The sequence below is a fragment of the Mesorhizobium sp. ISC25 genome, from assembly GCF_042295465.1.
Classification (GTDB): Bacteria; Pseudomonadota; Alphaproteobacteria; order Rhizobiales; family Rhizobiaceae; genus Mesorhizobium.
Window position 1 is genome coordinate 5,308,680 of the sequence record NZ_CP135441.1, and the last position, 219,254, is coordinate 5,527,933.

Annotated in this window: 239 protein-coding genes, 3 tRNA genes, 4 pseudogenes and 1 riboswitch (2 of these 247 cut by a window edge); of the genes and pseudogenes, 125 read left to right on the forward strand and 121 right to left on the reverse strand. The window is 63.0% G+C overall.

Features of this window, described 5'->3' with window-relative positions; all coding sequences use genetic code 11:
• The 4 genes from thiB to RQ479_RS26015 form a co-directional block, all read left to right on the forward strand.
• A protein-coding gene (gene thiB, locus RQ479_RS26000; protein WP_376702905.1) for a thiamine ABC transporter substrate binding subunit crosses the window boundary here: on the forward strand, positions 1-555 show its 3' portion. It extends 459 nt beyond the left edge of the window; only the last 555 of its 1,014 coding nucleotides appear in the window; the start codon falls outside the window, past its left edge; it ends in the stop codon at positions 553-555.
• Between the two features lie 248 nt (positions 556-803).
• On the forward strand, positions 804-2,420 hold the full coding sequence (gene thiP / locus RQ479_RS26005; RefSeq protein WP_376702906.1) for a thiamine/thiamine pyrophosphate ABC transporter permease: 1,617 nt from the start codon (positions 804-806) through the stop codon (positions 2,418-2,420).
• Positions 2,417-3,208 (forward strand): thiamine ABC transporter ATP-binding protein, encoded by a 792-nt coding sequence (gene thiQ, locus RQ479_RS26010; RefSeq protein ID WP_376702907.1) that lies wholly within the window; start codon positions 2,417-2,419, stop codon positions 3,206-3,208. The genes thiP and thiQ overlap by 4 nt, the downstream gene beginning before the upstream one ends.
• A 254-nt stretch (positions 3,209-3,462) precedes the next feature.
• Positions 3,463-4,932, forward strand: a complete 1,470-nt coding sequence (locus RQ479_RS26015; protein WP_376702908.1) for a M48 family metalloprotease — start codon at positions 3,463-3,465, stop codon at positions 4,930-4,932.
• 13 nt (positions 4,933-4,945) lie between these two features.
• Here RQ479_RS26015 and RQ479_RS26020 read toward each other — a convergent pair whose 3' ends face one another.
• The gene (locus tag RQ479_RS26020; protein WP_031194549.1) at positions 4,946-5,803 is read right to left on the reverse strand and encodes an RNA polymerase factor sigma-32; all 858 of its coding nucleotides are present in this window, start codon (positions 5,801-5,803) and stop codon (positions 4,946-4,948) included.
• Between the two features lie 325 nt (positions 5,804-6,128).
• On the opposite strand from RQ479_RS26020, the gene RQ479_RS26025 reads away from it, so the two are divergent.
• The 3 genes from RQ479_RS26025 (at position 6,129) to RQ479_RS26035 (ending at position 8,475) form a co-directional block, all read left to right on the forward strand.
• Entirely contained in the window at positions 6,129-6,902 is a 774-nt protein-coding gene (locus tag RQ479_RS26025) for an amino acid ABC transporter substrate-binding protein (protein ID WP_376702909.1), read from the forward strand.
• 122 nt (positions 6,903-7,024) lie between these two features.
• A complete protein-coding gene (locus RQ479_RS26030) occupies positions 7,025-7,705 on the forward strand; it encodes an ABC transporter permease subunit (RefSeq protein ID WP_352714396.1) in 681 nt (226 codons plus the stop codon).
• The gene (locus tag RQ479_RS26035; RefSeq protein ID WP_376702910.1) at positions 7,702-8,475 is read left to right on the forward strand and encodes an amino acid ABC transporter ATP-binding protein; all 774 of its coding nucleotides are present in this window, start codon (positions 7,702-7,704) and stop codon (positions 8,473-8,475) included. The genes RQ479_RS26030 and RQ479_RS26035 overlap by 4 nt, the downstream gene beginning before the upstream one ends.
• A 75-nt stretch (positions 8,476-8,550) precedes the next feature.
• Here the strand turns inward: RQ479_RS26035 and RQ479_RS26040 are convergent, their stop codons facing one another.
• The 5 genes from RQ479_RS26040 to RQ479_RS26060 all read right to left on the reverse strand — a co-directional run bounded on the left by RQ479_RS26040 (position 8,551) and on the right by RQ479_RS26060 (position 15,080).
• Positions 8,551-9,132, reverse strand: a complete 582-nt coding sequence (locus RQ479_RS26040; protein ID WP_006327799.1) for a CarD family transcriptional regulator — start codon at positions 9,130-9,132, stop codon at positions 8,551-8,553.
• A gap of 368 nt (positions 9,133-9,500) precedes the next feature.
• On the reverse strand, positions 9,501-9,839 hold the full coding sequence (fdxA, locus tag RQ479_RS26045) for a ferredoxin FdxA (protein WP_352465723.1): 339 nt from the start codon (positions 9,837-9,839) through the stop codon (positions 9,501-9,503).
• Between the two features lie 149 nt (positions 9,840-9,988).
• Complete coding sequence (locus RQ479_RS26050) at positions 9,989-10,375, reverse strand: RNA-binding S4 domain-containing protein (protein WP_023680553.1); 387 nt, start codon at positions 10,373-10,375, stop codon at positions 9,989-9,991.
• 12 nt (positions 10,376-10,387) lie between these two features.
• Positions 10,388-13,795 carry a helicase-related protein gene (locus tag RQ479_RS26055; protein WP_376702911.1) on the reverse strand — a complete coding sequence of 1,136 codons (3,408 nt, stop codon included), beginning with the start codon at positions 13,793-13,795 and terminating at the stop codon, positions 10,388-10,390.
• A 700-nt stretch (positions 13,796-14,495) separates the two neighbouring features.
• A complete protein-coding gene (locus tag RQ479_RS26060; protein ID WP_376702912.1) occupies positions 14,496-15,080 on the reverse strand; it encodes a TetR/AcrR family transcriptional regulator in 585 nt (194 codons plus the stop codon).
• Positions 15,081-15,162: 82 nt separating this feature from the next.
• On the opposite strand from RQ479_RS26060, the gene RQ479_RS26065 reads away from it, so the two are divergent.
• Together RQ479_RS26065 and RQ479_RS26070 are read left to right on the forward strand one after the other, a co-directional pair.
• Entirely contained in the window at positions 15,163-16,002 is an 840-nt protein-coding gene (locus tag RQ479_RS26065; protein ID WP_376702913.1) for an FAD-dependent monooxygenase, read from the forward strand.
• Positions 15,936-16,412, forward strand: coding sequence for an FAD-dependent oxidoreductase (locus RQ479_RS26070; protein WP_376702914.1), 477 nt, complete (start codon positions 15,936-15,938; stop codon positions 16,410-16,412). Before RQ479_RS26065 ends, RQ479_RS26070 begins: the two co-directional genes overlap by 67 nt.
• A 67-nt stretch (positions 16,413-16,479) precedes the next feature.
• On the opposite strand, the gene phbB is transcribed toward RQ479_RS26070, so the two are convergent.
• Positions 16,480-17,205: an acetoacetyl-CoA reductase gene (gene phbB, locus RQ479_RS26075; RefSeq protein WP_352476133.1), complete on the reverse strand. Its 726-nt coding sequence runs from the start codon at positions 17,203-17,205 to the stop codon at positions 16,480-16,482.
• Positions 17,206-17,307: 102 nt separating this feature from the next.
• Entirely contained in the window at positions 17,308-18,492 is a 1,185-nt protein-coding gene (locus RQ479_RS26080; protein ID WP_376702915.1) for an acetyl-CoA C-acetyltransferase, read from the reverse strand.
• 278 nt (positions 18,493-18,770) lie between these two features.
• Between RQ479_RS26080 and phaR the strand changes: the two genes are divergently transcribed.
• Entirely contained in the window at positions 18,771-19,379 is a 609-nt protein-coding gene (gene phaR, locus RQ479_RS26085; RefSeq protein ID WP_376702916.1) for a polyhydroxyalkanoate synthesis repressor PhaR, read from the forward strand.
• 109 nt (positions 19,380-19,488) lie between these two features.
• On the opposite strand, the gene RQ479_RS26090 is transcribed toward phaR, so the two are convergent.
• Complete coding sequence (locus tag RQ479_RS26090; RefSeq protein WP_376702917.1) at positions 19,489-19,935, reverse strand: hypothetical protein; 447 nt, start codon at positions 19,933-19,935, stop codon at positions 19,489-19,491.
• Between the two features lie 101 nt (positions 19,936-20,036).
• Here RQ479_RS26090 and RQ479_RS26095 point away from each other — a divergent pair, with 101 nt between their 5' ends.
• Positions 20,037-20,690, forward strand: coding sequence for a TetR/AcrR family transcriptional regulator (locus tag RQ479_RS26095; RefSeq protein ID WP_376702918.1), 654 nt, complete (start codon positions 20,037-20,039; stop codon positions 20,688-20,690).
• A gap of 40 nt (positions 20,691-20,730) precedes the next feature.
• Here RQ479_RS26095 and RQ479_RS26100 read toward each other — a convergent pair whose 3' ends face one another.
• A complete protein-coding gene (locus RQ479_RS26100) occupies positions 20,731-21,879 on the reverse strand; it encodes a citrate/2-methylcitrate synthase (RefSeq protein ID WP_376702919.1) in 1,149 nt (382 codons plus the stop codon).
• A gap of 92 nt (positions 21,880-21,971) precedes the next feature.
• Here RQ479_RS26100 and RQ479_RS26105 point away from each other — a divergent pair, with 92 nt between their 5' ends.
• The 6 genes from RQ479_RS26105 to RQ479_RS26130 all read left to right on the forward strand — a co-directional run bounded on the left by RQ479_RS26105 (position 21,972) and on the right by RQ479_RS26130 (position 30,204).
• Complete coding sequence (locus RQ479_RS26105; RefSeq protein WP_376702920.1) at positions 21,972-23,060, forward strand: citrate synthase/methylcitrate synthase; 1,089 nt, start codon at positions 21,972-21,974, stop codon at positions 23,058-23,060.
• Between the two features lie 182 nt (positions 23,061-23,242).
• Entirely contained in the window at positions 23,243-24,025 is a 783-nt protein-coding gene (locus RQ479_RS26110; RefSeq protein WP_376702921.1) for a 3-hydroxybutyrate dehydrogenase, read from the forward strand.
• 26 nt (positions 24,026-24,051) lie between these two features.
• Positions 24,052-25,182: a patatin-like phospholipase family protein gene (locus RQ479_RS26115; protein WP_376706016.1), complete on the forward strand. Its 1,131-nt coding sequence runs from the start codon at positions 24,052-24,054 to the stop codon at positions 25,180-25,182.
• 379 nt (positions 25,183-25,561) lie between these two features.
• Entirely contained in the window at positions 25,562-26,773 is a 1,212-nt protein-coding gene (locus RQ479_RS26120) for an efflux RND transporter periplasmic adaptor subunit (protein WP_376702922.1), read from the forward strand.
• Between the two features lie 2 nt (positions 26,774-26,775).
• A complete protein-coding gene (locus RQ479_RS26125) occupies positions 26,776-29,952 on the forward strand; it encodes an efflux RND transporter permease subunit (protein ID WP_376702923.1) in 3,177 nt (1,058 codons plus the stop codon).
• 93 nt (positions 29,953-30,045) lie between these two features.
• Positions 30,046-30,204, forward strand: coding sequence for a DUF3309 family protein (locus RQ479_RS26130; protein ID WP_023678456.1), 159 nt, complete (start codon positions 30,046-30,048; stop codon positions 30,202-30,204).
• A 66-nt stretch (positions 30,205-30,270) separates the two neighbouring features.
• On the opposite strand, the gene RQ479_RS26135 is transcribed toward RQ479_RS26130, so the two are convergent.
• A complete protein-coding gene (locus tag RQ479_RS26135) occupies positions 30,271-31,230 on the reverse strand; it encodes an SDR family oxidoreductase (protein WP_376702924.1) in 960 nt (319 codons plus the stop codon).
• Positions 31,231-31,324: 94 nt separating this feature from the next.
• Between RQ479_RS26135 and RQ479_RS26140 the strand changes: the two genes are divergently transcribed.
• Entirely contained in the window at positions 31,325-32,236 is a 912-nt protein-coding gene (locus tag RQ479_RS26140; RefSeq protein ID WP_376702925.1) for a LysR family transcriptional regulator, read from the forward strand.
• Here RQ479_RS26140 and RQ479_RS26145 read toward each other — a convergent pair.
• The 3 genes from RQ479_RS26145 to RQ479_RS26155 form a co-directional block, all read right to left on the reverse strand.
• Positions 32,194-33,375, reverse strand: coding sequence for an MFS transporter (locus RQ479_RS26145; protein WP_376702926.1), 1,182 nt, complete (start codon positions 33,373-33,375; stop codon positions 32,194-32,196). The genes RQ479_RS26140 and RQ479_RS26145 overlap by 43 nt on opposite strands.
• A 444-nt stretch (positions 33,376-33,819) precedes the next feature.
• Positions 33,820-34,128 carry a DUF1244 domain-containing protein gene (locus RQ479_RS26150; protein WP_376702927.1) on the reverse strand — a complete coding sequence of 103 codons (309 nt, stop codon included), beginning with the start codon at positions 34,126-34,128 and terminating at the stop codon, positions 33,820-33,822.
• Between the two features lie 27 nt (positions 34,129-34,155).
• Entirely contained in the window at positions 34,156-34,953 is a 798-nt protein-coding gene (locus RQ479_RS26155) for an N-formylglutamate amidohydrolase (RefSeq protein ID WP_376702928.1), read from the reverse strand.
• A 285-nt stretch (positions 34,954-35,238) separates the two neighbouring features.
• On the opposite strand from RQ479_RS26155, the gene RQ479_RS26160 reads away from it, so the two are divergent.
• The 3 genes from RQ479_RS26160 (at position 35,239) to RQ479_RS26170 (ending at position 38,395) form a co-directional block, all read left to right on the forward strand.
• Positions 35,239-35,685, forward strand: coding sequence for a DUF1036 domain-containing protein (locus RQ479_RS26160; protein WP_376706017.1), 447 nt, complete (start codon positions 35,239-35,241; stop codon positions 35,683-35,685).
• Positions 35,682-37,112: a pyruvate kinase gene (gene pyk / locus RQ479_RS26165; RefSeq protein WP_352454861.1), complete on the forward strand. Its 1,431-nt coding sequence runs from the start codon at positions 35,682-35,684 to the stop codon at positions 37,110-37,112. The genes RQ479_RS26160 and pyk overlap by 4 nt, the downstream gene beginning before the upstream one ends.
• A gap of 215 nt (positions 37,113-37,327) precedes the next feature.
• Positions 37,328-38,395, forward strand: coding sequence for an NAD(P)H-dependent flavin oxidoreductase (locus tag RQ479_RS26170; protein WP_376702929.1), 1,068 nt, complete (start codon positions 37,328-37,330; stop codon positions 38,393-38,395).
• A 234-nt stretch (positions 38,396-38,629) separates the two neighbouring features.
• Here RQ479_RS26170 and RQ479_RS26175 read toward each other — a convergent pair whose 3' ends face one another.
• Both RQ479_RS26175 and ykgO read right to left on the reverse strand, forming a co-directional pair.
• Positions 38,630-39,229: a hypothetical protein gene (locus tag RQ479_RS26175; RefSeq protein ID WP_352454860.1), complete on the reverse strand. Its 600-nt coding sequence runs from the start codon at positions 39,227-39,229 to the stop codon at positions 38,630-38,632.
• A gap of 95 nt (positions 39,230-39,324) precedes the next feature.
• Positions 39,325-39,450 carry a type B 50S ribosomal protein L36 gene (ykgO, locus tag RQ479_RS26180; protein WP_006327841.1) on the reverse strand — a complete coding sequence of 42 codons (126 nt, stop codon included), beginning with the start codon at positions 39,448-39,450 and terminating at the stop codon, positions 39,325-39,327.
• Between the two features lie 249 nt (positions 39,451-39,699).
• Between ykgO and RQ479_RS26185 the strand changes: the two genes are divergently transcribed.
• Positions 39,700-39,987: a lysozyme inhibitor LprI family protein gene (locus RQ479_RS26185; RefSeq protein ID WP_376702930.1), complete on the forward strand. Its 288-nt coding sequence runs from the start codon at positions 39,700-39,702 to the stop codon at positions 39,985-39,987.
• 4 nt (positions 39,988-39,991) lie between these two features.
• Positions 39,992-40,123: a hypothetical protein gene (locus RQ479_RS26190; RefSeq protein WP_376702931.1), complete on the forward strand. Its 132-nt coding sequence runs from the start codon at positions 39,992-39,994 to the stop codon at positions 40,121-40,123.
• Positions 40,124-40,215: 92 nt separating this feature from the next.
• Here the strand turns inward: RQ479_RS26190 and RQ479_RS26195 are convergent, their stop codons facing one another.
• The 12 genes from RQ479_RS26195 to RQ479_RS26250 form a co-directional block, all read right to left on the reverse strand.
• A complete protein-coding gene (locus tag RQ479_RS26195) occupies positions 40,216-41,292 on the reverse strand; it encodes a 5-(carboxyamino)imidazole ribonucleotide synthase (RefSeq protein WP_352714359.1) in 1,077 nt (358 codons plus the stop codon).
• Positions 41,289-41,786, reverse strand: coding sequence for a 5-(carboxyamino)imidazole ribonucleotide mutase (gene purE / locus RQ479_RS26200; protein WP_376702932.1), 498 nt, complete (start codon positions 41,784-41,786; stop codon positions 41,289-41,291). Before purE ends, RQ479_RS26195 begins: the two co-directional genes overlap by 4 nt.
• Before the next feature lie 122 nt (positions 41,787-41,908).
• The gene (locus tag RQ479_RS26205) at positions 41,909-42,742 is read right to left on the reverse strand and encodes an anti-sigma factor family protein (RefSeq protein WP_376702933.1); all 834 of its coding nucleotides are present in this window, start codon (positions 42,740-42,742) and stop codon (positions 41,909-41,911) included.
• Complete coding sequence (locus RQ479_RS26210; RefSeq protein WP_292655709.1) at positions 42,739-43,299, reverse strand: sigma-70 family RNA polymerase sigma factor; 561 nt, start codon at positions 43,297-43,299, stop codon at positions 42,739-42,741. The genes RQ479_RS26205 and RQ479_RS26210 overlap by 4 nt, the downstream gene beginning before the upstream one ends.
• A 25-nt stretch (positions 43,300-43,324) precedes the next feature.
• Positions 43,325-43,603, reverse strand: coding sequence for a cupredoxin family copper-binding protein (locus RQ479_RS26215; protein ID WP_376702934.1), 279 nt, complete (start codon positions 43,601-43,603; stop codon positions 43,325-43,327).
• Between the two features lie 80 nt (positions 43,604-43,683).
• Positions 43,684-44,631, reverse strand: a complete 948-nt coding sequence (locus tag RQ479_RS26220) for a metallophosphoesterase family protein (RefSeq protein ID WP_376702935.1) — start codon at positions 44,629-44,631, stop codon at positions 43,684-43,686.
• A 166-nt stretch (positions 44,632-44,797) separates the two neighbouring features.
• The gene (locus RQ479_RS26225) at positions 44,798-46,003 is read right to left on the reverse strand and encodes an aminotransferase class V-fold PLP-dependent enzyme (RefSeq protein ID WP_376702936.1); all 1,206 of its coding nucleotides are present in this window, start codon (positions 46,001-46,003) and stop codon (positions 44,798-44,800) included.
• Between the two features lie 26 nt (positions 46,004-46,029).
• Entirely contained in the window at positions 46,030-46,491 is a 462-nt protein-coding gene (locus RQ479_RS26230; protein WP_292655697.1) for a RidA family protein, read from the reverse strand.
• Positions 46,492-46,525: 34 nt separating this feature from the next.
• Positions 46,526-47,320, reverse strand: a complete 795-nt coding sequence (locus tag RQ479_RS26235) for an amino acid ABC transporter ATP-binding protein (RefSeq protein WP_352465755.1) — start codon at positions 47,318-47,320, stop codon at positions 46,526-46,528.
• 4 nt (positions 47,321-47,324) lie between these two features.
• Complete coding sequence (locus RQ479_RS26240; protein ID WP_376702937.1) at positions 47,325-47,975, reverse strand: amino acid ABC transporter permease; 651 nt, start codon at positions 47,973-47,975, stop codon at positions 47,325-47,327.
• Between the two features lies 1 nt (position 47,976).
• A complete protein-coding gene (locus RQ479_RS26245) occupies positions 47,977-48,642 on the reverse strand; it encodes an amino acid ABC transporter permease (protein ID WP_352714346.1) in 666 nt (221 codons plus the stop codon).
• Positions 48,643-48,708: 66 nt separating this feature from the next.
• Positions 48,709-49,590, reverse strand: coding sequence for a transporter substrate-binding domain-containing protein (locus tag RQ479_RS26250; protein ID WP_376702938.1), 882 nt, complete (start codon positions 49,588-49,590; stop codon positions 48,709-48,711).
• Positions 49,591-49,717: 127 nt separating this feature from the next.
• On the opposite strand from RQ479_RS26250, the gene RQ479_RS26255 reads away from it, so the two are divergent.
• Positions 49,718-50,521 carry an IclR family transcriptional regulator gene (locus RQ479_RS26255; protein WP_292655683.1) on the forward strand — a complete coding sequence of 268 codons (804 nt, stop codon included), beginning with the start codon at positions 49,718-49,720 and terminating at the stop codon, positions 50,519-50,521.
• 51 nt (positions 50,522-50,572) lie between these two features.
• Here the strand turns inward: RQ479_RS26255 and RQ479_RS26260 are convergent, their stop codons facing one another.
• Positions 50,573-50,776: a YdcH family protein gene (locus tag RQ479_RS26260; RefSeq protein WP_352465789.1), complete on the reverse strand. Its 204-nt coding sequence runs from the start codon at positions 50,774-50,776 to the stop codon at positions 50,573-50,575.
• 240 nt (positions 50,777-51,016) lie between these two features.
• Between RQ479_RS26260 and RQ479_RS26265 the strand changes: the two genes are divergently transcribed.
• The 7 genes from RQ479_RS26265 to RQ479_RS26295 all read left to right on the forward strand — a co-directional run bounded on the left by RQ479_RS26265 (position 51,017) and on the right by RQ479_RS26295 (position 57,741).
• On the forward strand, positions 51,017-51,196 hold the full coding sequence (locus RQ479_RS26265) for a YdcH family protein (protein WP_023678481.1): 180 nt from the start codon (positions 51,017-51,019) through the stop codon (positions 51,194-51,196).
• Positions 51,197-51,396: 200 nt separating this feature from the next.
• Entirely contained in the window at positions 51,397-52,650 is a 1,254-nt protein-coding gene (gene ispG, locus RQ479_RS26270; RefSeq protein ID WP_376702939.1) for a flavodoxin-dependent (E)-4-hydroxy-3-methylbut-2-enyl-diphosphate synthase, read from the forward strand.
• Between the two features lie 4 nt (positions 52,651-52,654).
• Complete coding sequence (locus tag RQ479_RS26275) at positions 52,655-53,509, forward strand: lytic transglycosylase domain-containing protein (RefSeq protein ID WP_376702940.1); 855 nt, start codon at positions 52,655-52,657, stop codon at positions 53,507-53,509.
• 161 nt (positions 53,510-53,670) lie between these two features.
• Positions 53,671-54,867 (forward strand): phosphoglycerate kinase, encoded by a 1,197-nt coding sequence (locus RQ479_RS26280; RefSeq protein ID WP_376702941.1) that lies wholly within the window; start codon positions 53,671-53,673, stop codon positions 54,865-54,867.
• A 140-nt stretch (positions 54,868-55,007) separates the two neighbouring features.
• Complete coding sequence (locus tag RQ479_RS26285) at positions 55,008-56,033, forward strand: class I fructose-bisphosphate aldolase (protein ID WP_376702942.1); 1,026 nt, start codon at positions 55,008-55,010, stop codon at positions 56,031-56,033.
• A gap of 152 nt (positions 56,034-56,185) precedes the next feature.
• The gene (locus RQ479_RS26290; RefSeq protein WP_376702943.1) at positions 56,186-56,923 is read left to right on the forward strand and encodes a DUF899 domain-containing protein; all 738 of its coding nucleotides are present in this window, start codon (positions 56,186-56,188) and stop codon (positions 56,921-56,923) included.
• Positions 56,924-57,009: 86 nt separating this feature from the next.
• Positions 57,010-57,741 (forward strand): SGNH/GDSL hydrolase family protein, encoded by a 732-nt coding sequence (locus tag RQ479_RS26295; RefSeq protein WP_376702944.1) that lies wholly within the window; start codon positions 57,010-57,012, stop codon positions 57,739-57,741.
• A 13-nt stretch (positions 57,742-57,754) separates the two neighbouring features.
• Here RQ479_RS26295 and RQ479_RS26300 read toward each other — a convergent pair whose 3' ends face one another.
• Positions 57,755-57,916, reverse strand: a complete 162-nt coding sequence (locus RQ479_RS26300; RefSeq protein WP_008873884.1) for a hypothetical protein — start codon at positions 57,914-57,916, stop codon at positions 57,755-57,757.
• Positions 57,917-58,119: 203 nt separating this feature from the next.
• Between RQ479_RS26300 and RQ479_RS26305 the strand changes: the two genes are divergently transcribed.
• The 3 genes from RQ479_RS26305 to RQ479_RS26315 all read left to right on the forward strand — a co-directional run bounded on the left by RQ479_RS26305 (position 58,120) and on the right by RQ479_RS26315 (position 59,574).
• Complete coding sequence (locus RQ479_RS26305) at positions 58,120-58,287, forward strand: hypothetical protein (protein WP_254816537.1); 168 nt, start codon at positions 58,120-58,122, stop codon at positions 58,285-58,287.
• Positions 58,288-58,428: 141 nt separating this feature from the next.
• On the forward strand, positions 58,429-58,836 hold the full coding sequence (locus RQ479_RS26310) for a hypothetical protein (protein ID WP_376702945.1): 408 nt from the start codon (positions 58,429-58,431) through the stop codon (positions 58,834-58,836).
• Between the two features lie 18 nt (positions 58,837-58,854).
• Positions 58,855-59,574 (forward strand): YafY family protein, encoded by a 720-nt coding sequence (locus tag RQ479_RS26315; RefSeq protein ID WP_023678491.1) that lies wholly within the window; start codon positions 58,855-58,857, stop codon positions 59,572-59,574.
• 58 nt (positions 59,575-59,632) lie between these two features.
• Here the strand turns inward: RQ479_RS26315 and RQ479_RS26320 are convergent, their stop codons facing one another.
• The 3 genes from RQ479_RS26320 to RQ479_RS26330 form a co-directional block, all read right to left on the reverse strand.
• Positions 59,633-60,325, reverse strand: coding sequence for a DUF1013 domain-containing protein (locus RQ479_RS26320; RefSeq protein WP_376702946.1), 693 nt, complete (start codon positions 60,323-60,325; stop codon positions 59,633-59,635).
• Positions 60,326-60,677: 352 nt separating this feature from the next.
• A complete protein-coding gene (locus tag RQ479_RS26325; protein ID WP_023720976.1) occupies positions 60,678-60,818 on the reverse strand; it encodes a DUF1127 domain-containing protein in 141 nt (46 codons plus the stop codon).
• A 162-nt stretch (positions 60,819-60,980) separates the two neighbouring features.
• Positions 60,981-61,991: an NAD(P)H-quinone oxidoreductase gene (locus RQ479_RS26330; protein ID WP_352465766.1), complete on the reverse strand. Its 1,011-nt coding sequence runs from the start codon at positions 61,989-61,991 to the stop codon at positions 60,981-60,983.
• Positions 61,992-62,115: 124 nt separating this feature from the next.
• Between RQ479_RS26330 and RQ479_RS26335 the strand changes: the two genes are divergently transcribed.
• The 3 genes from RQ479_RS26335 to RQ479_RS26345 all read left to right on the forward strand — a co-directional run bounded on the left by RQ479_RS26335 (position 62,116) and on the right by RQ479_RS26345 (position 63,971).
• A complete protein-coding gene (locus RQ479_RS26335; RefSeq protein WP_376702947.1) occupies positions 62,116-62,310 on the forward strand; it encodes a DUF1192 domain-containing protein in 195 nt (64 codons plus the stop codon).
• A 94-nt stretch (positions 62,311-62,404) separates the two neighbouring features.
• On the forward strand, positions 62,405-63,652 hold the full coding sequence (locus RQ479_RS26340) for an MFS transporter (protein WP_376702948.1): 1,248 nt from the start codon (positions 62,405-62,407) through the stop codon (positions 63,650-63,652).
• Positions 63,653-63,683: 31 nt separating this feature from the next.
• Positions 63,684-63,971, forward strand: a complete 288-nt coding sequence (locus RQ479_RS26345; RefSeq protein WP_023678497.1) for a helix-turn-helix transcriptional regulator — start codon at positions 63,684-63,686, stop codon at positions 63,969-63,971.
• 142 nt (positions 63,972-64,113) lie between these two features.
• On the opposite strand, the gene RQ479_RS26350 is transcribed toward RQ479_RS26345, so the two are convergent.
• Positions 64,114-64,770, reverse strand: coding sequence for a glutathione S-transferase family protein (locus tag RQ479_RS26350; protein ID WP_376702949.1), 657 nt, complete (start codon positions 64,768-64,770; stop codon positions 64,114-64,116).
• 61 nt (positions 64,771-64,831) lie between these two features.
• Entirely contained in the window at positions 64,832-65,683 is an 852-nt protein-coding gene (locus RQ479_RS26355; RefSeq protein ID WP_376702950.1) for an alpha/beta fold hydrolase, read from the reverse strand.
• Positions 65,684-65,780: 97 nt separating this feature from the next.
• On the opposite strand from RQ479_RS26355, the gene RQ479_RS26360 reads away from it, so the two are divergent.
• The 3 genes from RQ479_RS26360 to RQ479_RS26370 all read left to right on the forward strand — a co-directional run bounded on the left by RQ479_RS26360 (position 65,781) and on the right by RQ479_RS26370 (position 67,139).
• Entirely contained in the window at positions 65,781-66,305 is a 525-nt protein-coding gene (locus RQ479_RS26360) for a winged helix-turn-helix transcriptional regulator (RefSeq protein WP_376702951.1), read from the forward strand.
• 77 nt (positions 66,306-66,382) lie between these two features.
• Positions 66,383-66,613, forward strand: a complete 231-nt coding sequence (locus RQ479_RS26365; RefSeq protein ID WP_023678501.1) for a hypothetical protein — start codon at positions 66,383-66,385, stop codon at positions 66,611-66,613.
• A gap of 94 nt (positions 66,614-66,707) precedes the next feature.
• A complete protein-coding gene (locus RQ479_RS26370) occupies positions 66,708-67,139 on the forward strand; it encodes a heme-binding protein (RefSeq protein ID WP_292655621.1) in 432 nt (143 codons plus the stop codon).
• 10 nt (positions 67,140-67,149) lie between these two features.
• Here RQ479_RS26370 and RQ479_RS26375 read toward each other — a convergent pair whose 3' ends face one another.
• The 3 genes from RQ479_RS26375 to RQ479_RS26385 form a co-directional block, all read right to left on the reverse strand.
• A complete protein-coding gene (locus RQ479_RS26375; protein ID WP_292655618.1) occupies positions 67,150-67,551 on the reverse strand; it encodes a hypothetical protein in 402 nt (133 codons plus the stop codon).
• Positions 67,552-67,750: 199 nt separating this feature from the next.
• Complete coding sequence (gene rpmF / locus RQ479_RS26380; protein WP_006203806.1) at positions 67,751-67,933, reverse strand: 50S ribosomal protein L32; 183 nt, start codon at positions 67,931-67,933, stop codon at positions 67,751-67,753.
• Between the two features lie 139 nt (positions 67,934-68,072).
• Positions 68,073-68,831, reverse strand: coding sequence for a transglycosylase domain-containing protein (locus tag RQ479_RS26385; RefSeq protein ID WP_352465790.1), 759 nt, complete (start codon positions 68,829-68,831; stop codon positions 68,073-68,075).
• A gap of 97 nt (positions 68,832-68,928) precedes the next feature.
• Here RQ479_RS26385 and RQ479_RS26390 point away from each other — a divergent pair, with 97 nt between their 5' ends.
• On the forward strand, positions 68,929-69,828 hold the full coding sequence (locus RQ479_RS26390) for a polyprenyl synthetase family protein (RefSeq protein WP_376702952.1): 900 nt from the start codon (positions 68,929-68,931) through the stop codon (positions 69,826-69,828).
• A 172-nt stretch (positions 69,829-70,000) separates the two neighbouring features.
• Here the strand turns inward: RQ479_RS26390 and RQ479_RS26395 are convergent, their stop codons facing one another.
• The 3 genes from RQ479_RS26395 to tkt form a co-directional block, all read right to left on the reverse strand.
• Positions 70,001-71,890: a potassium/proton antiporter gene (locus RQ479_RS26395; RefSeq protein ID WP_376702953.1), complete on the reverse strand. Its 1,890-nt coding sequence runs from the start codon at positions 71,888-71,890 to the stop codon at positions 70,001-70,003.
• Positions 71,891-72,108: 218 nt separating this feature from the next.
• Positions 72,109-73,119 carry a type I glyceraldehyde-3-phosphate dehydrogenase gene (gap, locus tag RQ479_RS26400; protein WP_376702954.1) on the reverse strand — a complete coding sequence of 337 codons (1,011 nt, stop codon included), beginning with the start codon at positions 73,117-73,119 and terminating at the stop codon, positions 72,109-72,111.
• 158 nt (positions 73,120-73,277) lie between these two features.
• Positions 73,278-75,269 (reverse strand): transketolase, encoded by a 1,992-nt coding sequence (tkt, locus tag RQ479_RS26405; protein WP_376702955.1) that lies wholly within the window; start codon positions 75,267-75,269, stop codon positions 73,278-73,280.
• Positions 75,270-75,529: 260 nt separating this feature from the next.
• Between tkt and RQ479_RS26410 the strand changes: the two genes are divergently transcribed.
• From RQ479_RS26410 to RQ479_RS26425, 4 genes are all read left to right on the forward strand, one after another.
• Positions 75,530-75,802, forward strand: a complete 273-nt coding sequence (locus tag RQ479_RS26410) for a DUF4164 domain-containing protein (protein ID WP_006200774.1) — start codon at positions 75,530-75,532, stop codon at positions 75,800-75,802.
• Between the two features lie 4 nt (positions 75,803-75,806).
• Positions 75,807-76,172, forward strand: coding sequence for a cell division protein ZapA (locus tag RQ479_RS26415; RefSeq protein WP_292655609.1), 366 nt, complete (start codon positions 75,807-75,809; stop codon positions 76,170-76,172).
• A gap of 284 nt (positions 76,173-76,456) precedes the next feature.
• Complete coding sequence (locus RQ479_RS26420; protein WP_352465775.1) at positions 76,457-77,116, forward strand: peroxiredoxin; 660 nt, start codon at positions 76,457-76,459, stop codon at positions 77,114-77,116.
• A gap of 151 nt (positions 77,117-77,267) precedes the next feature.
• Positions 77,268-78,140: an MBL fold metallo-hydrolase gene (locus RQ479_RS26425; RefSeq protein ID WP_376702956.1), complete on the forward strand. Its 873-nt coding sequence runs from the start codon at positions 77,268-77,270 to the stop codon at positions 78,138-78,140.
• 182 nt (positions 78,141-78,322) lie between these two features.
• Here RQ479_RS26425 and RQ479_RS26430 read toward each other — a convergent pair whose 3' ends face one another.
• From RQ479_RS26430 to RQ479_RS26440, 3 genes are all read right to left on the reverse strand, one after another.
• The gene (locus RQ479_RS26430; RefSeq protein ID WP_376702957.1) at positions 78,323-78,838 is read right to left on the reverse strand and encodes a hypothetical protein; all 516 of its coding nucleotides are present in this window, start codon (positions 78,836-78,838) and stop codon (positions 78,323-78,325) included.
• A gap of 453 nt (positions 78,839-79,291) precedes the next feature.
• Positions 79,292-80,203, reverse strand: coding sequence for an RNA polymerase sigma factor RpoH (gene rpoH, locus RQ479_RS26435; RefSeq protein ID WP_023678514.1), 912 nt, complete (start codon positions 80,201-80,203; stop codon positions 79,292-79,294).
• A 187-nt stretch (positions 80,204-80,390) separates the two neighbouring features.
• Positions 80,391-81,431: an RluA family pseudouridine synthase gene (locus tag RQ479_RS26440; RefSeq protein ID WP_376702958.1), complete on the reverse strand. Its 1,041-nt coding sequence runs from the start codon at positions 81,429-81,431 to the stop codon at positions 80,391-80,393.
• Between the two features lie 26 nt (positions 81,432-81,457).
• Between RQ479_RS26440 and RQ479_RS26445 the strand changes: the two genes are divergently transcribed.
• The 3 genes from RQ479_RS26445 to RQ479_RS26455 all read left to right on the forward strand — a co-directional run bounded on the left by RQ479_RS26445 (position 81,458) and on the right by RQ479_RS26455 (position 82,410).
• Entirely contained in the window at positions 81,458-81,841 is a 384-nt protein-coding gene (locus RQ479_RS26445) for a fimbrial protein (RefSeq protein WP_376702959.1), read from the forward strand.
• On the forward strand, positions 81,838-82,245 hold the full coding sequence (locus tag RQ479_RS26450; protein WP_376702960.1) for a VOC family protein: 408 nt from the start codon (positions 81,838-81,840) through the stop codon (positions 82,243-82,245). The genes RQ479_RS26445 and RQ479_RS26450 overlap by 4 nt, the downstream gene beginning before the upstream one ends.
• A 90-nt stretch (positions 82,246-82,335) precedes the next feature.
• Positions 82,336-82,410, forward strand: a tRNA-Glu gene (locus tag RQ479_RS26455).
• A 109-nt stretch (positions 82,411-82,519) separates the two neighbouring features.
• On the opposite strand, the gene RQ479_RS26460 is transcribed toward RQ479_RS26455, so the two are convergent.
• Positions 82,520-83,587: an adenylate/guanylate cyclase domain-containing protein gene (locus RQ479_RS26460; RefSeq protein ID WP_376702961.1), complete on the reverse strand. Its 1,068-nt coding sequence runs from the start codon at positions 83,585-83,587 to the stop codon at positions 82,520-82,522.
• 116 nt (positions 83,588-83,703) lie between these two features.
• Between RQ479_RS26460 and RQ479_RS26465 the strand changes: the two genes are divergently transcribed.
• The 4 genes from RQ479_RS26465 to RQ479_RS26480 all read left to right on the forward strand — a co-directional run bounded on the left by RQ479_RS26465 (position 83,704) and on the right by RQ479_RS26480 (position 86,804).
• Entirely contained in the window at positions 83,704-84,144 is a 441-nt protein-coding gene (locus tag RQ479_RS26465; RefSeq protein WP_008873905.1) for an SRPBCC domain-containing protein, read from the forward strand.
• 418 nt (positions 84,145-84,562) lie between these two features.
• The gene (locus RQ479_RS26470) at positions 84,563-85,144 is read left to right on the forward strand and encodes a VOC family protein (RefSeq protein ID WP_292655582.1); all 582 of its coding nucleotides are present in this window, start codon (positions 84,563-84,565) and stop codon (positions 85,142-85,144) included.
• Between the two features lie 27 nt (positions 85,145-85,171).
• On the forward strand, positions 85,172-86,035 hold the full coding sequence (locus tag RQ479_RS26475; RefSeq protein WP_376702962.1) for a glutathione S-transferase family protein: 864 nt from the start codon (positions 85,172-85,174) through the stop codon (positions 86,033-86,035).
• 364 nt (positions 86,036-86,399) lie between these two features.
• Positions 86,400-86,804, forward strand: coding sequence for a hypothetical protein (locus RQ479_RS26480; RefSeq protein WP_292655578.1), 405 nt, complete (start codon positions 86,400-86,402; stop codon positions 86,802-86,804).
• Positions 86,805-86,941: 137 nt separating this feature from the next.
• Here the strand turns inward: RQ479_RS26480 and RQ479_RS26485 are convergent, their stop codons facing one another.
• Positions 86,942-87,157, reverse strand: coding sequence for a hypothetical protein (locus tag RQ479_RS26485; RefSeq protein ID WP_352468942.1), 216 nt, complete (start codon positions 87,155-87,157; stop codon positions 86,942-86,944).
• Positions 87,158-87,489: 332 nt separating this feature from the next.
• Between RQ479_RS26485 and RQ479_RS26490 the strand changes: the two genes are divergently transcribed.
• Positions 87,490-88,461 carry a DUF2865 domain-containing protein gene (locus tag RQ479_RS26490; RefSeq protein ID WP_376702963.1) on the forward strand — a complete coding sequence of 324 codons (972 nt, stop codon included), beginning with the start codon at positions 87,490-87,492 and terminating at the stop codon, positions 88,459-88,461.
• An 83-nt stretch (positions 88,462-88,544) separates the two neighbouring features.
• Here RQ479_RS26490 and RQ479_RS26495 read toward each other — a convergent pair whose 3' ends face one another.
• Complete coding sequence (locus tag RQ479_RS26495) at positions 88,545-88,898, reverse strand: hypothetical protein (RefSeq protein ID WP_376702964.1); 354 nt, start codon at positions 88,896-88,898, stop codon at positions 88,545-88,547.
• 653 nt (positions 88,899-89,551) lie between these two features.
• Here RQ479_RS26495 and pstS point away from each other — a divergent pair.
• From pstS to phoB, 6 genes are read left to right on the forward strand one after another with little or no spacing between them, the layout of a single operon-like run.
• Positions 89,552-90,613 (forward strand): phosphate ABC transporter substrate-binding protein PstS, encoded by a 1,062-nt coding sequence (gene pstS / locus RQ479_RS26500; RefSeq protein WP_352517601.1) that lies wholly within the window; start codon positions 89,552-89,554, stop codon positions 90,611-90,613.
• A 59-nt stretch (positions 90,614-90,672) separates the two neighbouring features.
• Entirely contained in the window at positions 90,673-91,662 is a 990-nt protein-coding gene (gene pstC / locus RQ479_RS26505; protein WP_376702965.1) for a phosphate ABC transporter permease subunit PstC, read from the forward strand.
• A gap of 3 nt (positions 91,663-91,665) precedes the next feature.
• Positions 91,666-92,517 carry a phosphate ABC transporter permease PstA gene (gene pstA, locus RQ479_RS26510; RefSeq protein WP_023678532.1) on the forward strand — a complete coding sequence of 284 codons (852 nt, stop codon included), beginning with the start codon at positions 91,666-91,668 and terminating at the stop codon, positions 92,515-92,517.
• The gene (gene pstB, locus RQ479_RS26515; protein WP_376702966.1) at positions 92,514-93,317 is read left to right on the forward strand and encodes a phosphate ABC transporter ATP-binding protein PstB; all 804 of its coding nucleotides are present in this window, start codon (positions 92,514-92,516) and stop codon (positions 93,315-93,317) included. The genes pstA and pstB overlap by 4 nt, the downstream gene beginning before the upstream one ends.
• 32 nt (positions 93,318-93,349) lie before the next feature.
• The gene (phoU, locus tag RQ479_RS26520; protein WP_376702967.1) at positions 93,350-94,057 is read left to right on the forward strand and encodes a phosphate signaling complex protein PhoU; all 708 of its coding nucleotides are present in this window, start codon (positions 93,350-93,352) and stop codon (positions 94,055-94,057) included.
• 16 nt (positions 94,058-94,073) lie between these two features.
• Positions 94,074-94,763, forward strand: a complete 690-nt coding sequence (gene phoB / locus RQ479_RS26525; protein WP_031212149.1) for a phosphate regulon transcriptional regulator PhoB — start codon at positions 94,074-94,076, stop codon at positions 94,761-94,763.
• Positions 94,764-94,772: 9 nt separating this feature from the next.
• On the opposite strand, the gene RQ479_RS26530 is transcribed toward phoB, so the two are convergent.
• Complete coding sequence (locus tag RQ479_RS26530; RefSeq protein ID WP_376702968.1) at positions 94,773-96,017, reverse strand: ROK family protein; 1,245 nt, start codon at positions 96,015-96,017, stop codon at positions 94,773-94,775.
• A 285-nt stretch (positions 96,018-96,302) separates the two neighbouring features.
• Here RQ479_RS26530 and xylF point away from each other — a divergent pair, with 285 nt between their 5' ends.
• The 4 genes from xylF (at position 96,303) to RQ479_RS26550 (ending at position 101,438) form a co-directional block, all read left to right on the forward strand.
• On the forward strand, positions 96,303-97,343 hold the full coding sequence (xylF, locus tag RQ479_RS26535) for a D-xylose ABC transporter substrate-binding protein (RefSeq protein WP_292655550.1): 1,041 nt from the start codon (positions 96,303-96,305) through the stop codon (positions 97,341-97,343).
• Positions 97,344-97,485: 142 nt separating this feature from the next.
• Entirely contained in the window at positions 97,486-98,814 is a 1,329-nt protein-coding gene (locus RQ479_RS26540; protein ID WP_376702969.1) for a sugar ABC transporter permease, read from the forward strand.
• A 77-nt stretch (positions 98,815-98,891) separates the two neighbouring features.
• Entirely contained in the window at positions 98,892-99,686 is a 795-nt protein-coding gene (locus RQ479_RS26545; protein WP_376702970.1) for an ATP-binding cassette domain-containing protein, read from the forward strand.
• Positions 99,687-99,815: 129 nt separating this feature from the next.
• Positions 99,816-101,438, forward strand: coding sequence for a CHASE domain-containing protein (locus RQ479_RS26550; RefSeq protein ID WP_376702971.1), 1,623 nt, complete (start codon positions 99,816-99,818; stop codon positions 101,436-101,438).
• Between the two features lie 101 nt (positions 101,439-101,539).
• On the opposite strand, the gene RQ479_RS26555 is transcribed toward RQ479_RS26550, so the two are convergent.
• The 6 genes from RQ479_RS26555 to RQ479_RS26580 form a co-directional block, all read right to left on the reverse strand.
• Positions 101,540-101,785 carry a YMGG-like glycine zipper-containing protein gene (locus RQ479_RS26555; RefSeq protein WP_006328050.1) on the reverse strand — a complete coding sequence of 82 codons (246 nt, stop codon included), beginning with the start codon at positions 101,783-101,785 and terminating at the stop codon, positions 101,540-101,542.
• 82 nt (positions 101,786-101,867) lie between these two features.
• Complete coding sequence (locus RQ479_RS26560) at positions 101,868-102,194, reverse strand: hypothetical protein (protein ID WP_352714281.1); 327 nt, start codon at positions 102,192-102,194, stop codon at positions 101,868-101,870.
• 113 nt (positions 102,195-102,307) lie between these two features.
• Positions 102,308-102,478, reverse strand: coding sequence for a hypothetical protein (locus RQ479_RS26565; RefSeq protein WP_352468954.1), 171 nt, complete (start codon positions 102,476-102,478; stop codon positions 102,308-102,310).
• Positions 102,479-102,617: 139 nt separating this feature from the next.
• On the reverse strand, positions 102,618-103,652 hold the full coding sequence (locus RQ479_RS26570) for a sensor histidine kinase (RefSeq protein WP_376702972.1): 1,035 nt from the start codon (positions 103,650-103,652) through the stop codon (positions 102,618-102,620).
• Positions 103,653-103,843: 191 nt separating this feature from the next.
• Positions 103,844-104,008 carry a DUF1328 domain-containing protein gene (locus RQ479_RS26575; protein WP_023678541.1) on the reverse strand — a complete coding sequence of 55 codons (165 nt, stop codon included), beginning with the start codon at positions 104,006-104,008 and terminating at the stop codon, positions 103,844-103,846.
• 227 nt (positions 104,009-104,235) lie between these two features.
• A complete protein-coding gene (locus RQ479_RS26580; protein ID WP_023678542.1) occupies positions 104,236-105,030 on the reverse strand; it encodes a response regulator in 795 nt (264 codons plus the stop codon).
• 215 nt (positions 105,031-105,245) lie between these two features.
• Here RQ479_RS26580 and RQ479_RS26585 point away from each other — a divergent pair, with 215 nt between their 5' ends.
• Positions 105,246-105,449 (forward strand): NepR family anti-sigma factor, encoded by a 204-nt coding sequence (locus tag RQ479_RS26585; RefSeq protein WP_376702973.1) that lies wholly within the window; start codon positions 105,246-105,248, stop codon positions 105,447-105,449.
• A 3-nt stretch (positions 105,450-105,452) separates the two neighbouring features.
• Positions 105,453-106,004 (forward strand): sigma-70 family RNA polymerase sigma factor, encoded by a 552-nt coding sequence (locus RQ479_RS26590; RefSeq protein WP_023678544.1) that lies wholly within the window; start codon positions 105,453-105,455, stop codon positions 106,002-106,004.
• A 30-nt stretch (positions 106,005-106,034) separates the two neighbouring features.
• Here the strand turns inward: RQ479_RS26590 and RQ479_RS26595 are convergent, their stop codons facing one another.
• Entirely contained in the window at positions 106,035-106,355 is a 321-nt protein-coding gene (locus tag RQ479_RS26595; RefSeq protein ID WP_376706018.1) for a response regulator, read from the reverse strand.
• 287 nt (positions 106,356-106,642) lie between these two features.
• Between RQ479_RS26595 and RQ479_RS26600 the strand changes: the two genes are divergently transcribed.
• Together RQ479_RS26600 and RQ479_RS26605 are read left to right on the forward strand one after the other, a co-directional pair.
• Complete coding sequence (locus tag RQ479_RS26600) at positions 106,643-106,969, forward strand: YqjD family protein (RefSeq protein WP_023678546.1); 327 nt, start codon at positions 106,643-106,645, stop codon at positions 106,967-106,969.
• Positions 106,970-106,979: 10 nt separating this feature from the next.
• Positions 106,980-107,459 (forward strand): hypothetical protein, encoded by a 480-nt coding sequence (locus RQ479_RS26605; RefSeq protein WP_292659201.1) that lies wholly within the window; start codon positions 106,980-106,982, stop codon positions 107,457-107,459.
• Positions 107,460-107,515: 56 nt separating this feature from the next.
• Here RQ479_RS26605 and RQ479_RS26610 read toward each other — a convergent pair whose 3' ends face one another.
• Positions 107,516-109,042, reverse strand: a complete 1,527-nt coding sequence (locus tag RQ479_RS26610) for a sensor histidine kinase (RefSeq protein ID WP_376702974.1) — start codon at positions 109,040-109,042, stop codon at positions 107,516-107,518.
• Between the two features lie 146 nt (positions 109,043-109,188).
• Between RQ479_RS26610 and RQ479_RS26615 the strand changes: the two genes are divergently transcribed.
• Positions 109,189-109,362 (forward strand): hypothetical protein, encoded by a 174-nt coding sequence (locus RQ479_RS26615; RefSeq protein ID WP_292659198.1) that lies wholly within the window; start codon positions 109,189-109,191, stop codon positions 109,360-109,362.
• 59 nt (positions 109,363-109,421) lie between these two features.
• On the opposite strand, the gene RQ479_RS26620 is transcribed toward RQ479_RS26615, so the two are convergent.
• Positions 109,422-110,342, reverse strand: a complete 921-nt coding sequence (locus tag RQ479_RS26620; protein WP_376702975.1) for a diacylglycerol/lipid kinase family protein — start codon at positions 110,340-110,342, stop codon at positions 109,422-109,424.
• Between the two features lie 252 nt (positions 110,343-110,594).
• On the opposite strand from RQ479_RS26620, the gene RQ479_RS26625 reads away from it, so the two are divergent.
• Positions 110,595-111,941, forward strand: coding sequence for a PRC-barrel domain-containing protein (locus tag RQ479_RS26625; protein ID WP_376702976.1), 1,347 nt, complete (start codon positions 110,595-110,597; stop codon positions 111,939-111,941).
• 52 nt (positions 111,942-111,993) lie between these two features.
• Here the strand turns inward: RQ479_RS26625 and RQ479_RS26630 are convergent, their stop codons facing one another.
• Positions 111,994-113,571 (reverse strand): alkaline phosphatase family protein, encoded by a 1,578-nt coding sequence (locus tag RQ479_RS26630; RefSeq protein WP_376702977.1) that lies wholly within the window; start codon positions 113,569-113,571, stop codon positions 111,994-111,996.
• A gap of 220 nt (positions 113,572-113,791) precedes the next feature.
• On the opposite strand from RQ479_RS26630, the gene RQ479_RS26635 reads away from it, so the two are divergent.
• The 4 genes from RQ479_RS26635 to RQ479_RS26650 all read left to right on the forward strand — a co-directional run bounded on the left by RQ479_RS26635 (position 113,792) and on the right by RQ479_RS26650 (position 116,907).
• The gene (locus tag RQ479_RS26635; protein ID WP_376702978.1) at positions 113,792-114,724 is read left to right on the forward strand and encodes a VOC family protein; all 933 of its coding nucleotides are present in this window, start codon (positions 113,792-113,794) and stop codon (positions 114,722-114,724) included.
• 10 nt (positions 114,725-114,734) lie between these two features.
• Complete coding sequence (locus tag RQ479_RS26640; protein WP_376702979.1) at positions 114,735-115,370, forward strand: alpha/beta hydrolase; 636 nt, start codon at positions 114,735-114,737, stop codon at positions 115,368-115,370.
• Positions 115,363-115,662, forward strand: coding sequence for a GNAT family N-acetyltransferase (locus RQ479_RS26645; RefSeq protein WP_254816591.1), 300 nt, complete (start codon positions 115,363-115,365; stop codon positions 115,660-115,662). The genes RQ479_RS26640 and RQ479_RS26645 overlap by 8 nt, the downstream gene beginning before the upstream one ends.
• 186 nt (positions 115,663-115,848) lie before the next feature.
• Complete coding sequence (locus tag RQ479_RS26650) at positions 115,849-116,907, forward strand: dipeptidase (RefSeq protein WP_376702980.1); 1,059 nt, start codon at positions 115,849-115,851, stop codon at positions 116,905-116,907.
• 151 nt (positions 116,908-117,058) lie between these two features.
• Here RQ479_RS26650 and RQ479_RS26655 read toward each other — a convergent pair whose 3' ends face one another.
• Together RQ479_RS26655 and RQ479_RS26660 are read right to left on the reverse strand one after the other, a co-directional pair.
• On the reverse strand, positions 117,059-117,316 hold the full coding sequence (locus RQ479_RS26655; RefSeq protein ID WP_352468666.1) for a hypothetical protein: 258 nt from the start codon (positions 117,314-117,316) through the stop codon (positions 117,059-117,061).
• Positions 117,313-117,447, reverse strand: a pseudogene (locus RQ479_RS26660) (aminomethyl transferase family protein); the annotation flags it as partial. The gene RQ479_RS26655 and the pseudogene RQ479_RS26660, both read right to left, overlap by 4 nt.
• A gap of 227 nt (positions 117,448-117,674) precedes the next feature.
• Here RQ479_RS26660 and betI point away from each other — a divergent pair.
• The 4 genes and pseudogenes from betI to RQ479_RS26680 form a co-directional block, all read left to right on the forward strand.
• Positions 117,675-118,370: a transcriptional regulator BetI gene (gene betI, locus RQ479_RS26665; protein ID WP_376706019.1), complete on the forward strand. Its 696-nt coding sequence runs from the start codon at positions 117,675-117,677 to the stop codon at positions 118,368-118,370.
• Positions 118,371-118,396: 26 nt separating this feature from the next.
• Positions 118,397-118,621, forward strand: a complete 225-nt coding sequence (locus RQ479_RS26670) for a hypothetical protein (protein ID WP_352468667.1) — start codon at positions 118,397-118,399, stop codon at positions 118,619-118,621.
• The gene (locus RQ479_RS26675; RefSeq protein ID WP_376702981.1) at positions 118,621-119,922 is read left to right on the forward strand and encodes a flavin monoamine oxidase family protein; all 1,302 of its coding nucleotides are present in this window, start codon (positions 118,621-118,623) and stop codon (positions 119,920-119,922) included. Before RQ479_RS26670 ends, RQ479_RS26675 begins: the two co-directional genes overlap by 1 nt.
• A 27-nt stretch (positions 119,923-119,949) precedes the next feature.
• Positions 119,950-120,111, forward strand: a pseudogene (locus RQ479_RS26680) (aspartate aminotransferase family protein); the annotation flags it as partial.
• Between the two features lie 448 nt (positions 120,112-120,559).
• Here RQ479_RS26680 and RQ479_RS26685 read toward each other — a convergent pair.
• The 3 genes and pseudogenes from RQ479_RS26685 to RQ479_RS26695 form a co-directional block, all read right to left on the reverse strand.
• A pseudogene (locus RQ479_RS26685) lies at positions 120,560-120,724 on the reverse strand (DNA-binding protein); the annotation flags it as partial.
• Between the two features lie 66 nt (positions 120,725-120,790).
• Positions 120,791-121,519: a dienelactone hydrolase family protein gene (locus RQ479_RS26690; protein ID WP_376702982.1), complete on the reverse strand. Its 729-nt coding sequence runs from the start codon at positions 121,517-121,519 to the stop codon at positions 120,791-120,793.
• 11 nt (positions 121,520-121,530) lie between these two features.
• On the reverse strand, positions 121,531-122,265 hold the full coding sequence (locus RQ479_RS26695; RefSeq protein WP_352468671.1) for a phosphoribosyltransferase: 735 nt from the start codon (positions 122,263-122,265) through the stop codon (positions 121,531-121,533).
• A 305-nt stretch (positions 122,266-122,570) separates the two neighbouring features.
• Here RQ479_RS26695 and RQ479_RS26700 point away from each other — a divergent pair, with 305 nt between their 5' ends.
• Positions 122,571-122,981, forward strand: coding sequence for a CBS domain-containing protein (locus RQ479_RS26700; protein WP_352458287.1), 411 nt, complete (start codon positions 122,571-122,573; stop codon positions 122,979-122,981).
• An 89-nt stretch (positions 122,982-123,070) separates the two neighbouring features.
• Here RQ479_RS26700 and RQ479_RS26705 read toward each other — a convergent pair whose 3' ends face one another.
• Positions 123,071-123,628 (reverse strand): Hsp20/alpha crystallin family protein, encoded by a 558-nt coding sequence (locus tag RQ479_RS26705; RefSeq protein ID WP_376702983.1) that lies wholly within the window; start codon positions 123,626-123,628, stop codon positions 123,071-123,073.
• A gap of 188 nt (positions 123,629-123,816) precedes the next feature.
• Here RQ479_RS26705 and RQ479_RS26710 point away from each other — a divergent pair, with 188 nt between their 5' ends.
• Positions 123,817-124,254 (forward strand): DUF2267 domain-containing protein, encoded by a 438-nt coding sequence (locus RQ479_RS26710; RefSeq protein WP_376702984.1) that lies wholly within the window; start codon positions 123,817-123,819, stop codon positions 124,252-124,254.
• 49 nt (positions 124,255-124,303) lie between these two features.
• Positions 124,304-124,774: a YbhB/YbcL family Raf kinase inhibitor-like protein gene (locus RQ479_RS26715; protein WP_376702985.1), complete on the forward strand. Its 471-nt coding sequence runs from the start codon at positions 124,304-124,306 to the stop codon at positions 124,772-124,774.
• 24 nt (positions 124,775-124,798) lie between these two features.
• On the opposite strand, the gene RQ479_RS26720 is transcribed toward RQ479_RS26715, so the two are convergent.
• The 4 genes from RQ479_RS26720 to RQ479_RS26735 form a co-directional block, all read right to left on the reverse strand.
• Positions 124,799-126,274, reverse strand: a complete 1,476-nt coding sequence (locus RQ479_RS26720) for an FAD-dependent oxidoreductase (RefSeq protein ID WP_376702986.1) — start codon at positions 126,272-126,274, stop codon at positions 124,799-124,801.
• Between the two features lies 1 nt (position 126,275).
• Positions 126,276-127,325, reverse strand: coding sequence for a hypothetical protein (locus tag RQ479_RS26725; protein ID WP_376702987.1), 1,050 nt, complete (start codon positions 127,323-127,325; stop codon positions 126,276-126,278).
• A 302-nt stretch (positions 127,326-127,627) separates the two neighbouring features.
• Positions 127,628-128,998 (reverse strand): TRAP transporter large permease subunit, encoded by a 1,371-nt coding sequence (locus RQ479_RS26730; protein WP_376702988.1) that lies wholly within the window; start codon positions 128,996-128,998, stop codon positions 127,628-127,630.
• A 3-nt stretch (positions 128,999-129,001) separates the two neighbouring features.
• Positions 129,002-129,532, reverse strand: a complete 531-nt coding sequence (locus tag RQ479_RS26735; RefSeq protein WP_352710044.1) for a TRAP transporter small permease subunit — start codon at positions 129,530-129,532, stop codon at positions 129,002-129,004.
• Between the two features lie 27 nt (positions 129,533-129,559).
• Between RQ479_RS26735 and RQ479_RS26740 the strand changes: the two genes are divergently transcribed.
• Positions 129,560-130,063, forward strand: coding sequence for a hypothetical protein (locus tag RQ479_RS26740; protein WP_376702989.1), 504 nt, complete (start codon positions 129,560-129,562; stop codon positions 130,061-130,063).
• 100 nt (positions 130,064-130,163) lie between these two features.
• Here the strand turns inward: RQ479_RS26740 and dctP are convergent, their stop codons facing one another.
• The 3 genes from dctP to RQ479_RS26755 all read right to left on the reverse strand — a co-directional run bounded on the left by dctP (position 130,164) and on the right by RQ479_RS26755 (position 132,705).
• Positions 130,164-131,282 carry a TRAP transporter substrate-binding protein DctP gene (gene dctP, locus RQ479_RS26745; protein ID WP_376702990.1) on the reverse strand — a complete coding sequence of 373 codons (1,119 nt, stop codon included), beginning with the start codon at positions 131,280-131,282 and terminating at the stop codon, positions 130,164-130,166.
• Between the two features lie 606 nt (positions 131,283-131,888).
• Positions 131,889-131,965: transfer RNA gene (locus RQ479_RS26750), tRNA-Arg, on the reverse strand.
• Between the two features lie 47 nt (positions 131,966-132,012).
• Positions 132,013-132,705: a winged helix-turn-helix transcriptional regulator gene (locus tag RQ479_RS26755; RefSeq protein WP_376702991.1), complete on the reverse strand. Its 693-nt coding sequence runs from the start codon at positions 132,703-132,705 to the stop codon at positions 132,013-132,015.
• A gap of 174 nt (positions 132,706-132,879) precedes the next feature.
• Between RQ479_RS26755 and RQ479_RS26760 the strand changes: the two genes are divergently transcribed.
• The 4 genes from RQ479_RS26760 to RQ479_RS26775 all read left to right on the forward strand — a co-directional run bounded on the left by RQ479_RS26760 (position 132,880) and on the right by RQ479_RS26775 (position 134,469).
• Positions 132,880-133,206, forward strand: coding sequence for a DUF1330 domain-containing protein (locus RQ479_RS26760; protein WP_023677873.1), 327 nt, complete (start codon positions 132,880-132,882; stop codon positions 133,204-133,206).
• A 127-nt stretch (positions 133,207-133,333) separates the two neighbouring features.
• Complete coding sequence (locus RQ479_RS26765) at positions 133,334-133,858, forward strand: hypothetical protein (protein ID WP_376702992.1); 525 nt, start codon at positions 133,334-133,336, stop codon at positions 133,856-133,858.
• Between the two features lie 135 nt (positions 133,859-133,993).
• Complete coding sequence (locus tag RQ479_RS26770) at positions 133,994-134,284, forward strand: hypothetical protein (RefSeq protein ID WP_352468681.1); 291 nt, start codon at positions 133,994-133,996, stop codon at positions 134,282-134,284.
• 38 nt (positions 134,285-134,322) lie between these two features.
• Positions 134,323-134,469, forward strand: a complete 147-nt coding sequence (locus tag RQ479_RS26775) for a hypothetical protein (protein ID WP_352468682.1) — start codon at positions 134,323-134,325, stop codon at positions 134,467-134,469.
• Between the two features lie 67 nt (positions 134,470-134,536).
• On the opposite strand, the gene RQ479_RS26780 is transcribed toward RQ479_RS26775, so the two are convergent.
• Positions 134,537-135,700 carry a M20 aminoacylase family protein gene (locus tag RQ479_RS26780; RefSeq protein ID WP_352468683.1) on the reverse strand — a complete coding sequence of 388 codons (1,164 nt, stop codon included), beginning with the start codon at positions 135,698-135,700 and terminating at the stop codon, positions 134,537-134,539.
• Positions 135,701-135,970: 270 nt separating this feature from the next.
• Between RQ479_RS26780 and RQ479_RS26785 the strand changes: the two genes are divergently transcribed.
• Together RQ479_RS26785 and RQ479_RS26790 are read left to right on the forward strand one after the other, a co-directional pair.
• Positions 135,971-137,149: a D-alanyl-D-alanine carboxypeptidase family protein gene (locus RQ479_RS26785; protein WP_376706020.1), complete on the forward strand. Its 1,179-nt coding sequence runs from the start codon at positions 135,971-135,973 to the stop codon at positions 137,147-137,149.
• Positions 137,150-137,153: 4 nt separating this feature from the next.
• Positions 137,154-138,290, forward strand: coding sequence for a CobW family GTP-binding protein (locus RQ479_RS26790; protein WP_376702993.1), 1,137 nt, complete (start codon positions 137,154-137,156; stop codon positions 138,288-138,290).
• A 165-nt stretch (positions 138,291-138,455) separates the two neighbouring features.
• Here RQ479_RS26790 and RQ479_RS26795 read toward each other — a convergent pair whose 3' ends face one another.
• From RQ479_RS26795 to RQ479_RS26815, 5 genes are all read right to left on the reverse strand, one after another.
• Positions 138,456-138,725: a sulfurtransferase TusA family protein gene (locus RQ479_RS26795; RefSeq protein ID WP_376702994.1), complete on the reverse strand. Its 270-nt coding sequence runs from the start codon at positions 138,723-138,725 to the stop codon at positions 138,456-138,458.
• Between the two features lie 5 nt (positions 138,726-138,730).
• Positions 138,731-140,056 carry a L,D-transpeptidase family protein gene (locus tag RQ479_RS26800; RefSeq protein WP_376706021.1) on the reverse strand — a complete coding sequence of 442 codons (1,326 nt, stop codon included), beginning with the start codon at positions 140,054-140,056 and terminating at the stop codon, positions 138,731-138,733.
• 208 nt (positions 140,057-140,264) lie between these two features.
• The gene (locus RQ479_RS26805; protein WP_292664002.1) at positions 140,265-141,215 is read right to left on the reverse strand and encodes an acetyl-CoA carboxylase carboxyltransferase subunit alpha; all 951 of its coding nucleotides are present in this window, start codon (positions 141,213-141,215) and stop codon (positions 140,265-140,267) included.
• A 99-nt stretch (positions 141,216-141,314) separates the two neighbouring features.
• A complete protein-coding gene (locus tag RQ479_RS26810) occupies positions 141,315-142,232 on the reverse strand; it encodes a site-specific tyrosine recombinase XerD (RefSeq protein WP_376702995.1) in 918 nt (305 codons plus the stop codon).
• The gene (locus tag RQ479_RS26815; RefSeq protein WP_023677884.1) at positions 142,229-142,378 is read right to left on the reverse strand and encodes a hypothetical protein; all 150 of its coding nucleotides are present in this window, start codon (positions 142,376-142,378) and stop codon (positions 142,229-142,231) included. The genes RQ479_RS26810 and RQ479_RS26815 overlap by 4 nt, the downstream gene beginning before the upstream one ends.
• 162 nt (positions 142,379-142,540) lie before the next feature.
• Here RQ479_RS26815 and RQ479_RS26820 point away from each other — a divergent pair, with 162 nt between their 5' ends.
• The 4 genes from RQ479_RS26820 to RQ479_RS26835 are packed head-to-tail and all read left to right on the forward strand — an operon-like array spanning position 142,541 to position 146,004.
• Positions 142,541-143,143: a shikimate kinase gene (locus RQ479_RS26820; RefSeq protein ID WP_376702996.1), complete on the forward strand. Its 603-nt coding sequence runs from the start codon at positions 142,541-142,543 to the stop codon at positions 143,141-143,143.
• Complete coding sequence (aroB, locus tag RQ479_RS26825; RefSeq protein WP_376702997.1) at positions 143,140-144,261, forward strand: 3-dehydroquinate synthase; 1,122 nt, start codon at positions 143,140-143,142, stop codon at positions 144,259-144,261. Before RQ479_RS26820 ends, aroB begins: the two co-directional genes overlap by 4 nt.
• Positions 144,258-145,154 carry an HlyC/CorC family transporter gene (locus tag RQ479_RS26830; protein WP_376702998.1) on the forward strand — a complete coding sequence of 299 codons (897 nt, stop codon included), beginning with the start codon at positions 144,258-144,260 and terminating at the stop codon, positions 145,152-145,154. Before aroB ends, RQ479_RS26830 begins: the two co-directional genes overlap by 4 nt.
• 40 nt (positions 145,155-145,194) lie before the next feature.
• On the forward strand, positions 145,195-146,004 hold the full coding sequence (locus RQ479_RS26835) for an alpha/beta hydrolase (RefSeq protein WP_376702999.1): 810 nt from the start codon (positions 145,195-145,197) through the stop codon (positions 146,002-146,004).
• A 1-nt stretch (position 146,005) separates the two neighbouring features.
• On the opposite strand, the gene RQ479_RS26840 is transcribed toward RQ479_RS26835, so the two are convergent.
• Positions 146,006-146,308 (reverse strand): BolA family protein, encoded by a 303-nt coding sequence (locus tag RQ479_RS26840; protein WP_376703000.1) that lies wholly within the window; start codon positions 146,306-146,308, stop codon positions 146,006-146,008.
• A 133-nt stretch (positions 146,309-146,441) separates the two neighbouring features.
• Here RQ479_RS26840 and RQ479_RS26845 point away from each other — a divergent pair, with 133 nt between their 5' ends.
• From RQ479_RS26845 to RQ479_RS26870, 6 genes and pseudogenes are all read left to right on the forward strand, one after another.
• On the forward strand, positions 146,442-147,071 hold the full coding sequence (locus RQ479_RS26845; protein ID WP_254816626.1) for a J domain-containing protein: 630 nt from the start codon (positions 146,442-146,444) through the stop codon (positions 147,069-147,071).
• Between the two features lie 123 nt (positions 147,072-147,194).
• Positions 147,195-148,180: pseudogene (cobS, locus tag RQ479_RS26850) on the forward strand (cobaltochelatase subunit CobS).
• 11 nt (positions 148,181-148,191) lie between these two features.
• Entirely contained in the window at positions 148,192-150,090 is a 1,899-nt protein-coding gene (cobT, locus tag RQ479_RS26855; RefSeq protein ID WP_352468692.1) for a cobaltochelatase subunit CobT, read from the forward strand.
• Positions 150,087-151,112: an esterase-like activity of phytase family protein gene (locus RQ479_RS26860; RefSeq protein WP_376703001.1), complete on the forward strand. Its 1,026-nt coding sequence runs from the start codon at positions 150,087-150,089 to the stop codon at positions 151,110-151,112. The genes cobT and RQ479_RS26860 overlap by 4 nt, the downstream gene beginning before the upstream one ends.
• A gap of 185 nt (positions 151,113-151,297) precedes the next feature.
• Positions 151,298-151,666, forward strand: a complete 369-nt coding sequence (locus RQ479_RS26865; protein ID WP_376703002.1) for an ArsR/SmtB family transcription factor — start codon at positions 151,298-151,300, stop codon at positions 151,664-151,666.
• Positions 151,663-152,148, forward strand: a complete 486-nt coding sequence (locus RQ479_RS26870) for an SRPBCC family protein (protein ID WP_376703003.1) — start codon at positions 151,663-151,665, stop codon at positions 152,146-152,148. Before RQ479_RS26865 ends, RQ479_RS26870 begins: the two co-directional genes overlap by 4 nt.
• A gap of 55 nt (positions 152,149-152,203) precedes the next feature.
• Here RQ479_RS26870 and RQ479_RS26875 read toward each other — a convergent pair whose 3' ends face one another.
• The 3 genes from RQ479_RS26875 to rpmB form a co-directional block, all read right to left on the reverse strand.
• Positions 152,204-152,875 (reverse strand): spermidine synthase, encoded by a 672-nt coding sequence (locus tag RQ479_RS26875; protein WP_376703004.1) that lies wholly within the window; start codon positions 152,873-152,875, stop codon positions 152,204-152,206.
• Between the two features lie 83 nt (positions 152,876-152,958).
• The gene (locus tag RQ479_RS26880) at positions 152,959-153,639 is read right to left on the reverse strand and encodes a queuosine precursor transporter (protein ID WP_376703005.1); all 681 of its coding nucleotides are present in this window, start codon (positions 153,637-153,639) and stop codon (positions 152,959-152,961) included.
• Positions 153,640-153,721: 82 nt separating this feature from the next.
• Complete coding sequence (gene rpmB / locus RQ479_RS26885; protein WP_292664929.1) at positions 153,722-154,018, reverse strand: 50S ribosomal protein L28; 297 nt, start codon at positions 154,016-154,018, stop codon at positions 153,722-153,724.
• A gap of 613 nt (positions 154,019-154,631) precedes the next feature.
• Between rpmB and RQ479_RS26890 the strand changes: the two genes are divergently transcribed.
• From RQ479_RS26890 to RQ479_RS26900, 3 genes are read left to right on the forward strand one after another with little or no spacing between them, the layout of a single operon-like run.
• The gene (locus tag RQ479_RS26890; RefSeq protein ID WP_376703006.1) at positions 154,632-155,423 is read left to right on the forward strand and encodes a DUF3108 domain-containing protein; all 792 of its coding nucleotides are present in this window, start codon (positions 154,632-154,634) and stop codon (positions 155,421-155,423) included.
• Between the two features lie 41 nt (positions 155,424-155,464).
• On the forward strand, positions 155,465-156,370 hold the full coding sequence (locus RQ479_RS26895; protein WP_376703007.1) for a DMT family transporter: 906 nt from the start codon (positions 155,465-155,467) through the stop codon (positions 156,368-156,370).
• Complete coding sequence (locus RQ479_RS26900) at positions 156,367-157,038, forward strand: lysoplasmalogenase family protein (protein WP_376703008.1); 672 nt, start codon at positions 156,367-156,369, stop codon at positions 157,036-157,038. The genes RQ479_RS26895 and RQ479_RS26900 overlap by 4 nt, the downstream gene beginning before the upstream one ends.
• 4 nt (positions 157,039-157,042) lie before the next feature.
• Here the strand turns inward: RQ479_RS26900 and RQ479_RS26905 are convergent, their stop codons facing one another.
• Both RQ479_RS26905 and gloB read right to left on the reverse strand, forming a co-directional pair.
• Positions 157,043-157,471, reverse strand: coding sequence for a cupin domain-containing protein (locus RQ479_RS26905; RefSeq protein WP_352910310.1), 429 nt, complete (start codon positions 157,469-157,471; stop codon positions 157,043-157,045).
• Positions 157,472-157,492: 21 nt separating this feature from the next.
• Entirely contained in the window at positions 157,493-158,260 is a 768-nt protein-coding gene (gloB, locus tag RQ479_RS26910) for a hydroxyacylglutathione hydrolase (protein ID WP_376703009.1), read from the reverse strand.
• 98 nt (positions 158,261-158,358) lie between these two features.
• On the opposite strand from gloB, the gene RQ479_RS26915 reads away from it, so the two are divergent.
• The 3 genes from RQ479_RS26915 to RQ479_RS26925 all read left to right on the forward strand — a co-directional run bounded on the left by RQ479_RS26915 (position 158,359) and on the right by RQ479_RS26925 (position 161,975).
• The gene (locus RQ479_RS26915) at positions 158,359-159,129 is read left to right on the forward strand and encodes a methyltransferase domain-containing protein (RefSeq protein WP_352910313.1); all 771 of its coding nucleotides are present in this window, start codon (positions 158,359-158,361) and stop codon (positions 159,127-159,129) included.
• A 130-nt stretch (positions 159,130-159,259) separates the two neighbouring features.
• Complete coding sequence (locus tag RQ479_RS26920; protein WP_352467537.1) at positions 159,260-161,092, forward strand: ABC transporter ATP-binding protein/permease; 1,833 nt, start codon at positions 159,260-159,262, stop codon at positions 161,090-161,092.
• 76 nt (positions 161,093-161,168) lie between these two features.
• The gene (locus RQ479_RS26925) at positions 161,169-161,975 is read left to right on the forward strand and encodes a DUF1194 domain-containing protein (RefSeq protein WP_376703010.1); all 807 of its coding nucleotides are present in this window, start codon (positions 161,169-161,171) and stop codon (positions 161,973-161,975) included.
• Between the two features lie 18 nt (positions 161,976-161,993).
• Here the strand turns inward: RQ479_RS26925 and RQ479_RS26930 are convergent, their stop codons facing one another.
• The 5 genes from RQ479_RS26930 to RQ479_RS26950 form a co-directional block, all read right to left on the reverse strand.
• On the reverse strand, positions 161,994-163,019 hold the full coding sequence (locus tag RQ479_RS26930) for an RNA polymerase subunit sigma-70 (RefSeq protein WP_376703011.1): 1,026 nt from the start codon (positions 163,017-163,019) through the stop codon (positions 161,994-161,996).
• A 52-nt stretch (positions 163,020-163,071) separates the two neighbouring features.
• Complete coding sequence (locus RQ479_RS26935; protein WP_376703012.1) at positions 163,072-163,818, reverse strand: SDR family NAD(P)-dependent oxidoreductase; 747 nt, start codon at positions 163,816-163,818, stop codon at positions 163,072-163,074.
• Positions 163,819-164,069: 251 nt separating this feature from the next.
• The gene (locus tag RQ479_RS26940) at positions 164,070-164,321 is read right to left on the reverse strand and encodes a hypothetical protein (protein WP_352467541.1); all 252 of its coding nucleotides are present in this window, start codon (positions 164,319-164,321) and stop codon (positions 164,070-164,072) included.
• 223 nt (positions 164,322-164,544) lie between these two features.
• Entirely contained in the window at positions 164,545-165,159 is a 615-nt protein-coding gene (gene metW, locus RQ479_RS26945) for a methionine biosynthesis protein MetW (protein ID WP_376706022.1), read from the reverse strand.
• A gap of 115 nt (positions 165,160-165,274) precedes the next feature.
• Positions 165,275-166,444: a homoserine O-acetyltransferase gene (locus RQ479_RS26950; protein WP_352467542.1), complete on the reverse strand. Its 1,170-nt coding sequence runs from the start codon at positions 166,442-166,444 to the stop codon at positions 165,275-165,277.
• A 92-nt stretch (positions 166,445-166,536) separates the two neighbouring features.
• A riboswitch (SAM riboswitch) is annotated at positions 166,537-166,614 on the reverse strand.
• Positions 166,615-166,751: 137 nt separating this feature from the next.
• Here RQ479_RS26950 and hisC point away from each other — a divergent pair.
• Together hisC and RQ479_RS26960 are read left to right on the forward strand one after the other, a co-directional pair.
• Positions 166,752-167,861, forward strand: a complete 1,110-nt coding sequence (gene hisC, locus RQ479_RS26955) for a histidinol-phosphate transaminase (protein WP_376703013.1) — start codon at positions 166,752-166,754, stop codon at positions 167,859-167,861.
• A gap of 6 nt (positions 167,862-167,867) precedes the next feature.
• On the forward strand, positions 167,868-168,803 hold the full coding sequence (locus tag RQ479_RS26960) for a prephenate/arogenate dehydrogenase family protein (RefSeq protein WP_352467544.1): 936 nt from the start codon (positions 167,868-167,870) through the stop codon (positions 168,801-168,803).
• A 237-nt stretch (positions 168,804-169,040) separates the two neighbouring features.
• Here the strand turns inward: RQ479_RS26960 and RQ479_RS26965 are convergent, their stop codons facing one another.
• Positions 169,041-170,042, reverse strand: a complete 1,002-nt coding sequence (locus RQ479_RS26965) for a DUF2125 domain-containing protein (RefSeq protein WP_376703014.1) — start codon at positions 170,040-170,042, stop codon at positions 169,041-169,043.
• A gap of 114 nt (positions 170,043-170,156) precedes the next feature.
• Between RQ479_RS26965 and RQ479_RS26970 the strand changes: the two genes are divergently transcribed.
• Entirely contained in the window at positions 170,157-170,690 is a 534-nt protein-coding gene (locus RQ479_RS26970; protein WP_376703015.1) for a gamma-glutamylcyclotransferase, read from the forward strand.
• Positions 170,691-170,710: 20 nt separating this feature from the next.
• Here RQ479_RS26970 and RQ479_RS26975 read toward each other — a convergent pair whose 3' ends face one another.
• Positions 170,711-171,691 (reverse strand): zinc-binding dehydrogenase, encoded by a 981-nt coding sequence (locus tag RQ479_RS26975; RefSeq protein WP_352467547.1) that lies wholly within the window; start codon positions 171,689-171,691, stop codon positions 170,711-170,713.
• A gap of 325 nt (positions 171,692-172,016) precedes the next feature.
• Here RQ479_RS26975 and RQ479_RS26980 point away from each other — a divergent pair, with 325 nt between their 5' ends.
• Together RQ479_RS26980 and RQ479_RS26985 are read left to right on the forward strand one after the other, a co-directional pair.
• On the forward strand, positions 172,017-172,964 hold the full coding sequence (locus tag RQ479_RS26980) for an aldo/keto reductase (protein WP_376703016.1): 948 nt from the start codon (positions 172,017-172,019) through the stop codon (positions 172,962-172,964).
• Between the two features lie 78 nt (positions 172,965-173,042).
• A complete protein-coding gene (locus tag RQ479_RS26985; protein ID WP_352467549.1) occupies positions 173,043-173,666 on the forward strand; it encodes a LysE family transporter in 624 nt (207 codons plus the stop codon).
• 27 nt (positions 173,667-173,693) lie between these two features.
• On the opposite strand, the gene RQ479_RS26990 is transcribed toward RQ479_RS26985, so the two are convergent.
• Positions 173,694-174,494 (reverse strand): lysophospholipid acyltransferase family protein, encoded by an 801-nt coding sequence (locus tag RQ479_RS26990; RefSeq protein WP_376703017.1) that lies wholly within the window; start codon positions 174,492-174,494, stop codon positions 173,694-173,696.
• Positions 174,495-174,602: 108 nt separating this feature from the next.
• Entirely contained in the window at positions 174,603-175,511 is a 909-nt protein-coding gene (locus RQ479_RS26995) for a LysR family transcriptional regulator (RefSeq protein ID WP_376703018.1), read from the reverse strand.
• A gap of 133 nt (positions 175,512-175,644) precedes the next feature.
• Here RQ479_RS26995 and RQ479_RS27000 point away from each other — a divergent pair, with 133 nt between their 5' ends.
• A complete protein-coding gene (locus RQ479_RS27000; RefSeq protein WP_376703019.1) occupies positions 175,645-176,265 on the forward strand; it encodes a pyridoxamine 5'-phosphate oxidase family protein in 621 nt (206 codons plus the stop codon).
• Positions 176,266-176,281: 16 nt separating this feature from the next.
• Here RQ479_RS27000 and RQ479_RS27005 read toward each other — a convergent pair whose 3' ends face one another.
• The 3 genes from RQ479_RS27005 to ftsE form a co-directional block, all read right to left on the reverse strand.
• Positions 176,282-177,043 carry a YdcF family protein gene (locus RQ479_RS27005; protein ID WP_376703020.1) on the reverse strand — a complete coding sequence of 254 codons (762 nt, stop codon included), beginning with the start codon at positions 177,041-177,043 and terminating at the stop codon, positions 176,282-176,284.
• 88 nt (positions 177,044-177,131) lie between these two features.
• Positions 177,132-178,115 carry a cell division protein FtsX gene (locus RQ479_RS27010; RefSeq protein ID WP_376703021.1) on the reverse strand — a complete coding sequence of 328 codons (984 nt, stop codon included), beginning with the start codon at positions 178,113-178,115 and terminating at the stop codon, positions 177,132-177,134.
• Positions 178,108-178,767 carry a cell division ATP-binding protein FtsE gene (gene ftsE / locus RQ479_RS27015; protein ID WP_023677923.1) on the reverse strand — a complete coding sequence of 220 codons (660 nt, stop codon included), beginning with the start codon at positions 178,765-178,767 and terminating at the stop codon, positions 178,108-178,110. The genes RQ479_RS27010 and ftsE overlap by 8 nt, the downstream gene beginning before the upstream one ends.
• A gap of 236 nt (positions 178,768-179,003) precedes the next feature.
• Between ftsE and RQ479_RS27020 the strand changes: the two genes are divergently transcribed.
• From RQ479_RS27020 to RQ479_RS27030, 3 genes are all read left to right on the forward strand, one after another.
• Entirely contained in the window at positions 179,004-179,294 is a 291-nt protein-coding gene (locus RQ479_RS27020; RefSeq protein ID WP_376703022.1) for a hypothetical protein, read from the forward strand.
• A 185-nt stretch (positions 179,295-179,479) separates the two neighbouring features.
• Positions 179,480-180,022, forward strand: a complete 543-nt coding sequence (hpt, locus tag RQ479_RS27025) for a hypoxanthine phosphoribosyltransferase (protein ID WP_254816654.1) — start codon at positions 179,480-179,482, stop codon at positions 180,020-180,022.
• Positions 180,023-180,282: 260 nt separating this feature from the next.
• Positions 180,283-180,654, forward strand: coding sequence for a response regulator (locus tag RQ479_RS27030; protein ID WP_376703023.1), 372 nt, complete (start codon positions 180,283-180,285; stop codon positions 180,652-180,654).
• A 19-nt stretch (positions 180,655-180,673) separates the two neighbouring features.
• Here RQ479_RS27030 and RQ479_RS27035 read toward each other — a convergent pair whose 3' ends face one another.
• Positions 180,674-181,624 carry a DMT family transporter gene (locus RQ479_RS27035; RefSeq protein ID WP_376703024.1) on the reverse strand — a complete coding sequence of 317 codons (951 nt, stop codon included), beginning with the start codon at positions 181,622-181,624 and terminating at the stop codon, positions 180,674-180,676.
• 223 nt (positions 181,625-181,847) lie between these two features.
• Between RQ479_RS27035 and RQ479_RS27040 the strand changes: the two genes are divergently transcribed.
• A complete protein-coding gene (locus RQ479_RS27040) occupies positions 181,848-182,705 on the forward strand; it encodes a LysR substrate-binding domain-containing protein (RefSeq protein WP_352467558.1) in 858 nt (285 codons plus the stop codon).
• Between the two features lie 71 nt (positions 182,706-182,776).
• Here RQ479_RS27040 and RQ479_RS27045 read toward each other — a convergent pair whose 3' ends face one another.
• Positions 182,777-185,392 carry a TIGR02302 family protein gene (locus RQ479_RS27045; RefSeq protein WP_376703025.1) on the reverse strand — a complete coding sequence of 872 codons (2,616 nt, stop codon included), beginning with the start codon at positions 185,390-185,392 and terminating at the stop codon, positions 182,777-182,779.
• A gap of 213 nt (positions 185,393-185,605) precedes the next feature.
• Positions 185,606-186,547 carry a threonine/serine dehydratase gene (locus RQ479_RS27050; RefSeq protein ID WP_376703026.1) on the reverse strand — a complete coding sequence of 314 codons (942 nt, stop codon included), beginning with the start codon at positions 186,545-186,547 and terminating at the stop codon, positions 185,606-185,608.
• 63 nt (positions 186,548-186,610) lie between these two features.
• Between RQ479_RS27050 and RQ479_RS27055 the strand changes: the two genes are divergently transcribed.
• A complete protein-coding gene (locus RQ479_RS27055; protein WP_352467561.1) occupies positions 186,611-186,913 on the forward strand; it encodes a metalloregulator ArsR/SmtB family transcription factor in 303 nt (100 codons plus the stop codon).
• A gap of 94 nt (positions 186,914-187,007) precedes the next feature.
• On the opposite strand, the gene lysA is transcribed toward RQ479_RS27055, so the two are convergent.
• The 3 genes from lysA to argH form a co-directional block, all read right to left on the reverse strand.
• Positions 187,008-188,276 carry a diaminopimelate decarboxylase gene (lysA, locus tag RQ479_RS27060; RefSeq protein ID WP_376703027.1) on the reverse strand — a complete coding sequence of 423 codons (1,269 nt, stop codon included), beginning with the start codon at positions 188,274-188,276 and terminating at the stop codon, positions 187,008-187,010.
• Between the two features lie 18 nt (positions 188,277-188,294).
• Positions 188,295-188,501 (reverse strand): hypothetical protein, encoded by a 207-nt coding sequence (locus RQ479_RS27065; RefSeq protein ID WP_023677931.1) that lies wholly within the window; start codon positions 188,499-188,501, stop codon positions 188,295-188,297.
• 71 nt (positions 188,502-188,572) lie between these two features.
• Positions 188,573-189,973, reverse strand: a complete 1,401-nt coding sequence (argH, locus tag RQ479_RS27070) for an argininosuccinate lyase (protein ID WP_376703028.1) — start codon at positions 189,971-189,973, stop codon at positions 188,573-188,575.
• Between the two features lie 35 nt (positions 189,974-190,008).
• Here argH and RQ479_RS27075 point away from each other — a divergent pair, with 35 nt between their 5' ends.
• Positions 190,009-190,692: a TlpA disulfide reductase family protein gene (locus tag RQ479_RS27075; protein WP_376703029.1), complete on the forward strand. Its 684-nt coding sequence runs from the start codon at positions 190,009-190,011 to the stop codon at positions 190,690-190,692.
• 2 nt (positions 190,693-190,694) lie between these two features.
• Here the strand turns inward: RQ479_RS27075 and RQ479_RS27080 are convergent, their stop codons facing one another.
• A complete protein-coding gene (locus RQ479_RS27080) occupies positions 190,695-193,127 on the reverse strand; it encodes an EAL domain-containing protein (RefSeq protein WP_376703030.1) in 2,433 nt (810 codons plus the stop codon).
• 296 nt (positions 193,128-193,423) lie between these two features.
• On the opposite strand from RQ479_RS27080, the gene ugpB reads away from it, so the two are divergent.
• The 4 genes from ugpB (at position 193,424) to ugpC (ending at position 197,632) form a co-directional block, all read left to right on the forward strand.
• Positions 193,424-194,734 carry a sn-glycerol-3-phosphate ABC transporter substrate-binding protein UgpB gene (gene ugpB, locus RQ479_RS27085; RefSeq protein WP_352467566.1) on the forward strand — a complete coding sequence of 437 codons (1,311 nt, stop codon included), beginning with the start codon at positions 193,424-193,426 and terminating at the stop codon, positions 194,732-194,734.
• An 81-nt stretch (positions 194,735-194,815) separates the two neighbouring features.
• On the forward strand, positions 194,816-195,700 hold the full coding sequence (gene ugpA / locus RQ479_RS27090) for a sn-glycerol-3-phosphate ABC transporter permease UgpA (RefSeq protein WP_292656843.1): 885 nt from the start codon (positions 194,816-194,818) through the stop codon (positions 195,698-195,700).
• 8 nt (positions 195,701-195,708) lie between these two features.
• Positions 195,709-196,557: a sn-glycerol-3-phosphate ABC transporter permease UgpE gene (ugpE, locus tag RQ479_RS27095; protein WP_353025270.1), complete on the forward strand. Its 849-nt coding sequence runs from the start codon at positions 195,709-195,711 to the stop codon at positions 196,555-196,557.
• 7 nt (positions 196,558-196,564) lie between these two features.
• Positions 196,565-197,632 (forward strand): sn-glycerol-3-phosphate ABC transporter ATP-binding protein UgpC, encoded by a 1,068-nt coding sequence (gene ugpC, locus RQ479_RS27100; protein ID WP_376703031.1) that lies wholly within the window; start codon positions 196,565-196,567, stop codon positions 197,630-197,632.
• A gap of 48 nt (positions 197,633-197,680) precedes the next feature.
• On the opposite strand, the gene RQ479_RS27105 is transcribed toward ugpC, so the two are convergent.
• The 3 genes from RQ479_RS27105 to RQ479_RS27115 all read right to left on the reverse strand — a co-directional run bounded on the left by RQ479_RS27105 (position 197,681) and on the right by RQ479_RS27115 (position 201,520).
• Positions 197,681-198,763 (reverse strand): ABC transporter ATP-binding protein, encoded by a 1,083-nt coding sequence (locus RQ479_RS27105; RefSeq protein WP_376703032.1) that lies wholly within the window; start codon positions 198,761-198,763, stop codon positions 197,681-197,683.
• Positions 198,760-200,343, reverse strand: coding sequence for an ABC transporter permease (locus RQ479_RS27110; protein WP_376703033.1), 1,584 nt, complete (start codon positions 200,341-200,343; stop codon positions 198,760-198,762). Before RQ479_RS27110 ends, RQ479_RS27105 begins: the two co-directional genes overlap by 4 nt.
• Positions 200,344-200,512: 169 nt before the next feature.
• Complete coding sequence (locus RQ479_RS27115) at positions 200,513-201,520, reverse strand: iron ABC transporter substrate-binding protein (RefSeq protein ID WP_376706023.1); 1,008 nt, start codon at positions 201,518-201,520, stop codon at positions 200,513-200,515.
• Positions 201,521-201,722: 202 nt separating this feature from the next.
• On the opposite strand from RQ479_RS27115, the gene RQ479_RS27120 reads away from it, so the two are divergent.
• Both RQ479_RS27120 and RQ479_RS27125 read left to right on the forward strand, forming a co-directional pair.
• Complete coding sequence (locus tag RQ479_RS27120; RefSeq protein WP_352467572.1) at positions 201,723-202,265, forward strand: sigma-70 family RNA polymerase sigma factor; 543 nt, start codon at positions 201,723-201,725, stop codon at positions 202,263-202,265.
• 1 nt (position 202,266) lies between these two features.
• A complete protein-coding gene (locus RQ479_RS27125; protein ID WP_376703034.1) occupies positions 202,267-202,905 on the forward strand; it encodes an NrsF family protein in 639 nt (212 codons plus the stop codon).
• A 9-nt stretch (positions 202,906-202,914) separates the two neighbouring features.
• Here the strand turns inward: RQ479_RS27125 and RQ479_RS27130 are convergent, their stop codons facing one another.
• From RQ479_RS27130 to RQ479_RS27160, 7 genes are all read right to left on the reverse strand, one after another.
• Entirely contained in the window at positions 202,915-203,793 is an 879-nt protein-coding gene (locus RQ479_RS27130) for a 3-hydroxybutyryl-CoA dehydrogenase (RefSeq protein ID WP_023721073.1), read from the reverse strand.
• 114 nt (positions 203,794-203,907) lie between these two features.
• Complete coding sequence (locus RQ479_RS27135) at positions 203,908-204,837, reverse strand: electron transfer flavoprotein subunit alpha/FixB family protein (RefSeq protein WP_292656754.1); 930 nt, start codon at positions 204,835-204,837, stop codon at positions 203,908-203,910.
• Between the two features lie 157 nt (positions 204,838-204,994).
• Positions 204,995-205,744, reverse strand: a complete 750-nt coding sequence (locus RQ479_RS27140) for an electron transfer flavoprotein subunit beta/FixA family protein (RefSeq protein ID WP_352467575.1) — start codon at positions 205,742-205,744, stop codon at positions 204,995-204,997.
• Positions 205,745-205,952: 208 nt separating this feature from the next.
• Positions 205,953-206,756, reverse strand: coding sequence for a rhomboid family intramembrane serine protease (locus tag RQ479_RS27145; RefSeq protein WP_376703035.1), 804 nt, complete (start codon positions 206,754-206,756; stop codon positions 205,953-205,955).
• A 25-nt stretch (positions 206,757-206,781) separates the two neighbouring features.
• Complete coding sequence (locus tag RQ479_RS27150) at positions 206,782-207,363, reverse strand: cob(I)yrinic acid a,c-diamide adenosyltransferase (protein WP_376703036.1); 582 nt, start codon at positions 207,361-207,363, stop codon at positions 206,782-206,784.
• Between the two features lie 29 nt (positions 207,364-207,392).
• A complete protein-coding gene (locus tag RQ479_RS27155; protein WP_023677950.1) occupies positions 207,393-207,584 on the reverse strand; it encodes a twin transmembrane helix small protein in 192 nt (63 codons plus the stop codon).
• 23 nt (positions 207,585-207,607) lie between these two features.
• The gene (locus RQ479_RS27160) at positions 207,608-208,474 is read right to left on the reverse strand and encodes an SDR family oxidoreductase (protein WP_376703037.1); all 867 of its coding nucleotides are present in this window, start codon (positions 208,472-208,474) and stop codon (positions 207,608-207,610) included.
• 57 nt (positions 208,475-208,531) lie between these two features.
• Here RQ479_RS27160 and RQ479_RS27165 point away from each other — a divergent pair, with 57 nt between their 5' ends.
• Entirely contained in the window at positions 208,532-209,386 is an 855-nt protein-coding gene (locus tag RQ479_RS27165) for a YihY/virulence factor BrkB family protein (protein ID WP_292656768.1), read from the forward strand.
• Here the strand turns inward: RQ479_RS27165 and RQ479_RS27170 are convergent.
• Positions 209,353-210,243, reverse strand: coding sequence for a DMT family transporter (locus RQ479_RS27170; RefSeq protein WP_376703038.1), 891 nt, complete (start codon positions 210,241-210,243; stop codon positions 209,353-209,355). The two genes, RQ479_RS27165 and RQ479_RS27170, sit on opposite strands and share 34 nt — an antisense overlap.
• Before the next feature lie 145 nt (positions 210,244-210,388).
• A complete protein-coding gene (gene gluQRS, locus RQ479_RS27175) occupies positions 210,389-211,264 on the reverse strand; it encodes a tRNA glutamyl-Q(34) synthetase GluQRS (protein ID WP_376703039.1) in 876 nt (291 codons plus the stop codon).
• 122 nt (positions 211,265-211,386) lie between these two features.
• On the opposite strand from gluQRS, the gene RQ479_RS27180 reads away from it, so the two are divergent.
• On the forward strand, positions 211,387-212,028 hold the full coding sequence (locus RQ479_RS27180; protein ID WP_376703040.1) for a DNA-3-methyladenine glycosylase family protein: 642 nt from the start codon (positions 211,387-211,389) through the stop codon (positions 212,026-212,028).
• A gap of 129 nt (positions 212,029-212,157) precedes the next feature.
• The gene (locus RQ479_RS27185) at positions 212,158-212,715 is read left to right on the forward strand and encodes an HNH endonuclease (RefSeq protein ID WP_023677956.1); all 558 of its coding nucleotides are present in this window, start codon (positions 212,158-212,160) and stop codon (positions 212,713-212,715) included.
• A gap of 151 nt (positions 212,716-212,866) precedes the next feature.
• Here RQ479_RS27185 and RQ479_RS27190 read toward each other — a convergent pair whose 3' ends face one another.
• The gene (locus RQ479_RS27190; RefSeq protein ID WP_376703041.1) at positions 212,867-213,385 is read right to left on the reverse strand and encodes a disulfide bond formation protein B; all 519 of its coding nucleotides are present in this window, start codon (positions 213,383-213,385) and stop codon (positions 212,867-212,869) included.
• Positions 213,386-213,414: 29 nt separating this feature from the next.
• The gene (locus tag RQ479_RS27195) at positions 213,415-214,002 is read right to left on the reverse strand and encodes a YqaA family protein (RefSeq protein ID WP_023677958.1); all 588 of its coding nucleotides are present in this window, start codon (positions 214,000-214,002) and stop codon (positions 213,415-213,417) included.
• Positions 214,003-214,457: 455 nt separating this feature from the next.
• Here RQ479_RS27195 and RQ479_RS27200 point away from each other — a divergent pair.
• Positions 214,458-214,544 (forward strand) — tRNA-Leu (locus RQ479_RS27200).
• A gap of 179 nt (positions 214,545-214,723) precedes the next feature.
• On the opposite strand, the gene RQ479_RS27205 is transcribed toward RQ479_RS27200, so the two are convergent.
• The 5 genes in view from RQ479_RS27205 to gabD are tightly spaced (at most 26 nt apart) and all read right to left on the reverse strand, a layout consistent with a single transcriptional unit that may run on beyond the window.
• Complete coding sequence (locus tag RQ479_RS27205; RefSeq protein WP_376703042.1) at positions 214,724-215,527, reverse strand: adenylyltransferase/cytidyltransferase family protein; 804 nt, start codon at positions 215,525-215,527, stop codon at positions 214,724-214,726.
• A gap of 2 nt (positions 215,528-215,529) precedes the next feature.
• On the reverse strand, positions 215,530-216,336 hold the full coding sequence (hpaI, locus tag RQ479_RS27210) for a 4-hydroxy-2-oxoheptanedioate aldolase (RefSeq protein ID WP_376703043.1): 807 nt from the start codon (positions 216,334-216,336) through the stop codon (positions 215,530-215,532).
• 10 nt (positions 216,337-216,346) lie between these two features.
• On the reverse strand, positions 216,347-217,159 hold the full coding sequence (gene hpaH, locus RQ479_RS27215) for a 2-oxo-hept-4-ene-1,7-dioate hydratase (RefSeq protein ID WP_376703044.1): 813 nt from the start codon (positions 217,157-217,159) through the stop codon (positions 216,347-216,349).
• Positions 217,156-218,016 (reverse strand): fumarylacetoacetate hydrolase family protein, encoded by an 861-nt coding sequence (locus tag RQ479_RS27220; protein ID WP_376706024.1) that lies wholly within the window; start codon positions 218,014-218,016, stop codon positions 217,156-217,158. Before RQ479_RS27220 ends, hpaH begins: the two co-directional genes overlap by 4 nt.
• 26 nt (positions 218,017-218,042) lie before the next feature.
• Positions 218,043-219,254 carry the 3' portion of an NADP-dependent succinate-semialdehyde dehydrogenase gene (gabD, locus tag RQ479_RS27225; RefSeq protein ID WP_376703045.1) on the reverse strand. 246 nt of this gene lie beyond the right edge of the window, so the window shows 1,212 of its 1,458 coding nt (coding positions 247-1,458); its start codon lies beyond the right edge, outside the window; it ends in the stop codon at positions 218,043-218,045.

Here is a 219,254-nt window from a genome sequence, read left to right on the forward strand (position 1 = left end):
GAGGGCGATGCCGGCGACAAGATCGTCATCCAGGATCCGCGCACCTCGACGCCGGGCCTTGGCCTGCTGTTGTGGGTCAAGTCGGTCTATGGCGACAAGGCGCCGGAAGCCTGGGCCAAACTCAAGGCAAAGGTGCTGACGGTGACGCCGGGCTGGAGCGAGGCCTACGGCCTGTTCACCAAGGGCGAGGCGCCGATGGTGCTGTCCTACACCACCTCGCCGGCCTACCACATGGTTGCCGAAAACACCGAGCGCTACCAGGCGGCGTCCTTCGAGGAGGGCGAATATCTGCAGATCGAGGTTGCGGGGATCACCACCAAGGGTGCGAAGAACCCGCTGGCGGAAAAGTTCATTGCCTTCATGACCGGACCGAAATTCCAGGACGTCATTCCCGAAACCAACTGGATGTTCCCGGCCGGCAAAACCGACAAGCCGCTCAACCCGGCGTTCGACAAGCTTGTCAAACCGACCAAGACCTTGCTGTTCAGCCCGGAGGAAGTCGCGGCCAACCGCAAGGCCTGGGTCGATGAGTGGCTTGCGGCGATGAGCAAGTAGGATTCCATATGGTGTTCGTTCCCGCCCACCCCCCTCTGGCCTGCCGGCCATCTCCCCCGCAAGGGGGGAGATTGAGCTCTCAGCCGCTTTCGCCAATCTCCACTGCGGCAGGAATGAGCGGGGCAACGAAGCTGCCGATCTCCCCCCTTGCGGGGGAGATGGCCGGCAGGCCAGAGGGGGGTGGGCGGGAACACGACCTCAGCCAAGTTCCTCCTCTCAGCACCCATCGTTAAGCTGGGTAGCGCGAAATGCAGGCTCGCCGTCCTGACTCCCGCGTCACTGCCGGCATCGTCGCGCTCGCCGCCATCGCGCTGCTGATCGGCGGGGCATTCGCCGGGCTCGTCGTCGAAGCCACACGCGACCTGTCCGGCGCCGCCTCCGCTTTCGATTCCTATCTCTTGCGCGTCGCCCGTTTCACGCTCTGGCAGGCGGTCCTTTCGACGCTGCTCTCTGTCGCGCCGGCGCTGTTCGTCGCGCGTGCCCTGTCGAGGCACCCACAGTTTTTCGGGCGAGGCTTCATCCTGCAGCTTTTCGCCGTGCCGCTGGCGCTGCCGGCCATTGTTGCCGCACTCGGTGTCCTGGCGCTCTATGGCCGCGCCGGCTATTTTGCCGGCACGCTCAGCGCGATTGGCGGGCAGAGCTGGCCCGGCATCTACGGCCTGTCGGGCATTCTCGTCGCCCACGTCTTTTTCAACCTGCCGCTGGCAACGCGGCTGTTCCTGGAAGCGTTGCAGACCGTGCCGGGCGACCAATGGCGGCTGGCGAGCCAGCTCGGCATAGGCGCCAGACCCGCCTTCCGGCTGATCGAATGGCCGACGCTGCGCGTGGCACTGCCGGGGGTCGCCGGGCTTGTCTTCATGCTGTGCATCACATCCTTCACCATCGTGCTCACGCTGGGCGGCGGGCCGCGGGCGACGACGCTGGAGGTCGCCATCTACCAGGCGCTGCGTTTCGACTTCGACCCGGCGCGGGCGGTGACGCTCACCCTGCTGCAAATTGCCCTGACCTTCGTCGTCGTGCTGGCATTGACGCGGCTTGGCGCCAATATGGTCGGCGACGCCAATCTATCGGTGGCGCCGCGCCGGTATTTTTCAGCCGGTGCGGGCGAGACCGGGCTGAACGCACTGGTGATCGGGCTGGCACTGCTGTTTGTCGCCGGGCCGATGGCGGCCACGCTGGCGGCCGGGCTTGGCGCCGATCTCGGCCGCCTGGCCGGCGAGAGCGCGGTGCGGCAAGCGACGGCGACCAGTGCCGTGCTCTCGCTCCTGTCGGCGCTGCTCTCTGTGGCGTTGTCGCTGTCGCTGGTCCTGGCGCGCCGGGCGCTGGCGCTCACCCGGCGGACCGGCCGGCGGACACCGCTCGAACATCTGGCCGACACCGGTGCGGGGTTCGTCCTGGTGGTGCCGCCCATCGTCATCGGCGCCGGCTGGTTCCTGCTCTTGCGCACCGTCAGCGATGTCTTTGCGATCGCCCCCGTCATGGTCGTTGCGGTCAATGCGGTGATGGCGATGCCCTTCGCCATCCGCGTCATCCGCCCTGCCTATGACGCGGCGAGCGAACGCCACGAACGGCTCTGCGCACAGCTTGGCATCTCGGGCTGGAACCGGTTGCGGCTGGTCGACTGGCCGTCGCTGCGGCGGCCGCTCGCCACCGGCTTCGCTTTCGCAATGGCGCTGTCGCTCGGCGATCTCGGCGTCATTGCGCTGTTCGGCAGCGATTCCGTGCAGACCTTGCCCTACCTGCTGCTGGCGCGCATGGGCAGTTACCGCACCGAGGATGCGGCCGGGCTGGCGCTGCTGCTCGGCCTTGTCTGCCTGGCGCTGGTGCTGACCGCGGACTTGCTGGGAAGGAGGGAGAAATCATGATGCCGATCAGCCCGGAACGGTCCATTTCGGTGGAAAAAGGCGCGGCGGTGCGGCTCGACAATGTCTCGTTCAGCTATGGTGAAACGCCGCTTACATTCGATGTCGATTTCCCGGCGGCGGAGATCACCGCCATCATGGGGCCGAGCGGTTCGGGAAAGTCGACGCTGCTCAATCTGGTGGCCGGTTTCGAGGCGCCGCGGTCGGGCCGGGTGCTGATCGGTGGCGCCGATGTCAGCACTGCGCCGCCTTCAGCGCGGCCGGTATCGATGGTGTTCCAGGAAAACAACCTGTTTGCCCATCTTTCCGTCGACCAGAATGTCGGGCTCGGCCGCTCGCCTTCGCTCAGGCTGAGCGAGGCCGATCGCGCCGCAATCGCCGCAGCGCTGAAGCGCGTCGGCCTTGCCGGCAAGGAAAGCCGGCTGCCGCGCGAACTCTCCGGCGGCGAGCGGCAGCGCGTCGCGCTCGCCCGGGTCCTGGTGCGCGACCGACCGGTGCTGTTGCTCGACGAGCCGTTCGCTTCGCTCGGACCGGCACTGCGCGACGACATGCTCGACCTGGTGACCGACGTCCATTCGGAGCAGCGCATGACGGTGCTATTCGTCACGCACCAGCCGGACGATGCGCGCCGTATCGGCCAAAACATGGTTTTCCTGGATGGTGGCACAGTTGCCGCGACGGGCACCGCCGCTGATTTTTTCGTCGGGGCTGGACCGGAGGCATTCCGACGCTATATCGGCTCGGGTCCGTTTGCGGCCGGATCACGAGATGTTGCCCGGAAGCGGACATAATTTATGGTCAAACCGGCGGAAGGCGAAGCGGCGCTTGCTTGCCATGGTCGAGGTAGTGTGGCTAGGTCCGCCAGGAGCTGGTCCGGCCTAGACCGTGATTTGCCCTTGCTGCCTCGTATCTGTCGGACGCACGAAGGACGCCGTAGCACTTGATTTTGCGCGTGATGCTTTCCGGAAATCGCGCCCGATTTTCGTGGTCACGTCCCAGGACTTGAAAGGAAGCCGATCTGCCGACCGGCATCGACAATCGGAGGGTGAAACCGCTGGCGCGCTTTCTGGCGCTGGCCGGTCTTGCCGTGGCGCTGGCAAGCTGCCAGATGTTCACGCCTCCCGACGTGCAGGAATCGGGCTTCCAGCCCTCAGACAAGCCGATCACGGTCGACAATGTCGCCGCCAACAGCAAGCTCGCCCAACTGGCGAAGGCGCAGCACCCGCGCATCCTTGCCACCTATGGCGGTGAGTATTCCGACCCCAAGCTCGAGCGCATGGTGGCCAAGGTCGTCGGCAGACTGACCGTGGTGTCGGCCAACCCGACCCAGACTTACCGCATCACCATCCTCAACTCGCCCAACGTCAATGCCTTCGCGCTGCCGGGCGGCTATCTCTACATCACCCGCGGCCTGCTGGCATTGGCCAACGATTCAGCCGAGCTTGCCGCCGTCATTGCGCATGAGATGGGCCACGTTACGGCCAATCATGGTCTGCAGCGCCAGCAGCTGGAAGCGGAAGAGGGGTTGGCGACCAAGGTCGTTTCGGATGTGCTCGGCGACAACCCGACGGCCAAGGCGGCGCTGGTCCGCGGCAAGCTTAGGCTGGCGCAGTTCTCGCGCAATCAGGAGCTGGAGGCCGATGCCATCGGCATCAAGTCGATCGGCGAGGCCGGTTTCGATCCCTACGCCGCCGGCCGCTTCTTGCAGTCGATGTCGGCCTATACCGATTTCCGTTCCATCAGCGGCGCCACCGACGCCAGCCTCGACTTCCTGGCGACGCACCCCAACACGCCGCAGCGTATCGATCTCGCGCAGCGCCACGCCCGCCAGTTCGGCGCGCCCGGTGTCGGGTCGCGCGACCGCGATTCATTCCTTGCTGGCATAGACGGGCTGCTTTACGGCGACACGCCGGAGGAAGGCTATGTGCGCGGCGAAACCTTCCTGCATCCTGGCCTCGGCGTGTCGTTCTCGGTGCCCAACGGCTTCATCATCGACAATTCGGCGGCGGCGGTGACGGCCACAGGCCCGGGCGACATCGCAATCCGCTTCGACGGCGTCTCGATCGACAAGGACCGCTCGCTGACCGACTACATCCGCAGCGGCTGGGTTGCCGGCCTCGACGAGAGCAGCGTGCGCCAGGAGACGATCAACGGCAACGAAGCGGCAACCGCGCATGCCGGCGCCGATGGCTGGCAATTCGACATTGCGGTGATCCGCGCCGGCGGCCAGGTCTACCGCTTGCTGACAGCGGCGCCTTCGGCCAGCACCTCGCTGAGCCCGGTGGCGCGCTCGGTCAGCGGCTCGTTCCGCATCCTGAGTGCTGCCGAGAAGGCGGCGTTGAAGCCGCTGCGTATCCGCATCGTCACGGTGCAGCCCGGCCAGACAATGGGCTCCCTGGCCGCACAGATGGTCGGCGTCGACCGCAAGCTGGATTTGTTCAGGGTGCTCAACGCGCTGTCGCCGGGTGCCGCGGTTTCGGCCGGCGACAAGGTCAAGATCGTCACCGACAAATAGCAGCCGACGCGATTCAGGCGGCGAGAAATTCCGGATTCTGCTTCACCAGCGCCGCCTTGAGTTTTTCCATGGCGCGCGCCTCGATCTGGCGGACACGTTCCTTGGAGATGCCGAGCGTTTCGCCGAGTGCTTCGAGCGTCGCGCCCTCGTCGCTCAGCCGGCGCTCCTCGATAATCCTGAGTTCTCGTGCATTGAGCGCGCCGAGTGCCGTCTTCAGCCAAACCGAGCGGCGCTCGACGTCGATCGTATCGCCAACGACCTCGTCGGGCAGCGGGTCATCCGAAACCAGGAACTCCATCCGCTCGGTTGCGCCCGCATCGTCGGCAAGCGGCGTGTTGAGCGAGCTGTCCGGCGCCGAAAGCCGGGAATCCATCATCGCCACATCGGCCTCGGATACCCCGAGAGCCGCAGACACTTCGCGGTAGAGCGTGGCATTCGACGTCTGCTCGGCGCCGTTTGCCAGGCGGGCGCGCAGGCGCCGCAGGTTGAAGAACAGCGCCTTTTGCGCCGAGCTGGTGCCGCCGCGCACGATCGACCAGTTGCGCAGGATATAGTCCTGCATCGAGGCGCGGATCCACCAGGTCGCATAGGTCGAGAACCGCACCTCGCGCTCGGGCTCGAAACGGGCCGCTGCCTCCAGCAGCCCGACATGGCCTTCCTGGATCAGGTCGCCCAGGGGAAGGCCGTAGTGGCGAAACCGCGACGCCATGGAAATGACCAGCCGCATATGCGCGACGGTGATGCGGTGCAGCGCGTGCTGGTCATTGTTTTCCTTCCAGCGCAGCGCCAGGAGATGCTCTTCGTCACGTTCCAGATAAGGGGCTTTCATCGCCGCGCGAACCATGGTCCGTCCTGCACTGTCTTGCATCATGCCGCGCTCCTGCTTCAGGCGTTGCGGTGCGATCGAATCGTGAGTTGGCGCCGATGGTTGAAATGGCGGCACCGCGCCCTACAACAGCCAAGAACGTGCCATGCGGGGGAATGTTCCCCCGGACTGTCATGTCGATTGCGCTGTTCCAGGCGATTCACCACCGGCCTTGACTCAGCCGGATGGCGCCGGGAGATGCTGGTTGAGAATGGGATTTCAAGGGCGCGAGATTTTTGAAATTTAGTTTCTTATTCTGGCATCGCGCATCTGTCATTTTCCGGCACTCGCAATGACGCCGGACATCGGCCAAGGACGGGATCACAGAAAAATGAAATGGCTCAAGTCGCTCATTATCGCCGGAACGCTCCAGCTTCTGGCCATCGCCGCAAGTCATGCCGGCGCCAATCTCGACCAGATCAAGCAGTCCGGCGTCTTCAAGGTTGGCACGGAAGGAACCTATGCGCCCTTCACCTATCATGATGCTTCCGGCGCGCTGGTTGGCTTCGACGTCGAGATCGCGCGGGCCATCGCCGAGCGCCTCGGCGTCAAAGCCCAGTTCCTCGAAGGCAAATGGGACGGGCTGATCGCCGGTCTCGACGCCAACCGCTACGATGCCGTCATCAACGAGGTCGGCATCACCGAGGCGCGCAAGGCCAAATATGATTTCTCCGATCCTTACATCGCCTCCAAGGCGGTGCTGATCGTGCGCGGCGACAACACCGACATCAAGGGTTTCGCCGACCTCAAGGGCAAGAAGGCGGCGCAGTCGCTGACTTCGAATTTCGGCAAGCTGGCTGAAACCAACGGCGCCGAACTCGTCGGCACCGACGGCTTCGACCAGTCGATCCAGCTGCTTCTTACGGGCCGCGCCGACGCCACCATCAACGACAGCCTATCCTTCCTCGATTTCAAGAAGCACAAGCCAGACGCCAATGTGAAGATTGCCGCCCAGGAAGAAAACGCCGACTATTCCGGCGTCATCGTGCGCAAGGGCGATCCGGAACTGGTGGCCGCCATCAATAAGGCGCTGGCCGACATCAAGGCCGACGGCACCTACCAGAAAATCGCCGACACCTATTTCGGCCAGGACGTTTCGAAGTAAAACGGCTTTCTCGTGTGGGCCGAACGCCGGCCCGCGTCGTTCATATCGCGGCGAGCTGTCTTTTGACGGCCCGCCGCTTTCGCGTGATATGAGCGACGGCAATCTGGCAAGGAGGAGCCTTCGTGCCGCACTGGCTGCAATTGATGCTGGAATCCCTGCCTACGCTGCTGTGGGCTGCACTGATCTTCACCGTGCCGTTGACGCTGCTGTCGTTTGCATTCGGTCTTGTTCTCGGCCTGGTCGTGGCGCTTGTCCGGCTGTTCGGTCCCAAACCGCTGGTCGCCGTGGTCCGCTTCTACGTCTGGATATTCCGCGGCACGCCGCTTCTCGTGCAACTGTTCCTTATCTTCTACGGCCTGCCATCGATCGGCATCCTGCTCGACGCCTTTCCGGCAGCACTGATCGGCTTCACCTTGAACATCGGTGCCTATTCGTCGGAAATCATCCGCGCCGTCATCGGTTCGGTGCCCAAGGGCCAGTGGGAAGCGGCCTATTCGATTGGCATGACCTGGGCCCAGGCAATGCGGCGCACCATTCTCCCACAAGCGGGGCGCGTCGCCGTGCCGCCGCTGTCCAACACCTTCATCTCGCTGGTCAAGGACACTTCGCTTGCCGCCGCCATCACCGTGCCGGAGATGTTCCAGGCGGCGCAGCGCATCGTCGCCACCACCTATGAGCCGCTGATCCTCTATGTCGAGGCAGCGGCCCTCTATCTGGTCATGAGCTCCGTGCTGTCGGCCTTGCAGGCGCGGCTGGAAACGCGGCTCAACCGCTATGGCGGCTTCCTGGAGGCGCGCGCATGATCGGCCTCACCAACATCGAAAAGCGTTTCGGCGACAATTTGGTGCTGAAGGGCGTGACCGTCACCATCGAGGAAGGCAGCGTCACGGCGCTTGTCGGGCCGTCGGGCGGCGGGAAGAGCACGCTTTTGCGCTGCATCAACCTGCTCGAGCTGCCGACTTCAGGCACGGTGCGGATCGGCGACGATGCACTCGAATTCCACCCCGGCGGCAGGGTCTCGACCAGGGATATCCAGCGGCTGCGGCTGCAGACCGGCATGGTGTTCCAGAATTTCCAGTTGTTTCCGCATCGCACCGCGATCGAGAACATCATGGAGGGGCTGGTGACGGTGCTGAAATGGCCCAGGGAGAGGGCGCGCGAACGGGCGCTCGCCCTGCTCGAAAAGGTCGGCATGGCGCACAAGGCCGATGCCTGGCCGGCAACGCTGTCAGGTGGCCAGCAGCAGCGCGTGGCGATTGCCCGGGCGCTGGCGCCTTCGCCGAAAGTCCTGCTCTGCGACGAGCCGACCTCGGCGCTCGATCCGGAACTGGCGCAGGAGGTGGTCGATGTTCTCGGCAAGCTCGCCAGCGAGGGCACGACCATGGTGATGGCGACGCATGATCTGCGGCTCGCCTCGAAGATCGCGCGGGAAGTGGTGTTCCTCGATGCCGGCAACATCGTCGAACAAGGCCCGGCCGCGGTGCTGTTCAGCAACCCGGAACGCCAGCGGACCAAGCGGTTTATCGCGACGCTGAAGCACGAGGCGGAAAGGGAGGCCGGTGGCGAGCGCTAGAATGGCCATCGCCAGTCAGCCAAAACAAAAAACCCGGCGCGAGGCCGGGTTTTTCTGAATTCGAAAGCAAAAAGCTCAAGCAGCCTCTTCCTGCTCGGCTTCCTCGTTGTCGGCTTTGGCGCCGCGCTTCGGGCCCTTGTTGAGGTTCACCTCGATGAGGCGCACCGCTTCGGTCTCCGACATGCGGTTGACGGCCGCGATCTCGCGGGCCATGCGGTCAAGCGCCGCCTCGTAGAGCTGGCGTTCGGAATAGGACTGCTCCGGCTGGTTGTCGGCGCGATAAAGGTCGCGCACCACTTCCGAGATCGAGATCAGATCGCCGGAGTTGATCTTGGCATCATATTCCTGGGCGCGGCGCGACCACATGGTGCGCTTGACGCGGGCGCGGCCCTGCACGACCTTCAGCGCGCGCTCGACATAATCCTCCTCCGACAGCTTGCGCATGCCGATCGAGGTCGCCTTGGCGACCGGCACCTTGAGGCGCATCTTGTCCTTCTGGAAGTCGATGACGAACAGTTCCAGCTTGTGGCCCGCGACTTCCTGCTCATCGATCGAGACGATCTGGCCGACACCATGCGCCGGATAGACGATGTACTCGCCGGTCTTGAAACCGTGGCGCGCTGCGGTGGACTTCTTCTGCGGGGTGATCGTTGCCATTACGCCCTGAACTCCTTGTTGTGGTACCGGCATCGTGCCGGCCCGAACTCGTGCGACCGGGGTGACCGGTCCTTAGCCGCACAACGATGAACTCACCGGAAAGGCCAGGACCGGCAAATCGCAACATTGCGACCGCCTGCCCCAGATCGCTCTGGTCCGGATTGAGAAATTCACCTTTCAGTGATTTGGGGCGTTTGCGCCATAAATCGACGTTGTGTCACCGGCATGTTTGGTTGATGTAACACAAAAAGTCGGAAGAATCAAGGTTTTGCTGCACGCGCGAAGGCCACGCGCCGTCGCCGCCTGTCAAGGCAGTTAATGTATCACGTCTGTTACGCGACGTCAGGCCGCCGCAGCCGGCAGGCTCGTCAATCGCCTTCGCCGGGCTCCGGGGAGAAATATTTCTCGAATTTGCCAGTTTCGCCATCGAAGTCTTTAGCGTCGGCCGGCGGCTCCTTCTTGGCGGTGATGTTGGGCCATTTCTCGGCATATTCGGTGTTGATCTGCAGCCATTTGTCGAGGCCCGACTCGGTGTCGGGCTTGATCGCGTCGGCCGGGCATTCCGGTTCGCAGACGCCGCAATCGATGCACTCGTCCGGGTGGATGACGAGCATGTTCTCACCTTCGTAGAAGCAGTCGACCGGACAGACCTCGATGCAGTCCATGTATTTGCATTTTATGCAATTGTCGGTCACGACATAGGTCATTGGTCGGCTCCGGGACGTCCCATTTTGTTGGGCTTTTTTGGTGAGGTAACGCCTTTGTCCGCTGGTGGCAAGGGCGGCCCTTACCAGCGGTGCCGCGGTTTTCCGGAATGGAATTCCAGCGGGCCGGCAAAGCGGAAGTTCGACCTTGCTCAATCGTCGCCGAGCAGGTGGTCGGTCTGGCGGCGTTCTTTCTTCGTCGGGCGACCGCTGCCGGCCTCGCGCAACGGCGGCACCGCATCGGGAAGCGCCTCGCCCTTGGGCGCGGGGGGCGGCGACATGTCCTCGTAGAGCAGGCGGGCTTCTTCGGCCGGGCCACGCCGTACGCCGGTGCCAAGGACTTTCCAAACGAAGATCCGCCGCTCCAGCGTGATGGTCAAAACATCGCCCGGCCGGACCGTATCGGAGGCCTGCGCTGCTTTGTCGCGATTGATGCGGACGCGTCCGGCGACAACCAGCTTGGCTGCCAGCGTGCGCGATTTTACCGCGCGCGAGAAGAACAGCCACTTGTCGATGCGCTGGCGGGCATCAGTGACCATCGGACGAGCAGCTTACTTCTTCAGCTGGTCGCGCAACGCGGCGAGCTTGGCGAAGGGCGAGTCCGGATCGAAGCGGACCGGGCGTTCCTCACGCGGCTTTGGCTGGAAGGCGGGCTTTCCGCCTTGGGCGCCGCCTTTGCCGTCCTGCCGGCCAGCCTTCCAGTCGGGCCGGTTTTCGCGCCGGTCTGGGCGTTCGCCTTGCGGCTTGCCGGCGCGCTGCTCTCCAGCCTCGCCTTGCAGTTTAGGCTTGAACTTGCTGCGGTCGAAGCGCGGCTTGCCGGCGCCGTCGCGCTGGTCGTGCCGCCCCTGACGGGCGGGCCGGTCGCCCGGCGTCGGTTGCCCGCCGGCATCCACCGGCGCATCGCTGCGGCCGTCCGGCGCAGCTTGACCATTGCGCGCGCGACTGTCCCGATGATTGTCCCGGGGGCGGTTGTCATGCTGGCGATGACGCGGGCGCTGGTCGAAACGACCCTGCCGCCACAACAGGATAGGTTTTGGCTCCTCCGCCTCTGGGGCAGCTTCGCCGGCGACGGCTCCTGCCGTCGCTGCAGGTTCGGCCGGCGATGCTTCCGTAGTGTCGGAAACCGGCGGCTCTGCCGGTGCCGCAGCTTCAGTTTCCGCCCCAAGTTCCGCCCTTGGCTCGGCCGCTGGTTCCGCAGGTGCTTCAGCAATCGCCTCGGCGGCGGGCTGGGTCTCTTGCGTGACTTCTGCCGCAGCTTCAGGGGCTGGAGCTTCCGCGACAGGCTCTGCCGCCGCTTCGGTCGCGGCTTCGGCTGCAGCCTCCGCAACAGGAGCCGCATCCGACACAGCCTCCGAAGCCTCCGCCGGCGGCTCTACCGCGGCAGATGCTTCCGCCATCCTCGCCTGCTCGGCTCGCGTTGCCTCTTCCGCCGCCTGCTTTGCAGCGGCAGCTCCACGCGCGGCATTGTCCTGTGCTTCGAGCCGCGCCTTGACTTCGGCCGCCGGTTTGACATCGGCGCGATAGCCGAGCCCCTTCAGGATTTCTTCCATGTCGTCGGCGGTGGCGCCGAGGATCGACATCATCGGCGGCGTCACCATGAAGGACTGGCCGTCATAGGCGCCGTCGGGTCGAAGACCGAGGCCCGGCTTCCAGTTGGTCGCCGGCCGGATCAGGTCGGCCAGCCGTTCGAGAATATCGACGCGTACAGCACGCCGGCCCAGATTGCGGTAGCCCGCCAGCTTGTAGAAGGTCTTGTCGAAGGTCGGATCGATGACCACCGAGGTGCGGCCGGAGGCCAGTGCGTGAACGACATCGCCGAAGCCAGGTTTGTCCTTGCCGTCGTTTCTCAGCGCCCACAGCAGCGTTATCAACCCGGCCGGCGCCGGCTTGATCAGCGCCGGCACGAAGACATGGTAGGCGCCGAAGCGCACGCCGAGACGGCGAAGCGCCGCGCGGCCTTCCTGGTCGAGGGATTTCATCTCGTCGGCGATGTCGCGACGGTTGATGAGGCCGAAATGCTCGACGAGCTGGAAAGCGATGCCGCGGCCGATGCCGGTGATCTGCTCGGCATTCTTGAGATCGACCAGCGGCTTCAGCAGGGATTCGATCTGGAAGTTGACGAAGCGCTCGGCGCGCGCCGCAACCTTGTCGCGGGCCGGGCCGGTGAGTTGCTCGTCGGCGAGCAGAACGAGACGCGGCTTCAAAGCGTCTTCGCCGGCAACCAACGTGCCGATCGGGGCGCCGATCCAGCGCAGCGTGCCATCCGAACCCAGCGCGATGTCGCCATTGGCCGAGGCGCCGAAGCGCTCGGCCCGCGCCTCGAACTCGGCGGCAAGCGCCTTCTGCGCCGCTGCCCGCACCGCCTTGGCGTCCTCGCCGCCGGCGCTCTGGTCGGCGGTGAAGCGGAAACCCTGCAACTCGCCGACATGGTGGCCCTCGACGAGGACGGTTCCGGTTGGGCTGATTTCGGCTTCAGGCATCGTGTTTTCTCTAAGGCGCCGCATGAGGACGGAAGTCCTGCGGTCTACAAAACGTTTCGTCAACCGCTCATGCAGCGCATCCGACAATCTGTCTTCGATTTCGCGCGTCTTTTCCTGCCAGTGTGCCCGATCGGCCAGCCAGCCGGGCCGGTTGGAAACGAAGGTCCATGTGCGGATCTGGGCAATCCTATGCGACAGCGTGTCGATGTCGCCTTCGGTGGTGTCGGCACGGCGCACCTGCTCGGCCATGTAGTTCTCGTCGACATGGCCGTGCCTGGCAAGGTCCATGTAGATGGAAGCAATCAAGTCGGCGTGCTGGGCCGGCGCGATCTTCCTGTAGTCGGGCAGCGCGCAGGCTTCCCACAGCAGCGCCACGCGCCTGGCATCGGTGGTGAGTGCCCGGATGTCCTCGTCGCGCGACAGATGTTCGAGCGCCTGCGCGTCCACGGCCGGCAGTGCGCGCGTCAGGCCCTCGACCGGGGCGTTGGTCTCGATCGAGCGCTTCAGCGCATCGAGGTTGGCGAAATCGAAATGCGCGGTACGCCACTGCAGCACCTTCACCGGATCGAAATCATGCGCCTCGATGTTCTTGACCAGTTCCTCATCCAGCGGATCGACCTGGCCGGTGACGCCGAAGGTGCCGTCGCGCAAATGCCGGCCGGCACGGCCGGCAATCTGGCCGAGCTCGGCCGCCGTCAGGTTGCGGTACTGGTAGCCGTCGAATTTACGGTTCTGGGCGAAGGCGACATGGTCGAGGTCGAGGTTGAGGCCCATGCCGATGGCGTCGGTGGCGACGAGATAGTCGACGTCGCCCGACTGGAACAGCGCCACCTGGGCGTTACGGGTGCGCGGGCTGAGTGCGCCGAGCACGACGGCGGCACCGCCCTGCTGGCGGCGGATCAGCTCGGCGATGGCATAGACCTCGTCGGCCGAGAAAGCGACGATCGCGGTGCGCCGCGGCAGGCGGGTCAGCTTCTTCGAGCCGGCATAGGCAAGATGCGATAGCCGCGGCCGGGTCACCACCGACACGCCCCGCAGCAGGCGCTGCAGGATGCCGTGCATGGTGGCCGCGCCCAGCAGCAGCGTCTCCTGGCGACCGCGCAGATGCAGGATGCGATCGGTGAAGATGTGGCCGCGTTCGAGATCGCCGGCAAGCTGGACCTCGTCGATGGCCACGAAGGCGGCGTCGGTCTCGCGCGGCATCGCTTCCACGGTGCAGACCGAGTATTTCGCGCCCGCCGGCTGGATCTTTTCCTCGCCGGTGATGAGCGCAACCTTGTGGGCGCCGACCTTCTCGCAGACCCGCGTATAGACCTCGCGGGCAAGCAGCCTGAGCGGCAGGCCGATGACGCCGCTTTCATGCGCCACCATGCGTTCGATGGCGAGATGGGTCTTGCCGGTGTTGGTCGGGCCGAGCACGGCCGTCACGTCTCGACCCGACAGGATCAGCGGTTCAGTGTGTTTCGGATGGATGTTCATCGGCCTGGAAATAAGGCTCTCTGCCTCGCATTGTCGGGAGCGCGCCCATATTGGCCGCGTATGACAGGCGACACATAGGGATTTCGGGCGCGAAGCGAAAGCGGAATGTGCCGAGGGCGGGCCGATTGGTCCTTCAAAGCCAGAAAATCTGTTCCCGATTAACAGTTGGAACGAGTCTGGAACGAATCAGCGACGAATCACTGACTCGCGCTGATTCAGGGTTTGTTCACGGCTACATCTGGGTTTTCTGCCGGCGAATCTCACCACATGCTGAATCACGGAAACTGGCCCGATTCATGCAGGCGGCATCCAAGCCAGCACCGCGGTTAACCTTTGCCGGTGATGATCGTGGCCGGCCAATCCGCTTCGCACAACGTTATGAAATTATTGATGTTTCCTAACGCGCTTTAATCATTTCGAGGGTGTTTTCAGCTCTCGCCGTTAACGTTCCGCTCAAAGCCGGAACGAATCGGCGACGAATCAGAGATAGTCGAAGTTTCTTGGTTTGTTCACCGCAACATGTTGTGTTGTGAACAGCTTTTCCACCGAGAATCCACACGCTGCCGGGCAGTCTTTGCACAGGTTGCGCAGCGGCCGTTAACCTTTGTGTACTGGTTCGGCACACGCGGCGTCATGGCCATCGGGTCGACGCAGTTGCTGCATGAGGCTCACACTCGGCCAACCACGCTGAACGGCTTGTTCAAGATACGTCCTCTCCGACGGCATAACGCTGCAATGTGAGGCCGACGTTCTGGATGATTTCGTCATGGGACAGGGCGACGACCGGCGGAAGCCGCAGCAGGTACCGGCACATCGCCAGTCCCAGCAACTGGCTGGAAATGAGCCCGGCCCGCCGGCCCGCATCGGCGGGATCAGCGACCGCCGCAACCAGTGGCCTCACCTGGTTGGCAAATACATCGCGCAACTTTTCGGCGGCAAATTCGTTCGACGTCGCCGAACGCAGCAGAATTACCATGCCGGTACCGTTGGCCGGATCTTCCCAGATTTCGAGAAATCGCCTGATCAGTGTCTTGCCGATGTCGGTTCGGTCGATCACCCGTAGTGCGGGCAATTTCAGATCGACGACGGCCGCCCTGGCGAACAACTCGTCCTTGCTGCGGAAATAGCGGATCACCATGGCCGGATCGATCGAAGCATGGGCCGCGACGTCACGGATCGAGGCGCCGTCATAGCCGCGTTCGGCGAACAGGAGCCTCGCGGCCTCAAGTATCTGAGCCCGGGTGCGGTCCGACTTGCTGGGTTTCTTCGACTGATTCTCGGTCATGAAAATGCATATGCCAACGGTCGTTGACAAATGCAATGGCTTCGGCTAAAAGTCAACATATGTTGACAAATGGAGAGAGAAAATGTTGCCCGATACAACGGAAGTCCTGATTATTGGCGCCGGCCCGACCGGCTTGGCGCTGTCCATCGTGCTGCACCAGGCCGGGGTCGACCATGTTCTGATCGACAGGCTTGGGGAGGGCCTTCAGACCTCGCGGGCTGGCGTCATCCACGCTCAGACGCTGAAAGCGCTGGAGCCGCTGGGCGTCACGCAGCGGCTGAGCGAACTTGCCCTGAAGCTGCGGAATTTCGCCATCCGCGACCGCAACCGGGCACTGCTCACGCTCGATTTCGGAAAGCTTCCGTCGAGGCATCCCTATCTGATGATGCTGCCTCAGAATCTCACCGAGCAGGTGTTCGCCGAGCGGATTGCCGCCCTGGGCGGCGTGATCCACCGCCTCGTCGAGGCCAAGGCCGTGGTTCAGAACACTGACGGTGCGCGCGTGACGGTGGTCGAGAACGGCCGCGAGAAGATCATATCGGCACGCTACGTCGTTGGCGGCGACGGCATGCACAGCCTGGTGCGCAGCTCAGCCGGCATCGAGTTCGACGGCGCGGCCTATGAGGCGTCGTTCGTTCTCGCCGACGTTCGTCTCGACTGGCCGGTTGGGCCAACCGAAGTGTCGCTGTTCTTTGCACCAGCCGGGCTGGTGGTGGTGGCGCCGCTTCCGGACGGATCATACCGCGTCGTTGCGACAATGGACGACGCGCCGGAAAAACCCGCGGTCGCAGACATACAGGCGCTGCTGGACAGCCGCGGACCGACCGGCAAAAGAGGCCGGGTGCTCGACCTGAAATGGAGCTCGCGTTTCGCGTGCATCACCGCCTGGTCCGGTCATACCGCAAGGACCGGTTGTTCCTGATGGGCGACGCCGCGCACGTACACAGCCCGGCCGGAGGGCAAGGCATGAATACCGGCATCGTCGACGCGGTCGTGCTTGGTCAGTTGCTTGGCGACGTGGTGAACGGCGTGCGCCCGGAAGCGGAGCTCGAACGCTATGAAACGCTGCGACGCCCGGCAGCCCAGGAGGTGCTTGACCTGGCTGGCATGATGACCGGCATGGCGCTTACCCACAGTCCGGTGAAGCGGTTCGTCCGCAACCTCGTGCTATCGGTGCTGAACCTCACACCATTCCTGAAGCGCCGCATCGCCTTGAAGCTGTCGGGCCTCAGTCGGGCGCCGCTTGCCCGTCTACCGGCACCTGCGTGCGAGCCGGGTGCAATTGGCCGAACCCAGCCTAAAGCCAACCCAGAGCTGAAGCTTGCCGCGTGACAGCCCGGTTGTCTACCCGTACTCGCCGTTGGGCTGGTACGGGAGTCATCCGCGACATCCCCAGGCCTCAGCTAATGTACTGCCCGCCATTGGCTGATATGGTCGAGCCGGTGATGAAACCGGCATCGTCGGAAGCGAGGAAGACGACGCAGCGCGCGATCTCCTCCGGCTCGCCGAGACGGCCGACCGGGATCTGCGGGATGACGCGCTCGTTAAGGACCTTCTCGTCCATCGCCTTGACCATCTCGGTGGCGATATAGCCGGGGCAGATGACGTTGACGGTGATGCCGGCGCGCGCGCCTTCTTGGGCCAGTGCCTTGGTGAAGCCGATATCGCCCGCCTTCGAGGCCGAATAATTGACCTGGCCGACCTGGCCTTTCTGGCCGTTGATCGAGGAGATGGTGATGATGCGACCGAACTTGCGGTCGCGCATGCCGCCCCACAACGGATGCGTCATGTTGAAGACGCCGGAAAGGTTGGTATCGAGGACCTCCTTCCATTGCTCTCGCGTCATCTTGTGGAACATCGCGTCGCGAGTGATGCCGGCATTGTTGACCAGCACCGAGACGGGACCGAGATCGGCCTCGATCTGTTTGATGCCGGCGGCGCAGGCCTCGTAGTCGGCGACGGACCATTTATAGACCGGGATGCCGGTCGCGGCCTTGAACTTTGCCGCCGCTTCCTCATTGCCCGCGTAGTTTGCGGCGACCGAATAGCCGGCGCTTTTCAAGGCGACCGATATCGCCGCGCCGATGCCGCGCGACCCGCCTGTGACGATTGCAACCTTTGTCATATGTCCTCCCGGGAAATGCAGATGACTGAGCGTTGAAGCGGCGGGTTTGCCTCTATTCCCTACTCGCTTTGCGCCAGTATCCTATTCGTATCGCTTATCTCATCACAATGCTTCCACGCACATGGCAACGCCCATGCCGCCGCCGATGCACAGCGTCGCAAGACCTTTCTTGGCATTTCTGCGGCGCATCTCGTAGACCAGCGTGTTGAAGATGCGGGCGCCCGAGGCGCCGACCGGATGGCCGATGGCGATGGCGCCGCCATTGACGTTGACGATCGCCGGGTCCCAGCCCATGTCCTTGTTGACGGCGCAGGCCTGCGCGGCGAAGGCCTCGTTGGCTTCGACCAGATCGAGGTCGCCGACCGACCAGCCGGCCTTGGCCAGCGCCTTGCGCGAGGAGGGGATCGGTCCCGTCCCCATGATCTGCGGGTCGACGCCGGCGGTCGCCCAGGAAACGATACGCACCAGCGGTGTGATGCCGCGCCTTGCGGCTTCCGCTTCGGTCATCAGCACCACGGCGGCGGCGCCGTCGTTGATGCCGGAGGCATTGGCAGCGGTTACCGTGCCTTCCTTGTCGAAGGCGGGCTTGAGCTTGGTCATGGCGTCGATTGTCGCGCCGTGGCGGATGTATTCATCCTGGTCGACTATCGTGTCGCCCTTCCTGCCCTTGACTGTGAAGGCAACGATCTCGTCCTTGAATTTTCCGGCTTTCTGCGCGGCCTCGGCCTTGTTCTGGGAAGCCAGTGCGAACTGGTCCTGGTCGTCGCGGGTGATCTGGAACTGGCGGGCGACGTTCTCCGCGGTGTTGCCCATATGATAGCCATAGAAGGCATCGGTCAGGCCGTCCTTGATCATGGTGTCGATCAGCTTGAAATCGCCCATCTTGACGCCACCGCGCAGATGCTGCGCGTGCGGAGCCATCGACATCGATTCCTGGCCGCCGGCAACGATGATCCTTGCGTCGCCCTGGGCGATCTGTTGCATGCCGAGCGCGATGGCGCGCAAGCCGGAGCCGCAGAGCTGGTTGAGGCCCCAGGAGGTCGCCTCCTGCGGCACGCCGGCGGCCATAGCCGCCTGCCGCGCCGGGTTCTGCCCTTGAGCCGCGGTCAGGATCTGGCCGAGGATGACCTCGTCCACCTCTTTGCCGTCGACGCCGGCACGGACCAGCGCTTCCTTGACGGCGACGGCACCCAATTCATGGGCTGGCGTGTTGGCGAAGGCGCCGTTGAAGGAGCCGACGGGCGTGCGCGCCGCACTGGCGACAACGATGGCGTTGGAAGCGGACATGTTCTTCTCCAGGCTTTCGGGGAACGATTTCGGGTGCCGTCGGGGACTTTTCTTGCCCTTTCCACAACCCGAGTCAAACCCGAAATGGGTAGGGCGTTGCTCCGTCGCAAGCAGGCCGCGCGTCGCGGCGACGGCAGCCCATCCGTGCTGCGCAGCATAAAATGTTCTCGCACTGCACAAACTGCTTGGATTCATGACGCTTTTGCGCATATCCTTTAAAAAGGCGCAATCGTTACCGGCGGCTTACTTAAGCTGCCCGGTGTCCGGGGAGGATGCAGATGGCCGCAAAAGACGAACCTATTGTTATCAAGAAATATGCCAATCGCCGTCTCTACAATACGGGCACCAGCACCTATGTGACGCTCGAGGATCTCGCTGAAATGGTCAAAAAAGGCGAGGACTTTACTGTCCAGGACGCCAAGACCGGTGACGACATCACGCATCCGGTGCTGACCCAGATCATCTTCGAGCTGGAGAACAAGGACGGGCAGAACATGCTGCCGATCCCGTTCCTGCGTCAGCTCATCGCCTATTATGGCGACCAGATGCAGATGATCGTGCCGAGCTTTCTCGAGCAGTCGATGCTGGCCTTCTCTAAGGAGCAGGAACGCTTTCGCGAGCAGATGAAAGATGCCCTCGGCAAGTCGCCGATGGACATGATGAAGATCGCGACGCCGATCAAGGTGCTGGAGGAGCAGACTCGGCGTAACATGGAAATGTTCCAGAACGCCATGCGGCTGTTCACGCCGTTCCCGCCTGCGGGCTCTGCGCCGGCAGCAGCGCCGGCCGAACCGGCCAGGAAGGAAACATCGGAAAAACCCGACGACCTTCAGGAGCTGAAGGAGCAGATCGCCGCCATGCAGCGCAAGCTCGACACGATGTCGTGACTGCCGGCCGGCGAAGCGCCGGCCCAAATTTCCCCCAGCAGGCCCGTGTCAGAAAACATCTTTGCCTCGAAGGTGAAGATGTCATCTATGCTCTATTTCGTGGCATGCCCTATTTCGTGGTCACCGTCACCAGAGCGGTAACAGGTTTGCCATCTACTAGAATGGGCCGGTGATGATCATCGGCAAGAAGCACGCCGATCACGTGTCTGCCGGCGGCATCCGGGCAATGGCCGAAACGGGCCTTGATAAGATCACCGCCAAAGTCGCTGTTCATGCTGTTGTACGGCTTGCCGGGGATGTTGCAGGTGTCTCCGTTGGGATCGATCTTCATATGCACGTGGCCGCATTCGCTGATTTCCCCGCACTCACCCGCAGGGAGCAGCCTGAAGTTGCTCCTGACGACAACGCCTATCGCCTTCTCAGGAGCATTGCCCAGTTCGACAACTGAACCTGCCGTCGGCCAGACGACTTCCAGGGTGGGCCGATCCTCGGCCTCGGCAGATACGAGCGACAATAAAGAGAAAGCGAGGGCAGTCGTTGCGGTGATGCGAAACATGGTAACCTCCGTTGCGATGTAAACGTTGATTACATACGCAGCGCTCGAACACAAGGGAAATAATCAATGATTACATTCCGCTCTCGTGTTATTTGGCTGAGATGACCAAGACTACTGATTCCGACGAGGCCGGAGATGCCAAGCGATATCATCACGGCAATCTCGTCGAGGCCTTGATCACGGCAACTGTGGAGATCATCGAGGAACGGGGAGCCGAGCATGTGTCCGTACGCGAGGCCGCAAAACGTGCCGGCGTTTCACCCGGCGCACCATTCCGGCATTTTCGATCGAAAACAGCGCTGCTAACCGCAGTCGCCGAACAGGCCATGGATCGGCTGACAAAGGCTGTTGCCAAGGCGCAGTCGAAAATCGACAGCGCAGATCCCATTGAGGCCTTCGAAGCAATCGGACAAGGCTATCTGGAATGGGCAATTACCAACCCCACGCATTTCCAGATCATCAGTTCCCGAACCCTGATTGATTTTGAAGGGTCGGACAGCCTTCGTGATCAGAATGAGGCTATTCGGCGGACGATGATCGACTTGCTGACGCAAGCGCAACAACAGGGTCGGCTTGCTCCCGACACCGACTTTGATCATCTTGTGCTTGCCGCGCGTGCACTCGTTTACGGGTTGGCACGCATGGCGATCGATGGTCATTTCCGGGAATGGCACCCGTCCGAGCCGCCAGCCCTGGGCGCGCAGCGGGCTCTCCGACTTTTCATGAGCCGGATGACCATTCCATCTAAAGCTTAATTCGCCAGCACCCAAAAAGGGGCCGAGATTGCGCCGCCAGCTAATGGAACTCCGGCAGCGGTCCCTGGTAGCGGGCGCGTGGTCTGATCAGGCCGCTGCTTGTCACCTGCTCCACGGCATGCGCGGCCCAGCCGACGCTGCGGCCGAGCGCAAACAAGCGGAACGGCGCATCGGACGGCAAGCGGAGGCTGCGCGTCAGCGCGGCCAAGGCGAAATCGACATTCGGGCGCATGCCCGTTGCCGCAAAGGCCGCATCGCAAAGCCGTACCAGCCCATCATCGACATCGATCGTGGCTAGCAACGGTTCCGCACGCGGATCGCCGTCGGGATAAAGCGGATGGCCAAATCCGGGCAGTGGCCTGTCGTGACCGAGCCAGCGTCCGACAGCCGCATCCGGCCCGAATCTCTGCGCATCCTCCGCCAACATCATGACCGCCTCCGCGGCGGCGCCATGGCGCGGACCGGAGAGCGTGGCGAGGCCGGCAAGCAGGCAGGCCGAAACAGGTGCGCCGGTGGACGCGGCGACCCGTGCGGCGAAGGTCGATGCGTTCAATTCGTGATCGGCCAACAGTACCAGCGAGCGGCGGATCAAGTCTGTGCCGGCGGCATCGAGGGACCAGCCCTGCGCCAGCCTTTCGTGCACGGCACCAGTTCCGGGAATCGCGCCGAGCGCCTGAGCCAGAGCGGCGATGGCGCCGGCCGCATCGCGGTTGAGCGAAGCCGATCTGCGGCCGAGCGAAGGCCGGCCGTTGGCCGCCAACGCGGCCAATTCCGCGAAGGCAGCCGGCCGGCCAGTTGCGCCGTTGCCATGGCGGCTCGCCGACACGAACGACACTGGTGCGTCGGATGCCCAAAGCAGGTTTGCCGTCTGCTCCAGCGTGGCAGTCTCGCAGAGTGCAACCGCATCCTGGCCGCGATAGACGAGACGGCCGTGCAAAACGGTCGAGATCGTGGTGGCGATTGCCGGCTCACCCCAGGCGATTGCACTTTCGGCGATAGCCTGGGGATTTCGGCCGCGCGCCCGCCGGCTCGCCAGCGCCGCGATGTCGTCGGCGCGATACTGACTGCGGCGTGGGTCGGCCCGATCCGGCCGCATGCCGATGCGTCCGCGGCTGACATAGGCATAGAGCGTCTGAGCGCGCACCTTGAGACGCTCTAAGGCTTCGTCCCGCGTCAGCCACTCCGTCATGTTAGCCTTGGCATGTTGATTCAGTTGATCAAGATTGATGGTCCAGTCGCCAACCCTTATCTACCGCCCAGAAAGGGTCAAGGAGAAAACCAATGGCGAATGGGCTCGATGATGTGGTGGCGGCGGAAACGGTGCTCTCCGATGTCGACGGTCTTGCTGGCCGCCTGACCATCCGGGGCCATTCGTTGCCCGAACTGGCAGGCCGCTGGAAATACGCCGAGGTGGTTCATCTGCTGTTCGACGGCTTTTTCGACGATCTTCCCGGCGACAAGGAACTGGCGAAGGCGATCGGTCGGGCGCGCAGCGAAGTGTTCGAGCAGATCGAACCCTTGCTGCCGTTTCTCGCATCCCTCGATATCTACAGCGCGATGCGCGCCGGCATCGCCGTGCTGCGGGACGGCGACAAATTGCCGGACGCGCTGCGGCTGGTTGCGGCACCCGCCGTGCTGACGCCGGCCTTGCTGCGCTTGCAGCGCGGCGAAAGCCCGATTGCGCCCGATAGCAAGGCCGATCATGCCGCCGACATGCTGCGGATGCTGACCGGCATGACGGCCTCGCCGAAGTTGGCGAAGGCGCTCGATACCTATCTCGTGACGGTTTGCGACCATGGTCTCAACGCATCGACCTTCGCCACGCGCGTGGTCGCTTCGACACAAGCCGGGCTTACTTCGGCGGTGCTGGCCGGGCTCGGAGCGCTCAAGGGGCCGCTGCATGGTGGCGCGCCAGGTCCGGTGATCGAGATGCTGGATGCGATCGAGGCGCATGGCGACGCCGCCGGCTGGCTGCGTGACGAGATCGCGCGCGGCCGCCGCATCATGGGCTTCGGGCATCGCATCTACCGCGTGCGCGATCCGCGTGCCGATGTGCTGAAAGTGGTGGTGCGGCAGCTTGGCGCCAAGGGCGAAACCGGCCACCGGCTGGCGTTTGCCGAAAACGTGGAGCAAGCGGCGCTCGAAGTGCTTCGCATCGCCAAGCCGTCGCGCTCGCTCCAGACCAATGTCGAGTTCTTCACAGCGCTCCTGCTGGAAGCGGCGGGCTTTCCGAAAGAGGCGTTCACCAATGTCTTTGCTGCCGGGCGCGTCGCCGGCTGGATCGCCCATGCGCGCGAGCAGCAGACGAGCGGACGGCTGATCCGGCCGCAGTCGCGCTATATCGGGACGGTGCCGGACCTCGTCGCCTAAGGATTTCTCCCCGAATGCTACAGCCGGTGCCGGACACTCTCTCGTCGAGATGAGAGAGGTCCTCATGACAAAAATTTCATGTCATTGCTCCACACATCCGCTGTTCTTGGGTGACAGAGAGCCTATATGCTGCAGTGCAGCATGGTTCCACGGGAGCCCGCCTCGAAAGGAATAAAGCCGCCTTGACCGCCAGAAAAACCGCCATCATCACCGGTTCCACCTCGGGCATCGGCCTGGCCATTGCCCACGCGCTCGCGGCCGAAGGCTGCAACGTCGTCGTCAATTCCTTTTCCGACACCGCCGACGATCACGCCATCGCCGACGCAATCGCGAAGCACCACAGGGTGAAGACCCTCTACGTCAAGGCCGATATGTCGAAGCCGGCCGAGTGCCGGGCTTTGGTGGCGAAGGCAGCCGAGGCATTCGGCTCGGTCGAAATCCTGGTCAACAACGCCGGCATCCAACATGTCGCGCCGGTGGAAAGCTTCCCGATCGAGAAGTGGGATGCGATCATCGCCATCAACCTGTCATCGGCCTTCCACACGATCGCAGCCGCCATCCCGTTGATGAAACAGGCCGGTGGCGGCCGGATCGTCAACGTCGCCTCGGCCCACGGCCTGGTCGCGTCGCCGTTCAAGTCGGCCTATGTCTCGGCCAAGCATGGCATTATGGGCTTGACCAAGACTGTCGCCCTGGAGCTGGCGCGCGACAAGATCACCTGCAATGCCATTTGTCCGGGCTATGTGTTGACGCCGCTGGTCGAGGCGCAGATCCCCGACCAGATGAAGGCCAACAAGATGGACCGCGAGACGGTGGTCCGTGAGGTCATGCTCGAAAAGCAACCGACCAAGGAGTTCGTCACCGTCGAGCAGGTTGCGGCGGCCGCGGTGTTCCTATGCTCGGATGCGGCGGCGCAGATCAACGGCACGCACATCTCTGTCGACGGCGGCTGGACCGCTCAGTGAGCCTTCCAGCGGTCAAGGGCCACGCCATGCCGAAAAACGGCAAGGCGGAAGAGCCAAAGAAGATCAACATCGCGCTGCAAGGCGGCGGTTCGCACGGGGCGTTTTCCTGGGGCGTGCTCGATCGGCTGCTCGAGGACGGGCGCCTCGATATAACGGCGGTTTCGGGCACCAGCGCTGGCGCCATGAATGCCGTGGCGCTGGCTGACGGTTTCGTCCGCGGCGGGGTCGAGGGCGCGCGGCGCAAGCTAGACGATTTCTGGCGTGCGGTGGCGGCAAAGGGCCGCTTCAGCCCGGTGCAGCGCATGCCTTGGGACGTCGCCTGGGGCAATTGGTCGATCGAGAACACGCCCGGCTATTTCCTGTTCGATACGATGTCTCGGGTATTTTCGCCCTATGTCGCCAATCCGCTCGCCATCAATCCGCTGCGCGACGTGGTCGAACGTGAGATCGATTTCGATAATGTGCGCGCCTGCAAATCGATGGAACTGTTCATTTCCGCTACCAATGTCGAGACCGGCCAGTTGCGGGTCTTCTCGGACGGCGAGATCGACCTCGACACGGTGATGGCGTCGGCCTGCCTGCCGCAATTGTTCCGTGCCGTCGAGATCAAGGGCGTGCCCTATTGGGATGGCGGCTATGGCGGCAACCCGGCACTGTTCCCGTTCTTCAAGACCGCGGCCACCGAGGACGTGCTCTTGGTGCAGATCAATCCGGTGGTCCGCGAGGGGACGCCGAAGAGCGCCAATGAGATCCAGAACCGCATCGACGAGATCACCTTCAATGCCGGGCTGTTGCGCGAATTCCGCTCGATCGCCTTCGTCAAGGAACTGATCGCCGCCGGCCGATTGCCGCACGGCGAATATCGCGACATCCGCATGCACCGCATCGATGCCGACGCAGCATTCAAGGATCTGTCGGCATCGTCCAAAATCAATGCCGAATGGGCGTTCCTTGCCTATCTGCGCGACCTCGGCCGCACCGCAGCCAGTGACTGGCTGGAAGAAAATTACGACGCCGTCGGCAAGCGGCCGACGATCGATCTGTCCGGCGAGCTCGACGACGGCTTGAAGCCGGTGCGCGGGCCGGCGCCGGGCCGGCGGGTCAAGGAGTTTCTTGCGGCGCGCAAGCAGCCCGACGCCGCCCGCCGTCCGGCCTAGAACGATTTACCGTTTCACCGAAACCCCGAACCGCTCTATCTTTTTTGACGCAATTCCGGACGGAAAACCGTTTCACACTTTTCCTGGAATTGTTCTGGCTCCTCCGCAAAGCAGATGACATCGCAATCTGTCCAATCATCCTGACACTTGCTGCCATACCGCTGTTTTGGCGATCAACAGCCGATGCTGCAGCCGCATCTTTGCGGACAAAGCAACAATCCATCAACTTTTCTGACTATATTGCGATGCAACTTTGAGGTAGAAGCGCGCTTCGCCGATCACGGCAATTTGAATACGGCCTCGCGCGCACCCATATCGGCGACGCGCCCCAAGTAGAAGACGCGGCCTGGCCGAACCCCGCGCACTGGAAAAAATGACGATGCCGAAATTCAGGTTTCACAAGCTTGCAGCCATTATTGTGCTCATCGGGTTCGCCGGCTGGATGGCGACAGGCGAATTCTCGTCCGTCGGCAGCGCGTCCGCGGACAACAAGCCCAAGGCAGGAGAGGTCGAGCAGCCCAAGGCCGCCGACTCAGGCAAGCCCCAAACTGGCGAACAGGGGGCTGCCAAGCCGGGGACTGCCGAGGCAGAACAGCCCAAGGCGCCGTTGCGCACGGTCGCGGTTATAACCCCGCCGCGGCGCACCTATGCACGTGCTATCCGCATTTCCGGACTGACCGAAGCCGACAAGCGCGCCGTCCTGGCGACACGCGTCGCCGGCGTCATCGACAAGCTGCCGGTCAAGCAGGGTCAGCACGTCAAGACCGGCGACCTCATCCTGATGCTTGCCGCCGAGGAAAAAATCTCGGCGGTCGACAATGCCAAACAGCTTGTCGTGCAACGTGAGGCCGAGCTGGCCGCGGCCCTGCGGTTGATGAAAACCGGCAATCTGCCGACGCTGCAGCTCGATACGGCCCGCTCCAACCTGTCGCTGGCCAAGTCGCAACTGGACGCCGCGCAAGCCGAACTCGACCGCAATGAGGTGAAGGCGCCCTTCGACGGCGTTATCGACCGGGTGCCGGTGGAGCTTGGCAGTTCGGTGATGCAGGGCGGCGAGGTGGCTACTATTCTCAGCCTCGACCCGGTGATTGCACGCGGCGAGGTCAGCGAACGCGATCTCGGCTATCTGAAGATCGGCGACAAGGCGAATGTGCGTCTGGTCAGCGGCCAGAATGTCGAAGGCATCGTGCGCTACATCAGCCGGGATGCGTCTTCGGCAACCCGTACCTTCCGGGTCGAAGTCGCCATCCCCAACGCTGATGGTTCCGTACCAGCCGGCATGACGGCCGAAATCGCGCTCAGCGCCCAGCCGACCGACGCCGTGATGCTGCCGCGCTCGGTGGTGACGCTCGGCGACAAGGGAGATCTCGGCATTCGCGCCGTCGACAAGGACGACAAGGTCGTGTTCTTCCCGATCGACCTGGTCGACGACACGCCGACCGGCCTGGTGCTCGGCGGCATTCCGGCCGACGCCCGCATCATCGTCGCTGGCCAGGAGCTGGTGAAGGAAGGCGAGGTGATCAAGCCGGTCGAAGCCGACCAGGCGACCATCCAAAAGCTGTTGGGCGAAGCGACGACCGGGACGCAGTAATCATGGACATCGTCAAACTTGCAATCAGCAATGCCCGGCTGACCATTGCGGTCCTGGTCTTTCTCATCCTTGCCGGTGCGGTCGCCTACCAGTCGACGCCGAAGGAAGCGGAACCCGACGTTCCGATTCCGATGATGTATGTCAGCCTGATCTACCAGGGCATCTCGCCGGAAGACTCCGAACGCCTCCTGCTGCGCCCGATGGAAGCCAAGCTGAAGAGCCTGAAGGGCCTCAAGGAGATGCGCTCGGCCGCCTTCCAGGGCGGCGGTTATGTGCTGGTCGAATTCCAGCCACAGACGGATCTCGCCACCGCGCTGCAGGACACGCGCAGCAAGGTGCAGGACGGCAAGGCCGACCTGCCGCAAGCGGCTGAGGAGCCCGTGGTCTCCGAGGTCAACATCTCCGAGTTCCCCGTCCTGGTCGTGACGCTGTCGGGCGAGGTGCCCGAGCGGGTGCTGACGGCGGCGGCGCGCGAGCTGCGCGACCGCATCGAGGAAGTGCCTGGCGTGCTCGAGGGCTCGCTGCAGGGTGCCCGCGACGACCTCGTCGAAGTTGTCATCGATCCGATGAAGCTGTCTTCCTATGGGCTGCAGCTCGACCAGTTGATCGGTGCGGTCGGCGCTTCCAACAGTCTTGTCGCGGCCGGCAACATCGAAGGGTCCGAGGGCAAATACGCGGTCAAGGTGCCTTCGCTTATCGAGACGCCAGAGGATGTGGCGGCGCTTCCGGTCGTCGCCGGCCCCAATGCGGTGGTGCAGGCCAAGGATATCGCCACCATCCGCTCGACCTTCAAGGACGCCGAGACGGTTACCCGCCTCGACGGCAAGCCGGCGATTGCCATCGAGGTGAAGAAGCGCATCGGCTCCAACCTGATCGATACGATTGGCAAGGTCAGGGAGGTGTCCGACGCCTTCATCAAGACGATGCCGGAGGGTATGCACGTCACCTACACGCAAGACAAGTCCGTGTTCGTGAACCAGCTGCTTGGCGACCTGCAGAACCACGTGATGATCGCCGTCATCCTGGTGTTCATCGTTATCCTCTATGCCCTGTCTGGCCGTGCCTCGCTGCTGATCGGATTGGCCATCCCCTCATCCTTCCTGATCGGCATCCTGTTGCTGGCGATGATGGGCTACACGATCAACATGATCGTGCTGTTCAGCCTCATCCTGGCGGTCGGCATGCTGGTCGACGACGCCATCATCGTCACCGAATTCGCCGAGCGACGCATGAGCGAGGGCATGCCGAAGGAACAAGCGTTCGCGCTTGCCGCCAAGCGCATGGCCGGCCCGGTCATTGCCGCGACGATGACCCGCATTGCCGCCTTCTCGCCGCTTTTGTTCTGGCCGGGCATCATCGGCGACTTCATGAAATATATGCCGATCACGCTGATCGTGACGCTCTCGGCCTCGATGCTCTATGCGCTGGTCTTCGCACCGACGCTGGGCGCCATATTCGCCAAGGCGCCGGCCCACCACCCCGACGACAATCGCGACGGCTGGTACATGGCCGTGGTCAAGCAGGCGGTGCATTATCCCATCACCGTGCTTGTCCTCACTGTGGCGCTGTTGTTCGGCGTCGGCTACGCCTATTCGAAATTCGGCGCCGGCGTCGAATTCTTCCCGAATGTCGAGCCTGACTACGGCCTGCTCTATGTCCACGCCCGCGGCAATCTTTCGCTGGCCGAAATGGACGCTGCCACCAAGACCGCGGAAAATCGGCTGCTCGGCTGGCCGGGCGTGAAGTCTGTCTATACCCGTGTCGGCAAGACGCAGGGCGGCGGCCAGGACGTTCCGGAAGACGTGGTCGGCGTGATCCAGTACGAATTCGTCGACTGGCGTGAGCGTAAATCGGCGAATTCAATCCTCGACGAACTGCGCGGCGTGATGGCCGGCATTCCCGGTGTCGACGTCGAGGTTCGCGTGCCGGAAGCCGGCCCGCCTACCGGCAAGCCGATCCAGATCAGGCTTTCGGCCGTCGATCCGAAGGGCCTTGACGACAAGGCCCGCGCCGTCGCCGCGCGCATTGCCAAGGTACCCGGGGTCATCGATATTTCCGACGGCCTGGCGCCGCCCGGCGTCGACTGGGCGCTTGAGGTCGATCGCGCCAAGGCGGCGCAGTACGGCATCAGCCCGACCGCGGTCGGGACGGTGGTGCAATTGGTGACCAACGGGCTGAAGCTCAGCGAATACCGGCCCGCCGGCGCCGATGATGCCGTCGACATCAGACTGCGCCTGCCCGAGGATCGGCGCACGCTGTCGACGCTCGACGAACTCAGGGTGCAGACCGCGCAAGGCTCGGTGCCGATCTCGAACTTCGTCGTGCGCAAGCCGGAGCCGACGGTCGGTATCCTCAACCGCATCGACGGTGCGCGAACGGTGGTCGTCCAGGCCAACGTCGCTGCCGGCGCCCAGGTGGCTGCCGTCCAGCAGGAGGTCACCAAAGCTGTCGCAGACATGAACCTCGGCAGCGGCATTCGCTGGAAGCTTGCCGGTTCGAATGAGGACAGCGCCGAGGCCAGCGCGTTCCTCAGCAAAGCCTTCGGCGCCGCGATCTTCCTGATCTTCCTGGTGCTTCTGGCGCAGTTCAACAAGTTCACCAGCGTCTGGCTGGTGCTGTCCTGCGTGGTCATGGCGACGATCGGCGTGTTCCTCGGGCTGCTGCTGACGGGAGAGGCATTCGGTATCGTCATGTCGGGCATCGGTGTCATCGCGCTGGCCGGCGTGGTGGTGAACAACAACATCGTGCTGATCGACACCTACGACCGGTTGCGCGAAGAGGGCTGGGACAAATACGAAGCCGTTCTGCAGACCTGCCGCGAACGTGCCCGCCCGGTGGTGCTGACGGCAGTGTCGGCGATCCTCGGCGTGCTGCCGATCGCTTTCGGCCTCGGCCTCGAAATCTTCCATCATGAGACGACGATCAACGCGCCGTCGACGCAATGGTGGATATCGCTGTCCTCGGCGATCGTCTTCGGCCTGTCCTTCGCCACCGTGCTGACGCTGGTGGTGACGCCGTCGATGCTGATGGTATTCACTCGCGCCAAGGTCAAACCCGGTGCGCGTCGGGGCGGGTTCAGCCGCCTGTTCGGGCGTGGCAAGCCCGAGATCACCTCCGAGGGCCTGGAGGCCGATCTGGGCACCGAACCGGCGATCGCCTTCCCGAAGGCCGCCGAATAGATCGACGTCCCCAATCAAGCAAAGGCCGCCCGGGAACAATGGGCGGCCTTCTGCATTGTTCCGTCATTGCAACCTCAAAGCGAGGATTTTCTGATGACGATCAGCACCATTCTCATCATTATTCTTATTCTTATTCTGATCGGCGCGGTTCCGGCATGGCCGCATTCGCGGTCCTGGGGTTACGGACCATCCGGCATCGTCGGCGTCATTCTGATCGTTGTCCTGGTGCTGCTGTTGATGGGCCGGATCTGACCGCAATCATTGGTCGTGACAAGCGGCGGATGACCATCTGGCCATCCGCCTTTTTTTGGTTTGTTGTTAGGCAACTTTTTGCGTCGTCTTGAGCGTGGCGATGCCGATATCCTCGAGCGCTTCCGACACTGCATCTTCCAGCGGCGTGTGCGGAATCGTACCGATAAGGCTTTCCAGCCTGCCTGAAACGAGCCGGTGCGGCTCGAAGCGGAGATAGGACATCGAAACGATCTCGCGCCACATGGCCACGAACGGGCTGCCGGCGCGCAGCACCCACCACGGCATCATCGTCAGTTTCAACGTGCGCCCGAGCGCCTTCTCCGCGGCCGCCTTGATCTCCAGATCGGTCACCGCATGGCCGGGAAAGTTCAGCGCCTCGTAGAAGCCGAGCTTGTCGAGATTGTCAGCCAGTCCGACGAAAGCCTTGGCCAAGTCGGGCAGATAGGCCCATTCATGCACGAGATCGACCGGTCCCGGTGCCGTATAGATACCCTTAGTCATCTTGGCGGCAACAACCAGATCGAACCACGATCCGCTGCCGGTGCCGCCGAAGAAATCACCGGCGCGCAGCAGGATCGTGCGCACCCGACCCGCGTGGGCCTCGCGGCGAAATAGGTCCTCCATGGCGACGCGGATACGGCCCTTTTCCGTCGTCGGGCGAAACGGCGTGTCCTCAGTGATCACCGCCGGCATCGGCGAGCCGTAATTGTAAACGGTGCCCGGGAAGAGATGCAGTGCGCCATTCGCCCGGCAGGCAGCCATGACGTTCTCGGCCATCGGCAGGCATTTGCTCCAGTCGGTGTAGAGCGGGTTGAGGCCGTTGAAAATGATATCGACGCCTTCGGTGGCGCGGATCAGCGCATCGCGGTCGAGCGCGTCGCCGGCGATCGCCGTGGCGCCTTTGAGCTCCGACGGCACCTTGCCGCTGCGGGTGACGGCGCGAACATCGTAGCCGGCATCGAGGAAGGCCTTGGCCACCGCGCGGCCGAGCCGGCCATTGGCGCCGAGAATTGCGATCTTGGTCATTGTTCGTCTCCGTGTTTGCGTTACGACCCTGTTGTGATCTCTTCGCAAACGAATGAAAATTGACTAGATCTGGCAACCTGATATTCAATTTTGAATGGATATCGATTGGAACCTGATCAAGAGTTTCGTCACGGTGGCGGAGACCGGCAGCCTGTCGGCGGCCGCGCGAAAGCTTGCCGCAAGCCAGCCGACGCTTGGCCGCCACATCGCCGAGCTGGAACAGGCACTCGGCGTCACCCTGTTCCGACGTGGGCGGCGTGGCTATGCGCTGACCGAAGCGGGCAGCACGCTCTTTGAACGGGGTCGCGCGGTGAGCGAACAAGCGAGCGCCTTTTCGCTGCTGGCGCTGGGATCGGTCGAGGCGATCGAGGGCACGGTGCGCATTGCCGCCAGCGAAGTGGTGGCGGCCTATGTGCTGCCGGAAATGACGGCAAGGCTTGGAATCGAGGAGCCGGGCATCGAGGTCGAGATCGTCGCCTCGAACCAGGTCGAAAACCTCTTGCGTCGCGATGCCGACATCGCCATCCGCATGGTCAAGCCGGCGCAGAATGAACTGGTCGCGCGCAAAGTGACCGACATTCCGCTCCGCGCCTGCGCGGCAAAATCCTATCTCGACCGCCGTGGCCGTCCGCGCGAGGCCCAAGATCTTGCCGGCCACGATCTGGTCGGCTTCGACCGCAGCGATGGGATCATTCGCGGCTTCGCCCAATTCGGCGTCGCGCTCACCCGCAATGCCTTCCGCTTCAGGGCCGACAATCAGATCGTGCTTTGGGAAGCGGTGCGGGCGGGAAACGGCATCGGCTTTGGCCAGCAGCCGCTGGCCGACCGCGATGCGCTGGTGGAAACAGTGCTGCCCGGTCTCCCGCTGCCGACGCTGCCGGTGTGGCTGGCCATGCACCGCGACGTGCGTACCAGCGTCCGCATCCGCCGCGTGGCTGATTTCCTCTACGAAGAGTTCAAGCGCTATTCAGCCGGTGCAGGCTCGGCAGCGAATTCGGCGCGGTGAGCCAGGCCGGCCATCAACAGCACGACGATCAGCAGCCCGGACAGGGCGACGAAGATCGGGCCGAAGCTCGAGTGTTCGGCGATGAAGCCGATCGCCGACGGCGCCACCAGAATGCCTGAGTAACCCATTGTGGTGACGACGCTCATGCCGGTGCCCGACGACATGCCTTCCTGGTTGCCGCCGGCCGAAAAAATGATCGGCACCATGTTGGCAATACCCAGGCCGCAAAAGGCAAAAGCCGCGATGGCGAGCCATGGCGAGGGCGCCAGCCCCGCCACCAGCATGCCGGCGGCGGCGGCAAGCGCCGAGGCGCGCAGCGTCATTATCGCGCCGAAGCGGTTGCGGACACCGTCGCCAAGGAAGCGCATGACGGCCATAACCCCGGAAAATGCGGCGTAGGCCAGGCCAGCAACGGCGAGATCGGCGCCGAGCTCCTGCCTGAGATACAGCGCTGCCCAGTCGAGCACCGCGCCTTCGGAGATCATCGTCAGCAGCGCCATCAGCCCGATCAGATATACCAGCGGGTTTGCCGGCAGCGCGAATTTGTGATGCTCGGCGACCGGGTGCTTGTCCTCGGCGATCAGGTAGCGGATCGCTACCGCCATGACGGCAAAGGCAAGCGCCGTCACCATCGTCGCATGGGCGAGGTGACCGTAGTACTGGATGGCGAAACCGCCCAAAGCGCCGCCGGCGAAACCGCCAAGGCTCCAGAAGCCGTGCGAGGACGACATGATGGCACGGGACAGCCGCCGTTCGACTGCCACTGCATTGGCATTCATGGCGACGTCCATGCCGCCGATCGAACCGCCGAAGATGAACATGGCGGCGGCCGCCAAGGGCACGTTGGGGGCCAGAGCCACGACCAAAAGGCCCAAGCTGCCGGCAAGTCCGAACCAGCGCAGCACCGTGCGCGAGCCATGCTTCGAGATCAGATGGCCGCACCAGGTCATGGCGGTGACGGCGCCGGCACCGAACAAGAGAATCAGCAGGCCGAGCGTGAACTTGCTGATGTCCAGCCGGGTCAGGAACACCGGGATCTGCGGCGCCCAGCTGCCGGTCAGGAAGCCGTTGGCGAGGAAGATGCCGGCCACGGCCCAGCGTCCACGAATCGCGATTTGCGTGATTTTCTGCGCGTCCATTGGGTAGGATCCGGTCCGGAATTGGCTTTGCGCGGCAAATTAGATCGATTCAATTCACAGTCAAGCGCTCTTCGCCGAAAGTGCTTGGACCAGACGGCTGAAATAGGATCGGCATCGTTCTTGGCGGACTACCTACGTTGGAGATTAGCGGAAACGCTTCTCTCTTCATCATTCACAGGCGGAGCAAGGAGCGTAGCGACGCGTCGCAGACCCGAGGATCCATGCCGCAACTTCTGAGCGATGCCATGATGCAGAACTAACTCTGACTGGAGCACCATCATCCTGAACCGCTGTGCTCGTGCCGACCGTCACGGCATGGATCCCAGGGTCTCCGCGACGTCGCTTCGCGACTGCTTCGCCCTAGGATGACGAAGCCGCGAAAGCTTGACCCGCCCCAGAAGCCGGAAGAAGGTAGCCAGAGGCGCTCGCCCAATAAAGTCCGATCTAGTGATCCCTGGGGCGTCTTGCCTCGAACTCGGCCTTCTTGGCGTCGGAGGGTTCGACCTGGTTCAGTGCCTGCCACTCGGCATAGGGCATGCCGTAGATGATCTCGCGCGACTGTTCCTTGCTCAGTTCGACACCCTCGGCTTGCGCCGCGTCGCGGTACCAGTTGGACAGGCAGTTGCGGCAGAAGCCGGCGAGGTTCATCAGGTCGATGTTCTGTACGTCGGAACGCTCGCGCAGATGCGCGACCAGCCGGCGGAAGGCAGCGGCTTCGAAATCGCGCTTTTGTTCGTCGCTGAGTTCGGTCATGTCCTGTTGGCCTCCCTTGGGCCTCCATCATACCGGCCCGGTGCGCGAGCCGAATATTTTCACCGCATGTATATCGGCACGTCGATCTATCGCGTCAACGATCGGCGCCAGCCGTTCGGCCCAGTCGAGGGCACCCTTGCGGTCGGCGATCAGGTCCTGGCGGATCTCGAGCAGCGCATGGGCAAAGCCGTTGACGATGGCGTGCCTGAACATGGTATCGCCGCGCAGTGCGCCGTCATAGGGTTCGTTGTCGCCGACGATGAGGCTCTTGTCCTCGGCGAGCATGTCGATCAGCGGCCGCGCCACGCGGTCGTCGAGATCCCACAATATGCCGACATGCCACGGCCGCACGAAGCCCTGCATGGTCGGCGTGAAGGAATGCACCGAAAAGATGAAGGGTGCCTGCGCGGATGCTTGCGCCACTGAGGCGATCATGGCGCCAACAGCATCATGATAGGGGCGGTAAAAGCGGTCCAGCCGTCTTTCGCGCTCCTCCGGCGCCATGGGATAATTTCCCGGGATGACGGTGCCGTCATAGAGCTGGCGAATCAGCGTTGGATCGTCTTCGCCGCGATTGGGGTCGACCAGCAGTCGCGAAAAATTGGCAAGCACCGCCGGAACGCCGAGCAGACTTGCGAGTTCGCGGGTTACAGTCTCGACGCCGATGTCGTAGGCGATGTGGCGGTCGAACTCCGCCGCCGGCAGGCCGAGGCTGCCATACTCCTCCGGCAGGTCGCGGCGGGCGTGATCGGCCAGAAGCACCATGCCGCGCTTGCGGTCGCCTTCGACGATGTCGAAAGGCGCGAAAACTGTGGATCGGGTCATTGGCGGGAAAGGTCTGTTCGCTGGCTTCCGGGGAGGGTGGTATCGTCATTCCACGAAGAGAACGCTCGCGCAATGCCGTTGTTTGGCCACGGTTTCTGCCAAAAAACTGAGCAGGGGCGACAGCAAGCGCGCCAGAGCCTTCTAAATCGATTGGATTGGACAGATCGGCGCGTTGACATGCGTACGGACTTTTCCGAAAAGGGGCGTTGAGAGATGCAAATGTGGTTCTTGAGGGGTTTCAGGATGGGTTTCGCCGGCGGGCTGCGTGTGCGCCATGCCTTGGCCATGCCGCTCCTGATACCGGCCATAGGCCTTTTCGCGGTGATTTCGGCCTCGCCGGCACGGGCCGATTTCAGGGTCTGCAACGCCACGCAGAATCTGGTCGGCGTCGGCATCGGCTATCGCGCCAAAGCCGGCTGGATCACCGAAGGCTGGTGGCACATCGAAGGATCGAGCTGCAAGACGCTGATCGAGGGACCGTTGTCATCAAGGTTTTACTATCTTTATGCAGAAGACGCCGAGCGCGGCGGACGCTGGGATGGCCCGATCAACATGTGCGTGGCCGAAAAAGAGTTTAAGATCGCCGGCGTTACCGATTGCGTCGCCCGGGGCTTTCAGCGCGCCGGATTCCAGGAATATGACACGGGCGAGCAGGCAAGTTGGATGGTCCAGCTGACTGACGAGCCCGCAACGGATGGCGCTCCAGCCGCCCCGGGAACAAACAGTCAATGAGACGCAGCCGCAAGGTCAAGATACTCGCCACCATCGGTCCGGCCTCCTCGTCCGAGGAGATGCTGAAGAAGCTGTTCGAAGCCGGCGCCGACGTGTTCCGCATCAATATGAGCCACACCGACCATGAATTGATGCGGACGCTCGTCGGCCGTATTCGTGCCGTCGAGGAGGCCGTCGGCCGGCCGATCGGCGTTCTCGCAGACCTGCAAGGGCCAAAGCTGCGCGTCGGCAAGTTCGCCAACGGCAAAGAGGTGCTGACCGTCGGCCAGACCTTCACGCTCGACGACAATCCCGAGCCCGGCAATTCGACGAGGGTCTACCTGCCGCATCCCGAAATCCTGCGTTCGGTCGAGGCTGGTCATCGCCTGCTGATCGACGACGGCAAGCTCGAGCTCAAGGCGGTCAGCAGCAACGGCAAGGCGATCGTCTGCACCGTCGTCGCCGGCACGACCATTTCCGATAAGAAGGGCGTCAGCCTGCCCGACACCGACCTGCCGGTCGGCGCGCTGACGGAAAAGGACCGCCGGGATCTCGACGCGGTTCTGGCGACCGGTGTCGACTGGGTGGCGCTGTCCTTCGTGCAGCGGCCCGAGGACCTGGCCGAGGCGCGCAAGATCGCACGCGGCCGGGCGCTGATCATGGCCAAGATCGAAAAGCCGCAGGCCGTCGCCCGGCTGGCCGAGATCATCGAGCTTTCGGATGCGCTGATGGTTGCCCGCGGCGATCTCGGCGTCGAGATGCCGCTCGAAGCCGTGCCTGGCATCCAGAAGCAGATCACCCGCGCCGCGCGCCGCGCCGGCAAGCCGGTGGTGGTCGCCACGCAGATGCTGGAATCGATGATCACCGCGCCGGTGCCGACCCGTGCAGAGGTCTCGGACGTGTCGATCGCGGTGTTTGAAGGCGCCGACGCGATCATGCTTTCGGCCGAGTCCGCCGCCGGCGCCTATCCGGTCGAGGCGGTGGCGATGATGAACCGGATCGCCACCAAGGTCGAAACCGACCCGACCTATGCCGGAATTATCAACGCGCAGCGCTCGGAACCGGAAGCGACCGGAGCCGACGCGATCTCGCTCGCCGCCCGCGAAATAGCCGAGACGCTGAAGCTGTCGGCGATCATCACCTATACCGCGTCCGGCACAACCGGCCTGCGCGCCGCGCGCGAGCGGCCGCAAGTGCCGATCGTGGCGCTGTCGCCGATCCTCAACACGGCGCGGCGGCTGTCGCTGCTGTGGGGCACGCATTGCGTCGTCTCCCCCGATGCCAGCGACCTCGACGACATGGTCGACCGCGCCTGCCGCATCGCCTTCGACGAGGGCTTCGGCAAGCCGGGCGACCGCGTCATCATCACGGCCGGCGTGCCGCTGAGGACGCCGGGATCGACCAACATGCTGCGCATCGCCTATGTCGGATCGGAAGTCGGCCGCTAATGTCGGCGGCGGCTGCCGGATGGGCCGGCTGCATGGCGCGTCGTAAACGCGGCCCCAGCCCGGCGCATCGACGGCAGTTGGGTTAGGATCGACGCCGAACGCCGCCAGCTTGCACCAGCCTGTGGCTGGCCGTGAAGCGGTTCGAAGGCCCTATCCGACTTGAGCTGGAAGTCAGTTAAGGTAATCTCTCCTGGGAGAAAGAGGAGGGTGATCCAATGTGGATGCGCACTGATCTTCTGGAACTCCTCGGCATTGAGCACCCGATAATCCAGGCGCCGATGAGCGGCATCACCACGCCGGAACTGGCGGCGGCAGTCAGCAATGCCGGGGCGCTTGGCTCGCTCGGATGCGGCATTCTGTCTGCGGCAGCTATCCGCGAGCAGCTCACGGCGACACAGCACGCTACCAATCGCCCGATCAACGTCAACTTCTTTGCGCACCCGGCGCCGATACACGATGATGCGGCAGCCCAAAGTATGCGCGACCGCCTTCGCGGCTGCTATGAGGAGGTCGGCCTCGGACCGGTGCCCGAGCCGGGCGAGCCCTTCCCCACCTTCGATCGTGAGCGTCTCGAAATTGTGCTCGAGCTGCGCCCGAAGGTGGTCAGCTTCCACTTCGGCCTACCCGACACCGCAATTGTGCAGCAGTTGAAAGCGGCTGGCTGTACTGTCTTGTGTTCGGCTACTACCGTCTCGGAAGCGCGCCAGCTTGAGGCAGGAGGGGTGGACGCCATTATCGCCCAGGGATACGAGGCGGGTGGGCATCGCGGCACATTCACTGGCGACCCTGCTATCGGCACTGCCGGCACTATGGCCCTCGTACCGCAGATTGTTGATGCCGTGCGGGTGCCTGTAATTGCCGCCGGCGGTATCTTCGACGGTCGCGGCATTGCTGCCAGCTTTGCACTCGGCGCATCTGGTGTGCAGATCGGCACGGCTTTCCTGGCCTGTCCTGAAGCCAATGTGCAGCCAGTTTATCGCGTAGCATTGCGCTCGGCCAACGACGAGAGCACGTCGGTGACTCGCTGCTTCACTGGCCGCCCAGCGCGCGTGGTGCGCAACCGGTTTGTGATGGAAATGGCTGGTGAGGAAGATGCTGCGCTGGCGTTTCCGCTACAGGCGAGTCTGGTCATGCCGCTTTCAATGGCAAAAGATGAAAGCAAGCGGGCTGACTTCTTGCCCATTTGGGCCGGGCAGGGCGTTGCGAAGCTGCGGGAGATGCCGGCGGCCGCCCTTGTGGAGAAACTCGTCACGGAAGCAAGCGGCATAGAAGTAGGGGAGTAGGGGAGTAGGGGAGTAGGGGAGTAGGGGAGTAGGGGAGTAGGGGAGTAGGGGAGTAGGGGAGTAGGGGAGTAGGGGAGTAGGGGAGTAGGGGAGTAGGGGAGTAGGGGAGTAGGGGAGTAGGGGAGTAGGGGAGTAGGGGCATGTGTTCCAGAGTGCGTTCCACAGTGCAATCTACACCACTTACACCACTCACATACTGCCTTACTCCCCTATTCCCCTACTCCCTTACTGGTCTCAAATGCCTTCGCCGGCAAGCTCCTCGGAAAGTGCGGCGACCTGGTCCTGAGCGCTGCGCATCATCGGATAGATGCCGAGAACGCGCTGCCAGGCTTCGAGCGCCGACTGCTTGTGGCCGGTTTCGGCCATGATCTGGGCCAGGCCCGAAAGCGCGCCGAAATGGCGTGGTTCGAGCTGCAGGGTGCGGTCGATGTCCGCCATCGACTTCCCGTAGTTCTTCATCATGAAATGAACAGTGGCGCGGCGGTTCCAGCCTTCCGCATAGGTTGGCTGCAGGGTCACCACTTGGTCGAGGAAATCGAGCGCGACATCGAATTTCTGGTTTTCGATTGCCTTCTGCGACCATTGCATCATCAGGTCGATCGAGGCACTGCCCGACTGGGACCACTCGCTGCCGATTCGTCCGGCGATGCGCTCGGCGGCCTTTTCATTGCGTTCGCGCTTGAGATCGGCAAATAGCTGATCGAGCCGCGCCTGTTTCGTCTTGACGACCGGAGGTGCTGTCGGCGGAGTTGTGGTCGGATCTTCAGCCCAAGCCGGCAGCGAGACAGCGCCGGAAACGAGGAAAGCCGTGAAAAATGCAAAAAGAATCCGCATCGCGGGAATCTAGCCCCCGACGCCGGATCGTCAAACTGAATTTAGCGTGAGAGGCGTATCATGCGAACGGAGGCGCGCAGCCTCCGGTCGAAAACTCAACCTTGGCGCGCCTTGTAGCGCGGAGCGGTCTTGTTGATGATGTAGACGCGGCCCTTGCGACGAACCAGCTGGTTGTCGCGGTGACGCGCCTTCAACGCCTTGAGCGAATTCTTGATCTTCATGGTCTTGCCCGTCGGTCTGGGCCCGGTCCCGGGCCGAATTATTAAGGCGCGCCCACAGACGCGCCTTTGAACTGTGCGTGGCTCATAGACGAGGAGCGTTGCCCGTGTCAACCGCAAGTGCTTGCCGTAAGCGCGTTGTCTAAACGATACGGGCCGTTTCGTATCATCACATATCGCACTGGCGCCTTGCGGCATTGCGCGGGCTTGAGACGGCTGGAATGATGCGGTTGCCGCGAATTGGAGATCATCATGCGCCGAATTCTTGTGTCCACCTGTCTTGCCGTCCTTGCGGCAGGTTCTGTTGCCCATGCGCAGGAATGCGACCGCAACGGCGACAGCCAGCAGATGATGAACATCTGCGCCGACGAGGACTACAAATCCGCCGACGTTAAGCTCAACAAGGCCTACCAGGAGCTCATCAGCGGAAGCGATGCAAACGCCAGGAAGCTGTTGCAGACGGCGCAGCGCGCCTGGATCGCCTTTCGCGACGCGGAATGCAGCTATTCCGCCGCGGACAGCGAGGGCGGCTCGATCTAATCCGATGCTGGTATCGGAATGCCTGACACGGCTGACCGACGACCGCACCAAGCAGCTCACCGCCGATTCGACCTGCGCGGAAGGCGATGTGAGTTGCGCCAGTCCCGACGAGGACGAGAGCGGCGACATCCAGTAAACGTAGGATTTGACTTTTTGTTTGAGCATGATCTTTTCCGAAAACCGGATTCCACTTTTCGCTAGCGCGGACCTTCGGTTCGGGATCATGCTCTAGCTGCGGCGGCTCACGCGCGTAAAATGGCCCATCTTGCGGCCGGGCCGCGCCTCGGCCTTGCCATAGAGGTGCAGCATCAGATCGGGCTCGGCGAGCAGCTCAGGAACGCGCCGGACATCGTCGCCGATCAGGTTTTCCATGACGCAGTCGAACTGCCGGGCGGGATTTCCCAGCGGCAGGCCGGCGACGGCGCGGATGTGCTGCTCGAATTGCGAGACGGTGCAGGCGGCCTCCGTCCAGTGGCCGGAATTGTGGACGCGCGGCGCTATCTCGTTGGCCAGCAGCGAACCGTCGGCAAGGACAAAGAATTCGACGCCGATGACGCCGACATAGTCGAGCGCTGCAAGGATCTCTGCCGCCGCCGTTTGAGCCGCAGCCGCCGTCTCGGACTTTACTTCGGCCGGCAGCGTCGAGCTGTGAAGAATACCGTTGCGATGGACATTCCACGCTGGATCGTAGGCGGCGAGCGAGCCGTCGATGCCGCGCGCAGCGATCACCGAAATCTCGCGCTCGAAGGTGACGAAGGATTCCAGGATCAACGGCACGTTGCCCATCGCCTCGCAAGTGCCGGCAAAGCCGCCTGTTTCCATGTTGCGGAAGACACGCTGGCCCTTGCCGTCATAGCCCATGCGGCGCGTCTTCAATATGCCGCTGCCGTTGAACTTTTTCAGCGCAGCCGTCAGTTCGTCGTCATTGTCGACGGGGCCGAAATCCGCGGTCCGTATGCCGATGCCGTTAAGGAATTTCTTTTCCGCCAGCCGGTCCTGCGCCACTTCCAGTGCGCGTGCCGGCGGATAGACCGGCACCGTAGAGGCCAGTGCCGCGGCGGCCGCGACCGGAACGTTCTCGAATTCATAAGTCACGACGGCACTGGCCGCAGCCAGCTCGCCAAGCGCGGCCGCGTCGTCATAGGCGGCGACGATCTGCCGGTTGGCGACCTGTGCCGCCGGGCAATCCGGCTGCGGCTCCAGCACGACAATGCGGTAGCCGAGGCGGGCCGCAGCCATCGCCAGCATGCGGCCAAGCTGGCCGCCGCCGATGATGCCGATGGTCGATCCCGCCAGCAGGCTCACGGCGCGTCCGTGGGCTCTGCGGCGACCTTGGCGGTCTGCGCGGCGCGCCAGCTATCCAGCCGGGCGGCAAGCTTTTCGTCGCTCAGTGCCAGCACCGCGGCAGCCAGAAGGGCGGCGTTGGCAGCGCCGGCCTTGCCGATGGCCAAAGTGCCGACCGGAATGCCGGCCGGCATCTGCACGATCGAAAGCAGCGAATCCTGGCCGAACAGCGTCTTCGATTCCACCGGCACGCCGAACACCGGCAGCGGCGTCATCGCCGCCGTCATGCCGGGCAGATGCGCCGCACCGCCGGCGCCGGCGATGATCACCTTGTAGCCGGCCGCCTTGGCGCCTTTGGCGAAGTCATAGAGCCGGTCGGGCGTGCGGTGGGCCGAGACGATCAGGCGCTTGTGCGGAATTCCAAGCGCCTCAAGCGTTTCGGCGGCGTGGCGCATCGTCGCCCAGTCGGACTGGCTGCCCATGATGATGGCGACGTCGGCGCGTTGATCGTTCAAGCTTCTGCTCCCCGGCGGCAAAGGCGCGCATTAGCGGAAATCGAGGGGAGCCGCAAGGATGGCCAGAAAGGGAAAGTCGCTTGTGCCGTTTCTGTCGCTACGCAAATGGATAGCGGCGGTGGTTATCGGGCGGCCGCTGCTCGGAAGCGGTCGACGAAGCCGTCAAGTTCAGGCCGCTCGGTATCGGAAATCGCCCAGTAGGAAAAGGCACTGTCGGTCCAATGGACCAGCGAGAAGCCACCGGCAGAAAGATCGACAGGTCCGCTTGTCGAGCCGGTTTCCTCGGGCGCGGCGACGAGAGTGATCAGGTGCTCGCGGTGCCGGTAGACCAGTGCCGGCACCGTCCGGTCGGCGATCACCTCGACCCGGCCGCCGAGCAATGTGAAACCGTCATTGGCAAGATCGGGCGCCGGTGGCGACAGGCCGACCCGGGCATCGAGCCAAGGTTTAACGGTATGCCGGTCCGACGAGACGACGTCCACCGGGCTGGCGGCCAGCAGGCTGCGGCGGTGGCCGCTGGCGACTGCGGCCGCAAAGCTGTCGGGCGCCCTACTCAGCATCATCCATTGCGTCGCGCCGCTGGCCAGCACGGCGGTAACGATGATCGACGCCGCCAGCGCGCGCCAGTCGAACGCGCCAAATCGGTTCACCGCTCTGTGCGCCGGCAGCACTCGAGCGGCGGGCGCCGGCGCCGACAGCACTTTCTCCGTACCGGCTGTCCCGATTGCAGCGATGCGAGCCTTGAAATCCTCACGGACATCGGGCCTCGGCAGCCCGCTGACGACCGTCTGCAGCGCAATGATGCGGGCATGCTCGGCGGCGAGCGCCGGATCGGCCGCGATGCGTCGCTCGACAGCCAATGCTGCTGCTGCGTCGAGCTCGCCATCGACCAAGGCATGGATCATCAGCTCCATGCCCGACGGGTCATCGGGCAGTCCATCGTTGTGCGCGCTCATGGCGCCCTCCCAAGTTGGGATATCAGCAGACCGCGCGCCCTCGCCAGCCGCGACATCACCGTGCCTAGCGGGACGCCAAGCAGCATCGCGACCTCGCGATAGCTGAGGCCGTTGATGTCGCGCAGCACTACGGTCTCGCGAAATTGCTGCGGCAGCGCGGCGATCGCCGCCTCGAGTGCCGCCGTGTCGGCCTTGGCGATCAGGCTTGCCTCAGGACTATCGGTATCCGGCAGGCCGGCGCCATATGCAGCCGTCATGTCATCGAGATCGCTCAGGTCGCCGACGGCGACGATACTGCGCGGCCGGTTGCGCGCCAGCCAAGAGTAACAGGCGTTGCGCACGATCGCCAGCAACCAGGCGCGAGCATTGCCGCCGGCATAGCCGGCGATGCCCGCATGCGCCTTCAAACAGGCCTCCTGCACCACATCCTCCGCGTCGGCGGCGTTGCCGGTCAGCCAGCGGGCAAGCGCAAGCGCATCCGCGAGATGGGGCAGAACCACCTCGCGAAAGCGCTCGGCCGCGGCCTCTTGGTTCAGCACCGTCGCATCGCCCGGCATCCCGGGCAGAACCTTCCGAACATCCTCACGGAGCGACGGTGATCCTGCCCTGCATGTGCGGGTGAAGCCCGCAGAAATAGGCATAGTCGCCTACTTTGGTGAAGGTGAGGGCATATGTGTCACCGGTGTCAAGCGCCTTGGAGCGAAACGAGCCATCGTTGGCGACCACCAGATGCGGGATGTCGTCGTCATTCTCGAAGGTCACGGTAGTGCCCTGCTTTACCGTCAGCACCGCCGGTGTGAAGGCAAAGTTCTCGATCTTGACCATTGGCTGGTCTGCCGCGTTCAGTGGCATGGAAACCATTGTCAGGATTGCCGCCAAACCGAACGTGACAGGCGATACGACCAAGAGGCGGGATGGAAAGCGGATCATCGCATTTCCCCTCAGACCAGCGTGCTGTCGATGATGGCGAGGTCCTGCCCGCCTTGCTTGACCGTCACGCTGCTTGTGCCGAGCAGGCTGCGCAACTGGCCGGCAGGTACCGTCATCGGCCCGGGTGAGGCTGCGGTGCCCGGCGCCGGTTGCGGGAAAGCGGTCGAGCGCGCGGTATGAAAGGTAACGTTGCCTTCGACCTTCTGCATGATCTGGTGGATATGGCCGTTGAGTACGGTGACAGAGCCGAAGCGCTTGAGCAGGGCCAAGGCCTGTGCTGCGTCGTCGGTGCCCCAGCCCCATTCGGGATAAACAGCCCATAGCGGGATGTGGGCAAAGACGACGATTGGCGTCGAGGCGGTGACCGCCTTCAGATCATCGGCCAACCATGCCAACTGGTCGGCGCCGAGATTGCCGAGCCCGCCAGCCTTCAGGTTGACGACGTTGACCAGCCCAATGAAATGGACGCCGTTCTGGTCGAACGAATACCAGCCGGCGCCCTTGGTGCCCTTGCCGTAGCGGTCGAGATAGGCCTGGCCATTGCCGTCATCGATCAGGTCGTGCTCACCTGGCACATAATGCACGTCGAAGCCTGCGCCGCCGATGATCTGGGCAGCGTTGTCGAACTGAGCGGCCTTCGACAGATGGGTGATGTCGCCGGTGTGGATCATGAAAGCGGGCTTTTGCGGCAGCGCCTGGATCTTGCCGATAGCCTCCTTCAGCGTGTCGATAGCGTGCGGGTTGGCAGCCTTATCGAAGCCGATGTGGCTGTCGGAGATCTGGAGGAAAGTGAAGCCGGTGGCCAAGGCCTCTGCGGCTTGCGCCGCACCGAGCAGGCTGAGCGAAACCGGCACGCCGGCCGAAATGGTCCACAGCACTCCCGTGCCGGCCCAGATCATGCATTCCAGTGCATGACGGCGGCTGATACCGTCAGCTTCATTGTCGTGGTTGTGGGTCATACCGGTCTCCTGCAACGCCGGAAATGGCGTCTGCTTGGGAGACCAATGGGCGGGGTGGTTTATTCCGCCCGAAGACTAAAAGGTCATTCACAGTGCCGTGATGGCGCACTGGCCCGATGCGAAGCCGGCGCTGGAAGGCACTGGCTCGACCACGCTCTGGCGATGTCTAGTCAGGCCAGCGCAACGCTCCGGCGGACTGCTTGCGAGCGGGCTTCATCGCATCCGCGGGCCGATCGGCAGCGCTCAATATAGCCCGCAGGCGTTCGGCAACGATCTCCGCCTCGCCGGGATGGAGATTGCACGGATCAAGGAAGAAGTGACCGCGCTCGACCTCGTGGTTGCGAACGATGATGGGTGGCGAACCCGCGGCAAGCGCTGAGGCGAGGCCGGCTGCGGTGAACCGGCTTTCGGGCGCAACAAACACCTGCAGGCGGTCGAGAGGATTTCCGGTCGGATCGGGAATGATGTTTGCTGCGATGCCGGGCAGGCCCTGCAATGCGGTTTGCCACAGATGCAGGGCGGCTTCTTCCCGCTGGCGAATGTCGGCATGGTCGCGCCGCTCCCAGGCTTCCAGGGCCGCCATAGTGCCGGCGATGCTCTCCTTGCCGACCTTCATGGCGCGCGCGACGCCCCGGTTCTGGAGATAGGCGGCCCGCACCAGATCCTTGCGGCCGGCAACGATGCCGCTTGTCGGCCCTGAGAGAAATTTGTGCCCGCTATACAGGACAATATCGGCGCCGCGCGCCAGAAAGCCGCGCAAATCGTATTCCGAGGCGGCGTCGACGATCACCGGCACGCCCCTGGCGTGGCAAATCTCGCAGAACTCCTCGAGCGGGAGCATGCCGTATTGCACGGTGTGGTGCGCAACGACGTAGAGGGCTGCCGCCGTCCGGTCCCGGATCGCCTCGGCAACATGATAGTCCTGGGTGACGCTGACCGTGCCGGCAGGCACTGCCGTGGCTCCGGCAAGCCGGATCGACTGGTCGATCGGCGCGCCATAATTGACGATATGGCCAAGCTGGACGATGACCTCCGATTTGAGGCCCTCGGTATCGTCCGGCAGCCGCTCGATCGCAAGAAGGCTGGTTCCGGTCATCGCGCCGGCAATCGCCATGGTTATGCCGCTGGCGCAGCATGCGGTGATGAAGCCGGCCTCGCCGCCGGTGAGGCGTGCAATCACGGTACTTGCGGCGCGCTGCAGATCGTCCATCTCGACCCATTGCGAGGCGATTTCCGACATTGCGGCGATCGCCTCGGGGACAATGATCGAAGCGCCGAGCGCCGTCATCGTGCCGGAAACATTGATGATAGGGCGAAGGCCGAGCCGTTCGCGGATTGTCGTGTTGGAACGGTCAGCGGCATAGGTCGTCATCTCGGAAGATCCTGTTTCGAAAGCTTTCAAGCGGCGATCTCGACGACCGCCTCGATTTCAACTGTGATGTTGCCCGGCAGCGAGCCGACACCGATCGCGGAACGGGCGTGTCCGCCAAGCGTATCAAAGACGGCGGCGAAAAGATCGGAACAGCCATTCACCACCTTGGGGTGCTCGCTGAATGTCGGCGTCGCATTGACAAAGCCAAGCAGCTTGACGACGCGCACGATGCGGCCGAGGTCGCCGGCCGCCGCATGCATGACGGCGAGCAGGTTCAGGCCGGTCAGACGGGCATGATCATAGGCCTCCTCCACGCTGACATCCTCGCCGACCTTGCCGGTGCAGAGCGCGCCATCGGCGCGCAACGGCCCCTGGCCGGAGAGGAAGATCAGCCGTCCGCTCTCTGCATAGGTGACGAAGTTGGCGATGGGCTTCGGCGGCTCGGGCAGTGTCAGGCCCAATTCCGCGAGCCGGATGTAAGGCGTCATAAAAGCTCCTTGCGACAGCTTTCGCCGTCCGATGTCAAAAATGCGAGGCGCGAAACCGCGCCAGGAAACTGCGAAGGCGTTCATTGTCGAACCCCGCCGCCAGAATCTCGGCGGGTGGTCCGACGGCGCTGACGCCGCCATCCGCCATGAAAACGATGCGGCTCGATGCGTCGCGCGCAAAAGCCATTTCATGCGTGACCATCAGCATCGTCATGCCGTCTTCGGCGAGGCTGCGCACGACCTCGAGCACCTCGCCAACCAGTTCCGGGTCGAGCGCCGAGGTTATCTCGTCGAGAAGCAATATCTTCGGCTCCATCGCCACGGCGCGGGCGATGCCGACGCGCTGCTGCTGGCCGCCGGAAAGCTCGGCCGGCAGACTGTCGGCTTTGTGGGCGAGGCCGACCCGGCCGAGCCAGTGCTCGGCAATGGTGCGGGCCTCGGCATTGCTCTTGCCGCGCACCTTGCGCAGACCAAGCATGATGTTGCCGGCCGCAGTCAAATGCGGAAACAGATTGAAGCTCTGGAACACCATTCCGGTCTCGGCTCGCATCGCCGCCAGGTCGCGCTCGCTGCGTCGCTGGTGTGTTCCCGTCTCGCGATAGCCGACCTCCTTGCCATCGATACGGATCGAGCCGCTGTCGTAGCTCTCCAGGAAGTTGACGCAGCGCAGCAGCGTGGTCTTGCCGCTGCCGGAGGGGCCGATGACCGTCACCACCTCGCCGCGTGTCACCTGCAGGCTGACGGAGCGCAGGACCTCGACGGATCCAAAGGCTTTGGAAACCTCGGTGACATCGAGAAGTGCCGGATTCTGGTGCGAGGCGTTGGACATCTTGCTATTCCCGGATGAAGGAGAAACGCCGCTCCAGGCGCCGGCTGGCCAAGGAGAGGGCGTAGTTGACGGCGAAGTAGACGAGCGCACCGAGAATGTAGAGCGGCATCGCCTCGTAGGTGCGGCCGATGACCTGGTTGATCGCCTGCATGAGGTCGGTGATGCCGAGCAGCGAGACCAGCGCGCTGCCCTTCACCGCGTCGGTGACGCCATTGATCCAGGGTGGCAGGAAGCGCCTGAACGCCTGCGGAAAAATGACGTAGGCCAGCCGCTGGCGAAAGGTCAGTCCGATCGCCATCGCCGCCTCGGACTGCCCCTTGGGGATCGAGCCGACGGCGCCGCGTAAATATTCGACGACCTGTGCGGTCTTGAACAGGGTGAGGGCGAGTACGGCCGCCCAAAAGGATTCCAGATGCAGCCCCACGGCGGGCAGGCCGTAATAGACGAAGAAGATCAGCACCAGGATCGGAATGCCGCGTATGGTGTCGCTGAAGATGCGCACTGCCCAGCGCAGCGGAGCCGGACCATAGACAAGGCCGACGCCCATCAGTACGCCGGCGATGAGCGATAACACCACGACCAGCAGCGACACCCACAAGGTTATGGCAAAGCCTTGGGCGAGGAACGGCAAGGCGTAAATGATCTGGCTCAGCATGTCAGCGCGCCGCCTTGAACCGGCGCTCGACCAGCCGCAGCGCGAAAAGCAGCGCGTAGCCGGTCAACAGGTACATCGCAGTCACCACCAGATAGACCTCGACAATGCGGAACGTGTTGAAGTTGATCCACTGGGCGCCATAGGTGAGTTCGGGTACCGAGATGACCGACGCCACGGACGTATCCTTGAAGAGCGATATGAATGTGTTGGAAAGCGCCGGCAGGGTTATGCGCAGCATCGTCGGCAGGCGCACATGGAGCAGCCTTTGCCATGGCGTCAGGCCGATTGCCTTGCCGGCGTCGAGCTGCCCGCGCGGCACCGCCTCGAGCCCCGAACGAAACACCTCGACCAGGTAGGCGCCGCTGTAGAGCGACAGCGTGGCAATAAATGAGGTTTGCGCGCTGTAGGCGATGTCGACCACGGTCGGCAAGCCGTAGAAGACCAGGTAGACGAGCAGGATCAGCGGCACGTTGCGGATGAACTCGACATAGCCCGCGATGATGGTCCGCACCGCACGTCCGGCCGACACGTACCAGACCGCCAGAACGAGCCCGATGACGATGCCGATCGCGATCGAGATGACGGCCAGTTCGAGGCTTAGCAGCAGTCCGCCCCAGAGCTTGTCGAAATGCCGCCAGATCAGGTTGAAGTTGAGGGTATAACCCATGCGTCCTCGTCATGGAGGGCTGTGATGAGAGAAGGCGGAAGGACGTTGTCCTTCCGCCTGCTTGCATCAGATGACCGGGAAACCGGGATGGCGCGCCGGCGGCTCCTGTCCGAAATAATCCTTGAACGCAGCGTCGTAGAGTGCCGTTTCATGGCCGAACATGGCGATGGTGAAGGTCTGGTTGACGAAGGTCAGCCAGTCGAGGTCGCCCTGCCGCAGCGCGGCACCATAAAGCATCGAGAACCAGCTCTTGCCGGCATCGAAGTATTTGTCCGGATTGCGCGAGGCGAGCCAGCGCACCGTCGACAGATCGACCGCGGCGGCGTCGACGCGCTTCGATTCCAGTGCCTGCAGCACGTTGGCCTGCGTGTCTATCTGCATTACCTGCGACTCCGGCAGGACGATATGCACGTTTGCCTCGGCATCGACGTTTTGCAGGATGGAAATCCGGGTCGCCGAACCGGCGGCAAGCAGCTTGTCGAAGGTCTTGTTTTCGGCGCTCGGAAGGGTCAGCAAGGCGATGCCTTCGACGTAGTAGGGTCGGGAGAAGTGGATCAGCTGCGAGCGCTGGGCGGTCATAGTCATGAACTGGATGGTGATGTCGACCTTGTTGGTGGTCACGTTCGGAATGCGCTGAGCCGGATCCTGCATGACGAATTCGACTTTGGTCGGATCGTCGAAAAGCCCCTTGGCGAGAATGCGACCCATGGTGATGTCCATGCCGACCAGTTCGCCGGCGTCGTTCTCGAAATGCCAGGGCGCATTGGTACTGCCGGTGCCGACGATCACCTTGCCGCGCTCGAGAACGGTGCGCAGCAGGCTGTCGGGCGCTGCCTGGGCCGCCGCTTTCCGAACGTCGACCGCGGTAGCGACGCTCATCACTCCGGCCGTTGCAAGCCCGGCCATTCCCAGTTTCAGAAATTCACGCCTTTTGGATGTGTCGTTCACGACGACCTCCTCTCGTGTTGTGTTCCCCTTTGGACCAGCAATACAGCATCGGTTGCAACTGGCATCATTGTCCCTTACAAGAGACTGCTGTACTCTGTACAAGACAGATTAACATCAGGAATCGATAATGCAAGATGGCAATGCCTTGGCCGCTCGATCGGACGTCGGTCTGGACGAGGACAAGAATTCGGGTTCCCGGGAGAAGGGCCTCAACCGGGTCCTCCAGATTCTGGAGTTTCTTCACGCGACCCAGCGCGCAATCGGCATTGGCGATCTTGCCAAGGGGGTGAACGCGCCGCGTTCGACGACCTACACGCTTGTGCGCTCACTGGTCGACGCTGGCCTGCTGGAGATGGCCGGAGACGGCAATCGGGTCTATTTCGGAAAGAAGCTTTATCTCTACGGAATGGACTATGTACGGGGCAACGACCTGCTCAGGCGGGGGCGCCAGGAAGTCGACCATTTGTCGCGCGAGACCGGCGAGACCTCGGAGTTGTGCATGCTGCAAAGCGGCCGCTACACCATCGTCCATTCAAGCCCGGGAACGAGGCCATTCAGGATCAGCTCGGCGACGGGTCTGCAAATACCGCTTCCCTGGACAGCGTCCGGGCGGCTGCTCCTCGCCGGCTTCGACAGGGCGGCGATCGAGGATATGGTCTCGGAAGACGATCTCGTACTGCCGGACGGCCGCAGGTTGCGGCTCGACGACTTCATAGCCGACATCGCCGTCGCCAAATCGGCCGGCTACTGCGTCACCTCCGGCCTTGTCGATGCCTACACAAAATGCCTGGCCGCGCCGGTCTTTTCAGCGCCGGGCAGGGTCGAGGCGACGATGTGCCTGGTGGTTCCCATCGATACCTCGACCGAAAAGACCGACGATCTGATAGCGCTGTTGCGCGAGCGCGCCGCACGGCTTTCGATCGCGGCATAGCCGCCTTTCCAGCAGGCCGGCGCCGGCGTTCGTTCAAGCAATGGCGTTCGTTCAAGCAATAATGTCTGGAATGATCTTGTCTTCCAGCGCCATCAGCCTGTCCTTCAGGAAAAGCTTCTTTTTCTTCATGCGCTGGATCTGCAGCGGGTCGCAATTCACGGCGATCATCGCGTTGATGGCCGCGTCGAAATCGGCGTGTTCCTGCTTCAGCCGGGAATATTCGAGGCGGATATCTGCCTGTTCCTGATCGGACATCTTTACCGTCTGCACGTCTGCGGCGCCCAAACTATGGGCCTGATTGGGCGGGACCGGGGGTCTTCTTGCACCGGCGCGCAGCCCATACCACATTTCATATTGTCGTGGAATGCTACCACGCAGCATTCGACATCGGTGCTCGATGGTGGCAAACTGTCATTATGCCGTCACAGAAGCGAGCCTGCGGTGGACGTACCTTGGCGGCTGCAATCGAGGAAACCATGAAAGGGAGAACCAATCATGTCTCTTGCATCCCATCTTGATGAGCTGCAGCGGAAACACGGCGACATCGAACGGGAAATCGACGATGCGATGACCCATCCATCGGTAGACGACCTCGAAATCGTGAATCTCAAGCGGCGCAAGCTGGCGCTCAAGGACGAGATTGAAAAACTGAAGGCGAAACCGACGACGCACTGAAGCCCTTCCAGGACTAGCAGCGCCGCCCGGCGCGCGATCTTTCCGGTGGCATCGCAATGCTGCCGGAAACACTCGTGGATTTGCGGCAAGCTGCCGTCTTGTCATTACCGATTTGCTAGGCCTGCGCGCCAGTCGCCATTGACAAGCCATCTTTGCTCCTCCACCTCATGCCCGGACCTTCAAGATTAAAGGCAGCCGGCATGACCGGATATTTTTCCTCACCCTTCCCACGCCGCAGGTCGGTTGGTGTCGGTGTCGGCGGCGTGATGGTTGGTGGCGGCGCGCCGGTCGTCGTTCAGTCGATGACCAACACCGACACGGCCGATGTCGACCAGACGGTCGCGCAGGTGGCGGCGCTGCATCGCGCCGGCTCCGAGATCGTGCGCATAACCGTCGATCGCGACGAAAGCGCTGCCGCCGTACCGGCCATCCGCGAGCGGCTGGAACGGCTCGGCATCGACGTGCCGCTGGTCGGCGATTTCCATTATATCGGCCACAAGCTCCTGGCCGACCACCCGGCCTGCGCCGAGGCACTGGCCAAATACCGCATCAATCCCGGCAATGTCGGCTTCAAGGACAAGAAAGACCGGCAGTTCGCGGCGATCGTCGAGATGGCGATCCGATACGACAAACCGGTGCGCATCGGCGTCAACTGGGGCTCGCTCGACCAGGAACTGCTGACCCGGCTGATGGACGACAACCAGGCCCAGGGCTTTCCGCTTACCGCGCAGGAAGTGACGCGCGAGGCAATCGTGCAGTCGGCGATCCTGTCGGCCGAAATGGCCGAAGAGATTGGCCTTGCCCGCGAGAAAATCATCCTATCGGCCAAAGTCAGCGGCGTGCAGGATCTGATCGCCGTCTACACCGAGCTTGCCACCCGTTCCGACCATGCGCTGCACCTCGGCCTGACGGAGGCGGGCATGGGCTCGAAAGGCATCGTCGCCTCGTCCGCGGCCATGGGCATCCTGCTCCAGCAAGGCATTGGCGACACCATCCGCATCTCGCTGACGCCGGAGCCGAACGGCGACCGCACGCGCGAGGTGCAGGTGTCGCAAGAACTGCTGCAAACCATGGGCTTCCGGCAGTTCGTGCCGATCGTCGCCGCCTGCCCGGGCTGCGGCCGCACGACCTCGACCGTGTTCCAGGAGCTTGCCCAGAACATCCAGGCCGACCTGCGCAAGAACATGCCGGTGTGGCGCGAACAATATCCCGGCGTCGAGAACCTCAAAGTCGCGGTGATGGGTTGCATCGTCAACGGTCCGGGCGAATCCAAACATGCCGATATCGGCATTTCGCTGCCCGGCACCGGCGAGACGCCGACCGCCCCGGTGTTCGTCGACGGCAAGAAGGCGGCGACGCTGCGCGGCCCGTCGATTGCCGCGGATTTCGAGAAAATGGTTTCCGACTACATCGAACGGCGATTTGGCCAACACGGCAAAGCCGCGGCGGAGTAGTTCGATGCGGCGTTTGCTTGGGGCGACGCTGGTTGTCATTTGCGGGCTGGGCTGGGCGACAGCCGTCCAGGCCGATCCGCCGCGGCCCGCCAAGCATAAGCTGATCGATCGAGTTTGCGATCTTATCGAGACGCATGCCGACCAGAACGGCCTGCCCAGGGATTTCTTTGCTCGGCTGATCTGGAAGGAAAGCCGTTTCGATCCCAATGCGGTCAGCCCCGTCGGCGCGGAGGGTATCGCCCAATTCATGCCGGGTACCGCCAAGATGCGCGGGCTCGCCAATTCCTTCGACATCGAACAGGCGATCCCTGCCTCGGCAAAATACCTCGCCGAAATGAAATCCGGTTTCGGCAATCTCGGCCTCGCCGCCGCAGCCTACAATGCCGGCGAGAACCGGGTGACGCGCTGGCTGAATTCCGGCGGATTCCTCCCGATGGAGACCGAAAGCTACGTTTTGGACGTCATGGGCGAGCCGGCCGACAAGTTCACCGATGCCGCCTACGCCGGCGCCATCCGGCCGCTCGACAAGAAGGCGAGTTTCGCTGCCGCTTGCCGCGAGCTGCCGGTGATCATGTCCAGAACCGTGCCGATGTCGTCGATCAACATCAAGCCGTGGGGCGTGCAGGTGGCCGGCAATTTCCGCCGCGCCGCGGCGCTCAATCAGTGGAGCAACGTGAAGCGCCGGTTTCCAGCCTTGCTCAGCGGTCGCGATCCGGTGGTCAGCCGGGTGCGCACACCGATCGGCAGGCGCGGCATCTATGCGGTGCGGATCGGCGCCGACACGAAAGCCAGGGCCGACGATATTTGCCAGAAACTGCACAGCGTGGGCGGCGCGTGCATCGTGGTGCGCAATCGGTAAGCCACATGTCGGTGCGTTTCGCGTCGTTGCTGCCCATCTCGCTCCCCGTCGGCACTTCGTCCTCGACACGTGAATCATATTTTCGGTGAACCCTTAGGCAGGTCTTGCATCGTCGTCGATGCGGGGTAAGGTCCCCGCGATTTTTCGTGAAAGGGATCAGCATGGCCGGCTTCAAGACACTGGACGACATCGGCAATATCAGCGGCAAGCGTGTGCTGGTGCGTGTCGACCTCAATGTTCCCGTCACTGCGGGCAAGGTCACCGATGCCACCCGCATCGAGCGCATTGCGCCGACCATCGCCGAGCTCTCCGGCAAGGGAGCCAAGGTCATCCTGCTTGCCCATTTCGGCCGGCCCAAAGATGGACCTGCGCCGGAATTCTCACTCGAACCGATCGCCAAGGCGACGGCGGACGTGCTCGGCCGTCCGGTTGGCTTTGCCGCCGACTGCATCGGCGACAAGGCGGCGAGCGCCGTCGCCGCCATGGACAGCGGCGACATACTGCTGCTCGAGAACACCCGCTTCCATAAGGGCGAGGAGCAGAACGATCCGGCCTTCACCGAAAAGCTTGCCGCCAACGGCGACATTTTCGTCAACGACGCCTTCTCCGCCGCGCACCGCGCCCATTCGTCGACGGAAGGGCTGGCGCATGTGCTGCCGGCCTTCGCCGGCCGTACCATGCAGACCGAGCTCGACGCGTTGGAAAAGGGTCTTGGCAATCCCGTCCGTCCGGTTGTCGCCATCGTCGGCGGGGCCAAGGTCTCGACCAAGATCGACCTGTTGATGAATTTGGTGAAGAAGGTCGACGCGCTGGTCATCGGCGGCGGCATGGCCAACACGTTTCTCGCAGCACGCGGCACCGACGTCGGGAAATCCCTGTGCGAGCATGATCTCGCGACCACCGCCAAGCAGATCATGATCGAGGCGGCCGAGGCCGGCTGCGCCATCATCCTGCCAGCCGACGGCGTTGTCGCCAGGGAGTTCAAGGCCGGCGCCGCCAACGAGACCGTCGCCATAGCAGACGTGCCGGCCGACGGCATGATCCTCGATGTCGGCGCAAAGACCGTGAAAACCATTGCCGAATGGATCGACCGTGCCGCGACGCTGGTCTGGAACGGGCCGCTCGGCGCCTTCGAGATCGAGCCATTCGACCACGCAACGGTGGCGACGGCCAGGCACGCGGCAGCGCGCACCAAGGCCGGCAGACTGGTCTCGGTCGCCGGCGGCGGCGACACGGTGGCGGCGCTCAACCATGCCGGCGTCAGCGGCGATTTTACTTATGTCTCGACGGCCGGCGGCGCTTTCCTCGAATGGATGGAAGGCAAGCCCTTGCCCGGCGTCGACGTCTTGAAGCGCTAACTGCGGCAGCAATAGCAGTGCGAAGGAGTGCGCCCGCGACTTTCAATCGATTCGCGCTTCTCCGGCGAAATGGTTCGACTTGAACCTGCGTTGCTCTGGTGGTCTGCTGGGCGCGGATCAATTCTTTCAGGAGAAGCACGATGAGCGAACGTCTCGAGGACATTGCCGCCGCGATGGTGGCCAATGGCAAGGGCCTGCTGGCTGCCGACGAGAGCTCCGGCACCATCAAGAAGCGCTTCGACGTCATCGGCGTCGAGTCGACCGCCGACAGCCGCCGCGACTATCGCGAGATGATGTTCCGCGCCAGCGATGCAATGACCAAGTACATTTCCGGCGTCATCCTCTACGACGAGACCATTCACCAGAGGGCCGCCGACGGCACACCGCTGGTCGACATTATCAAGGCATCAGGCGCTATCCCCGGTATCAAGGTCGACGCCGGCGCCAAGCCGCTAGCCGGCTTTCCCGGCGACACCATCACCGAAGGCCTTGACGGCCTGCGCGAACGGCTCACCGATTATTACAAGCTTGGCGCCCGCTTTGCCAAATGGCGCGCGGTGATCGACATCGATGTTGCCAAGGGCGTGCCTTCCGCCACCTCGATCGGCTCGAACGCCCATGCGCTCGCCCGCTACGCCGCGCTTTGTCAGGAGGCCGGCATCGTGCCGATCGTCGAGCCGGAGGTGCTGATGGACGGCGCCCACGGCATCGATACCTGCTACGAGATCAGCAAGGCGACACTGACGAAGCTGTACACCGAGCTCTATGCGGCCCGCGTTGTGCTCGAAGGCACCATCCTGAAACCGAACATGGTGCTGGCCGGCAAGAAATCGGGCAAGGTCAGCAGCCCCGAGGAAGTCGCCGAAAAGACCATAAAACTGTTCCGCGAGACGGTGCCGGCCGCGATCGGAGGCATTGCCTTCCTGTCAGGTGGACAATCGGACGAGGAGGCGACCGCTAACCTCAATGCCATCAACGCCATCGGCCCGCATCCGTGGAAGCTGACCTTCTCCTACGGCCGCGCCTTGCAGGCCGCCCCGCAGAAGGCCTGGGGCGGCAAGGCGGCAAATGTCGCCGCCGCGCAGGCGGCCTTCGCCCATCGCGCCCACATGAACCATCTGGCAGCGCTTGGACAATGGCAGCCGACGCTTGAGCAAGCCGCCTGACCGAAAACATCTTGCGTTTCTCCCGACCCGGGCCACGTGCCCGGGTTTTTGTTTGAAAAGCAGCAAGGGCTGCAATTTCCTGCAACTGAAATGCAGCTCGGTGTCGGCATTCCTCGTTGCCGAACGTCCTCCGTGAAAAGAGGAGCAGACCGATGCCAAACAACAAGACCGTTTCGCAGGAAGAGTGGTTTCAGGCGCACAAGGCGCATCTGGCGCGCGAAAAGGAATTGACGCGCTTTCGCGACCGCGTCGCCGCCGAACGCCGCGAATTGCCGTGGCTGAGGATCCGCAAGGACTATGTCTTCGAGACAGAGCAAGGGCCAAAGAAACTGCCCGACCTGTTTGGCGGCAACAGCCAGTTGATCGTCTACCATTTCATGTTCGGGCCGGGCGCCGACTATCGCTGCGAAGGCTGCTCCTTCCTTGCCGACCACATCGACGGCGCCAACCAGCATCTCAGGCATCACGACGTCTCACTTGTCGTGGTAGCGCGGGCGCCATTGGCCGAATTGCTGCCTTACAAGCAGCGCATGGGCTGGAAATTCGATTGGGTGTCGTCCTACGCCTCGGACTTCAACTTCGACATGCAGGTGTCATTCACCGATAAGCAGATCGCGGCCGGAGACACGACCTACAATTTCGAGCGGCGTGCGCGGAGATCGAAGGACCTTCCCGGCACCAGCGTGTTCTATCGCGACGAGAAAGGCGACATCTTCCTGACTTTCATCTCGCGCTCCCGAGGCGGCGATCCGCTGATCGGCGCCTATCACTATCTCGACCTGACGCCGAAAGGCCGCAACGAAACTGGCCCGCATCATAGCCTCGGCGACTGGGTGCGGCTGCATGACGAGTACGAAGACCAATCCGGGACGCATGACGGTTGCCATTGAGGCGACAAGGGTGTCGCTGCAAGGTCGTTCACCTTCAGTGCAACATGCGCTAAGTGCTGTTCGCTATGCCCTAAAAGGGACTTGCCATGCGGCGCATTCCGACCCTTCTCACCTGGCTCGCCTTTCCGGTCTATGTCTGGCAAGGACTTGGCGTGCGTCGCCGCACCACCCGCATGCTGCCGGCACAAGGTCCGGTCATGCACGAGATATCTGGCGTGGCGCCAGCAATCTCGGTTCTGGTGCTTGGCGATTCCTCCGCCGCCTCGGTAGGCATCGGCAATTCCGAAAACGGATTGGCCGCGCAACTGGCCGTCCTGATTGCGCAACGCACCGGCCGCATCGTGCGCTGGCGGGCAGCCGGCTTCAACTCGGCAACCTCTGGCCAGATCCGCGATCATGTGCTGCCCAATCTATCGGCCGATCCGTGGACGTATATCGTGCTGGCCATCGGCACCAACGACACCAAGAATTTTCATTCGGTACCGCGCTTCAAACGCGAGTTTGGCGGCCTGCTCTACGCGCTGCGCGCCAAATGGCCGGAGGCGCGCGTCGTGTGGTCGCCGGTGCTGGAGTTCACCCGTGCGCCGGCAATGCCGCCGCTGCTCGGCAAGATCCTCGAAATCCGCGCCGTCGAAATGAACCGGATGGGCGAGCGCCTTTGCCTCGAACGCGGCGCCATACCGGCGCCCCGCCTGCCGATCACCGATGCCGAGGCCGGCTTCGCATCGGATGGATTCCATGCTTCGGAAGCCGGCTACCGAGCCTGGGCGGAACATCTGGTCAGCCTGGTGGTCGCCAACGAACCGGGCGTCGCGTAGCGGGCCGCCGGCACTACGTCCAGTGCCCGAGCACCGCCGTAATCGAAATCGCCGCCATCGCCAGCAGCGCCAGCTTCCAGAAATCGCTGCGCCGCTTCAGCCCGGGCCAGCCGAGCGGTTTGATGAGCTGGATGACCATCATGGCGATGATGACGAGCGCGAGAAGTTTCGACATGCAGCCTTTGATCAGCATCGCGGCTGGCTGTCAAAGCGGCTCCGCGATCACCGTCTTTCCACTGCGGCCCGCCTCTTTTCAGCACTGGCTCGCTACCTCGGTGGACAAATCGGAATGCCGGTCACGAGAGCGGCACCCTCCTGACAGACTGCTGTCAGCAGGGGTGTGCGATAGTGCCTGCATCGAAAGAGAGGAGACCAGCCATGAACGGTTTTACCATCCTGCGTAGCGTGCAGCACTATGTCGGCAAGATCCGGACGATGCGCAACGAGATCCGCACCCAGCGTTTCATGAATACCCTGCCGGCAGACATCCGCAAGGATATTGGTTGGCCGGACATGTATGGCGACCGCCGCAATGGCGGCAATTGAGGCAAGCTTTCTGCGTGGCGTTTGGATGCGGCCTGGCGACGAGCTGAAATGGGCATGCTGAAGCCTCCTGACAGTATGGTGTCAGGAGGCTCGTGCCATAGTGCGATGGCCGCCGGAGACGGATGGCCGAGAGGACGATCGATGAAAAGCTGGAACGACAGGCTGAACACGCCTGGCATCAACGGCGTAAAACCGTCGCCACGCACCATCGGCGACGTCGTCGAAGGGCAGCCGATGCTGGTTCCTACAGCTCGCCAGGTCGATGCATTCATCCGCTCCATTCCCGAAGGCATGGACATGGATATCCGTGCTTTGCGCACCGCTCTCGCCATCGAGCACGGTGCCGAGGTGACATGTCCGGTCACGATCGGCTATCATCTGCGCACCGTCGCCGAGGCCGCCAACGAGGATCTTGAGCGTGGCGTGGCGCTGAGCGACATTGCGCCGTTCTGGCGGGTGCTCGACGCAAGCACGCCGACAACGAGGAAATTGTCCTTCGGCGCGGCCTTCGTCGCCGCGCAGCGCAAGCGCGAAGGGCTGGAACGATAGACGCCGAGGGACCATACGATGCGCCGCGCCGACAGGCTCTTCCAGATCGTGCAGCATCTGCGTGGTGGCCGTCTGGTCACTGCCCAGAAGCTGGGCACGTGGCTCGAGGTTTCCGAGCGGACGATCTATCGCGACATCGCCGACCTGCAGTCGACCGGCGTGCCAATCGACGGCGAGGCCGGTGTCGGCTACATGATGAGGGAGGGTTTCGACCTTCCGCCGCTGATGTTCACGCGTGACGAGATCGTCGCGCTGGTCGCCGGCGCCCGCATGGTGCGCGCCTTTGGCGGCGCGGCCATGGCGCGAGCCGCGGACGAGGCGCTGGTCAAGATAGGCGCCGTGTTGCCCGACGCCGAAAAGGACCGCATCGCCCGTACCGAGATCCACACGCCGATGTGGGTGGTAAGCGATGCCGCCCGCGAAGCCATCGACCTGATCGAGCGGTCCATCGAGAAACGTCAGGTGCTGACCATCGACTATTCGGATGAGGCCGGCCGCAGCACCGCGCGCGACATCCGCCCGCTCGGCCTGTGGTTCTGGGGCAAGGTGTGGACCTTGGTCGCCTGGTGCGAGATGCGCGGCGATTTCCGCGCCTTCCGCATCGACCGCATCGCCTCGGTGGTCATCGCCGGCCGCACCTTCAAGCCGGAGCGCGGCAAGCAGCTCGCCGATTTCTACCGCGCGGTGGAGCGCAGCGAGGACTATGGCATGGCGCCGGACCGGGCGGCGCGAAGCTGACACGGAAGATCACAAAAAAGCCCGCTTGAAAGCGGGCTTTTTGTTTTGGATGCGAGACCTACTCCTCTTCGTCGGCGTCCTTGTCCTTCGACTTCAGCGCCGAAAGCTTGGCGAAGACAGCGTTGTCGAGTTCCCGGTCCTCGTCCTTCGGCTTTTCGGGCGCCGGCACCAGCCGTTCGGTCAAGGCGGCCGGCAGCAGCGTATCGCCGACCGGCTGCGCCTGCTCACGGCCGCGCGAGGCGCGGTTGATTTCCATATCGAGGTCGATCTGCGACGTCAGGCCGAGTGTCACCGGATCCATCGGCTGGAGATTGGCGGAGTTCCAGTGCTTTCTGTCGCGGATCTGGTCGATCGTCGACTTCGTCGTGCCGACAAGGCGGGCAATCTGCGCATCCTTGAGCTCGGGATGGTTGCGCACCAGCCAGAGGATGGCGTTGGGCCGGTCCTGGCGCTTCGACAACGGCGTGTAGCGCGGACCCTTGCGCTTGGATTCCGGCACCCGCACCTTGGGATCGGAGAGCTTCAGCCGGTGGTTCGGGTCCTTCTCGGCGCGCGCGATCTCGTCGCGAGTGAGCTGGCCGGTCATGATCGGGTCCATGCCCTTGATGCCTTGCGCCGACTCGCCGTCGGCGATCGCCTTGACCTCAAGCGGATGCAGTCCGCAGAACTGCGCTATCTGCTCGAAGGAAAGCGCTGTGTTGTCAACCAGCCAGACGGCGGTCGCCTTTGGCATCAGCAGCGTATTGGCCATTATAAAAATCCTTCTCGTTCGCCCGCGTTCCCGCGCGGGCGGTGGTTTAGAGCCACCAAAATGGGAAAATCGCGGTCTATATAACCGCTCGCTCGCCGTTTCGCAATGTTTTTGGCAGGCGCGTCAAGGACGGCATGGCAGCGCGACCAGCAGACCGCGAAGGGTCGGCACATGACGCCCATGCAATCAAAGCTTCAAAAAGACAAAGCCCGCCAGACCAAGGTCGGGCGGGCTCGGAACCGGCGACGGAAATCCGTCTGCTGCGGCTCTGGCTTCTAAGGCTTGATCCCGAACCGCGGCTCGGCGTTGCGGAAAAGCAGCGCTCGGTCTGCGGGTGGGATCGTGCTCGAGATCAAAGCCCCTGGCGGGCGATTCTCTCGATGTCGCCGCGGTTGATGCCGAGGTCGTTGAGCTGACGAGCGTTCAGCCGGTTCAGTTCGCGCACGGTTTCGTTGTACATGCGCCAGTTACGGAAAGCGCGGATCGGGTTCATGGTAGTCCTCCATTTCGTTGGATCATTCGTTTCGATGACGCGTAAATAGGCATCGCTGCTCAGGAATTGAACAGACGCTTTTGCATGGCCGCAATGCATTGTTGCATTGCAGCATTAAGCTTTCATTCAGCTTGTTGGGGCGTGCGTCTCGGACGATACGTCCTAGCCGACGTCGAGCACGATCTTGCCGATATGTTCGCCGTCTTCCATCCGCTCATGCGCCCGCCAGGCCTCCTTGAGCGGGAAGATCATATCCATGACGGGCGCCACCTTGCGCCTGCCGAGCAACGGCCACACATGCGCCTCGAGTGCTGCGGCGATTGCCGCCTTGAATTCGACGGTGCGCGGCCTGAGCGTCGAGCCGGTGTGGACGAGCCGCTTGACCATGAGTTTCGAGAAATCGGCGCTGGCAACCGCCCCGCCCTGCGTGGCGATCTGAACGATGCGGCCTTCCAGCGCCGCAGCCTCGTAGTTGCGCGCCACATAGTCGCCGCCGACCATGTCGAGGATCACGTTGGCGCCGCGGCCCTCGGTCGCCTCCTTGACCGCCGCGACGAAATCCTCCTCGCGGTAGTTGATCGCCCGGTCGGCGCCGAGCTTGAGGCAGGCTTCGCATTTCTCCTTGCTGCCGGCGGTGGTGATGACATAGGCGCCGAAAGCGGCAGCAAGCTGGATCGCCGTGGTGCCGATACCCGACGAGCCGCCATGCACGAGCAGCGTCTCGCCGCTCTTCAGGCCACCGCGCTCGAAGACATTGTGCCAAACAGTGAAGTAGTTTTCCGGCAGCGCCGCCGCTTCGGTGTAGGTAAAGCCGGCGGGCAGGGGCAGCACGCTGCCGGCGTGCACTCTGACATATTCGGCATAGCCGCCGCCCGCCGTCAGCGCACAGACCCGGTCGCCGACGCGCCAGCGCGATATCTCGTCACCAAGGGCAGCGACTTCGCCTGCCGCTTCCAGGCCCGGCAGATCCGATGCTCCCGGCGGTGGCGGATAGGCGCCCTTGCGCTGCTGCACGTCCGGCCGGTTGACGCCGGCGGCCCGCACCCGGATCAGGATCTCGCCGGGACCGGGAACCGGTACGTCGCGGGTTTCCGGTTTTAGCACCCGCGGCCCGCCCGGTTCCGATATGGCGATCGCCATCATCTTTGCCGGAATTTTCTGTGCGTTCGCCATGAATTTTCCCGTCGTGCTTCGCCGGTTTCTCGTGCCAGCTCTTGCCGGCCATTTGCATCCATACCCTTGCCCTATGTATGCTCATTGGCAAATCAGGCAAATGGGCAATCACGGAGGAGCGACGATGGCGATCTTCGACGACGAACCCAAGAAGAAAGCGCGCCCGCACGAGATCGGGCAGGATCTGTCGCTGCTTTCCGTCGATGAATTGTCCGAGCGGATCGGCATCCTGCGCGACGAGATTGCCCGGCTGGAAGCCGAGCTCAAGACCAAGGGCTCCACCAAGTCGGCGGCAGAGGCGCTGTTTCGCCGCGAATAGTACTGCGGGTAATTCCAAAAGCTCGGGCACGCCGCCGAAAAGCCCGAATGCCGCTGTCTCCAGACCTGTGCCCAAACCCCAGCCGGATTGAAAAATGTTCGCAAGCTACAGACCGATCCTCTCGCTGCTGCGCGGCACCGCGTTCCTGTTGGCGGCATCTGGGCTGCATGGGCTGCTGTTGCCGCTGCGCGGTCAGGTGGAGGGCTTCTCGACGGCATCGCTCGGCCTGATGGGCACGGCTTGGGCCGGCGGCTTCGTCACCGGCTGCTTCTTTGCGCCACGCATCGTGCGCCGCGCCGGTCATGTCAGGGCTTTCGGCGCCTTTGCCGCATCGGGAGCAATCGTCGCGCTGCTCACTGGCCTGATCATCGACGAATATACCTGGATCCTGCTGCGCGCCTTCACCGGCTTCACCATGGCCGGCGCCTTCATGGTCATCGAAAGCTGGCTGAACGAGAAGGCCACCAACGAAAACCGCGGCACCGTCTTCGGCCTCTACATGATGGTCACCTATGCCTCGATCATGGGCGGTCAGATGATCGTTGCCGGCGGCGATGTGAAATCGGCGTCGCTGTTCATGATCACCGGCATTCTGTTTTGCCTGTCGCTGATCCCGACGGCGGTCTCGACGGCGTCGCACCCCAAGCCGCTGCAGGACGTGTCGCTTGACGTCAAAGGGCTCTATGTCAATTCGCCGGTCTCGGCGATCGCCTGCGTGCTGATCGGCATTGCCAACGGCGCCTGGGGTACACTTGGTGCCGTCTATGGAGCGCGCATCGGCATCTCGACAGCCGAGATCGCGCTGATGATGAGCCTCGTGGTCATTGCCGGCGCCGCCATGCAGCTTCCGGCCGGGCGGCTCTCCGACACGACGGACCGTCGTTTCGTTCTGGCGGGCGCGGCTTTCGGCGCTGCGCTGTTCGCCATCGCCATCTTCCTGTTCGAACCGCGCTCCGGCGTCTTCGTCATCGTCTGCACCGCCGCCTACGGCGCCTTCGCCTACACGCTCTATTCGATCGCGGTGGCGCATGCCAACGACCACGCCCGATCGGAGGACTTCGTCAAAGTGTCGGGCGGCCTGCTGCTGCTTTATGGCTTCGGCACGATGATCGGTCCGCTGGTGGCCGCTGGCCTGATGGGCTGGATGCGTCCCGAGGGGCTGTTCCTGGCTACTGCGCTCGCGCATCTGAGCCTGGCCGGCTATACGCTGCTGCGCATCAGCCGTCGCGCGCCGGTGCCGATCGAAGGCCGCGATGCCTTCAAGACCCAGCCGGCCGACCGCTCGGTGACGCCGGAAGCGTTGCGGCTCGACCCGCGCAGAAAAGCTGAAACCGACGGTTGAGATTCGAGGCGCTTTGCCCCACAAATAAGGCATGATGCTTTCCGACGCCTTCATGGCGATTGCCGATCCCAACCGGCGCCATCTCTTGGAAGAGCTCCGGCGCGGACCGAAGACCGTCAACGAATTGGCATCCGGCTTGCCGGTGTCCCGCCCGGCCGTTTCGCAGCACCTGAAGGTGCTGCTTGATGCCGGGCTGGTCAATGCCAAGCCGGAGGGCACCAGGCGTGTCTATACGGTCAGCAATGCCGGCTTCCTGAAGCTCAACATCTGGCTTGACCAGTTCTGGGATGCGGAGCAGCTCGGTTCACCCGGAAGCTGAGAGGCGTCGTCAGCGCGTCGAGCAACTATGCAGCATCGGGCCTAGAGCAATTCCCGGAAAAGTGTGAAACGGTTTTCCGTCCGGAATTGCGCAAAACAAAGAGATAGAGCGGTTCGGCGTTTCCATCAAACGATGAACCACTCTAGCCATTGTTGTAGGGGAAGAGCTTGAAATAAGGCTGCGCTTCCTCGATCACACGGGCAACCGAGGGGCGTTGCAGCAACCGGTCGTGATAGCGCCTGACCGCAGGATATTCGTCTCCGAACGGCTCGACCTTGTTGGCGTAGAACAGCGCGGGGGCGGCAGCGCAGTCGGCCATGGTGAAGCTCGCACCCACCGCCCATGTCCTCGACTGCATGTCCTGTTCGATGATGGCGTAGGAGCTGCGCAGCTGGGCGCGCGCCTGCTCGACGCCGAACGGATCGGTCTTGCCCTCCGGCCGCAGCCGGTCGCCGACGATCTTCTGCATCGGTTCCTGGACGTAGAAGTCATAGAAGCGGTCGGCGAGCCGGGTCTGGCGAGCGAGATCGACATCGGCGGGGATCAGTTCGACCGGCCCAGGATAATACGCGTTGAGATATTCGATGACGATCGTCGATTCCGGCACAGTCCGATCCAGCGCTTCATCACGCAGTACCGGCATCTTGCCGAGCGGCCACAATTTCAGGAACGCCGCGCGCGACGGTTCATTGCCGAGATCGACAACGACTGATGTGAATGGCGTGCCGTTCTCATAGAGCGCGATCAGCGGCTTCCAGCAGAAAGAGGCCAGTGGATGAAGATGCATGGTCAGGGACATTGTTTGCCGTTCCTTAGGTGGTTCGTCTCGAGGAAATTCGGTGTCGGGGTCAGGCTCGGTCCTATTTGGCCTGGCTGTGGGTGACGATGGCATCGATGATCGCGGCCCAGTCGTCTGGATGCAGCTCGTGGCCGCCGCCCTCGATCCGGAGCAGCCTTGCACCGGCGACCGCGTCGGCAAGAGCGGCGCCATGCTCGACTGGAAAGATGGGATCGTCGGTGCCGTGGATAACGAGGAGCGGGGTTTTCATGTCGCGCAGCCGACCCGTCCAGTCCTCGCCGCTCCCATCTTCGCCACTCTTGAGCATGAAATGATTGGTCGCACTTAGAAAACCGCCGGACCGGTCATAATCCTGTTCGACGAAAGCCCGCGTTCGCTGCTTGTCGAATGAGTGCGCGGCACCGGTGAGCGCATGCGCGTCCTTAACGATGAAATCGACCGCTTGGCCACGGTCCGACCAGTCGACCTTGGCGCCTTCGGCCGAATGTTTCCTATAGGCCTCGGTGGTTCCGGGCAGATGCGACGTATCGATGCCCAGGGGCGAGCTGCTGATCACCGTCAGCGAAGTGACACGCGACGGGTATTTCAACGCAACGAGCTGCGCGATCATGCCGCCCATCGACATGCCGACCACATGCGCCTTTCGGATTCCATGGTCGTCAAGGACGCGGATGGCATCGTCCGCCACGTCGTCGAATGTATAAGGCGGCTCGCCCGGCGCGTATTTGGTCGAACGGCCGGTATCGCGATTGTCATAGCGGATCACGAAGCGACCCTCGCCGGCCAGCTTCCGGCAAAACGCTTCGGGCCACCAAAGCATGGAAGCCATCGCACCCATGATCAACAATACCGCCGGATGGGCCGAATCGCCGAAGGTCTGGGACACGATTTCGGGGTGTTCGGCGTTTTTCATGGCTTTCCTCCTTGGGCTGCAAATCTGATTGCAATTTGCAATCAGTTGCACGATATTAAAACTGATACGATAATGCAACCGGTTTTTGGAGATTCGCATGAACATCGATCGCCGGTCCGGATGCCCGATCAACCTGTCGCTCGAAGTGTTCGGCGACCGGTGGAGCCTGATCATCCTTCGTGACATCATCTTCGGCGGCAGACGCCACTTTCGCGAACTGCTCAACGGCTCGATGGAGGGCATCGCCTCCAACATCCTCGCCGACCGGCTGAAGCGGCTGATGGAGCTCGGCATGCTGACCAAGGCGGATGATCCCTCCCACAAGCAGAAGGCGATCTACAGTCTGACCGAAATGGCGATCACGCTGGTGCCGATCCTGGCGCATCTCGGCGCCTGGGGCCGCGTCTGGCTGCCGGTCAGCGAAGAGCTCTCTGTCCGTGCCGAACTTCTGGAAAAGGGCGGCCCGCCGATGTGGGATAAGTTCATGAACGAGTTGCGCCACGAGCATCTGGGTGCGTCTCCTGCCCCATCCGAGCCCACCGTCCGCGCGACTTTGCAGGCCGGATACGATGCGGTGATCGCCCGCAAAGCGCGGGGCATCGGCTGCGATCCGGCGCCATGACCAACTTATTTTCCCAATTGCGGGCTGGCTCTGCTATCAAGGGGGCTGAAGATAATTCACGGGATTGGATAACGCTCTTGGTCGAGAACTCTAAGGACACTGCCCGTGCGCGGGCCGATTTGCGTTTCAAGAAACAGGAAGAGGCAGCCACGGTTCGCCAGAAGGCGATGGCGGAATATGTCGCTGAGAGCGACGCTCGCCAGGCCAAGACCAACAAGCTGCGGGCGCTGCGCCTCGCCAAGGAAGCGGAAGACCTGGCCAATGCGCCTCCGGCCCCGGTGAAGAAGCCTCGCGCCAAGAAAAAATAAGCCGGCGCTCCCAGACGCATACTTCATTTCGCACGCGAAACAGTTCACCGGGATCTTTCTGCCGGTTGATGACTGGCGCGTTTAGGAGACCGCCATGACCGCACTGACGCTCGACAAAGCCCTTGAAATCATCGCCGCCGCCTTTGCCAAGGGTGCCGAGCTCAAGCTCAGGCCGCTTGGCGCCTCGGTGCTCGACGCCGGCGCCCATCTGGTCGCGTTCCAGCGTCAGGACGGCGCCTCGTTCCTGCGTCCGCAAATGTCGGCCGGCAAGGCTTATGGCGCGCTCGCTATCGGCATGGGCTCGCGCCGGGTGGAAGCTTTCGCCAAGGAGCGTCCGCATCTGATCGCCGGCGTCTCCGACGTGTCGGGCGGGCGCGTCCTGCCGGTCGTCGGCGGCGTGCTGATCCGCGACAACGCCGGCACGATCATCGGCGCCGTCGGCATTTCCGGCGACACGTCCGACAATGATGAAACGGCAGCCATCGCCGGTATCGAGGCGGCTGGCTTTAGCGCCGACCCCGGCTGAGCCGGGATCCTTAATTCATGTTGATGTCGCGGCTGGCCGACCGCATCGACACCGAAAAGCCGGCCAGCACGTCGATCAGCGCTATGATCATCAGTATGAAGAAAACGGAATGGGCGGCGCCCTTCACCAGCAGGAACTCGACCAGATAGGCCACAAAGACGAAGGTCGACAAAAGGTGATCCATGATCGAGGCATTTGTCGTGCGCGTCGATTTCACCACTTCGACGAACAAGAAGATCAGTGCGATCAGCACGATGAGATCGCCGAGGGTCATAGAGAACACCCCACCCGACATCATCCGGACCGAAAACATTTCGGTCGCCCACGGATCGTCGCCGCTGCCGAATATTCCCAGAAGCCCGAGATTGTAGAGGATGAAAGGCACGATCAGCAGCGGGATGGCACCGAACATTTGGCGGCTCCGGTTGGACTGATCTTTGTAGAGTGCGCCCGGCGTTCGCCGTCAAGAATTTTCGTGCGACCAGCAAACACGGACAAAGACGGCGTGAAACAACAATGTCAGGCCCGGCTGATAAGATCAGTTGTCGCAAACGCAAAAAGACCGGCCAATGGCCGGTCGTTTCGCAACCCATAAACCGTCGAAAGCTCTCTCAGCTTTCCTTCGGCTCCAGAACCTGGCGACCGCGATACATGCCGGTCTTCAGGTCGATATGGTGCGGACGGCGCATCTCGCCGGAGTTCTTGTCCTCGACATAGGTCGGGGCCTTCAGTGCGTCGGCGGAACGGCGCATGCCGCGCTTCGACGGAGAGGTTTTTCGTTTCGGAACGGCCATGGATATGCTCCACTACATGGTCAAAACGCCCCGGCGGCCCTCGTGAAAGGGCCACATCAGGGGCCGGAATCTGAGAAAGTCGGCTGCCTATACACGCCCGATGGCGTTTTGGCCAGCGTCGCCGTGTTTTTTTTTGAGACTATCGCAGGCAACCGACATAGGCGCCAGCGCGGCCCGCGCGCCGCTCGATCAACGCGGCAAGCCGCCTCAGTCCCGGCCCGGGCTTCGCCGGATTGCGCACGATCGGATTCGGCAAGGTGACGGCAAGCAGCGCCGCCTGCCGGCGCGACAGCTGTCTTGCCGAGACGCCGAAATGATGCTGGGCGGCGGCCTCGATGCCGTAGATGCCCGGTCCCCATTCGGCGATGTTGAGGTAGATTTCCATGATCCGCCGTTTCGACAGCACCGCATCGAAATAGACGGCCAGCGGCAGTTCGACGACCTTACGGACCGAGCCCAACGGCCGCGACCATAGATAAAGGTTCTTTACCGTCTGCATCGTGATGGTCGAGGCGCCACGCGTCATCTCGCCGGCGAGCGCATCGTCGACGACGCCGCGCAACTCACCCAGATCGACGCCGCGATGGAAACAGAACTGCCCGTCCTCCGACATGATGACCGAATATACCAGCACCGGCGCGACATCGTCGATGGAAACCCAGCGCCGATCATAGCCGGAAAACGTCGCCAGGTCCTTCAGCATCAATGTCGACACCGGATGCACGAACGGCGGCAGGTATAGGAAGGTCAGCACCACCGGCACCAGCGCCAGCACGACGGCGACGGCGATGCCGCGCCGGACCCAGCGTTGAAGACCGATGCGGCTGCCGCGTCTCGGTCTCGCCATGTCCAACCCTTCGGTTTCGTGATCGACGATCGGTTCCGCCAAGCCACCCAGTCCGCGCTGCTCCCTGCCCCCGGCATAATGGCGGTTGGCTTCTTGCGCAACGTCTGAGTGTCGGCTACCGCTCCCGACCATGACGAAAGACGACCAAATGGCGTTCGAAGCTGCACTTATTGCCCGGGCAGTTCCGCTCGAGGCGCTGCTGAGGCGGTTGCTCGACGGACGGACGCTTTCAGGCGAGGTCGCGCGGCCTGAACGCCTTATGGCGGCCATGCGACATGGCGTGCTGAACGGCGGCAAACGACTGCGTCCCTTCCTGGTCATGGAAAGTGCTGCGTTGTTTTCAGCCGACGGCGAGGCGGCGCTGCGCGTCGCGGCGGCGCTCGAATGCGTGCACTGCTATTCGCTCATCCATGACGACCTGCCGGCCATGGACGACGACGATCTGCGCCGCGGCCAGCCGACCGTGCACAGGGCTTTCGATGAGGCGACCGCCATTCTTGCGGGCGACGCCTTGCTGACGCTCGCCTTCGACATCCTTGCCGACGAGGCGACAATGCTGCCGGTCGAGCGCAGGGCAGCGTTGGTGCTGGCACTGGCCCGCGCCGCCGGGGCGGGAAGCATGGTCGGCGGCCAGATGCTTGATCTCGAGGCCGAACAAAGCCGGCCGGACGAGGCCGGCATCATCCGGCTTCAGGCGATGAAAACCGGTGCGCTGATCCGCTTTGCCTGCGAAGCGGGCGCTATCCTTGCCGGAGCGCCGTCGGGCGACCGCGAAAGGCTGGCCGAGTTCGGCTCGGCGATCGGGCTTGCCTTTCAGCTTGCCGACGACTTGCTCGACCTGACCGCCGACGCGCATCAGATGGGCAAGGCGACCGGCAAGGATGCCGCGGCCGGCAAGGCAACGCTGGTCGCGCTGCACGGACCGGGCTGGGCGCGGGACCAACTCCAGGGCCTTGTCGACCAGGCTCATGTGCTGCTCGAGCCTTTTGGCGAACAAGCCGCGCTTCTGAAACAAGCGGCGCAGTTCGTCGCGACCCGCAACAATTAGAGCTGCTCCCCACGGCGCGCCGTGCAGTCACGGAGAATGGCGACTGTTCGGCCAGATGCCTTAGCGCCAGCCAGGCGATCGGGATTCCGGCGATGTCGGACCATATGGCTCGCCACGCCAGTTGCCGAGCCGTTCGTCAGCCTCGCGGCAGGGTTCCGCGGGTCGACAGCGGTCAGCCTTCGCCAGTTGTCTTTTCCACCACGGGCTGCGGAACCGGTTCGATTTCGGCTGCCGCCTCGACCGCCTGCGCTTCGGCCGGCTTGCGCCGGTTGCGGATGAACGCGGCGATCCGGTCGCGGATTTCACCGGCGCTGAGGAATACCGGAACGCGCGCCACCGGCGCGGTCGGCTCGAAGGACAGGCCAAGGCCGGTGATCCTGCCCTTATCGTCGACGTCGCGGACGATCAGCTCGATCGGACCGAGCAGCACGCGGTCGGCGTATTCGGCGTGGCCGCCGAGCCGCGTAGTGACTAGGTCGCCAATGCTGAGCTTGCGTTCCGCTTCGGTCAGGCCCGGCGCGTAGGCGGTCTCCAGTTCCTCGGCTGAGCGTGACGGATCGACGGCGAAGGCGCCGAAGAAGTCCGCATCCTCGGGATCGACCACGGCACGGCTGGCGAACAGCTTGTCGAGCAGGCGCGGATAGCGGTCCGGCACGAAGATGTAGACATGGTCGCCGGCCGCCAGCCGGCCCATATCCTGGAAGCGCATCGAGCGTCCGTCGCGCAACACAAGCGATGGCCGCGCCCAGCGCGGAATGCGTTCGCCACGCGCCACCGGGCTGCCAGGTGCCACGCGATAGGCGAGAAGCTCATGATGGGCTGAGCCCGGTAGTTCCAATTCGACCTTGTCGAGCGGTCCCAGGCGGGCCGGCACGATAAGGCCGAGGCGGCGCGCCAGCGGCCCGACGGTCCATCCCTGGATGATCAGCGAAACCAGCACGATGATGAAGGCAGTGTTGAAGATGAGGCGGCCGTTCTCAAGACCGCCGAGCAGCGGCGTGATGGCAAGCAGGATCGACACGGCGCCACGCAGGCCAACCCATGAGACGAAGGCGACTTCAGGGCGTGGCAGACGAAATGGCACCAGGCACAGCCAGACGGCGATTGGCCGAGCCACAAATATCAGGAACAGGCCGAGCAGTACTGCCGGCACCAGGATCGCCGGAAATTGCGAAGGCGTCGCGAACAGGCCGAGAATCAGGAACATGATGATCTGCGCCAGCCACGACATGCCGTCCTGGAAGCGCTTGAGGATGGTGACGGCCCGGATATCGGAATTGCCGGCAATCAGGCCTGCGAGATAGACCGCCAGGAAGCCGGAGCCGCCGACGGCGCCTGCGGCGGCAAACACCATCAGCGACAGCGTCAGCACGAAGATCGGCAGCAGGCCGTGATCGAGATTGAGGCGATCGACAAGGCGCACGATGGCCATGCCGCCGAGAATGCCGATGACTGCGCCGAGCCCCATGTTGACAAGGAAGCCGACGGCAAGATCGGTAACCAGCACCTTGGCCTCGGGGTGGGTGTTGGCGGCGATGACCTCGACCAGCGTGATGGTCAGGAAGATGGCGATCGGGTCATTGGTGCCGGATTCCACCTCGAGCGTCGACCGCACGCGCTCGCGCAAATTGATCTCGCCGGCGCGCAGCAGGAAGAACACCGCCGCGGCGTCGGTCGAGGCGACGGCGGCACCGAGCAGGAAGGATTCCAGCCAGGTCAGGTCGAGCAGATAATAGGCGGCGGCGCCGAACAGGCCGGTGGTCAAAAGGACACCGAAGGTGGCCAGCGACAGCGCCGGCCCAGCCGCCTGCCGCAAGGCGTTGAGCGGCGTGCCGAAGCCGGAATCGAAAAGGATGACCGCCAGCGCCAATGAGCCGGCAAAATAAGCAAATCGGGCATTGTCGAAATGGATGCCGAGACCGTCGGTTCCGGTGGCGAGGCCGATGCAGAGAAACAGCAGCAGGAGAGGGGCGCCGAAACGGAAGGCGATCAGGCTCGAAAACGCAGCGGCAACGACAAGAGCTGCGCCAACGAGCGTCACCAGATAGATACCATGCTCCATTCGTTGGTCGCCCCTAGTCGATATGCTCCGGCATCACGGGAGAGTGGGGCGAAGACATGGCCGCTGCAAGGCAGCGGCGTGGCTTTTTGCCCCACGCTGCCGATCGTCGAAAGTTTTGGCATCCCCGAGCAGCGGAGCGTGCCTCGGCGATTGGTGCTGCAACGAAAAACGCCCGGACTGAGCCGGGCGTCTTCCAGGTCGAGAAGATGGTTCTGCGATCAGGCGATGGTCTTGCCGAAGGCGACGGCGGTGTCGCCCATGCGGTTGGAAAAGCCCCACTCATTGTCGTACCACGACAGCACCGAAACGAAGTTGCCGTCCATGACCTTGGTCTGGTCGAGCGCTACGATCGAGGAATGCGGATCGTGGTTGAAGTCGATCGAAACATTGGGGTGACGGGTAACGGCGAGGATGCCCTTCAGCTTGCCGTTCGAGGCGGCGATCACCGCGTCGTTGATCTCCTGGACGGTGGTCGGCCGCTTGGCGATGAACTTGAAGTCGACGAGCGAGACGTTCGGGGTCGGCACGCGGATGGAGATGCCGTCGAGCTTGCCCTTGAGCTCGGGCAGTACCAGGCCGATGGCCTTGGCGGCACCGGTCGAGGTCGGAATTTGCGACAGCGCGGCGGCGCGGGCGCGGTAGAGGTCCTTGTGCATGGTGTCCAGCGTCGGCTGGTCGCCGGTGTAGGAATGGATCGTCGTCATCATGCCCTTCTCGATGCCGACGGCCTCATTCAGCACGGCCGCCAGCGGCGCCAGGCAGTTGGTGGTGCAGGAGGCGTTCGAGATGACGATGTGGTCTTTGGTCAGCTTGTCGTGGTTGATGCCATAGACGACGGTGAGATCGGCGCCCTCTGCCGGAGCGGAGACGAGAACGCGCTTGGCACCGGCGGTCAGATGGGCGACGGCCTTGTCGCGAGCGGTGAAGATGCCGGTGCATTCGAGCGCGATGTCGATGCCGAGCTCCTTCCACGGCAGTTGCGTCGGATCCTTGATCGCGGTGACCTTGAATTTTTCCTTGCCGACGATGATCTGGTCGCCGTCAACCGTCACCTCATGGGGAAAGCGGCCATGCACGCTGTCGAAGCGCAGCAGATGCGCGTTGGTCTCGACCGGGCCGAGATCGTTGACCGCGACGACGTCGATATCCCTGCGGCCTGATTCATGGATGGCGCGCAGGATGTTGCGGCCGATGCGGCCGAATCCGTTGATGGCAACTCTGACGGTCATTGTTCTCTCCCTGGGAGTTGGAGGCCGAAGATCAAGTCCGCAGCTTCATAACGGCGGACGGGCAAAGAATCCAGCCGCCGAGGCGTGGATTTAAATCGATTAGTGCTCCACCGCCCGGCAAAACCGCTATGCCAGCCTTCGCCGGGCGGGGCTCACTTTCATTTGCCGTGCAGACGGGCTTCCGCCGCCTTCACCGTTGCTTCGGCGGTGATGCCGAAATGCGGGTAGAGCTGTTCGATGGTGCCGGAGGCGCCGAAGCCGGTCATGCCGACAAAGATGCCGTCGGTTCCGATGAAGTGATCCCAGCCCTGACGGATGCCAGCTTCGATGGCAATCTTGAGCGGCGCATTGCCGATCGTCCTGCTGCGATAGTCGGCGCTCTGCTTGTCGAACAATTCGAAGCACGGCACCGAGACGACGCGGGTCGCGTGGCCGTGCTTTTCCAAGGCCTCGCGGGCGGCCAGCGCGATCTCCACCTCGGAGCCCGAAGCGAAGATCGTCACAGCCGCCTCGCCACTGGCGGCGGCAAGTTCATAGGCGCCGCGGCTGGAGAGGTTTTCCGCAACGAAGTCGTTGCGTACCGTCGGCAGGTTCTGCCGGGTCAATGCCAATGTCGAAGGCGTCTTTTCCGATTCAATGGCCAACTGCCAGCATTCCGCGGTTTCCACCGCGTCGGCCGGGCGGAACACATTGTGGTTCGGAATGGCGCGAAGTGCTGCCAGATGCTCGACCGGCTGATGGGTCGGGCCGTCTTCGCCAAGACCGATGGAATCATGGGTCATGACGAAGATCGAGCGGATGCCCATCAGCGAGGCAAGCCGCATCGCCGGACGGGCATAATCGGAAAAGCACATGAAAGTGCCGCCATAGGCGATAATGCCGCCATGCAGCGTCAGCCCGTTGAGCGCTGCCGCCATGCCGTGCTCGCGAACGCCGTAGTGGACGTAGCGCTGGCCGTAATCGTCGGCAGTGATGTTCTTGGTCTGGCTGGTCTTGGTGTTGTTGGAGCCGGTCAAATCGGCCGAGCCGCCAATGGTTTCGGGTACGGCGCCGTTGATGACCTCCAGCGCCATTTCCGATGACTTACGAGTGGCGACCTTCGGCTTGTCGGCGGCGAGCTTCTTCTTGTAATCGCCAATGACGGCGTCGAAGTTGGCCGGCAGCGTGCCACTGATGCGGCGTTCGAACTCTGCGCGCAATTTGGCGTCGGCCTTGGCAAGGCGGCTTTCCCAGTCGGTGCGCGCCTTGACGCCGGTCCGGCCGGCGGTACGCCATGCGTCGAGGATGTCGGCCGGGACCTCGAAGGGCGGCGAATCCCAGCCGAAGAATTTTCTGGCGCCGGCGATTTCCTCGGCGCCGAGCGGCGAGCCATGCGCCTTGTTGGTGCCGGCCTTGGTCGGTGCGCCGAAGCCGATCGTCGTCTTGCAGGCAATCATCGTCGGCTTGTCGGAGTGGCGGGCCGCCTCGATGGCATAGGCGATCGCTTCCGGGTCCTGGCCGTCGATATGGCTGGCGTTCCAACCGGACGCCTGGAAGCGGGCGACCTGGTCGGTGTTGTCGGCGAGCGACACCGGGCCATCGATCGAGATGTTGTTGTTGTCCCAGAAGACGATCAGCTTGTTCAGCTTTAGATGTCCGGCAAGCGCGATGGCTTCCTGGGATACGCCTTCCATTAGGCAGCCGTCACCGGCCAGTACATAGGTGTAGTGGTCGACGAGATCGTTGCCGAAAGCGGCATTCATGATGCGCTCGCCGAGCGCGAAGCCGACCGAATTGGCAAGGCCCTGGCCGAGTGGGCCTGTCGTCGTCTCAATGCCGGCGGCATGGCCGTATTCCGGATGGCCCGCCGTCCTCGACCCCAATTGGCGGAACTGCTTGATCTGGTCGATGGTGATGTCTTCGTAGCCGGTCAGATAGAGCAGTGAGTAGAGCAGCATCGAGCCGTGACCTGCCGAAAGAATAAAGCGGTCGCGGTCCGGCCAATGCGGGTTCTTCGGATCGTATTTGAGAAAGCGAGTGAACAGCACCGTGGCGATGTCGGCGCAGCCCATGGGCAGTCCGGGGTGGCCGGAATTTGCCTTCTCGACGGCGTCCATGGCGAGAAAACGGATCGCATTGGCCATCCGGTCATGTTGTTCGCGCGAGGTCATGCTTCCTCCAAAATGGGGGTTTGGGCCTTGGGAAAGCCCTTGAAAAGGGTGCGCGACACATAGCAGGCGCGGCCTTTTAGTCAACAAATCGGTGTGCTTTTGCCGGTCTTGTGATGGCCATGCGCGACTTACATTAGCGTTAGCAGGGGACAGTCGCGACAGCTTTATTGACGGGCGGTTCACACGACGCGTAATGTTTCAAGGATAACGCGTTCTGAACGTGGATGATTCGGTGATGGGCAGGGCGCAGGACGAAAGCCATGACCGGGGAAACAACCCTCAAGGAAGTCATTGCCAGGCTGGGTAAGGCCATCGAAGGGCTGGAAAACGCCGTCGCGGCCAAGCTCGAGCATGAGCGGGACTATTCGGAAGCCGAGGCGGAAGTGCAGCGGATGAACGCCGACCGCTCGCGGCTGGCGCAGGAGCTTGACAATTCCGAGGCTCGTGCCGAACGGCTGGAAGATGCCAACAAGGAAGTGTCGCGAAGGCTGGTGACAGCCATGGAAACCATCCGCGCGGTACTGGACAGGTAGGCCAATGGCACAAGTCACGGTTTCGATCGACGGCAAGCAGTATCGGATGGCCTGCGACGAGGGCCAGGAAGAGCATCTGATCGATCTTGCAGAGCGCTTCGATCGCTATGTCTCGCATCTGAAGGATTCTTTTGGCGAGATCGGCGACCAGCGGCTGACCGTGATGGCCGGCATCATGGTCATGGACGAGCTTTCAGAACTGCAAAAGCGGGTCAAGGGCATGGAAAGCGAAGTGCTGACGCTGCGCAAGACGCGCGACGACGCACTGACCAAGGCCGACAAGAACGATTCCGTGCTGACCGGGGCGCTTGGCGCGCTGGCCCAGCGCATGGAAGACCTGGCGACGACGCTGGCAGTGAGCAAAGCGTAGGGCGTCGCCTCATCGACGCGACCCCATTTGACGGCGGAATGGGCAGCATCTGAGCCGAACAGTCGTCGGAAATGCCTGCGCGTTTAACCAAACCCTCCGGTGCTTTTTCGCCAGCGCGGAAATCGCTGCTGTATTTCCCACCTAAGTGAAAAAGAATTTTTTGAGGCCGGCCACTATCCTAACGTCAACAGCCACTTGAAGGATGACGCGGCAGTGTTAGAAAGGCAAGCAACGCCGCTGGGGCGTTCAATGCCAGCGGCAAGCCAAACAGGTAGGGACACGCCATGAGCCTTCGTATCAACGACATCGCACCGGATTTCACCGCTGAGACCACGCAAGGACCGATCAGCTTCCATGAATGGATCGGCGACGGCTGGGCGGTATTGTTCAGCCATCCGAAGAACTTTACGCCGGTTTGCACGACCGAACTCGGCACGATGGCCGGGCTCGAAGGCGAGTTCAGGAAGCGCAACGTCAAGATCATCGGCATCTCGGTCGATCCCGTCGAAAGCCATGAGAAGTGGCAGAACGACATCAAGACCGCGACCGGCCATTCGGTGAACTATCCGCTGATCGGCGACAAGGATCTCAAGGTCGCCAAGCTTTACGAGATGCTGCCGGCGGGTGCCGGCGAGAGCTCGGAAGGCCGCACGCCTGCGGACAATGCCACGGTGCGTTCGGTCTACGTCATCGGGCCCGACAAGAAGATCAAGCTGGTTCTCACCTACCCGATGACGACGGGCCGCAACTTCGACGAAATCCTGCGCGCCATCGATTCCATGCAGCTGACCGCCAAGCACCAGGTGGCGACGCCGGCGAACTGGAAGCAGGGCGAGGACGTCATCATCACCGCTGCCGTCTCGAATGAGGATGCCATCAAGCGCTTCGGTGCCTACGAGACGATCCTGCCATATCTCAGGAAAACCAAGCAGCCTTCTGCCTGAGCAGGCGGAGGCGGCATAGAGAATTTTTGGTTTTCCTGGCCGTGTGAGCATGGGGTGCTTGACGATGCCTGGTTGACGGACAACCATGCCTTTAATTTGCCGTGGCGGAGAAAATCCTTCCTGCCGTGGTGAGGGGCGAAGGAGGCTGGGATTGGACGCATTATCGGCCAGGTCGCAGGTCACCGGCTTCTATGACAAGCCGAGCGGGTCCGTCCAGTATGTGGTCGCCGACATGGCGACCCGCAAATGCGCCATCATCGATCCGGTGCTCGACTTCGACGAAAGGTCCGGTGCAACGGCAACGAAAAACGCCGACGCCCTGCTCGACTTCGTCAGGGAAAGCGGGCTGGAGATCGAGTGGATCCTCGACACGCATCCGCATGCCGATCATTTCTCCGCCGCCCATTATCTGAGGGGGAGAACCGGAGCGCCGACGGCAATCGGTGAAAAGGTCATCGACGTCCAGAAATTGTGGAAGGTGATCTACAACTGGCCGGAATTCCCCGCCGACGGTTCGCAATGGGACAGGCTGTTCGCCGACGGCGCGACTTTTTCGGTCGGCGGCCTTCCGGCAAGAGTGCTGTTTTCGCCGGGCCATACGCTGGCCTCGATCACTTACGTCATCGGCGACGCCGCCTTCATCCACGACACGCTGTTCATGCCGGACAGCGGCACCGCAAGGACAGACTTTCCCGGCGGCAGCGCCGAGCGGCTCTGGCACTCGATCCAGGATATTCTGGCACTGCCGGACGAGACACGTCTGTTCGTCGGTCACGACTACCAGCCGGGTGACCGCGAAGCGCGCTGGGAAAGCACGGTCGCGGAGCAGAAAGCCGGCAACATCCATGTTGCCGGCTGCAAGACGGAAGCCGACTTCGTCGCGCTCCGCCAAGCCCGCGACAGGACGTTGCCGATGCCGCGGCTGATCCTGCACGCGCTGCAGGTCAACATGAATGGCGGACGCCTGCCGGAACCGGAATCCAACGGGCGGCGCTATCTGAAATTTCCGCTCGATTGCCTGTGAGGAGATGGGTCGCTGGCACTACAATGCCATTCAAACTCGGCGCCGCCCTGATCGTTCCGAGATGGTCATCCAAGTTATTGATCCTGATTCGATTTTTGCGATGTGTGCCTCCGATAGGTAACTTACGAGGATAAGGTGCGGCAGCCGAATGAGGAGCGGCGCGGATGCCAGCCAGTCCTGCGTCAGGGTTTTGTTCGGCCGGCCAAATGTTCATACGTGATTTGCCAAGGATCGCTCTCGGAAGATCTCTCCTCGCCGATCCAATGGAAGCTGTTGGCAGCGATCTCAGTGAAACGCCATCGAGTTTTCAGACCGCGCGAGTCATTGCCGAGCTGGACAATGTCCTTACCCTCGGCCCGGCCGATCTGGCGCGAGTGATCACGGTTGAGCGGGTCGTTCCATATGATGTGCCAGCCATCGATCCCAGGATCGAAGATGCGCAAGGTCGTGCCATACATCGTCGACGGCGCAGGGCGCTTGGGCCTGATCCAAACGTCCTGAATCGCGCGGCCTTCGAGCACCCAGCCAAAATGGCATTCGCCATCCCATTTCTGGATTGTGCCGTCGTCGACGTAGTGGACCGAGTCCATTTCCCAACTTCCAATTAGCCAGCCATACAGGGCCATGTCTTTCGCTCGATCGGCTGGCGGACCTTCGGATCCGAGAGCGGCCAGAAACGGAGAAATCGTCATCGTCATACTGCCTTTCGTTTCCAATAGACGAACTCAACTGCCCGGCGCAGCCCCGGCGGATTGTTGTCGCGCCCGCCTGCCGCAAGCGCCGGGTTGTGAAATGCCCGGTCGGCGCCGCAACATTGCCGCCAGCTTGCAACGTTACGGTTTTCAGGGCTTGGGGAAAATTGCGACAATGCCGCTATCGATGAGATCGTCTGCGGACGCCATGGCAAGGCTACGAGCAGTTATGGCGGCGGATCGGACATCCGCGAAGGCGCCGCGGAACCGGCAACCCGCTAATGCATGTCGCGCAAAAGTGTGCAGCGGTTTTGCGATAACGACGTGCATGAAAAACGACATGCATAAAGACAAGAATTTAAAGCGCGTCGCACAAGGCCGGTCGAACGCGACGCGCCTTAGAAAAAACGGCGGCGCCAGTTACCTGACGCCGCCGTTATTTGTTTCTCTTGGAAGGCCTTACGCAGCCGGCTGCGCCTCGATGGTGCGCAGCGCCTGCGTCTGGCGCTTGGCCGCGGCCTTGACCGCGTCCTGCACCTTCTCGAAGGCGCGCACCTCGATCTGGCGCACGCGCTCGCGGCTGATATCGAACTCGGCCGACAGCTCTTCCAGCGTCAACGGCTCATCGGCGAGGCGGCGCGCCTCGAAGATGCGGCGTTCGCGGTCGTTGAGCACGGCAAGAGCGCCCGACAGCATGCCGCGCCGGTTTTCCAGCTCGTCCTGCTCGATCAGCATCTCTTCCTGGCTTTCGTGGTCGTCGACCAGCCAATCCTGCCATTCGCCGGATTCGCCTTCGCTGGCCCGGATGGGCGCATTGAGCGAGGCGTCGCCCGACAGACGGCGGTTCATCGACACGACTTCCGCTTCCGAGACGTTCAGCCGGGTGGCGATCTCGGTGATCTGATCGGGCTTCAAATCGCCTTCGTCGAGCGCCTGGATCTTGCCCTTCACCTTGCGCAGGTTGAAGAACAGGCGCTTCTGGTTGGCGGTGGTGCCCATCTTGACCAGGCTCCACGAGCGCAGGATATATTCCTGGATCGAGGCCTTGATCCACCACATCGCATAGGTGGCGAGACGGAAGCCGCGCTCCGGTTCGAATTTCTTGACGGCCTGCATCAGGCCGACATTGCCTTCCGAGATCACCTCGCCGATCGGCAGGCCGTAGCCGCGATAGCCCATGGCGATCTTGGCGACGAGCCGAAGGTGGCTGGTGACGAGCTTGTGCGCAGCCGTGGTGTCCTCATGCTCGGCGTAGCGCTTGGCGAGCATGTACTCTTCCTGCGGCTGAAGCATCGGAAAGCGGCGGATTTCTTCCAGGTAGCGGCTGAGACCGCCTTCGCCGGAAACGATACTGGGTAATGACTGGGCCATGATAGCGCCCCCTCTCTATTGGAGTGATGCCCCCGAAACGCGGCGGGCATGTGGCGCGAATGCCAAAGGCACATTCGCGCCAACCGACATATATAGGAACAAAACCAGAAAGACAGGCATTTGTTCAACACGAAACAGTGTGTCACGTTGAAGTGAACAACGCCGGTCAGGTTTTCAGGTGGTTGGTTCAGAGCTTGCGGAAGCCGTCGACGAGTTCCTCCATGTCCCACGGTATCGGTGCATCGAACCTCATCGCTAAATGGGTATCCGGATGCCGAAATGCAAGGAGGCGGGCGTGCAAAGCTTGTCGCGGAAACGCCTTTACCTTGCTCCTTAGCGGCTCGGGCAACCGATTGGCCTTGGTGCGGAAAGCCTGGCCGTATTCGGGATCGCCAATCACCGGATGGCCGATATGGGCCATGTGCACGCGTATCTGGTGGGTGCGACCGGTTTCCAGCCGGCATTCGACCAGGCTCGCCGTGGCGAATTCCTGCTGCTGCTCGCCAAAGCGCTCGACGACGGTGAAATGCGTGACGGCGTGGCGGGCATCGTCGCGGCCTTGCGGCACCACGGCGCGGCGTACCCGGTCGGCGGCGCGGCCGAGCGGCGCGTCTACCGTCCCGGTCGGCCTTGCCGGTATGCCCCAGACCAACGCCAGATAGGCCCGCTCGAGATCGCCGGTCAGGCCGTGGTCGGCAAAGGCCTCCGACAACGCCTTGTGGGCGCGATCGGTCTTGGCGACGACCATGACGCCACTGGTCTCCTTGTCGAGGCGGTGGACGATGCCCGGCCGTCTCACCCCGCCGATGCCCGACAGGCTGTCACCGCAATGATGGATCAGCGCGTTGACCAGCGTGCCGGTCCAGTTGCCCGCGCCGGGATGCACAACCAGCCCGGCCGGCTTGTTGATGACGATCAGCTCGCTGTCCTCGTAGAGGACATCCAGCGCAATATCTTCGCCTTGCGGCTCCGCCGGTTCCGGCTCCGGCATATCGACCGACACGCTGTCACCTTGTACCATCTTGCGCTTCGTCTCTTCTATCTGCCTGCCGCCGATCCTGACGGCGCCCTGCTTTATCAGCATCTGCACGCGGCTGCGCGACATGTCGGGACCGAGCCTGGCCGCCAGCCATTGGTCGAGCCGCTGGCCGGCGGCATCAGCGCCCGCCTCCAGCACGATCGGTCCGGCCCCTATTAATTGTCTGACCTCTTCGTTATGAGCGCTCATCGAAAACAGTTCCGGAATCTGCTGCCATGGCCCGGCCGCTTGCCGACGAAGACGAGGAAAAGCCGCTCGACCCCGAGGTCGAAAAGGTGCGGAGGAAGCTCGTCCGCTTCGTCGCCATCAATCTCGGCCTGCTGTTCCTCGCCCTTATGGTGGTGATTGCGGCGCTTGTCTACAAAGCGCGCAACGCGCCGCCTGCCGCCTCTCCGCTGAGCAGCGACATCCACGTGCCAGCAGGCGAGCCGGTCAACGGCGACATCGTGCTGCCGGTCGGCGCCAGGGTGATCAGCCAGTCGCTCTCCGGCAATCGCCTGTCGATCGACGCCGAGCTGCCCGACGGCAGCCGCGCCATCTTCGTCTATGACATCACCGAGCGCCGCATCGTCGGCCGTTTTTCGATCAGGAACAAATGACCGGTTTTGCCGAACACCGCAGCATTGCCACGGTCGCGCTTGTCGTCGCAAATTATGACGAGGCGATCTCGTGGTATGTCGACCAGCTGGGTTTTGTCCTCACCGAAGATGTCGATCTCGGCGGCGGCAAACGCTGGGTCACGATCACGCCGGGCAAAGGGCAGGGCGCGCGGCTGCTTCTGGCCGAGGCATCCGACGATGCGCAAAGGGATGCTGTTGGGAATCAGACCGGGGGGCGGGTCTTTTTGTTCCTCGAAACCGGCGATTTTGCCCACGACCATGCGCTGATGCTCGAAAAGGGCGTCGAGTTCCGCGAGGCGCCCCGCCACGAGACCTATGGCACTGTCGCGGTTTTCGCCGATCTCCATGGAAATCTATGGGATCTGATCGAGCCAAAACGCTAGGCTTGCAGCGGATATTTCACCGGCGCGACAGGCAGCCTTAAGCCTAGTTGCTTTTTCCCGGCCGTCAGCCTATATCGCCGGTTCTTGAACGCGCCCATCGTCTAGCGGTCAGGACACCGCCCTCTCACGGCGGGAACAGGGGTTCGATTCCCCTTGGGCGTACCAAGTCTCTCCAAGCTCTCGGCAAACCATCAATCCGATCCATCGCCTTGGGTCGCGGCGATACCAAGATATGCTGCGAACGACACATCCACGGCGCGCTCAACCATTCGATCTATTCCGGCAAGCCGAAAAGTGTTTGCGCGCCTGCTATTCCTCCGAGCGGATGACTGCCCATGGCGATCATCGGCTCGGTAGTTTCTGCCTCGAACACTGTCGACGCGAGCACCGTCCGTCCCAACGGCTTGCACAGCCCTTCGATGCGGCTGACAAGATTTACAGCCTTGCCGATCGCGGTGAAGTCCAACCTGCCGGCAGTGCCGATATTCCCCCAGAGTATCTCGCCGACATGCAGGCCAATGCCATATCCGAGCTCAGGGCCGCCATTGCGGCGCCGAGTTTGGTTGAGATGATCTATCCCGGCGCGCGTGGCCTTCACGGCGCGTACCGCAGCGTCACATGCGGCATTTGCATCGCGCTCGCCAATCGGGAAAATCGCGAGGACGCCATCACCTATAAACTTGAGAACCTCACCACCAAATGCGTGCACCGCGCCGGCGACGCAATCAAACCAGGCATCAAGTACCAATACGATCTCGTCTGCATCATGAACCTCGGATAGATCGGTGAAACCTCGAAGGTCCGCGCACAGAAGCGCAGCCCGTATCGTCTCTCCCTTTACTCGACGAGAATGACCGTTGAGCACATGTGCTGCACTGCGCTTTCCCAAATATGCTTCGAGCAATGCGCGTTTCGCGGACCGTTCTGCGAGTGCGGTCATCGGAGCCGCAGCAAACCGGGAGATTTGCCGCAGCAGCTCTGACTGCGCCTCATCCGGAGTATGATCGAACGCCCACACCAAAGTCGGTGCGACACCGCCCGCTCGCTCGTCGAACACGATCGCCCGCGTCGTGCCAAGCCACTCCCGCAGCACGAGCCGGGGATCGGCATTCTGGCGGTCGGCGCCTATCCCCAAAGCCTCGACCACTTCACCCCCAGGCGCTCGCCAGAGCCAGATGCGGCGTGAAATGATCGGGTCGGGAGCATCCTGCGCCAGCGCGCCGGCGATGATCGGCAAGCCGTCTTCCATCAAATGCGTTGAGAGCTGCAATAGAAGTCGCCCACCGTCGCCAATATGCGCGGCGTCGTCCAGAAGGAATGAAAGCGAGTTTACGAGAAGCATCGGTAGAAGGTCACTCGGCACCGGCTTATGCTTACGCCTCGAACATCTTCTTGCAACTAACCACATTCGCTTCAATCATGCACGGCATTCGATGCGGATGTGACCTGGAGTGAGCGATGGCGGAATCGGTTTACACAGAGATTGAGGTCGCCGCGCCACAAGCGACCGTGTTCGCGCTTTTGACGGATCCGGACCAAATCGTGCGATGGATCGGGACCGAAGCGAATTTGGATGCAACGCCGGGCGGTCTGTTCCTCGTCAATGTCGGTGGTCGCCATATGGCGCGCGGTGAGTTCACCGAGGTGATCCCGGTCCACCGTCTTGCCTACAGCTTTGGCTGGGAAGACAACGAGACCGTGCCGCCCGGCTCCAGCCATGTCGAGATCGACCTGATCGCGAGGGATGCGGGGACACTGATCCGCTTCACGCACAGCGGACTGCCGAACGCAAAGGAGCGTGACAGCCACCGAAGGGGATGGGAGCACTACCTCTCAAGGCTGAAGATCACTGCCGATGGGGGACATGTCGATCCCGACGTGCCGATGAAGAATATGTGATTTTCATCTAAGGGCCGCGGATGCCCGGAATCCGAACCAGGCGCGGCATGCGTCAACGAGGCCCCTTTGACCTGCCGTCGCCAAACCGGCCGCTCGGGAAACCCAGCGACCTGCGGGCTGCCGCACCATTACAGCTGCCGGCGACGGATCGTTTCGGCGAGCTCGGCGAAGGCGTCCGCGATCCCGGTGCCGCTCTTGGCGCCTGCGTGGAGTTCTTGAAACTCAGCGCTTCTGGCGCAACGCCTCGGATTGAATTAGCATCCGTTCATCAAAGCTCCGGCCGCACTCCTGCAGGATGCGGAATGCGGAGCGCAGGCGAGCGAGGCCGGGCGCGGTCACATGCCGGGCGCTGATCCAAGCGCGACTGGGCATCCGAACTTCCGTTCGGCGGCAAGACGGCGTGGCCGGGAGGAGTCAGATGCAAAAACTGCAATCGCAAGGCGTCCATCACATCACGCTGGTCGGCGCCGGGCGCCAGACTTCAATCGATTTCTGGGAAGGCGTGCTCGGCATGCCCTTCATCTTCGAGCAGCCCAATCTCGACAAAGCCAGCGAAAGCCATCTCTATTTCGATCCGGGCGACGGCCGGCTGATCACCGTCTTCACTGACGAGAGCCGCACGCCGGTCAAACGGCGCACGCCAACCGATACTGGCTGCGTCCATCACATCGCTTTCGCGGTGTCGCGCGTCACCTTTTTGCAGGCGGTCGCCCGGCTCGACGAGCGCGCCATCAAGCACAGCGGCGTCAAGGATCGCGGCTTCATGGACTCGATCTATTTCGAGGATCCGCTCGGCCTGCTGATTGAGCTCGCCTCCTACCGTTTCGAGCCGCCGGCGGGCTTCACCCATGCCGACGTGCTGATGCAGGCGCACAAGATCCGCCTCGCGCGCGGCGACTACAACATCGCCGAAGTGCACCTTGCCGATGCGATCCAAGCGCTTGTCGAGCGCTCGCGCGCAACCTTGTCGGAGGATCGCGCACCGAAAAATCCATACTGACGACACGCCAAACAAAGGGAGGACATAATGGCAAAGACAGCAACGAAGAGTGCGAAAAAGCCCGCCGCCAAGGCAGCCAAGCCAGGAGCGAAGCCGGCGGCCAAGGCTGCCGTCAAGTCAGCGGCGAAAGTGGCAAAGCCGGCGGCAAAGATCTCCGCCAAAAAGGCCGCGAAGGCCAAGGCGAAACCGGCGAAAAAGCCGGCGCTGATGCTCAGCATGCTGAAGCCGAGCGTCAACAATATGAGCGTTCGGGTGTTTGCACGCGCCGCCGGGCTCGACCATTCCGAGACCGACGTATGGGGCCATACGCGCTCGCCCGAATATATGGCGCGAAACCCGGCCCATTTGACGCCGATGATCGAGGACAAGGGCCTGCCGAGAGGTGTCTTGTGGGAAAGCTGCGCCATCATGCAGTACCTCGCCAACAAGCACGGGCTGGAGAAACTATATCCCAAGGCGCCGGCCAAGCGGGCAATGATCGACAGTGCCATGTTCTACCTGATCGGGACGCTCTACCCCTACGTGGCGCGCGCCACTTATCCTGCACTGAATTTCCCGCAATATGCCGGCGAGGTCGGCCACAGCGACGCCCACCCCGACAAGAAGTCGGAAGCCCAGAAGGCCGCTATAGAAGCGATAGCCGAGCCGCTGGAGGTGTTTCACAGCTTCTTCAGGAACGGCAAGCCGTTCATCGGCGGCAAGAACCCGTCGATCGCCGACATCCGCCTGGCGGCGACGCTCGAATTCCTCGCCGTCATCGACTATGCGCTGCCCGAATGGGCAAAAGACTATATGGCGGCGATCGAGAAAAAGCTCGGCAAGGCCTATGCCGAGCCGGCCGGCGATGTGCGCGGCTATATCGCCTATGTGCGGTCGCAGGCCAATGCCTGAGGCACGTGCAGGCCGGCGATCGTCCGCACGTTCTGCAGGAGCCGGTAATGATCTGGGATAATTCTTTTTTACTCTCCCCTGTTTGCACGATGTGGGGAGCTTAAGGTTTCGTTAACCGAAACCCTTTCTACTGGTATTTACCTCCAGCCCGCGACCACGGATGTACTGGCGCGGATGGAAAGCAAAGGTCGGCTGCTCGCCGGCCTTTTGCTTGTTGCAGCCCGCCGAAGTTGCGGCTGTCGGCGCTTCACGACGCCTGCATGGCTGACGAAGCGCGTTGCCGCCATCTTGTCATCGCCGATGTCGGCCCTACCATCGAAGTTAGCCCCGTCCTCGAGGGCGGTTCAAGAACAGAGGCCCTGTCATGAAATGCATTGCCGGAATGATGGCGGTTGCAGGCGCCATGCTGGCGGGTGCAGCCGGTCAATCGAATGCAGCGACGCTCAACACCATGCCCGAGGTCGGGGCTGCCATCCAGGCGTGCTGGACCCCGCCGTCGAATGCCGGGAATTCCACCGTCACCCTGAGCTTCAGCTTCAGGCGCAATGGCACGCTGATCGGCAGGCCCAAGCCGACCGCCATCCGCGTGGCCGGCGACGAGAAGGCACGGCAGGCTTTTGTCGATGCAGCGATTGCGGCCGTGGACCACTGCCTGCCGTTGAGCCTTTCACCGGCGCTGGCTGAGGGCATCCCGGGCAAGGTGTTCACTCTGCAATTCAACTCGCCCAAACAAAAACAGCCTGCAACGCGAGTGCAGGCTTCGCCTTGATCTTTTCCGACAACCGGATTCCACTTTCGGGATCTAGCGCATGTCGCATAAAAAGTGTGCAGCGGTTTTGCGACAACGACATGCATAAAACAAGAACCTAAGCGCGTCGCATGAGGCCCGATCGACCGCGATGCGCTTTAGTGGCGGCTTCGTCTGGCCTCGACATGTCGCGCCAGTTCCGGCATCTCGAAGACATAGTCGCTCCAGGCCGATTCCGGTATCTGGCCGGCGAGATAGCACTCCAGCAAAAGCCTCTGCTCGTGGTCGAGTGGCCTCGGTGCGCGTTCATGGTCCAACCCAAGTGAATGGAACAGATTCCTGGTCAGGTCCGCGACGGTGAAGTGGATCGACATTTGCGGTCTCCTCCTTTGGCCGTTCAACGCCGAACTTGGGGCTAAGGTTTCAGCAACGGCCGGCCGGTAACGCCGGATTGATCGCGCTGCGGAACCAGCCGCGCGCATCAAACTTCGCCGTGGCGGGCGTCCGCCGGCGTTGCTGCCGGTTCGTCTCAATCTTGAAATAAAAATGTAATATTGAATTTACGTCAGTGGATATAATACACTAGAACTAAAGTCTCTGCCGGCGGTGTGGTCCACTTTAATTAGATAAAACTGATTTAGACAGTACTTATCCATAGTCGACAAAGAAATCCTGTTCTCGGTGCAACAAGGATAATGGTCGTTCAATGACACGCTTCTGGCTCCTCACGATTCTGATGCTAGTGTCGGCAATAGCCGTTGCGCTCGGCACATCCTTCTCCTACGCGGATAGCTGCGGCGCCATCAGGAGCCAATTGCTTTCGGCGGGGCGCAACGGCGGGACCAGCCCCGAGCTTGCCCAACTGCGCCGGCAACTCGCCGCGATTCAAAGGCTGGAGAGACAACGCCGATGCACGGCGAAAACGGCCGGCTTCTTCTTCAATCCCTGCGCCGACCTGGTCGCCAGCAAGGCGGAGGTGCAACGGCAGATCGCCAGACTATCGAATTCGGGCAGGGACACGTCCGGATTGAAGGCCAGGTTTGTCGCGCTGGGCTGCGCCGCCCCCGCTGCCAAGAAACAGCCGGCGCAGCAACGCACGGCACCCAAGGCCCAGTCCGCAGGCACAACAATTGGCGGCAATCGGATGCTGTTTTGCGTTCGCTTGTCGGACGGATATTTCTTCCCCGCGCCAAAATCGCAGTTCGCCAAGAGCGACGATCTGAAGGAAACGGTCGATCAGTGTCGCTACATCTGCGACGATGCCGGCGTCGACCTCTATACGCTGAGCGACGCCACTCGCGAGACCGAGGAGATGGTCGCGCTCGAGTCGGGAAAACCCTATGTGGAGCTACCTGCCGCGTTCCGGTACCGCGACGACGCGAACTTCAAGGCCTGCGACGTCAAGCGCTATTACCGGCGCGTCGCCGAGCTCAGGGCACGAACCGTGACACCGGCCAACATGACCAACGCCATCATACCGTTGCCGACGGCAAAGCCGGATTTTGGCATCGTCGCGGAAATTCCTGAATCCGGGATCGAAACCGCCGGTGACGCTCCGGCAGAGGCAAAAACGCAGGCTGCCGAAGTGCAGGGGGCTGCCCAGCATCAGTCGATCGAAAGAGCGATCGGCGCGCGGCCGGTGAGAGTGGTCGGGCCGGCCTTCTTCCCGGCGGACTGACCAAGGCGGGCGATGTTCCGAGACGGCTGGCCGGATAGCCGCTTCAAGGCCTGGACCCGTGCGCATCGACCGACGTCGGCGGGTTATTCGCAGACCATGCGGGCCCGTTTGCCGGGCTCGCTGACGTTCCTGCAAGTTAGCGGCTTCGTCGGCTCCGGCGACAGCATGGGCGGGTTGTTGGCGACCCTCCTCCGCGGCGCTGCAACCGAAGCTGCGCTCCTGCGCACCGCCGGCCTTTTCGGCGTTTGCGGCGCCACTGGAAAGACGTCGGTCTCCAACTGCGACTGTTCGGCTTGCGCCTGCGGCGAAGGCCGGTCCCAGAAACGGCGAACATCGAGCGGCTTGGGAATGATCACGGTGCCGTCATAGCTGCGCGCGCAGCCACTTCCCAGAGGCAGCGCCAGGCACAGGAAGACAGGCAGAATCCGTCGAGACATCAGCAATACCCCTGCAAGCTTATAACGCCGCTTCGGCCTAACCGACAACCGGCGGAATAGGGCGAAGGGAGTAGATACCGTGAAGTAGAAGTCGTCGCACTTCCAGTCGAACGCCTTGCTCGAAAATCGAGCGCCGGGTCGGGCGCGGATGGAGGTCCAGCGCGAGTTAGAACCTTGCGATTCGTCAACGCTTCCAGCGTAAGGCCATGGTGCGATCGCACCATACCAAAGCCGCGCTCAGTGGCGACAATGGGATATTCGAAGTTCCGCTCCTCCAGTTACGGGCGGGAGCAGCGACCGCCGGCAAGAAACAGGGTCAGATTTACCCCAACGGACCTGTTTCGGCGATGGCTCGGCCATGACACGTTCTGGCTGCATGCAACGCGCTCCCGTCCGGTTTTTTTCTTTTAAAGCCGGTTGCTGCGATCGCCGAGCAGACGATGCCGGCCGGAATTCACGCAAGCTGCTGATTCCAGCGGCAAACCGCGGCCCATGCCGACAAAGGCCGCGGCCGCTCCTTCTTAACCCGGCTGGACGACGTTACCGGAGCGACATGAAACTGTCATGCGACTGTAATAATCGGGGGCTATTGGCCTCAGCGGGCGCCGGAGGAATGGCGCCGAGAGACCATATTCCGAACAGGAGCAGGCCACATGAGACATTTCATCCGCTCGGCGGCCGTTGCGATTGCAATGGCTGCGGCGACGACCACCCTCACCCTGTCCGCCGCGCTCGCCGCGGACATCTCCGGCGCCGGCGCCACCTTCCCCTACCCGATCTATGCGAAGTGGGCCGACACCTACAAGAAAGACACAGGCGTTGGCCTTAACTACCAGTCGATCGGTTCCGGCGGCGGCATCAAGCAGATCAAGGCCAAGACCGTTACCTTCGGCGCTTCGGATGCGCCGCTGAAAGGCGAAGAGCTTGAAGCGTCCGGACTGGCTCAGTTCCCGATGGTGATGGGCGGCATCGTTCCCGTCGTCAACCTCGAAGGCATCAAGCCGGGCGAGTTGGTTCTCGACGGCCCGACGCTGGCCGACATCTTCCTCGGCAAGATCACGAGCTGGGATGACGAGGCGATCAAGAAGCTCAATCCCGACGTCAAGCTGCCTTCGCAGGCGATCGCGGTCGTTCACCGTTCCGATGGTTCGGGCACGACGTTCAACTTCACCTATTACCTCGGCGACGTTAGCGCGGACTGGAAAGAAAAGGTCGGCGTCGACAAGGCCGTGGAATGGCCCGTCGGCATCGGCGCCAAGGGCAATGAGGGCGTTGCCAACAACGTCTCCCAGACCGGCGGCGCGATCGGCTATGTCGAATACGCCTATGCCAAGCAGAACAAGCTCACCCACACCGACATGATCAACAAGGACGGCAAGAAGGTCGAGCCTGCCGCGGCGGCGTTCTCGGCGGCAGCGGCCAATGCCGACTGGAGCTCGCAGCCGGGCTATGGCGTGATCCTCGCCAACGAGCCGGGCGCCGAGTCGTGGCCGATGACGGCGGCCACGTGGATACTCCTGTACAAGAAGCCGGACGACGCCGCGACCACCGCCGAAGCCCTTAAATTCTTCGCCTGGGCATATGACAAGGGCGACGAGATGGCCGGCGAGCTGGACTACGTTCCGATGCCCGACAAGGTGGTAGAGAGCGTCAAGGCGATGTGGGCCAAGGAAGTCGTCGGCAGCGACGGCAAGCCGCTCTACTCGGCTATGTAATCTCCTGCAGGGAGGGCGTCGACGGCGCCCTCCCTGTTGCCTTCAATCGCGAGGACCCAATGACCATCGCTTCCGATGCCATGCCATCATCTGCAGCAGCCCGGGCCAGGGAAGCTACGGTGCGGCGCTTCGCGCTCACAGATGCCATATTCCGCGGACTCACCCGCGCTTCCGCAATTCTTGTGCTGGTCATCCTCGGCGGTGTCGCGATCTCGCTGTTTGCCGGCTCGTGGCAGGCGCTGTCGTCCTTCGGTTTCTCCTTCCTGACGACTGAGAGCTGGAATCCGGTCACGGAAAAATTTGGCGCACTGGCGCCGATCTACGGCACCCTGGTCACGGCGGCCATCGCCATCCTGATCGCGGTTCCGATCGGCATCGGCATTGCCTTGTTTCTCACCGAGCTCTGCCCGCGCCCGCTCAGGCGCCCGATCGGCATAGCGGTCGAGCTATTGGCCGGCATTCCCTCGATCATCTACGGCATCTGGGGCCTGTTTGTGTTCGCGCCGTTCCTGCAGACGACGATACAGCCCTTCATAATCAACATCTTCCACGGCGTGCCGGGACTATCCAGCCTTTTCGCCGGCCCTCCTTACGGCATCGGCCTTCTGACCTCGGCGCTGATCCTCGCCATCATGGTGCTACCCTTCATCACCTCGATCACTAAGGACGTCTTCGATACGGTGCCGGCGGTGCTGAAGGAATCGGCCTACGGCATCGGTTGCACGACCTGGGAAGTGACCCGGCGCGTGGTCATTCCCTATACCCGCATCGGCATCATGGGCGGCGTCATGCTTGGCCTCGGCCGGGCGCTCGGCGAGACCATGGCGGTGACCTTCGTCATCGGCAACGCGCACCGCATCAGTGCCTCTCTATTCGCGCCGGGCACGACGATCTCGGCGACCATCGCCAATGAATTCACGGAGGCCGACGGCGACCTCTACACCTCCTCGCTGGTTTCGCTCGGCCTGATCCTGTTCGTCATCACCTTCCTGATCCTTGCCGCCGCCCGCTATATGCTGATGCGGATCGACGCCCGTACGGGAGCCTGACCGATGTCGACATCCTCATCGCTCCACAGCCGCCGCAAAGCCAGGAATTCGGTGATGATGGCGCTTTGCGTCGTCGCCGCCGGCATCGGGCTTGCCTGGCTGGCGCTCATCCTCGGCGCGCTGGTCTATAAGGGCACGGCCGGGCTTTCGCTCGCGGTCTTCACCGAGATGACGCCACCACCGGGCGAGGCCGGCGGCCTGCTCAATGCCATCGCGGGCAGCCTGCTGATGACGATCATCGCCGTTGTCGTCGGCACGCCGATCGGCGTGCTGGCGGGAACCTACATGGCCGAGTATGGGCGCTTTTCGCGCATCACCACCGTCGTCCGATTCATCAACGACATCCTGTTGTCGGCGCCGTCGATCATCATCGGCTTGTTCGTCTATGAGCTGATGGTGCGGCCAATGGGACATTTCTCGGCCATTGCCGGCGCCGTGGCGCTTGCCATCCTGGTCATTCCGGTGGTCGTGCGCACCACTGAAGACATGCTCAACCTGGTACCGAACGCGTTGCGTGAAGCCGGTGCCGCGATCGGCGCGCCGCGCTGGGTGGTGATCCGTTCGGTCGCCTACCGCGCCGCATTGTCGGGCATCGTCACCGGCATATTGCTGGCGATAGCACGCATTTCCGGCGAGACGGCGCCGCTGCTCTTCACAGCGCTCAACAACCAGTTCTGGAGCAGCAATATCAACGCGCCGATGGCCAGCCTGCCGGTGACCATCTTCCAGTTCGCTCTCAGCCCTTACGAGGAATGGCAGCAGCTGGCGTGGACCGGCGCACTCATAATCACCCTGACGGTTCTGGGCTTGAGCATCCTCGCCCGCAGCCTTACCGGACGCAGAGAGGACAGATGACACAGATGTTGTCCCCGGACATGACGATGACCGAAACGGTCGCCGAGAAGACGAAGATCGAGGTCAAGAACCTCAACTTCTACTACGGCCAGAGCAAGGCGCTAAAGGACATCAGCCTGTCGCTGCCCGAGCGCAGCGTCACGGCCTTCATTGGGCCTTCGGGCTGCGGGAAATCGACGCTGCTGCGTGTGTTCAACCGCATCTATGAGCTCTACCCGAAACAGACAGCCGAGGGCCACGTGCTGCTCGACGGCCAGAACATTCTCGACCGGTCGCAGGATCTCAACCTCCTGAGGACCAAGATCGGCATGGTGTTCCAGAAGCCGACGCCGTTCCCGATGTCGATCTACGAGAATATCGCCTTCGGCGTCAGGCTCTACGAGAACCTCGGCAAGTCCGAGATGGACGGCCGCGTCGAACAGGCATTGAAGCGCGCCGCGCTGTGGAGCGAGGTCAAGGACAAGCTCAACGCCAGCGGCCTGAGCCTGTCCGGCGGCCAGCAGCAGCGGCTCTGCATCGCCCGCACCGTGGCCGTGAAGCCGGAAGTCATTCTGCTCGACGAACCGGCGTCCGCACTCGACCCGTTGTCGACCGCCAAGATCGAGGAACTGATCGACGAATTGCAAGCCGACTACACGATCGTCATCGTTACGCACAACATGCAGCAGGCGGCACGCGTGTCGCGCCAGACAGCCTTCATGTATCTGGGTGAACTGGTCGAGTTCGACCGGACCGAGAAGATCTTCACGTCGCCCCGCGAGAAGCGCACGCAGGATTACATCACCGGCCGCTTCGGCTGAGCCGTTCCGATCATGCATATGAGGACAGGACCATGGGCGAACACACAGTCGCTTCTTTCGACGAGGATCTCGAGCAGATCAGCAAGCTGATCCGCGACATGGCCGACCTCGCCGGTTCGATGGTCGGCGGGGCAACCAAGGCCCTGTTGAATTCCGACAATGTGCTGGCGCAACGCGTCGTTTCCGACGATGCCATCATGGATGCGCGTCAACGCGAACTGGACGATCGCGCCATCACCCTGATCGCCAAACGCCAGCCGATGGCCCACGATCTTCGCCATGTGGTCGGAGCGATCCGTATGGCCGGCGACCTCGAACGCATCGGCGACCTTGCCAAGAACATCGCCAAGCGTGTGAGTGCGGTCGGGCTCAACGTCACACCGCGCGACCTGTCGCATTCCATCGACGCGATGGCGCAGCTGGTGCTCATCCAGGTGCAGGGCGTCATCGAGGAATATGCTGCAGACGATGCGGCCGGGTTGGCCAAGCTGCGTGCCGCCGACGAGCGCATCGACGTCAAATACACGTCCGTGTTCCGCGAGCTGTTGACCTACATGATGGAAGATCCGCGCAACATCACCGCTTGCACGCACCTGCTGTTCTGCGCCAAGAATCTGGAGCGGATCGGCGACCATGTCACCAACATCGCCGAAAATGCGTATTATGTGCTGACCGGCGAGCAATTGCCGGTCAATCGTCCGAAGCAGGACGAAACGACAATGTCCACGCCGGTGACATGATGGGGGTGCCCAGTCGATGATCGCACCACGCATAATGGTGGTGGAGGACGAGGAGCCGTTGGGTGTGCTGCTCCGCTACAATCTCGAATCCGAAGGCTACCAGGTCGAGGTGGTGACACGCGGCGACGAAGCCGAGATCCGTTTGCAGGAGAATGTGCCCGATCTTCTGGTGCTCGACTGGATGATACCAGCGGTTTCCGGCATCGAGCTCTGCCGCCGGTTGCGGGTGCGCCCCGAAACCGAGCGGCTGCCGATCATCATGCTGACCGCGCGCGGCGAGGAGAGCGACCGGGTGCGCGGTCTTTCGACCGGCGCCGACGACTATCTGGTCAAACCGTTTTCGACACCGGAATTCATGGCGAGAGTCAAGGCGCTGCTGCGGCGCGCCAAGCCGGAAGTGCTGTCCAGCGTGCTGAAGGTCGGCGACATCGTGCTCGATCGCGAATCGCACAGGGTCTATCGCAAGAAGAGCGAAATCAGGCTCGGGCCGACCGAATTCCGGTTGCTCGAGTTCATGATGCGGCATCCGGGCCGCGTCTTCTCGCGCAGCCAGTTGCTCGATAATGTCTGGGGCGAGACGATCTATATCGACGAACGCACCGTCGACGTGCATGTCGGCCGGCTGCGCAAAGCGGTCAACAACGGCCGCATGCCTGATGTCATCCGCACCATCCGCGGTGCCGGCTACGCGATCAGGGAAGATTGATCCGCCGGATCAGGCTACGTTCTTTCTGACGCGGGGCCTCATTTGCGCGCCCGGCGCGAAAATCTCCTGGTCGACGAAGCTTAACGCCCGCATCGCACAGCCTTCGCGGATCAGCGGCAATTCGTTTGGTTCGGTGTCGAAGGAGATCGAGCCCGAATGCTGGCCGCCGGCGGTCTGGGCGATGGCCTGGCGCAAGGCCGGCTCGATCAGATCGAAGGCGGCGGCACTGGCGCCGACCATCGCGACCGGCGCCGGATCGATCAGCGCGAACAGCGAGCCGAGACCGAAACCCAGCGCTTCGCCGGCCTTGCGGTAGGCCTCGCGTTCCGGCCCATCTTTCTCGCGTGCCCGGGCCGCCAGTGCGCGCATGTCGGCGTCGCTGACGTCGGCGATGGGTTCGCTGTCTTCGCTCATCTGCCTGGCGTTGCGCCAGATGGCGTAATTGCCGGCGTAGGCCTCGATGCAGCCGCGTCGTCCGCAACGGCAGAGCGCGCCGCCCGGACGATGGATCATGTGGCCAAACTCGCCGCCCGAGGAATGCGTGCCGGTGAACAGCTCGCCCTTGAGCACCAGCCCCATGCCGATGCCGTGCGAAAGCAGGATGGCGATGAAGTCGTCGCGATAGCGATCCGGATCGCGCCAGCGCAAAGCCACCGCCATCATATTGCAGTCGTTCTCCACCGTGGCCGGGATGCCGAATTCGTCCTCCAGCATGTCGGCAAAGGCGATATCGGTCTGCGGCGTGATCGGCGACCACAGCATGGCGCGTGCAGGGGAGTCGGTAATGCCCTGAATCGCCAGGGCAATGCGGGCGACACTGCGGACGTCAAGGTCTGGATCCTCGAGCCGGCGCCGGACGATGGCCATGCATTCGCGGATCAGTTCGTCGCGCGGCATGGTCAGCGTGTCCAGCCGGCGCTGTTCCTCGGCGACTACCTGTCCCGCATAGTCGATAATGGCGGCCGACAGGAAATTCAGCGACAAAACCACGGTCAGCACCGCCGCCGCTTCCGGGTTGAGGGCGAGGCCGACCTGCGGACGACCGCGTTTCAACGAAACGGGCTCACTTGCCTTGCTCTCGGCGAGGATGCCTTCCCGTATCAGGTCGGAGGAGATCGCCGATATGGTCGAATGACTGAGGCCGGTGGTTGCTGCGATCTCAGTACGCGATGGCTGGCCGGCCCGGCGCACCGCCGAGATCACCATCGCCCGGTTGCGCCGGCGCAAATCGTCATGGCGGATTCCGACCGACATCGTTTGCTTTCCTCCCGGTTGCCGCGGCCGCTCATGAACCGGAAGCCGTCGGTAATGTCCGACAAATAGTGTCGGATGCAGGCAAATAGTGTCAGATGCCGGTGGCGCTGTCATCGTTTATTCCGACGCTCGAAAAAACTCGCAGAGTCATCAAAATCCATCAGAATCGATGTTGACAGCAGCCGGAGATCGGGCCAGTATTTTTTCGAGGCTCGAAAAAATTAGAGCTTCTAAGCTGGTCTTTGAGCCAATTGGTCACGCCGTACGCGGCGCTGGGAGGATATGATGAAGAAATTCACGACCGCCATTCTGGCGGGTGTCGCCATGACGCTGGCGCTGGCGTCGGTGGCGCAGGCTAAAGACAAGGTGATCGGCGTTTCCTGGTCGAACTTCCAGGAAGAGCGCTGGAAGACGGACGAGGCCGCAATGAAGGCGGCCATCGAGGCCGCCGGCGACAAGTATATTTCCGCCGACGCACAGTCCAACCCCGGCAAGCAGCTCACCGACGTCGAGAGCCTGATCTCGCAGGGCGCCAACGCACTGATCATCTTGGCGCAGGACGCCTCGGCCATCGGGCCAGCCGTGCAAAAGGCGCTGGACGAAGGTATTCCGGTTGTCGGCTACGACCGGCTGATCGAGAACAAGGACGTCTTTTACCTGACCTTCGACAACAAGGAAGTCGGCCGCATGCAGGCCCGCGAAGTGTTCAAGGTGAAGCCGGAAGGCAACTACGTCTTCATCAAGGGCTCGGGCGCCGATCCGAATGCCGATTTCCTGTTTGCCGGTTCGATGGAAGTGCTGAAGGACGCTATCGACAGCGGCAAGATCAAGAATGTCGGCGAGGCCTATACCGACGGCTGGCTGCCGGCCAACGCTCAGAAAAACATGGAACAGTTCCTGACCGCGAACGACAACAAGGTCGATGCCGTGGTCGCCGCTAACGACGGCACTGCCGGCGGTGTCGTCGCCGCTCTGACGGCGCAAGGGCTGGCCGGATCGGTTCCGGTTTCGGGCCAGGACGGCGACCACGCCGCGCTGAACCGCATCGCGCTCGGCACACAGACCGTGTCGGTATGGAAGGACGCGCGCGAGCTTGGCAAGAACGCCGCCGAGATCGCCTCGCAACTGGCCGACGGCAAGCAGATGACCGACATTGCCGGCGTGAAGGATTTCACCACGCCCGGCGGCAATACCGTCAAGTCGCTGTTCCTGACCCCGGTCGCCATCACCAAGGATAACCTCAACGTCGTCATCGACGCCGGCTGGATCAAGAAAGAAGAGGTCTGCGCCGGCGTGGCGGCGGGCACTGTTGCAGTCTGCAACTGAGCCGACGTTTCCGAGAAGTCCGAACGCCGCGGCCGCTCGCCGCGGCGTTTTTTCAACAAGAGTTGTTTTTCCGCTTTCGGCGGATAACTTCTAGGCTGCTTCCGGCATCCGCGGCAGACGGCAACCCGGCGGGAGAAACACGATGACCAACACGACTTCCAACATGCCGGTCGACAGCACGGCAGACCGGGCGCGGGAATCCGAGCTCGGCATCGTTGCCCGATTTCTCAAGGCAACCGAACTCGACACGCGCATGCTCGGCATGGTCGGCGCGCTGCTGGTCATCTGGGTCGGGATCCACATATTGTCGGGCGGGCTCTTCCTGACGCCGCGCAATCTCTGGAATCTTTCGGTGCAGACCTCCTCGGTGGCGATCATGGCGACAGGCATGGTGCTGGTCATCGTGATGCGCAACATCGATCTTTCCGTCGGTTCGGTGGAAGGCGTGATCGGCATGGTGATGGGCGTGGCGCAGGCCGAATTCCTCGTCCGCGTCATGGGATTTCAGCTTGGCAGCCCCTGGCTGTGGGTCATCGCACTGGCCGCCGGCCTGGTGCTCGGCCTCCTGATCGGCGCGTTCCAGGGCTTTATCATCGCCTATCTTGAGGTTCCGGCCTTCATCGTGACGCTGGGCGGCCTGCTGGTCTGGCGCGGCATGGCATGGTTGATGACGAGCGGGCGCACCGTCGCGCCGCTCGACGCCACCTTCCAGCTCATGGGCGGCGGGCCGCGTGGCTCGATCGGCGCAACCGCAAGCTGGATCGTCGGCATTCTCGCCTGTGTGGGCGTCGCCTTCATGCTGCTCAACGGCCGGTCGCAGCGCAAGCGGTTCAAATTTCCGCTGCGCCCCGTCTGGGCGGAGACCCTGCTCGGTGTTGTCGCCTGTGCCGCCATCCTCGGCGCTGTCTGGATCGCCAATTCCTATCCCTGGCCGATCGGCATCGTTCGCCAGTACGCCCAGCGGAACGGCATCACCCTCCCCGAAGGCGGGCTGTTCATCGCCCATGGCATCGCCATACCGGTGCTGATCGCTGTCGCAGTCGGCATCGTCATGACCTTCATCACCAAACGCACACGTTTCGGCCGCTATGTCTTTGCCATTGGCGGCAACCCGGAAGCGGCGGAACTCGCCGGCATCAACACGCGCTGGGTGACCATGAAGGTGTTCATGATCATGGGCGTGCTGGCCGCGATAAGTGCGGCAATCGCATCGGCCCGCCTCAACGCGTCGACCAATGCGCTGGGGACCCTGGATGAGCTCCTGGTCATCGCGGCGGCCGTGATTGGCGGCACGTCGCTCGCCGGCGGCTCCGGCACCGTGCTCGGCGCCATGCTCGGCGCGCTTTTGATGCAGTCGCTGCAATCCGGCATGGTCTTGCTCGGCATCGATTCGCCGTTGCAGAGCATCGTTGTCGGCGCCGTGCTGGTGGTCGCGGTGTGGCTCGATACCGTCTATCGCAAACGGGTCTGAGCATGATCCCGCAAGGTAGAACCCGGTTTTCAGACACGATCATGCTCAAGCAGGATCTATAGGGAGGAGGAACAAGCATGGCAGACAAGACCGCTCCCACGCCGCTGATCGACATGCGCAACATCTCCATCGCCTTCGGCGGCATTCGCGCCGTCGACGATGCCTCTGTCGACCTTTTCCAGGGCGAGGTGATGGCTTTGCTCGGTCACAATGGTGCCGGCAAATCGACGTTGATAAAAATCCTGTCCGGCGCCTACAAGCGCGATGCGGGCCAGATTTTCGTCAACGGCGAGGAGGCTTCGATCTCCAACCCCCGCGACGCCAAGAAGTACGGCATCGAGACGATCTACCAGACGCTGGCGCTGGCCGACAATGTCGATGCGGCCGCCAACCTGTTTCTCGGCCGCGAGTTGATGACCGCCTGGGGTACGCTCGACGACGTCGCCATGGAGGCTGAGGCGCGCAAGGTGATGGGTAGGCTTAATCCGCGTTTCCAACGCTTCAAGGAGCCGGTGGTAAAGCTCTCGGGGGGCCAGCGGCAGTCGGTTGCGATCGCCCGCGCCATCCTGTTCAACGCCCGCATCCTGATCATGGACGAGCCGACGGCGGCACTCGGGCCGCAGGAGACGGCACAGGTCGGCGAACTGGTCAGGCAGCTCAAGGCCGACGGCATCGGCATCTTCCTGATCAGCCACGACATCCATGACGTGTTCGAGCTTGCCGACCGTGTCTGCGTCATGAAGAACGGTCGGGTTGTCGGCACGGCACGCACGACCGACGTCACCCAGGACGAAGTGCTCGGCATGATCATCCTCGGCAAGTGCCCACCCGGCGCCATTCCGGGGCCGGGCGCCCTGAAGATCGCCGCATGAATGAGAATTAGCCGGCTAATCACAAGCCGCCAAAATATGCCAGCCGTCACCATGCTTTGGCCTCGCCATTGTGTTGGCGTCGGGACTTGCCCATAAAGATGCCGAACCGTCCACGGGACGTATCCGCAATTGAAGAAGCTTTTTCCGACTGTCGCTTTTATCGCCGTCGCGCTGATCAGCCTGACGATGGCGGGTTTTGCCTATTTTGCCACTCAGGAGGCGGCCCGCATTAAATTCGAGGCGACGGCAGACGACGCCCTTAACCGGATCGAAAGCCGCATCGACCTGGACCTGTCGTTGCTGCGTTCGACCCGGGCGCTGTTCGACGCGCGCAATGGCGGTATCTCGCAAGGCGAGTTCAAGGCTTTCTTCAACGCGCTCGACATCGACAATAATTTCGCTGGCCTGCGCGGCATCGGCTTCCTCCGCCTTGCGAAGACGGGAAACGAGGCGGCGGTCGAGCGCGATATCCTGCACGATCACGGCGCAAGCCATCCGATCTATCCCGACACGAACTTGCCGTGGCGTACGCCCATCGTGCTGTTCGAACCGCTGGATCCGTCCAATAAATCCAGCATCGGCTACGACATGTTTGCCGGGCCGGTGCAGCGCGAGGCGATCGAAAAGGCGATGGCCGACGACCAGCAGCATGCCAGCGGGCTCGTGCAGCTCGGCAAGGATACGGGTGCCGCGCAGACCTTTGCCGGGTTCCTCGTCTTCGTCCGGCTCAATGTGGAAACCGCGCCGGACGCCGTAAACGCGTCGAGATCCTCGACTGCCGGCTTCCTTTATGCGGCCTTCCGCGCCCGTGACCTGTTCCAGGCTGCGCTCAGCCGGGCACCATTGCTGCCGGTCAACACCGAGATCTATGACGGCACGGTGGACAGCGACAACCTGCTGTTCCAGTCGGAAACGCCGCCTGTTTCGAGCCTCGGCGACAGGCTGCTGGTCACCCGCAAGATCACCGTCGCCGGCCGGCAGTGGGTCGTCCTGTTCAGGCCGACAAGTGCTTTCTCGCAACCTTCCTCGCGCGCCATCCCGGTGATGCTCGGATTGTTCGGGCTGCTGCTTGCCGGCGCCATTGCGCTGGTGGCCCGCTATCAGGAGCGGGCCTATGAGGCGGTCTCGCTGCTTCACGAAACGACCGAAAAGAGCCTGCTGGAAAAAGACCTGATGCTGCAGGAGATGAAGCATCGCATCAAGAACTCGATCACGCGGGTGCTGGCAATCGCGCGCCAGACAGCATCGCACACCGCCGACGTCCAGGAATTCTCGACGTCTTTCTCGGCCCGGCTGCAGGCGATGGCGGCTTCCCAGGACATGTTGACGCGCTCACGCTGGCAGAAAGCCGATCTCGGCGACCTGCTGCGCATCGAGCTTGGCCAGGTGTTCGGCAGCGAGCTTCCTGAAGGGCTGTTGTCGGGACCGGAGGTTCTTCTCGACGAAAAGACGACGCAGGCACTCGGCCTCGTCTTTCACGAACTGGCGACGAATGCGCTGAAGCATGGCGAAGCCGGCAATTCAGTCGGTGCGCTGAAGGTCGACTGGTCGTTCGAAGGCCGCGGCGGCGCCCGGACATTGGCTCTCAACTGGCGTGAGGCCGGTCAGAAGAAGCTCGAGACACCGGCAAAGAGCGGTTTTGGCACCAGACTGATCGATCTCAATGTCACACGCGAATTGCGTGGCACAATCAGGCGCGATTTTCGCGAAGACGGCTTGAACGTCGAAATCAAGGTTCCGCTGCCGGCCTGAAAACGCCGTCTCGTGGGTCGCGTCGCGACAGCGCCTTAAAAGGGCAAACGCGGAGACAGGTGGCCTGCCTCCGCGTTTGCTGTTCGCCTGGAGTTCGAAAACTAATTGCAGCGAGCTGTGTAGATCCGGCCGTGACGATCTCTGTACTGGCAATAGCCATTTTGCAGGCGCCGAACGAGCAGACCGCCAATCGCACCAGCGCCAGCGCCGATCAAAGCGCCCTTGCCGCCGCCGACAGCGCCGCCTATGAGTGCGCCGCCCACAGTGCCGATACCCACATTCTCTTCCGTGGTGGTGCAGCCGCTGACCGCAACAACGGCAACCATGGCAATAATCATCTTCCGCATGGAGTCATCCTCACTTTTGTCCTCACTTTAATAAGCTCCAGCCGCCATTTAGCATGAAAGTACGGCCTTTGCCCGCACGATTTCATTGTTGATTAAGATAGTCTTTTTCGGGGCGTGCGCCGTTCGATGCTACCACGAACCCGGAAATCTCCAAGGACGCATCGAGCGTGCCGTCGGGACGCACGTTCCAGATGATGCTGTCATAGTCGTCCTCGAGCGCAGGATCGACGGCAAGGCATCTGGCGACGACATATTGGGCTTGGCCCTGCAGGTCGATGACCGCGAATGGGCGCGCGGTCATGCACTCGGCAGTGGTTTCGAAAACGCTTACCGGCGCCGGCAATTCACGGCACGCGGTCATGGCATTCGAACAGCCGACAACCAGCAGCAAGGCGGCAATGTGCTCCATGGCGGGAACCTCTCGCCATGGAAACGGCCAAAATCCCTCAAAGTTCCTGTGACGACAGAGCGATCAAGCAGACGTGAGCAGCGGAAGCCGGCGGCGGACCTTGGCGAGCTCGATCAGATCAGCTGGGACGCGGCGGTCAGGACGATCGCGGCCATAAGCGCGACGGCGGCGAAGCGGAGGGGCGAAGCACGAGGCGCGGGCGCTGCGGACGCGTCGGGATCCTGAAAACCGCTCATCGAGACGCGAGCGGCGTGTTCCAGTCTGTTCAAGTCGGCAGCCGTCAAGGCCCATTCCTTTCATATTGTGCCAAACTCAATCGATGTCCGGTGGATCGGCACGTTCGGACAGGATCGGACCTTATGGTGAACAGTCGGTTAAGGTTGGCGATGCGTAGCAAGCCTTCTCGCGCCGACCGCCGTTCGTTCAATCCGTCTCGAAATTGCCGTGAGGAACGACAAGGCGGTATTCGAGGCGGTTCCCGGTGATCTCAAGTGTCGCCGTTCCATTCAAAGAAGTGGGCACGACGCGTTCAAGCGCGACGCTGCCAAAACGCTTCTCGCTACGTTGATTGTCGTTGGCTCCGATCACTTCGGCCCATGTCAGCGACAGCGCAGGCTCGCCAGCGGAAGCTGCCGTCAGATCGGCCGTCACCTCGACGAAACCGTCGCTGCGCGACAGTGCGCCATAGCTGACCGAATTGACGGCGAGCTCATGCATGGCCAAGCCGATGTGCAAGGCGGCATTGGGGTTGAGATATGGATTTGCGCCGCGGAAACGCAGGCTGTGCAAGGGGTCCGCGCCGTACCTGCCGACCTGACCGGAAACCAGCTCGCGCAGCGCCGCTCCCCGCCAATTGGATGACGTAACCAGGTCCTGCGAGGAGGCCAGCGACTGCAATCGGCCCCGGAAACGCGTCAGGAAATCGTCAATGCTGCCGGAATAACGGCCCGTCTGGGTGGCGATGCTCTGGATGATGGCTAAAAGGTTCTTGGAGCGATGACTGACTTCGCGCAGCAGCGCCTTCAACGTCTGCTCCCGACGTTTCTGCTCGGTTGTTTCGACCATGGTGGTCACGACGCCCTGCACCGCGCCGGTCTCGCTGCGGTCGGCGTCTATCCACACCTGAAACCAGCGGGCGCCGTCATCGGCCGGCACGCTGAGTTCGAGATGTTGAGGATTGCCGGAGACGATGACGTCGTGCTTGGCGGCGCCGATACGCTCCGCCTGCGCCGGCGGCAAGATGCCGTTGTTGTCGGCGGCATCGGAAGTCCATGGGGCGCGCATGTTGCGCGCCCACACCGTCTTCATTTCGCGATCCTGGTACAGGACGGAAATCCCGGCATTGTGCAGTGCATGGAGAAGGGCCCGGCCAAGCTGCATTCCGCTTTCGGCGGGATGCAAAGCGATGATCTCATCACTCTGGCCGCGGTCTTTCATTTTTCCGACTCTGGAACGCATCAGTCAATTTGCTCAACCCATGTCGGGCTGAACGGCTCGCGGAAAAATGGGTTCCAAAAGGAGGAGCTTCGTATCAAGCCTTAAAATGCGGTCCGCCGAGCGGCATCCCGTTGGAGGACACTGCCCGGCGGTGGCTGGAAACCGTTTGAGGGGTGCGGCTTCCAGTGTTCGCTTGAATGGCCGCTTGGCATTCACGCTCGTCTGATCAGGCCGGCAATAAGCGATATGATCAGGAAGGCGAGAAAGATGAAGAACAATATCTGCGCTATACCGGCCGAGGTGCCAGCGATACCGCCGAAACCAAGCGCACCGGCGATGATCGCCACGACGAGAAATACGAGCGCCCAGTAAAGCATGATCCATCTCCTTCCAATGCTGCGGTGAAAACGTGATTCGCCTCCGTTTGTTCCACCATTTTCCGAAAAAGACGATGCTGAAAATCGTTACGGCCCGAATTGCCACGGTGTGTGAAAAGGTCCAGTTGGTTGCCCCAGTTGGTTGCCAGTGAGTTGGGCCGGCGTCACGCCCTATCTGCTCCAAGGGAGTGGCTATCCTGGCGCCCGCAACTCGGCCGCCAGCTGTTTCATGCCGCCGCTTTCGCGTGCCGGTCAAAGAACAGGGCCTGGCTGATAAGAGCCTTGACCATATCCGGATTGAACGGCTTGGTGACGAGGAAAGCCGGTTCCGGCCGCTCACCGGTGAGCAGGCGCTCGGGAAAGGCGGTGATGAAGATCACCGGCACCGAGGTCGACGAAAGGATCTCATTCACGGCCGCGATGCCCGAACTGCCGTCGGCAAGCTGAATATCGGCAAGCACCATCTTTGGCCTCGCCTTGCCGAACATCGCCACCGCCTCGGCGTGGGTGCGCGCCGTTCCGACGACGCGATGGCCGAGGCTTTCGACCATTTCCTCGATATCCATGGCGATCAGCGGCTCATCCTCGATGATCAGCACGTCGGTTGCCACCTGACGGGAGATCTCGTTGCTCGCCTGCGCGAGAAGTTCGGAGAATTCCTGTTCGTCGACGTCGAGAATCTCCGCCGCCTCGTCTTCGCTGAAGCCTTCGACCGCGACCAGCAGAAAGGCTTGGCGGGGACGAGGCGCAATTGCATTCAGATTGGCTGCGGCGCGCTGTTCCCATGCCGACTGGGCATGCTCCTGCGGAACGCGAATGGCCACTGAGGTGAAGAGCTTGGCAAAGACCTTGTAGAGCGCGATGCGGTCGTTCGATGCGTCCGGAAAGATGTCGACATCGGCAATGATGGCCTCGAGCATTGCGGCGACCAGCGCGTCGCCGCTCTCCTGCGATCCGGATACGGCGCGCGAGAAGCGGCGCAGGAACGGCAGGTGCGGAGCGATGGTTGCTGATAGGCTCATATCGGACGTCTCCCTCATATGACGTGATTGCATGTTATAGCTAAAAAAGGTTCGCAAGCCCAAAGTTACAAACGCGGGTTGTGCGAAAAAGTTCCGGTCATGCGGAACTAAGTATGCGGGCTGGCGTTTAGGGCGGGGTTGGGCAACCAGACGAGGCTGCCGCTTGCCTTGCGTTATGTGTTGAAGGGCGGCTTAAGGCTGGGACAAAGGGCGAAATGAAGAACATGACGAAAGCTACCACGGCTGGCGTTGGCAACGGGCGCCGGGCTGCTTTCCGCGACCCACTTGGGCCGAACTCGGAAATCGGCCGCAAACTCAAACAATATTACGACGAGCTGGTCTCCGACAATGTGCCGGATCGCTTCGCCCAACTGCTCAGCCAGTTGGAAAAGGCCGAACCTGTGCAAAAGAAGGACTGAGGCATGGCGGCCGTCTCCCAGGGCTTCAAGACCGATTTGCTCGGCTCGATCCCGAGCCTGCGGGCTTTTGCCGTGTCGCTGACGCAAAACGCCGACAAGGCCGACGACCTGGTGCAGGAAACGTTGGTCAAGGCCTGGGACAAGCATGAAAGCTTCCAGCCCGGCACCAATCTGAAGGCATGGCTGTTCACCATCTTGCGCAACGAATTCTATTCGCAGATGCGCAAGCGTGGCCGCGAGGTGCAGGACAGCGATGGCGTCATGACGGCCAGGCTTGCCGTTCATCCGGCCCAGCACGGCCAGCTTGACCTCGAGGACTTTCGCGGCGCGCTCGAGTTGCTGCCAGAAGACCAGCGCGAAGCCATTATCCTCATCGGCGCGTCGGGCTTCTCTTACGAGGAAGCGGCCGAAATCTGCGGCTGCGCCGTCGGAACGATCAAGAGCCGCGTCAGCCGCGCTCGCACACGGCTGCAGGAAATTCTGAAGATCTCCGGTGAAGACGAGTATGGCCCGGACGCAATTTCGGCTCAGGTAACGGGGTCGACGGCTGCGTGAAGCGCGGGCGTGTTCGAACCGCTCCGCGCCTCAGCGCAGAGGCGTTCGCCTGCAGGCCGCCGCCACTGCCTCGACGAGATCGTCTCCCGAATAGGGCTTGGTGACCAGTCTGACGCCGGGAAAGGATTTCTTGATCTCGTCGGTATCCGAATAGCCCGAGGCGAAGACGAACGGGATGCCCGCTTCACGCAGCCGCGAAGCAAATTGGAGCGTCGAAACGCCGCTCAGCATGAGGTCGACGATGGCCACATCGAACTGCGCGGCAACGTCTTGCTGTTCGATCTCGGTCAGATCACGGGCGATGACCACATTGAGCGCGCCGTAGTCGCGGCAAAGCTGCTCGATATCCATGGCAATCAGGAACTCATCTTCCAGGATAAGAATCCGCAAACCGTCAAGTGATGCGCGCACGCAGCAATATCTCCTTGAATGCGTCTCTAACGTGAAACGGGGAAAGTCATGATCGTTATTTGGCATGCTGTCATTTAAAAAAGACCTGCCCGCGCAGATGCGTCGGCCGCGGCCCGTGCAAGGCATTTGCAACGCGCGCTGCCGGAGATAGGGTTAGAAGAGGTTCGTGCCGGAACCTTGGGGTCTGTCGGGCGTTTCGACCGAGCAAAAGCATGGAGAGTGAAGCAATGGCGACTGCCGCAGGAAAGGCCGCGAACGAAGCCCGCACGAATTCCGATATTGAGGCCGACATCGCACAACTAAAGGCCGACATCGACCAACTTACCAAGCTGTTGGCCAAAACTGGCGAACATGGCTACGGGGCAGCACGGCGAGCCGCCGCCGAAAGCGTCGAGCAGTTGCGAACCCAGGGCGAGGCAGCCTTCGACAGCCTGCGCAGCAACGCCAGAGACATCGAGGCGCAGATGATAGCCCATATGCGCGAAAAACCGGTGACTTCGCTGGCGATCGCCGCAGGCGTCGGATTCCTCTTCGCGCTTCTCGCGCGTCGCTAGTTCTGCACGCATGGGAATGCTTGCATCGCTGATCTCGGGCCTCGCCTCGGGCGAAACCATTGCGGCGGTGCAACGTGCGCGCGTCGCTGCGATTGTCTATTCGGTCGCAGCGCTCGTGGCGCTGTGCGGCCTCGGCTTCCTCGTCGGGGCGGCCTATATCTGGACGGCGGCCCGCTATGGGCCGATGGCAGCTTCCCTGAGCTTCGGGATCGGCTTTCTGGCAATCGCCGGTCTCATCCTGCTTGTCTACCGGATGTCGGCCGGCTCGCGCGCCAGGCGCCGGGCGAAGCGACGCAACGCCGACATGAAGGCTATCGGCATCACTGCGGCACTCGCCGTGCTGCCGGCGCTGCTCAAGGGCAAAGGTGGCCCGGGGAAGGCCGGACTGGGCGCGATTCTCGGCCCGGCGATAGCACTCGCTGCCTACGCTATCTACCGCGAGAACGTGAAGCGCGGCTCCGATGATCCGGATACCGGCAAACGGGAATAGTTCGGCGGGATAGCTTGGGGGAAACGATTCTGGCGCCGGTCGCAAAAATGCTGGCGTCACAAATCTTCGAGCGGAATCGATATTTCGGCGACCACGCCGTCCGGCCGGAATTCATGGGTCACCTCGCTGGAAATGACCTTGGCCAAGCTGCGGCGGATCAGGATCGAGCCGAAGCCATGGCGTTCGGGCGGCGCAACCCGCGGGCCGCCGCTTTCGCGCCAGGCCAGCAACAGACGCCGTGCACCCTTCCTGCCTTGTACCCTCCAATCGAGATCGACCTTTCCGGAAGAAACCGAGAGCGACCCGTATTGCAGTGCGTTGCTTGCCAGTTCATGCAGGATCAGCCCGAGCCCGACTGCCTGGTCGGGTGAGAGCAGGACTTCGGCGCCGGAGATCGCCATGCGCGATTGTCCGGCGGCTTGGAACGGCTTTAGCTCGATCTCCACCAGCTCGCGGATGCCGATGCCGCGCCACTCGCGGTCCGACAGCAGGCTGTGCGCAACGCCCAGTGCCTGCAGCCTGGCGCTGAAGGCTTCGAGGAATTCGCTTGGCTGGCGGGCATGGCGAACGGTCTGCGTCGCCAGCGCCTGTACGGTTGCCAAAGTGTTCTTGACGCGATGATTGAGCTCGCGCAGCAACAGCCGTTGACGTTCGTCGCCAAGTTTGCGTTCGGTAATGTCGTAGTTGACGCCGAAGATCAGTGTCGGCTTGCCCTCGCCGTCGCGCTCTATGACGCGGCCGCGCGTTGCGATCCATCGCGGCGGATCGAGGCCTTTGACACGGTATTCGCCAAAATAGTCGTCGCTGCCGGTCAGCGCGTCGCGAAAGCGTGTTTCGGTCTGGTGAACGTCGCGCAAGTCGATGGCGGTCAGGATGTCGCGCGCCCTCAGCCTGTTCGACTTGGGCAGGTTGAACAATTCGGACAGCAGGACATCGCAGTCGATCATGTCGCTGCGGATATCCCATGCCCAGCTGGCAAGCGAAGCCGCGTCGAGCGCGATAGCGCGCCGCTTTTCCTCTCGAGCCAGTGCGGCCTCGGCAATCGCCGCGCTGCGGGTTGCATCCTTCAGCGTGAACAGGCTGGCGGCGAGGCCAGCCAGCGCCGACAGCTGGTCGAGCTGGACAGATGAAGGACGTGCGTGCGGCTTCCGGTCGAGCACGCACAGCGTGCCGATCAGCGCGCCGTCGACTACGATCGGCACGCCTGCGTAAAAGCGGATATGATGCTCGCCGGTGACCAGCGGATTGGCTTTGAACCGCGGATCCGCCGCCGCGTCGGCCACCACCGTCGGCACGTCGCCGGCTGCGATGGTATAGGCGCAGAACGATGTCTCGGTTGCGATTTCGGTCTCGTCGAGACCGATACAGGACTTGAACCACTGCCGCTCGGCATCGACCAGCGTGATCAGTGCGACAGGCGTTTGCATCGCCGAAGCGGCAAGACCGCCGATACGATCGAAATCAGGGTCTGCAGCCCTGTCCCGCGCGTCGAGGCCGTGCAGCACGGCAAGACGGTCCACGGCGCCCACCACACGGCGAATATCGGCCGGCAGGCCCGGCGTTTTCTGGCTATTGTCGTCCACTACGCCCCCGGTGGCCGGCCCCGCTGATTGATCAGGCCAATCGGCCCGTTTGTCGCCTTGCCGAGCCGGAACTTTCGCGGCGGGGGACCGTTACCAGCCAACGCCCCGATAGTTACGCCTGCCGGCGCCAAATATGGAGCCAGACAATGCCAAAAACCATTCCTGAAAACAAAGCCCGTCAAGGGCGGCGGGGTCGGCATGTCCTTCGTATCCTGATCGCCGCGCTGTTGCTGGCTTTTATCGCCTGGGGGGTCGCCGAAATCTACGGCTGGATGATCGAGACGCCGAAGACCGAGCAGGGCAACACGCCCAGCGGCTAGATTCTCTCCATCGCTCGTGTCAGCTCGCATTACGCAACCCCACATCACGCTACCCCACGTCAGGCAACATTTGCCTCGGCGGCGCGCGCCGGGACGAGAACATTCAACGCGCGCGGATGGATTTCGACGGTCGTCTCGCGATCGAGCTTTACCAGTTCGCCGTCCATGACGGCCTGAACTTTCCTGTTCGTCGAATGGATTTTCAAAACGGCGCGGTTTGCCTGATGGATTTCGACATGCTCGTTGCCTCGCCATTTCCCACGGGCGACGTCAAAGAGGAACCTGATCAATTCGCCGCGCCGCCGTGCCACGGTGACATAGATGCCCAGCACGCCGCCTGCCGGATTATCTGCATAGGGCAGGTGGCCCTCGCCGAACAGATTGTTGGTGATGCCGATACCGGTGATCCGGGTTCTGATCTCGGCCTCACCGATCGTCAGCGTTACCTTCATCGCCGGTGGATTGTTGATCGTTGCCCAAGCGGCTCGCACCGAGGCACGCATCTTCCCCAGCCGCGAGCCGAATTCCATCTTCTGGCGCAGTTGCACCATCCTGGCGTGCATGCCGATCGAGAATTGATGCACGAAAGGCCGGCCGTTGGCTGTTGCAATGTCAATCGCCATCACCTCGCCGTCGGCAAACGATTTCAGTGCCGCATCGAGGGTCTGCGGAATACCGAGGCCGCGCGCAAAAAGGTTCATTGTGCCAGCCGGCAGAATTGCCAGCGCCTTCTCCCCATTCATCAAACGGGCTGCCGCGGCCGAAATGGTGCCGTCGCCGCCACCCGCCAGCACGACGTCGATGCCGCGCCTGGAAGCTACGCCGTCCAGCGTGGCGACGATATCCTTGCCGGCGACGATTTCGATATCGATCGAGTGGCCGGCAGTCTCAAGTGTGCCGCGCATCCGGCTGGCGAAGGCCTCAAGATCGATGGTGCGCAGGGTGCCCCCGTCCTTGTTCAGCACCGCTGCAAACCGCATGGCCGTTCCATTTTCCAGCACCTATCGGGCCGGGACGGGGCCCCAGCCGGGAGTGGAACGGCGCGGCCGAGAAAATGTTCCCTTCGACCAGCGCGGCGAATCCGAGAACCATTGACATCGCACCGGGTGCACCACGGCTTTTTTCGGAACAACAGTGTGGTCACAACGTTGTGAACATGCAGAAGACGCTGCGCCCGCAGTGAGGCCAGGCGGGCTGGGCGTGCACGAAATCACCGACGAGGAGACACTAAGATGATCCGCACCCTTTTAACCACGACAGCAGTCGCAACATTGATTGCGACGGGTGCATTTGCGCAATCGGCGACGACCCCGGCGCCGGCGCAACCACCCGCCGCCCAGGATACCGCTCCGGCGATACGTGCCGAGGGCAGCCTTGCCACCAACATCATCGGCGAATCCGTCTATAATGGCACCGGCGACGATGCCCAGAATATCGGCAAGGTCAGCGACGTCGTCTTCGACGAGCGCGGCGAGGTAAAATCCGTCGTCATCGGCGTCGGCGGTTTTCTTGGCATAGGAACCAAAAACGTCACTTTCGACTACAAAAAGATGCAATGGGCCGAAAGAAATGGCGACCGTTGGCTGATAGCGCAAACGACGAAGGATGAGTTGACGGCTCAGCCGGATTTCGACCGGAGGCCTTACGATCCGGCTCCGCCACCAGCTTCGGCCGATAATGCGGCGCCTGCCGCCCCTTCCACCAGCGCGCAAAATACAACGCCAGCGCCTGCCGCGCCGGCTGAGCCAGTGAAGCGCGCCGAAGGCAATCTCGCCACCAATATCATCGGCGAGACCGTCTATAACGGCACCGGCGACGACGCCCAGAACATCGGTGACGTGAACGACATCGTCATCAACAAGGAAGCCAAGGCGCAATCGCTGATCATCGGTGTCGGCGGCTTCCTCGGCATCGGCGAAAAGAACGTCGCCTATGATTTTGACAAGGCGCAATGGGCCGAAAGGAACGGCGATCGCTGGCTGGTCGCGCAAACGACCAAAGAAGAGCTGCAGGCGCAGCCGGACTTCGACCGCAAGCCCTATGATCCGGCTCCGGCAACCACTGCGTCGAATGATGCCGCGGCTACTGCGCCCGCCACCGTCACGCCTACCGTGACGGCCAGCAACACCGCGACGACCAACAACACTGACCAAGCCAGCAAGACGGCTCAAAACGCTCCGGCAGCAGCGCCTCCGGCTAACTCGGCGGCCGACCAGACCAAGACCGGGTCGATCGACAAGTCGACGCTAACCGAAATGCCGATGGGCGAAATCCGGGCCGAGGATCTGGTTGGAACAACCGTTTACGGCGCCAACGATGTCAACGTCGGCGAAATTGGCGATATCGTGCTGGGCAGCGACAAGAAGGTCGACGCAGTCATCATCGACGTCGGCGGCTTCCTCGGCGTCGGCGAGAAGGAGGTGGCGGTCGGCATGGACAACCTGAAATTCATGACCGACAAGAACGGCAAGCGCTATCTCTACACGAACTTCACCAAGGAGCAGCTTGAGGCGCAGGCCCCCTATGACAAGGCCACGTATGCGCAAAGTCGCGACAAACAGCGCATGATCATGCGCTAAGCTGCACACAGGCCGACAGAGAAGCCCGCGCCGGCAACGGCGCGGGCTTTGCTTATGTCAAGGGAAAGCCGGCGACATGGCCGGCAACGCCATTGTCCGTCAATTCGGCGAGCGCCAGAGACTGGTCGAGATGCTCGGCCCGCCAGGCGAGCAACTTCTCGGCAAATTCCAGCCGTGCCGGCAGATAGGCTGGGTCGTCAGCGACGTTGGTCAGCTCGCCGTCATCTTTTTCCAGGTCGAAGAGCAAGGGCGGCAGGCCGCCGCCGAAATGCACATATTTGAACTTTTGCGTGCGGATGACGGCGAGATTGCACTGACGCGGACCGATGCCGAAATACCGTTCTGCATCACCATCCGCGATCGAGCGGAAATCGAACTCCCAATGCGCCGCATCGCGCCAATTGCCCGGCTCCGTTGCGTCCAGGAAAGGCGCCAGCGAGCGGCCGTCGAGATGCGGCAGCACTTCGCCGCCAGTGAGCTCGAGCCCAGTGAGCTCGTGCAAGGTCGGCGCCAAATCCACCGCCTCGGTGAAGCGGTCGACGCTGCTGCCGGCAGCCTTGGGGCGGCGCGGATCGCGAATGATCAGCGGAATATGGAAGCTGCCGTCGAAGAAGCCGCCTTTGCCCAGCATGAAATGATCGCCCATCATCTCGGCGTGGTCTGAGGTCAGCACGATGACGGTGTCGTCCCATGCATCGGCTGCCTTGACCGCTTGCCAGACACGGCCAAGCTGCGCGTCGACCTCCGAGATCATGCCGTAATAGAGCGCCCGGATGCGGCGAAAATTGTCGTCGCCCCAGTCGCGCACCTTGCCCTCCGAGCCGGGACGGAATTTCGACCGTTCCTGCCGGTCAAGTTCATAGGCGAGATATGGGTGGCTTGCTGCTTCGGCCTGCCAGCTTTCGGCGCGGTCAAAAGCTGGACCGATGGCCGGATCGTACATGGCGTTGTAAGGCGCCGGCACGATGAAGGGCGGGTGGGGGCTGATGAAGGAAAGATGCGCGAACCACGGGGCATCGCGCTCCTGCTCGCCGAGCCAGCGGATGAATTCGCCGGCCAGGAAGGCCGACGGCGTCTCGTCCTTCGAATAGATTGGCGGAGCGTTGCTGATCCCGCCGTCGTTTTCCAGGATTTCGCCCACCGGGCGGTGGATGGCGGGGGAGGTGGCGCCGGCATCGACGCCGCGCGCCTTGAGCCATGATAGCCAAGGCTTCTGGTGCTCGGGCAGAAGCTGGCGCACGGTGAAGCCGGGCAGCACGCCTTCATAGCTCTTCAGCTGCGGGTCGCCAGGCGCCAGCGTGCGCGGGTCGCGCGCCATGTCGGTATAGCCGAACAGCGTCGGATCATAGCCGAGGGCGCGCGCCCAGAGTGCTATGTTGCCGTGGCGGGCGTCGAGCGGCGTGCCGTTGCGGCAAACACGATTGTTCATCTGGTAGAGGCCGGTGTAGAGGCAGGCGCGCGCTGGCGAGCAAGGTGCGGCGCCGCCATAGTGCTTCTTGAACAGAACGCCCTCGGCAGCCAACGCGTCGGCATTCGGCGTCCTTACCACCTTGTGGCCAGCAGCCGATAGGCAGTCGCCGCGCCACTGGTCGCAGGTGATCAGGAAAATGTTGGGGCGTTTTCCACTCAACCGCGGTATCCTCACGCTAGCTACATGCGCTCATGGAGCGCAATTTCGGCGAGTATGCAAGCCGGTCCAGTTTGCCGAATGGTGAACAAAACCTGCTTCGTCGTTCACTTTAACAGCACAGTCCATTCTGTGTTTGCCGCCTTTGCGGCCAGGAGGCGGATGCTCATATTTGCGTGGACAGCGGCAAGGGCCGCACCGGCACAAGGAAAGGAGCAGAAACATGCTCGACCAGGTCAAGGGCCTGCATCACGTCACCTCGATGGCTAGCGATGCGCGCCAGAACAATGAGTTCTTCACCAGAACGCTTGGCCTGCGGCGGGTCAAGAAAACCGTCAATTTCGACGCACCAGATGTCTACCACCTCTATTACGGCGACGAGGTCGGCACGCCCGGCTCGGTGATGACCTATTTCCCGTTCCCGAACATCGGCAAAGGCCGCCATGGCGTCGGCGAAGTCGGCGCCACCGCTTACTCGGTGCCCGAGGGCACGCTCGGCTATTGGGAGAAACGGTTTGCCGAGCAAGGTGTCACCGGGCTGTCCCGCGAGGAGACGTTCGGCGAGAAACGTCTTGGCTTCGCCGGTCCCGACGGCGACGGGTTTGCGCTGGTGGAAGACAGAGCGGACAACCGTGCGCCATGGGCCAAGGGTGGCATTCCCACCGACGAGGCGATCCGCGGCTTTCACTCGGTGTCGCTCAGGCTGAAAGATGGCGGCGCCACCGAAGAGCTGCTGAAATTCATGGGTTATGAGGAGGTCGACAAGTCCGGCAACGTCAGGCGGCTGGCGGTGAAGAACGGCAACGGCGCCGATGTCGTCGATATCGAATCGCTGCCAGGGGCCGGCTTCGCCAATCTCGGCGCCGGCTCGGTCCACCATGTCGCTTTCGCCGTCGAGAACCGCGCCAAGCAGCTCGAAGTGCGCAAGGCGCTGCTCGATACAGGTTATCAGGTGACGCCAGTGATCGACCGCGATTATTTCTGGGCGATCTACTTCCGCACACCGGGCGGCGTGCTGTTCGAAGTCGCCACCAACGAGCCGGGCTTCGACCGCGACGAGGATACCGCCCATCTCGGCGAGGCGCTGAAACTGCCGTCGCAACACCAGCATTTGCGGCCCTATCTCGAGCAGCATCTGCAGAAACTGGAAGACTGAGGGCGACGTCATGAGCAAGGATACGTATATTCACAAGGTGCTGCCCGGCTCGCCTGATGGCGCGTTGCTCTTCGTCTTTCATGGCACCGGCGGCGACGAGGCCCAGCTTCTGTCGCTTGGGCGCGATCTTGCGCCGCAAGCGACGATCGTCGCCCCGCGCGGCGATGTCTCGGAACAAGGCGCCGCACGCTTCTTCCGCCGTACCGGCGAGGGCGTTTACGACATGGGCGACCTCACGCGGGCGACGGACAAGATGGCCGGCTTCGTCAAGGCGCATGTCGAGGCGGCAAAGCCATCTTCGGTGCTCGGCCTCGGTTACTCCAACGGCGCCAACATCCTGGCCTCGGTGCTGTTTGCCGAACCGTCGCTGTTCGACGCAACGGTGCTGATGCATCCGCTGATCCCGTTCGAGCCGAAGGTCAAGGGCAGCCTTGGCGGCAGCCGCATCCTGGTCACCGCCGGCAGGCGGGACCCGATCTGTCCGCCTGATTTGACGGCGCGGCTTGAAGCCTATTTGCGCGCCGATGGCGCCGATGTCACAGTCGAGTGGCATGACGGCGGCCATGAGGTGCGGCCGAGCGAGATCGAGGCGGCGCGGCGGTTGTTCGCCGTGGCGCCGGATGAAAGGACCGCAAGCCATGTCTGACCTGTTGCCGGAGATCGAACTGGAGGACCGCGGCTCGAAGGGCCGCTACTTCCTGCGTGGGCCGGGCGGCGCCGAGGCGGAGATGACCTTCACCAAGATCGGTGAGCACCAGATCATCATCGACCATACCGAAGTGCCGGATGCATTTCGCGGCCAGGGCGCGGGGCTCCGCCTGGTCACCCGTGCCGTCGAGGATGCACGTGCGGCGGGCAAGACGATCATCCCGCTTTGCCCGTTCGCCAATGCTCAGTTCCGCCGCCATCCGGAATGGGCGGACGTGCTGAAGCGGTAAGAGACAGCCCCTCGATGGATGACAGGAGAAAGGGTGCGCGGCTTTACCGCGTGCCCCTTTGGCCATTGGGGGCGTACAAACACAAGGGCAAACACGCGGGATTTGCGCAGAGCGCCAGTCTTGCCTAAGTATTGACAGCAACGGCTCGCCGTCTGCGGCCCGACCACTTCAACCGAATGGCCCTCCATGACCGAATCCGATCTCGTTCCCGTCTTCGACGGCCACAACGACACGCTGCTCAGGCTCTACCAGTCGAAGGATGCGGACGTCGAAAAGCTGTTCGTTGAGGGGACGCCGGGTGGCCATATCGACCTGCCGCGCGCGAAGAAAGGCGGATTTGCCGGTGGCATGTTCGCGATCTTCCCGCCGCCTGTCGAGAAATCCAAACGCAGCGCGGTGCCGCTGGCGCCGAGCGACAGCGAGCCCTTGCCGCCCGAGGTTCCGCGCGCCGATGCGCTCAACTCTACCGTAGCGATGGCCTCGATCCTGTTTAGGCTGGAGCGGGCTTCGGCGCTTACCGTCTGCCGCAGCGCCGGCGATGTGAGGAAGGCGATGGCGCAAGGCTCGATCGCGGCGGTGTTCCATATCGAAGGGGTTGAGGCGATCGACCCTGAGCTCACCCTGCTCGACGTTCTCCACGCAGCCGGCCTGCGCTCGCTCGGTATCGTCTGGAGCCGTCCCAATGCCTTCGGCCACGGCGTGCCGTTCCGCTTCCCGTCGTCGCCCGATACAGGGCCAGGGCTGACCGATGCCGGCAAGGCGCTTGTGAAAGCCTGCAACCAGCTGAAGATCATGATCGATCTTTCGCATCTCAACGAAAAAGGTTTTCGCGACGTCGTTGAGATCAGCGACGCACCGCTGGTCGCGACCCATTCCAACGTGCATGCGATCTGCGGCCATTCGCGCAACCTCACCGAATGGCAGCTTGGCGCGATCCGCGATTCGGGCGGCATGGTCGGGCTGAACTTCGCCACCGGGTTCCTGCGTGAGGACGGCAGGATGAACGCCGACACCAGCCTCGACATCATGGTGCGCCATGTCGATTCGCTGCTGCAGGCGCTGGGCGAAGACGGCGTCGGCCTGGGCTCGGATTTCGACGGTGCCATGATCCCGGCCATGATAGGCGATGTTGCCGGACTGCCAAAACTGCTCGACGCATTCGCGGCACGCGGCTTCGGGCGCGCGCTGATCGAGAAGATCGCCTATCGCAATTGGCTCGGCATGCTGGAAAAGACCATCGGCTAGGCCTGTCGATATTCAGGTGAGGCCGGCCTGCAAACGATGGCTTCCTGCGCTTCCGGTGCTCACGTACTTAAGTACGCTCCGCTCCGGTTCTCGGAAACCATCGTTTTCGACTCGGCCTGACCTGAATCTCAACAGGCCTAGGCGGGAATTACTAGGCGCCCATGCGCTTCAGCCAGTCCTGGCCGACGCCGCGGTCGCGGATGATCGGCAGCGGATCGGTGGAATCCAGCCGCGCACAGATGCGGTAGACTTCCAGCGTTTCGGCGTCCATCTCGCCGCGCTTGTAGAAGAACATGGCCGCGGCATAGCGGGTTCGGCCCGACCATTTTTCGCCGAGCGGCGTGTTGACCAGCTGCCACTGCTCGGCGGCTTCGGCATCGATTTCGCGACTGTAAGTGTCGTCAGTCATCTCTTAAAATCCGCGGGCGGATTGGCGGTGCGGCGGTCGAGCCTGACGAACGGCCGCGGCACCAGTTTGGCACGCTTCAACAGCTGGTGATACCGCAGCTCGCGCCTGGCATAGATCTCGACCCAAAGGTCCGCTGCAGGCGGGCTTGGGGGCGCCGATCTGGTCCACGCAACGCCGGGATCGCCACCTTTTGCCAACGGTGCCTTCGACATCGTTTTCTCCAAGGATGCCTATCTCGACGAGAACATTCGAACCCGGGCAGCCCTGCAGAAGGTGCTTGACAGTGGCGAGCACCGTCCCACTGATCTTCGCGGCCGAAGCCGGTCGGCTAGCCGGCGATGCTGGAGACCATCACCCGATGAAGACAACAGAGGCGCGCGAAGCCCTCCTCGAACCGGCGCGAAAAAGCGATTCCGAAAAGCGCGGCCGCAAGGCGTCGAAAGAGACAAGGCAGCTTCAACTGATCGAAGCGACAATCGATTCATTGGCCAAGCGCGGCTATTCGGAAACGACTATGGCCGACGTCGCCGACGGCGCCGGCTTGTCGCGCGGCATCGTCAACTTCCATTTCGAGAGCAAGGAGAAGCTGCTCGTTGCCACTTTGCAATACATGTATGACGAGTATTCGGCGCATTGGCGCAGCGCCTTGCAAAAGGCTGGCGATGATCCCGCCCGCCAGTTGCAGGCATTGGTCGCGGCCGATTTCGACCGCTCGATCTGCAACAAGCGCAAGCTGGCTGCCTGGTGTGCCTTCTGGGGCGAGGCCAAATCGCGGCCGAAATATCAGGCGCTGAGCAGCGCACGCGATGCCGTCTATCAGAACATCTTCATCGATCTTTGCGCGGCGCTCAAGCAGAGCGGCTTCTATGCCTATGAACCACAAGTCATGGCGCTGGCGCTCAGCGCCATGCTGGATGGTCTGTGGCTGCGTTTGATGATGGGCACCGAAGACACCACACGCGAGACGGCACTGCAGGCCGCGAACGAGTTCCTGTCCGCGGCATTCCCCAGGCACTATCCGAAATCTGCAGCCAGCGGTGCCAAGCCGGCGTGAACAATCAAAAAGAGGATGGAACAGCAATGAAGACAATAACCCGACGCCCGACACTGACAGTGGCATTGGCTGCAGCACCGGCGGCTTCGGCGACGGGGCTGGCGGCTTCGGCCGCGGCGCTGGCGGCGGACAGGGACCTCGTCGTGTTTAACTGGTCCTGTTACGAGGATCCCGGCTTCCATCCGCAGCCGGTGGCGCCGGAGTTCAAGCAGCGGATGGTCGCGGAATTCGAGAAGATCAAGGCCGGCTAATGAAGTTCAAGATCGAACGAGCCGATGTGGCCATCGTCGGCGCCGGCTTCACCGGCCTGTCGGCCGCGCGTGAATTGAACCAGGCCGGCATCGATGTCGTGGTGCTCGAAGCCCGCGACCGTGTCGGCGGACGCGTCGAAGCCGTGCAGAACGGGCTCGGCGAGCGGATCGACAGCGGCGGCCAGTTCCTGTGCGAAGACATGCCGGAATTGATGGCGCTGGTGCGAGCGCGCGGCAAGACATTGGTCGAGACCCATGTCGCAGGCGAATTCGTCACGCAGCCGCGAATGAGCGAGGCGCAAGCCGGGCGCACTTACGGCACCGGGATGCGAATACGCGAGCGGATGAATGCGATCGCACCGAACGACCCGGCCATTGCCGGCTTGACGGTCGCGGCATGGCTCGATCGCCAGGCCGATCCCGACGATGCCAAGGCCGCCTTTCGGTCGATGATCGAGGGCCTGTGGTGCCTGGCAATGGAAAGGCTGCCGCTGTGGTACCTGATCGACAATGATCGCCGCGTCACCAACGAGGTGTCGGAGCTGCAGTATTTTGTGCGCGAAACCATCCATTCGCTGGCGGATGATCTTGCGCGGGATCTCGGCGATCGACTGCGGCTGAATACAGCTGTCGAGGCCATTGAGGACGGGCCGGGAGGGGTTCGCGTCGTTTCGCCTGCCGGCGCGATCGAGGCACGAGCGGTACTGGTCGCCGTACCGCCGATGATGGCCTCGAGAGTGGATTTCGTGCCGCCGCTGCCGGCTGTGCTGAAGAGAGCCCTCGGCGTCTGGCAAAGCGGCGCGGTGATCAAAATGCTGGTGCGCTATCCCAAGGCTTTCTGGCGCGACAGGGGCTTGAGCGGCATGGTGATGTGGCGCGATCCGCACGGGCTTTTTGCCTGCGATGCAAGCAGGGACGAGGATCATGCAGCACTTGTCGTCTTCATCGGCGGGCCGCTGGCGCAGCGCTGGCGGGATCTGGACGACGCAGCGTTACGCGCAAAGGTGACATCAAAGCTGGAAGAGGCGCTCGGTATCGAGGCGGCCGGCATTATCGATCTCAGCTATCGCGACTGGACCGGGGATCGCTGGAGCGGCGGCGGTTACAGCGATCTGATCGTCGATGCGACGGCAACTGATGCCGAGCGCATTATCCGTGCTGGCGCGCCGCCGATCCATTTCGCCTCGTCGGAGCTGTCGCCATCATTTCCGGGCTACGTCGAGGGCGCCATCGTCGCCGGCCGCATTGCTGCGCTAAAAATTATTCAGTCGGCCATCGCCATCAGAGCCTCAGGGTCATAAGCGAGGCGGATCGAGCTGCCGACCGGGATCGACGCGCATTGCCACGAGCTCAGCCTGCTGGTCAGGCCGCTGATCAACATGTGCGTAATGTCGCCGCCGCTGATCATCACGCGCGAGCAGATCGACGACATGGTGTCGATCTTGCGCGAAGGCATTTCGCGCACGATGGACGATCTGCGCCGGGAAGGGGGTCTGGGAGGAATAGGCGTTTATCGCCGGCGGCCTTGTCGACGTCTTGCCTTTGCTGGCGGCGGCCCGTGGCGTCCATATCGGGTTTCCTGGAGGCGAACTGCCGTCTTGAACTATGCGTGGTGAGCCCGCGTTCTGGCGGCCTTCTGCGCCGCCGCCTTCCTTCCGCTGGCGCCTTTCGTCTCGGCGGCTTTCTTTGCGGCTGCGGAGCGTTCCTCGGCGTCCGGCGCGAGGCCGCACGCTTGGCCTGCTGCGCCAGCGCCTCGTGCGACGCCGTGCTCTTCGGCTCGTGCTCGAGCACCTTGGAGACGGCTTTCGAGACCCGCGGGCGGCGTTTCGGCTTGCGTTCGCCCTGGCCGGCCTCATAGGCGTATTCGGCACTTTTGCGCGTGCTCTCCTTCACCTTGCCCTTTTTGGGCGGGGGCAGGTCTACGCCTGCGCGTCTCGCCTCGGAAAGCCCGATGGCGATGGCCTGCTCGGTCGAGCGCGCGCCGTGCTCGCCGCGGCGGATTTTATCGATCTCCTCGTGCACGAACTCGCCGGCCTGTGTGCTCGGCGATTTGCCCTCGCGCTTGTCCTTTCGGGCCTTCTCGATGGTTTTCTTGTCCGGCATTGTCTTTCTCCCACATACGGGTTGCGACAGCCATTCGGGTTGCAGCTGCGCGCGGTCTTATGAGGATCATAACGCGTTGAGGACGCAAATGATCCCGGGACTGGTGATGCAAGCCCCGGCTGTCAGGGCGTCGACGCCGATCTGTCCGAAATCAGATGGCGCAAGAACCATTGGGTAGCGAGATCCGCGACTTCGTCCAGGGCGCCGGGCTCCTCGAACAGATGTGTCGCGCCAGGGACGATGGCGAGCTCCTTCTCGCTGCGGAGCCAGCGCCGAGCGGTTGAGCGCGATCACCTGCGTGTCCGCGCCTCCAACGACGAGCAAGGTCGGCGCCCGGACGCGCGGCAGGGCGAGCGCTGCAAGATCGGGCCGGCCACCACGCGAAACCACGGCCGCGGCCTGGTCGGGCCGCTCGGCCGCCGCCACCAGGGCGGCACCGGCGCCCGTGCTCGCGCCGAAATAGCCAAGACGCAACCCCGACGTGTCCGGCGAGGCGCCGAGCCAATCCGTGACGCCGACCAGCCGGTCGGCGAGCAGTCCGATATTGAAGCGCAACTCGGCCGTGACCTGGTCGATCCGCTCCTCTTCGGCCGTCAACAGGTCGACGAGGAAGGTGGCGAGGTTCGCCTCGTTCAGCCTTCCGGCCACGTAGCGGTTGCGCGGGCTGTGGCGGCTGCTTCCGCTGCCGTGGGCGAACAGCACAAGGCCACGAGCATCCGGGGGCAACGAAAGATTGCCCTCAAGCGTGACAGGCCCCGCGGGAACATGCACGACGTGCTCGCTATCCCGGTCCATGTCCACCTCCGCTATGTCGATCTGGTGCCAGGCACCGGACCCGCGCTCGCGCGCCCGGCCAATTCTTCTTCGGAAGCGGCAGGCTTGTCGGAAGCCGCAGGCTTAGGCACGCAGCTGGCGAGGAGCGCGCGGACCTCTTCATCGCTCGTTTGTGAGAAATCCACGTACCAGCGCCCGACACCCAGCAACGGCTCTGGTGTCGTCGCGCAAACGACCTCGTCGGCGTCCGCCCGCATCGCGTCGCAAGTGTCGGGGCTACCGACGGGAACGGCCGCGACAATATGGGCGGCGTGGTTTTTTCGCAGCGCCTTGATCCCGGCCCGCATGGTCGATCCGGTCGCAAGCCCGTCATCCACGAGGATAATGGTCCGTCCATTCAACTGCGGTGGGGGTCGCCCGTCCCTATAGAGGTGCTCGCGGCGCAGAAGCTCTTTTTCCTCCTTTGCGGCGACCGCGTCGATGACATGTGGCGGGATCGCGAGACCGCTGACGATTTCGTCGTTCAGGACACGTACGCCTGAGGGCGCGATCGCCCCCATGGCCAGTTCCTCGTGACCGGGGACGCCGAGCTTGCGCACGACGAAGACGTCGAGCGGTGCCTTGAGTGCCTGCGCGACCTCGTAGCCGACCGGCACGCCGCCTCGGGGCAGCGCCAATACGATCACGTCGTCGCGGCCGGTAAAGCGAACGAGCTCCCCGGCGAGTCGCCGCCCGGCCTCGCGGCGATCTGAAAAGATGATAGCCATGACCTTCAATCCGCGTGCATCTGTTTTCCCGGTGGATGTTTTGTCACCAGCCTGCGGCCACATGCCGTGGAATGGCTGCGGCACCGGTACCATTTTGGAACTCGCTCGCTGCCTGGACGTTCCAAGAATAGTTTCGATCGCGAGGTGCCGGCACCGGCACGCGTTAGCGCGGATCGGGAAGATCGAAGATAGCGATCCGTACATGCCTCGTCCGGCGATTTCGCGATGCGCGGCAACAGGCGCGTCTGGCGGCTTGTTGCCTCAGCAATCAGGGAAAGGAATATCCCATGCAAGTTCAGGAGATCATGAGCCGTCGGACCGAACTGGTCGGCCCGAACACTACAATCAGGGATGCCGCCCGGAAAATGCGGGCCGACAATCTCGGCGCCCTTCCGGTCGGCGAGAATGACAGGCTGGTCGGCATGGTGACAGACCGCGACATCGTGATGCGCGGCGTCGCCGAGGAGCGCTCAGCCGGCAACACGACCGTTCGCGAGGTCATGTCCGAGCATGTCTATTGGTGCTTCGACGACGCCGATATCACCGATGCGGCGAAGATCATGGCCAAGCATCAGGTGCGTCGTCTTCCGGTGATCAACCACGACAAGCGCCTCGTCGGCGTCATTGCCCTGGCCGACCTCGGGCGGACCGATAAGGAAGCCGCCAAAATCGCTCTCGAAGGCGTTTCCGAGGCAACGGACGATCCCCGGCGCTAGACGCTCGCCTGAGCGGTTGCCGCCGTGCTCGCCGTTCTCCCTCCCTCGGGGGTGAACCCAGCCTGCTCAGGCAGCCTTCAGTTTGGCTACTATCGCGCTTTCACTTCTATGCGGCGTGTCTTGTCCTTTGCAGCGGGATTCTTCGGAAGCTCGACAGTCAAAACGCCGTTCCTGAAAGTAGCCTGCACCTTGTCGGCATCGATCTCCGCTTCCAGGGGGATCGTCCGCTGAAATCGGCCATAACTGCGTTCGCTGTAGGTGTGGCCGCGGTCGCTTTCCTTGTGCTCCGAACGCTTCTCGCCCGTAATGGAAAGGGTGTTGTCGCGCAGCTTGAGCTCAACATCCTTCTGCTCGAGCCCCGGCAATTCGGCGGTGACCTTATAGGCTTGGTCTGTTTCATATACGTCGACGCTCGGCCAAAGATCGCTGGCCGTAGTCGCTTCGGCCATTGGCGCAAAGAAGTCGTCGAACAGGCGATCGATCTGCCGGTGGAATGACGTGAGTGGGTCTCGCGCGGACGGGTAGAGGCTGCGCGATGGCGTCCTGGGCGCCAAATCGTGATGTGCCATGGTTTTTCTCCTGTTTTTCGTGTCTGCATCACTCGTCGCCATGTGATAGGCGACGGCAAACAAAACTCGTCCACCCATGAGGATGTTCCGAGCGCCGGCCAAGAAAGGCGGTCGAAAAAACAGCGGCAAAAAGCCGGCCCGAATCCCCTCATGACGGAACCTCCGACAATGAATGCGCACCAGGACATGCGCATCGGGGAACAACGAGCAGGTACGGCTGTTTGGTCATACCAGCCTAGTCGGATTTGAATGGAAGGAGGATTTCGATGAACGCCACCGGACTCGACGTATTCGACGAGACACTGCAGACCACGAACATCTGGCTCGACGAGATCATGGACGAGATTGGACCGGATCGGCAGGTCGCCTGGCACGTTCTCGGCGCGGTGCTGCACGCCCTGCGGGACCGTATGCAGCCGGACCTTGCAGCCCACCTGGGCTCGCAGCTGCCGATTCTGGTGCGCGGCGCCTTCTATGACCAATATCAGCCCTCCAAAGCTCCCGAGAAGATGCGGTCGCTCGACGAGTTTCTGGCCAAGATCAAGGCGGAGCTGGAATTCACCCGTCCGGTCGATTCCAAGGATGCATTCAGGGTCGTGTCCAAGGTGCTCGCCCATCATGTCGGAGAAGGACAGATGCACAAGGTCTGGGAATCCCTGCCAGGAGAGATCAGACGCGTCGCCGAAGCTCAGCAAGCGGCGTGAACAGCGCCGACGCGGGTTTCTCGATCGCAACCTCCTTGGGGAAATAGCAATGCCACTCACCCTTATCAGCCCGGCGTTCCGGGCAGACGGAAGAATTCCCGAAAAATATGCGCGTGACGGCCAGAACGTCTCGCCGCCGCTGAAGTGGTCCGGTGTTCCGGATGGTACCAAGAGCCTTGTTCTTGTCGTGCAGGATCCCGATGCGCCAAGCGGGGTTTTCGGGCACTGGGCGGTCTTCAATATCCCGCCGGATGCCGGCGGACTCGCCGAGGCCGAAGATGGCAAGCCCGGCCCGTCGGCACTCAGGCAAGGCACCAACGATTTCGGCAACGCTTATTACGATGGTCCGCAGCCGCCTGCGGGGCATGGCGTCCATCATTACCACTTCCTGCTGGCCGCGCTCGATGTGCCGAGCCTCAGCGTACCGGGACAGGCGGGCGTGCATCAGGTCTGGAAGCAAGCCCAGAAACACGCATTGGAGGAGACGGAGTTGGTCGGAACCTACGAACGGCCGGCGTGACGCGGGCGGCGTCGAGCGCCGCCTTCACAATGTAATCTGGGCAAGCGGTTTTCGGGCAGGGCCGTGGATGACCGAACCGTCGGCGGCGAAGATCGAGCCGTGGCAGGGACAATCCCAGGTGTGGTCCGCATTGTTCCAGGTTACGGTGCAGCCCTTGTGGGTGCACGTCGCCGAAACCGCCTGGAGTGCGCCTTCGGTGTCTCGCCACGCCGCAATCTTTTCGTCTCCCCTGACGATCACGCCACCCATGCCGGGCGCAATGTCGTGGGTGCTCGAGACGATCGATTGACTGCGGCCGTTGTTGTGGAAGTCCTCGGGATAGGGCCGCGCCGGATCGTAGAGTTTTTGCCATGGGCTCGGGCGAGCGCAGATCAGGTCGGCGATCATTGCGCCCACGGCCGTCCCGTTGGTGATGCCCCAGGCGTTGAAGCCCGTGGCAATGTGGAAGCCGGCGGCCTTGGCGGGATCGGGTTCGCCGGCATATGGGATCCTGTCGGCCGTATCATAATCCTCATTGCACCAGCGCCAGGCGACGTCGCCGACCGGAAGGTTCTTTCTCGCCCATTTTTCCAGTTCGACGAACCGCCTCGCCACGTCGCCATCCCAGCCGGTGTTGAATTTGGGGCCGAGCGCGACCAGCAGTGGACCGTCGGCATCACGGCCTGTGCGAATGGAATGCGTCGGGTCGTCGATGCCGATGAACATGCCGTCGACAGGGAGGGGATCATCGATCCGAAAGGCCATCACGGTGTGGCAGCGCGGTTGCGTCCGCTTCGCCATGCCGACGGGGCTCTTCACCGTCATGTTGGTGGCAACGACGACATGCTCGGCATCAACGGCGCCGCCATCGGTGACGACGCGCCAGCGGCTTGCCTCGTCGATCGAGGTGGCGCGGCTGTTTTCGAAGACCCGACCGCCACGAGCCGTCACCGCTTCCGCCAGGCCAACCAGATACATCGCCGGATTGAACTGCGCCTGGTCGGGGAACCGCAATGCCGCGGCCGTTTCGAAAGGCAGCGGCGCGCGGTCGAGGAGATCGGCCTCCAGCCCGACCTGGCGCGCGGCCTCCGCCTCGGCCGCGACCTCCGCGCTCCGGCGATCATCGCAGGTGTAGGTATAGGCTTCTTTGCTCTCGAGATCGCAGGGAATGGCGTAGTTGTTAACCCAATCGCGGATTTGTCGGGCGCCGGCGGAATTCGCATCGGCATAGGCCTGGGCCAACTCCCGGCCGACTGTGTCGATGAGATGACGATAGATCAGCGCGTGCTGCGTGGTGATCTTGGCCGTCGAGCGGCCGGTCACCTGGCCGCCCGTGTGCAGGCCTTCGAGGACGACCACCGATCGGCCCGCCTCGCAAAGGCGAAGCGCCGTCGTCAGCCCGACAATTCCAGCACCCACGACAACGGCGTCCGCACGGATCGAACCTTCGAGCTGGGGATAGTTCGTGGAGGTGGCTGCCGCCACCCAACAGCTTCCCGGTTTTCCCAAGAGAATGGCCATTTCAACCGCGTTCCTTGCGTCTCGATGCACTTCCATCGACAACCGCGCCGGCACGGGAACGTTCCCGAGGTTCGTCGCTTTCAAACGATCTCTCGCCACCCCGGGTCAGAAAAGCACCGGGAAGATGCGAGGTGCAGGCCATCACCCAGGTGATCGCCTCGCGGTCGTATTCGTCGCCGGAGCGCCAGTCCTCGAAGAAGGCGTTCAGCCTATCGACACGCCCCGGCCAGATGCCGGCGGCCTGCAGGCCGAGCGATACGCCGTAATTGGTGAAGGCGAACTTGGTATCGCGCAGCCATGGGGCGCGGCTGAAATAGCCGGGCGGGTCGACCCACGTCGTTTCCAGAGTTCGCAGCGAACGCCTTGTCTGGGCCTCGGCCCACGGCTCATCGGGAAAGAAATGGGCGAGCCACAGCATCATGCCGAGGCCGAGGTCCTGCTCGATGTCGAGGGTGCGCCAATCGCGCTCCATCAGGTCACGCATTTGCGCGATCTCGGGCGCCAGTGCGTCCTCATCGAGCATCCGGTAAGAGACGTAGCCGTCATAGGCATCCATGCTGCCGAGGCCGTAGCCGGGGTAAGGACCGCTTAAATCCTCCTGCATCTTCCAGATCACGCCGCGGCCGGGGACCACAAAGGCCGGGTGAATGTCCCGCGCCAGCGCAATGCCGCGCTTGCGGTATTCCGGCTTCAGATCGCCGAGACGCGCCAAGGCGAACAGCCACATCGCCAGATAGTGGAAATACTGGCCGTCGCGATCGGCCGCTTCGCCGATCCTCAGTCCGCGCCGGCGGCCGAGCACACGCTCGACATCGGCCACCAGCCGCTCGGCTGCGTCCAGCCAGCGCTCTTCGCCAGTTTCTGTGTAAAGCGAGACGTAGAGCACGACCCCGAATGCGTCGGTCCACAGATACCGCAAGCCGTTGGGCCAGATGCCTTCGGCGCGCATCCAGTCGAGTTTTTGCAGGACATAGTCGACGTCACGCAGCATTGCGGCAAGTCCCGAACTGGCAAAGCCGGCCGGTTTTCGGTGCGGCGCGATTGTGAACATGCAGAATTTCGAGCATGTCTCCTCCGCTCCGGTTGATCTGGCCAGATATGGCGAAACGATCTGATCCGGCGGCGGTTCCTTGGCCATCTCGACAAGGACAGATGAGGCGGCATCCCCGGGGCGGCGTAGGCGAGATAACCAAGACCGGTCGAGAGCGATAGACCCGCACTCGCAGCGAGGATTGTTTCAAGAAGCGATCTCATGACGGCGCGCAAAGGGAGGCAAAAAAGGGGCGCCGTTCAATAGAAAAGCTATCAAATTCGATTGATCCTGGTGTCGGATGACGCAAGCCGCAAATGTGGTCAATTGCCTCCGTACATGACCTTCGGCAGCCAGATGACGATTGGGGGGAACACGATGCACAGTCCCACTCCGATCGCCTGCAGGCATAAGAAGGGGACTGCGGATCGGAAGATCGTCGCCATCGAGATCTCCGGCGGAGCAACGCTCTTCAGATAGAACAGCGAATAGCCGAAAGGCGGACTCAGGAACGCCATCTGCATGTTGACCATGAAAATGACACCATACCACAGCGGCACGTCTTCAGGAGCCACACCGGCTAACCCGAACGTGCCGCCGAATTCCAGTGACTTAAGGATGGGCAGAAAGATCGGTACGGTGAGAAGGAGAATGCCCACCCAGTCCAGAAACATGCCGAGGACGAACAGGATGATCATCATCAGAACAAGAACGCCGTATGGCGCCAAGCCTGTTCCGAGTATGGATTCGGCGACGAAGCTCTGGCCGCCCTTCAGGATGAAGAAGCCGACGAACATGGTGGCGCCGAAGAATATCCACATTACCATTGCCGTGGCCTTAAGCGTCGCGACACTGGCCTCGCGGATCGTGTCCCAGGTCAGGCGCCGATGTGCGGCGCAGACGATGAAAGCACCGAACGTGCCGATGCCGGCGGCTTCGACCGGCGTGGCAATGCCCATGAAGATGACCCCGAGCACAAGCAGGATCAGCAGTATCGGCATGAACGTGCGGCGCAAAAGCTTGATTTTTTGGGCGAATGCGATGCGCTCGTCCGGCGGCAACGCCGGGCCGAGCTTGGGGTTGATGTAACAGCGCGCCGTCACGTAGGCGACATACATCCCAGACAGCAGCAGCCCGGGAAACACTGACCCGATCAAAAGCTCGCCCAGCGACTGCTGCGCCACGACGGCATAGACGATCGCCATGACGGAAGGGGGTATGAGAATGCCAAGGGTCCCGCCTGCAAGAAGCGAGCCGCAAGCGAGCTTGGCGTCATAGTTACGGCGCAGCATGGCGGGAAGCGCGATCATACCCATCGTCACTTCCGTCGCCCCGACGACACCGACCATCGCGGCCAGCAGCGTGCATGAGATCACCGTGGCCGAAGCAAGCCCGCCTTTCAGTCCGCCCAGCCATTTGTAGACGACGTCGAACAGCTCCTCGATGATGCCCGCCTTCTCGAGAATCGCGGCCATGAAGATGAAAAGCGGCACCGCCGAGAGCTGATAATCCGTCATGAAGGGGAAGACCCGAGACGGCAGCATGTTCAGCATGGCCGAATTGCCGAACAAAAAAAGGAAGAGCACGGCGAGGCTGCCGGTACAGAACGCCATCGGCAGTCCGAGCAGCAGAAGGACGCCCAGACCCCCGAACATCAATACGCTGAGCCACAGGATCGGAAGCTCGAGACCCATCGCTCAGCCGATCCTTCCTAATGCAGTGGCGATGTCTCGCATCAGCCGGGACAGGCCCTGAAGCAGCAGGAGCGCTGCCCCGAAGGGGATCGCGAGCTTTACCGGCCAGTATTGGATGCCCCATTCGGTGAACGAGCGTTCGCCAACCGCCATGGCATCACTCGCAAATCGCCATCCTGTGACAAGCATGGTGCCGGTGAACAGGAAGAAGAAGGCCGAGGTGATGATGTCGCAGACAGCGCGACCGCGTTCGGAGAGATGGCTGTAGACGATGTCCACCCTGACATGCGTTTCGTCGCGGTAGGCATAGGCACCTGCCAGCATGTACTGGATGCCGAACATAAGAAACATACTCTCATGCACCCAGTTCGTCGGTGAGTTGAAAACAAAACGGGCCACCACTTCGTAGTAGTACGCCATCACTGCGAGAACCGACCAGTAGGCGACCAACTCGCCCGTCACCTTGACCAGCCGGTCGACAGGCCGGAAAGCGGCGAGCGGCATCTTGACGGGCGTGGCGGGAACGTCGGTCACAATCGGATGGGTTTCTGTTGGGTTCGGTTGAACCTCACGTTCGCGGGCGCGTCGAACCAGGCCGGGCATCAGCAAGGCGTCGCCTGCGAGAGCGAGACCAAGCAGAAGTCCGGCAATTCGGCCAATGTTGTTGGCGCGCTCGAGCCCATGGGCGGCGGCGGCCAGATTATCGCGCGCCACCGTGGCGTCTGCCTCAGCTCTCGCCAGGCGATCGGCAGCACCCTCTTTGCTGGCTCCTACATCTGCCTTGGCACGCGGCAACAGCCTTTCGGCGTGTTCGGCCTGGGATCGCGCGAGCGACACTGCCTCACGTCCGTCGCGTACCTGGGCGCCCGTCCAAAGCACTGCAATGAAGAGCGGGATAAAAATGAATCCCCACCTGCTCTTCAGATAAAAGCGGTGCATGCCGACGAAGCCCGCAGTGACCAGGAACAGGTAGGCAAGAAAGAGATTCGGGCGGCCGGCACCGCTCTGTGCCCGCTCGCGATGCACAAGGAAGACCGCGGCAACCGGGAAAAGCACGAGGCTTGACCAGTATAGCCAGTGCGGCAGCACAAATGTGAGTGAGGGCATCGGCGACTGCCTCTTGCAGGAGAGTGCGCCCGGCCGGACAGGGCGGGCGCGGAGAGCCTCAGAGGTTGATCGACAATCCCTGATACATGTCCGGCGTTACGTAACCGACGGTCGGGTTCTCCATCACCTCAAGCTGCAGTTTGAAGATTCGCGCGGCGTCCTTGTCCTTATTGGCCCACTCGAACCAGATCGGCACCGCGATTTCCTGGAACTTCTGGAGGTCCTCCGCTCCAAGCCGATTGATTTCAATGCCGGCATCCAGGAATTTCTGCCAAGCCTCCATGTCGGCCTTCTGGATGGCCCCGAAATGAGTGTTGGAATAGACTTGGATTTCGTCTTCCACGAACTTCTTGAGGTTGTCCGGGAGTTGGTTCCAGACGTTCATGTTGACGGCAAAGTCCATCAGATCGACGGGCTGGTATACGGACATCAGACCGGCTGGGCCCATGGAAATGTACTTGGTCACCTGCTGGAACCCGAGCGCCCAGTTTACCGCCGGCCCAGTGTAGTCGGCTGCATCGATCGTGCCTTTCTCCAGCGCGGAGAATACCTCGCCCCCCGGCAGCAGCGTCGTCTTGGCGCCCGCTTTCGCGAATGTCTCGGCGATCATGCCGCCCGGTACGCGCAGCTTCAGATCCCTGAAATCCTCGATCGAGCGGATCGGTGTCTTTGAGTGGATGATGTTCGGGCCATGGTGAATGCGGTTGACGTAGTAAAGACCTTGTTTCGCATAAAGGTCGCGCGCGGCCTGCAGACCACCTTTTGAATAGAAGAAGATGTCCCATTCGTGCGGATAGCGTAGCCCCATCGTGTAAGAAGACAGGAACGCTGTCGCGGGAAGCTTACCGGCCCAGTAAAGTGAAAACGAATTCATCGCTTCCAGGACGCCGTTCTTCACCCCGTCGAGCAGCTCGAAGTCACCGACGATGTCCTTTGCCTTGAACGGCTGAAATTCGAGTTGGCCTCCGGTCTTTTCCTTGATGGTGCCACACCAGTTTTGGAAGGTTTCAAGTCCGACGCCCGCCGGCCACGAGGTTTGAATCTTCCAGATGATTGTGTCAGCGGCTCCGGCCCTTCGAACCCAGGGAGCGGTAACCGCCGTCGCCGTTAGCCCAGCGACAAGTCCACTCGTCTTCAGAAATCTTCGCCTTGATTGGGAATGCGATTCTCCGTCCATTGTCTTCCTCCCTGTTCGGCAAGCGGACCTGGCCCGCCGCCGGTCTCAAAACGTAAAATTCAATGGCACAACGGATGCCCCTTTCTTGTGGGACCAGAGCTGCCCCTTTTCGCATCGGTTGTGGCTGAATTGCCAAGGCCGCTAACGAGAGCGAAAGGAACTGGCGCAGCTTGCAAATAACATAGCGCGGCGCGATGATTTTCAATCACTGCGCGCCCGACCGCAATATGCTCGTGCGGTTTCACTGAATTCATCCTTTTTAGTGGGTTATCGCCTTGGTCCACGCAGCGTTCCTCCTGCTTATCCGACGCTCGGTGCGGCTTTCGTCCCTGCTTCTCAGGCCGAAACATTGGCCAGGTGACTGCACTCCATGGTCCTGGTCTGCGTCGAAACGCCAGCGGTGCTGACCGCCGCTTTGGTGGCAAAGGCAATGCAACGGATTTGGAGCGCTGACTGCATTCCGGCCTGGATTTTATTCGAAAGAACTCTCCAACTTCCGGTCGTGCGGCGCTGATCGTGCCAGAACCATAGGATCTGCAAAAATTCGCCGTACTATTTCCTCAGAAAAAAGTACGGTGGCAATTTCGCTAAGTTATTGAAAAAGCATGGTGATCCCGACAGGAATCGAACCTGTGACCTACAGATTAGGAATCTGCCGCTCTATCCTACTGAGCTACGGGACCATCGCGCCCGACACATAACCGCTTCGGATCGTTTCGCCAAGAGGCAGCTAGGCTGCTCGCTTGGGTTCGACGGCGAACGGGCTCAGGCCCAGCCAGGTCTGCATTTTACGGGCGATACCCTGGTCTCCCGTCAAGATGACTTTCGGCCCGGCCTTCTCGACAGTGATCAGCCCCATCCAGATTTCGGTCATGGTGTGCAGGTCGGTCGAGACGTAGAGATCGACATCGAAGCCCGGATCGTACCAGCAGAGGTCGACCTCGCCATGCTTCTCGACGATCAGCCACCACGACCGTTTCGAGGCGGGGAGCTCCTGATACAGAAACTGTATCACCGTGCGGCCGTCGGGCAGCGGCGAGGCGTTCAGGTTGCGCCGCATGTCCCACATCAGCAGCGACGGATCGAGGTTCTTCAGCGACAGCCGCGACTCGACCCATTTCTGCCCCCAAAAGCCCATTGCCTCGACGACGGAACGCAGATCCCGGCCTGCCTCGGTCATCCGGTATTCGAAGATGCCTTTCTCGCCGCGGACCTCCTTGCGGTCGACGATGCCGGCCAGCTCGAGTTCCTTGAGACGTTGCGACAGAAGGGTCGGCGACATTTTGGGGACGCCGCGGCGCAGATCGTTGAAACGGGTCGAGCCTGCCACCAATTCGCGAAGCAGAACCATGGTCCAGCGGGTGCACAGCACCTCCGCGGCCATCGATAACGGGCAGAACTGCTTGTATCCCGACTGGGTCATGATGTTGCCTTCCCCTCAAACTCGGCCGGGACAATAGGCCTTTCCCTGCGGCACGGCGAGTACAGAAACTGTACTACACCAGTACAGATCGCGGACTGGCTGGCGCGACGCTTGCCATGCGACCCCTTGGCCGCTGCACGGGATACCCCTGTGCACGACCAGGAGACATGACCCATGACCGCTTACGTTATCGCAGACATCAAGGTGAGGGACCCGAAGTGGATGCCGGCCTATGCCGCGTCGGTCCACGACCTCGTTCACAAGCACGGTGGCAGATATCTGTCGCGCAGCGGCAATGTGAAGACGCTCGAAGGCAAGCCGCTCGACACGACGCTGATTGCCTTGATGGCGTTCCCGACCGAGGCCGCGGCGCGCGCCTTCACCGACGATCCTGCCTACGCACCCTTCGTTTCGGCCCGTCAGGGCGGCAGCGACAGCCGTTTCCAGCTGATCGACAACTCCGATCTGGCTGGGACGATCCCGTATCTGCCGAAGGGATGATCCTTCCGGGCATTCGTCGCATCGGGACAGGGATCTCCCAGCAACAACAGCCACAGCGCCCACCTGCCGGACCCCCTTACTTCCGGCGGCCGGCCGGGGTGTGCTTTTCAAGAAGAATGGAGTGACGATGACAATCAACTTTCGCAACAAGTTCCTCGCTGCCGCGGCGCTGCTGTCCGCCTGCACCGCATTGGCGCAGGCGCATCAGGCAGCGCCCGCGTCCGGTCCCAATCCGCTGGCCGACAAGGTGCGAGCCGCCAACAGCCGCTTCGAGAATGTGGCGGCGGCGACCGCCGAGGGCTATGCGCCCATTCCTTGCGCCAGCGGCATCACCGGCGGCGCCATGGGCATCCATTACGTCAATCCCGGCTACCTCAAGGACGACGCTGTCGATGTCGCCAAGCCGGAAGCGGTGATGTACGAGCCGATGGCCGACGGCACGCTAAAACTGATCGCGGTCGAATACATCACCTCGAAAGGCCCGGCCTCGCTCGATGGGCATCTGTTCAACTTCAACAGCGCGCCCAACCGCTATGGCCTCGGCCCGTTTTACGAGCTGCATGTCTGGGCCTGGAAAGGCAACCCGACCGGCGCGTTCGCCGACATGAACCCGAACGTGTCGTGCGAACCGACGATTGCTGCCAGCCAGTAAGCAGCCGAGCCAGGCGGCGCCAACGCCGCCTGGCCGCGCTGAATTGCGGGGCAGCCAGCAACCGGCGCAAAGACGCCTCAGATAGCGGAACTTTCGGGATGCCGGCGCGCTTTAGTGTCCCGAAGGAGACACCGCATGAGCGCCACGAAAGAGTTCTTTGAAACCTGGCTGCAGGAGAATGTCGGCAATCTGCCGGCCGAGAGCGAGGTGAGCGTCGCCGTCCTGGCTCAGCAATTCGAGCAGGACGCCGATGCTGCCGGCTATGGCCACGAGGTTCGCGAAGACGAACTCGGCAACATCCAGGAGGCGATCGAGGCAGCCCTGAAGAAGGCGAGGACAGGCGAAGAGCCGCAGCCCGCCGACGACAATGAGCTGGCGCCGGTCATGGAGGCGCTGGAGGTCGAGGATCCGAAGAGCGGACCGTAGTGGTTGCGGCTCTTCCCTTCCACGCTACATGACCGGGCATGATGGATGCCAAACACCTCACACTCGGCGTCGTGATCGGAGTGGCTATCGGCGTCGTGTTGGACAACATTGTTGCAGGCATTGGTGTAGGTATTGCTCTGGGCATTGCCTTCGGCCTTGCCCGGAAGTCGTCCGGCCGGAAGTGACCCGCAGAACATATCCTGCCGGGCCGCCCAGAGGTGCGGCAGTCGCGGCACCGCCGGTGCCGAATGGCTACGCCGCCAGCGCCGTCTCCGCCAGCTTCACCCAATAGCTCATGCCGTGCGGGATGACCTCGTCGTTGAAGTCGTAGGCCGGGTTGTGCAGGCCGGCGGTATCGCCATTGCCGATGAAGATGAAGGCGCCCGGCCGCGCTTCCAGCATGTAGGAGAAATCCTCGCCGCCCATCACCGGCTGGATGGCGCGGTGCACATGGCTGTCGCCGGCGACGTCGGCCGCGATGTCGCTGGCAAAGACCGTCTCTTCCGGATGGTTGAAGGTGACGGGGTAATTGGCATTGTAGTCGACCTCGATCGTCGCGCCGAAGGCAGCGCCCAGGCCTTGGCAAAGCGAGCGGATGCGCTCTTCAGCCTTCTTGGCGACCTCCTTCTTCAGCGTGCGTACCGTGCCGGCGATCTCGGCGGTCTCTGGAATGACGTTATAGGCGTCGCCGGCGTGGAATTTCGTCACCGAGACGACCACCGCCTCGACCGGATCGGTGCTGCGCGAGGCGATCGTCTGCAATGCGCCGACAAGCTGGCTGGTGATGACGATCGGATCGATGGTGCCGTGCGGCATCGCCGCGTGGCCGCCCCGGCCCTTGACGGTGATGGTGAATTCGGCGGTCGCCGCCATGATCGGGCCCGGCCTGATGGCGAACTGGCCGACCGGCAGGCCCGGCATGTTGTGCATGCCGAACACCTTGGATATGTCAAAGCGCTCCATCATGCCGTCCTTGACCATCTCGTTGCCGCCGCCGCCGCCTTCTTCGGCCGGCTGGAAGATGACCGCGACGGAACCGGCGAAATTGCGCGTTTCGGCGAGGTATTTGGCGGCACCCAACAGCATCGCGGTGTGGCCGTCATGGCCACAGGCGTGCATCTTGCCGGGGACGGTCGAGGCATAGGATTTGCCGGTGATCTCGTTGAGCGGCAGGGCGTCCATGTCGGCGCGCAGGCCGATGGTCGAGCCTTCGCCGTGGCGGCCGCGGATGATGCCGACGACGCCGGTCTTGCCCAAACCCGTCACGATGTCGTCGCAGCCGAAAGCCTTCAGCTTCTCGGTGACGAAGGCGGCGGTCTTGAAGACGTCGAAATTCAGCTCCGGCGTCTGGTGCAAATGGCGGCGCCAGCCGGCCACCTCGTCCTGCATTTCGGCGGCTCGGTTCAGGATCGGCATGATGGTTCCATTTCGCTGTTGGAGCAGGCGGTCCTGGCCTGCTGCTTTGCAATTGTGCCTGCTGCCTTGCAACCATGCACGCAGCTTTGCATTGTGCTGCTGCTTCCACATTGTGATCGGCAGCACTTTGCCATGTTGACGTCACATAGAGTAAATAGCACCGCGACTGTGGTCCGGGAACAGAGGGCCGGACCATTATCCTGGCGATCGTGTAACGAAATCTTACGGAGCCAGGTGCGACTGCGGCAAGAGGCTATTTCGGTTTTCATGATGCGCTACAGGCATTTCCTCAAACTGTTGGTGGCGGGCGCCGTGGTGCTTGCGGCGCCGGCCGCGCCTGCCTTGGCCAATCCGACCATCCTGTTCGACCTGAACAGCGGCAAGATCCTGCAGCACCAGGAAGCATTCAGGCGCTGGTACCCGGCATCGCTGACCAAGCTGATGACCGCCTATGTGGCGTTTCGTGCGATTGCCGCGGGCGAGGTCCAGCTCGATTCGCCAATCAAGGTGACGAAACATTCGGCCGGCGAGCCGCCGAGCAAGATGGGCTTCAAGCCGGGCTCGGTGATGCGGCTGGACAACGCGCTGAAGATGATGCTGGTCAAATCGGCCAACGATATCGCCATGGCGGTCGGCGAGAATATCGGCGGCTCGCAAGCGGCTTTCGCCGAACGCATGAATGCCGAGGCGCGGCGGCTCGGCATGAGCGGGTCGCATTTCGTCAATCCGAACGGGCTCTATTCGCCGGACCAGTATACGACAGCGCGCGATCTCGCTTTGCTGGTGATGGCGATCCGCAAGGAATTTCCGCAATATGCCCCCTGGTTCTCGATCGAAGGCCTTGCCGTCGGCAAGAAGGCAATCTCCAACTACAACCTCCTGATAGGCCGCTATCCGGGTGCCGACGGCATGAAGACGGGTTTCGTCTGCTCGTCCGGTTTCAACATGATCGGCTCGGCTACCCGCAACGGCCGCACCGTGGTCGCCGTAGTGCTCGGCGAACGGTCGGCCATTACCCGCGCCGAGACGGCGGCAAAACTGCTCGACCAGGGCTTTGCAACGCCGGCGCCGAGCGGGCTGACGGTCGCGGCGCTGCCTGTCTATGGCGACACCATGTCGGCCAACGACATGAATGACGAAATCTGCAAGAAGAAGCCGGTCGCGGAGCAGTCGGAAGCAGCACCGGCGGTCGGCGACAAGGGCAAGGACCTGCCGAAATCGCCCTATAAGGAAAAGCTGGACCATGTCCCGACGCTGATCGCCGTCGGCCTCGGCGGTGCCACGGGGCCAGTGCCGAAGGCGATGCTCGACGCCTCCGGGCAGGAATATGGCGACGTGCCGCTGCCGACATGGCGGCCGGACCGGGCGCCGCCGGCCGGCGCCGAGCCGGCCGTGGCGGGATCCGCCACCGCCGCGCAGGTCCAGCAGCCGGCCAAGGCGCTGAACTAGCCGCATGGCCGGCTTCCCGATCCCCGTTTCGGTGCTCACCGGCTTTCTCGGCGCCGGCAAGACGACGCTGCTCAACCGGCTGCTCCGGGATCCGGCACTCGCCGATACCGCGGTCATCATCAACGAGTTCGGCGAGGTGGCGATCGACCACCTTCTGGTCGAGCAGGCCTCCGACGGCATCATCCAGCTCTCCGACGGCTGCCTCTGCTGCACGGTGCGCGGCGAGCTGGTCGACACGCTGGCCGACCTCGTCGACCGGCTGCAGACCGGCCGCATCGACCGGCTTGCCCGCGTCGTCGTCGAGACCACCGGGCTCGCCGATCCCGCCCCCGTGCTGCAGTCGATCATGGCGCACCCGGCCCTGGTCCAGGCCTTCCGGCTCGACGGCGTCATCACCCTGGTCGATGCCGTCAACGGTAATGCGACGCTGGATGCGCATGTCGAGGCGGTCAAGCAGGTGGCGGTCGCCGATCGCATCGTGCTCAGCAAGGCCGACCTGGCCACGGATGCAGGCGATGTCGAGGCGTTGCGGGCGCGGCTCAGGCAGCTCAACCCGGGCGCCGTGGTGCTCGACGCGAGCGAGGCAAGCACGGCGACCCTGTTCGATTGCGGGCTCTACAATCCGGCTACCAAATCGGTCGATGTGCAGCATTGGCTCGGCGAAGAAGCCGGCCACGACCATGACCATAGCGGGCATGACCACAGCGGGCATGATCACGACGGCCATGACGGTGGCGACCACCATGGTCATGGTCATGGCCACAGGCACGATTCCCGCGTGCGTTCGTATTCGCTGGTCCATGACGGGCCGGTGCCGTTTTCGGCAATCGAGATGTTCCTCGATCTGCTGCGCTCGGCGCATGGCGAGCGCCTGTTGCGGATGAAGGGCGTCATCGAACTTGCAGAAGACCCATCGCGGCCGCTGGTTATCCATGGCGTGCAGAAGATCCTGCATCCGCCGGTGCAACTGCCGGCCTGGCCGGACAGCCAGCGCGGCACCAGACTGGTGCTGATCACGCTCGACATGCCGGGAGACTATATCCGCCGGCTGTTCGCCGCCTTCACCAACCGGCCGTCGATCGACACGCCGGATCGCGCAGCCCTGGAAAGCAATCCGCTGGCTATTGCCGGGCGTGGGTGAAGCTGCCGATCTCCCCCCTCGAGGGGGAGATGGCCGGCAGGCCAGAGGGGGTCGGCCCGACCGGACGCGGCCTCCTGCGGCAGATCAAGGTTGGCGCTTTACGCGAGGCGACCCCCTCTGTCGCCTTCGGCGACATCTACCCCTCGAGGGGGGAGATTACCCCGCTCAGCCGCGCTCGACCAGGAAGCGGTGGCCGCCTGCCGCCGCCGCCGTTTCGATCAGCCGATGGCCGCTCTCGGCGCAGAAGGCGGGAATGTCTATGACGGCGAGCGGATCGGTGGTTTCGAGCCACAGCCGGCTGCCCGGCGGCATTGCGGCCAGGCGCTTTTTTGCCTTGAGCACGGGCAACGGGCAGTTCAGGCCTTTGAGGTCGTAGACGGCGGCGGGGCTGGTTGAGGGCCTGTCTTCTTGGCCCCCATCTTCTTGTTCAAGCATGAAGCTCAGCCGCCAAACATGCCGAGCAGCTTTTTCTTCAACCTTGTCGCCGTGCTTTCGGCGTCCGCAGCCTGCGTTTCGACTGCCGGAGCGGCGTCCGATGGCGCTACGGTGGCGGTGGCGACAGGCATCTCGGCAGCGGTCCTGGCAGCTTCCTTTTCAGCCAGCGCCTGCGCCTTGGCAGCTTCCTTCTCGGCCAGGGCCTGGGCCTTGGCTGCCTCTTTCGCGGCTTTGGCCGCTTCTATGGCGGCTAGCCTTTGTTCCTCGGCCTTCTGCTTGGCAGCCTTTTCGGCGTCGAGCGCCGCCATCTTGCGGCCGGCCGGCGAATCGATGCGGCCCATGCGCGCCGTTTCGGCCACGGTGCCGTCCGGGTTGAGCGAGGGCGGCTCGATCGGCACGCGTTCGCCGCGCGCACGCCGTTTCGACCAGTCTGAAACGATGCTGGCTTCCTTGATCCCGGCGATGGTCGGCTTGGGCGCCGGCACGCTGGCCTTGACGGCGCCGTTGAAGGCCGCCTCATAGGTGCTTTGATAGGCGTTGATGGCGCTCTTCAGCGAATCGGGCTGGGTGGTCGCAGGGCAAGGGCCGGTCGGATTGAAGGCCGAGCCGTCGGCCGCAACCTGGTTGAAGACGTAGCGTTTCTCGCAGACGTCGACTTTCGGCGGCACCTTGGTGACTTCGAAATTGTCGTAGCCGACCTTCAGCATCTTCCAGAATTCGTAGTTTGGGTCGTTGCGGTAGCGCGCCATATTGGCGGCGGTCATGCGGAACGGAAAAGCCTGGATCTGGAACTCGGTCTGGCCGCCCTGGAAGGCGTCGCGGCCGAAGGCATAGATCTGCTCGATCTGCGCGTCGGTCATCGAATAGCAGCCAGACGACGAGCAGGCGCCATGGACCATCAGGTTGGAACCGGTGCGGCCATTGGCGCGGTCATAGGCGTTCGGGTAGCCGATGTTGAAGGACAGGTGGTAATTCGACCGCGGGTTCATCTGTGCCGGGCGGACCGTGTAAAAGCCTTCCGGCGCCTGGCGGTCGCCTTCGGTGAACTTCGGCCCGAGCTTGCCCGACCATTTGCAGATGTCGTAGCTGGCGACCAGGTCATAGCGGCCGTTAGTCTTGGCCTTCCAGATTTCGAGCTTGCCTTCTTCCTTGAAGATGCGGGCCATCACCGAAGAGGTGCGGACCATGCCCTTGGCCTTCATTTCGGTCAGGATCTTGTCCGGCAGCGGCTTGTTGGCTTGCGGCGCAAAATCCTTCATCGAAGCATCATTGCAGCCGGCGACGCCGATCGCAGCGATCAGAACTCCGGTGCGGGCAAGCTTGGCTAACATGGATATCGCTATCGTCTTCATCTCTGCGCCGCGGATGCCGCAGCTGCTAAACTGACCACTGACGGACCCTAAGCCCGTTAACCTTGAAAATTCCTTACCGCAAGCATGGAGCGTCCCCTTACGGCAAGCTCACTGAGCCGAATGCAGCGGCATTTTTGTGGCGAAATTGCTCCACGCCGTCACATTTCAGGCCGCGTGCCTGCGTTGATTACAGATTGCGGCCCATCGCCAGGTATTTCTCGCGACGATGCTCGCGGAAGTCGGTGTTGGCGCCGGAAAATTCCTTCATCGTCCTGGCGATGAGGTCGCCGGTGGCGGCGATAACCGTCTCGGGGCCGCGATGGGCGCCGCCGAGCGGCTCGGCAACGATGGCGTCGATGATCTTCAGCTCCAGCAGGTCCTGCGCCGTGATCTTCATATTGGTCGCAGCATCCCTGGACCGCGTGGTATCGCGCCACAGGATCGAGGCGGCGCCCTCCGGCGAGATCACCGAATAGATGGCGTGTTCGAGCATGTAGACGCGGTTGGCGGTGGCGATCGCTATGGCGCCGCCCGAGCCGCCTTCGCCGATCACCACCGAGATCGACGGCACCTTCAGGCCAAGGCAGGCTGAAGTCGAGCGGGCGATGGCTTCCGCCTGGCCGCGCTCTTCGGCGTTGACGCCGGGATAGGCGCCGGCAGTGTCGACCAGCGTCAGCAGCGGGATTTGGAAGCGGTCGGCGAGTTCCATCAGTCGCACCGCCTTGCGGTAGCCCTCCGGCCGCACCGAGCCGAAATTATGCTTCAGCCGGCTTGCCGTGTCAGAACCCTTCTCCTGGCCGATGATCGCCACCGGCTCGCCACGGAAGCGGGCGAAGCCGCCGACGATCGCCTGGTCCTCGCCGAAATTGCGGTCGCCGGCGAGCGGCGTGAAATCGGTAAGCAGGCCCTTGATGTAGTCGATGCAATGCGGCCTGTCCGGATGGCGCGCCACCTGCACCTTCTGCCACGGCGTCAGCGCCTTGTAGGCATCACGCAGCGCATCGCGCGAGCGCTTCTCGAGACGGGCGATCTCATCGCCGACATCGACCGCCTCGCCGTTCTCGGCAAGCTTCTTCAGCTCGAGGATCTTGCCTTCGAGATCCTGCACAGGCTTTTCGAAATCGAGGTAATTGTACATTCTTGGGCGGACCGGCAAGTCGGAAGGCAATGACTGACGCAAGCCTGAAAATGCAGGCTGGGCGCGGTGGAACGTCGTTCTCACATAGCGACATGACGCCTAGTCGGCAAGCGGATGATGATCGTTGACCAGACGCACCAGCCGCTCCTCCAGCACATGCGTGTAGATCTGCGTCGTTGAAATATCGGCATGGCCGAGCAGCTGCTGCACGGCCCTGAGATCGGCGCCGTTCTGAAGGAGATGGCTGGCGAAAGCATGGCGCAGCACATGCGGCGATATCTTCGCCGCGGCAATGCCGGCCCTTGCGGCAAGTCCTTTCAGCTCGCGGGCAAAGGCCTGTCTCGAAAGATAGCCGCTGTCCGAGGCGGCCGGAAACAGGAAGGGGCTATCGGCAAAAGCCGGCACCGCCGCCCGTGCGGCAAGCCAGGTCCGCATCGCCGTGCGGGCCTTGGCCGATAGCGGCACCATGCGCTCCTTGTTGCCCTTGCCGCGCACCATGAAGAAGCGGTCGTCGCGCTGCGCCACCGTCACGGGAAGGCCGACCAGCTCCGAAACGCGCAAGCCGGTGGCGTAGAGCACCTCGACCAGCGCTTGGAGGCGCAGCGCCGCAATCCTATCGCCGTTGTTGAGCGAGGATTCCATCGCCTCTTGCGCGGCGCGGTCGAGCAGCCGGCCGGTATCGGCCTCGCTCATCGTCTTCGGCAGCGGCCGGCCCTTCTTCGGACTGTCCAGCGTGCCGGTCGGATCGTCACCGCGCAGGCCTTCGGCGTAGAGGAACTTGAAGAACTGCCGGATCGCCGACAATTTGCGCGCCTGCGAGGTGGCGGCAAAGCCGCGCGCGGCGATGTCGTCGAGATAGGCGCGGATGGCGGCGCTGGTGGCAGCGGCAAGCCCACCGCCGATCCCGGCGGAAGCGTCCTCGAGGTCGCGGCGATAGGAGGAAAGCGTGTTTTCGGCAGCGCCGCGCTCGGCGCTCATCATCTCGAGGAAAGCTTCGATGCGGGCGGCGCTGTTCATTTTTTGGGATTGAGCTTTTCCGGAGGGATACGCACGCTCATTTCCGCCTTTCTCGGCTCGACGAACATGACCAGGGCGAACATTGCGCCATAGACAATGCCGGCAAGAATCGCGAGCGTCACGACAAAGCGAAACAGTGTTGGCATTAATTTTCGCCCGTCGTCTTATTCTGCATTTCCAACCCTGTGCCCTTATGAGACGCCAATCCGGCCAATTCAAGGGTGAAGCCCATAACAGGTCCCGGTTGCGCCGCGCTTGACGCAAACAGGCTTTTGATGTCGATACGCCGGCAAAGAGGCCGTAGAAACATGAACGCGCTACCAGCAAATCCTCCGGGCGAGAGCCATGCCGCGCTGCTCGGCCGGCTGGGCGGCCGTTCCATCGTCTTTGTCGGGCTGATGGGCGCCGGCAAGACGGCGATCGGCCGCAAGGTGGCGGCGATGCTGGCGCTGCCCTTTATCGACAGCGACCAGGAGATCGAAAGTGTTTCGCGCATGAGCGTCCCGGACCTGTTCGAGCGCTATGGCGAGGCGGAGTTCCGGGCACTGGAACAGCGCGTCATCCTGCGTGTGCTGGAGCACGGGCCGCAGGTGCTGTCGACCGGCGGCGGCGCCTTCATGAACGGACAGACGCGCGAGGCGATCGCCAGCCATGGCGTTTCGGTTTGGCTGAAGGCAGAGATCGACCTGTTGATGGAGCGCGTTTCCAAGAAGCAGAATCGGCCGCTGCTGAAAAGCGCCGAACCGCGCGCCGTGCTCGAACGGCTGATGGCGGAACGCTACCCGGTTTACGCCGCGGCCGATGTCATCGTGCCGACCCGCGACGACCGCAAGGAGATCATTGCGGCCGAGGTGGTGGACGCGCTGCGCGGCCATCTCGGCGTTGCCGACATTGACGAGGTGCGGTCGTGAGCGCTGATGCAACGGTCTCTGTCGAAGTCGGGCTTGGCGAGCGTGCCTACGACATCTTGATCGGCCCCGGCCTGCTGTCACGCGCCGGCGCCGAGATTTCGCGCCGTCTGCCGGGCACGCGGGCGGCGGTCGTCACCGACGAAAACGTCGCGGCCGCGCATCTCGCAACGCTTGCGGCCGGCCTGGCAAGCGGAGGCATCCAACATGCCGTCATCACGCTGCCGCCAGGCGAAAAGACCAAGAGCTTTGCGCATCTCGAAGAGGTGGTCGACGGCGTGCTGGCCGCCAAGCTGGAGCGCGGCGACGTCGTCATCGCGCTCGGCGGCGGCGTCGTCGGCGACCTCGCCGGCTTTGCCGCCGGCATCGCGCGGCGCGGCATGAACTTCGTGCAGGTTCCGACCTCGCTGCTGGCGCAGGTCGATTCCTCCGTCGGCGGCAAGACCGGCATCAACAGCAAGCGCGGCAAGAACCTGGTCGGGGTGTTCCACCAGCCCAGGCTGGTGCTGGCCGACACCGAAGTGCTCGACACGCTGCCGATCCGCGAGTTTCGCGCCGGCTACGCCGAACTGGCCAAATACGGGCTGATCGACCGGCCGCAGTTCTTCGCCTGGCTGGAGGAAAACTGGCCTCGCGTGTTTGCCGGCGGGCCGGAGCGGGGAGAGGCCATCGCCGAGGCCTGTCGTGCCAAGGCCGACGTCGTTGCCCGCGACGAGTTCGAGACCGGCGACCGCGCCCTGCTCAATCTCGGCCACACCTTCGGTCACGCGCTGGAGGCGGCGACCGGCTATGACGGCGCAAGGCTCGTGCATGGCGAGGGCGTCGCCATCGGCATGTCGCTGGCCCAGCGCTTTTCGTCAAGGCTCAATTTGGCGAGCCCCGACGATGCGGCGCGTGTCGAGGCGCATCTTCGCGCCGTCGGCCTGCCCTGGCGCATGGCCGACATTCCAGGCGAACTGCCCGATGCCGAGACGCTGTTCTCCTTCATCACCCAGGACAAGAAGGTGTCGCGCGGCGCGCTGACCTTCATCCTGACGCGCGGCGTCGGCCAGGCCTTCATCGCCAGGGATGTGCCGGCCTCGGAAGTGCTGGCGTTCCTCAGGGAGAACCATCCGGGATGAGCCAAGCCGGCTGGATCGCGGCTGCCGGGCTCGCAGGCCTCGTCCTGCTGGGCTTCGTCTTGCGCCGGCACCTGCTCGCCGCCTTCGGCTACGAGCTGCAGCGCATCGAGCCGCAGCGCTCGGCGCATGAGGAATTGCGCGGCGCCGTCGACGATTTCCGCCGCGACGGCCAGGTGGTGCGCGAGGATCGTGCCCGCATCGGCGGCCTGTTCGACCTCGAGGAGCTCGAAGTGTCGGACGTGATGGTCCACCGCACCAATATGCGCTCGGTCAACGCCGACGACCCGTCGGAAGCGGTGGTGCGCGAGATCCTGCAGAGCCCGCACACCCGCATGCCGTTGTGGAAGGGCTCGCTCGACAACATTGTCGGTGTGCTGCATGCCAAGGATCTGCTGCGCGCGCTGAACGAGGTAGGCAATGATTTTTCGCGGATCGACGTGATGAAGATCGCGTCGCGGCCGTGGTTCGTGCCCGACACCACGACGCTGCAGGAGCAGCTCAACGCCTTCCTGCGCCGCAAGGCGCATTTCGCCATCGTCGTCGACGAATATGGCGAGGTCGAGGGACTGGTGACGCTGGAGGACATCATCGAGGAGATCGTCGGCGAGATCGCCGACGAGCACGACATCGACATCCAGGGCGTCAAGCAGGAAGCCGACGGCTCCGTCGTCGTGGACGGCACTGTGTCGATCCGCGACCTTAACCGGGCGCTCGACTGGAACCTGCCGGACGAGGAAGCCACCACCATTGCCGGCCTCGTCATCCACGAGGCGCAGTCGATCCCGGACGAAAAGCAGGCCTTCACGTTTCACGGCAAGCGCTTCGTCGTCATGAAACGCGACAAGAACCGGATCGCGCGGCTGAGGATCAAGCCGGCGATGCTTGGCGAATGACAGTGCGCACCTTGTGGCAGCCGTGGGCAGTCAGGAGTTTATGACAATCGATCGGCGAAGCCTGCTTTTGGCGTCGATGGCGGCGCTGCTGCCGGGACAGGCCGCGGCGGCATTGCGGCTGCGTTCGCCGTCGCCCGAAACCTTCGACTATGGGCCGGCCAAGCTCGACATCTATTCCCGCGACGGCGCAAACGGCCTGCCGGTCGTTTTCTTCGTCCATGGCGGCGCCTGGCGGGTCGGCAACCGCAACAATGTCAACTCCAAGCCTGGTTTCCTGCTCGACAATGGCTTCTGCTTCGTCTCGATCGACTACCGGATGTTGCCCGAGGCCGACGTCGCCACCCAGGCGGCGGATGTCGAACTGGCCTATCGTTACGTCCGCGCCAACATCGCCAGGCATGGCGGCGATCCGGACCGGATCGTCGCCATGGGCCATTCGGCCGGCTGCCATCTCGTCGCATTGACCGGGCTGCGCGGCGGCCTGCCGGGCGTCGCGGCGCTGGTCCTCGACGACACCAGGGCTTATGACCTGGAGGCCTTGGCCAGGAGCGGCGGCATGGCAGGGGTCTACGCACGCGCCTTTCCCGATCCGGCGCAGTGGCGCGCGCTGTCGCCTGTCACCTACGTCGAAGGCCGCAAGCACCCGCCAACCTTCATCGCCCATTCGCGGGCGAAGGCCCGCGCGGCGGACGCGCAGGCCTTCGCCGGGCGTCTGAAGGCCACCGGAACCAGGGTCACGCTGTTCGACGGCAGCGCCTATTCGCACATGTCGATCAATCGCGACTTCGGCACCGACGGCGATGCGTTGACCGCAGCGGTGATGATGTTCCTGAGGGCGAGCCTCGGCTGAGTTACCAGCGCGTCGTTTCGCCGGGCGCCGCCGGCTCAATCGCCAGGGCATGCACGCCAGCCTTCAATTCCTCGGCCAGCAGATCGTTGACTGCGCGGTGACGTTCGACGCGGCTCATGCCGGCAAAGGCGGGGGCGACGATGCGGACGCGGAAATGCGTTTCGCCGGCGCCGTCGAAGGTGGCGTGATGGCCGGAATCCACATGATGATGCCCGGCATGGAGATGGCTTTCGTTGATGACGTCCAGCCGTTCCGGCGAAAACGCCTTTTTCAGTTTATCTTCCATCGTTGCCTGTATGGACATCGCCGCTTCCCTTCACCACATCTATGTCATCGCACAAAATTCGCCATTCGCCGGTTTTATGCCGCGATTCAGCGGTTAGAGCGATCATCGCGAAAATGTCAATTCTTGTTTCGCATCCGCGAACAGCCCATAAATGGGTGAGATGAAGCCGTACCCAAAATATTTCGAGAAGATTCGCATCCGCCCGGAGAAGGACGCGGAGCTGAAGTCGCGTTCGCCGATCTGCCAGTGGGATGGCTGCAAGGAGGCCGGTACCCACCGCGCCCCGGTCGGTCGGATGAAGGAAGGCGAGTATTTCCAGTTCTGCTTCGACCATGTGCGCGAGTACAACAAGGGCTTCAATTATTTCTCGGGCGTTCCCGACACCGAGATCGCCCGCTTCCAGAAGGAAGCCATGACCGGCCACCGGCCGACCTGGAAAATGGGCGTCAACGGCGCCTCGACACGCTCCTCGCCCGACTTCGCCCAGGCGCGCTCCGGCCGCGCCGGCTACTACAATCGCATGCGCGATCCCTTCGACCTGTTCAAAGGCCCGAAGGACCCGCGCGAGGCACGCGAGCGCAAGGCCAAGCCGCTTGAGGCCAAGGCACTGGAAACGCTTGGCCTTGATACAAAGGCAAGTGGCAAGGATATCAAGGCGCGCTATAAGGAACTTGTGAAACGCCACCATCCGGATGCGAATGGCGGCGACAGAGGTTCGGAAGACCGGTTCCGCGATGTGCTCCAGGCGTATCGCGTGCTCAAGCAGGCAGGTTTGTGCTGAGCGACCCTACGGTTCGTGTCGCTTTCCAACTTTCATAAGGTTGGAAAAGGCTCTAAGACCGCCCCCGAACAAAATCGATTGCCGGCGAAACGCGGCGTTTCGCTTGTGGAGACGTTGATAGAGATGAACAAGGTCGATCGCGACATCGCCAACCTGCCCGACACCACGGTGTCGGTGAAGGAGACATTCGGCTTCGACTCCAAGATGGTGGTGCCAGCCTATTCGGTGACGAGCGAGCATGTCCCCGACATCGATCCGGACTACCTGTTCGACAAGAACACGACCATGGCGATCCTCGCCGGCTTTGCCTATAACCGCCGGGTCATGGTGTCGGGCTATCACGGCACCGGCAAGTCGACGCATATCGAGCAGGTCGCCGCCCGCCTCAACTGGCCCTGCGTGCGTGTCAATCTCGACAGCCATGTCAGCCGTATCGACCTCGTCGGCAAGGACGCCATCGTCGTCAAGGACGGGCTGCAGATCACCGAATTCCGCGACGGCATCCTGCCCTGGGCCTACCAGCACAATGTCGCGCTGTGCTTCGACGAGTACGATGCCGGCCGCCCGGACGTGATGTTCGTCATCCAGCGCGTGCTGGAATCGTCGGGCGGCTGACGCTGCTCGACCAGAGCCGGGTCATCCGCCCGCACCCGGCCTTCCGGCTGTTTTCGACCGCCAACACGGTTGGGCTGGGCGACACCACCGGCCTCTACCACGGCACCCAGCAGATCAACCAGGCGCAGATGGACCGCTGGTCGATCGTCACCACGCTGAACTATTTGCCGCACGACAATGAGGTGAACATCGTGCTGGCCAAGGCCAAGCACTATCGCGATGGCAAGGGCAAGGAGATCGTCAACAAGATGGTGCGCGTCGCCGACATGACGCGCTCGGCCTTCATCAACGGCGACCTGTCGACGGTGATGAGCCCGCGCACGGTCATAACCTGGGCCGAGAATGCCGAGATCTTCGGCAATATCGGCATGGCGTTCCGGCTGACCTTCCTCAACAAATGCGACGAGCTGGAACGCTCGCTGGTCGCCGAGTTCTACCAGCGCGCCTTCGGCGAAGATCTGCCGGAGAGTGCCGCCAACGTGGTGCTGGGCTAAGCAGAGTCTCGATGGCGGGTCCGGGCGACAACACGCGAAACAAATCCAAGACCGGCGCTGAGAACGACAGCTTCAAGCGCGCCGTCACTGTCTGCATGCGCGCCATCGCCGGCGACAAGGATCTCGAGGTCGGCTTCGCCAAGGATCGGCCGGCGCTGGCCGGCAGCCGCGCCCGGCTGCCGGAATTGCCGAAGAAGGCATCGAAGGCGGATATCGCCATTACCCGCGGGCTCGGCGATTCCATGGCGCTGAAGCGCGCCTGCCACGATGCGCGCATCCACACCAGGCTGGCGCCGGAAGGCAAGCAGGCCCGCGCCATCTATGACGCGGTCGAGCAGGCCCGCGTCGAGGCGATCGGCTCTCGCGCCATGCAGGGTGTCGCCGACAATATCGGCTCGATGCTCGAGGACAAATACGCCAGGGCCAACCTCGTCGACGTCAAGGACAAGGCCGACGCGCCGATCGAGGAAGCGCTGGCGCTGATGGTGCGTGAAAAGCTGACCGGGCGCACTGCGCCGAAGAGCGGCGAACGGCTGGTCGATCTCTGGCGCCCCTGGGTCGAGGAAAAGGCCAGCGCCGACCTCGACGGGCTGTCGGCAAAGCTCGACGACCAGCAGGCTTTCGCCCGCGTCGTGCGCGAGATGCTCGCCTCCATGGAGATGGCCGAGGAGCTCGGCGACGACCAGGAGACGGAAGACTCCGAGGACAACGACGAAAACCAGCCGCAAGGCGAGGAGCAGAGCGAGGAGGGCGGCGAAGACGATTCCGGCTCCGAGCAGTCGCAATCCGAGGATACCGAGGCATCGTCCGACGACGAGCAATCGGCCGAGACGGAAGCTTCCGACGCCACCGCCGAGGATCTCTCCGACGATGACGACGCGGATGCGGAGACGCCCGGCGAGGCGCGCCGCAACGACAACCCCTTCACCAATCTGCCGAAAGAGATCGACTACAAGGTCTTCACCACGGCCTTCGACGAGACCGTAGGCGCGGAGGAACTGTGCGAGGAGGAGGAGCTCGACCGGCTGCGCGCCTTCCTCGACAAGCAGCTCGCCAACCTTTCCGGCGTCGTCGGGCGGCTGGCCAACCGGCTGCAGCGCCGCCTGATGGCGCAGCAGAACCGCTCCTGGGATTTCGACCTCGAAGAGGGCTATCTCGATCCGGCGCGGCTGGTGCGCGTCGTCATCGACCCGATGCAGCCTTTGTCCTTCAAGCAGGAGCGCGACACCAAATTCCGCGACACGGTGGTGTCGCTGGTGCTCGACAATTCGGGTTCGATGCGCGGCCGGCCGATTACGGTCGCCGCCACCTGTGCCGACATCCTGGCGCGCACGCTGGAACGCTGCGGCGTCTCGGTCGAAATCCTCGGCTTCACCACCCGCGCCTGGAAGGGCGGGCAGGCGCGCGAGAAATGGCTGAAGGAAGGCAAGCCGCCGAACCCCGGCCGGCTCAACGATCTGCGCCACATCATCTACAAATCCGCCGATCATCCGTGGCGGCGGGCGCGCCGCAATCTCGGGCTGATGATGCGCGAGGGGCTACTCAAGGAAAACATCGACGGCGAGGCGCTGCTGTGGGCGCACAACCGGCTGATCGCGCGGCCGGAGCAGCGCAAAATCCTGATGATGATCTCGGACGGCGCGCCGGTCGACGATTCGACGCTGTCGGTCAATCCGGGCAATTATCTCGAGCGGCATCTGCGCGCCATCATCGAGCTCATCGAGACGCGCTCGCCGGTCGAGCTTTTGGCCATCGGCATCGGCCACGACGTCACCCGCTATTATCGCCGCGCCGTCACCATCGTCGATGCCGAAGAGCTGGCCGGCGCCATGACCGAACAGCTGGCCTCGCTGTTCGCCGAGGAAACCGTGCGCGACACGCGGCGCGGCGGCATGCGGCGCGCCGGATGATTTTTTCCCGCGGCGGCTTTTGGCAGAAGCTTTTGGCCGCCATTGCGTTGTTAGGCATCAGTTTGGCGCCGGCTATCGCTGCCGGCCCGGCCTCGGTCGAGCCGGCCGAAATCTCGGCACGGCCGATCAGCGAATTCCATATCGGCCAGCCGGACAAACAGTTCGGGCCGCTCGAATTCGTCGGCGGGCTCGAAATGACCTCGCCGACGCGCGATTTCGGCGCGCTGTCGGCGCTTCGGTTCCTCAAGCCCGGCAGCGATTTCATCGGCGTCGCCGACACCGGCTTCTGGTTCTTCGGCACCCTCGTCCACGATGCCGACAAGCGGCCTTCCGGCATCGAGAATTTTCGCATGCAGCAAATGGTCGATGCGGCCGGCCAGCCGATCGACGAGAAATGGGCGGTCGATGCCGAAGGCCTCGCGGTCCAGGACGGCATTGCCACGGTCGGTTTCGAGCGCGATCACCGTATCGCAGAGTTCAAGATCGATCCGGACGACATGAAGGCGCCGTTCAAGCAATTGGACTTCCTGATCCCGGCCGGGGAACTTCGCCGCAATCGCGGCTTCGAGACCGTCACCCGCGCCCATCCTTCCGGACAGCACGCGGGCGGACTGGTCGTGGTGTCGGAAAAGAGCCTCGACAAGGCCGGCAACATCTTTGCCGCGATCGTCGAAGGGCCGCACAAGGGCGTCTTCACCGTCAAGCGCAATGGCGATTTCGACATCACCGACGGCGCCTTCCTGCCGGACGGCGACCTGTTGCTGCTGGAGCGCAGTTTTTCGATGGCCCGCGGCGTCAAGATGCGGCTGCGGCGCATCTATGGCGAAAGCGTCGAGAAGGGCGCCGTCGCCGACGGGCCGGTGCTGCTTGAAGCCGACATGGGTTACCAGATCGACAACATGGAAGCGCTCGACGTCTGGACCCGCGACGACGGCGCGCTGATCGTGTCGCTGATGTCCGACGACAACCACTCGATCCTGCAGCGCAACCTCTATCTGGAATTCATCCTGCACGAGGATTGACGCGCGATCGGCCATTGACCGGCTGACGGCGATGCTGGCGTTTCCGCGCCGTTTCGCAGCTCGTGTAATTTCCCTTGGCAATGCCCCCTGGCAATAACCTGCGGGTTCCAGCCAGATTCGCCGCCTGCAAAAAACACTTTAGTCAAGACTTGACAATTTGTGCCATCGAAGGGACACTCAAGTCCATGCTTAAGTATTCCGAGATCGACAGCATCCTGCGAGCTCTTGCCGAGCCGACGCGCCGGGCAATCCTGGAAAGGCTGAGCCGCGGGCCGGCCACCGTCAGCCAGCTGGCGGAGCCGTTCGGCATGACCTTCGCCGCCGTGCTCCAGCATCTCCAGGCGCTGGAAGCGTGCGGGCTGATCCGCAGCGAGAAGGTCGGACGCGTGCGCACCTGCCGGATCGAGCCCGGCGGGCTCGCCCCGCTCGCCGACTGGATCGCCGCGCGCCGCACGCCGGCCGAACGCCATCTCGACCGTCTCGGCCAGATCCTGGCGGAGACTGACCAACCGAACGCAACACTCCACGGCCAGGAAAAGGACGACAAGAAATGAACCAGATTGCCCCGGTTAACGACGAGCGCTCCGTCATCCATTCGACCTTCACAATCGAGCGGACCTATCCGCAATCGCCCGAGCGCGTCTTCTTCGCCTTTGCCGACAAGGCGACAGTACGGCGTTGGCGCGTCGACGGCGACGGCTTCACCATCGCCGAATTCACCTTCGATTTCCGTGTCGGCGGCGGCGAGGTCTCGCGGTTCAGCCATCAGGGCGGCCCGGAGATCAGGCTCGATGCGCAGTTCCAGGACATCGTCCCCGACCGGCGCATCGTATTTTCCTACCGGATGGCGGTCGGGCCGCAGCCGCTGTCGGCGTCGCTCACCACTGTCGAGCTTGCACCCTCCGGCGACGGCACCCGCCTGACCTATACCGAACAGGGTGCGTTCTTTGATGGTGTCGATTCAGCGCAAGGGCGCGAAGAGGGCACACGCGGGCTGCTGCAGGCGCTCGCCGCCGAGCTTCAGAATGCGCAGTAGTAGGTGTCGGCATGCCGGGCGGAGCCCAAACAGCAATCCGCCCGAATTGCTTCCGCTATGCTTTGCTTGCCAGCCAGACGACGTGACGGGCGCCGCGCTTGCCGTGAGCCCGCGCCTTAACCTCGTCGACCGTGAAGCCCGCCTGCTTGAGCCTTCGGGTGAAACCTGCGTCAGGGCCCTGCGACCAGACCGCCAGCACACCGCCGGGCTTGAGAGCTGCTCTCGCGCTGATCAGGCCGGCTGCGCTGTAGAGCGCATCGTTGGCCTTGTAGACGATGCCTTCGGGGCCGTTGTCGACGTCGAGCAGGATCGCGTCCCAGGCCGATGCTTGCGATCGGATGAGCTGACCGACATCGGTCTCGCGAATGCCGACGCGCCGGTCGTCAAGACAGCCGTCGAAAACCTCGGCCATCGGGCCGCGCGCCCACGTCACGACCGCCGGTACCAGTTCGGCAACGGTGACCTTCGCATCGGCGCCAAGCTCGGCCAGCGCCGCGCGCAAGGTAAAGCCCATGCCGAGGCCGCCGATCAGGATGCTTGGGTTCAGGCGGCCGGCAATCCTTTGACAAGACAGTTTCGCCAGCGCCTCTTCGGAACCGCTGAGCCGGCTATTCATCAGCTCGTTCGCGCCAAGCATGATCGAGAATTCGCCGCCGCGCCGCTTCAGGCGGAGTTCCTGTCCGCCGTCAGGCGTTTTTGCCGAGTCCAGTTGAAGCCAGGGGATCATGCTCGATAGTCTTCGAGCATGATCTTGTCCGAAAACCGGTTCCCACTTTTCGCTAACGCGGACCTTCGGTTCGGGATCATGCTCTATGCCGCCAGTGCCGGCTGGCTCCAGCGGGCGGCAAGCAGCCGGTAGGGGATCAGGGCCACCACCGCTATGACCAGCTTGACGCTGAGATCGCCGAGCGCCCAGGATATCCAGCGCATCGTCTCGACCGGCAGCACGCCCATCAGCGGCGCGGTCTCCAGCGCAAAGCCGTCGTTCGGCCCGGCGAAGGCGAAAGCCGCCGCAAAGGCGACGGTGAAAAACACCACCGTATCGAAAACGGAGCCGACCAGCGTCCCGACGATCGGCGCGCGCCACCAGCTCTGCCGGCGCAGCCGGTTGAACACGGTGACGTCGAGCAATTGCGCGGTAAGGAAGGCGGCGCCCGACGCCGCGGCAATGCGCACCAGCCGGTCGGCGGCGGTCTCGAATTCGATCAGGCCATGGCGAAACAGCAGCGGCGGGATGACGATCGAGCAGACCACCGCTGTCATGAAGCCGACAAAGACGATCCTGCGCGCCACCGCCGGGCCGAAGCGGCGGTTGGCGAGATCGGTGACCAGGAAGGAGAACGGATAGGTGAAGGCGCCCCAGGTCAGGATGTCGGCCAGCGACAGCCCGCCGATTGCACCCTGCATCGGGAACTGCACGAGGATGTTCGAAGCCACGACGACGAGTGCCATGGCCGCCACGAAGGGCAGGTACCGCGAGAGGAAAATCATTTTTTTATCCTGGGTGATGGAACCAGCGGAACGCGATCCGGAACCCCGGTCACGCCCTGGAAGGCGGCTGCCGCCGAAAAACTCAGGCGGCCGGCTGTTCGGCGAGCTTCTTGGCGATCTGCTTCTTCAACAGGCGAGCGCGCTGCGACAATTCCTTGGCGTCAGCCTTGACCAAGAAGGCATCGAGGCCGCCGCGATGCTCGACCGAACGCAGCGCGTTGGCCGAAATGCGCAGGCGCACATTCTGGTTCAGCGCTTCCGAGATCAGCGTCACATTGACGAGATTGGGCAGGAAGCGACGCTTGGTCTTGTTGTTGGCGTGGCTCACATTGTTGCCGGACATGACTGCCTTGGCAGTGAGTTCGCAGGTGCGGGACATGATACTAACCTTCGGTTCTCGGTCCTGGCCAAACATTCGACCCGCGCCGGGTGGCGCGCGGTTTCGGTCAGGCGGCCTTATGGAAAAAGTTGGCGTTCCATAGTTGCATTTCGCCGATGCGTCAAGCTTGGGGTTGCTTCGGGGATGGGGAATCGCACTTTCGGAGGAGGTGCCGTCGGAGACGCTGCCGATCTCCCCCTTGCGGGGGAGATGGCCGGCAGGCCAGAGGGGGGTGCTGTCCCTCCGACTTTAGCACCGTTGCAGCCAAAACTCTCGGCACTGGGAGGATAAAGCTGAACCTTGGCCGATCCGTCACACCCCCCTCTGCCCTGCCGGGCATCTCCCCCGCAAGGGGGGAGATGGGCAAATTCGTCGAGGGCGCCACATTTTGTTCTTGCTTTGTGCCGGCAGCTATGCTACTAATTCCGATATGGTGCCAAATGGCTCCAACGACCCGCCCGCCGAGGCGGGTTTTTATTTTGGCGGTCGACCAGCCCCAGCGTTTCCTGCCGACGCCGCCCTTCACATTAAGGCCGGAATTCAGCCTATAAACGGTCGCACAGGGACATGCCAGACCGGAGCCGCCCGTCCGGTCGACAATCAAGGACCCGCCATGCCTCGTTCTTTCCTCCATGCCCTGATCGTGTTGGTGGCCGTCGTGCTGTCGACGACGGCTTCGACCGCAGAGCCGCAATCCTTCACGGGCGAGTATTCGGTGTCGTTCCTCGGCCTCTCCGTGGCCAAGGCGAAATTCTCCAGCGATTACGAGGGCGACACCTATTCGATCGAGGGCAGCGTCTCCGCCGCCGGGCTCGCCACTTTGTTCGACGATACGCGAGGCACGATCTCGTCGAAGGGCAAGATTTCGGGCAAGCAGTTGCAGCCGCAAGCGTTCCACGCCGACTACACGTCCGGCAAGAAGGCATCGATGATCGACATCCAGTTTGCCAACGGCGTCGTCACCTCGACCAAGGTCGTGCCTGAGCCGAAGAAGCGCAATCCCAACAACTGGATACCGCTGGTCGGCAGCGATCTCGTATCCGTCCTCGATCCGATGGCCGCGACCGTCATCCATGCCGACAGCCTCGACCAGGTCTGCGGGCGCACGGTGAAGCTCTATGACGGCGAAATGCGTGCCGATCTGAAACTGACCTACGAGTCCAAAGGGTCGATCTCGGTGACCGGCTACGAGGGCGATACGGTCACCTGCAGGCTTGGCTTCGAGCCGGTGGCCGGCTATCGCAAGAACCGCAAGGCGCTGAACTACCTGAAGAAACGCAGCCGCATCATGGTGACGTTTGCACCGGTCGGCCAAAGCGGCGTATATGCGCCGATCCGCGCCACGGTCAGCACCCAAATCGGCCCGTTGACGATCAGCGCGGAACGGTTCGAAGCGAACGAATAGGCGTGATGGTGCGCCGCCAACGGGGCACGGGGGCGACGGACATGGCGCGCGCAACACTGATCGGCTTCTCCGCGGTTGCCATGTGGGCGCTGCTGGCGCTGCTTACGGATGCTTCGGGCGCCGTGCCGCCGTTCCTGCTTTCGGCAATCACCTTTACGATCGGCACCTGCGTCGGGCTGTTTGCCCGGCTGTTGATGCCGGCAGCCGACGGCGCCGCGAAGATGCCGCGCCAGGTCAAAATACCACGCAAAGTCTGGGCGATCGGCATTGCTGGCCTGTTCGGCTACCACTTTTTCTACTTCACCGCGCTGCGCAATGCGCCGGCCGTCGAGGCCAGTCTGATCGCCTATCTGTGGCCGCTGCTGATCGTGCTGGGATCGGCGCTGATGCCTGGCGAGCGGCTGGCCTGGAACCATATCGTCGGCGCGCTGCTCGGCCTTGCCGGCACGGTCCTGATCGTCACCAAGGGCGGCGGGCTTGCCTTCGATGCGCGTTATGCCTTCGGCTACGCCATGGCCGCCGTCTGTGCGGTGCTGTGGTCGTCCTATTCGCTGTTGTCGCGGCGCTTCCCGTCGGTACCGACCAGCACCGTCACCTGGTTCTGCGCCGCCACCGCGGCCCTTTCGCTCGTCTGCCATCTGTTGCTTGAACAGACGGTGCTGCCCGACGGCGCCGGCCAGTGGCTGGCCGTGCTCGGCCTCGGTCTGATGCCGGTGGGGGCGGCGTTCTATGCCTGGGACATCGGCGTCAAGCGCGGCAACATCCAGGTGCTGGGGGCGGCGAGCTATGCCGCGCCGCTGCTGTCCACCCTGGTGCTGATCGCCGCCGGCTTCGCCGAGCCGTCATGGCGCATCCTCGCCGCCTGCGTGCTGATCACCGGCGGCGCGGCACTGGCGGCGAAATCGCTGTTCCTGCGCAAGAGGGCCACGAGCGAGGCAAACGCATGATGCCGTTTCCCGGCGGCATCGATGCCAATGCCAATGCGACGCTGGTATTTTCGCTGGCGGCGGCGGTGATTTACGCGTTCAGCCTCGGCATGCGGCCGCGTCTTTCGCAGTCGGCGGCAAGGACATTGGCGGTGGCGATGCTGGCGGTGCTGGTCGTGCAGCAGGGCGGCCCATGGCTGCTCGTCGCTGCGCTCGGCGTCAGCGCCGTCGGCGACGCCTTCCTGTCGCGCGACGGCGAGAAGGCATTTCTTGGCGGCACGGCCAGTTTTCTTGCCGCGCATGTGCTTTACGTCGTGCTGTTCCTGCGTGCCGGCGGCGGCCTCGGACTGCTTTCGGCCGAGCCATGGCGGGCAGCGATCGTGCTGGCGATGGTCGTGTCGGTGCTGGCCATGCTTTTCGCGCTCCGGCGCCGCGTCGGCCCCGCCTTGCGTTTGCCGATCGGTGTGCATGCCGCGGCACTGCTTGCCATGAGCATTGCGGCGCTCACCCTGAACAGCGTCTGGGTCGTCGTCGGCGTCGTCCTGCTCATCCTGTCCGACGGGCTGCTCGCCGCGGAAAAGTTCCTGCTGCCCGCCATCTCGCCGCATCGCATTTGGGTGCGCCATGCGGTCTGGGCGCTGTATTACGCCGGCCAGCTCGCGATCACACTGGGTTTCCTGCTGGGCTAGGTGCCTAGGGCGTGCCCGGCAGCCAGCCTGGTTCGGCCAGTTCGAAGGCGGCGAAATCGAAGCCCGGCGCCACGGTGCAGCCGACCAGGGTCCATTCGCCGAGGCTGCGTGCCGACTGCCACCAGCCTGCCGGCACGACGATCTGCGGCCGCTCGCCCGCGGCAAGCGCCGTACCGAGGACCTCCTCGATGACGGGACCGCCTTCTCGATGTATCGACAGCGCCAGCGGCGCGCCGTCATAGAAGTGCCAGACCTCGGCCGCGTCCCTGACCCGGTGCCAGGCCGACAATTGGTCCTTCTCCAGAAGGAAATAGATCGCCGTCGAATGGCCGCGGGCGCCTTCCGCCCCGTCGCGAAAGGTCTCGGCATACCAGCCGCCTTCCGGATGCGGCTTCAGGCCGAGCAGGGCGATGATTTCGGCGGAACTGGTCATGACCCTAGCTCCTGGCGCCGCTCAGAAATTGTCCTTGCGCTTGCGAATCTCGGCGAACACTTCGGCGTCGGAGGCCTTCTCCAGGCCGAGGTGCCTGCGGATCGCCGGATCGTGCCAGCGCAGGAACGGATTGGTCGACAGTTCCTCGCCGATCGTCGTCGGCAGCGTCGGCTTGCCGTCGGCGCGCAGCGCCTCGATTTTCGCGGCGCGCTCTTTCAGCGCCGAATTGGTCGGATCGATGGTGAGCGCGAAACGGGCATTGGCCAGCGTATATTCATGACCACAGTAGACGACCGTGTCGGCTGGCAGCGCCGCGAGCTTTTTCAGGGATTCGTACATCACCGGCGGCTTGCATTCGAGCAGCCGCCCACAGCCGAGCGCAAACAGCGTGTCGGCGGCGAATGCCACTTTCGACGCCGGCAGGTGATAGGTGACATGGCCGGCGGTATGGCCGGGTGTGGCGATGACCTCGATCCGCTCGTCGCCGAGGCGGAGGACCGAGCCTTGCTCGACGGTTTCGTCGATGCCGGGAATCTTTGCCTTTTCGGCTTCCGGCCCGACGATGCGCAGCTTGAAACGCTCCTTCAGCGCCAGATTGGCCTCGACGTGGTCGAGATGGTGGTGGGTGGTCAGGATCATCGTCGGCGTCCAGCCGGTGCGCTTGATCGCCGCCAGGATCGGCGCCTCCTCGGGTGCGTCAATGAGCGCCGTCTGGCCGCTTTTCGGATCATGCACCAGCACGCCGAAATTGTCGCTGCGGCACATGAATTGTTCGATCTCGACCGGCATCATATCTCTCCCTTTATTGCCGCAGACATAGGGCGCCTGCCAGCCGATGTCATCTGCCTTTGTTGAACTTGGACTGCTTCGAAGCTACCGTTCCGCGCATGCATTCAGACATTGTCGACCTCCGTTCCTTCTATTCGACCACGCTCGGCCGCCTGGCCGAACGCTCGATCACCATGGCGCTGTCCTCGATATGGGCCATCGTGCCCAACGAGCGGCTGGTCGGCCTCGGCTACACCTTGCCGTGGCTGGAGCGCTTCGGCAGCGATGCCGAGCGGGTCTTTGCCTTCATGCCGGCAACGCAGGGCGCGGTGGTCTGGCCGGCGACGGGGCCGACGGCGACCGCGCTGGTCTTCGACGAGGAGCTACCGCTGGTCGATTCCTGCATCGACCGCATGCTGCTCGTCCATTCGCTCGAACATGTCGAGAACCCGCGCGAGACGCTGAACGAGATTTGGCGGGTGCTGTCGCCGGCCGGCCGTGTCGTCATCGTCGTGCCCAACCGGCGCGGCGTCTGGGCGCGCTTCGAGCACACCCCTTTCGGCAATGGCCGGCCGTTCTCGCGCGGCCAGCTGACCGAATTGCTGCGCGAAGCGAATTTCACGCCGGCGGCGTGGTCCGATGCGCTGTTCTTCCCGCCGTCGCCGCGACGTTTCATGATGCAGTTCCACAATGTGCTGGAACGTGCCGGCCGGCGCTTCTGGCCGATCTTCTCCGGCGTCATCGTCGTCGAGGCGCAGAAGCGGCTCTATCAGGGCGTGCCCGTGGCGCAGCGCGCGTCCCGCCGCGTCTTCGTGCCGGTTCTCTCGCCGCATGGCGCGCCGACGCTCGGCCGGGCGTTGCGGGCTAAACACCCGGCGCCGCCAAGATGACGCGTTCGTGATCCGAGGCAGGCTTTTTCTCACCTATCTGTCGCGGACGGGTTGGCTGCCCGATTGAAGGCATACGCGGTCGATTCTATGACCGGGTTTCAGCGCCGCTTTCGAATGCAAGGATCCACTCATGGCTGATCATCCGGATGTCGAGGCCAGCGCCCAGAAGCTTGCCACCTCGATCGAAGCCAGCAGCCTGCGTGAGCAGCTGGCCGCGATCAAATTGGCGCTCACCACCTCGCCGGTGCGAAAGCAATTGTTTTGGGCCGCAATCGGCATCGTCGCCGTCATTGTCGCAACCTCGGTCGGGCAGGTTCTGCTCAATCGCTGGAACCAGCCGTTCTTCGACGCGCTGGCGCGGCGCGACATGCCGGCCTTCCTGCATCAGCTTCTGGTCTTTGCGGCAATAGCCGGCGGGCTGCTTCTGTTTAACGTGGGCCAGACCTGGCTCGACCAGATGCTCCGCCTCAAGCTGCGCGAGGCGCTGACGCTCGACCTGATCGGCGAGTGGATGCGGCCGGCGCGCGCCTTCCGGCTGGCCCATGCTGGCGCCATCGGCGTCAATCCCGACCAGCGCCTGCAGCAGGATGTCGCGCATCTGTCGGATCTTTCCACTGGCCTCGGCATCGGCCTGCTGCAGTCCTGCATCCTGCTTGCCTCGTTCGTTGGCGTCCTGTGGTCGCTGTCTTCCGGCTTCGTCTTCCACATAGGCGGCCATTCGCTGGCCATACCCGGCTACATGGTCTGGGCGGCGATCCTTTATGCTGGCACCGCCTCCTGGTTGAGCTGGCTGGTCGGGCGACCGCTGATCCGCTTCAACAACGATCGCTATACGCGTGAAGCGGAGCTGCGCTCCTCGGTGGTTCGCGTCAACGAGAATGTCGATGCCATCGCGCTGGCGCATGGCGAGGCCGATGCCAGGCGCCGGCTCGAATTCGATCTCGGCATGGTGCTGGGCGCCATGCGGCGCATCTACAGCGCCCAGATCAATCTTTCCTGGGTTACCGACACCTATGGCTGGATCACTGTCGTCGCGCCGATCCTGGTCGCCTCACCGGTCTATTTCGCCGGCGATATCAGCTTTGGCGGCTTGATGATGGCAGTCGGCGCTTTCAACCAGGTTCATTCCTCGCTGCGTTGGTTCATCAACAATATCGGCGGCATCGCCGATTGGCGCGCCACGCTGATGCGGGTCGCCGACTTCCGCATCGCGCTCGGCGACACCGACGCGCTGCACGATACGGAAAGGCGCATCGCCTTCGGCGAAAACCCGGACGGCAGTCTCACCTTCGAGAAACTTGAGATTGCCTCGCCGGAAGGATGCACCAAGCTTGCCGAGCCGCATGTTGAAATCCGCGCCGGCGACCGCGTCATGATCACCGGAGATCCGGGCGCCGGCAAGACGCTGTTCTTCCGCGCCATTGCCGGTTTGTGGCCATGGGGCAGCGGCCGCATCGGCATGCCGGCCGGAGAAGCGCCGATCTTTGTTCCGCGTACCCCCTATTTCCCGCTCGGCAAGCTGCGCGAGGTGCTCAACCATTCAGACGGCGCGGCGGAGGCGAGCGATGCCGAGATTTCGGAGGTGCTGGCCGATGTCGGGCTGCAGCGCCTGTCGTCCTCGCTCGATCGCTCGGCGCGCTGGGAGCGTGAACTCAGCGACGACGAGCAGCGTCTGCTGGCCTTTGCCAGGCTCGCCTTGCGACGGCCGAAATGGGTGATCATCGACGAGGCGCTGGACGCGTTCGACGGCCCGACGCTGAGGCAAGTGCTGTCGATGCTGGAGAAGCGCCTTCCCGACGCCGCGATCCTCAATATCGGCCGCGGCCAGCACAATGCCCGCTTTTTCCGGCGGGCGTTGACCATCGTCAAGGATGCCGGCCAACCGCCACTCAAGCCGGCCCGTATCAGGGCAGGTGCCATCGAACCGCCCCCGGCTATCGCCTCGGCCGGCCGAAAGAAATAGAAGGCAAGCTTTATTTCGCCGCGATCGCGGCGAAAAACTGTCGCGATCGTTTCAGATGGGAACGTTCCGATCGGCCATGCTTGACGCTCTCACCCTGCTCGCCTGCCTTGCCTGCACCCCGGCGGCACCTGCGGCCACGCCCGCCAATGCAATTGCCGTCGATGTCGAACTGGTGCTGGCCGTCGACATCTCGCAGTCGATGGATGAAAGGGAGTTTGCCCTGCAGCGCGCCGGCTATGTCGCGGCGCTGCGCCACCCCGACTTCATCAACGCCGTGCGTGCCGGCACCTCCGGCCGCATCGCCATCGCCTATTTCGAATGGGCCGGCACGATCCGCGACGATGCGGTCATTGCCTGGCAGGTCGTCGACAGCAAGGAGAGCGCCAACGCTTTCGCCGACAAGATCGCGGCCCGCCCGTTCAGGAGCTTTCGCGGCACCTCGATTTCCGGTGCAGTGGCCTTCGGCGCCGAGCTTTTCAACGGCACGGCCTTCGCCGGCAAACGCCGCGTCATCGACGTTTCGGGCGACGGCCCAAACAACACCGGCTTGCCGGTCACAACGGCACGCGATGCGGCGCTGGCGAAGGGCATCGTCATCAACGGCCTGCCGATCCTGATCAGCCCGTCACCTACCTTCAGCCATCTCGACCGGTATTATGCCGAATGCGTTACCGGCGGGCCGGGCTCGTTCGTGCTGCCGATCTACGCGGCTTCCGAATTCGCCACCGCCACTCGCCGCAAACTGATCCTCGAGGTCAGCGGCATCGAGTATCCCAAGGTGGATCCGAGGACGATCCGCATCGACGCACCGATCGACTGCCTGCAAGGCGAGCGCGACCGGCGGTTTTTCTCGGACCCATATTTCCCGGAACTTGACCGATGAGGCTGGCCCAGGGGTAGGCTAGGCTGGTGGCAGGCCGAAGGCCGGGAACAGAGATGGCCCGAGCGGCCCTATGAAGATCGTCAAGGAAGCGATCCCGCCCTCGACCGCGTCGAACACATGCAGGGAATGGGCCCGCCATTCAGGGCCATCGTGGCTGCGGGAATAAACCCCGACCGCCGGCTGGGCATTGGCCCGGGTGGCCAGCGTGCGGAAGCCGCCGAACCTCGGCCAGACGGTCTCGAAGAAACCGCGGATCGCTTCGCGGCCTTGATACCATTCGCGCCAGGGCGGCATTGTATAGATGGCGTCCTCACGCAGAAGCTCGATCAAGCTGTCGAGATTGGCGGCCTGCCATGCCTGCATGTAGCGTTCGAGCAGCAGGCCTTCTTCGGGGCTGGGCCGTGATCGGCTGGCCGGCCGTCCCCGAGGATAGCGTGCCGCCAGCGTTGCGCGGGCCCGTTGCAGCGCGCTGTTGATCGAAGCCGTCGATCCGCCCAGCAAACGCGCCGCCTCGACAGCCGACCATCCGAGGACGTCGGCAAGCAGCAGCGCGGCGCGCTGTCTGGGCGGCAGATCCTGGATCGCGGCGACGAAGGCGAGCTGGACGGCCTCGCGGCTCTCGTAACGGGCTTCCGGACCTGGCTCGCTGCCGGCAATGTCTGGAAGCTCCGCGTCGGGGTAGGGCTCCAGCCAGGCGACCTCGGCTACAGGCCCGCCCATGGCCGCCCCGTGCGAGGGCGGCCGTCCGGGTTCCCGGAGAATGCGATGCGCCCTCGACCTCGCCTTGATGGCGTTGAGGCAAGCGTTGGTCGCAATCATGTAGAGCCAACCGCGAACCGAACCTCGCCCGTCGAACTCCGATCTTGCGCGCCAGGCGCGAAGCAACGTGTCCTGGACGAGGTCGTCCGCCTCGTGCAGCGAACCCATCATGCGATAACAATGCAGCTTGAGCTCGCGGCGATGCGCCGCCGTGACCTTCTCGAAGGCCAGCCGATCGAGGATCGGCTGGCGTGCTGGCTCCAGAGGTGGCTGAGCGTCTGTCATGCTACTTTCGGGCGGCATCCGGGTTCCGGGTTAGGTTCGCATTACGCGCGCCTCAGGCGGCCGGTGCAAGGCCGCTCCCGCTCACCATGAAGGAACTGCCTTGCGGTTGGCCGGTGGCGAGCGCGACCACCGCCCGTCCGACATCGGCCGGCGTTTGCATGTCGGTCATGGCGGCGATGAAGTCCGCCGGCTGGATGCCCATATAGGCCGAGACGCTGTCGACGCCGGCCTTGCCCACGCCGGTTTCCGGCATGATTCGCATCGGCGCGAGCGCCATGAAACGCAGGCCGAGGCCAAGCCGATCGGCCTCCTTCTGGCTATGACCGGCCAGGAACATCTGCATGCGTTTTGCGCCGGCATAGCCGCCGGCGTTCGGTGGTCCGCCGGTCAAGGCCGCGCCGCTGGAGATCAGAACGATCCGGGTTCCCGGCTTGAGCGGACGCCGCAGAGCGGCACGGCAAAACAGGAACGACGCCTTGACGTCCGTGTCCCAATTTGCGGAGAACGCCTTCCAGTTCTGTTCATGCACGGGCGCGGAAGGCGCCAGCGCACCTGCACAGATCACCAGCACGTCCGGCTCCAGCGCGGCGAAGACCTTATCGGGGGCGGAGTCCACCGTCGCATCGACCGCGAGCGTCTTCACGCCCGAGACCTCCCAGGCAAATTGCGCCAGGGCCTGTTTTCCGCGGGCGACGGCCAGCACCGTCGCTCTCTCCTTGAGGGCGGCCTCCGCGATCGAGCGGCCGACCCCACGGCTGCCTCCGACAACCACGACATTCTGATTTCGCAACGATCCCATGGATCACCTCTCTGTTCCCGGCCGCCGGACCATCCAGGCGCGCTCATCGATAAGGACAGCGCAGGCGAGGAGAAATCATCGGTGCTGGTCGGAAAAGTCTCTCAGGTGACAGGCAGGCCTCCCGCAAAGCCGCGAAGGCTGCGCGTCGTCTTGCTTGAATAGAGGAGGAGCGGCTAAGGGCAGCTTCTATTTCTATGGTGTCGCCGTTTGGCCGGCGGCACCGAATTTGGATCGCGTCCGCATCATCGGCTTCACCGCCCCTGCAGCACCTTGATCGCGTTGGACATGTCGCCGTGCGACAATGCAGCGAGGTAATCCGAGTAGTTGATCCTGCCGTTCGCGAAGCCGTTCATCAATCGCGTGCAGAACGTGTGTTCCAATCCGGCATCCGGGACGTTCATGAGCGCAGCGAGGTTTGCCCTTTCAACCTTGCCGAACCGCATCTTGAACTTGGTCATGCACCGCTGGATCGCTTGTCGTTTCAGCGCCGGGCTGCCGCTCAACGCGACTTGTCCATTCTGGAAATCGGTCTTCGATGTCGTGCATCCGGAGATCAAAGCGACCGATATCAAAGCTGTCGCTAATATTATTGTCTTCATTGCTTCCCCCAAACCAACCGATAGACCCTGTTAAAGCAACAAAAACTGCCGGGCAACTTCATTGGATGGGAAATTGAAAATATGGTTTCTTGCGCAGATGGGGGATCGTTGCTTCTGCCTGTCAAACCTATCGTTTCAGCAGAAATACCGCCTGCTGGCCGAAAAGATTCCAGAACCACCACGGCATGGAGAAGCCGATCCGCTGGCCGTTGGCGTCGAGCGCGGTTGCCTTTTCCACCGTCGCGCCAAGCTCGTCGCACAGATTGACGAAGTCGCGAATGGTGCAGAAATGGATGTTGGGGGTGTCGTACCAGGAATAGGGCAGGTCCCTGGTCACCGGCATGCGGCCGTTGAAGAGCAGCGAAAAGCGCACCCGCCAGTGGCCGAAATTCGGGAATGAGACGATGGCGCGGTTGCCGATCCTGAGCAGTTCGTCGAGCACCAGCTTCGGATTGCGGGTCGCCTGCAAGGTCTGCGACAAGACGACAAAGTCGAAGCCCTTATCGGGATAGAATTGGAGATCCTTGTCGGCATCGCCCTGGATGACCGACAGGCCGCGCGACACGCATTCGTTGACGCCGCGCTGCGACAGCTCCAGCCCGCGGCCATCGACCTTCTTGGTCTCCTGCAGCAATTCGAGCAGCAGGCCGTCGCCGGAACCGACGTCCAGCACCCGCGACTGCGGCGGGATGAGATCGGCGACGACTTCGAGGTCGACGCGCTGGGCGCGGTTGACGCTCATGCGTTCGGCTCCTGCCTGGCGCATGATCCTGATCCGAAAAGTCTGCCACTTGTCGGGGTCATGCGCTGATGCCTGGCGCATGGTCCTGATCCGAACAGCCTGCAACTTTTCGGGGTCATGCGCCGAGCCCTCTCGCCCGCGCGGCCGAGGCGATGAAGCCTCTGATGGCGGCGAACAGTTCCGGCTCGTCGAGCAGGAAGGCGTCGTGGCCGCGGTCGGTCTCGATCTCGACGAACGAGACCGAAGCGCCGGCCGCGTTCAGCGCGTGGACGACCGAGCGGCTCTCCTCGGTCGGAAACAGCCAGTCGCTGGTGAAGGAGACCAGGCAGAAGCGCGTCTTGGTGCCGGCGAAGGCATCGGCCAACCGGCCGCCATGGTCGGCGGCGAGATCGAAATAGTCCATCGCCCGGGTCATGTAGAGATAGGAGTTGGCATCGAAGCGGTCGACGAAGGTCATGCCCTGATGGCGCAGATAGCTCTCGATCTGGAAGTCGGCATCGAAGCCGAAGGTCAGCGCTTCGCGGTCCTGCAGGTTGCGGCCGAACTTGCGGTGCAGCGCTGCTTCGGACAGATAGGTGATGTGGGCGGCCATGCGCGCCACCGCCAGCCCCTTTTCCGGCCGCTTGCCATGCTCGAAATATTTGCCGCCATGCCAGTCGGGGTCGGCCATCACCGCCTGCCTGCCGACCTCGTGGAAAGCGATGTTCTGCGAAGAATGGCGGGCGCCGGTGGCGATCGGCAGCGCCGAAAAGACGCGCTCGGGATAGCTGGAGGCCCATTGCAGCACCTGCATGCCGCCCATCGAGCCGCCTAGCACGCTGAACAGCTGTTCGATGCCGAAATGCTCGACCAGCATCAGCTGCGCCCGCACCATGTCGCGGATGGTGATGATCGGCAGGTCGAGCCCGTAGGGCTTGGCGGTGGCGGGATTTGTCGAGGCGGGGCCGGTGGAGCCGAGACAGCCGCCGATGACGTTTGACGAGATGACGAAGAAACGGTCGGTGTCGATGATCTTGCCGGGGCCGATCAGCACTTCCCACCAGCCCGGCTTGCCGGTCACTGGATTGGTGTTGGCGACATGCTGGTCGCCGGTCAGCGCATGGCAGACGAGGATGGCGTTGGAGCGCGCATCGTTGAGCGTGCCATAGGTCTGGTAGGCGATCTGGAACGGCGACAGCAGCGTGCCGGCGTCGAGCTTGAGCGGCTTGTCGGCGCCGAAACGCAACACCGGGCTCGACGGCTGGTCGGCCTCGTTGTTGGTTTTTCTAGCGCGCAAAGCGACCATCACATCTCCTTGCCCGGACTTCAGCTGCCGCCAGTCTGGAGCAACAACCAGTCAGGGCAACAAAAAACCGGCCATGCCTTCGCAAAGCCGGTTACAAGATGCAAACGGCCCTTTAGCAAGTTGTTTAACGTGGCTGCAAGCCGACCGGCCAAATCACCACGGAACTTTCGCTGCTCTTCTAGGACTGACGCATGGCTTCGTCAACGGCAAGTTCTTGATCCGAATTGCCGCCCCTCGACATTCCGGGCCACGGCTTGTATTTCCGCTGCGGCTTCCGGATGGAGGCACTCTCGACGGATTTCATGAAATGAGCCAGACACCGGATCAGACACGTCCAAGGCCCCGCGCCGGCATCATGGACATCGAAGCCTATGTGCCCGGCAAGAGCGCGGCGCCTGAAGGTGTCGCCAAGGTCCATAAATTGTCGGCGAATGAGAACCCGCTCGGTCCTTCGCCAAAGGCGATAGAGGCCGCGCGCGCGGTCGCCGACAAGCTCGCGGTCTATCCCGACGGCAGCGCCAGGCGCCTGAGGGAAGCGATCGCCGAGGTGCACGGGCTCAACCCGGCGAACATCGTCTGCTCCAACGGCTCCGACGAGATCCTGGGCCTGCTTGCGCAGACCTACCTCGCACCCGGCGAGGAAGCCATCATCACCGAACACGGCTTCATGGTCTACAAGATCTACATACAATCGGCCGGTGCCGTCCCGGTAACGGTCAAGGAGACCGATGAACGCGCCGATATCGATGCGATCCTCGCCGCGGTGACGCCGCGCACCAGGATCATCTTCCTTGCCAATCCAAACAATCCAACCGGCACCTACGTGCCGTTCCAGGAGGTGCGCCGCCTGCATGCCGGCCTGCCGCGAAACGTGCTTCTGGTGCTGGATGCAGCTTACGCCGAATATGTCCGGCGCAACGACTATGAAGCCGGCGTCGAGTTGGTGGGCAGCGCGGAAAACGCGGTCATGACCCGCACTTTCTCCAAATTGGGCCTGGGCGGGGCGCGGATCGGCTGGATGTATGCGCCAATGCACGTCATCGACGCGATCAACCGCGTGCGGGGACCCTTCAACGTCAATGCGACGGCGATCGAAGCCGGCATCGCGGCGATCCGCGACCGCGCCCACATCGAACGCAGCGTCGCGCATAACGCGACCTGGCTGGCTTGGCTGAGCGAGCAATTAAGCGGGCTTGGGCTGCGGGTGACGCCGAGCGTCGGCAATTTCATCCTCATCCACTTTCCCGAGGACAAAAAGCATTCGGCGGCGGCGGCCGACGACTACCTCAGCCGGCGCGGCTACATATTGCGGCGCGTTTCCGGCTACGGTTTTCCCAACGCGCTGCGCATGAGCATCGGCACCGAAGAGGCCAATCGCGGCGTTGTCGCAGCACTCGCGACATTCCTGAAAAGCTAGAATACCATGACCTCACCTATGTTCGAAAAGATCGCGCTGGTCGGCATCGGCCTGATCGGCTCGTCGCTGGCCCGCGTCATCCGCCGCGAGGGGCTCGCCGGCCAAGTCGCGATTTCGACGCGCAGCGAAGCGACGTTGGCACGCGCGAGGCAACTCGGCCTCGGCGACATCTACACGACGGACGCAAAAGAAGCGGTTCGCGACGCCGATCTGGTCGTCGTTTCGGTGCCGGTCGGCTCTTCGGGTACCGTCGCCGCGGAGATCGCACCGGCGCTGAAGAAGGGCGCCATCCTCACCGATGTCGGCTCGACCAAGGCGTCGGTCATCGCGCAGATGCAGCCGCATGTCCCTGATGGCGTGCACTTCATCCCCGGCCATCCTTTGGCCGGCACCGAAAAATCGGGACCGGATGCCGGTTTTGCCGAACTGTTCGAGAACCGCTGGTGCATCTTCACGCCGCTACCCGGCACCGATCCCGCGGCACTGGAAAAGCTCTCGGAATTCTGGCGCCGCAGCGGCTCCAACATCGACACGATGGACCCGCAGCATCACGACATGACGCTGGCCATCGTTTCGCACCTGCCGCACATCATCGCCTACAACATCGTCGGTACCGCCGACGATCTGGAGTCGGTGACCAAGTCCGAGGTCATCAAATACTCGGCTTCCGGCTTTCGCGACTTCACCCGTCTCGCGGCGTCCGACCCGACCATGTGGCGCGACGTCTGCCTGCACAACAAGGACGCCATTCTCGAAATGCTGGCGCGGTTTTCCGAGGATCTGTCCTCGCTGCAGCGGGCGATCCGCTGGGGCGACGGCGAAAAGCTGTTCGACCTGTTCACCCGCACCCGCGCGGTCCGCCGCTCGATCATCGAGGCCGGCCAGGACATCGACGTACCGGATTTCGGCCGCCAGGCAGTCGAACACCCGCCGAAGGGATAAGCCGCGGCAAGCCGATCGCAGGCCGGACCGCCCTAGAACGGTTCATCGTTTCGCGGAAACGCCGAGCCGCTCTATCTTTTTGTTTTGACGCAATTCCGGACGGAAAACCGTTCACACTTTTCCTGGAATTACTGTAAAGCGCGTCGCGTTCGACCGGCCTCATGTGACGCGCTTTAGGTTCTTGTTTTGATGCATGTCGTTGTCGCAAAACCGCTGCACACTTTTGCGCGACATGCATTAGTCGAGCGGCTTGATCTTGCCGAGCGGGATGAAGCCGAGCGAGGCCTTGCCCCTGACGATCTTAAGCGGCATCGACGGCTGGTTGCCGAGCAGCGCCAGTCCGGCAAAGCCGGTTTGGATCTCTTTCTTCTGCTCGGGGATGGCGGTGGCGAGGATTGCCGCCACGGCCTTCGGATCAGTGAGCTTGATCGTCAGGTCGGCATTTATGAGACCGTCGTCATCGACCGACAGCGGTCCGGAAACGGTGATGCGCGCAGTTCCGGACGACAGATCGAGCTCGTGGATTTCGGCCGCCTGGCCGCGCAGGCTCTTCGGATTTGCCTTGATCAGCGTCAGGACGTTCTTCAGCGTCACGTCGCCGCTGCCGTCGAGCGGCGGCAAGACGCGTCCGTCGATGGCCGCCGCGTCGATTTCGAGATCGGTGAAATTGCCGGCATAGTCGATGTCCGGGCCGTTTGGGCGCAATTGTCCGGTGGCGGTTCCGGCGCTGAACAGCGAGACGGGATCGGTGTCGTCTGCCGGATCGGTCTGGCCGGACAGGCCTTCTGCCTGCAGCGAGAGGCGCCTCGGCAGCGGCCAGGACAGCTTCATTTCGGCCCGCAGATTATCCCAGTCGATCCAGAGCGGGGTCATGCCGGGAACAGAGGTCCTGAGTGGCCCCCTGAGCTCGGCGGCAGGCGACAAAAGCCGGGTGATCTGCGTGGCGGCGTTGATCTTGCCTGTCGATGCCGCGACGTTGTGGCGGTCGTCCTCGTAAGCCAGACTGTCGCAGGAAAAGGTGAAGCTGAAGGGATAGCCCCTAACCGCGAGATTGGCGCACTCGGCCTTGATACCGTTGTCGTCGAGATCGGCGACCGCCTTGTCGGTCGCGCTCTCGACCAGGTCCGCCAGGTAGAACCAGCCGGCGCTGTAGATGCCGAACAGCACGAGAATGAAAGCGGCAAGCCACAACAGGCGGCGACGTTGGCTGGGCGGCGGGCGCTCGTCACTTGACGTCATGCTGCGGCTTTCGTTAACGCGGGTGGCACGGGCGGGCTGTCGCTTGCGGCAACAACAGGTAGACGGACTGAAACACCACCGGTGGGGTGGTTCGTCACAATCAGGCTTGGCGATATGGGCGATTTTTGGGTTTTTGGCTACGGCTCACTGATCTGGCGGCCGGGATTCGCGCATGTCGAGACGCGGCGTGCCCGCCTGCATGGCTACCGCCGTTCGCTCTGCGTCTATTCCTTCGTGCATCGCGGCACGCGCGAACGGCCGGGCCTGGTGCTCGGCCTCGACCGCGGCGGCTCCTGCATCGGGCTGGCGTTCCGGGTTCCAGGCGAGCTGCGCAACGAGGTCATCACCTATCTGCGCGAGCGCGAACTGGTCACCGACGTCTATCTCGAACGTGTGCTCAGCGTTCGCCTCGACAAGAGTGAAACGGATGGGGGCGAGATGGTCGAAGCCGTCGCCTATGTCGTGGACCGCAGTCATGAGCAATATGCCGGTGCGCTCGACCCGGCCGAGGCGGCGACCGTCGTTCGCGGCGCCGTCGGCCTGTCGGGGAGGAATGAGGATTACGTGCTCAGCACGCTGGAGCACCTCGAAGCACTGGGTATAAGCGATCACTGGCTGGAAGACGTGACGAGACGGATCGCGACGTAGCTTCGGTGTCGTGGCCTGGGCTATATCCTGAAAATCTGTTTTCCAAGATCGGCGCGATCCAGGCTGTTTGCCACGGCAAGCTTGAACTCGGTCAGCGCGTGGAGACCGCCGACAGGAACGTGGAAGCCCGGCTGGCCGAAGATGTCGATGATCTCGCGTAGGACAGGCCGGTCGGCTTCGGCCGGCGGCGAAAAGAAATAGCGATAGATATTCGCCCTGATCTCGACGCCGCTCAGCAACACATCGAAATTGTGCAGTTCGAAGCGCTCGGCACTCATGCCGCCATTGATCACCATCTGCCCGCCGAGCGCCAGGGTGCGGATCAATTCGCCGCTGACAGGTCCGCCGACATTGTCGATAATCCCGTTCAATCCGGCGCCGCCGGTGATATCCATCACCGCTTCCCGGATACTTGCCTTCAAGTCCGAAAGGTCAAGAATGGCAGCGGCGCCAAGCGTTTTCAGGTCGAAGCTTTGGTGCGAGCGCCGCACAAGCGCGATGACGTTGATGCCGCGTCGTTGGGCGAACTGCATCACCATTGTCGAAATCGACGAATAGCCGGCCGTGACAGCCAGCCACTGGCCGGGCCGCACACCGGAATCCACCAGCAGATCCCACGCGGTAATGGGGTTCACCATCTGCCCGGCGCGTTCGACAGGATAGCCGGCAGGCAACGGGATCAGCCAGTCGGCGGGAATGGCCGCGTACTCGGCCCAGCTGCCATAGTAGCTGAACGCGACAAGCGTGCCCGGTTCCAACCGGACGTTTGCGCCAACGGCTTCGACGATGCCGGCACCATGGTTTCCGGCGATCTGCTGGGGAAAATGCGGCTTCTTCGGTTCGGGATAGAGGTTCTGGATAAACAGGAAGTCGCCCGGATTGATCGAGGCCGAGACCATCCTGAGCAGCACATCGTCGTCGCCGATCCGCGGCATCGGCAGGTCATCCACATAGAGCACGTCGCGCGGCGAGCCGATGGCGTCAAATACAATTGCTTTCATGCCGGTCTCCATAACAAACGATCGGGGGCAAACAGTCTGGGCCCGGCCAGACCGTGCCGAGACTTGCGTCGGCGCCGCGGAACCTATGGTCGGCCGGCAAAAGTCAGAATTGGCAGATTTGACAATCTATGTGCTAAACTTGCCAGATCGTTTCTTCAGAGGCTGCTGGTTTGGATATCCCGGACGCGGCGCGGCGGTCGCGGTTTTGTGAAGCGCCGGCGGGCTGGAAAGGAGGCTATGCGTTTGACGTCGCCGCGGCGCGACATAGGTTAGCCCGGTCGGCGGCTCCCACCCGCCCCAGCATAAATCATCATGGAGATCAGCCTTGCAGAAGCGTCGTCTCGGTCGCACCGACCTATCCATCGCGCCATTGGTTCTGGGCGGCAATGTGTTCGGCTGGACCGCCGATGAGAAAACCTCGTTCGACTTGCTCGACCGCTTTGTCGACGCCGGTTTCAACGCCATCGATACGGCCGATTCCTATTCGCGCTGGATTGCCGGCCACCAGGGCGGCGAATCCGAAACCATCATCGGCAAATGGATGAAGAGCCGTGGTGACCGCGACAAGGTTGTCGTCATCACCAAGGTCGGTTCGGATATGGGACAGGGCAAGAGGGACCTGTCCGCCGCCTATATCGAAAAGGCCATCGATGCTTCGCTGAAGAGGCTGCAGGTCGACAGCGTCGATCTCTATCTGTCGCACTGGCCCGACCCGGCGACCCCTTATGAGGAAACGCTCGGCGCTTACCAGAAACTGCTCGACAAGGGCAAAATCCGCTATACCGGCGCTTCCAACCTCGACGCCGCCCAGTTGCGCGCCGCACTCGACGTGGCAAGCCTGCGCGGCCTGCCGCGTTACGAGGTGCTGCAGCCGGAATACAATCTCTACGACCGCTCGTCCTTCGATGGTCCGCTGCGCGATCTGTGCGTGGCCGAGGGCATCGGCGTCATCACCTATTTCAGCCTCGCCAAGGGGTTTCTGAGCGGCAAGTACCGCAGCGAGGCCGACCTCGGCAAAAGCCCGCGCGGTGGCGGCGTGAAGGGCTATCTCAACACCCGCGGCATGCTCATTCTCTCAGCGCTCGATGCCGTTTCAGCCAGACATTCGGCCAAGCCAGCGGAAGTGGCGCTTGCCTGGGTGATGGCGCGGCCCGGCGTCACCGCTCCGATCGCCAGCGCGACGACGCTCGACCAGCTCGACAGCCTGGTGCGTGCCGCGTCGTTGCAGCTCAGCCCGGACGATATCGCCGAGCTCGACAAGGCCAGCGCATAGCCGCGCACGATCGTTCAAGACCGGCGCCGCTGCCTTGCCCTACCGTCCCTGCATCATCGCAGGATGCAGGGACGCCGCATGGCCGGACAAGTTCTTCTCGATCAGCAGCTATGGCAGCAATTGCTGGCGCTTGTGCTGGCATCGGCCATCGTCATGGGCAGCCCGGGGCCGGCGACGATAAGCGTCACCGCGGTCGGCGCCGCGTTCGGCCTGCGCGATTCGCTCCGCTATGCCTCGGGGATCGTCGTCGGCACGGTCCTCGTGCTTTTGGTGGTGGCGACCGGCATCATGGCCGTTCTCGCCGCGTTGCCGAAGCTCGCAGCGCTGCTGGCGGTCGTCTCGGCAGCCTACATCCTCTACCTGGCGTTCAAGATAGCGACGGCGCCGCCACTGGCGGCACGCGTCGGTGGGGCGGCGCTTCCCACTTTCCTTGGCGGGTTCCTTCTGGGCGTTGCCAACCCGAAAGCCTATGTGGCGATTGCCGCCGTGTTCGCCGGCGCGTCTTCCGGCGCCGCCGCCGGTCTTGCTATTTCAGCCAAGCTGGCGGTTCTCGTCTTGATGATCGTTGCCATTCATCTCTTGTGGCTTCTCGCCGGCGCGGCTTTTGCACGTTTGCTGCACAAACCGCTTGCGTCGCGGATCATCAATCTGGTGTTTGCGGTGACGCTGATTGCAACAGCCGCCCTGGCTGCCCTGCCGTGAGCCCTTCCGGCATCCGCGGCCGTTGCCTCAGCCTTTCAATTCGGGTTTCCCGTCCAGCTCACCAAGCCGTTTCACCGCCGTCGGCGGCATCGGCGGCGGGTTCGGCGTCTGCGACGCCTCGACGAGGAGCTGGTCGCAGGCGGCTTCCGTCTCGCCCATCAGCCGCTGCATGAATTCTTCCTTGCCGAGGCCCGGCGGGATCGGCGGCAGGAAGCGCGCCTTGATCGTACCGGGATAGCGCAGGAATTTGCGTCGCGGCCAATAGAGGCCGGCGACGTGAGCGACCGGCACGACTGGAATGCCAAGTTGCGCATAGAGTTCGACGATGCCGTATTTGTAGACCGGTTCGTCGCCCGGCGCCCGGCGTGTGCCCTCGGGATAGATGATGAGTTGGCGCGGATTGCGCGCCAACTCCTGTTTGGTCGCGGCGATCACCATCTTCAATGCCTTCGAGCGGCTGCCGCGATCGACCGGAATCATCCGCATCTTCAAGATGTACCAACCGAAGAACGGGATCCAGGTCAGCTCCCGCTTCAATATGTAAACGGGATCGTCGAGATACGGCAGGAAAGCGATCGTGTCCCAGAAGGACTGGTGCTTCGGCGCCAGGATGAAGGAGCCTTCAGGCAGGTTTTCCCGGCCGGTGATCTCACTTCTGGTGCCGGCGATCTTGTCGTAGAGCCACATGCTGGTGCGCGACCAGAATTTCGGCACGAACCAGGCGCGATGGCGCGGCGACAGGAAATAATACGGGGTCCAGAGAATCATCTGGACGATCAAATTGAGGTAGAAGGCGAGATTGAACGCCAGCGAGCGGAAATAGAGCATACAGCAAGTGCCCGGTGAGGAGGTGTGCGTTGGTTACACCAAGCGCCGGCAAAAAGGAAACGCTGCGAGGCGGGCGATCGGCCCGGTCTTGCCGATGGGCCGTCTTCGTCACGTTTGCCACGCCGCCTGCAGCAGGCGCCGTCTCAGGCGCGGGGCGGCGAAGTCGAGGAATGCGCGCAGTTTCACCGGCAGCAGCCCTTGGCCGGCATGGACGAGGCTTACCGGCCATGGGTCGGGCTCAAACTCCTGCAGCACCGGGCGCAGCGTACCCGACCGAACTGCGGCGGCGATCTGGTAGGACAGCAGCCTCGTCACGCCGACGCCGGCAATCGCCGCATCGATTGCTGCCTCAGCGGTGTTGACCCGTAACCTGGAGCGGACCGGCACGCTGAATTCAGACTTGCCGGTGGCGAAGCTCCAACTGGCGGCGGTGAGCCCTTCGAAGGTGATTGCACTGTGTGCTGCAAGCTCTTGCGGCGTTTTCGGTGTGCCGTGCTCGGTAAGATAGGCCGGGCTCGCGCAAACGACGCGGCGGATTGAACCCAGGCGGGTGGCGATCAGGCTCGAATCGGCAAGCTCACCGATGCGGATGGCGAGATCGATGTGCTCTTCGACCAACTGGGTTATCCGGTCGGCGAGTGTCAGCCGCACACTTACCTCGGGATAGACGGAGAGGAAGCCGGTGACGACCGGCAGCACATGCAGGCGGCCGAAGACGATCGGCGCAGTGACGATCAGTTCGCCGGTCGGGGCGCTGTATTCGCCGGCGGCTATTCGCTCGGCCTCGCCGACCTCATCGAGAATGCGACGACAGGCGGCGAGATAGGCGTGGCCTGCATCGGTCAGCGACAGCTGCCGCGCCGAGCGGTTCAACAGCCGTGTCTTCAGGTGCCTTTCCAGGTCCGAAACCTTGCGGCTGACAGTTGTCAGCGGAATGCCGAAGCGGCGCCCGGCAGCCGAAAGGCTGCCTGTCTCCGCCGCGGCAACGAAAAGCGACATGGATTGGAGGCGATCCATAGCTCTCCCGAAAATTTGCCCTTCCGAAAAATGGAAGGATAGGTTGCAGATATGGCATCTGCATCTCGAAGATGGAAGGCCCTATTTCGTGAGTGAACGATGCAGCGCAACTCGGCGCGTAAGGAGGGTTTTCATGAACGCTCACACCAGCGATGTCGCCTTCACCCCGACGGTGAAGGCGATCCAGGCCCGCAAGGGCTCGCGCGAGGCCTATGCCCGTGTCGAGGAGCGTGGCGGCTGGCAGGCGGAAATCACGCCCGATCTCGCCGCCTTCATCGAGGCGCAGACCAGCGGCTTTCTGTCGACCGCCAATGCGGACGGGCAGCCTTACATCCAGCATCGCGGCGGGCCAGCTGGTTTCCTCAAGGTACTCGACCAGCGGACGATCGGCTTTGCCGATTTTGCGGGCAACAGGCAGTTCATCACCCAGGGCAATCTCAGCGACAACCCACAGGCTTTCCTGTTCCTGATCGATTATGCACACCGGCAGCGCATCAAGATCTGGGGCAAAGCGCGCGTCGTCGAGGGCGATGCCGAGCTGACAGCAAAGCTTATGCCGCAAGACTACAAAGCGCGACCCGAGCAGGTCATCCTGTTTACGGTTGCGGCTTGGGATTCAAATTGCTCGCAGCACATCCCGCAGCGTTTCGAAGCGGCCGACGTGGCGGCGGCTCTGGCCGAACGCGACAGGCGTATAGAACGGCTCGAGCAGGAGATCGCGCGCTTGGGCTCGGGTGCAACAGCCAGGGAATAAAAACTGCCGGTGCCGTTCAGTTTCCGCCCGCGGCGTCAGCCAGCGTCACGCTGTCGGTTTGCTTCACCGGCATGATGCCGCGCGCCAGCGCTAGCAGGTATTTGTTGTATTCGGTGAACAGCACGCGTAGCGCTTCCGGCTTGGTCAGCCAGCCGCCATTCCCGAGGTTGGTGTTGACCACCGGATAGGGCTCGAGCCTTGCGCCGTGCAGCAGCCGGCCCATTTCCAGCAGGCTGCGCGGCATGTGATAATTGTTGGTGACGAGAATGACGGTGCCGTAGGCATGGTCTTCGACCCATTTGGCGCTTTCCTCGGCATTGCCGATCGTGTCGAGCGCGGCGCGGTCGATGTCGACGCAGCAGGAAAACAGCCTCTTGTCGCCGCCGGTCGCGGCCTGAAGCTGGCGGCGGCTGGCGGAAGGATGGACGCCGCTGATCAGCAGCCGCTCGCCCTTGCCTGACGCAAGCAGGCCCATCGCAGCGTCGAGTCGCGACTGGCCGCCGGTCAGCACGATGATAGCGTCGGCCCTTGCCGGATTGGCGGGCGTAGTCAGACGGCTGACGGTATTGGCGAACCAGCCGAAGCCGGCGACAAACAACGCCACAAGGGCGAGCAGAAGGAGAGCCGAGAGGCGCAAGGAGCGGGCTGCCAGCAGCCGCCCATGTTTGGCGAATTGATCCGCCTTGGCAAATTCATCGGGCCCGGCGAATTCATGCGGACGCGCAACCAGCACTGGCATGCACCCACCGGTATCGGTCGAGTCCCGAACGTCCATCATGAAATGGTTAATCCCGAAATACGGCCTTTGGTAGGAAAAAAATGCAATTTTCGTGACGTTGCGTTTTCATCCGTGATCGATCTTTCCTTTAGCCGGCGTCCGGCTGGCGAATGTCGATGTCGCTGAGATAGGTAACCACGGTGAAATGGGAGGTTGCCGCCGTCAGCGCGCCGATTACCAGCACCATGACAGCGACCCCGAGATAACCCGCCGAGCCGATGGCGAAATTGCCGAACAGGGCGGTCGCCTGATCGGCCTGCGGCGTTGCCATGTTGCGTGACGACCACCAGGAGAAGACGATGAAGACCAGGATCGCCGCGGCGCCGCCTGCCGCGGCGCCCTTCATGCCGGTGACCAGAAAATGCCGGCGGAATTCGCGCGCGATGAAGCGCGCCTCGGCGCCGACAAAATGCAGCACCTCGATGATGTGGCCATTGCCGGCCATGGCGCCGCGCGTCGCGAACACCACGGTCAGCACCGTCGCCGACAGCATCAGCGCCAGCACTGCGATGCCGATTGTTACCGTGGTGCGGGCCATGGCAACCAGCCGGTCGACCCAGGTGCGATGATCGTCGAGCGAGGCACTCGGCAGCTTCGGCGTGATCGCCGCGCGCAGTGCGGCGAAATCGGGCGGGTTGTTCTCGTCGATGGTGATGATGATCAAGCGCGGCACCGGCAGCTCATCGATGTTCAGGCCCGAGCCCAGCCAAGGCTCGAGCAGCCGGGCCGTTGCTTCGCGGTCGACGATCCTGGCGCTTTTCACGCCAGGGAATTCGCCGGCGATCTGCGAGGCCTGTGCAAGTGCGGCCTCCATGTCGAGGCCGTCGACCGGCTTGATCTGGATGGTCGCCTCGCGCGAGATCTGGTTCTCCCAGACGGAGGCGGTGTCACGCACCAGCGTGACTGCGCCAAACGTCAGGCAGGACAGAAACGTCATGATGGCGATGACCAGCACCAGCGCCCGGCCGGCGATGTTCTGCGCCGGCACGATCGGCGCCATTTTGCGCTGGACGCGGGGCTTTGCCGCCGCGGCGTCCTGACCTTCGAAATGTTCGACGGAGAGCTCAGTCATAGATGTCCAGCCTTCCGCCGGCCAGAATCATTCGCCGTGCGTCGACCTGTTCCATCAGGCCGAGGTCGTGTGTGGCGATCACCACGGCGGTGCCCAGCCGGTTGAGCTCGATGAACAACCGCAGCAAGCGTCGCGCCAGCGGCGGGTCGACATTGCCGGTCGGCTCGTCGGCGAGCAGGATCTCGGGCTGCTCGATCAACGCCCGGGCGATCGCGGCGCGCTGCTTCTCGCCGCCAGACAGCACCGGCGGCAGCACATGCATGCGCTCGCCGAGGCCGACCCATTTCAGCAGCTCGGTGACGTCGGTGCGGTAGGTCGCCTCCTCGCGGCCGCGCACGCGCAGCGGCAAGGCCACGTTCTCGTAGGTGGTCATATGGTCGAGCAGGCGAAAATCCTGGAACACCACGCCGATGCGCCGTCTCAGATGCGGCAATTCGGTGCGCGAGATGCGCGAGCGGTCCTTGCCGAAAATGGTGATCAGGCCGCGCGTCGGCTTCAGCGACATGAACAAAAGCCGCAGCAACGTCGTCTTGCCGGCGCCTGAAGGTCCGCTCAGGAACTGAAAGGAGCGCTCCGGAATGTGCAAGGAGATGTCGCGGAGAATCTCCGGACCCATGCCATAGCGGAGGCCGACATTTTCGAAGCGGATCACTTTCGACGACCTGAAATTCTCGGCGGCAAGATGCCAGCCCCTTCTGTGGAAAGACCATCGGCCGGCATGGTTAACCGACAGTTAATTTGGGGGCTTTTCGAGCGAGTCACAGAGGTTCCGGTGGGGAAGCGTTAACCATTTCCGTTTACCCAAAAGAAACGAACAGCGAACAGGTGCCGTAGTGTTGGGCCATGATGGCTGAGGATCGAACCGCGCGCCCAGTTTCCGGCGAAATCATGACCGATCCGGCCGCCGAGCCGGAACGCATCATGCGCGACGTGACCGCCGACGTCATCGATGCCGATTATGAGGTGCTGCCCCGCCATTTTACGCGTCCAGACTTTGCGCCGCCGCCTGCGCGCATGATTTCCACGCCTTCGATCGAAGGCATGGATATGCTGCGCAAGCCCGAAACCGCCGTCGAACGGCCGTTGTGGGTGCACGGTGGGCCGATCTTCTGGATTGCCGGCGTCGGTGCCGCTTTTGCAGCCTTCTGGATTTCGGGCGGCCATGCGCTGGTTCGTTAGAACGGCGCCAGAAAATCAACAGCTCACCAGGTAAACGATTCGCGACGCGCTGCGGACACCCGACCGTTCGCGGGCGCCTGCCAAAGATTTGGCCTTGCCAGCCGGCTCGACATGCCTAGAACGAGGTTGAAGACCGTTTCGGTCGGCTTCGCCTACAAGCCGATCATTTTCTGGAAGGGCAGCCAATGCCAGTTGTGCGCGGCAAGGACATCGAAGTCCTGTTTTCGGCGTCCGCCATCGCGCGGCGGAACCTGGAACTTGCCAAGGAGATCGCCGGGCACGACTACCACGACCTTCTGGTAATCTCGGTGCTGAAGGGATCGTTCATCTTCGCCGCCGATCTTATCCGTGCCATGCACGATGTCGGCCTGTCGCCGGAGGTCGAGTTCATCTTCATCTCAAGCTATGGCGCCGGCACGACCAGCGGTGAGGTGAGGGTGCTGCGCGACATCGACAACGAGGTCGCGGGCCGCGATGTGCTTCTCATCGACGACATTCTGGAATCCGGCAAGACGCTGAGCTTCACCCGCGACCTCATGCTGTCGCGCGGCGCGAGGAGCTGTGCAATCGCCGTGCTGCTCGACAAGCGCATGCGCCGCCAGACCACGCTCAACGCCGACTATGTCGGCTTCGACTGCCCCGATTATTTCGTCGTCGGTTATGGCATGGACGTCGCCCACGCGTTTCGCGAATTGCCCTTCGTCGGCATCGTCAAGGGCGACGCTTGAGGCCTTTTCAGAATTCTACTCCGGCGGCCACCTGACACAGTTTTCTGCGCTTCCGGCCTTCGCCGGCCGAAGCACTCATGAGCGGTCGTGGCAGGCAAGGCTACGGCCGGCGTAGGCCGGTGCTCTCGGACTCGAACGTCCGCTCCGCTCCGGTTCTCGAAAACCACGCCATCTGACTCGCCGGAGCGAATTCTGAAAGGCCTCATCGACCCTCAGCGCCTTCAGGAAACATCAACTTTTCCCCGCCAAATATCCTGCCCATGGCAAAGCTCCTGATCGTCGAGGACGATGAATCCGTCCGCACCCTCGCCGCCCGTGCGCTCGAGCGCGCCGGGCATAACGTCACTGTTGCCGCCGACGGCGCACATGGCCTTTCTCTGATCCGGGCGGCGCAAGGGAGCTACGACCTTGTGCTGTCCGACATCCGCATGCCGGAGATGGACGGCATCGAGATGGCCAAGGCGGCAGCGGCGCTGTTCCCGGCGATGAAGATCATGCTGATGACCGGCTATGCCGACCAGCGCGAGCGCGCCGAGGAGTTGAACGGCATTATTCTCGACGTCGTGCAAAAGCCGTTCACGCTGGCTGAAATCCGCGCCTGCGTCGAAAAGGCGCTCGCCTGCTTCGCCTAAAGCCCAAGGCCGACCGCCTTCAAGCAGGGTCGCAGGTCGCCGCAATGGCTGGCGCGCCGCTCCGGCGCCGGCTGGCATTGAGCGCAAACAGGCCGGCGCCGATGATGAGGGCTGCGCCGGCCGCCGTCGCTGGTCGCGGCATTTCGGCAAAGAATAGAAAACCCCATAGCGGCGACCAGATGATACCGGTGTATTCGAAGGTGGCGACGCTGTTGGCGGGCGCCAGCCGATAGGCCTGCGACAACAGGATCATTCCGGCCGAGGCTACGAAGCCGCATGCCCCCATCTTGAGGAGATCCGGCGTCGCCGGCCAGATCCATGGCCGGACGAGGAACTCGAGGCTCGGATGCACGGCGTGGTCAATGCCTGCCAGCCAAAACAATGCCGCCACCAAGGCGGCGCCGACCAGATAGGCGCCGTTCTGATAGAATGCCATGACGGTCGAGGATTCGGTGTCGCCGATCTTGCGTGCCATCAGCTGCGAGAAACCGTAGAGCAGAGCCGAGCCTAGCGACAGCAGCGCCGCCCAGTCGAACAAGCCGGCGCCCGGGCGCACCATCACCAGCACGCCGAGCATGCCGACCAGGACGGTGGCGAGCGCCTGCCAGGACACGCGTTCGCCGAGATAGGGGCCGGCCAACGCCATGATGAACAGCGGCGCCATGAAATAGAGCGCCACCGCGTCAGCCAGCGGCAGGGCGGCGATTGCCAGATAGTAGGCCGTATAGGAGGTGAACTGGATGAAGGCGCGCATCGTAAGCATGCCGAACCGCTTCGACAGGATCGCCTGCAATCCGACATCGGCGTGGACAAGGAAAACCAGGATCGGCAGGGCGACTATCGAGCGGATCGCCATCACCTCGGTGACGGGATAGTGGCTCGACACCGCCTTGACCAGCGGATCCTGCAGCGAAAAGACCAACACGCCGAGACAGAGGCTGAGGATGCCGAGCACAAGCCGATTCTGCATAGGCGCTCCTGTTTCCCGCTTGCGCGGCCGAAAGCAGGCCTGCATCCGGGTAAAAAGAACCCGCCACCGTTTCGGGCAGCGGGTACGAGTGAGGACTTTTGCTTGGTCCGCGGCCGATTTCGCGGCCGCATATCCAATGGGTGAGGCAACTATCGTCCGCCGTTTGACATGTTGCAAACGAATTGGAATGATGCCAGCTATCAGATTTTCTTATGGCGGGCACATGCGACCCAATCTCGACAGCGACCTGTTGCGCACCTTCGTGGCGGTCGCCGACACCGGCAATTTCACCAAGGCGGCGGAGCGGGCCGGCCGCACCCAGTCGGCGGTCTCGATGCAGATGAAGAGGCTCGAAGGCATGGTCGGCGACAGCCTGTTCGAGCGCGGCTCGCGCGGTGTGGCGCTGACGCGGCGCGGCGGCGAGCTCATCGCCAACGCCAGGCGCATCGTTTCACTGCTCGACGAGACGGCGGCATCGATGGTCGCGGCGCCGCTTGGCGGGCCGGTGCGCATCGGTATCCCGGAGGAATATGGCCACGCGATCCTGTCGCGCGCACTCGGCGTCTTTGCCAAGCGCCATCCTCAAGTCGACATCACCGTCCGCTACGCGCATTCCGGTGCGCAGATCGCGGCGCTCGCCGCCGGCGAGCTCGATCTGGCGGTGGTGTTCGAATGGCAGGATCTCTCAGGCGGTGAGGTGCTGATGCATGACCCGACCGTATGGGTGACGTCGGAGCTGCATCACATGCATGAGGAGCGGCCGGTGCCGATCGCGCTCTACAACCGTGCCGGCTGGTGCAAGGATTTCGCGATAAAGTCGCTGGAACAGCGCGATCTCGCCTATCGTGTCGCCTACACCAGCGATACCAATGGCGGCCTGCGGCTCGCCGTCACCTCCGGGCTGGCGATTGCGCCGATCTCGCGCAGCAACATCCCGGCCGGCTGCCGCGAGCTTACAGCCGCCGACGGGTTCGGCGACATCGATTCCTCGAACGTAGTGCTGCGGCGCAATCCGAACGCTTCCGGTGAGGCCATCGACGGCATGGAAGAGGCGATCCGCGAGGCGTTCACCAACCGTTAAAACGTGCCGCTCAGTCCGGCGATGGCAGCTACCACGACCGCGAGCGGCGATCTTCCGAATATAGGGCAGCGTTACTTCAGCTCCAGCAACCGCTCCAGATAGCTGCGCTCGATGTCGGGGCTGAGTGCATTGCCGAGCCGCTTGCGGATCGCTTCGAGGATCTGGCGGGCACGCTGCACGTCTATCTCGTCAGGCACTCTCACCGAACTTCCATCATCGGGACCCTCGCTGGTGCGGGGCCGCCCGAGCGGGTCACGATCGGCATTCTGCTGGCGCCCGCCCTGCCCGTTGCCGCCCTGGTCGCCTTGCATCGCCTGCAATTGCTTCATCATGTCCTTGGCGCCCCTGCGCAAGGCTTCCAATGCGCGGCCCTGGTGACCGACGGCCTGGTCGCCTTCGCCCTCGCCGAGCGCCTGTTCGGCATTGCCCATGGATTTGCCGGCCTCGCCAAACCCTTCGTTGGGGTCGAGGCCCATGCCTTCGAGGCTCTTCCTCAATTGATCGAGCTCGCTCTGCAGCTTGCCCTGGCCTTCCTGCAATTGCTTCAGCGCATCAGCAAATTCCTGCGGCGTCATCGGCTTCGGCCGGCCGAGCGGATCGCGGTCGTCACCCGGGCCGGGCTTGCCCTCTTCGTCCATCGGGCCCGGCTCACCGTTCTCGCCGAGCTGCTCGTCGCGGTTCTGCCCGCGCTGTTGCTGGCCGCGCTGCATCTGGTCCATGCGGAAAGTGTCGTTCATCATCTCCTGCTGGCGCCGCATGATTTCGCCCAGCTTGTCCATCTGCTGGCGCATCTCGCTGTCCTGCTGACCGCCTTGTTGCTGGCGGCCTGCCTGCAGATTGTTCATCATGTCCTGCAGCTCCGACAGCAATTGCTGCGCCTGGTCGCGATTGCCGGATTTCGCCAGGTTCTCGATCTGGTCCATCATGCGGTCGATATCGCTCTGGCGCAGTTCCTGGCCGTTCTGCTGCATCTGTGGCGCATTCGGATTCTGCTGCGCCCGCGCCGCGAATTCCTGCAGGAACTGGTTCATCGCCTCGCGCAGTTCCTTCATCGCCTTCTCGATCTCTTGGTCGCTGGCGCCGTTCTTAATCGCATCCTGCAGCGCCTGCTGCGCCTGGCGCAGCCGCTTCTCGGCCGCCGACAGATTGCCTTCCTCGATGCCGAGCGCGATCTCCCAAAGGTACGCGACCTCGTCGCGCAACTGGTCGTCGCTGTCGGCCATCTTCAGCCGGGTGCGGGCGCTCATGATGGCGAGGTAGTGCGCCATGTTGTCGAACGTGTCTTCGGGCCTAAGCGTGATCGCATCCATCAGGTCGAGTACGCGGTCCTTGGCATAGGCGTCGAGCGCCAGTATGCGGCGCTGCTCGACCACAGCCCGCGCCAATGGATTGGAGAATGGCCGCTCCGGCATCACCAGCGTCTTGGTTTCGCTGGTCGCCGTGTGTCCGGCACCGTCGGTGGCGACAAGCGACAGCTTGACGTTGCCACCGGCCCAGGCATGGTCGGTTAGGTCCTTCGTCGTCTTGGCTGCATTGGCCTTGCCGCCGCGGCGCGGCAACGTCAGCGGCATTTCCGGCGGGCCATAGAGCGGATGCGCGTTGGGCGCCTGCGGATCGGCCAATGCGAAAACCGCCTTGGCGGAGGCCGCGCCATAGTCGTCGTCGATCTGGTAGTTGAGTTCGAAGGCGCCGTTGACGGCGCGCTTCGGCTCGCCGACAAAGCGGATCTGCGGCGGCTTGTCGGGAATTATGGCGAAGGCCCAGCGGCCGAGCTCGCCGTCGCCGGACTGCAGCGTCAGCATGCCGTCGGCCGTCAACTTGCCGCTGAACTGGCGCACGGTTGAAGGCGTTGCCGTATTTGCCTCCGGCTTGCTGGATTGCGGCCCTGTCGGATCGATGGCGCGGCTGTTGCCGCCGGTGTCGGCGTAGCTCAGCGTTTCCTCGCCCGAACCGCCGGTGACGCGCAGTGACACATCGCTGCCCTCCGGAACGGTGAAGGTCGGCGCCGCTTGATTGGCGTTGTTGGCAAGGACCGGGGCGTTGAGGAATACCGGCGGCCTGCCGGTATAGGCCGGCGGCGTCACCCAGGCATCAATGCGCGGCGGCACGACGTCACGCGCGGCACGGGCAACAAAACCGTCGCTCAGCCTGCCGCCCGACGGCCCGAAGGAGAAGGCAAAAGCAGTGACCAACAAAAGCGCGGCAACGGCGCGCAGCGCCCACGGGTCGCGTTCCGGCACGCGTGTGCGCGGCACGTCGCCGCCAAGCTCGCCCAACCGGTCCGCCATGCGCCTCTGATGCTCGCGCCACAGGGCTTGCGAAAAAATGCTTTCCTTGCCGCTCGGGCGATCGGTCTGGACCTGCACCGGGCTGTGCAGCAATCGGTTGGCCGCCTCGATGCGGCGGTCGACCTCGGCACTGGATGGCGTCCGGAAGAAGCGCAATGGGTACAGTGCGGCAAGCGCTGCGACGCCGAATGCCGCGATAAGACCGATCCGTGCCAGATCGGGCAAGAATGGGAACAGGCCGAGCCACGAGATGCTGAGGAACAGGCTGGCGACGATGATCAGTGGCAGCAGCAATGGCCAGCCGCGTTCGACGATTATCGAGACCTGCGTCCCCAGCCGGCTCAAGGCAAGGCGCCTGGCCAGACTGCGATCGCTGGTAAAGATGGGTCGTTGCGTCATCGGCCCTTCCTGGGCCGGGCGGGATAGCCCGGGCCTCACGAGTCTATCGCATGGGCCCGAAAAGTCGATTTTCGGGAAGCACGATGCGAAGACCTAAAATCTTAGCGCGTACTTCGTGCGTCCAAGAGGATGCACATCGCTCTAAGGATACCAACAAACACGGCGAAGGCGAGGCGGTTCCCCAAAACGTGAACAATAATGCCCGGGATATTGTCAGAATTTCGCCGGATTGGCGTTTGCGCCGCAGACCAGTACGGCAACGCGCTCGCCTGCAGCCGGTGCATAGCGGCCGGACAGGAGCGCCGCGAAGGCGGCCGCACCACCCGGCTCGGAGATGATTCGCACGCGGTCCCACAGCGCCGCCTGGGCGGCGATAATGTCGTCGTCGCCGACCAGGATCGAGCGCTCGACGAACGCCTCGGCGATAGGAAACATCATTTCGCCGACACGCTTTGGCGCGAGCGAATCGGCGGCGATGCCCTCAGCCGGCGCGTCGACGGGTCGGCCCGCCGCGAAGGCGCGATGAAGCGTCGGCGCACCCTCCGGCTCGACCGCGATGATCCTGATGCGGCCGGAAAACCAGGCGGCGATGCCGCCGATCAGACCGCCGCCACCGACGGCGACCAGCAGGGTGTCGAGCTCCGGCAGGTCGGCCTCGATCTCAAGCCCGAGCGTGCCTTGCCCGACCAGCGTCTCCTCCTGGTTGAAGGCGTGGATCTGCAGCGCGCCGGATTTTTCGGCGAAGCTCTCGCTGGCGGCCAGTGCCTCCGCATAACGGGCGCCGCCGACGACCAGCTCGGCGCCGTAACCGCGGATGCGGTCCAGCTTGGCCGGCGGGCTCACTTCGGGAACAAAGATGGTCGCCTTGTGGCCGAGCCGCATGGCGGCATAGGCGACAGCGGCACCGTGGTTGCCGCCCGATGCGGCGACGACGCCGGCCGCAGGAACCGGCCGTTCGAGGAGATTGGTGAACGCACCACGCGCCTTGAACGAGCCGGAATGCTGCAAGCACTCAAGCTTCAGGTCGACAGGCAGAGGCGGGCGGCCGAAATCGGCCATGTCGACGCGCAGCACCGGCGTGTGGCGCACGAAGGGCCGGATGCGCGGCTCCATTGCAGCAATGCGCTCGCGTGTGATCGTGTGGCCGTGCAGCATGCTTTCACTCCCAGAGTTGACATTCAGAGTTGACATTACTTAGTAACTTGGCAAAGTACCTAAATGCAAGAGGTCGATGTCTTCAAAGCGATCGCCAACGAGCGCAGGCTGCAGATCCTCGATTGGCTCAAGGACCCGCGCGCGCATTTTCCGCCGCAGGCGGACGGCGATTTGGTCGAGGACGGCGTATGCGCGCTGCTGATCGCGGAAAAGCTGGGGATCACCCAGGCGACGCTCAGCGAGCATATGCGCGTGCTCACCCAGGCAGGGCTTTTGCGCAGCAAGCGCATCAAGCAGTGGATATTCTATCGCCGGAACGAGGACAGAATCGCCGAAACCAGGGCGCTCATTCAGCACCGGCTGTAGCGCTGCAGGGTATCTATTTTTGTTTGATCATGATCTTTTCCGAAAACCGGGTTCCACTTTTCGCCTACGCGGACCTTCGGTTCGGGATCATGATCTACTTCAACCAGTCCGGCACCGAATCCAGCCCGATCAATTCGTCATAGGTCTGGCGCGGGCGCACAACGTGGAAGCGGTCGCCGTCGACCAGCACTTCCGGTACCAGCAGCCTGGTATTGTAGGTGCCGGCCTGGACGGCGCCATAGGCGCCGGCGGTGGCGACAGCGATCAGGTCGCCGGATTTCAGCCGGGGCAGGTCACGGTCTATCCCGAGATAGTCGCCGGTCTCGCAAACCGGGCCGACGACGTCGACCTTCATGCGTGGTGCTGCGGCCGGCTGCTGCGCCACCGGCCTGATGTCGTGGAAAGCGTCGTAAAGCGTCGGCCGGATCAGGTCGTTCATCGCGGCGTCGACGACGAGGAAGTTCTTGGCGTCGCCCTCCTTCACGAAGATCACCTCCGAGACCAGGATGCCAGCATTGCCGACGATCAGCCGGCCTGGCTCGAACATTACCTTCAGCCCAAGTTTGGCGACATGCTTTCTGACGATCCGGGCATAGGCATCGGGCAAGGGCGGCGGGTTGTTGTCGACGCGGTAGGGAATGCCAAGGCCGCCGCCGACATCGATATGCTCGATGGCATGCCCGTCGGCGCGCAAGGCGCCGACCAGCTCCACCAGCAGCGCAAAGGCGTCGTCGAAGGGCTGCAATTCGGTGATCTGGCTGCCGATATGGGTGTCTATGCCGGTGACCTTGATGCCCGGCAGCTCAGCCGCGCGCGCATAGACCTTCCGCGCCTGCTGCCAGGGAATGCCGAACTTGTTCTCGGCCTTCCCAGTCGAAATCTTCTTGTGCGTCCTGGCGTCGACATCCGGATTGATGCGCAGCGAGATCGGCGCGATCTTGCCCAGCGCGGTGGCGCGGGCCGACAGCAGCTCCAGCTCCGGTTCGGATTCGACGTTGAAACAGAGAATGCCGGCCGAGAGCGCAAAATCCATTTCGCGCGCGGTCTTGCCGACGCCCGAAAACAAGATCTTGCTTGCCGGGATGCCGGCCGCCAAAGCGCGGCGCAATTCGCCCTCCGAGACCACGTCGGCGCCGGCGCCGAGCCTTGCCAGCACCTTCAGCACGGCCTGGTTGGAATTCGCTTTCATGGCATAGCAGACGAGGGCGTCGAGCCCGGCAAAGGCCTCGGTAAAGACGCGAAAATGCCTGGTCAGCGTCGCCGTCGAATAACAATAGAACGGCGTGCCGACGCTGGCGGCGATGTCTGATATCGCCACGTCCTCGGCATGCAGCGCGCCGTCGCGGTAGTCGAAATGGTTCACGAGATTTGGTCCGAAAAATCAGAGCAGCGGGTCGAGGATGAATTTCTTGTCCTCGACAGGTTTTTCCGGCTCCGGCGGCAAAGGTTGCTTGGCCTTCTCGGCGTCCTTACGGGCCTGCACGGCTGCCGCGTAGGGCGTATCGAGCGCAGCCTTCCTGCCGCAAGCCGCAACGGTGGCCATTGCTGCCAGCAGCGTCAGCGTCACCAAAATCCTGCTTCCGGTCATCGTGCCATCCGTCCGAAACTGTTGCCCGCAGCCGCTTCTAGCCGAGTTTTGCGGCCATTGCACCCCGCGTTCTACGCCTGGGCGAGCCGCTTTTTCCAGTAGCGGATCTGCTTGCGCACCTCGGACGGCGCGGTGCCGCCGAAGCTTGTGCGGCTCTTTACAGAATTCTGCACGGCGAGAACCGAAAACACATCGGCGCTGATACCGGGGTAAATGGACTGCAAATCCTCCAGCGAAAGCCTGTCGAGCCCGACCTTCTTGTCCTCGGCCAGCGCCACCGCCCGGCCAGTGATATGGTGCGCCTCGCGGAACGGCAGGCCGAGCGTGCGCACCAGCCAGTCGGCGAGGTCGGTCGCAGTCGAATAGCCGGCGCCGGCCGCCTTTTTCATCGCGGCGGTGTTCACCGTCATGTCGCGCACCATGCCGGTCATTGCCGCCAGCATCAGGTCGAGCGTCTCTGCCGCGTCGAAGACGGATTCCTTATCTTCCTGCATGTCCTTGCCATAGGTCAGCGGCATGCCCTTCATCACCGTCAGCAACCCGACCAGATGGCCGGTGACGCGGCCGGTCTTGCCGCGCACCAGTTCGGCAGCGTCGGGGTTCTTCTTCTGCGGCATGATCGACGAACCCGTCGAGAAACTATCCGACAGCCTGACGAAGCCGAATTGCGGCGTCGACCAGATGATGATCTCTTCGGCCAGCCGCGACAGATGCGTCGCGCAGATCGCCGCCAAGCCCAGGAACTCGAGCGCGAAATCGCGGTCCGAAACACTGTCGAGCGAATTGCGCATCGGCTCGCGAAAGCCAAGCGCCTTCGCCGTCTGGTGCCTGTCGATGGGAAAGCTGGTGCCGGCGAGGGCGGCAGCGCCGAGCGGGCTTTCATCCATCCGCTCAATCGCGTCGCGGACACGCGACAGGTCGCGCGAAAACATCTCGACATAGGCCATGCAGTGGTGGCCGAAGGTCACCGGCTGCGCCGCCTGCATGTGGGTGAAGCCCGGCATGACCGTTGCCGCATGCTCCTCGGCCCGTTCCAGAAACGCCGTGATCAGGCCCTTCAGCGCCTCGGCGACGCGAAAGCATTCGTCCTTGACCCACAGCCTGAGATCGATCGCCACCTGGTCGTTGCGCGAACGGGCGGTGTGCAGGCGGCCGGCAGCGGGGCCGATCAAATCGGCGAGGCGGGCCTCGACATTCATGTGGATGTCTTCCAGCCTGGTCGAGAACTCGAATGTGCCGGCCTCGATCTCCGCCAGGATCGTGTTCAGCCCGTGAGCGATTTTTTCTTGATCGGCCGTCGAAATAATGCCCGTTTGCGCCAGCATCTGGCTATGGGCGATCGAGCCGCGAATATCTTGCGCATAGAGTTTGCGGTCGAACGAGATCGACGCGTTGATCGCTTCCATTATTGCGGCCGGACCCGAGGCAAAACGTCCGCCCCACATCTGGTTGCTGGCCTTCTTGTCGTTCATCGCTATAACCCGTGCTCCGGAGCAGTTTTTCAAAAATGGCAGACGGCAATAGATTTTTCCCGGCTTTGCGTCTCATCCTCGCCGCTTTGGTTGCGGGCGTGCTGGCCGGCGCGGTCGCGGTATATGTCAGGGAAAGCAGTTCTGGCAACAAGGCGCCGGCGCAAGTGGCCGCCGGCGGCGGCAAGGACGACGTAGCCTGCGTCGCCAAGACCGACCGTGCCAAGAAGATCGCCGCCGCTGCTACCGGCCAGGTTGCCGCGCTTTTGCCGGCGGATCCGCCGCAATCGCTGAAAAGCCTTACCTTCAACGGCCCCGACGGCAAGCCGACGACGATCGCCGATCATGCCGGCAAGACGGTGCTGCTCAATCTGTGGGCGACATGGTGCGCACCTTGCCGCGCCGAAATGCCGGCGCTCGATGCGCTGCAGATGGAGATGGGCAGCGATGCGTTTCAGGTTGTTGCCGTCAACGTCGATGCCGGTGACGATGCCAAGCCGAAGAAGTTCCTGGAGGACACCGGCGTCAAGTCGCTCGGCTACTATCGCGATGCCACCATGGCGCTGTTCAATGACGTCAAGACGCGTGGCCTTGCGCTCGGTCTGCCCGTCACCATGCTGATCGATGGGCAAGGCTGCCTGATCGCCCATATGAACGGCCCGGCCGAATGGTCGGGGCCGGATGCCAAGCGTCTGGTCGAGGCGGCGCTTCAGCCAGGATAGGCTCAAACCGTGCGCAGGCGCGGCTTGAGCACGGCAATGCTTGCGCCGCGTCGGCTGGCGGTGCGGATTGCCGGAGCGGCCACGCCCGTCAGTTCGCCGAATGTCTCGATCGGAGCCGGTTTGCCGAGGTAATAGCCTTGCCCGATCTCGCAAGCCTCGGCGTCCAGGAACTGCAATTCACCCGGCGTCTCGATGCCCTCCGCAAGGACCGGTAGGCCGAGACCGCGTCCAAGCCCCAGCACGGCGCGAACGATCGCCGCGAACTGGGCGTTCCTGTCGACCGATTTGATGAACGACCCGTCGATCTTGATCTTGTCGAAGGGAAAGGCGCTGAGGTTGGACAGCGAAGAATAGCCAGTGCCAAAATCGTCCATCGCCACATGCACGCCAAGCGCCTTGACCTGCCTCAAGGTTGCCAGCGCGCGCGGCATGTCCTTCACCAGGGCCGTTTCGGTGATCTCCAGTTCGAGCCTGCCGGGTGCCAGGCCGGATCTCGACAGTGCGTCGTGCACCTTGCGGCTGAAGTTCGGATTGTGAAGCTGCACGGCGGAGACGTTGACGGCGACCATCAGCGGGTTTGTCCAGCGAACAGCATCGTTACAAGCCGTCGTCAGCACCCAGTCGCCGATCTGCGCGATTGCGCCACTGTCCTCGGCCACGGGGATGAAAACGGCCGGAGAAATGTCACCCCTCTCAGGGTGCTGCCAACGGACCAGGGCTTCGAAGCCGATCATCCTGCCGCCGCGGATCTCCTTCTGGGGCTGGTAGACGAGGTGGAACTCCTTGCGGGCGATCGCCTGGCGCAATTCATGCTCCATCACGCGCTTGTCGCGGGCCGCGGTGCCCATGGCTATCTCGAAAAACCGGTAAGTGTCCCTGCCTTCGGTTTTGGCGCGATGGAGTGCCGTGTCGGCGTGGCTGATCAGCCCGGCCTGGTCTTCGGCATCCAGCGGAAAGAAGGCGATGCCGATGCTGGCCGAGACAAGGCCGGAGCCGACCGAAACCCTGTTCTCCTCCCGGATCGCCGCCAGCAAGTCCTCGGCTATCCGGCCTGCGGCCAGGGGGCCGGGGAGGTTCGGAGCTATGATGGCAAATTCATCGCCGCCGAGACGCGCGAGCAACTGCCCTTGCCGCGGGATGCCGGCAATGCAGTGCGCCAGCTTCTGCAGCATGGCGTCGCCGGCGCCGTGGCCGTAGAGGTCGTTGACCTGCTTGAACCGGTCGAGGTCGAGCAGCAGGAGCGCCAGATATCCATCCTTGCCGCCACGATCCATCGAGGCGAATTCTGCTTCCAGCCGGGAAGAAAAGCTCCGCCGGTTGGCAAGCCCGGTAAGTGGATCGAAATGCGCGAGGCGGAGGATCTCTTCTTCCGCCTTCTTGCGCTCACGGATGTCGCGAACGGCAAGCACCGTATGAGGCCTGCCGCAGTAAGTGATGTTCCTGGCGATCAGCTCGACAGGAATTCTCGTGCCGTCGCTGCCCCTTAATTTTGCTTCCTGCGCTTGTTCGCCGAAGCCGGACATATCGGCTGCGCTCTGTCCGTCGAAAAGCTCGCCGAGTTGCATCGTGTTGAGGGTAGCTGTCGCTGTTCCGGTCAGCTTCGCCATACTGTCATTGGCGCTGACGATGCGGGTGCCATCGCAAACGATCAGACCTTCCACCGCCGCATTGGCGAGATCGTGCATGCGATCGGCCTCGAGCTTCTGGCGGCGAAAGCGCAGGTCGATCCACAGCGCAGCACCCGACAGCACAAGGATTGCCAGGCTGGCGACCGCTGCGGCAAAGGCCTGGGAAATGGGCTCGATGGAATGTTCGGATATTTCAATCGAGGAATCCGGAATGATCGACACCGCGGCCATCGCGATGAAATGCAAGCTGCAAATCGCCAGCGTCAAAAGCGCGGCGCCGCCGAGAGTGGCGAGCGCTGACGGGCGGCGCAAGACGACAAGGAGCGCCAGTGCCGCGAGGGTCACGCCGGCCAGAAGCGATATCGCGACAAGGAGCAGGTTCCATACGACCCGGCCTTCGACCTCGAAAGCCGCCATGCCGATGTAGTGCATCGTCGCGATGGCGCCGCCCAGAATGGCGCCGCCGACGAGGAAATGGTCGATGCCGCGGCGCAAGGTGGCGACCCACATCCCAAGCGCGGTCAGGATGACGGCGGCGGCAAGCGAAAAGGCGGATAATCCCGGATCGTATGCGTTCGGTATTCCCGGCGTAAACGCAGTCATGGCGATGAAATGCGTCGCCCATATGCCGAACCCGGTCGAAGCCGCGGCGATCATCAGCCAGACAAGCCGGTTTCGGTCAGCCGATCGGCCGACATGCTTAAGGAGATTAACTGCTGAGAAACAAGAAATTCCACAGACGAGTGCGGCGAGCGCAACGAGTCTCAAATCGTGCTGATTTACGATACAATTATAGACCGTCAGCATCCTGGTTCACTCGGTCTGCCAAAACTAACAGGGGAGGTGTGACTGATTAGCAGTTGGAGATTTTAACGAATGGTTAACCCGTGGGCGGTGAGGCCGACCTTTTCAGGGGAAAAACGGCGCCGCTGCGCCGAAAAAGCGGTGATGTGGTTTCTGGTGCCCCGCTTTCGGTAGCGAGTGCACTTTTGGAAGAAATGATGTTCATTGATCCGCAACAAAACCGTTGTCCGATTGTCATCAGCGCCACATATTGGCTTTGCGGAAGTGCCCCTTTCGCCAATGATAACGGGAGATGAAACATGAAGTTCTTCGGCTTCGCGGCCGGTATTGCCGCCACCTTGACCCTGCTTTCCACCACCTCCGCCTTCGCCGTCACGCAGATCAGCTGGTGGCACGCCATGACCGGCGCCAACGCCGAGGTCGTCGCCAAGATCTCCAAGGATTTCAACGCCAGCCAGAGCGACTATGAGCTCGTTCCGGTGTTCAAGGGCACCTATCCGGAGACGCTGAATGCCGGCATCGCCGCTTTCCGCGCCGGCCAGGCGCCCGATATCCTCCAGGTGTTCGATGTCGGCACCGGCGTGATGATGGCGGCCGAGGGTGCGATCAAGCCGGTGGCCGATGTGATGACCGGCGCCGGGATGACCTTCGACAAGAGCCAATATCTGCCCGGCATCGTCGGCTATTATTCGAAGCCGGACGGCACCATGCTGTCGTTCCCCTACAACTCTTCCTCACCGATCCTCTACTACAACAAGGACATCTTCCAGAAGGCAGGCCTCGACGCGAACAATCCGCCCAAGACTTGGAACGAGGTGTGGGAAGCTGCCAAGAAGATCAAGACGAGCGGCGCCGCCTCTTGCGGCTATACCTCGACCTGGCTGACCTGGATCCATCTGGAGAATTTCGCGGCGTGGAACGACGTGCCTTGGGCCACTCAGCAGAATGGCCTGGCTGGCGGTGATGTCGAACTCAAGATCAATGCGCCGATTTTCGTCAACCACTTCAAGGCGCTCGCTGACCTGGCCAAGGACGGCACGTTCAAATATGGCGGGCGCACCTCCGAAGCCAAGCAGATATTCCTCGCCGGCGAATGCGGCATCTTCACCGAATCGTCGGGCGGCCTCGGCGATATCGTCAAGTCCGGCATGAACTATGGCATCGGCCAGCTTCCCTACGACAGCGACGCCAAGGGTGCCCCGCAGAACACGACGCCGGGCGGTGCCAGCCTGTGGGTGTTCGGCAACAAGTCGGACGAGGAATACAAGGGCGTTGCCGCCTTCTTTGCCTATCTGTCCAAGACTGATGTGCAGGAATATCTGCACCAGAAGTCGGGATACCTGCCGGTGACGCTCGCCGCATACGAGGCGACCAAGAAATCAGGCTTCTATGACAAGAACCCCGGCCGCGAGACACCCATCCTGCAGATGACCGGAAAGTCGCCGACCGACAACTCGAAGGGCGTGCGCCTGCCGAATCTGCCGCAGGTGCGCGATATCCAGAACGAGGAGCTGGAGAAGATGCTGGCCGGCCAGCAAACCGCCCAGCAGGCGCTCGACAATGCGGTCGTGCGCGGCAACGCCGCGATCAAGGAAGCCCTGGACAACTAACGAGACCATCCCGGTTAGTCGGTTGGAATATCGCCCGCGCGAGCGCGCGTGGGCGATGCCTGGATAGCGAGGGAAATCAGCCTGTCTGCACGCATCGTCTTTCCCAACAAGATCCTGCCCTACCTGCTGGTGGCACCACAACTCGCCATCACCCTGGTTTTCTTCTACTGGCCGGCCGGTCAGGCGCTTTACCAGTCGATGCTCAGGCAAGACCCGTTCGGGCTGAAGAGCAGGTTCGTCTGGTTTGCCAATTTCCGGAAGGTGCTGGCCGATCCGGCCTACCTCAACTCGATCAAAGTCACGGTGGTGTTCTCGCTTGCGACCGCGATCGTTGCCATGGTTGTGGCCCTGCTTCTCGCGGTCATGGCCGAGAAGGCCGTGCGCGGCAAAGGCCTCTACCGCACACTGTTGATATGGCCTTATGCCGTGGCGCCGGCGATTGCCGGCATGCTTTGGCTTTTTCTGTTCAACCCTTCGATCGGCTCGTTGGCCTATTTGCTGAGAAGCCTCGGCATCGCATGGGACCCACTGCTCAACGGCACCCACGCGATGATCCTGCTGGTGTCGGCTGCTGCCTGGAAGCAGATCAGCTACAATTTCCTGTTCTTCGTCGCCGGCCTGCAGGCGGTGCCGAAAACGCTGATCGAAGCGGCGGCAATGGACGGCGCCGGCGAAACCAAGCGCTTCTGGACCATCGTCTTCCCGCTGCTTGCGCCGACAACCTTTTTCCTGCTGGTCGTCAACACCGTCTATGCCCTGTTCGACACGTTCGGCATCGTTCATGCCGTCACCGGCGGCGGGCCGGGCAAGACGACCGAGACGCTGGTCTACAAGGTCTACAATGACGGCTTCGTCAATCTGATCCTGGGCGACTCGGCGGCGCAGTCGGTCATCCTGATGGCCATCGTCATCGCGCTCACAGCGATCCAGTTCCGCTATGTGGAACGCAAAGTCCATTACGGCTGAGGGCAGCGATGATCGGCCAGTCCCCGCTCCGCACCTTCATCGCCCATGCCGTGCTCATCCTTGGCATATTGATCGTGGCTTTTCCGATCTACTACACCTTCGTGGCCTCGACACACACGCTGCAAACGATCCTCAGGCCGCCGCTGCCGCTCTTGCCCGGCGGCCAGCTATTGAACAATTACAGCGAGGCGTTGTTCGGCGGCATTGGTCGTATCGGCGGGGTCAGCGTCGGCAGGCTGCTCCTCAACACCACGATCATGGCGCTCGGCGTCGCGGTGGGAAAGATCTTCATCTCGATCCTGTCGGCCTACGCGATCGTGTTCTTCCGCTTTCCGCTGCGCATGACCTTCTTCTGGCTGATCTTCATCACCTTGATGCTTCCAGTCGAGGTGCGCATCCTGCCGACCTACAAGGTGATGGTCGATCTCGGCATGATCGACACCTATGCCGGCCTGATTGTCCCGCTGATCGCCTCGGCCACCGCAACGCTGCTGTTTCGCCAGTTCTTCATGACCATACCGGGTGAATTGGTCGAGGCGGCGCGTGTCGACGGTGCCGGGCCATGGCGCTTCTTTTTCGATATTCTGGTGCCGCTGTCGCGGACAAACATCGCCGCGCTGTTCGTGATCCTCTTCATCTATGGCTGGACGCAGTATCTTTGGCCGCTGCTCGTCACCAACAGCAACGACATGAACACCATCGTCATCGCGCTGAGAAAGATGGTTTCCTTCGCCGATGCCGACACCCAATGGCACCTGGTCATGGTCACCGCGATGCTTGCAATCGTACCGCCGATTCTCGTCGTGGTGCTGATGCAACGCTGGTTCGTGCGCGGTCTGGTCGAATCCGAAAAGTGAGAAGCCGATGGCGACCGTCGATCTGAAGGACGTGAAGAAGGTCTATCCCAGCGGCGTCGAAGCCGTGAAGGGCGTCTCCATCGCCATTCCCGACAAGGAGCTTTGCGTGCTGGTCGGCCCGTCAGGTTGCGGCAAGTCCACGCTGCTGAGGATGATCGCCGGGTTGGAGACGATTTCGGCCGGTACGGTCGCCATCGACGGCAAGGTGGTCAACGCCATTGGCCCGACCGAACGCGACATCGCTATGGTATTCCAGAACTACGCGCTCTACCCGCACATGAAGGTCTATGACAACATGGCCTATGGCCTGCGCAACCGCGGCACGCCGAAGGACGAGATCGACAGCAGGGTACGCTCGACTGCCAAGGTACTGGAGCTTTCGGCGCTGCTTGACCGGCGCCCGCGCGAGCTTTCCGGCGGTCAACGCCAGCGTGTCGCCATGGGTCGCGCCATCGTGCGCAACCCGAAGGTCTTCCTGTTCGACGAACCACTGTCCAACCTCGATGCGAAATTGCGCGGGCAGATGCGCATCGAGATCAAGAATCTGCAGCGCTCGCTTGGCGTCACCTCGGTTTATGTCACGCACGACCAGCTTGAGGCGATGACGCTGGCCGACATCCTCGTCGTCATGAACGCCGGACTGGTCGAGCAGACCGGCGCGCCGCTTGATGTGTACGAGAAACCGGCCTCGACCTTCGTCGCTTCGTTCATAGGCGCACCGCCGATGAATCTGCTGGCGCTCACAGGGGCCTCCCCAAGCTCGGTATTGGCGGACGGTACGGTGATTGGCTTGGCGCCTCGACTGGGCAAGGCGTCGACACTCGGCTTTCGTCCGGAGGACGCCGATATCACCTTCGCGGCAGAGGCGCCGGCCGGCGCGCTCGCGCTGCCGGCGACAGTGGAAGCGGTCGAACCGGTCGGTGCCGAAAGCTTTCTCCATTGCGTGGCAGCCGGCAGCCGCATCGTGGTGCGCGTCTCAGGCCGCGCCACCGCAAAGCCAGACGACCAATTGCGCGTCGTGGCCAGGTCCGAAAAGCTGCATTGGTTCGATCAGGCGGGCAAACGGGTCGATTGAGATTGGTCTTTCATCCTGCCGAGCGGTGCTATGTGTGCGCAAAACCGTTCAGGCAAACACATGCGCGTTGCCCGACACGGTCAGCCGGACGATCTCGCCGATCGCCGGCGCGTCCATGCCCGGCTTGCGCAGGATCAACGGCGTGTTGCCGATGGCGGCGGCGTCGGGCGGATCGGGGCTGTTCAACAGACGCACCGCAATGGTGCACATCGAGCCGGCGAACTCCGATTCCGTCACCTCGCCGAACAGCATGTCCGGCGTGCCGGACATGCCTTCACGCGATGTACGTTTCAGCAACACCTGCTCCGGCCGCAGCATGATGCGGGCGACGTCGCGCCGCTCCGAGCTGTCGACGGCGATGCGGCCGAGCGGCGAGATGGCGAAGCCATCGGCGATCCTTGCCGGCAGGACGATGGCGTCGCCGAGGAACTCGGCGACCATCCTGTCCTTTGGCTTGAAATAGAGCTCACGCGGCGTGCCGACCTGCGAGAAGTTGCCGTCGCGCATCACCGCGACCTGGCTGGCGAATGACAGCGCCTCGGCCTGGTCGTGGGTGACCAGAATGGTGGTGATGCCGGCTGTTTCGAGGAGCTCGGCCACGGCCTTGCGCATCGAGGCGCGCAGGCCGGTGTCGAGCGCCGAGAATGGCTCGTCGAGCAGCATCAGCCGCGGCTTCATGGCCATGGCGCGGGCGAGCGCGACGCGCTGCTGCTGGCCACCGGAGAGTTCGTGCGGGCGGCGCTTCAGGATCCCTTTGTCCAGCCCGACGACATAGGCGAGCTCAGCGATGCGCTCACTGCGCTTTTCCTCGTGACGGCCCATGCCGAAGCCGATATTGGCGGCGATGCTCAGATGCGGGAATAGAGCGCCGTCCTGCGCCACCAGCCCGATGCCGCGGCGATGCGCCGGCACGGCCGTGTCGCCATCGGCCAGCACCTCGCCGTCGAGCACGATGCGGCCCTGGTCCGGCGCCTCGAAGCCGGCGATCAGCCGCAGCAACGTGGTCTTGCCGCAACCGGATGGCCCGACGATTGCCGTACGGCTGCCGCTGGCCACGCTGAGGTCGACGCCGGCAAGTGCTGCCACCGGGCCGTAGTGCTTGTGGATGCCGCTCAGCTCGAGAAAGCTCATCGCCCGGCCATCCGCTTCGACTGGACATAGAGCAGCCAGGTCAAGGGCAGCGACATCGCCACCATGATCAGGGCATAAGGCGCCGCCGACGCATAGTCGATCTCGCCGCTATAGGACCAGAACGCCATGGCCAGCGTGCGGGTGCCGTTGGGCGCCAGCATCTGGGTTGCGGTCAACTCATTCATGATGCCGAGCGCGACCAATGCCATGCCGGCCGCAGCACCCGGCGCCGACAAGCGGATCGTCGTCGACCACAGTGCCTTGAGCGGCGACCGGCCGAGGCTGGAGGCGGCGCGTTCGAGCTCGACCGGCGCCTGTGCGATCGACGCCCTGAGGCTAATCAGGGCGCGCGGCAGGAACATCAGCGCATAGGCAACCAATATGGTGAACAGGGTCTGGTAGAGCGGCATGGCGATACGCACGGCGATGGTGACCAGCGCCAGGGCGATGACAACGCCGGGCAACGCGCCGACGATATAGTTGCAGCCCTCCAAGACGCGTTGCAGCCGCCCCGGCGCGCGGATCGAGATCCACGCCATCGGCATTGCCGCGACGGTGGCGAGCAGCGCGCCGGCAATCGCCAGGAACAGTGTTTGGCCGAGCGCCAGGCCGATTTCGTCGAGCCGCCAGACATCGGCGCCGCCGGCCATGAGCCAGCGGCCGATAGTGACGAACGGCACCCCGAGCGCCAGCAGCGTGGTAACAGCGGGCAGCAGCAGGCAAGGAATGGTGGCGCGCCCAAGACTCGTGCGCTGCTGGTGGCGCGCAGCACCCGAGCCGACGCGGGCATAGCGCTCCTCGCCGCGCACCAGCACCTCCAGCCCGAGCAGCACGAAGCAGCAGGTCACCAGCACGCCGGCCAGCATGTTGGCGGCGGGACCGTTGAAGGTCGACTGAAACTGGTCGACGATCGCGGTGGTGAATGTATCGAAGCGGATGAACACGTAGAGCCCGTATTCGGCCAGGAGATGCAGGCCGACCAGCAGGGAGCCGCCGCAAATGGCGAGCCGGAGCTGCGGCAGCACGACACGCCTGAACACACGCCACGGGCCGAGACCGAGGGCTGCCGCTGCATCCTCGAGAGCGGGATCGAGCCGACGCAATGCCGCCGCCACCGGCAGATAGAGGAACGGGAAATAGGCGATGACCGACACAAGCACGCCGGCCCACAGGCCGTGCAGTCTGGGCACCATGGTGATCCAGGCGTAACTGTGGACGAAGGCGGGAATGGCGAGCGGCGCGACCGACAGCCAGGCCCATAAGCGGGCACCCGGCAGATCGCTGCGCTCGGTCAGCCAGGCCAGCGCCACCGACAGCCCGATCGAGATCGGCACCACCAGCACCACCAGCAGGCTGGTGTTGACCAGAAGTTCGCCGACGCGCGGCCTGAACACCAGCGCCGCCACGGTTTCCCAGCCGGTGTGCATCGCCACCCAGACGATGAAGGCAAGCGGCAGCAGCGCAACCAGCGAGACAAAGACGGCGGCCAGCGAAATCCATGAGACCGACCAACGACGTGCCCGCACGGCCGTGGTGTCGGCCGGCAAGCCTGGGCGTGCGAGATCGATCGCAGATTGCATCAGATCAGACGTTGTGCCAGCTCCGCCCGGAGGCGGAAACGATCGGCGGCGGATAATCTCGCGAGTAGCTTGTGGTCATAGGCAAATGCCATCTTGAAAACAGAGCGCTCCCGCGGAAAGCGAATTCCCACAGGAGCGCAGTCGGTTGCCCTTTTAGGACGAACGCCGGCTAAAGCAAGCCGGCCGCCGTCATCAGGTCGGTCACCTTTTTCGAGTTCAGCGTCGTCGCGTCGACTTTCGGCGCCTGCAGATCGGCCAGCGGCACCAGCTTCGGATTGGACTCGGCGCCCTTGCCGACCGCGTATTCGAAGGAATCGCCTGTCTTCAGCACGTCCTGGCCGCCCTTGCCGGTGACCCATTTCAGGAAAGCCTGCGCTTCCTTCGGGTGCTTGCTCGAGGCCAGCACGCCACCGCCGGAAACCGAGACGAAAGCGCCGGGATCCTGGTGCTTGAAATAGTGCAACTCGACGTTCTTGCTGTTCTCGCCGGTCTTGGCCTGATCGCCATAGTAGTAATAGTGATAGATCACGCCGCCTTCGACCTCGCCGCCATTGACCGCCTTCATCACCGTGCTGTTGCCCTTATAGGCGGTAAAATTCTCCTTCATCGCCTTCAGCCATTCGGCCGTCGCTGCCTCACCCTTGAGCTGCAGAAGCGCGCTGACGATCGCCTGGAAATCGGCGCCGGAGGGCGAAGCGGCCCAGCGGCCCTTCCAGCTCGGATCGGCGAGATCGAGCAGCGAGTTGGGCAGCTGGTCGGCGGTCAGCTTGGTCTTGTCGTAGGCAAAGACTGTGCTGCGCGCCGCGACGCCGACCCATTTGCCGCTCGCCGGCTGGTACTCCTGCGGAACCTGGGCCAGCGTCTCGGTGTCGACCGGTGCGAACAGGCCGGCCGCCTCGACCAGCGCCATGGCCGGCGAATTCTCCGTCAGGAATACGTCGGCGGGCGAAGCGCTGCCTTCCGCAACGATCTGATTGGAGAAATCGCTGTCGCCGCCATTGCGGACGGTGACCTTGATGCCGGTTTCCTTGGTGAATCCCTCCGCCCAGGCCTTGGTCAGGTTTTCGTGCTGGGCGTTGTAGACGACGATGCCCTCGTCCTCTGCTATTGCCGGGCCGGCGATCAGGCTGATTGCAAGTGCTGTCGCACCGGCAAGGGCGGAAAGAGCATACTTCATGGCGTCGTCCTCGATTTCGATGGTCTTTGGCTTTGCAAGCTGCACCTACCAATACCTGACTAGTGCAGTCAACATTGCTGGCCCACTCAATTGCTCAAAAGGAGCAAACTTTCGTGATGCTCAGCTAATTTGCCTTGGACATTATTTCGCCGGCCCCGTAACAAATCAGCGCCGAGACGCGAATATCGGGGAGTGAACTCTTGTGAGCGGCAAGGACGAAGCCGAGCTTTCACGGCTGCTGCGGGCCGCGATCGCCGGAGACGAAAGGGCCTATGCCGACTTTCTGCACCGGATCGCCGCGCTCGTTCGTGGCTTTGCCCGGCGCAAGATTGTGCAGGGCGGGGTGGATCCCGAGGATGTCGTGCAGGAAACCTTGCTGGCCATTCATGTGAAACGACACACCTGGCGCCGTGATGCGCCGGTGCTGCCTTGGGTCTATGCAATAGCCCGCTTCAAGCTGATCGATGCGTTCCGGCGGCGCGGCCGGCGGATCGAGGTCGAGATCGACGAAATCGCCGAGACCTTTGCCGAGCCGGAATCGGAGACGGTGAGCGAGCGCGACGTCAACCGGGCGCTCGACAGCCTGTCGCCGGCACAGCGTTCCGTCGTCTCGGCCGTATCGGTCGAAGGCCGGTCAATCGGTGAGACCGCGGCCAAATTCGGCATCAGCGAGACGGCTGTGCGGGTGTCACTGCACCGCGGGCTTGCCGCCATTGCCAAACGGTTCAGGGCGGGGCGGGAATAGCATGAGGACCGAAGATCTCGTCAAAGCGCTCGACGCCGATGCCCGCAGCAAGGCACTGCCGCTGGGCGCCGCCTGGTGGCTTGCCGCCGGCGCGGCCATCGTGATCGCGGCCGCGGTTTTCTGGCTGACGATCGGCCCCCGCCCCGACATTGCGATCGCCATGCACACGATGCGGTTCCTGTCCAAATTCGTCTTCACGATCGCTCTTGCCGCCAGCGCCTTTGTCCTGGTGCGTGCGCTGTCGACGCCCGGTGCACCGACCGGCCGGGCGGCAAGCTGGATGATCGCCGCGCCGCTGCTGGTGATTGTGGCCGTGATTCTCGAACTCCTCGTCGTGCCTGCGTCCGACTGGGGCACACGTCTGGTCGGGACGAACATGGTCATCTGCCTGACCTTCATTCCGTTGATCGGCATCGGCCCGCTTGCCGTCTTTCTCGCGGTGCTGCGTCATGGCGCGCCGACACGGCCAGTGCTTGCCGGAGCGGCCGCGGGCCTGCTTGCCGGCGGGCTGGCGGCGACCTTCTATGCGGCGCATTGCTTCGACGATTCGCCGCTTTTTGTCGGCACCTGGTATACGATCGCGATCGCCATCCTTGGCGTGTTGGGGGCGCTCGGCGGACGGCTTTTCGTGCGCTGGTAGCGATAGGGATCAGCGCGTCGGAACGGGATGCTCGCCGCGATAGTCGTAGAAGCCGCGCCCGGTCTTGCGGCCGAGCCAGCCGGCCTCGACATATTTGACCAGCAGCGGGCAGGGGCGGTATTTCGAATCCGACAGCCCATCATGCAGCACCTGCATGATCGACAGGCAGGTATCGAGCCCGATGAAATCGGCAAGCTGCAGCGGCCCCATCGGATGGTTGGCGCCGAGCTTCATGGCGGTATCGATGGCGTCGACCGAGCCGACACCTTCATAGAGCGTGTAGATCGCCTCGTTGATCATCGGCAGCAGGATGCGGTTGACGATGAACGCCGGGAAATCCTCCGAGACGGTGATCGTCTTGTCGAGCTGCTTTACATAGGTTTTTGCCGCCTCGAAGGTCTGGTCCTCGGTGGCGATGCCGCGCACCAGTTCGACCAGCTTCATCACCGGAACCGGATTCATGAAATGTATGCCGATGAAGCGTTCAGGGCGGTCGGTCTGCGAAGCCAGCCGCGTGATTGAGATCGATGACGTGTTCGTCGCCAGGATAGCCTCGGGGTTGAGCTGCGGGCAGAGCTGGGCATAGATCTTGCGCTTGACCGTCTCGTCCTCTGTCGCAGCTTCGATCACCAGATCGGCGCCCGCAAGGTCGGCCATGGCCGGTGCCGCCGAAATGCGCGCCATCGCCTCATTGCGCAGCTTTTCCTCGAGCTTGCCGGAGCCGACCTGACGGGCCATGTTGCCACTGACGGTAGCGATGCCCTTTTCGATGCGGTCGGGCGAAATATCGTAAACCAGCACCTTATAGCCCGCCAACGCCGACACGTGGGCGATGCCGCCACCCATCTGGCCCGCGCCGATGATGCCGATCGTCTCGATCTTGCTCATTACCCGATCCCGTCGAGGCCTTTGCGGCCCGTTTTTTGTGCAGTGCAAACTAAAAGGGCGGGGCGACTTCGTCTACCCCACCCCTCAGAATTTAATACGCTTTGGCAGAAGGCGTCAAAGCGCCTTTTGCAGTTCCGGCAGAATGACGAAGAGGTCACCGACAAGGCCGTAGTCGGCGACCTGGAAGATCGGGGCTTCCTCGTCCTTGTTGATGGCAACGATCACCTTCGAATCCTTCATGCCGGCAAGGTGCTGGATGGCACCGGAGATGCCGACGGCAATATAAAGGTCGGGCGCTACCACTTTGCCGGTCTGGCCGACCTGCCAGTCGTTCGGCGCATAGCCGGCATCGACGGCGGCGCGAGATGCGCCAACCGCCGCACCGAGCTTGTCGGCGACCGGCAGAATGACCTCCTGGAACTTCTCGGAGGAGCCCAGCGCCCGGCCGCCCGAGATGATGATCCTGGCCGAGGTCAGCTCTGGACGGTCGGTCTCAGAGAGCTTGTTCTCGACAAAGCTCGACAGGCCGGGATTGGCCGCCGCCTGGACCGTCTCGACCGGCGCGGAACCGCCCTCGGGTGCTGCCTGGAAGGAAGCAGTGCGCACTGTGATGACCTTCTTGGCGTCACTCGACTGCACCGTCTGGATGGCGTTGCCGGCATAGATCGGCCGCTTGAAGGTGTCGGGCGACACGACTTCGATGATTTCCGATATCTGGGCGACATCGAGCAGCGCCGCCACGCGGGGCGCGACGTTCTTGCCCGACGAGGTCGCCGGCGCGATGATCGTCTCGTATGGCTCAGCGAGCGAAACGACGAGTGCCGCCAGCGGTTCGGCGAGACGCTCGGTCAGTTCGTCGGCTTCGGCGAGCAACACCTTGCTCACGCCCTTGAGCTTGGCGGCGGCATCCGCTGCCGGCTTGGCACCTTTGCCGGCAACCAGCACATGCACGTCCGAACCGATCTGCAGCGCCGCCGAAAGCGCCTTGGCGGTCTGGTCGGAAAGCGCAGCGTTGTCGTGTTCGGCAATCAGAAGAATTGTCATCTCTTTATTCCTTGATCCACTTCAGTGGCGACGTTCGAATTCATGTCAGGCCGAGTCGAAAACGGTTGGGTTCGAGAACCGGAGCGGAGCGTACTTCAGTACGTGAGCACCGGAAGCGGAGAACCCTGCCGTTTGCAGGCCGGCATCACATGAATTCCTACAGCACGCCGGCTTCGTTCTTCAGCTTGTCTACCAGTTCGGCGACGCTCTTGACCTTGACGCCCGCCTTGCGGCCGCCCGGCTCCTCGGTCTTGATCACCCTCAGCCGCGGCTTGACGTCGGCGCCGTAGTCGGCAGGGCTCTTCTCGTCGAGCGGCTTCTTCTTGGCCTTCATAATGTTGGGCAGCGACGCGTAGCGTGGCTGGTTCAGCCGCAAATCGGCCGTGACGATTGCCGGCATCTTCAGTTCCAGCGTCTGCAGGCCGCCATCGACCTCGCGCGTCACCGTGGCCTTGTCACCGTCGAGCACGACCTTGGAGGCGAAGGTGCCCTGCGCCCAGCCGAGAAGTGCGGCCAGCATCTGGCCGGTCTGGTTGGAATCATCGTCGATCGCCTGCTTGCCGAGAATGACCAGGCCCGGCTGTTCTGCCTCTACGACGCCCTTCAGCACCTTGGCGACGCCCAGCGGCTCGGTCTGCTCGTCGGTCTTGACCAGGATGGCGCGGTCGGCGCCCATGGCGAGCGCGGTGCGCAAGGTCTCCTGTGCCTGCTGCGGCCCGATCGACACGACGATGATCTCTTCGGCCTTGCCAGCCTCCTTCAGCCGGATCGCCTCTTCCACCGCGATCTCGTCGAACGGGTTCATCGCCATCTTGACGTTGGCGAGTTCCACCGCCGAACCGTCCGCCTTCACCCGGACCTTGACGTTCGCATCCACAACCCGCTTCACGGGCACAAGGATCTTCATTTGCCTGTCACCTCTTTCACGATAGTCTCTTCACGCTCGTCGGGCGCGCTATAGCAGCGTGCACCTCTTCAGAGTTGTCGAAAGCCGACATTCCGGACGGAATTCTGGTCTTCGCCACGCCAGTAGGGTGGCGCTTCCGTAGTTGCGGCGACCTCGCGCGTCAATATCCGGGGCGCACTCGGATCTTCGGCGAAGCACTCAAATCGGTTCAGTCCGGACCGGAAACGGTCCCCCGGCCCCAGCGCGGCGCCGGCTGCGCAGGTTGTGGGTCGCTTGGCGCCGGCTCCACGGCTACGGGCACCGGACCGGCGACCACGGCCGGCTCCTCGTCTGCGCCGGCGAGTAGCGGTACGCCGCGGCTGCGCAAGACAAGCACCAGCACGGCTCCAGCGATGATGCCGCCGATATGGCAGGCCCAGGAAACCTGATCCTCGCCTCCCTGCGCGAACATGAAGATCTGGAACAGGATCCACAGGATGAGCGGGATGAAGGCCGGGATGCGCAACGGGATGCGTGCGAAGACCAGCACCCATACCTTCACTCGCGGATAAAGGATCAGGTAGGCAGCGACGACACCGGCGATGGCGCCCGACGCGCCGATCAGCGGCACTGGCGAATCCCAGGCAACCAGACCCTGGAAGAAAGCGCCGGCAATGGCGCAAAGCAGGTAGAAGACGAGGTAGCGGACGTGGCCGAGTGCATCCTCGACATTGTCGCCGAACACCCACAGGAACAGCATGTTGCCGCCGAGGTGGAAGATATCCGCGTGCAGGAAGGAATAGGTCAGATAACTCAGGCTTTCCGGAATGACGACAAATTGCGGAGCGAGCTCGACGCTGTCATGCACAACCGACGGGATGAAACCGAGGCCCAGCACCGCGGCGTTGGCGAAATCCTCGCCGCCCAGTGCGGTGACAAAGTAGACCAGCACGTTGAGCGCGATCAGGCTGATCGTCACATATTGCAGCTTGATGTGCCGCAGCCGGTTGGTGTCGTAAAGCGGGATGAACATCGGGCCTCTCCCGCTTCCGGCGGATTCAGCGGTTCTTGCCGGGAACCCATAGCACGTCGGCATTTCCATTGTCATTGACCGCGCGTGCGGCGACGAACAGAAAGTCCGAGACACGGTTGATGTATCTTATCGCCTCGCGGTTGACGTGCTCGTCTGGATCCTGCGACAGCGCCACCATGATGCGCTCGGCGCGGCGGGCCACCGTACGGGCGAGGTGAAGGGCAGCCGCTGCCGGCGTACCGCCGTTGAGCACGAAGGATTTGAGCGGCTCAAGGTCCTTGTTGAGGAGGTCGATATCCTGTTCGATGCGGTCGGTCTGCGAAGCGATGATGCGCAGCGGCTCGTAGTCGAGCGGCTTGCCATTGTCGGGGACTGCCAGATCGGCGCCGAGATCGAAAAGGTCGTTCTGGATGCGGCCGAGCATCGCATCGATCGCCGGATTTACCGCAGCTGTATGAATGCGGGCCATGCCGATGCAGGCATTGGCCTCGTCGACGGTACCGTAGGCCTCGATGCGAAGGTCGGATTTCAGCCGCCGCTCACCAGAGCCGAGGCCGGTGGTGCCATCGTCGCCGGTGCGGGTGTAGATCTTGTTGAGCTTGACCACGGGTTACCTCCCGGCTGGTGGCTGCTGCGTCACTTACGGGTGAAATACACCGCCAGCATGATCAGCACCAAGGCCACGAACTGCAACAGCACGCGCGTCTGCATCAGCTTGTTGGAGGTCATGCTGGAGCCGCCGCGCATCATGTTGATGAGGCCGCGGATCAGCACGATCACCACGGCGACCATGACGAGAACGGCGAGGATATTGAAGACGGTTGCCATGGTGTGTCCCAGTTGAATTGCGTTCAGGCGCGTTTGGCGAGCAGACGATAGAGTACCGATGACGGCAGGATGCGTTTGAGGATGGCGCCGATCCTGGCCGGCACCGTTACCACATAATGCGGGCGCGGGCGCCGCGACAGAAGCGCATGGTGCAAGGCGGCATAAACCACCTCCGGCCCGGGCTTCAGCCGCGATGTGCTGCCGCCGGCCCGCAGCCGTTTGAGTTGCGCCGCATAGGCGAGGCGATGAACGGAATTCTCGTGATCGATATTCGCCAGGAACCATGCGAGGCTGTTGCTGGCGATCTTCGATTTCACCGGCCCCGGCTCGATCAGCGAAACATGGATGCCGCTGCCGAGGAGCTCTTGATAGAGGGACAGCATCAGCCCTTCGATAGCGTGCTTCGATGCCGAGTAGGCGCCGCGAAAAGGCACCGGCGCAAGGCCGAGGATCGATGAGCAATGAACGAGACGACCATGGCCCTGGCGGCGCATCACCGGTACGACACGGCGAGTGAGATCATGCCAGCCAAAGACATTGGCCTCGAACTGCTGCCGTAAAGCCTCGACCGGCAGGTCCTCGACGGCGCCGGGCTGTCCGTAGGCGCCGTTGTTGAAGAGCGCATCGAGCCGGCCGCCGGTCCGTTCCAGCACCGACGCCACCAGCGCCTCGATCGATCCGGGCTCGGTGTAGTCCAGATAAAAGGCCTCGATGCCGTCGGCCTCTAGCGCGGCGATATCTTCGGGCTTTCGGGCCGTTGCGAACACCCGCCAGCCTTCCTTCTTAAGAGCATGGGCGCAATAGGCGCCTATACCGGAAGAGGCACCTGTGACAATGATGGTGCGCAACTCTTCTCCGCGAGGAATGGTGGTTTGACCTAGGGTTGTCATTTACCGCAAACCCTTCCCATATTCGCGGCGTCGGGACAATCGAAGGGAACGCGGTTCTTGTTGCGGAAGATCGTAGCCCTCAAACGCGTCCTCTACGACGCGCTCGGCCATTTCAACACCGACGACGGCTGGGCAATGGCCAGCCATCTGGCGATCACCGCGCTTATGGCGCTTTTTCCTTTCCTGATCTTCGCCACGACGCTGGCGAGTTTTTTCGGCGCACAGGCTTTCGCCGACACCGCCGTGCACCTTGTGTTCGACACATGGCCCGAGCAGATCGCCAAACCGATCGCGCGCGAAGTGCTCAACGTGCTTACCGTCCGGCGCAGCGACCTGTTGACCTACGGTATCGTGCTTGCCGGATACTTCGCCTCGAACGGCATCGAGGCGCTGCGCACTTCGCTCAACCGCGCCTATCGTGTCTCGGAAACGCGCGGCATCATCTACCGGCGAGTGCAGAGCATCATCTTCGTGCTGATCGCGACGGCCGGGTTTTTGGCGATCAGCGTGCTGCTGGTCTTCGCGCCATTGCTGGCACGGCTGGCCGAGTCGCATTTCGAATGGATAAAACCCTATATGGGCACGATCACGCTGTGGCGTTACGTCATCGCCTCGGTCGTCATCATCGGCGGCCTGTTCGCCGTGCATTTCTGGTTGCCGGCCGGCAAGCGCCGCTTCGTTTCGATCGTGCCTGGCATCATCTTCACGCTGGTCGGCTGGCTTATCGGGTCGACCATCTTCGCCGCCTATCTCGATCATTTCTCGTCCTATGTGACGACCTATGCCGGCCTCGCCTCGATCATGATCGCCGTCGTCTTTCTCTATATCGTCTCGGCGATCTTCATCCTCGGTGGCGAGCTCAACGCCGCGATCAGCCGCTATTTAGAGGCGCGTGCCCGCGTCGGCGGCTGAGCCGTCGCCAGCCCGACGCCGAGCGTCGCGATCGCCATTCCGGCGATCTGGAGCGGGCTCAATTGCTCACCAAACAATGCCCAGGCGATGACCGCGGTGACGGCCGGCACGAGGTAAAACAGCGAGGCGACCTTCGACATCTCGCCTTCGCGGATCATCACCATCAACAGGAAGATGGCGCCGATCGACAGTACCAGCACGAGCCAGGCCATGGCGAAGATCAACTCGCCGTTGACGACGACCGTCCGCGTCTCGAAGGCGAGCGAGGCCAGAGCCATCACCGATGCGCCGCCGACATATTGCCAGAACGTGGCAGCCACCAGATCGCCGCCGGAGGCGAAACGCTTCTGCCAGATCGTGCCGGCGCTCATGCCGAGTACGGAGACCAGCGAGGCGCCCAGTGTTTCGGCCGTCACGCCGCCGCCGAGCGCGCCGAGCTTCGGCCAGAGCACGATTACCACGCCGATCAACCCGAGGCCGAGACCGGCCCAGTGGCGCGGCAGGATGGCCTCGCCCAGAAGCCGGCCGGCGAGCACTGCCGTGATCAGCGGCTGCAACCCGACGATCAAGGCTGAAAGCCCGGCGGGCATGCCCCTGTGGATTGCCCAGAACACGCCGCCGAGATAGATGCCATGCATCAGGATGCCGGCACCGGTCGCGTGCAGCGCCTCATCGCGGGTGGCGCGGCTCGAACCAAGTGCGGCCATCAAAGCGACAAGCAGGATTGCGGCCAGGACAAAGCGCGCGGCCAGGAACGTAAAGGGCTCCGCCCACGGCATGGCATAGCGCGCGCCGATGAAGCCGGTCGCCCACAGGATGACGAAAGAGGCGGGGATGAACCGCTTGAGGCTGTGCATTTTCCGGAGGCCGCGATGAATTCGAGGATCGACTGCGGCGACTGCTTAATGCCGTTCGGGCCGGCAAGCAAAACCAAACGGTTGATCCATAGAGTCATTCGAATTGAAGGAGCGCCGTTGATGGCCGTCAGCTCACCGATCTAGTCTAGAGACCGACCAGCCGCTTGACATCGGCAGGCGATGCGCCCGCCTTACGCTGGGCGGCAACGCCGGTATCGCCAAGGCTCTTCGACAGTTTTCGTCCATCCGGGCCGAGGATCAGGCGATGGTGAAAATAGGCCGGCTGCGGCAGGCCAAGCAGTTGCTGAAGCAGCCGCTGCACGCTGGTCGCGGAATAAAGGTCCTGGCCGCGCACGACATGGCTGACGCCCTGCAGCGCGTCGTCCGTGGTGACGGCGAGATGATAGCTGGTCGGGATTTCGCGACGCGCCACGATCACGTCGCCCCAATCCTGCGGACGGGCTTCGACACGACGCGTCGCGGAGAGCGTCTCGTCCGTGTATTCGGCCCATGACAGGTCCTCGCCGGCGCGCGCCATTGCAGCATCGACGTCCAGCCGCCAGGCAAATGGCACATTTTCGGCGATGCGCCGCTTGCGTTCGCTCGCCGTCAACGCCTTGTCGGCGGCAGGATAGAGCGGCACGCCGTCCGGGTCGCGCGGCCAGTCGCGACCACGCCTCTCGCTGTCGGCGATGAAGGCGCGGATCTCACTTCTGCTCATGAAGGCCGGGTAGACAAGCTCTTCCTTGATCAACCGCTCGAGCATAGCGCGATATTCGGCAAAGTGCTCGGACTGGCGGCGCACCGGTTCTTCCCAGCCAAGCTCCAGCCATTTCAGGTCGCGAAAAATGCCCGCCTCGAATTCCGGCGTGCAGCGCGTCGTGTCGATATCCTCGATGCGCAGCAGCAGGCGTCCGCCCGTGGCCTTTGCCATTTTCTGGTTGAGCAGGCCCGAATAGGCATGGCCGAGATGCAGTTCGCCGTTCGGGCTCGGCGCGAAGCGGAATGTCAGCAGTGTCATTGTCCGGCGGCAATCGGGTTGTGCGGCGCTTTCGCCAATTGCTACTTTGCGCCGGCAGCGTCGCGCGTCCAGAGGGACGCGTGACGAAGCGTGCGGCACTTTTGATTTTGGAACAAGCAGACATGCAACGCATCGCCAACCTTGACGACATTGTAGAAGGCCTCGACGCGCTGTGCCTGCTTGATCCGCGCCTGGACAAGGTGCGCGGCATGGCCGGCGAAGTGCCGCTCAGGTTGTCGGAGCCGGGGTTCAGAAGCCTTGCTTCGATCGTCGTTTCACAACAAGTGTCCCGCGCGAGCGCCGACGCCATCTTCGGCCGGCTGACGAAACTGCTCGACCCGCTGACGCCGCAGGCGATTCTTGCCGCCGATGAGGCGATCTTTCGCGAGGCCGGGCTGTCGCGGCCCAAGCAGCGCGGCCTGATTGCCGTCGCCCAGGCGGTGGCCGACGGGCTCGACCTCGATCACCTCTGCCGGCTCGATGCAAGCGAGGCTATCGCCGTCATGACCAGGGTGCCGGGCATCGGCTCGTGGACGGCTGAAGTCTACCTTTTGTTTGCCGCCGGACACCCGGATATCTTTCCGGCGCGCGACGTTGCGTTGCAGAGCGCGGTCGGCCATGCGCTCGGCATCGACCCGCGTCCGCCGGAGAAAATGCTGATCCGGCTTGCCGAATCATGGAGCCCGTGGCGCGGTGTCGCATCGCGGCTTTTCTGGGCTTATTATCGCGAATTGAAGGGCAGGGATGCCGCGCCTCCGGCCTGAATCCGCAAAAAAGCATTGAAATCATACGTTTTTGAGACCCGGCATGATCGACAATCTGCTTCACATCCCTGTCATGTCGGGCTTACAGTATCCGCGTCGACCGGTTCTAGGGTGAAGGAGGTCAACGACGTGACGGTTGCCGTATCTCCGGATGGGCTTCCAGCGCTGGTGCTGAATGCGGATTACCGTCCGCTCAGCTACTACCCCCTGTCGCTCTGGTCCTGGCAGGATGCCATCAAGGCGGTGTTCCTCGAGAGGGTGAATATCGTCGCCGAATACGAACACGCCGTCTCTTCACCGACCTTTTCGATGAAGCTGCCGAGCGTCGTCAGCCTGAAGGCTTACGTGAAGCCGTCGAGGCATCCGGCGTTTACCCGTTTCAACGTCTTCCTGCGTGACCGTTTCCAGTGCCAATATTGCGGCACGCCGGACGATCTGACGTTCGACCATGTCATTCCGCGCCATCGCGGCGGCGCCACGACCTGGGAGAACGTCGTCGCTGCCTGCTCGCCCTGCAATCTGAGGAAGGGCGGCATGATGCCGGCCCACGCCAAGATGTGGCCGCTGCAGAAGCCCTATCAGCCGACGGTGCATGATTTGCATAATAACGGCCGGCTGTTCCCGCCTAACCATCTGCACGAAAGCTGGATGGATTATCTGTACTGGGATGTCGAACTCGAACCTTGAGATCATCCGATAATTCGGGAGGCTGGCCGTCTGAAGCGATTTTCTGCGCTTCCGGTGCTCACGTACTTTAGTACGCTCCGCTCCGGTTCTCGAAAATCACTTCATACGACTCAGCCTGCCGAATTCTTGGATGATCTCGCGCCGCGCTAGACTAATCTCGGGCAAATGCTCCGCGGAAGGCGACTGCGGCGAGGACAAAGCTGGCGATGGCGTTCCAGCCGGCCAAGGACAGGCCGAGGATGCGGAGCGCCGCCTTGTCGCAGGAGGGCGGGACGAATTTGTCGAGTGCGTCGAGCACGCCCTTGCCGCCGGTGTCCACCGGCCCGGCGGCTGCGGTGCAATCGGTCGGGCCCGGCCACCACGCCCATTCGACCCCGGAGTGATAAACGCCGAGATAGACGCCGTAGAGCATCAGCAGGCCGCCAATGGCCAGCAGGCCACGGCTTATCCAGGCTGGCGCCTTGAGGGCCGACGCAAGCACCGCCAGCAGCATCAAGGGCACGCCGACGTAGTAAGGCGTGCGCTGCTCGAGGCAGAGCTTGCAGGGGATGTAGCCGCCGAGATACTGGAAGGCCAGCGCCGAGCCGACCGTGGTGGCCATGGCGACAGCGAGAAACAGGGCGGTGCGCAGCCGCTGGCGTCCGGTATCGGCATTCACGGTCGCTGTCATCGGACTCGGTCCATTCGATTCGATGCCGTTCAGACGGCGTATTTGACGACGATATAGAGCAAAATCAGGGCAGCGGCGGCGGCGCCCGCAATCTGGCCAAGGCGCTTTTCGATGAAGTGGCGGATCGGCTCGCCATAGCGGCGCAACAGCCACGCGAGAAACAGGAAGCGGGCTCCGCGGGCAACAATTGCCAGCACGATGAAAAGCAGCAAAGGAACGCCGATGACGCCGGACAGGATCGTCACCACCTTGATCGGCGGCAGATGGGCGAGGCCGGAGGTGACCAGCATCAGGATGATGAAGCCGACACCCGACGAGACGCGCATCGCCTCGAACTCGTCATATTTGCCATAAAATTCGAGGATCGGCCGCGCCACCGCATCATAGGCATAATGGCCGATGAACCAGCCGGCGATGCCTCCCAGCACCGAGGCGACGGTGGCAACCAGCGCATAACGGTAAGCGCGATCCGGTCGCGACAGCGCCATCGGCAGATAGAGGACGTCGGCCGGCACCAGGAACACCGAGCTCTCGACGAAGGCGATGAAGGCCAGCCACCATTCGGCGGATTTGCTCGCCGCCAGCGACAAGGTCCAGTCGTAAAGTCCGCGAAGCATCGGCACTCCTAATGCACGCCCAAACCAGTAGCGGTCTTGGGATCACGACATGTACAAACAAGACTTGGAAGCGCCCCGCATCAACCTGGTCGGACAAGGTGCGCTTCAATGACATGCGCCGCCTGTCTAGAAAGATTTTCCGCGCTGCACAATGGCAGCTGCTTCACGAAATCGAAAGGCTGAGGCTTGGGCGAGATAGGGTCTCGGGAATTGGCCAGTTGACGAACAGGCCTCCAACCGTATAGTCCGCGCCCATCCAGGCCGCCCGGCCTGAGCCCCTATGGCGGAATTGGTAGACGCGCTCGACTCAAAATCAGGTTGCGTCTACCTTCGACATGGGCAGTAAGAGTGTTGAAAGTCAAAGGGTTAGAGTCTATCGACTGACAAGTTTTTGATCGTTCGTCTGCTGTCTAGGTGCAGCATGAGGGCGTCGGGAAACTGTGAATCGGTGTATTGCGGGTGTGGCGGAACTGGTAGACGCGGCGGATTCAAAATCCGTTTCTGGTGACAGAGTGTCGGTTCGAGTCCGACTACCCGCACCAATTTATCTTGATGCTGTAAACTCCCAGCTGATTTTCTGATGCGAGATCCGGCTTGCCGATGATCTCCAACTGGCATTGCGAATGGCACCAATGCGCCGCATTTCAGACGTCCGGGGCGACTTAATGAGCTCCTGGAAGCTGCCGGTCGGCGACGGCTGGCTGAAGTCCGCAACGCTTCATCAATCAAAGTCGGCCCCTCGCCAATTGGTTATTAACCGGGCTCCGGGACCAACTCGGTCCGTGCTCAAGTGGGCGTGGCGCGTGGGGGTGATGGTCAGGATTTCGAACCCCAGGGCTGCGCCTGATCGGTCCAGAAGCTGCACCTGATAGTGCCCTGCCGGCGGCAGGAGTTGATGAGACTCAAAGAGCACGGTGCCGTCTTCCACAATGCTGACGCTGGTCAGCCAGGCGCCGCACAGGGCCTGGTGGGCCAGTGCGAGCTTTCCCTCGGCAATCCAGCCGCGGATGCGCGTCGAAGACAGCCTTGCCTGCTCGAGTTGCAACTCGGCGACGACATTGACCGAAAAACCGGCCGCCCGCCCGGCCCTGACCAGGTCTTCGACGCTGCCAGACCTCTTGTGGCCGAAGCGGAAATCGTCACCCACGACCACGCCGGAGACCCCCAGAGATCCCACCAGGATACCGGCGATGAAATCCTGCGGCGAGCGCGTGGCGAAGGCGACATCGAAGCTTGGCTCGTACAGCAGATCGATGCCGTTGGCGGCAAAGACGAGCCGCTTGCCAGGACGGCTGCTCAGGCGGAAGGGCGCGATGCTGGGGTTGAGAAACTGGCGCGGATGCGGCTCGCTCGACATGATGGCCAGCGGAGCACCCCGATCATCGGCGAGGATGCGCGCGCGTTCGATAAGTGTGCGATGTCCAAGATGGACGCCGTCGAAATTGCCCAAGACGATAACCGAGCCGCGCAAACCAAGCGGCACCGCGTTGTCATGATTGACGACCTGGGGGAGCGACGGCGTCACGGCTAGTAGCCGGACGACTGGCCCGACGCGTCAGTGGGGTCGGTTTGCTTGAACCTCGCCGACAAACCACTGGTGGCGCGGGACAGGAGCGTGACGTCGGTACCCACCGCCACGAAACGCGCGCCCAGCTCGATATAACGATGCGCCAGCGCTTCATCGGCGGTCAGGATGCCGGCGCCCTTGCCGGTAGCGATAATCCGCGCAATGCCCCGTTCGACCGCATCCTGCACGGCCCGCTCGCCGGGCCGGCCGAGAAAACCCATATCGGCGGCGAGGTCCGAAGGGCCGATAAAGATCCCATCCACGCCATCGACCGCAGCAATCTCTTCGATCGCCTGTAGCGCAGCCACCGTCTCCACCTGCACCAGCAGGCAGGTTTGCGCGTTGGCGGTAGTGAGATAGTCCGGCACCCGGTTGAAATTTGAAGCCCTCGCGAGCGCTGCCCCGACACCACGAATGCCCTGCGGCGGATATTTCATGGCGCGGACCAAGGCCGCGGCCTGCTCGGCTGTTTCCACCATCGGCACCAGAATGGTCTGGGCGCCGATGTCGAGCAATTGCTTGATGATCCAGGCTTCCCCGATCGGGGCGCGGACCACGGCATGGGATGGCGAGGCCGCTATGGCCTGGAGCTGGCCGACCATGGTGGGCAGGTCATTGGGAGCGTGCTCGCCATCGATGAGCAGCCATTCAAACCCTGCGCCGGCAGCGATCTCGGCGGTGTAAGCATTGGCCAGGCCGAGCCACAGACCGATCTGCAGTTTGCCCTCGATGAGGGCGGCCTTGAACGCATTCAGCGGTGCGGGCATGATCTGGCTCTCACTCGAAATAGACGCTGACGCTGCCGAACGGCCCGAAATCGGCGACTATCGTATCGCCATGCCGGGCTTCGACAGGCCGGATGAACGAGCCGGACAGCACCACCTCGCCCGGTTCGATCCGCCCACCATAGCTTGCAAGGCGCCGTGCAAGCCAGGCGACACCGGCGGCGGGGTGGTTCAGCACCCCTGCCCCCAGACCGGTCTCCTCCACCTGGCCGTTGCGCGAGACAATCGCGCCGATCCAGCGCATGTCGGCCGCGTCGGGTCGGATCGGGCGTCCGCCCATGACAATGCCTGCATTGGCGGCATTGTCGGAAATGGTGTCGAAGATGGTGCGGGTCTTCTTGGTGACCGGATCGACCCGCTGAACGCGGGTATCCAGAATTTCGAGTGAGGGCATGATGAAATCGGTGGCGTTGATGACGTCGAAAATGCTGACATCAGGACCGGCCAATGCCGACTTCATGACGAAGGCGATCTCGGCTTCTACGCGCGGCTGGATAAAGCGCCCCTCCGGGATTGTAGCGCTGTCGGGGAAGAACATGTCATCGAGCAGCACGCCGGAATCGGGGATTTCGATGTTGAGCGCATATTGCATGGCCTTGGAGGTCAGGCCGATTTTCCAGCCGCGCGCAACCCGGCCGGTGGCGAGCTTGAGGCGGACCAGTTCAGCCTGCACGGCATAGGCGTCGTCCATGCCGGCATCGGGATATTCAAGGCTGAGCACGCCGGTCTGAATGCCGCTGCGTTCAGCGTCGAACAGCCGCTGGGCCAGCCCGGCAATCTGGGCCTGGGTCAGGGTAGCGCTCATGAAAGCACCTCGTCCGCGACGCCATTGCGGAGTGTGCCGATGCCGTCCGCAGTCACGTCGATCACATCGCCCGGCTTGAGCCAGATCGGGGGATCGAAACGAGCGCCGGCGCCGGTCGGCGTGCCGGTGACGATCACATCGCCCGGCACCAGCGTGGTGAAAGTGGAGATGTAGTTGATCAGCTTGCGATAGCTGAAGATCATCCGGCTGGAGCGGTCGCTCTGGCGCAGTTTCCCATTCACATGCGTGGTCAGCGCGATATCGGCCAGCTGGCTCTCGTCGACATAGGGCACCAGCCACGGCCCGATCGAGCCGGTTCCGTCAAAATTCTTGCCCTGGGTGACGTTGAACTTGGCGTGGCGGACCCAGTCGCGGATCGTGCCTTCATTGCACAGCGTCAACGCTGCGATATGGTCGAGTGCGTCTGCCTCGGCAATGCGCCGGCCGCCCTTGCCGATAACCAGCACAACCTCGCCCTCGTAATCGAGCTGGGGGGATTCGGGCGGGCGGGTCAGCGGCACATTGTGGCCGACGAAGGAACGGGGAAAGCGTGGGAACAGCGAGGGGTTGGGTGGAGCCTCCTTGCCGTCCTTGTATTCCTCATTGCGGTCAGGAAAGTTGACGCCGACGCAGATGATCTTTTCGGGGCTGGGCACGGGAATATCGTAGCGCATCTCAGTCAGCGCGAAGTCCGGCGACAGTCCCGAACCTTCCTCGCCCAGGCGCCGCAGCGCGCCCGCCTCGACAACCTCGCGCAGGGTCGGCCATTGTTGCCCGTGGCGGGCTGAAAGATCGACGAAGCCCTTGTCGAGGACAACGCCATAGCGTTGCTGCCCGGCAATGGTGGCGGTGGCGATGCGTGGATGGTTCACCGGTTCGTCCTTTATCCGTCTATCCCGCCGAGGCAGAGATATTTGATCTCGCAGAATTCCTCGATGCCGTATTTGGACCCCTCGCGGCCCAGGCCAGAGGATTTGACGCCGCCAAACGGCGCTTCCGCCGTGGAAATGAGTCCGGTATTGACGCCCACCATGCCGTATTCGAGGGCCTCCGCGACGCGCCAGACGCGGGCCATGTCCTTGGCATAGAAGTAGGAGGCGAGGCCGAACTCGGTGTCGTTGGCCTTGGCGATTACGTCCGCCTCGTCGGTGAAGCGGAACAGCGGCGCCAGCGGGCCGAACGTTTCTTCGCGCGCCACGGCCATGTCTGACGTGACCTCGGTCAGCAGTGTCGCCTCGAAGAAAGTCTGGCCCAGCGCATGCCGCTTGCCGCCCAAGGCGACCTTTGCGCCCTTGGCCACCGCGTCGGCTATGTGCTCCTCGACCTTGGCGACGGCCTTGGCATCGATCATCGGACCCAGCACCGCGCCAGCGTCGAGGCCGTTGCCGGTCTTGAGGCCCGCAACTGCGGTCGCCAGCTTGGCAGCGAAGGCATCGTAGACGGCGTCCTGCACGTAGATCCGGTTGGCGCAGACGCAGGTCTGGCCATTGTTGCGGAACTTGGCGATCAGCGCGCCTTCGACGGCGGCATCGAGGTCAGCATCATCGAACACGATGAAAGGCGCATTGCCGCCCAGTTCAAGCCCGAGCTTCTTGATGGAAGGCGCACTCTGCGCCATCAGCTTGGCGCCAATCTCGGTGGAGCCGGTGAAGGTGATCTTGCGCACCGTCGGGTTGGCCGTCATCTCGCCGGCGATCTCGACGGCGGAGCCGGTGACGACGCTGAAAAGGCCAGCGGGCAGGCCGGCGCGTTCGGCGAGAACCGCCAGAGCGATAGCCGAAAACGGGGTCTGCGAGGCGGGCTTGAGCACCATGGCGCAGCCTGCGGCCAGGGCCGGCCCGGCCTTGCGGGTGATCATGGCGTTGGGGAAATTCCACGGCGTGATCGCGCCAACGACGCCGATGGGTTGCTTGAGAATAAGGATGCGCTTGTCGCGGTGATGGCCGGGTACGATATCGCCATAGACGCGGCGCGCCTCCTCGGCAAACCACTCGATAAAACTGGCGCCATAGGCGATCTCACCCCTGGCCTCGGCGAGCGGCTTGCCCTGCTCGAGCGTCAGGATCATCCCGAGGTCATCCTGGTTGGCCATCAT

Bases quoted from the DNA above. Each gene is read 5' to 3' on its own strand.
- thiP (WP_376702906.1), top strand. From the start codon at position 804: ATGCAGGCTCGCCGTCCTGACTCCCGCGTCACTGCCGGCATCGTCGCG.
- thiQ (WP_376702907.1), top strand. From the start codon at position 2,417: ATGATGCCGATCAGCCCGGAACGGTCCATTTCGGTGGAAAAAGGCGCG.
- RQ479_RS26020 (WP_031194549.1), bottom strand. From the start codon at position 5,803: ATGATGCAAGACAGTGCAGGACGGACCATGGTTCGCGCGGCGATGAAA.
- RQ479_RS26025 (WP_376702909.1), top strand. From the start codon at position 6,129: ATGAAATGGCTCAAGTCGCTCATTATCGCCGGAACGCTCCAGCTTCTG.
- RQ479_RS26035 (WP_376702910.1), top strand. From the start codon at position 7,702: ATGATCGGCCTCACCAACATCGAAAAGCGTTTCGGCGACAATTTGGTG.
- RQ479_RS26040 (WP_006327799.1), bottom strand. From the start codon at position 9,132: ATGGCAACGATCACCCCGCAGAAGAAGTCCACCGCAGCGCGCCACGGT.
- fdxA (WP_352465723.1), bottom strand. From the start codon at position 9,839: ATGACCTATGTCGTGACCGACAATTGCATAAAATGCAAATACATGGAC.
- RQ479_RS26050 (WP_023680553.1), bottom strand. From the start codon at position 10,375: ATGGTCACTGATGCCCGCCAGCGCATCGACAAGTGGCTGTTCTTCTCG.
- RQ479_RS26055 (WP_376702911.1), bottom strand. From the start codon at position 13,795: ATGAACATCCATCCGAAACACACTGAACCGCTGATCCTGTCGGGTCGA.
- RQ479_RS26060 (WP_376702912.1), bottom strand. From the start codon at position 15,080: ATGACCGAGAATCAGTCGAAGAAACCCAGCAAGTCGGACCGCACCCGG.
- RQ479_RS26065 (WP_376702913.1), top strand. From the start codon at position 15,163: ATGTTGCCCGATACAACGGAAGTCCTGATTATTGGCGCCGGCCCGACC.
- RQ479_RS26070 (WP_376702914.1), top strand. From the start codon at position 15,936: ATGGAGCTCGCGTTTCGCGTGCATCACCGCCTGGTCCGGTCATACCGC.
- phbB (WP_352476133.1), bottom strand. From the start codon at position 17,205: ATGACAAAGGTTGCAATCGTCACAGGCGGGTCGCGCGGCATCGGCGCG.
- RQ479_RS26080 (WP_376702915.1), bottom strand. From the start codon at position 18,492: ATGTCCGCTTCCAACGCCATCGTTGTCGCCAGTGCGGCGCGCACGCCC.
- phaR (WP_376702916.1), top strand. From the start codon at position 18,771: ATGGCCGCAAAAGACGAACCTATTGTTATCAAGAAATATGCCAATCGC.
- RQ479_RS26090 (WP_376702917.1), bottom strand. From the start codon at position 19,935: ATGTTTCGCATCACCGCAACGACTGCCCTCGCTTTCTCTTTATTGTCG.
- RQ479_RS26095 (WP_376702918.1), top strand. From the start codon at position 20,037: ATGACCAAGACTACTGATTCCGACGAGGCCGGAGATGCCAAGCGATAT.
- RQ479_RS26100 (WP_376702919.1), bottom strand. From the start codon at position 21,879: ATGACGGAGTGGCTGACGCGGGACGAAGCCTTAGAGCGTCTCAAGGTG.
- RQ479_RS26105 (WP_376702920.1), top strand. From the start codon at position 21,972: ATGGCGAATGGGCTCGATGATGTGGTGGCGGCGGAAACGGTGCTCTCC.
- RQ479_RS26115 (WP_376706016.1), top strand. From the start codon at position 24,052: ATGCCGAAAAACGGCAAGGCGGAAGAGCCAAAGAAGATCAACATCGCG.
- RQ479_RS26120 (WP_376702922.1), top strand. From the start codon at position 25,562: ATGCCGAAATTCAGGTTTCACAAGCTTGCAGCCATTATTGTGCTCATC.
- RQ479_RS26125 (WP_376702923.1), top strand. From the start codon at position 26,776: ATGGACATCGTCAAACTTGCAATCAGCAATGCCCGGCTGACCATTGCG.
- RQ479_RS26130 (WP_023678456.1), top strand. From the start codon at position 30,046: ATGACGATCAGCACCATTCTCATCATTATTCTTATTCTTATTCTGATC.
- RQ479_RS26135 (WP_376702924.1), bottom strand. From the start codon at position 31,230: ATGACCAAGATCGCAATTCTCGGCGCCAATGGCCGGCTCGGCCGCGCG.
- RQ479_RS26140 (WP_376702925.1), top strand. From the start codon at position 31,325: ATGGATATCGATTGGAACCTGATCAAGAGTTTCGTCACGGTGGCGGAG.
- RQ479_RS26145 (WP_376702926.1), bottom strand. From the start codon at position 33,375: ATGGACGCGCAGAAAATCACGCAAATCGCGATTCGTGGACGCTGGGCC.
- RQ479_RS26150 (WP_376702927.1), bottom strand. From the start codon at position 34,128: ATGACCGAACTCAGCGACGAACAAAAGCGCGATTTCGAAGCCGCTGCC.
- RQ479_RS26155 (WP_376702928.1), bottom strand. From the start codon at position 34,953: ATGACCCGATCCACAGTTTTCGCGCCTTTCGACATCGTCGAAGGCGAC.
- RQ479_RS26160 (WP_376706017.1), top strand. From the start codon at position 35,239: ATGCCGCTCCTGATACCGGCCATAGGCCTTTTCGCGGTGATTTCGGCC.
- pyk (WP_352454861.1), top strand. From the start codon at position 35,682: ATGAGACGCAGCCGCAAGGTCAAGATACTCGCCACCATCGGTCCGGCC.
- RQ479_RS26170 (WP_376702929.1), top strand. From the start codon at position 37,328: ATGTGGATGCGCACTGATCTTCTGGAACTCCTCGGCATTGAGCACCCG.
- RQ479_RS26175 (WP_352454860.1), bottom strand. From the start codon at position 39,229: ATGCGGATTCTTTTTGCATTTTTCACGGCTTTCCTCGTTTCCGGCGCT.
- ykgO (WP_006327841.1), bottom strand. From the start codon at position 39,450: ATGAAGATCAAGAATTCGCTCAAGGCGTTGAAGGCGCGTCACCGCGAC.
- RQ479_RS26185 (WP_376702930.1), top strand. From the start codon at position 39,700: ATGCGCCGAATTCTTGTGTCCACCTGTCTTGCCGTCCTTGCGGCAGGT.
- RQ479_RS26190 (WP_376702931.1), top strand. From the start codon at position 39,992: ATGCTGGTATCGGAATGCCTGACACGGCTGACCGACGACCGCACCAAG.
- RQ479_RS26205 (WP_376702933.1), bottom strand. From the start codon at position 42,742: ATGAGCGCGCACAACGATGGACTGCCCGATGACCCGTCGGGCATGGAG.
- RQ479_RS26210 (WP_292655709.1), bottom strand. From the start codon at position 43,299: ATGCCGGGCGATGCGACGGTGCTGAACCAAGAGGCCGCGGCCGAGCGC.
- RQ479_RS26215 (WP_376702934.1), bottom strand. From the start codon at position 43,603: ATGGTTTCCATGCCACTGAACGCGGCAGACCAGCCAATGGTCAAGATC.
- RQ479_RS26220 (WP_376702935.1), bottom strand. From the start codon at position 44,631: ATGACCCACAACCACGACAATGAAGCTGACGGTATCAGCCGCCGTCAT.
- RQ479_RS26225 (WP_376702936.1), bottom strand. From the start codon at position 46,003: ATGACGACCTATGCCGCTGACCGTTCCAACACGACAATCCGCGAACGG.
- RQ479_RS26230 (WP_292655697.1), bottom strand. From the start codon at position 46,491: ATGACGCCTTACATCCGGCTCGCGGAATTGGGCCTGACACTGCCCGAG.
- RQ479_RS26235 (WP_352465755.1), bottom strand. From the start codon at position 47,320: ATGTCCAACGCCTCGCACCAGAATCCGGCACTTCTCGATGTCACCGAG.
- RQ479_RS26240 (WP_376702937.1), bottom strand. From the start codon at position 47,975: ATGCTGAGCCAGATCATTTACGCCTTGCCGTTCCTCGCCCAAGGCTTT.
- RQ479_RS26245 (WP_352714346.1), bottom strand. From the start codon at position 48,642: ATGGGTTATACCCTCAACTTCAACCTGATCTGGCGGCATTTCGACAAG.
- RQ479_RS26255 (WP_292655683.1), top strand. From the start codon at position 49,718: ATGCAAGATGGCAATGCCTTGGCCGCTCGATCGGACGTCGGTCTGGAC.
- RQ479_RS26260 (WP_352465789.1), bottom strand. From the start codon at position 50,776: ATGTCCGATCAGGAACAGGCAGATATCCGCCTCGAATATTCCCGGCTG.
- RQ479_RS26265 (WP_023678481.1), top strand. From the start codon at position 51,017: ATGTCTCTTGCATCCCATCTTGATGAGCTGCAGCGGAAACACGGCGAC.
- ispG (WP_376702939.1), top strand. From the start codon at position 51,397: ATGACCGGATATTTTTCCTCACCCTTCCCACGCCGCAGGTCGGTTGGT.
- RQ479_RS26275 (WP_376702940.1), top strand. From the start codon at position 52,655: ATGCGGCGTTTGCTTGGGGCGACGCTGGTTGTCATTTGCGGGCTGGGC.
- RQ479_RS26280 (WP_376702941.1), top strand. From the start codon at position 53,671: ATGGCCGGCTTCAAGACACTGGACGACATCGGCAATATCAGCGGCAAG.
- RQ479_RS26285 (WP_376702942.1), top strand. From the start codon at position 55,008: ATGAGCGAACGTCTCGAGGACATTGCCGCCGCGATGGTGGCCAATGGC.
- RQ479_RS26290 (WP_376702943.1), top strand. From the start codon at position 56,186: ATGCCAAACAACAAGACCGTTTCGCAGGAAGAGTGGTTTCAGGCGCAC.
- RQ479_RS26295 (WP_376702944.1), top strand. From the start codon at position 57,010: ATGCGGCGCATTCCGACCCTTCTCACCTGGCTCGCCTTTCCGGTCTAT.
- RQ479_RS26300 (WP_008873884.1), bottom strand. From the start codon at position 57,916: ATGTCGAAACTTCTCGCGCTCGTCATCATCGCCATGATGGTCATCCAG.
- RQ479_RS26305 (WP_254816537.1), top strand. From the start codon at position 58,120: ATGAACGGTTTTACCATCCTGCGTAGCGTGCAGCACTATGTCGGCAAG.
- RQ479_RS26310 (WP_376702945.1), top strand. From the start codon at position 58,429: ATGAAAAGCTGGAACGACAGGCTGAACACGCCTGGCATCAACGGCGTA.
- RQ479_RS26315 (WP_023678491.1), top strand. From the start codon at position 58,855: ATGCGCCGCGCCGACAGGCTCTTCCAGATCGTGCAGCATCTGCGTGGT.
- RQ479_RS26320 (WP_376702946.1), bottom strand. From the start codon at position 60,325: ATGGCCAATACGCTGCTGATGCCAAAGGCGACCGCCGTCTGGCTGGTT.
- RQ479_RS26325 (WP_023720976.1), bottom strand. From the start codon at position 60,818: ATGAACCCGATCCGCGCTTTCCGTAACTGGCGCATGTACAACGAAACC.
- RQ479_RS26330 (WP_352465766.1), bottom strand. From the start codon at position 61,991: ATGGCGAACGCACAGAAAATTCCGGCAAAGATGATGGCGATCGCCATA.
- RQ479_RS26335 (WP_376702947.1), top strand. From the start codon at position 62,116: ATGGCGATCTTCGACGACGAACCCAAGAAGAAAGCGCGCCCGCACGAG.
- RQ479_RS26340 (WP_376702948.1), top strand. From the start codon at position 62,405: ATGTTCGCAAGCTACAGACCGATCCTCTCGCTGCTGCGCGGCACCGCG.
- RQ479_RS26345 (WP_023678497.1), top strand. From the start codon at position 63,684: ATGATGCTTTCCGACGCCTTCATGGCGATTGCCGATCCCAACCGGCGC.
- RQ479_RS26350 (WP_376702949.1), bottom strand. From the start codon at position 64,770: ATGTCCCTGACCATGCATCTTCATCCACTGGCCTCTTTCTGCTGGAAG.
- RQ479_RS26355 (WP_376702950.1), bottom strand. From the start codon at position 65,683: ATGAAAAACGCCGAACACCCCGAAATCGTGTCCCAGACCTTCGGCGAT.
- RQ479_RS26360 (WP_376702951.1), top strand. From the start codon at position 65,781: ATGAACATCGATCGCCGGTCCGGATGCCCGATCAACCTGTCGCTCGAA.
- RQ479_RS26370 (WP_292655621.1), top strand. From the start codon at position 66,708: ATGACCGCACTGACGCTCGACAAAGCCCTTGAAATCATCGCCGCCGCC.
- RQ479_RS26375 (WP_292655618.1), bottom strand. From the start codon at position 67,551: ATGTTCGGTGCCATCCCGCTGCTGATCGTGCCTTTCATCCTCTACAAT.
- rpmF (WP_006203806.1), bottom strand. From the start codon at position 67,933: ATGGCCGTTCCGAAACGAAAAACCTCTCCGTCGAAGCGCGGCATGCGC.
- RQ479_RS26390 (WP_376702952.1), top strand. From the start codon at position 68,929: ATGGCGTTCGAAGCTGCACTTATTGCCCGGGCAGTTCCGCTCGAGGCG.
- RQ479_RS26395 (WP_376702953.1), bottom strand. From the start codon at position 71,890: ATGGAGCATGGTATCTATCTGGTGACGCTCGTTGGCGCAGCTCTTGTC.
- gap (WP_376702954.1), bottom strand. From the start codon at position 73,119: ATGACCGTCAGAGTTGCCATCAACGGATTCGGCCGCATCGGCCGCAAC.
- tkt (WP_376702955.1), bottom strand. From the start codon at position 75,269: ATGACCTCGCGCGAACAACATGACCGGATGGCCAATGCGATCCGTTTT.
- RQ479_RS26410 (WP_006200774.1), top strand. From the start codon at position 75,530: ATGACCGGGGAAACAACCCTCAAGGAAGTCATTGCCAGGCTGGGTAAG.
- RQ479_RS26415 (WP_292655609.1), top strand. From the start codon at position 75,807: ATGGCACAAGTCACGGTTTCGATCGACGGCAAGCAGTATCGGATGGCC.
- RQ479_RS26420 (WP_352465775.1), top strand. From the start codon at position 76,457: ATGAGCCTTCGTATCAACGACATCGCACCGGATTTCACCGCTGAGACC.
- RQ479_RS26430 (WP_376702957.1), bottom strand. From the start codon at position 78,838: ATGACGATGACGATTTCTCCGTTTCTGGCCGCTCTCGGATCCGAAGGT.
- rpoH (WP_023678514.1), bottom strand. From the start codon at position 80,203: ATGGCCCAGTCATTACCCAGTATCGTTTCCGGCGAAGGCGGTCTCAGC.
- RQ479_RS26440 (WP_376702958.1), bottom strand. From the start codon at position 81,431: ATGAGCGCTCATAACGAAGAGGTCAGACAATTAATAGGGGCCGGACCG.
- RQ479_RS26445 (WP_376702959.1), top strand. From the start codon at position 81,458: ATGGCCCGGCCGCTTGCCGACGAAGACGAGGAAAAGCCGCTCGACCCC.
- RQ479_RS26450 (WP_376702960.1), top strand. From the start codon at position 81,838: ATGACCGGTTTTGCCGAACACCGCAGCATTGCCACGGTCGCGCTTGTC.
- RQ479_RS26460 (WP_376702961.1), bottom strand. From the start codon at position 83,587: ATGCTTCTCGTAAACTCGCTTTCATTCCTTCTGGACGACGCCGCGCAT.
- RQ479_RS26465 (WP_008873905.1), top strand. From the start codon at position 83,704: ATGGCGGAATCGGTTTACACAGAGATTGAGGTCGCCGCGCCACAAGCG.
- RQ479_RS26470 (WP_292655582.1), top strand. From the start codon at position 84,563: ATGCAAAAACTGCAATCGCAAGGCGTCCATCACATCACGCTGGTCGGC.
- RQ479_RS26475 (WP_376702962.1), top strand. From the start codon at position 85,172: ATGGCAAAGACAGCAACGAAGAGTGCGAAAAAGCCCGCCGCCAAGGCA.
- RQ479_RS26480 (WP_292655578.1), top strand. From the start codon at position 86,400: ATGAAATGCATTGCCGGAATGATGGCGGTTGCAGGCGCCATGCTGGCG.
- RQ479_RS26485 (WP_352468942.1), bottom strand. From the start codon at position 87,157: ATGTCGATCCACTTCACCGTCGCGGACCTGACCAGGAATCTGTTCCAT.
- RQ479_RS26490 (WP_376702963.1), top strand. From the start codon at position 87,490: ATGACACGCTTCTGGCTCCTCACGATTCTGATGCTAGTGTCGGCAATA.
- RQ479_RS26495 (WP_376702964.1), bottom strand. From the start codon at position 88,898: ATGTCTCGACGGATTCTGCCTGTCTTCCTGTGCCTGGCGCTGCCTCTG.
- pstS (WP_352517601.1), top strand. From the start codon at position 89,552: ATGAGACATTTCATCCGCTCGGCGGCCGTTGCGATTGCAATGGCTGCG.
- pstC (WP_376702965.1), top strand. From the start codon at position 90,673: ATGACCATCGCTTCCGATGCCATGCCATCATCTGCAGCAGCCCGGGCC.
- pstA (WP_023678532.1), top strand. From the start codon at position 91,666: ATGTCGACATCCTCATCGCTCCACAGCCGCCGCAAAGCCAGGAATTCG.
- pstB (WP_376702966.1), top strand. From the start codon at position 92,514: ATGACACAGATGTTGTCCCCGGACATGACGATGACCGAAACGGTCGCC.
- phoU (WP_376702967.1), top strand. From the start codon at position 93,350: ATGGGCGAACACACAGTCGCTTCTTTCGACGAGGATCTCGAGCAGATC.
- phoB (WP_031212149.1), top strand. From the start codon at position 94,074: ATGATCGCACCACGCATAATGGTGGTGGAGGACGAGGAGCCGTTGGGT.
- RQ479_RS26530 (WP_376702968.1), bottom strand. From the start codon at position 96,017: ATGTCGGTCGGAATCCGCCATGACGATTTGCGCCGGCGCAACCGGGCG.
- xylF (WP_292655550.1), top strand. From the start codon at position 96,303: ATGAAGAAATTCACGACCGCCATTCTGGCGGGTGTCGCCATGACGCTG.
- RQ479_RS26540 (WP_376702969.1), top strand. From the start codon at position 97,486: ATGACCAACACGACTTCCAACATGCCGGTCGACAGCACGGCAGACCGG.
- RQ479_RS26545 (WP_376702970.1), top strand. From the start codon at position 98,892: ATGGCAGACAAGACCGCTCCCACGCCGCTGATCGACATGCGCAACATC.
- RQ479_RS26555 (WP_006328050.1), bottom strand. From the start codon at position 101,785: ATGCGGAAGATGATTATTGCCATGGTTGCCGTTGTTGCGGTCAGCGGC.
- RQ479_RS26560 (WP_352714281.1), bottom strand. From the start codon at position 102,194: ATGGAGCACATTGCCGCCTTGCTGCTGGTTGTCGGCTGTTCGAATGCC.
- RQ479_RS26570 (WP_376702972.1), bottom strand. From the start codon at position 103,652: ATGCGTTCCAGAGTCGGAAAAATGAAAGACCGCGGCCAGAGTGATGAG.
- RQ479_RS26575 (WP_023678541.1), bottom strand. From the start codon at position 104,008: ATGCTTTACTGGGCGCTCGTATTTCTCGTCGTGGCGATCATCGCCGGT.
- RQ479_RS26580 (WP_023678542.1), bottom strand. From the start codon at position 105,030: ATGAGCCTATCAGCAACCATCGCTCCGCACCTGCCGTTCCTGCGCCGC.
- RQ479_RS26585 (WP_376702973.1), top strand. From the start codon at position 105,246: ATGAAGAACATGACGAAAGCTACCACGGCTGGCGTTGGCAACGGGCGC.
- RQ479_RS26590 (WP_023678544.1), top strand. From the start codon at position 105,453: ATGGCGGCCGTCTCCCAGGGCTTCAAGACCGATTTGCTCGGCTCGATC.
- RQ479_RS26595 (WP_376706018.1), bottom strand. From the start codon at position 106,355: ATGGATATCGAGCAGCTTTGCCGCGACTACGGCGCGCTCAATGTGGTC.
- RQ479_RS26600 (WP_023678546.1), top strand. From the start codon at position 106,643: ATGGCGACTGCCGCAGGAAAGGCCGCGAACGAAGCCCGCACGAATTCC.
- RQ479_RS26605 (WP_292659201.1), top strand. From the start codon at position 106,980: ATGGGAATGCTTGCATCGCTGATCTCGGGCCTCGCCTCGGGCGAAACC.
- RQ479_RS26615 (WP_292659198.1), top strand. From the start codon at position 109,189: ATGCCAAAAACCATTCCTGAAAACAAAGCCCGTCAAGGGCGGCGGGGT.
- RQ479_RS26620 (WP_376702975.1), bottom strand. From the start codon at position 110,342: ATGCGGTTTGCAGCGGTGCTGAACAAGGACGGGGGCACCCTGCGCACC.
- RQ479_RS26625 (WP_376702976.1), top strand. From the start codon at position 110,595: ATGATCCGCACCCTTTTAACCACGACAGCAGTCGCAACATTGATTGCG.
- RQ479_RS26635 (WP_376702978.1), top strand. From the start codon at position 113,792: ATGCTCGACCAGGTCAAGGGCCTGCATCACGTCACCTCGATGGCTAGC.
- RQ479_RS26640 (WP_376702979.1), top strand. From the start codon at position 114,735: ATGAGCAAGGATACGTATATTCACAAGGTGCTGCCCGGCTCGCCTGAT.
- RQ479_RS26645 (WP_254816591.1), top strand. From the start codon at position 115,363: ATGTCTGACCTGTTGCCGGAGATCGAACTGGAGGACCGCGGCTCGAAG.
- RQ479_RS26650 (WP_376702980.1), top strand. From the start codon at position 115,849: ATGACCGAATCCGATCTCGTTCCCGTCTTCGACGGCCACAACGACACG.
- RQ479_RS26655 (WP_352468666.1), bottom strand. From the start codon at position 117,316: ATGACTGACGACACTTACAGTCGCGAAATCGATGCCGAAGCCGCCGAG.
- betI (WP_376706019.1), top strand. From the start codon at position 117,675: ATGAAGACAACAGAGGCGCGCGAAGCCCTCCTCGAACCGGCGCGAAAA.
- RQ479_RS26670 (WP_352468667.1), top strand. From the start codon at position 118,397: ATGAAGACAATAACCCGACGCCCGACACTGACAGTGGCATTGGCTGCA.
- RQ479_RS26675 (WP_376702981.1), top strand. From the start codon at position 118,621: ATGAAGTTCAAGATCGAACGAGCCGATGTGGCCATCGTCGGCGCCGGC.
- RQ479_RS26690 (WP_376702982.1), bottom strand. From the start codon at position 121,519: ATGGACCGGGATAGCGAGCACGTCGTGCATGTTCCCGCGGGGCCTGTC.
- RQ479_RS26695 (WP_352468671.1), bottom strand. From the start codon at position 122,265: ATGGCTATCATCTTTTCAGATCGCCGCGAGGCCGGGCGGCGACTCGCC.
- RQ479_RS26700 (WP_352458287.1), top strand. From the start codon at position 122,571: ATGAGCCGTCGGACCGAACTGGTCGGCCCGAACACTACAATCAGGGAT.
- RQ479_RS26705 (WP_376702983.1), bottom strand. From the start codon at position 123,628: ATGGGTGGACGAGTTTTGTTTGCCGTCGCCTATCACATGGCGACGAGT.
- RQ479_RS26710 (WP_376702984.1), top strand. From the start codon at position 123,817: ATGAACGCCACCGGACTCGACGTATTCGACGAGACACTGCAGACCACG.
- RQ479_RS26715 (WP_376702985.1), top strand. From the start codon at position 124,304: ATGCCACTCACCCTTATCAGCCCGGCGTTCCGGGCAGACGGAAGAATT.
- RQ479_RS26720 (WP_376702986.1), bottom strand. From the start codon at position 126,274: ATGGCCATTCTCTTGGGAAAACCGGGAAGCTGTTGGGTGGCGGCAGCC.
- RQ479_RS26725 (WP_376702987.1), bottom strand. From the start codon at position 127,325: ATGTTCACAATCGCGCCGCACCGAAAACCGGCCGGCTTTGCCAGTTCG.
- RQ479_RS26730 (WP_376702988.1), bottom strand. From the start codon at position 128,998: ATGGGTCTCGAGCTTCCGATCCTGTGGCTCAGCGTATTGATGTTCGGG.
- dctP (WP_376702990.1), bottom strand. From the start codon at position 131,282: ATGGACGGAGAATCGCATTCCCAATCAAGGCGAAGATTTCTGAAGACG.
- RQ479_RS26755 (WP_376702991.1), bottom strand. From the start codon at position 132,705: ATGACCCAGTCGGGATACAAGCAGTTCTGCCCGTTATCGATGGCCGCG.
- RQ479_RS26760 (WP_023677873.1), top strand. From the start codon at position 132,880: ATGACCGCTTACGTTATCGCAGACATCAAGGTGAGGGACCCGAAGTGG.
- RQ479_RS26765 (WP_376702992.1), top strand. From the start codon at position 133,334: ATGACAATCAACTTTCGCAACAAGTTCCTCGCTGCCGCGGCGCTGCTG.
- RQ479_RS26770 (WP_352468681.1), top strand. From the start codon at position 133,994: ATGAGCGCCACGAAAGAGTTCTTTGAAACCTGGCTGCAGGAGAATGTC.
- RQ479_RS26775 (WP_352468682.1), top strand. From the start codon at position 134,323: ATGATGGATGCCAAACACCTCACACTCGGCGTCGTGATCGGAGTGGCT.
- RQ479_RS26780 (WP_352468683.1), bottom strand. From the start codon at position 135,700: ATGCCGATCCTGAACCGAGCCGCCGAAATGCAGGACGAGGTGGCCGGC.
- RQ479_RS26785 (WP_376706020.1), top strand. From the start codon at position 135,971: ATGCGCTACAGGCATTTCCTCAAACTGTTGGTGGCGGGCGCCGTGGTG.
- RQ479_RS26790 (WP_376702993.1), top strand. From the start codon at position 137,154: ATGGCCGGCTTCCCGATCCCCGTTTCGGTGCTCACCGGCTTTCTCGGC.
- RQ479_RS26795 (WP_376702994.1), bottom strand. From the start codon at position 138,725: ATGCTTGAACAAGAAGATGGGGGCCAAGAAGACAGGCCCTCAACCAGC.
- RQ479_RS26800 (WP_376706021.1), bottom strand. From the start codon at position 140,056: ATGTTAGCCAAGCTTGCCCGCACCGGAGTTCTGATCGCTGCGATCGGC.
- RQ479_RS26805 (WP_292664002.1), bottom strand. From the start codon at position 141,215: ATGTACAATTACCTCGATTTCGAAAAGCCTGTGCAGGATCTCGAAGGC.
- RQ479_RS26810 (WP_376702995.1), bottom strand. From the start codon at position 142,232: ATGAACAGCGCCGCCCGCATCGAAGCTTTCCTCGAGATGATGAGCGCC.
- RQ479_RS26815 (WP_023677884.1), bottom strand. From the start codon at position 142,378: ATGCCAACACTGTTTCGCTTTGTCGTGACGCTCGCGATTCTTGCCGGC.
- RQ479_RS26820 (WP_376702996.1), top strand. From the start codon at position 142,541: ATGAACGCGCTACCAGCAAATCCTCCGGGCGAGAGCCATGCCGCGCTG.
- RQ479_RS26830 (WP_376702998.1), top strand. From the start codon at position 144,258: ATGAGCCAAGCCGGCTGGATCGCGGCTGCCGGGCTCGCAGGCCTCGTC.
- RQ479_RS26835 (WP_376702999.1), top strand. From the start codon at position 145,195: ATGACAATCGATCGGCGAAGCCTGCTTTTGGCGTCGATGGCGGCGCTG.
- RQ479_RS26840 (WP_376703000.1), bottom strand. From the start codon at position 146,308: ATGTCCATACAGGCAACGATGGAAGATAAACTGAAAAAGGCGTTTTCG.
- RQ479_RS26845 (WP_254816626.1), top strand. From the start codon at position 146,442: ATGGGTGAGATGAAGCCGTACCCAAAATATTTCGAGAAGATTCGCATC.
- cobT (WP_352468692.1), top strand. From the start codon at position 148,192: ATGGCGGGTCCGGGCGACAACACGCGAAACAAATCCAAGACCGGCGCT.
- RQ479_RS26860 (WP_376703001.1), top strand. From the start codon at position 150,087: ATGATTTTTTCCCGCGGCGGCTTTTGGCAGAAGCTTTTGGCCGCCATT.
- RQ479_RS26865 (WP_376703002.1), top strand. From the start codon at position 151,298: ATGCTTAAGTATTCCGAGATCGACAGCATCCTGCGAGCTCTTGCCGAG.
- RQ479_RS26870 (WP_376703003.1), top strand. From the start codon at position 151,663: ATGAACCAGATTGCCCCGGTTAACGACGAGCGCTCCGTCATCCATTCG.
- RQ479_RS26875 (WP_376703004.1), bottom strand. From the start codon at position 152,875: ATGATCCCCTGGCTTCAACTGGACTCGGCAAAAACGCCTGACGGCGGA.
- RQ479_RS26880 (WP_376703005.1), bottom strand. From the start codon at position 153,639: ATGATTTTCCTCTCGCGGTACCTGCCCTTCGTGGCGGCCATGGCACTC.
- rpmB (WP_292664929.1), bottom strand. From the start codon at position 154,018: ATGTCCCGCACCTGCGAACTCACTGCCAAGGCAGTCATGTCCGGCAAC.
- RQ479_RS26890 (WP_376703006.1), top strand. From the start codon at position 154,632: ATGCCTCGTTCTTTCCTCCATGCCCTGATCGTGTTGGTGGCCGTCGTG.
- RQ479_RS26895 (WP_376703007.1), top strand. From the start codon at position 155,465: ATGGCGCGCGCAACACTGATCGGCTTCTCCGCGGTTGCCATGTGGGCG.
- RQ479_RS26900 (WP_376703008.1), top strand. From the start codon at position 156,367: ATGATGCCGTTTCCCGGCGGCATCGATGCCAATGCCAATGCGACGCTG.
- RQ479_RS26905 (WP_352910310.1), bottom strand. From the start codon at position 157,471: ATGACCAGTTCCGCCGAAATCATCGCCCTGCTCGGCCTGAAGCCGCAT.
- gloB (WP_376703009.1), bottom strand. From the start codon at position 158,260: ATGCCGGTCGAGATCGAACAATTCATGTGCCGCAGCGACAATTTCGGC.
- RQ479_RS26915 (WP_352910313.1), top strand. From the start codon at position 158,359: ATGCATTCAGACATTGTCGACCTCCGTTCCTTCTATTCGACCACGCTC.
- RQ479_RS26920 (WP_352467537.1), top strand. From the start codon at position 159,260: ATGGCTGATCATCCGGATGTCGAGGCCAGCGCCCAGAAGCTTGCCACC.
- RQ479_RS26925 (WP_376703010.1), top strand. From the start codon at position 161,169: ATGCTTGACGCTCTCACCCTGCTCGCCTGCCTTGCCTGCACCCCGGCG.
- RQ479_RS26930 (WP_376703011.1), bottom strand. From the start codon at position 163,019: ATGACAGACGCTCAGCCACCTCTGGAGCCAGCACGCCAGCCGATCCTC.
- RQ479_RS26935 (WP_376703012.1), bottom strand. From the start codon at position 163,818: ATGGGATCGTTGCGAAATCAGAATGTCGTGGTTGTCGGAGGCAGCCGT.
- metW (WP_376706022.1), bottom strand. From the start codon at position 165,159: ATGAGCGTCAACCGCGCCCAGCGCGTCGACCTCGAAGTCGTCGCCGAT.
- RQ479_RS26950 (WP_352467542.1), bottom strand. From the start codon at position 166,444: ATGGTCGCTTTGCGCGCTAGAAAAACCAACAACGAGGCCGACCAGCCG.
- hisC (WP_376703013.1), top strand. From the start codon at position 166,752: ATGAGCCAGACACCGGATCAGACACGTCCAAGGCCCCGCGCCGGCATC.
- RQ479_RS26960 (WP_352467544.1), top strand. From the start codon at position 167,868: ATGACCTCACCTATGTTCGAAAAGATCGCGCTGGTCGGCATCGGCCTG.
- RQ479_RS26965 (WP_376703014.1), bottom strand. From the start codon at position 170,042: ATGACGTCAAGTGACGAGCGCCCGCCGCCCAGCCAACGTCGCCGCCTG.
- RQ479_RS26970 (WP_376703015.1), top strand. From the start codon at position 170,157: ATGGGCGATTTTTGGGTTTTTGGCTACGGCTCACTGATCTGGCGGCCG.
- RQ479_RS26975 (WP_352467547.1), bottom strand. From the start codon at position 171,691: ATGAAAGCAATTGTATTTGACGCCATCGGCTCGCCGCGCGACGTGCTC.
- RQ479_RS26985 (WP_352467549.1), top strand. From the start codon at position 173,043: ATGGCCGGACAAGTTCTTCTCGATCAGCAGCTATGGCAGCAATTGCTG.
- RQ479_RS26990 (WP_376703017.1), bottom strand. From the start codon at position 174,494: ATGCTCTATTTCCGCTCGCTGGCGTTCAATCTCGCCTTCTACCTCAAT.
- RQ479_RS26995 (WP_376703018.1), bottom strand. From the start codon at position 175,511: ATGGATCGCCTCCAATCCATGTCGCTTTTCGTTGCCGCGGCGGAGACA.
- RQ479_RS27000 (WP_376703019.1), top strand. From the start codon at position 175,645: ATGAACGCTCACACCAGCGATGTCGCCTTCACCCCGACGGTGAAGGCG.
- RQ479_RS27005 (WP_376703020.1), bottom strand. From the start codon at position 177,043: ATGATGGACGTTCGGGACTCGACCGATACCGGTGGGTGCATGCCAGTG.
- RQ479_RS27010 (WP_376703021.1), bottom strand. From the start codon at position 178,115: ATGACTGAGCTCTCCGTCGAACATTTCGAAGGTCAGGACGCCGCGGCG.
- RQ479_RS27020 (WP_376703022.1), top strand. From the start codon at position 179,004: ATGACCGATCCGGCCGCCGAGCCGGAACGCATCATGCGCGACGTGACC.
- hpt (WP_254816654.1), top strand. From the start codon at position 179,480: ATGCCAGTTGTGCGCGGCAAGGACATCGAAGTCCTGTTTTCGGCGTCC.
- RQ479_RS27030 (WP_376703023.1), top strand. From the start codon at position 180,283: ATGGCAAAGCTCCTGATCGTCGAGGACGATGAATCCGTCCGCACCCTC.
- RQ479_RS27035 (WP_376703024.1), bottom strand. From the start codon at position 181,624: ATGCAGAATCGGCTTGTGCTCGGCATCCTCAGCCTCTGTCTCGGCGTG.
- RQ479_RS27040 (WP_352467558.1), top strand. From the start codon at position 181,848: ATGCGACCCAATCTCGACAGCGACCTGTTGCGCACCTTCGTGGCGGTC.
- RQ479_RS27045 (WP_376703025.1), bottom strand. From the start codon at position 185,392: ATGACGCAACGACCCATCTTTACCAGCGATCGCAGTCTGGCCAGGCGC.
- RQ479_RS27050 (WP_376703026.1), bottom strand. From the start codon at position 186,547: ATGCTGCACGGCCACACGATCACACGCGAGCGCATTGCTGCAATGGAG.
- RQ479_RS27055 (WP_352467561.1), top strand. From the start codon at position 186,611: ATGCAAGAGGTCGATGTCTTCAAAGCGATCGCCAACGAGCGCAGGCTG.
- RQ479_RS27065 (WP_023677931.1), bottom strand. From the start codon at position 188,501: ATGACCGGAAGCAGGATTTTGGTGACGCTGACGCTGCTGGCAGCAATG.
- argH (WP_376703028.1), bottom strand. From the start codon at position 189,973: ATGAACGACAAGAAGGCCAGCAACCAGATGTGGGGCGGACGTTTTGCC.
- RQ479_RS27075 (WP_376703029.1), top strand. From the start codon at position 190,009: ATGGCAGACGGCAATAGATTTTTCCCGGCTTTGCGTCTCATCCTCGCC.
- RQ479_RS27080 (WP_376703030.1), bottom strand. From the start codon at position 193,127: ATGCTGACGGTCTATAATTGTATCGTAAATCAGCACGATTTGAGACTC.
- ugpB (WP_352467566.1), top strand. From the start codon at position 193,424: ATGAAGTTCTTCGGCTTCGCGGCCGGTATTGCCGCCACCTTGACCCTG.
- ugpE (WP_353025270.1), top strand. From the start codon at position 195,709: ATGATCGGCCAGTCCCCGCTCCGCACCTTCATCGCCCATGCCGTGCTC.
- ugpC (WP_376703031.1), top strand. From the start codon at position 196,565: ATGGCGACCGTCGATCTGAAGGACGTGAAGAAGGTCTATCCCAGCGGC.
- RQ479_RS27105 (WP_376703032.1), bottom strand. From the start codon at position 198,763: ATGAGCTTTCTCGAGCTGAGCGGCATCCACAAGCACTACGGCCCGGTG.
- RQ479_RS27110 (WP_376703033.1), bottom strand. From the start codon at position 200,343: ATGCAATCTGCGATCGATCTCGCACGCCCAGGCTTGCCGGCCGACACC.
- RQ479_RS27115 (WP_376706023.1), bottom strand. From the start codon at position 201,520: ATGAAGTATGCTCTTTCCGCCCTTGCCGGTGCGACAGCACTTGCAATC.
- RQ479_RS27125 (WP_376703034.1), top strand. From the start codon at position 202,267: ATGAGGACCGAAGATCTCGTCAAAGCGCTCGACGCCGATGCCCGCAGC.
- RQ479_RS27130 (WP_023721073.1), bottom strand. From the start codon at position 203,793: ATGAGCAAGATCGAGACGATCGGCATCATCGGCGCGGGCCAGATGGGT.
- RQ479_RS27135 (WP_292656754.1), bottom strand. From the start codon at position 204,837: ATGACAATTCTTCTGATTGCCGAACACGACAACGCTGCGCTTTCCGAC.
- RQ479_RS27140 (WP_352467575.1), bottom strand. From the start codon at position 205,744: ATGAAGATCCTTGTGCCCGTGAAGCGGGTTGTGGATGCGAACGTCAAG.
- RQ479_RS27145 (WP_376703035.1), bottom strand. From the start codon at position 206,756: ATGTTCATCCCGCTTTACGACACCAACCGGCTGCGGCACATCAAGCTG.
- RQ479_RS27155 (WP_023677950.1), bottom strand. From the start codon at position 207,584: ATGGCAACCGTCTTCAATATCCTCGCCGTTCTCGTCATGGTCGCCGTG.
- RQ479_RS27160 (WP_376703037.1), bottom strand. From the start codon at position 208,474: ATGACAACCCTAGGTCAAACCACCATTCCTCGCGGAGAAGAGTTGCGC.
- RQ479_RS27170 (WP_376703038.1), bottom strand. From the start codon at position 210,243: ATGCACAGCCTCAAGCGGTTCATCCCCGCCTCTTTCGTCATCCTGTGG.
- gluQRS (WP_376703039.1), bottom strand. From the start codon at position 211,264: ATGACACTGCTGACATTCCGCTTCGCGCCGAGCCCGAACGGCGAACTG.
- RQ479_RS27180 (WP_376703040.1), top strand. From the start codon at position 211,387: ATGCAACGCATCGCCAACCTTGACGACATTGTAGAAGGCCTCGACGCG.
- RQ479_RS27190 (WP_376703041.1), bottom strand. From the start codon at position 213,385: ATGACAGCGACCGTGAATGCCGATACCGGACGCCAGCGGCTGCGCACC.
- RQ479_RS27195 (WP_023677958.1), bottom strand. From the start codon at position 214,002: ATGCTTCGCGGACTTTACGACTGGACCTTGTCGCTGGCGGCGAGCAAA.
- hpaI (WP_376703043.1), bottom strand. From the start codon at position 216,336: ATGCCCGCACCGCTGAATGCGTTCAAGGCCGCCCTCATCGAGGGCAAA.
- hpaH (WP_376703044.1), bottom strand. From the start codon at position 217,159: ATGAGCGCTACCCTGACCCAGGCCCAGATTGCCGGGCTGGCCCAGCGG.